The sequence below is a fragment of the Arthrobacter sp. W4I7 genome (assembly GCF_030816215.1).
In the GTDB taxonomy this organism is placed as follows: domain Bacteria; phylum Actinomycetota; class Actinomycetes; order Actinomycetales; family Micrococcaceae; genus Arthrobacter; species Arthrobacter siccitolerans_A.
Genome location: NZ_JAUSXU010000001.1, coordinates 1,661,914 through 1,892,599, shown reverse-complemented (window position 1 = coordinate 1,892,599; position 230,686 = coordinate 1,661,914). Strand labels below are relative to the sequence as shown.

Sequence of the window (230,686 nt, the reverse complement as noted above, 5' to 3'; positions counted from 1 at the left end):
CTGCTGCGTACCGGAATCGAGCACCGCGCCGCCGCCCAGGGAGATGACGGTGATGGTGCCTTCTGCGGCTTCGACCACGTCGGCGACTGTCCGCGCCTCAATCTCGCGGAAAGCATGCTCGCCACGGCCGGCGAAGATATCTGCGATGGATCCGTGGGCAGCGACGATGACGGCGTCGGTGTCCACGAACGGGGCACCGAGCTGCTGGGCGAGCTGGTGACCGATGGCGGATTTGCCGACGGCCATGGGCCCGATGAGAACCACCGGACGGCCCGCGGAAAGGGTGTTGTTGCGGTGCGGCACTTACTGGCCGATCGAGTCCAGGGACGCCGGGATGTTGTCCAGGTAACCCTTGATGTTCCGTGCGGTTTCCGCCACGGAGTCGCCGCCGAACTTTTCGCTGACAGCCTCCGCCAGGACCAGCGCCACCATGGCTTCAGCCACAACGCCGGCGGCCGGTACGGCACAGACGTCGGAGCGCTGGTGGTGGGCCTTGGCAGCCTCGCCGGTGCTGACGTCGATGGTCTTCAGGGCGCGGGGCACAGTGGCGATGGGCTTCATGGCTGCGCGGACACGGAGCACGTCACCGATGCTCATGCCGCCCTCAATGCCGCCGGCCCGGTTGCTGGTGCGGATGATGCGGCCGTCGGCGTCCTTGACGATTTCGTCATGGGCCGCGGAGCCGCGGCGTGCGGCGGTGAGGAATCCGTCGCCGACTTCCACGCCCTTGATCGCCTGGATGCCCATCAGGGCGGCGGCCAGCCTGCCGTCAAGCCGGCGGTCCCAGTGGACATAGCTTCCCAGTCCCGGCGGGAGTCCGTAGGCGAGGACCTCAACAACGCCGCCCAGGGTTTCGCCCTCCTTATGGGCTGCATCTACCTCGGCCACCATAGCGTCGGAGGTTTCGCGGTCGAAGCAGCGCAGCGGGTCAGCGTCCAGGGCCAGCACATTGGCCGGTACTGGCAGCGGGCGTCCCTCGGGGACAGTGACACTGGCGATGGACACGGTGTGGCTGACGAGTTCGATGCCGAGGTGCTTCAGGAACTGTGCGGCAACCGTGCCGAGGGCCACGCGGGTGGCGGTTTCGCGGGCGCTGGCGCGTTCCAGGACGGGGCGGGCTTCGTCGAACCCGTATTTCTGCATCCCGGTGAAGTCGGCATGGCCGGGGCGGGGCCGCGTCAGGGGCGCGTTGCGGGCCTGGTCGGCGAGTATTTCAGCGTCAACGGGATCGGAAGACATGATCTGCTCCCATTTGGGCCATTCGGTGTTGCCTACCTGGATGGCCACGGGACCGCCCTGCGTGATTCCGTGCCGCACGCCGCCCAGGATGGTCACCACGTCCTGTTCGAACTTCATGCGTGCGCCGCGTCCGTAGCCCAGGCGCCGGCGGGCCAGTGAATCGGCAATGTGCCCGCTGGTGATTTCCACACCGGCGGGGACGCCTTCAATAATTCCCATCAGAGCCGGACCATGGGATTCACCGGCAGTCAACCAACGCAACATATTTTCCATCCTGCCACGTATGGCGGTTACAACGCCCGTCGGGGAAGGCCGACTGCGTCACACATCACATCTATGACGGATGCGTTAACTTCCTCTTCGAGCCGGCTGAACAGGCGGACCTGTTCCACGGCCTGGTACAGCAACATTTCAAGACCGGGCACTACGGCGCCGCCGCCGGCCTGCCAGACGGACGCGATCAGGCTGGGCCAGGGATCGTAGGCCACATCCAGTAAAACACCGGGCGTGGGGGTCTTCAGGGCGGCGATTTCGGCGGCCAGCCCGTCCGCAGCGCGCGGCGGCAGGGTGGAGATGACGACGTCGGCAGCAGCCGTAGGTGCCGCGGCTTCCGTCATGGGCTGCACGTCCACGTCGATGCCAAGGCTGTCCGCAGCGTTACGGACATCCGCGGCGCGTGCGGGATCGCGCACGAAGATGCGGGCCGAACCCGCGCCGAGTTCCTTCAGGGCCGCCACGGCGGCTGCCGCCGTTCCGCCCGCACCGAGGACCACGGGTGCTTCCGGTGTGCGGGCGCCCGCGTGCCGGACCGCGTTTACGATTCCGGCAACGTCCGTATTGGACCCGACGGTCCGGAAGCCGCTCCCGTGCTGTTCGAAGGACACCGTGTTCACAACACCCAGGGTCCGGGCCACGCCGCGGACCTCATCCACCTGAGCCACCATGGCCGCCTTCAAGGGCATGGTGACGGACAGTCCGCGCCAGCCCGGCTGGTCCCGGACCTGGCGCATCAGCGACGGCAACAGTTCCTCGGTGACGTCAATGGCCGTGTAGCTGATGCCGACGCCCAGCCTGCTGTACGCCGCGTGGTGCAGCGCCGGCGATTTGGAGTGGCTGATCGGGTGGCCCAGGACGGCTGCCCGAAGACTCATGTGCAGCGGCCGACGTTTGCCGTGCACCAGGCGTTGTACTGCTCAACGTAGCCGTTGTGCTCCGCCAGGGTGCGGGAGAACTTCGTCTCCTTGGTGTCGAGGTTGACGGTCACCCAGTACAGGTAATCGTTGGCCTTTGGCCTGGCGGCAGCATCGATGGCCGTTTTGCCCGGCGAACCGATGGGGCCAGGGGGCAGGCCGGGGTTGGCATAGGTGTTGTAAGGGTTCGACTTGTCCTGGCGCTGCTCGTCCGTGAAGTTGAAGCTCCTGGTGCCAAGGCCATAGGTCACGGCCGAGTCCACCTGCAGGAACCCGCCGGTCTGGTCATTGGGCTTCAGCCGGTTGTAGATGGCACCGGCCACGTCGCCGTAGTCCGCCTGGCCGCCCTCTGCCTGGACGATGCTGGCGACAACCACGGCTTCATACTGTTTGGCCGGATCGGTAATGCCCTGCGAGACAAGCTCGTCAACGGTGGTTTTCACCAGAGACTGAAGGATGTCCTTCGCGGAGGTGCCGAGCGGGTAGCGGTGCTCCCCCGGCGCCAGGAACCCTTCCAGGTTCTTTGCGCCGGCGGGCAGTCCGAACTCGGCCGGCTGGTCGCTGAGGGCCTTCAGATCCTGGATGGAGACTCCGGATCCTTCCGAGATGGCCTGGAGTGACTCGCCAATACGGAGCCCGGCACTGAGGGCAAAGTAGATGACCTTGGTCTTGTCTTTGCCGAGCAGCACGTTCACGGCGTCGCTGTTCTTCATCTCGGTTTTGAAGGTGTAGTCGCCCGGGGCGAGCGTCCCCCCGGAGGCGGTGAACGCCTGCAGGAAGGTATCGGCGTTCGCGACCACGTGTTGGCTTTCCAGGGCGCTGGCCACCGCTCGCGTGCCTTCGCCATTTTGGACGGTCACCACAACTTCCCCCGTTCCGGGGCCCGGGAAATCGCTGGGCTTGTCATTGCCCAGCAGGGGCTTGAGGAACTGTGCGCCGACGGCGACTGCAGTGACAAAAACTGCAAGGGTCAGAAACAGCGCCAGCAGCCTGCGGCGCCGACGGACCTTTTTGGACGGCTTGGCCACTACCGTTGCGGCCGCAGGGCCGGGCAGGAACTCGTGGTGCCCGTCGTCGTGCCCGTCGTCATAGTCCGCATCCTCGTAGTGCCCCTGGCCGTAATGCCCGTCGTGATGAAGGGTCTCGTCATGAGGCAGGCCCTCGTGGTGGCCGTGACCCTCTGCATAGTGGACGCCGCCGTCGTAGTGCATGTCCGCTGCGTGCTGGTGCCCGGCCAGGGCCGGCTCGTAGGAAGCGTGGACGTCCTCGTGAGGAATCGCCTCATGAAGCTGGGTAGCAGGCGCATCCGACGCGTGGGTGTGGTGATGTACGTCGGCTTCCACCGGCTGCTCAAAGGAATGCGGAGCGGACTGCGGCTCATCCTGATGGACATCCTGGATGGACGGCGGTGCTGCCGGAGCGGCCGGAACGGGCTGCTCTTCGGGGACCGGAGGAGCCGAGGCGGGCTCTTCGCGAGCCGGAGGGGCCACCGCGGCTGGCGGCTCGGCGGGTACGGGCGGCACGTCGTGTCCTGTTTCGTACGCCTGTTCGTACGCCTGCTCAGGGACGGTGCCCTGAAGCCCGGTGTTCGAGGTCTTCTCCCGCGCCCGGATTTCCTTGCGGGTCAGCGGCCTCGCTGCCCCGGCGTCCAAGGGGCCGGAAGCGTCGTCAATGTTGGCAGGGCTCACTGTTGCCTTCCATTATCTGGAGATCGGTGCGTGGCCTCCGGGGCGACGCGGACAGAGTTATCCACCTCGTTGGCCCCCGGATCCACGGAAGGGGAGGGCGCGGTTACGCGTCGGCCGACATCCGTTCCCCTGGCTTTCTGCATGTCGAGGGCGTGCTGAAGGATGCCTGCCGCCGCGACCTGATCAACTACTTTACGGTGGTTCCTGCTGCTCATGCCAGCTTCATGGAGGTTCCGGTGCGCCGTGACGCTGCTCAGGCGCTCATCCACCAGGTTCACCGGGACGGCCAGAGCCCGCGCTGCCAGCTCTGCCGCCAACAGCCCGGCGTAGTCCGTGGCCATCCTCGCAGAGGCGTGCTCTTCACCCTTCATGGTGCGGGGCAGGCCAACGATGACCTGCACTGCACCAAGTTCCTGCACCAGGTTGGCGATGACCCGGATATCGGAGTTCTTTTTCGGGTTCCGGTCCAGCGTTTTGTAGGGAGTAGCCAGGATTGAGTCACGGTCGCAGATGGCCACACCCACCCGGACGGTGCCGACGTCGATCCCCAGTTTGACGCCCTGGGGGCTGCCGCCGGCCGCTGTTGGATTGGTCATCGGTGCCTTATCGCCGCGCGATGGCGTCCGCGACGGCTGCCAGTGCGGGGGCTACCTTGGTGGCGTCGGTTCCGCCGCCCTGGGCGACGTCGTCCTTGCCGCCCCCGCCGCCGCCGAGGATGCCTGCGGCGAGCCGGACCAGGGCGCCTGCCTTGACCCCGGCGTCCCGTGCAGCCTCGTTCGTGGCTACCAGGATCATCGGGCGGTCGTTGGCAACGCCGGCCACGGCCACGGTTGCCGCAGCCGAGCCCAGGCGGTTCCGGAGGTCCAGCGCGAGGCCGCGGAGGTCGTCCGCGCCGCTGATCTGGCCGGCATCATGCGCGATGACGCTGACGCCCGAGGCATCCTTGGCGCTGTTGACCAGCTGGGCCGCCGAAGCCGCCAGCTGTTCCTTGCGGAGGCGGTCCAGCTCCTTCTCCGTGGCCTTGAGCTTGGCCAGGGTGGCAGCGATCCTGTCGGCCAGCTGGCCGGACGGAACCTTGAGCATGTCCGTCAGTTCATTCACGAGGGCGCGCTCGGCGGCAAGGTGGCGGAAGGCGTCCATGCCGACGAAAGCCTCCACGCGGCGGTTTCCGGAGCCAACGGACTGTTCGCCCAGCAGGGAGAGGCTGCCGATCAGTGAGGTGTTGGCCACATGCGTACCGCCGCAGAGCTCACGGGACCACGCGCCGTCGATTTCCACAACACGCACTTCGCTGCCGTAGTTCTCGCCGAAGAGGGCCATGGCGCCCAGGGCCTTGGCCTCGGCAAGTCCCATCACCTTGGTTTCCACGGAGAAGTTGTTGCGGATGGCGAGGTTGGAGACCTCTTCGATTTCGGAGCGGGTTGCCGTGCTCAGGCCCTCGCCCCAGGCGAAGTCGAAGCGCAGGTAGCCGGCCTTGTTGAAGGACCCGCGCTGGGTGGCTTCCGGCCCGAGGATCTGGTGCAGCGCCGCGTGCACGATGTGCGTGCCGGTGTGCGCCTGCTCGGCGGCATGGCGGCGTTCGCGGTCGACGGCGGCCCGGACCAGTGAGTCGGCGCCGATCTCGCCTTCCCGGACAATCGCCTTGTGCACGCTCAGGCCCTTCAGCGGGCGCTGCACGTCGAGGACCTCGACGACGAAACCGTCACCGGTGATTAGCCCGGTATCAGCCGCCTGGCCGCCGGCTTCTGCATAGAACGGGGTCTCGGCGAGCACCAGTTCGATCTCGTCCCCCGTGGAGGCCTGCTGTACCGGCCGTCCTCCGGTGAGGATGCCGCGGACGCGCGATTCGCCGTCGAGCTCCGTGTACCCGGTGAAGACCGTCTCGCCCTGGCCGAGCAGTTCCTGGAACGCGCTGAGGTCCGCATGGCCGCCCTTCTTGCCCTTGGCGTCGGCCTGGGCGCGCTGGCGCTGCTCCTGCATCAGGTTGCGGAAGGCAGCCTCATCCACCTTGAGCCCGGCTTCCTCAGCCATTTCCAGCGTGAGGTCGATCGGGAACCCGTAGGTGTCGTGGAGGGCGAAAGCGTCGGCGCCGGACAACGGCTTGTTGGCGGCCTTGGATTCCTTGACGGCGTCCTCGAGGCGGGCAGTGCCGGAGGCGATGGTGCGCAGGAAGGCCTTCTCTTCGGCATAGGCAATCCGGCTGATCCGGGCGAAGTCGGTTTCGACCACGGGGTAGACGCCCTTCATGGCGTCCCGGGAGGCGGGCAGCAGCTCCGGCAGGCAGGCCTGCTCGACGCCCAGGAGCCGCATGGAACGCACGGCACGGCGGATGAGCCGGCGCAGGACGTAGCCGCGGCCCTCGTTGGAGGGGGTCACGCCGTCGGAAATCAGCATCAGGGCCGAGCGGATGTGGTCGGCCACCACGCGCATGCGCACATCGTCAGTGTGGTGGGGATCGTCCGGAGTCTCGGCGGATGTGTATTCCCTGCCGGAGAGCGCGGCCGCCCTGTCGATGACGGGACGGACCTGGTCCGTTTCGTACATGTTCTCGACACCCTGCAGGATCATGGCGAGGCGCTCCATGCCCAGGCCGGTGTCGATGTTGCGCTTGGGCAGCTCGCCCACAACATCGAAGTCTTCCTTCGAACGGACGTTCTCGATCTGGTACTGCATAAACACGAGGTTCCAGATTTCGATGTACCGGGTCTCGTCCGCCAGCGGGCCGCCCTCAACCCCGTAAGCGGGGCCGCGGTCGTAGTAGATCTCGGAGCAGGGACCGGCCGGCCCCGGCTGGCCAGTGTGCCAGTAGTTGTCCGACTTGCCCATCTTCTGGATGCGTTCGGCGGGAACGCCGGTGTTCTTCAGCCAGAGGTCCTTGGCTTCGTCGTCCTCTTCGTAGACGGTCACCCACAGCAGTTCCGGCGCGAGGCCGTAGCCCCCGTCGTCAACGCTCTTGGTGAGCAGTTCCCAGGCGAACCTGATGGCGTCTTCCTTGAAGTAGTCGCCGAAGGAGAAGTTGCCGCACATCTGGAAGAAGGTGCCGTGCCGTGCGGTTTTGCCCACTTCCTCGATGTCGCCGGTGCGGATGCATTTCTGCACGCTGGTGGCGCGGGAGTAGGGGGGTTCCTCGCGGGCTGTGAGGTAGGGAATGAACGGAACCATGCCGGCAACCGTGAACAGCAGCGAGGGGTCGCTGGAGACCAGCGATGCGGAGGGAACCGCCGTGTGGCCCTTGCTGACAAAAAAGTCCACCCAGCGCTTTGTGATCTCCTGCGACTTCATGAGCTGTTTACTTACCCTTCTTGGTCCACGCCGATGCGCGGAAGTTCGTTCACTTGGCAGTTCCGTGGGGACCGTTGCTGCCGGTTGGTTCTAAAGTGCTGCGGCCGGACCGCTGCCTGGTTGGTTGCCGGGTCAGCGCCGGGCGGGCTCCCCGGAGTCCACCCCGAGGGCGGCACGGAGATCGGTTTCCCGCTCGAGCATGCCCTCACGGAGGGCGTCGGCAAAGTCGTAGATGCCGTCGGTGAGCCGGCCCACTGCCCGGTTGAGGCCCTGGGGGCCGAGCGTGGACTGCATGCTGGCCTGCGCTTCAGTCACTTTACGGAAGGCGATGACACCGATGGCCACGCCGATTCCCATCCAGACAAGTCGTTTCATTTCAGGTTCTCCGGGGTTCAGCGGCTGCGGCGGCCGGCAGCGGGTTTCTTGCGGTTGGCCAGTGCGGTGCGGACGCCGTAGCTGAACGCTGCCACCTTAATGAGCGGCGAGCCCACGGTCGCGGCAATCAAAGAGGACAAAGCGGACAGGTTCGCCGAGGCATCCGAGACGTTGGACGAGATGCCGTCCACCTTTTTCAGCTGCTGGTTGGTGGTGGACACGGTAGCGGTGACCTCGTCCATCAAGGGCGTGGCGCCGTCGCTCAGTGACCTGATGGACGTACGCACCTCGTCCAGGACTTTGCCCAGCTTCAGGATGGGCACTGCCAGCAGCAGCACCAGGAGCGCAAACACTCCGGCAGCGATCAGGCCGGCAATATCGCCACCAGACATAGACGTTTCATCTCCTCGAAATTCTGTGGTTCATGCCATCGGCGGATGCTTCGTGAAGCCCATTGCCGCAGATGTCCCCCAAGTACCTTACATACAAAGAAGCCCGCGGCGCTTGCCACGGGCTTCTTTGTATACGCTGCTGGGATTTAGCGTGCGTAGAATTCGACGACGAGCTGCTCTTCGCAGGTCACCGGGATCTCGGTGCGCTTGGGGCGGCGGACCAGGCGTGCCTGGAGGGCCTCCAGCTTGACGTCCAGGTAAGCGGGAACGGTGGGCAGGACGTCGCGGTGGGCGCCTGCTGCTGCAACCTGGAGCGGAACCATGGTTTCGCTGCGGCTGTGGACGTGGACCAGCTGGCCCTCGCCGACGCGGAACGACGGGCGGTCAACGCGGATGCCGTCAACCAGGATGTGGCGGTGCACAACGAGCTGGCGGGCCTGGGCGATGGTGCGGGCGAAGCCGGCACGCAGGACCAGGGCGTCAAGACGCATTTCGAGCAGTTCGATGAGGTTTTCACCGGTCAGGCCCTTGGTGCGGCGGGCCTCTTCGAACGCACGGGTCATCTGTGCTTCGCGGATGCCGTACTGGGCGCGCAGGCGCTGCTTTTCGCGCAGACGTACGGCGTAGTCGGAGTCCTGCTTCTTGCGGGCACGGCCATGCTCACCGGGGCCGTACGGGCGGCGCTCCATGTACTTGGCGGCCTTGGGGGTCAGAGCGATGCCGAGGGACCGCGAGAGGCGGGCCTGACGGCGAGCACGAGTGTTGTTAGCCACTTGTGTCCTTCCAATATCTGCGGTGTGTCAGTGTTACTGGCCTCCACGATGGAGAGCATCGGCCAACCGCTGCCTTTTGCTACTGGGCGCAGGGCACAACCTTCTCAACCTAAAATTGGGGAGATTGTGGGTCCGCGCCTTGCCAGACAAACATCCATCCTACCATGGTGGTCACTTGCCCCGGACAATCTTCCGCAGCCGCTCCAGCCGGACGGCGATGTCCCGTTCGGCGCCGTTGGCTGTGGGCTGGTAGTAGTCCCTCCCCACGAGGTCGTCCGGCGGGTACTGCTGGGCGGCCACTCCGTGCGGGGCGTCATGGGCGTACTTGTAGCCCACGCCGTGGCCCAGCTGTTTGGAACCCGGGTAATGGGCGTCCCTCAGGTGCGCGGGAATGCCGTTGCCCAGCCCCGCCCGGACGTCCGCGGTGGCCTTGTTGATGCCCATGTATGCGGCGTTGGACTTCGGCGCCGTGGCCAGGTGCACCACGGCCTCGGCCAGGATGATCCGCCCCTCCGGCATCCCGATCAGCTGCACAGCCTGCGCCGCGGCCACTGCCGTTTGCAGGGCGGTGGGATCAGCCATCCCCACATCCTCGGCGGCCGAGATCATGATCCTTCGGGCCACGAAGCGCGGGTCCTCCCCCGCTTCAAGCATCCGGGCCAGGTAGTGGAGGGCGGCGTCCACATCAGACCCTCGGATGGACTTGATAAAGGCGCTGATGACGTCGTAGTGCTGGTCGCCTGCGCGGTCATAGCGCACGGCTGCGACGTCCAGCGCGCGTTCGGTGTGCTGAAGGTCGACGGCGACCGGCCCGTCTCCGGCATCGTCCGCGTCTCCGAACGCCACGCCGGCGGCCGCCTCCAAAGCGGTCAAGGCACGGCGCGCGTCCCCGCCGGACAGCCTGACCAGGTGGTCGAGCGCTTCCTCGCTGAGGTTTACCTTCCCGTTCAGGCCGCGGGGGTCACTGACAGCGCGCTGCAGGAGTCCTTCAATATCCTCGTCCGTCAGCGGACGAAGGGTCAGAAGGAGTGAGCGGGACAGCAGCGGTGAGACCACGGAGAAGGAAGGGTTCTCCGTGGTTGCCGCGACCAGTACCACCCAACGGTTTTCCACGCCCGGCAACAGGGCATCCTGCTGCGCCTTGTTGAAACGGTGGATCTCGTCCAGGAACAGGACCGTAGTTGTTTTGTAGAGGTCGCGGGCGGTGAGCGCCTCGTCCATGACGCGCCGCACGTCCTTGACGCCGGCGGTAATGGCCGAGAGTTCCACGAACTTCCTCCCCGGCCCGCGGGCAATCACGTGCGCGAGGGTCGTTTTGCCGGTTCCCGGCGGGCCCCAGAGGATGAGCGAGGTGGGCCCCGCGGGGCCGGATGTGTCCGCTCCGGCCCCGGCGGCCAGCTGGCGGAGGGGCGATCCCTGCCCGAGGAGATGCTGCTGGCCCACTACCTCGTCCAGGGTACGGGGACGCATCCTGACGGCGAGGGGGCCGCGGGGGGAGGCTTTGCTTCCTCCCCCGGCAGTCCGGCCGGCGGTCGGTGCAACATCGTCGCCGTCGTCGTCATTACCGGGCCCTTGCCCGAAGAGATCATCCACATAGATAGGCTACTTCCAGTCGTTCGGCTTTCCCGCCGAAGCCGCCGCCCAGCGAAGGATGCCGCATGCCCGCACATACCGCCGCCGGAGGAGAGCGCAAGCCCTCCGTCCGTACGGCTTATGTTCCGGGCGGCCGCCTTCCTGGGTGGGCGGAGAGGTTCGGCGCTTCACACAACGGCTACCAGCTGAAAGATGACGACGACGGGCTGCACCTTCTGGCGGCCGACGGCGCCGAAGCGCTCCTTCAGGCTCCCTGGCCGGTGGACGGCCGCCCGGGCCGCGGCCGTGACGAACTTGAAAGGCTCTCATCCCTCGCGTCCCAGCCGCGCAGGCTGGGCCTTCTCCTGGTGCGGCGTGGCGGGTACGGCGTGGCGGTCGTGAATGAGGGCGTGGCCCTGGCGTCCAAGGTGGGCTCGACGTATGTGCAGTCCAGGACCGCCGCGGGCGGCCAGTCGCAGCAGCGGTTCGCGCGGCGCCGGTCCAACCAGGCGGACGCGCTGGTCGAAACTGTTGCTGAGCAGGCGCTCCGGGTGTTCACCGGCGGGTCATTCGAATATGTGGTTCCCGGCGGCGACAGGGCACTGGCGGGTCTTGTGCTGGACCACCCGGCCCTTGCCCGCTACGCCGGGCTCCCCCGGCTGGCCTACCTTGACGTCCCGGATCCTAAGGCCGCTGTGCTGCGCAAGGCCGCCGCCGATGCATGCGCTGTCCGGATCCAGGTGACCGACCCGCGCCCATAGTCATCCACAACCATGCATCCACATCTGGGACTCCGCCCTGGCAGGGCAGCCAGGTCAGCAACGGATCAGCAGCCGGTCAGCGCCCGGCGGGGTCTTTGCTGGCGGTAAAGGTAGCGGCCGGACTCCTCAAATCCGGCGCTGCCGTACAGCTGCCGGGCTGCCTGATTGGCCGCCGTAACCAGCAACCAAAAGTCGTCGAGGCCGCGGGCGGAGCCTTCGGACAGCAGCGCCTGGAGCACCGCTGACGCGTAACCGCGCCTGCGCTGCGATGCAGACGTGGCCATGCAGTAGATCCCACCGGTCCCCTGCACCATGGCGAGGCGCCCGACGGCGGCGGGGACGCCGTCGTCGTCCCTTACCAACGCGTACACCGAGGGGCACCCGGTCAGGATGGCACGCACGGTGTCCAGTTCCTCCGCGCCGCCGCGGCCGTCCACGCTCCACCACAGGGCCAGCCATTCGTCGTCGGGCTGGTCCAGGAGTTCAACGTTTGCAGATGCTGGGGGCAGGGGTTCAGTGCCTGCCGGCCGGGACAAAATAAGGGTCTCTGACTGCCGCGTGAAGCCCTGATCGTCCAGGAAGTCGTTGAGGCCGGAGTTGGCATCCGTATCCGTTACCTGGAAGATCAGGGGCAGCCGCCGCTGCCGGTACCACTGAACCGCCTCGCGGAGTGCGTCCGTGGGGTGTTCGGCAGTCTTCCGCGGCCATACGGAATTGGCGCGTTGGGTGACACCGGCCGCAGCGCGGAGGACCCACTCCCCCGTGTCGTGGCGCTCCAGGGAAGGCCAGGCAGAATCCAGCAGCGGCTCGTAGGCGCAGGCTTGCCGACCCGCATGGATGGGGGACACGGGTTTCCTCCTCTGTAGTTAAGCCTGAAGGCCCTCCCTTGCAGGAGAGCCTTCAGGCTTAACGGGTTGAGGCTTTACTTGCCTTCTGCCGGCCTGGCTTCCGGCTTGAAGTCGACGCCGGCTTCCTTGCGCTGCTGCGGCGTGATGGGTGCCGGGGCAGCAGTGAGGGGGTCGTAGCCGTTGCCGGTCTTCGGGAAGGCGATAACGTCGCGGATGGACTCAACACCTGCCAGCAGTGCCACCACGCGGTCCCAGCCGAAGGCGATGCCGCCGTGCGGAGGGGCGCCGTACTTGAAGCCTTCCAGCAGGAAGCCAAACTTCGTCTGGGCATCTTCCCGGTCGAGGCCCATCAGTTCGAAGACCCGTTCCTGGACATCGCGCTCGTGGATACGGATGGAACCCCCGCCGATTTCGTTGCCGTTGCAGACGATGTCGTAAGCGTAGGACAGGGCAGACTCCGGGTCCTGGTCGAACGTGTCCAGGAACTCGGGCTTGGGCGAGGTGAAGGCGTGGTGCACGGCGGTCCACTTGCCACCACCGACGGCCACGTCACCTGACGCAACGGCTGCAGCTGCTGGTTCGAACATGGGCGCGTCCACGACCCAGCAGAAGGCCCAGGCGTTGGGGTCGATCAGGCCGGTGCGGTGGCCGATTTCGACGCGGGCAGCACCCAGGAGGGCGCGGGCTGCGGTTTTCTCGCCTGCTGCGAAGAAGATGCAGTCGCCGGGCTTGGCGCCCACGGCGTCTGCCAGGCCTGCACGTTCGGTTTCCGTGAGGTTCTTGGCGACGGGACCTGCCAGCTCGCCGTCTTCCTTGAACAGGACGTACGCCAGGCCCTTGTGGCCGCGCTGCTTGGCGAACTCCTGCCAACCGTCCAGGGTGCGGCGTGGCTGGGAGGCGCCGCCGGGCATCACCACGGCGCCGACGTAGGGTGCCTTGAAGACACCGAAGTTGGTGTCCTTGAAGAATTCGGTCAGCTCGGTGAGCTCCACGCCGAAGCGGAGGTCGGGCTTGTCCGAGCCGTACCGTGCCATGGCGTCCGCGTAGGTGATGCGCTGGATGGGGGTGGGGATCTCGACGTCGATCAGCTTCCACAGTGCCTTGACGATGTTTTCACCGAGGGCAATGATGTCGTCCTGGTCCACGAAGCTGGCTTCGATGTCCAGCTGGGTGAATTCCGGCTGACGGTCCGCGCGGAAGTCCTCATCGCGGTAGCAGCGTGCGATCTGGTAGTACTTCTCGAAGCCGCCCACCTGCAGGAGTTGCTTGAAAAGCTGCGGGGACTGCGGCAGGGCGTACCAGGAACCCGGGGCCAGGCGGGCGGGGACCACGAAGTCCCGGGCACCTTCCGGCGTCGAGCGTGTCAGCGTAGGGGTCTCAACCTCCACGAAGCCGTCCTGGTGCAGCAGCTCGCGGGCCACACGGTTGGCCTCTGAACGCAACCGCAGGTTGCGGGCGGGGCCGGGCCGGCGGAGGTCCAGGTAGCGGTGCTTCAGGCGTGCTTCCTCGCCCACTTCAACGTGCTCGTCGATCTGGAACGGAAGCGGCTCGGAGGTGTTGAGGATGACCACCTTGTCCGCCATAACTTCGATCTCGCCGGTGGCCAGCGCAGGGTTCTCGTTGCCCTCCGGCCGCTTGGAGACGGTGCCGGTGATCTGCAGAACGTACTCGTTGCGCAGGCCGTGGAAGACTTCTTCTTCGCGGACCACCACCTGGGCCACGCCGGAAGCATCGCGCAGGTCAACGAAGGCCACACCACCGTGATCACGACGCCGGCCCACCCAGCCAGCCAGGGTTACGGTTTGTCCAATGTGCTCGGAACGAAGCGATCCGAGGTCATGTGTGCGCAGCACAGCACGCCTTTCTGCGGGGTAACAGCGGGAAGATATACAGGAAGTTAAATAGGATCGATCCGGGAACGATCCCGTTCGAGTTTACCCGCTACCCAGGGACTGTCACCGCATGAGCGAACACCAGCAGCTGCAACGCCGGCTTGGCGCCTTCGACGCCACCACCATCGGCCTCGGGTCCATGCTGGGCGCAGGGGTCTTCGTGGTGTTCGCGCCGGCCGCCGCGCTGGCTGGAAACCTGCTGGTGGTGTCAGTGGTCCTCGCGGGGGCGGTGGCGTACTGCAACGCGGTGGCGTCCGCCGCACTCGCCGCAAAGTATCCCACCAGCGGAGGGACTTACGTTTACGGCCGCAAGCAGCTTGGCGAGTGGCCGGGCTTCCTGGCGGGGTGGGGCTTTGTTACCGGAAAGACCGCCTCCTGCGCGGCGATGGCGCTGACGTTCGGGAGCTATGTGGCCGGGAGTTACGCGGTACCGGTGGGCGTGGCGGCCGTCGTGGCTTTGACCGTGGTGAACCTGCTGGGAATCACCCGTACTGCCCTGTTGACGCGGATCCTGCTGTGCGTGGTGCTGGCCACGCTGGTGTTCGTTGGGGTGGCCGCGCTCGTTGGGCCTCATCCTTCCGCGGCGGGCAACGGCGCCCCGAGCGGGCTGGGGGGCATTCTTCCTGCCGCTGGCCTGCTGTTTTTTCGCCTTCGCCGGGTACGCGCGGATCGCCACCCTGGGTGAGGAAGTCAAAGACCCTTCCCGCTCCATCCCGCGGGCCATCCTGGGCGCGCTGGCTTCGGCGTTCGCCATATACCTGGCGCTGGCGCTGCTGCTGCTTAACCACCTTCCTGGTGGCCGGCTTGCGGCAACGCCAACCCCGCTGCTGGAGGCCGTGCTGCAGTCGCAGTTTGCGGCGGGTGCGCCAGCGGTGCAGGCGGGCGCCGCGGCGGCGTGCCTGGGCGCACTCCTCGCCCTCATCACCGGCGTGGGCCGCACCACCCTGGCGATGGCGCGGGAGCGCGACCTTCCCCGCCCGCTTGCCAGGATCGGCGGCAAGCACACGGTGCCCTGGGTTGCAGAAGTGACAGTGGCCGCCGTCGTCATCCTGCTTCTCCTGACCACCGACGTCATGACGGTGGTGGGCTTTTCCAGCTTCGGCGTGCTGCTGTACTACGCCGTGGCGAACGCCTCCGCCTACACCTTGAAGGCGCATCCAGGGTACGCGCCCAAGTGGCTGAACGCCGTGGGCTTCCTGGGGTGCCTTTTGCTGGCCTTCACACTTCCGGCTGCTTCTGTACTGGCCATGACGGCGGTCCTGGCGGCCGGTGTGGCGGGGCGCTGGCTGGTGCTGCGCTTCAGGAACTAGCGCCGACGGGCTCTGTGCGTACGACGGCGGCCTTGGCGGATGTCGCGGAAGTGCGCCTTTCGTCAGGGTTGGGGCGGTTATCTTCGGGTTATCCACATAGGGCGTGAGGGTTCGTGCCTATGGCTGGGCCTGCTGGAAGACTTTGTTTATGGAAGCGGATCAGTTATCGGCAGGGGCGGTCCCGGTGGGGAAGCGTGCTGTGCCTTCTGTTGCTGATGTCCTTGCATTGCTGGCTGCTGTTCCTGTCGCTGAGGACGGCGCCGGGAAGATTGATCAGATGCGGGAATTCGAGGACGTGAAGTCCGCGGTCGCCGCGAAACAGGCCCGGATTGCCGTTGCCTATGACCTTGAGGTGCGGCGGGAACAGGCCGCCGCGGTGTGCCCGCCGATGAGCTTGGTGCCGGGGTAGGCGCGCAAATCCCCCTGGCCCGGCGAGAGTCCCCGGCACGCGGCGGCAGGCTGCTGGGCCTGGGGAAAGCCCTGGTCACCGAGATGCCCCACGCGTTCGCGGCACTTCAGAGCGGGCAGCTGAGCGAGTGGCGGGCCATCCTGATCGTGAAGGAAACCGCCTGCCTGTCCGCCGAAGACCGGGCCGCGGTGGACGAGGAAATCGCCGCGGACACCGGCACCCTGACCGGCTGCGGGGACCGGGCCATCACCGCCGCCGTCCGCACCGCCGCCTACCGGCGCGACCCCCAATCCTTCGCGAAACGGGCTTCCCATGCCGTGGCGGAACGGACCGTCAGCCTGCGCCCGGCACCGGACACCATGGCCTACCTGACCGCGCTGGTCCCGGTCGCGCAGGGCGTCGCCGCCTACGCTGCCCTTACCCGCCAGGCAGACGCCCTCAAATCTTCCGGCGATGAAAGGTCCAAGGGCGCCATCATGGCCGACGAACTGATCGAACGCATCACCGGCACCCCGGGCGGCTACACCGGCATCGACCTCCAGCTCGTGATGACCGACCGGACCCTCTTCCAAGGCGACAGCGAACCCGCCCGCCTCACCGGCTACGGCACCGTTCCAGGCGAATGGGCCAGGAAGGCCATCCTGGGTGGGCTCATGGCTGGCCCAGGATCCACCGGCTTAGTGGCGGCTGGTCCAGCACCAGCAGGGCCGGGATCAGGTGATTCAGTAAACAGCGGCACGGGGGCCGTTGGTTTAGGCGGCCCGGGGACCGCACCCTCGGCAGGAACCGTGGAAAGCAAAGAATTCATAGTCTGGCTGCGCCGGTTATACACCGCACCAACCAGCGGTGAACTCGTCGCGATGGACTCCAAGGCCCGGCTCTTCCCGCCAGGGCTCCGGCGGTTTATTCAGGCCCGGGATGACACCTGCCGCACCCCGTACTGCGACGCGCCCATCCGCCACCTGGACCACGTCATCCCCTGGCACAACAACGGCCCAACCACCAGCACCAACGGCCAGGGCCTCTGCGAAGCCTGCAACCACACCAAAGAAATACCAGGCTGGGGCGCCACAACTGTTTCCAGGCCAGGGCAACGGCATGCCGTCGAAACACGAACGCCCACCGGCCACACCTATCGCTCCACCGCGCCGCCTTTGCCGGGGACATCAGTGACCTCAAGTCCTCCAGTCCAAACGCCGGTGGCCAGCCTGCCAGCACCTCCAGAGGCTCGGCCCCACCGCCGTCGCCGTGAGCACGGGCAACGCGCCAGGGAGCTCAAGCGCGCACGCTTCGAGCCGTCGGAGCTGGCATAACTAGCATCGCGGAATCTGGATCATCACGGTAGCTGCTTCCCCGTTGCTAAAGGCGGACACCACTGATGCCACTCCGAACCGCATTAAACCGCGGATGGCACCGGAGCTGTCGCAGACACCTGCGCGGTCAGATCTTCTGCCGGCGGCGTCCAAGTCTCCGGGAAGGCCACCACCTGGTCGCCGGTGCGGAGGTCCTTGACCTGGTGGGTGCCGTCGTCGTCCGTGAACCAGACGAAGGGGATGCCCCGGCGGTCGGCGAATTTGATTTGCTTGCCGAACTTCTCCGCCTTGGCTGCCACTTCCGTGGGGATTCCGCGGTTGCGAAGCTGGGCGGCCACGTCCTGGGCAGCGCTCCAACTCTCGTCGTGGGTCAGGGCAACAAGCACGGCGGTGGGAACCGAACGCGAAGCCTTGGCCAGATCCTGACTGAGGATGCGGGATACGAGCCGGGTGACGCCGATCGAAAGGCCCACACCCGGGAACTTCCGGTTGCCCTTCGAGGCCAGCGCGTCATAGCGCCCGCCGGAGCAGATGGAGCCGAGCTGCTCGTGACCCACCAGCACTGTCTCCACCACAGTACCGGTGTAGTAGTCCAGGCCGCGGGCGATGCTGAGGTCGGCCAGTACCTTGCCGGGGGCACGCTGGACAGCGGCCTCGATGACCTGTTCCAACTCGCTCAGGCCTTCCTCGAGCAGCTCATTGCTGACTCCCAAGGCGCGCACCTGTTCCACGAAGGAGGTGTCCTCGGTTCGGATTGCGGCCAGCTCCAGGGCCTTCTGTGCCTGCTGGTCCGTTGCACCCAGTTCAGCCTTCAGCAACTCGGCGACCTTCACGGGACCGATTTTTTCGAGTTTGTCGATGCTGCGCAGCACGCCAGCGGTATCCTCAAGCCCGATACCGCGGTAGAAGCCCTCAGCGAGTTTGCGGTTGTTGACCCGGAGGCGGAAGTCGGGGATGGGAAGGGCGCTTAGGGCCTCAGCAATGACCAGCGCGATTTCGACGTCGTAGCGGAAGGGCAGTTCGCCGTCCCCCACCACATCGATGTCCGCCTGCGTGAATTCACGGGCGCGGCCCTCCTGCGGACGCTCGCCGCGCCAGACCTTCTGGATCTGGTAGCGGCGGAACGGGAAGGCGAGGTAGCCGGCGTTCTCCACCACGTAACGGGCGAACGGAACCGTCAGGTCAAAGTGGAGTGCAAGCGCGTGCGGATCGGCTTTGCCGCCCTTGACAGGATTCTCGCTCTCGTCCTCCTGGAGCCGGCTGAGACCGTACACTTCCTTGTCGATTTCACCCTTGCGCAGCAGCTGCCCCACCGTTTCAACCGCCCGCGTCTCAATAGAAGCGAATCCGTGCAGCTCGAATACCCGGCGCAGCGTATCCAATACATGCAGCTCCACCAGCCGCTCCTCGGGAAGCCACTCGGGGAATCCGGACAGGGAGGCGGTGCGTGCCATGGTGGATTTTCTCCTCTTGATAAGAGTGCCTGAGACTTGCCCGCGGCCCCGAAACGGGCTTGAAACCGCGGCAGTCCAGCCAGTCATGCATAAACTATGTGCGGCAGTCAGTTTATGCGTCATCCGCCGGCATCTCTAATGCAGCGGAGCGCCAGGGCTCGGCCGTCAGACACCTGCGCCCGGGGCCCCGCGCCACGCACTGCAGCAGCCCGACAATGAGGAGGACCCTTGGCGACCAGTTCACGCAGCGCCCGCGAGGCAAAGCGGCGCATCCAGCAGATGGAAGCCAAGCGCGAGCTGCGCCGGGACCAGGAGAAGCGGCGCAAGCGCGACAACCTGGTCGCCGCCGGCGCCGGGACGGCCGCCGTGGTGCTCGCCGTCGTTCTCCAGTTAACGGCCTTCGCGGGCAATCCCACTGAGGAGGAGTTCGCGGCCCTTGAGGCCGGCTTGTCCAGTCCCTCCGCGTCCGCAAGCCCGTCCGCGGAGGGGACCAACAGCCCCAACATCCCTGCCGCGGAAACGGCCGCCGGCAAGACCTTCAGCGGTGAACTGGTGCTGAACGGCAGCCCCCTGGCCGTGGAACTGGACGGCACAAATGCGCCACAGGCCGCCGCTGTTTTTAAGTCGCTCAGCGACGAAGGCTATTTCAACGCGAAGACCTGCCACCGTCTCACCACAGGTGAATCGTTCGGGCTGCTCCAATGCGGCGCCTCCGGTCCGGACGGTCAGGGCGACCCGACCTACACATGGGGACCACTGGAGAACACCCCTGCCGACGATACGTATCCCGCCGGAACCATCGCCGTGGCCCGTACCGGCAACAACGCCTTTGGGAACGGGAAGCAGTTCTTCGTCGTCTACAAGGACACGGTCATTCCTCCCGACAGCGCCGGCGGATACACCGTGGTGGGAAGGGTGACTTCCGGCCTTGACGTGGTGTCGAATATCGCTGCCGCCGGAATTACCCCGGGCAGCAGCGACACAGACGGCGCACCTGTGGAACCAGTCACGATAGACTCGTTTTCTCTGAAGTAGGAAGCCCGGCCCTGGAGGCTGCGGTGCAGGACCTGAGTATTTTCCTCCAAGCGAAAGACTTTTAGCGGTGACAGACAGTCAGAAATCCGACGAAACAGCAACAGACCTGACCGAGACGGCGGCGCCCGCCCCCGAGGAAGCATCTGAAGCGGCCAGCATTCCGGCAGCGGAAGCCCCCGAAACAGCCAGCACCCCGGCAGCGGAAGCCCCCGGGGAAGCTGCCCCGGAAAGTAAGACCCCGGCCCCGGCACCCCGTCCGGCCCCCTCCCCGGCCGCCTTTGCTTCGCGCCCTAAACCAGCCGCCGCACCCGCCGCAGCACCTGTCCCCGCAGCGCCCGCAACGTCGCTGGCCGAAGCGTCGAAATGGGGCCGCGTTGAGGGCGACGGACACGTGTTCCTGAACATCGACGGCGCTGAGCATCCCGTGGGCCAATACCCGGGAGTCAGCAACGACGAAGCCCTGGCCTACTTCGCGCGGAAGTATGACGACGTGGTGGCCCAGATTGTGCTGCTCGAACAGCGCGTCACCTCCAAGGCCCCCAGCACTGACATGCAAAAGACCGTCACCCACCTGCGCGAGCAGCTCGCCGAGCGCAACATGGTAGGGGACCTACGGTCTGCAGAGGCCCGCCTCGATAAGTTGTCCACGCAGATCGCTGAACTCGAACAGGCGGAGAAGGCCGAGCACGACGCCGTCCGCGCCTCCGAGCTGGCTGCCCGCGAGGCGATCGTGGCCGAAGCCGAGCAGATCTCGGGCCAGGATCCCGCCCAGACGCAGTGGAAGACTTCCAGCGCCCGGATGAACGAACTGTTCGAGAGCTGGAAGGCGGCCCAGAAGAGCGGAGTCCGCCTGGGCCGGAGCAACGAGGACGCCCTGTGGAAGCGGTTCCGCGCGGCCCGCACCGTATTCGACCGTCACCGCCGGGCCTACTTCTCCCAGTTGGACAGCAACAACTCTGCTGCCAAGTCCGCCAAGGAGAAGCTGATCGCCGACGCCGAAGCGCTGTCCACCTCCACTGACTGGGGCTTCGCAGCTGGAGAGTACCGGCGCCTGATGGACCAGTGGAAGGCCTCGCCACGGGCAAGCCGCAAGGACGACGACGCCCTCTGGGCCCGGTTCCGTGCTGCACAGGACGCCTTCTTTACGGCACGCCAGGCGGCAAATGACGAGATTGACCACGAATACGCCGAGAACCTCACGGTGAAGGAAGCCCTCCTGACCGAAGCCAACGCGATTGTCCCGGTGAAGGACCTCGCTGCTGCCAAGAAGGCGCTGCAGTCCATCCGGGACCGCTGGGAAGAGGCAGGCAAGGTCCCGCGCGCGGACATGGGACGCGTCGAGGCCGGACTGCGGAAGGTGGAAGATGCAGTCCGCCACGCCGAGGAAGAGCAGTGGCAGCGGTCCAACCCTGAGCGGAAGGCCCGCACCAACAGCGCCCTTTCGCAGCTTGAGTCCGCCATCGCCGGGCTGCAGGAAGACCTTGCCAAGGCTGAGAAAACCGGCGACCAGCGCAAGATCAAGGCTGCCCAGGAAGCCCTCGAAGCACGGCAGGCCTGGTTGGACCAGATCCAGCGGTCGGCCAGCGAACTGGCCTAGGCCTTTTACCGCCAGGGTGTTGCGGCACAGGCCCGGTTCCGGTTATCCACATAACCGGAACCGGGCCTGTGCCCGTTAACGGCGGCGCGGCAGGATGGGTGGATGGCGACACCAACGGCTCCTCCCGGCGCCACCCACGGCGCGGATTCCTCCTCCGGCGCAGAACCAGTGCTGCGTTTCCCAGAGCTTTATGCCCCGGGCATGCCCTTTGCCTTCCCGGAACTTCAGTCGTTGGCCGCTGACGGCCTGCTGACACGGTTCCATCAGCACGGCTATGCGCTGCCCGGGACCCATGCCACTCCGCAACTCCGGGCACGGGCGGCAGCTGGGGCAGTTCCTGCAGCGGTCCGTCAAAGGGTAGTGGCCGGGCGCATGACGGCGGCGTGGATCTATGGCTGTGCCAGCGAGCCGGACCGTCTGGCGCTGCTGGTGGACGCCAAGCGCCGCGTTTCCAGCCTCCGCAACACCAGGGGCTGCACATTGCACGAGGTTAAGCTCGGGCCCTTCGACGTTGTCAGCCTGGGCGGCCTGATGGTCTCCAGTCCCCTGCGCACCGCGCTCGACGTCGCGCTGCATGTAGAAGCAGAACGGGCCATCCCAACCCTGGCCAGCCTCCTGGCACGCCCGCAGAAGGATGTGCGCCTGCGGTTGCTGGTCCTGGCCATTGAAGCGAGTCCGCGGGTACCGCACAAGAGGGCGGCACTGGAGAAGCTTGCGCAGTTAGCTCCGGCGCTTGTTCCCGGTGGTGCGGTAAACGTCGAAAACGCCGTCGATCCGGCGGACAGCACTCAGGACGTGGTGCAAGTACTTGGGGTCGCCCATCTCGAAGGCGAACTTTGAAATGGCAACCCGGTCACTGGACGTATGGACGCTGGCCGCCAGGATGTTGACGTGGTTCTCGGACAGCACACGCGTAACGTCAGACAGCAGTGACTTCCGGTCCAGCGCTTCAACCTGGATTTCCACGAGGAACACGCTGGACTGCGTCGGCGCCCAGTCCACATCCACGATCCGGTCCGGCTGGTCCTTCAGGTCCGAGATGTTGGTGCAGTCCGTCCGGTGCACGGACACTCCCGAGCCCCTGGTCACAAACCCGAGAATGGGATCCGGCGGAACAGGGGTACAGCAGCGGGCCAGCTTCACCCAGACGTCACCGACGCCGCGGACCACAACGCCGGAATCGGAGAACCGCGCTTTCGTGACCTGGGTGGGAATGCTGACTTCGGTGATGTCGTCGTCGGCGCTCTCGTTGCCGCCGAGGCTTTCGACGAGCTTCTCCATGACCGCCTGGGCGGAGGTGTGCCCATCCCCCACCCCGGCGTAAAGGCCAGAGATGTCGACGTACTTGAATTCCTCAGCCACTGCGGCCAACGCCTCATGCGTCATCAGTCGCTGTAGGGGAAGGTTCTGCTTCCGCATGGCACGGGTCAGGAGTTCCTTGCCGCGGTCGATCGCCTCTTCACGGCGTTCCTTGCTGAACCACTGGCGGATCTTGTTGCGGGCCCGGGCGCTCTTGACGAAATGCTGCCAGTCCTGGCTGGGCCCTGCTCCCTCGGCCTTCGAGGTGAAAATCTCCACCCAGTCGCCGTGATTCAACTCACTGTTGAGCGGAACCAACTTCCCGTTAACCCGGGCACCGATGGTCCGGTGTCCCACTTCGGTGTGCACAGCGTAGGCGAAGTCCACCGGAGTGGACCCGGCCGGCAGGGCCATGACCTCACCCTTGGGGGTGAAGACAAACACTTCGCGGGCATTGATCTCGAACCGCAGGGAATCGAGGAACTCGCCCGGATCTGACGTTTCCTGCTGCCAGTCCACCAGGGAGCGCAACCAGCCCATGTCGCCGTCGCGGGGGCTGCCGGGGCCCACTGCGGTGCGGTTGGGCTGGTCCTTGTACTTCCAGTGCGCGGCCACGCCGTACTCGGCGCGGCGGTGCATTTCGTGGGTACGGATCTGGATTTCCACCGGCTTGCCGCCCGGACCGATGACGGTGGTGTGCAGCGACTGGTACATGTTGAACTTGGGCATCGCGATGTAGTCCTTGAACCTGCCGGGCAGCGGATTCCAGCGCGAGTGCATGGTGCCGAGGGCGGCGTAACAGTCCCGCACGGAGTCCACCAGCACACGGACACCCATCAGGTCGTTGATGTCGTCGAAGTCTTTGTCGCGGACAACCATCTTCTGGTAGATGGAGTAGTAGTGCTTGGGGCGGCCAGTGATGGTTGCCTTGATCCTGGCCGTGCGGAGATCTTCGGTGATCTGGTCGCGGATGACGCTCAGGCTCTTCTCCCGCTCCGGGGTCCGGTCCCCCACCATGCGGACGATCTCTTCGTACACCTTGGGGTACAGTGCCGCGAAGGACAGATCTTCCAGTTCCCATTTGATGGTGTTCATGCCCAGCCGGTGCGCCAGCGGGGCAAAGATTTCCAAGGTTTCGCGTGCCTTGCGGGCAGAGGACTCGGCGGAGACGAAACGCCAGGTGCGGGCGTTATGGAGCCGGTCAGCGAGTTTGATCATCAGCACGCGGATGTCCTTGGCCATGGCCACGACCATCTTGCGGACTGTCTCCGACTGGGCCGCTTCACCGAAGCTGACCTTGTCCAGCTTGGTGACCCCGTCCACGAGCATGGCCACTTCGGGCCCGAAGTCCCGCTTCAGGTCGGCGAGTGTGTAGGGGGTGTCCTCCACCGTGTCGTGCAGCAGGGCCGCCGCCAGGGTGGTGCCGCTGAGTCCCAGTTCGGCGAGGATGGTGGCCACCGCTACCGGGTGGGTGATGTACGGGTCACCGCTCTTGCGCTTCTGGCCGCGGTGGCTTTGCTCTGCCACGTCGAACGCACGCTGGATAAGGTCGAAATCCTCTTTGGGATTGTTGGCCCGGACCGTCCTCAGCAGAGGCTCAAGGATGGGTGAGTAATTTGCGGTACCCCGGCCTGTCAGACGGGCAAGCCGGGACCTGGTGCGTTCCCGTCGGCCGGGAAAAGTGGGGCGGGAACCGGAGTTGTCCACGGGAACCAACGAACCTGCGCGCGCGGAAGCGGCCGCGCCGGTCTGGACACCGGCCGGACCCTGATCTCCTTGTGCCGTCGGCACCGACGCAGAACGTTCTTCCAATGAAGCACCCCTCATGACCGTTTAATTACCCCAGTCTATTCCTCAGCCCAGTGACTTTTATAACCGGGCCTTAAAACAGCAGGGCCGGGCGGTGTCAGGGTTCTGACGCTGCCCGGCTCCTGCAAAACGACCTATGCCTGTGCCGGCTCCGCCGAAGCAGTGGACCGCTCCGCAGTGGCCCGCCGCTGTTCCACGCGCTTGGCTTGCCTGACGAGGTCCGGCTCCTTCTGGCGCAGCCAGGCATACATCGGAGCGGCAACGAAAATCGTGGCTGCAGTCCCGATGAGGATGCCAACGAACAGAGCGAGCGAGAGGTCGCGCAGTGTTCCCGCACCAAGGAGGCCGGCGCCGATGAACAGGATGGCGCCCACGGGGAGGATGGCTACCATCATGGTGTTGATCGAGCGCACCAGGGTCTGGTTCACGGCGAGGTTGACTTCCTCGGCAAAGGTGCGCCGTGTGGACGCGTCGAGGTCGGCCGTGTTCTCGCGGATCTTGTCGAATACCACCACTGTGTCATAGAGGGAGTAGCTCAGGACTGTCAGGAACCCGATGATGGCCGACGGCGTGACTTCGAAGTCGCTGAGGGCGTACACCCCGGCTGTCACGAACATGGTGACCAGCATGCCTGCGAGAGCCGAGAGCGACATCTTCCATGTGCGGAAGTACAGGGCCATCAGCACGGCGGCGAGGAGTACAAAAATCACCAGGCCGATCAGTGCCTGCTTGGTGACGTCAGCACCCCACGTGGGTCCCACGAACGTCGAGGTCACTTCGTTGTCTGTGACTCCGTAGGCTGTGGTCAGGCCCTCCTTGATGCGGAGAGTCTCATCGTCGGTGAGTTTGTCGGTCTGGATCCGCATGGTGGTCCCGGCCACGTTGGCGACGCGGGGGATGCTGCCGGCCACCACGTCGGTGACGGCGTTCTCGCCCACAGTGGCGTCCGTGGTCTTGACGTTCGAGACCGTGAATTCGGACCCGCCGCGGAATTCGATGCCGAGGTTGAAGCCGCCCTTTGCCACCGGGATGAGGATGGACAGGGCAACGGCCACCGCTGCGATGATGAACCAGATCTTCTTGGCCCCTACAAAGTTGTAGGAACGCTTGCCGGTGTAGAGCTCGTTACCGAAAGTCGCGAAGCTTGGCATTACTTGTTCTCCTTCGCTGCAGACTTCGAGGAACCCGCGAGCTGCTCCTGCTTCTGCGCCAGCCGGCGTTCGGCAATGGTCATCCGGCGTTCAGCCTCGGCTGCGGCGCCTGCATTCTTGGCGCGGACGGCGACAGCGGGCCTGTCCTCAGGCGTCCGGAGGCGGCCTGCGCCGCGGTACAGCGGAACAGCTCCAAGCCGCTTGGGGTCGAGGCCGGAGAACCGGTGTCCTTCACCGAAGAAGCGGGTGCGGGCCAACAGCTGCAGGGTGGGGTGGGTGAACATAAACACCACCATGAGGTCGGCGATGGCGGTCAGGCCCAGGGTGAACGCGAAGCCACGCACGTTCCCGACGGCTACGAAGTACAGGACCAGAGCCGCCAGCAGGTTGACTGCCTTGGAGGCCAGGACGGTCCGCTTGGCACGTTTCCAGCCGTTTTCGACGGCGGACACCAGCCCGCGCCCCTCGCGGAGCTCATCACGGATGCGCTCGAAGTAGACAATGAATGAGTCTGCCGTCTGGCCGATGGCCACGATGATGCCCGCCACGCCCGCCAGGGACAGTCGGTAGTTTTCCGTCCAGCCCAGGATGGCGATAGCCAGATACGTCAGGATGCCGGCTACCACCAACGAGGCGATGGTCACGAAACCAAGGGCCCGGTACTGGAACAGCGAGTAGACCACCACCAGCAGCAGGCCGATGAGGCCTGCGAGGAGGCCCATCCGCAACTGCTCCCCACCGAGGGTGGCGGAAATCTGCTGTTCGCTCTGGATTTCGAAGCTGATGGGCAGTGCGCCGAACCGGAGCTGGTCAGACAGTGCCTTCGCGGTCTGTTCCGTGAAGCCACCGGTGATCTGCGGGCGGCCATCAGTGATAACGGCCAGCGAACGCGGAGCGGAGATGACCTGGTCATCCAGCACGATGGCGAACTGCGCCTTTGGGTCGCTGCCCGATTGTCCGCCGGCAGCCACGTAGAACTGGTTCAGGCGTTCGGTGACCTCTTTGAACTTGGCTGTGCCTTCGCCGTCGAACTGGATGTTGACTGCCCACTCGTTCGTAACGGCGCCCTGTGCGCCCTGCTGGAGCTGGAAGGAGGAGGTGACGATGTTGCTGCCCTTCACCTCCACGGGACCCAGGATGTATTTGATCGCGGGGTTGCCTCCTGCAGCAGGTTCACAGGTGACCAGCGGCTTGGCGGGGTCCGAGCGTTCCTGCTTGTCCTGGGACGGGTTATCGCAGTCCAGGGCTTCGAACTGGCGGTAAATTTCCGGGGTGATCCAGTTGGTGTCGCTGCTGTTGGCGGGTTCTGCCGTCGGCTTGGGAAGCTGGTCCTCTGGTGCCCGAGCTTCCTCCGGGACGGGGGCGCCGGCTCCGTTGAGCAGGACGGGCCGGAAGTTCATGTCAGCGGAGGCCTGGATCAGGTCACGGGTCTGGCTGGAGGGGGTGCCGGGAAGGCTGACCACCACATTGCGCCCGGACTGGGTGCTGATCTCGGCTTCGGCGACACCGGAACCGTCCACCCGCTGGCGGATGATCGCCACAGCCTGGTTGAGTTGGTCTTCATTGATGTCCGAACCGCCCTCAACCTTGGGCGCCAGAATCATCTGGGTGCCGCCTTCGAGGTCCAGGGCCAGCTTGGGCGCCCAGCTGGCCTTCCCGGCCATGGTGCCGCCTGCCAGGACAGCGGTCAGCCCGACGATGAGGACGCCGAGCCAGACCAGGACCCTGAGGCCCGGTTTCTTAAGGCCAGTTCGTGCCATTATTGATCTTTCTCTTATTCACGGAGGAACCGCCGATGCCCGGTTTTACCGGCACGGGCGGTGTCCCGCAGCCGTAGAGGTCTTGAAAAGCGCTAACGGGGACTAGCTGTCCTTCTTGCCCTCATCATTGAGGCGCTTGAGGGTCTCGTCCGGTGTCTCGGCCTGCTGGGCCGGAGTTCCGGTTTCCGGTGCGGTATGTTCCTGCACGGTGAGGGACGAAGCGTCGTCAGGCACTGCGGGAGAAGCAACTTCCGGTGCCACGGCCGGCTCGATGACCTTGGTGACGGACTGCCGGTGCACGGTGGCGAGGTTGCCGGGGGAAAGCTCAAGGGTGACCTTGTTCTCGGCCTCATCGATGTCCACGATGCGCCCGAAGAGGCCGAAGCTGGTCATCACATCGACGCCCGGGCCGAACTTCGACTGGAGTTCCGCCTGCTGCTGCTGCGTCTTCTTGTTGCGGCGGAACATCATAAAGATGAACACGCCGAGCATGACGAACAGGAGAATTGACATTGGATCCAAGGGGAATTCCGTCCTTTTATGTGCCTAGCTGGTTTTCCAGCAACATCGGCTTTGCTCCGGCCAGGGCGAACTGTCAGTCAGGCAGAAGCCTGGCGGGTGCCTTCCCCAGCAACGCTGGTGGCCCGAGCCACCGCGAAACAAAGACCCGAACGTGCCGAGCGTCATACCAGTCTAAAGGGAAAAACTGAAGGGAGCCTGTTATTGGCTTTGCGGGACCCAGTCTTCGGTGCCGTCGACGTCGTCTCCGGCCGTGTCGAAAAGATCCAGCGGTTCCTGCCCGAAGACGCCGGACGGGACGGCGTAGCCGAGGTGGGTCCAGGCCGGGGCCATCGCGATCCTGCCCCGCGGGGTGCGGCCCAGCAGCCCCTCGCGCACCAGGAAGGGTTCGGCTACCGTCTCCACGGTCTCCGTTTCTTCACCGACGGCGATGGCCAGGGTGGACAGGCCTACGGGCCCGCCGCCGAATTTGGTGATCAGTGCTTCGAGGACTGACCGGTCCAGGCGGTCCAGGCCCTTCTTGTCCACTTCATACATGTCCAGTGCTGCAGACGCCGCCCGCGCATCAATCTGTTCGATGCCATGCACCAAAGCCCAGTCCCGGACCCGCCGCAGCAGCCGGTTGGCGATACGGGGCGTGCCCCGGGAGCGTCCGGCGATCTCGCTGAATCCGGCGGAGTTGACCTTCAGGTCCAGCAGCCCGGCCGAGCGCCGCAGGACAAGCTCAAGCTCGGCAACAGAATAGAACTCCAGGTGCCCGGTGAAGCCGAACCGGTCGCGCAGCGGTCCCGGCAGCAAGCCGGCGCGGGTGGTTGCCCCGACGAGGGTGAACGGCGGGAGCTCAAGCGGGATGGCCGTGGCTCCGGCACCTTTGCCCACCACGATGTCCACGCGGAAGTCCTCCATGGCCATGTAGAGCATTTCTTCGGCCGGCCGGGACATGCGGTGGATTTCATCCAGAAACAGCACTTCACCCTCGGACAGGGAGGAGAGGATGGCCGCCAGGTCTCCGGCGTGCTGGATGGCGGGGCCGCTGCTGATCCTCAGCGGCGCGTTCATCTCGGATGCCACAATCATGGCCAGTGTTGTCTTGCCGAGCCCGGGAGGACCCGAGAACAGTACGTGGTCCGCGCTGCGGCCGCGCATCCGGGACGCCTGCAGCACCAGCGACAGCTGCTGCCGCACCCGGTGCTGGCCAACGAAGTCGTCGAGGTTCTTGGGGCGGAGGGCGGCTTCAATGGCGCGCTCTTCCGGCTCCTCCCCCGCGGCCACCAGGGATGGTTCAGCCACGGGTGCCTACACGGTTGCCGGCGCGTGCCCCGTCCTGGCCCAGCCACCGGAGCGTGGTCCGCAGGATCTCCGGCACATTCCCGCGGAAGGAGACCTCGGGATCGTCGGCCAGTGCCTTGTCGATGCTCGAGGAGGCGTCTTTCTCGGACCAGCCGAGGCTTGTCAGGGCGGCCACCACCTGGGGCTTCCAGGCGGACTCTGCGGCAGTGGGTGCACTCGCTGAACCGACGGTGCCGTGCGGCACGAGTTTTCCCGCCAACTCCAGGACAATCCGGCCGGCCACCTTGGGTCCAATGCCGGGCACTTTTGTGAAGGTTTTGTTGTCGCCGGTGTGTGCCGCCACCCGGATGGCCTCCGGATCGTGCACAGCAAGAACCGCCAGGGCCAGCCGGGGGCCAACTCCGCTGACACTGAGCAGGATGTCGAAAACTTCCCGCTCGTCGTCGGAGGCGAAGCCAAAGAGCGTCAGGGAATCCTCCCGCACAATCAGGGAGGTGAAAAGCTGCCCCTCCTCCCCCGTACGGAGCCTGCTGAGGGTCTGGGGTGTGGCGTTAACACTCATCCCCGCACCGTTGAGGTCGATCACGGCCGTGGACAGGCCTACGTGCGCTACGGTTCCGCGGAGGAAACTGATCAAGGCCGGGCTCCTGGTGTACCGCCGGGCTGCCACCTGGAAAAGGGCAGGACCGGCTATCCGAACATATCTACGAATACCCTAGCAAGCAGCCAGGACAATCAGCGGGCACGCCGCACCTTCGCCTCAGCTTCGGCCCACGCTCTCTGGGCCGGCGTCAGCGAAGAACTGCCGGGCCCCGTGGTGGCAACGGCAGCGCCGCTGCCTGCCCGCCATGCGTGGGTGATCGCCAACGCCAGGGCGTCTGCTGCATCGGCCGGGCGCGGCGGCGCCTCCAGCCTGAGGATCTTGGTGACGAGCTTGGTCACCGCATCCTTGTTGGAGGTGCCGCTGCCGGTCACCGCCGCTTTGACTTCCGACGGCGTGTGGAGCGCCACGGGGATTCCGCGGCGCGCTGCGGCGGCGATCACCACGCCGGACGCCTGGGCAACCCCCATGACCGTGCTGACGTTGAGCTGGGAAAAGACGCGTTCGACGGCGAGGACGTGGGGTTCGTAGCGGTCCAGCCATTCGTCGATGGCGAGGGCGATCACCAGGAGGCGCTGGTCCAGCGTTTCCTCGGGCGAGGTGCCCACCACACCAACGGCCACCATGGTGGCCCGCCTGTTGCGCTCGACGTCCACCACGCCAATGCCGCAACGGGTCAGTCCCGGGTCAACCCCGAGTACGCGCAGCGTCACGGCCGGCCGGTTCCAGCAGCAAGGCAGGGAACAACAGCAAGGCAGGGAACAGCAGGAGGCGAGGGTTCAGCAGGCACCGCCGGACGTCACTCGGATTCCAGGGCAGCCTGGACTTCGTCGCTGAGGTCGGCGTTGCTATAGACGTTCTGGACGTCGTCGAGGTCTTCCAGCGCGTCAACGAGCTTCATGAACTTCTTGGCTGCTTCGAGGTCCAGGGGAACTTCCATGGACGGGACGAATTCGGCCTCGTCCGTGTCGTACTCGATCCCTGCTTCCTTGAGCGCATCGCGGACAGCCTGGAGGTCCTTCGGATCCGAGTGGATCTCGAACGAATCGCCGTTGTCCTTGACTTCCTCGGCACCGGCGTCAAGGACAGCCATCAGGACGTCGTCCTCCGTGAGATCCTTCTTCGGCAGGGACACTACGCCCTTGCGGCTGAAAAGGTAGCTGACTGAACCGGGATCGGCGATGGTGCCGCCGTTGCGGGAGATGGCCAGGCGGACTTCCGAGGCTGCGCGGTTCTTATTGTCCGTCAGGCACTCGATGAGCAGCGCCGAACCCTGCGGGCCGCGGCATTCATACATGATCTCGGTGTAGTCCACCACTTCACCGGTCAGGCCCGCGCCGCGCTTGATCGCACGGTCGATGTTGTCAGCCGGAACGGAAGTTTTCTTGGCCTTGGTGACAGCGAGCTCGAGGCCCGGGTTGCCAGAGAGGTCGGGGCCACCCATGCGGGCAGCGACTTCGATGTTCTTGATCAGTTTGGCGAACGATTTTGCACGGCGGCTATCGAGGATGGCCTTCTTGTGCTTGGTCGTCGCCCATTTGGAGTGGCCTGACATGCTTTACGCTTCTCCTCTGATCATGCGGATAAAAAGTTCGTGTACGCGTTTCTCCCCAGTCACTTCCGGGTGGAAGGAGGTGGCCAGCAGGTGGCCGGAACGCACTGCAACAATTCTAGCTGCCCCCGGCAGCGGAACCGCGTGGGACGCGTGCTCCGGATCCGCCGGTTCCACCTGGGCCAGGATCTCAACATCCGGTCCCACCCGCTCCACCCAGGGTCCGCGGATAAAGACGGCGTGAACAGGGGGAACGCCGGATTCCGTGGCGCTGAAGTCCAGGCCCTTGAAGTCCAGGTCCGTCTCGAATGACTCGCGCTGCCGGCCGAAGGCGTTGCGGCGCACGGTGATGTCCAGTCCGCCGAACGTCTGCTGGGGAGCCCCGGAAAGGTCGGTGGCAGGATCAGCGACGTCAGAGGCCAACAGGATCATTCCGGCGCAGGAACCGTAAACCGGCAGCCCCCCGGCGATGCGCTCCTTGAGCGGCCCGGCCAGGTCGAAGGCGCGTGCGAGCTTATCGATGGCGGTGGATTCGCCGCCGGGAATGACAAGGCCGTCCAGGCCGTCCAGTTCCTGCGGGCGGCGGATGCCCAGACCCACGGCGCCGGTTTCTTCGACCGCCCGGAGGTGCTCGCGGAAGTCACCCTGGAGCGCCAGCACGCCGATCCGGAGTCCGGAACCTACGCGCGCCGAAGCAGCTGAAAGGGAATTTGTCATCCATCCAGCATACGGCGCCATCGCTTTCCGCCCGGCCGCAGGGCCGTCCCGGGCGGCAGCTGTATACCGCTGCTGGGATATATTCGAAGTATGTTCTCCTTCAGCGTTCCGCTCGGCAAGCTGGTCCGTCGCGCCTCCCGGCTGCGGGGCGGCGGGTCTGCCTTCCCGGGGCTGGTGGTCGAAAAAATCGATCCCGGCTTCATGCGGCGGACACTCACCACCCTCCCCCACGGCGTGGCCGTCGTCAGCGGCACCAACGGCAAAACAACCACCACAAAAATGGTGGTGGAGCTGCTGGAGAGCCAGGGGCTGAAGGTTTTCACCAATCGCACCGGCAGCAATTTCACCCGCGGCGTGGCCGCTGCCCTGCTCGGCGAGGTGGACTGGCGGGGCCGGCTCGACGCCGACGTCGCGGTTTTGGAACTGGACGAGGCCCACGCCGTTCACTTCGTCAACAGCGTGCCTCCGCGCTACTGCCTCCTCCTGAACGTCCTCCGCGACCAGCTGGACCGGTTCGGCGAGATCGACAAAACAGCCCAGCTGCTTCAGCACATCGCAGCGAAAACCACGGGGACAGTGGTACTGAACCGCGAGGATCCACGCGTTGCCCGGATCGCCGAAACGCTGACCGGGCAGGAGGTCAAGTACTTCGGCCTGGACGATTCGCTGCTGGGAACTTTCCCCAACGACGACGACATGCGCGCCGCCCCCGGGAGCCCCGCCCCGGCGGGACTTCCGGAGAAGCCCGCTGCCGACGTCGTACTCCGCAAGGTGGGCGCGGACAGCGCTGTATTCGAGTACGACGGCGGCACGGTCACCACCGGGATGAAGCTGCGCGGTGTGTACAACATCTTTAATGCGGCGGCGGCGCTGACGCTTGCGCGCAGCATTTGCGGCGGGGGTGCTGCCGCCGCGGACCACGCCACCCTGCTGGAGGCACTCTCCCGGGTTCAACCTGCGTTTGGCCGTGGCGAGAGCCTCACCGTGGGCGGGCAGCCGCTGGACCTCGTCCTGGTGAAGAACCCCAGCGGCTTCCGGCTGGGATTGAAGTCCTTCCCCGCCGGTGGCTACGCTACGATGATCGCCATCAACGACAACTACGCGGACGGCCGCGACATGTCCTGGCTGTGGGACGTGGAATTCGACTCGCTGCGCGAGGGCGGAGTGGACCAGCTCACCGGATCACGTGCCTACGACATGGCGTTGCGCCTGCAGTACGACGACGTCCGCATCGGCGGGGTGGAGACCGAGATCGCGCCGGCCCTTGCCGCCTTCATCAGGGAGGCCCAGGGCAAGCCCAAGCGCATTTTTTGCACCTACACCGCCATGCTGGCGATCCGCCGCGAGCTGTCCAAAATCACCACCGTGGAGGTCGTCTCTTGAGCCAGGCAGGCGCGGATTCCCCGCGGGAAAGCAAAGGCACCCTGCGGGTGGTGCAGCTGTATCCGCGGGACATGAATATTTACGGCGACTGGGGCAACGCCCTGGTCATGCAGCAGCGGCTCCACTGGCACGGCTACACCCCGGAACTGCTCGAATACAACGTGGGCGATCCGTTCCCCGCTGATGTGGACATCATTGTGGGTGGCGGCGGCCAGGACAGCGGACAGCTGGTCATCCAGGACGACTTGCAGTCGCGTGCGGCAACCCTGAAGGACCTCGCCGAGGACGGCGCCCCGATGCTGGTGATCTGCGGGCTCTACCAGCTTTTCGGACACTTCTTCAAGACGCGCACCGGAGCGGTCATCCCCGGGATCGGCGTCCTGGACGTGGAAACCCACGGAACCGACGAACGCCTCATCGGCAACGTCAAGGTGGCCACGCCCGAGTTCGGCGAAGTCCTTGGCTACGAGAACCACAGCGGCCAGACCACGCTCGGCAGCGGCGTGCGGCCCCTTGGCACCGTCCCGAAGGGCACCGGAAACAACAGCAGCGACGGCCATGAAGGCGCCCGCTACCGCAATATCGTGGCGAGCTACCTGCACGGATCGCTGCTGCCGAAGAACCCGGCAATTGCGGATTTCCTGATCAGCAAGGCTGCTGAGCGGAAGTTCGGGACCTTCGAGCCCGGCCACCCGGACGATCGTTTCGCCGAGCTGGCCAGGGAGCATGCGGCGCGCCGTCCGCGCTGAGGCCGCTGCGTGTGCTGACACCACTGACTCCGCCGGAGTCCGACGGCGGCACTTGCCTTGCCGCAGAAGGCTTACGGTTCGCGGGTGATCAGGAGTTCATGGGCGCCGGCCGCTGCCGCTCCGCGGGATTCCACCACCTCACTCGTGCGCTGCCTCGTGGCGGCATCCGCTTCCGCGCCGGCGCACGGCCCAAGCGGCGCGTCGGCAGCTACCGAACACCAGCGGTAGGGATCGCGGACAATGACCGATGGTGCCCAGGCGAGGTCGGTGGCTGACCATTTACCGGTCTGGTCCTGGCCAAACTGCACCCTGACCAGCAGGCCCTCATTGTTGACCACGTACCAGGGTGACAGTTCGGTGACGCCATTGCCGAGGCCGTACACAATCCAGGTTCCTTTGTAGTTTTCGATGGGCAGCACGGAGTGGGTGTGGTGCCCATAGATCAGGTTGAACTGCCCGCTGTCCACCAAGGCGTGCGCAACCTCCTGCTGCTGTGTGTTCGGTTCGCTGGTGTACTCCTCTCCGGCATGCATCGCGCCCAGGACGATGTCCGCCCCGAGCTCCCGGGCCTTCACGGCCTTGGCGATCATGGCCGGGGCGTCCAGCATGTCCACCTGCCAGGGGTAGTCCGGGACCAGTCCGTTGAGCCCGTAAGCGGCCTCGATGATTGCCACTTTCGCGGCGGGCGTCTGCATGATGAGGATCCGCTGGGACTCACTTTCCGTCCGGTAGGAACCTGTGTGTTTCAGGCCGGCAGCATCCAGGGCATCAAGGGTGCGCAACAGTCCATCCGTGCCACGGTCGATGGTGTGATTGCTGCCGGTGGTGCATGCCTGGTAACCCACATTCCTGGAGGCGGCGATGATCTGCGGTGGAACGTTGAATGACGGATACCCTGAGAACGGACCCTCGGGACCGGCCACCGGTGTTTCCTGGTGGCAGACGGCAAGGTCGCTGTTGTTGATGTACCGGCGCTGTCCTTCGAGCAGTGGCACAAAATCGTAGCCCGGCTTGCCCCCAGCGGCCGCATCCTGCTGCGCCTGCTGCCAGAGCTGGTTGTGGACCAGCATGTCACCGGTGACCAGAACCGAAGTGCACCGCAGCACTGGGCAGCCCGGCCCCTTGCCGGCTGTGGGCGTCGGCGTGGGGCTGGGAGCCGGAGCTGACGTGTCTGCACCCGGGACTGGCGAACCGGAGACTTGGGAACTGGAAACAGCAGGCCGGGGGGTCTGCCCGTTCTGCTCAGCCACCAGGCCGCAGCCGGCAAGTGCAGCAACCGCGAACAATGCGCAGACGGTGGCGCCGGCGCGCGCGGCGGCACCGCCCCAACTAATCCCCATAGCCGTCATTGTAGGTACTGTCGCCGGCCGCCACGGGCATTTGCGGGTCGTTGAGAAGGCGTGGCCCATGTGGAAGATTTGCGTCATGACAAACCCCCTCCTTCGTCCCAGCCCGCTTCCGTTCGGCCTGCCTCCCTTCCCGGAAATCCAGGCTTCCCACTACGCGGAGGCCGCGGAGGCTGGATTCGGGGAGCACCTGACCGAAATCCAGGTCATTGCGGAGAACCCTGTTCCCGCCACCTTTGAGAACACGGCCGTGGCCATGGAACGTTCCGGGCAGTTGCTGCAGAGGACCGCCGCGGCGTTCTTCACACTCGTGTCCGCGGACGCATCGGATGCAATCCGGGATCTTGAAACGGAACTGTCCCCGCGCTTTTCGGCCCACCAGGACGAGGTTTTCCTGAACCGGGCGCTTTACGAGCGCTTTGCAGCCATCGATATCTCGGGCCTTGATGACGAGTCCGAACGCCTGGTGGAGGAGTATCTGAAGGAGTTCCGGCAGTCCGGTATCCAGCTGGACGGGCCGGGGCAGGAGCGGCTCAGGGAACTCAATGCGGAGCTCTCCCGGTTGGGCACCGAGTTCGGCCAGCGGGTCAAGGAAGGGATGAAGTCGGCAGCCCTCCTGCTTGATGATGCCGAGGACCTGACAGGTATGCCTGCGGAGGACGTGGACCGGGCTGCGGAGGCTGCCCGGGCCGCGGGGCACGACGGGAAGTTCCTCCTGACGCTGATCCAGCCCACCAACCAGCCCGCCCTCGCCGTCCTCGAGAACCGGGACATCCGCCGTCGGCTCTTTGAGGCCTCGGCGGCCCGCGGCAGCAGCGGCGGAAACCTGGACGTCCTGAAGGCCGCCAGGTCCATGGCGGGCCTGCGCGCGGAGAAGGCCGCCCTGCTGGGCTTCGCCAACTACGCCGAACTGGTGGTTGACCGCCAAACCGCACCCGATTTCGAGTCGGTCCAGTCGATGCTGAACCGCATGGCGCCGGCCGCCATGCGCAACGCCGACCGCGAGGCTGCAGCACTTGCGGAGGCAGCCGGCCACCCCCTGGAGGCCTGGGACTGGGCCTATTACTCCGCGAAGGTACGGCGGGAAAAATACGAAGTGGACGAGCAGGCCCTCCGCCCGTATTTCGAGCTGGACCGGGTCCTCACTGATGGGGTCTTCTTCGCCGCAACATCCCTTTACGGCATCACCTTCCACGAGCGGACGGACCTGGCCGGCTACCACCCGGATGTCCGCGTCTGGGAGGTGCGGAACGAGGACGGCAGTGCCCTAGGCCTGTTCCTGGGTGACTACTACTCGCGTGAGTCCAAGCGCGGAGGTGCCTGGATGAATTCGCTGATGGAACAGTCGGAACTGCTGGGGACCGCACCCGTGGTCATCAACAACCTGAACATCTCCAAGCCCCCGGCCGGCGAACCCACGCTGCTGACCCTCGACGAACTGCGGACCACCTTCCACGAGTTCGGCCATGCCCTGCACGGGCTGTTCTCCAGCGTCACCTATCCGAGGTTCTCCGGCACAGCTGTTCCCCGCGACTTCGTGGAGTACCCGTCCCAGGTCAACGAAATGTGGATCCTGTGGCCGGAGGTGCTTGCCAACTACGCGAAGCACCACAAAACCGGGCAGCCTCTCCCCCAGGACATCGTGAACAAACTCAACGAATCGCGGCTGTGGGGTGAGGGCTTCGCCACCACCGAGTACCTGGGAGCGGCCCTGCTGGACCTGGCCTGGCATGTCCTGGGAGCCGGCGAGGTACCTGAGGACGCCGTGGCCTTCGAGGACAAAGCCCTCGCCGCGGCCGGCATCGCCCACGCCCTGATACCGCCGCGTTACCGTACGGGATACTTCCAGCACATCTTCGCCGGGGCAGGCTACGCGGCGGGCTACTACTCCTACATCTGGAGCGAGGTGCTGGACGCGGAAACGGTGGACTGGTTCACCGAGAACGGCGGCATGACCCGGGCCAACGGAGAACGTTTCCGGCAGGAGCTCCTGTCCCGCGGAAACAGCCGGGATCCCCTGGAGTCCTTCCGAACCCTCCGCGGCCGCGAAGCCAAACTAGAGCCCCTGTTAAAGCGTCGAGGCCTGGAGTAGGGTGCGGCTTCCCGTACTACCCAGTTGGGTTTAAACGAACGACGGCGGCGAGTCACCAGCAATAGGTGGCGAATTCAGGGGGTCGTTGCAACACCGTTGGTGTTAGTGAGTCACCAGTAGATCACGCAGACGCTCGGCTGGGGTATCCCAGCCGAGCGTTTTGCGTGGTCGGGCGTTAAGCTCTTGGGCGACGTGTTCAAGGTCCTCGGGCCCGTAGACGGACAGGTCGGTGCCCTTGGGAAAGTATTGGCGCAGCAACCCGTTGGTGTTCTCGTTGGTACCGCGTTGCCAAGGGCTGGCGGGGTCGCAGAAGTAGACGGCCATGTCCGTGGACATGCTGAAGGACTTGTGGGCGGCCATTTCCGCGCCTTGGTCCCAGGTCAGGGAGCCGCGGAGGTGGGCTGGCAAGGAACTCATGGTCTTCACGAGGCCGTTTCCAACCGTTTCGGCGGTGTGGTTCCCGGGCAGGTGGACGAGCATGACGTAGCGGGTGGTGCGCTCCACCAGGGTCGCGATTGCGGATTGGTTGTATGCGCCGGTGATGAGGTCGCCCTCCCAGTGCCCGGGCACGGCGCGGTCCTCGATTTCGGGTGGGCGTTCGGAGATGTTGACCATAGGGTCCGCGAACCGGGAGATGCGTTGCTCGCCGGTGTTGTGGGCCTTGCGGCGGGTCCGGCCGGTGCGCAGGGCGGCCTGGATCTCACGTCGTAACCCGCCGCGGGCCTGGACGTAGAGTCCCTGGTAAATCGTCTCCGAACTCACGCGCATATGCGGATCATTGGGGAATTCCTTGATGAGTGCATGGCTGATTTGTTCCGGAGACCAGCGTATGCGCAGCTTCTCTTCCACGTAAGCGCGCAGGCGCCCTTCGGCTGCCAGTTTGCTCTCCTTGGGCCGAGGACGGCGGGACGCAGCGGACCTCTGGGCGGCGTAAGGCTGATAACCGGCGCCCGGGCTGCTGTTGCGACCGATCTCACGGCTGATGCTCGAGGCGGAGCGGCCCAGCTTGATCCCTATCACGCGGAGAGAATCGCCGGCGGCCAGCAGATCCCGGATGCTTTCGCGTTCTTGCAGCGAGAGATACCGCGGGTCGATGGCCTTCTCCAGGGTAGCCAAACCCGGGCGCACTGGTCCCATACGTCCCGACGGCGTCTCGAAGGTAGTCACTCCTTGTTTGTAATCCACGACCCGCCCGTCCGGGTAAATGCGTCCGCTGCCGGTCTTGCGCACGCCCGCGTCCCACTCGCCTGCGGTCGTGGGGTGGATGCCCAGGACGCGAGCTGCTTCGCGGCGGGAATGCCCTGCCTCGCGCAGTTGGCGGAAGTCCTCTCGACTGGGCTGGTCTGCCCGTTTACGGGCCAGCCCTGCGTTCCTGATCCACTTGTAGCAGGTGTTCCTGTTCAGCCCGAGCTGCGCGGCGGCATCGGAGGCGTTTCCAAGCCGGCCAAACAGAGCAAAGAAAGCGTCCTTCTCCTCCTGGGAGGCCTCCTGCTTCCGGAACCGTACACCAGCCGCCCGGGTCCACTGATAGCAGGCCATCCTGCCCAGCCCGAGTTCAGCGGCCACTGACGTGACGGTCCCACCCCGGGCAAGCACCTCGAAGAAGCGGTCCTTCTCACCCTGCGTGTATTTCCTACGCGGTTTCCCTGTTAAAGCTGGCACGGTCGTTGCAACTCCCAAAAAATATCGGGGTGTTGCAACGACCGCTAGAACTCAAGGGTGACCCGCCGCCGTCGTACATCACGAGCGCAAGGCGAGGGGCGGAGTTATCCGGCAGCGCGCGTAAAGGGGGCCCCGCGCCGCAAGCAGCTACTCAGCTGCACACAACGCGCGGGGAATAGCGCGCCGAGGATAACGCCGCCCCTCACCCCCAGAGAGCGAGTTACCAGCCGCGCTCGGCCAGGCGGTGCGGCTGGGGGATCTCGTCGACGTTGATGCCCACCATGGCTTCGCCCAGCCCGCGGGAGGCCTTGGCGATGACGTCGGGGTCATCGAAGAAGGTGGTGGCCTTCACGACGGCGGCGGCGCGCTGGGCGGGGTTGCCGGACTTGAAGATGCCGGAGCCGACGAAGACGCCGTCAGCGCCGAGCTGCATCATCATGGCGGCGTCTGCCGGGGTGGCAATGCCGCCCGCGGTGAACAGCACCACGGGAAGCTTGCCGGCAGCGGCGACTTCCTTGACCAGTTCGTACGGGGCCTGCAGTTCCTTGGCGGCGACGTACAGCTCGTCCTGGGGCAGGGCAGCGAGCTTGGCGATCTCGGAGCGGATCTGGCGCATGTGGCCGGTGGCGTTCGAGACGTCGCCGGTGCCGGCCTCGCCCTTGGAACGGATCATCGCAGCGCCCTCGTTGATGCGGCGCAGCGCCTCACCGAGGTTGGTGGCACCGCAGACGAACGGAACCTTGAAGTTCCACTTGTCGATGTGGTTGACGTAGTCGGCCGGGGTGAGGACCTCGGACTCGTCAATGTAGTCCACGCCCAGTGACTGCAGGATCTGGGCCTCGACGAAGTGGCCGATGCGGGCCTTGGCCATCACGGGAATGGACACGGCGTCGATGATCTGGTCGATCATGTCCGGATCGGACATCCGGGACACGCCGCCCTGGGCGCGGATATCGGCCGGAACTCGTTCCAGCGCCATCACAGCGACAGCACCGGCGTCTTCGGCGATGCGGGCCTGTTCGACGTTGACGACGTCCATGATGACGCCGCCCTTGAGCATCTCAGCCATGCCCCGCTTCACGCGGCTGCTGCCCGTGACGCTGTTCGCGGACGAACCGGCCTCGTTGCTTACATCAGGTGTAGACACAAAAACCCCTATGGGTAGATAGATGACCTTCGCCGGGCGTGCAGGGCGGCACGGAGATGCCACGTTTACACACACCGGGTTGCCGGATCCATTGACCGGGCAGTCCTAATACTAGTCTCACCGCGGCCGGGCGGCTTAATTCGTCTTAATCAGCCGGCGAGGGTTCCGCAAGCGCCTGGCGGCGTACGGAAATTACGCGCTGAACCACTGTGATGAAGCTGGCGAGGGCGAGCAGCGCGAGCGTCACCAGCAACACCACGCCGGGAAGCCCCAGGCCGGTAAATCCGGTGACCACCAGGACCGAGACCAGGCGTTCGGCCCGTTCGGCGATGCCCACGTTGGCGGTGAAGCCCAGTGATTCAGCTTTGGCCCTGGCGTAGGAAACCACCATGCCCAGGACGAGGCAGACGGTGGCTGCCATCGCGATGGGGACGTTGGCCCCGCCGGTGAAGAACCACACGGCGAGCCCGGCGAACAGGGCGCCGTCGGCGATCCGGTCCAGGGTGGAGTCGAGGAAGTTGCCCCACCGGCCGCCCACCGCCTGCATCCTGGCCATGATGCCATCGAGGACATCGGAGAAGATGAAGGCGGTGATGAACAGTGTTCCCCACCAGAGCTGACCGAGGGGGTAGAAGACGAGGGCTCCCACCACCACCCCGGCCGTGCCGATGATGGTGACAGCGTCGGGTGAAACGCCCATTCGGAGAAGCCAACGGGCAACCGGGGTGAACAGTGCGGTGAAGAACCCGCGCGCGTGCTTATTCAGCATCCGTCTCCCCGGGCCAGGCGTCGGCGACCTGCTGGCGGACCTCGTCAAGGGTCTGCGTGATCGCCTTGGTCTGGGCGATGATCGGGAAGAAGTTCCCGTCGCCGCCCCACCGGGGAACGATGTGCTGGTGAAGGTGTGCGGCGATGCCGGCCCCGCCCACCACACCCTGGTTCATGCCCAGGTTGAAACCACCTGGATTGGAGACTTTCCGCAGGACCCGCATGGCGGTCTGGGTGAGCTCGGCGAACTCCGCCGTCTCCTCCACCGTCAGGTCGGTGTAGTCCGGGATGTGGCGGTAGGGGCACACCAAAAGATGCCCGGGGTTGTACGGAAAGAGGTTCAGCACCACGTAGCAGGTCCTGCCCCGGTGAACGATGAGTGCGTCCTCGTCAGTACGTGCGGGGCCAACGCAGAAGGGGCAATCGTTTTCGTTCTTGAACTGGTGCTGGCCGCCCTTGATGTAGGCCATCCTGTGCGGAGTCCACAGGCGCTGGAAAGCGTCCGGGACACCGGCGAGGTCAAAGTCGTCGGTGACGCCGGCATCCCCTGGATATCCTGCGCCTGTGTTCTCCTGCACCATAATGTTCCGTATCCGCTAGCTGGTCCGGTTACGGACGGCTTCCGTGATCCGCTTGACTGCCTCTTCAACGGGCACGCCGTTGTCCTGGCTTCCGTCGCGGAAGCGGAATGAGACAGCACCCGCTTCGGCATCGTCACCGCCGGCAATCAGCACAAACGGGATCTTGTCCTTGCTGGCGGTGCGGATCTTCTTGGGGAACCGGTCCGAGGACGTATCCACCTCGGCACGGATGCCTGCGGCCTTAAGCTGGTCGACGACGTCGAACATGTACTCGTTGAATGTCTCCGCCACGGGGATGCCCACCACCTGGACAGGTGCGAGCCACGCCGGGAAGGCTCCCGCGTAGTGCTCGGTGAGCACACCCATGAACCGCTCCACCGATCCGAACAGTGCACGGTGGATCATGACCGGACGCTGGCGGGTGCCGTCGGCGGCCTGGAATTCCAGTTCGAAGCGCTCGGGCAGGTTGAAGTCCAGCTGGATCGTGGACATCTGCCACGTGCGGCCCAGCGCGTCCTTCGCCTGGACGGAGATCTTGGGACCGTAGAAGGCTGCTCCACCCGGATCCGGCACGAGTTCCAGCCCGGATTCCTGCGCCACCTCCGCGAGGGTCCTGGTGGCTTCATCCCAGGCGGCGTCGTCACCGACGTATTTTTCCGGGTCCTTAGTGGACAGTTCCAGGTAGAAATCGTTGAGCCCGTAGTCCTTGAGCAGGTCCAGGACGAAGTTCAGGGTCTTGGTGAGTTCGTCCTTCATCTGCTCACGGGTGCAGTAGATGTGGGCGTCGTCCTGTGTCATGCCGCGCACACGGGTGAGGCCGTGCACCACACCGGACTTCTCGTACCGGTAAACCGACCCGAATTCGAACAGGCGCAGCGGCAGCTCGCGGTATGAGCGCCCGCGGGACCGGAAGATGAGGTTGTGCATGGGGCAGTTCATCGGCTTCAGGTAGTAATCCTGGCCGGGCTTGCGCACGGTGCCGTCCTCGTTGAGCTCGGCATCGACGTGCATGGCCGGGAACATGCCGTCCTTGTACCAGTCAAGGTGGCCGGACACTTCGTAGAGGTGGCCCTTGGTGATGTGCGGCGTGTAGACGAACTCGTAGCCCGCCTCAACGTGGCGCTGCCTGGAGTAGTCCTCCATCTCCTTGCGGATAATGCCGCCCTTGGGATGGAATACAGGAAGGCCTGAGCCCAGTTCGTCCGGGAAGGAGAACAGGTCCAGTTCGGAGCCGAGCTTGCGGTGGTCGCGGCGTTCAGCCTCGGCGATACGTTCCTGGTACGCCTTGAGGGCGTCCTTGGTGGGCCAGGCCGTGCCGTAGATCCGCTGCAGCTGCTGGTTCTTCTGGTTTCCCAGCCAGTAGGCCGAGGACGAGCGGGTGAGCGCGAAGGCGTTGGAGATCATCTTGGTGTTGGGCAGGTGCGGGCCGCGGCAGAGATCGCACCAGACAGTGGTCCCTTCCTTGCGCTCAACGTTGTCGTAGATGGTGATATCGCCGGCGCCGACCTCAACGCTGACGCCCTCGCCTGCTTCGGCGGCATCGTTTTTCTTGCCCAGGAGTTCAAGCTTGTAGGGCTCGTTCTTCATCGCTTCGCGGGCCTCGTCCTCGGAGACGACGCGGCGGACGAACTTCTGGTTCTGGTTGACGATCTTGAGCATCATCTTTTCGAGGGTTTTGAGGTCCTCGGGAGTGAAGGGCTCGGCCACGTCAAAGTCGAAGTAGAAGCCGTCAGTGATATACGGGCCGATGCCCAGCTTGGCGTCAGGGCGCAGCTGCTGGACAGCCTGGGCCATCACGTGGGCCGTGGAGTGGCGGAGCACGTTCAGCCCGTCCGGTGAATCGATGGTGACACCCTCAACCTCGGCGCCTTCCGGCAGCTGCTGGTCCAGGTCCTTCAGCTCGCCATTGACGCGGGCTACAACAACATCACGGCGCTCAAAGAAGAGTTCCGCACCGGTTGTCCCGGTAGTCACCTTGGTCTCTTCGCCATCGACGAGAAGGGTGATCTGCTGGGCATCTGACACGGGTGTCTCCTATTCAAAGTTAAGGCTTCATAGCTTGTGGCATACGGGGACCACAGCCAGCCACCGTCAATGCTATCGGTTCCGTGAAGGGCCGGCCAAAGCGGCACACGGCAGAGTCAACCGCTAAAACCGGTAATCGCCAGGGTCCTGCTGATCCCGTCCAGGGGATGCGGGACGTCAGCGGGTTGGTCCGCTGGAGTCGGGAAAGGCAAGGTTTCGGTGCGGCTGAGGTCCCAGGCCATGCTGGCGCTGATGCTGATGCCGCGCGGACCCGTCCTCCTGGTGGTCCCCCGGATGAGCAGCAGCCTGGTTCCGAACAGGAGCAGCCCGGCATTTTCCTGGGCTTCGTGAAAGAACACCGAGTCGACGCAGCCGGTGCCATCATCAATGCTGATGAACACCACCCTCCTGCCGCCCCGCATGGGCGGTGTTTGGGTGGCTACCCGCACCCCGGCCACCAGGACCTCGGTCCCGTTGCGCAGGCCCAGGAGCTTGTCCGCCGTAGTCACACCAAGCCTGTCCAGCGTGGGACGGTGGCTCTCCATCAGGTGGCTGCTGACGTCAACGGCCATCAGGTCCAGCTCAGCCCGGACATTCTCGACGAGGGTAGGCGCGGGCAGCCCAGGTTTGACGTTGCGCAGCTCTACATCGCCCAGGGGAAGGGACAGCTGCCCCTCAAGCACCTCGACGCCCTTCCGTCCGCTGCCTGCATTCTGCAGCCGCTGCAGGTGCTGGACCAGGTCTGCCCGGTTGGCCATTCCGCCCGCCTCGCGGTGGAGGGAATCAAAAGCACCCAGCTGGGCCAGGCGTTTAATGCTTGGCTTGCTCAACCGCGAGCGCGCCCGGAGGTCTGCCAGGGAATCGTACGGCTGGCCGGCAACAATCCTTTTCAGCTCGGTGGCGGACAACCCGTAAATCCCGTTCAGGCTCAGCCGGATTCCGAGCTTCCCGGCATCCGGGCCCTGCCGGATCCGTTCCACCCGGTACTCCCCTTTGCTGAGGTTGATGTCCAGGGGAAGGATGGGGACCCCCAGCCGCCTGGCCTCCGCCACCAGCAGCCGCTTGGGATACATGCCCGGATCGTGCTCCCAGAGGCCCGCCAGGAAGGCTTCAGGGTGGTGGGTTTTCAGCCAGGCTGATTGATAGGTGGGCACCGCGAAGGCCGCCCCGTGGGCTTTGCAAAACCCAAAGCTGGCAAAGGACTTCAGGGTTTGCCATACCTTGTCAATGACGTCGGGGGAAAAGCCCTTGGCCTTTGCATGCTTGCGGAAGTACTCTTCCACCTGGAATTCCCCAACCTCGTTGCTGAGTGCCCGCCGGAATTCATCGGCCTTCGCAAGCCCGCACCCGGTCATCACGTCGAATGTCCTCAGGATTTGCTCGTGGAAAACCGTCACCCCGTGGGTTTCCTGAAGCACCGGCTTCAGGAGCGGGTGGGGGTAGACCTCCGGGGCAAACCCATGGCGGTGCTCCAGGAAAGGCCGCACCATATCCGATTTCATGGGTCCCGGACGGAACAGCGAAATATCGATGATGAGGTCATTGAACTCCCGGGGCGCCATCTTGCCGATCAGTTCGCGCTGCCCGGGAGACTCAATCTGGAAGCAGCCCAGGGTGTGGGTGCTCCGGATGAGTTCAAAGGTGGGCTCATCATCCAGGGGAATGGCGTTGAGGTCGATGTGCCCGTTGTCAGCAATGAAGTCCGGCCCGGTCCCGTCGGGCCTGACGGCATGGCCGCCCGCTGCCACCACGTCCTTCTTGGAGGGATGGATGCGGATGATCTCCCTGACGGCAAACGCCATGGCGCTTTGCATCCTCACGCCCAGGACATCGAGCTTGAGCATGCCCATGGGATCCATGTCGTGCTTATCGAACTGGCTCATGGGCAGTCCCAGCCCGCTGGGCTGTACCGGGGTGCGATCCAGCAGGGTGGCGTCACCCAGGATCACGCCGCACGGATGCATGGAAATGTGCCGCGGCAACCGGTCCAGGCGTTCGGTCAGATCCACCAGCAGGTCCAGTTGCTGGTTGCCGTGGGAATCCCGCTGTTCCACCCTGCCGGCAAATTCCCTCAGCTCGGGCTTCTCCTGCAGTGCTTCACGGAACTTGGAGGCCGAGAACCGCCACAACTGCTTGGCAATGTCCCCCACGTCGCCGTCATCCATCCCCAACGCAAGGCCGGCGTCACGCACTGCACCCCGCGCCCGGTAGCCGTTCTGCATGCTCATGAGCGTGACGCGTTCCTTACCAAAGCGTTCAAAAATCCGGTGGTACACGTTATGCCGCTCGGCGCTTTCGACGTCGATATCGATATCGGGCAACGTGGCCCGGTCCTGGGAAAGGAAACGTTCGAAGATGAGGTCGTGCTGCAGCGGATTTACCTGGCTGACGTCAATGAGGTAGTTGACCAGGCTGGAGGCTCCGGAGCCCCGGGCGGCTGCCCGCACCCCCATCTCCTGGATCATGCGCGAAACCTCCGCCACAGTGAGGAAGTAGGAGGAAAACCCCAGGTTCCGGATGATGCCCAGCTCATGGTCAAGCCGGTGGAGCATTTCCTTTTCGCTGTTCCCGGCGATTCCGGGGAACCTCCTGCCGATCCCCGCCCTGCAGCGCTGCACCAGTTCCACGTGCGGATCCTGGCTGATCCCAATGACCGCAGCTTCCGGCACCACCGGCTGCTTCCACCCCATGTCAGAAACAGGATCAATCCTGCAGACATCGGCGAGCGCCTCTGTTTGTGCCATGAGCCTGTTAAGGTCTTCGGCACCATAGCCTGCTGCGGAGATGATTTCCTTACCCAGCTGCAGCATCTGATGCGAGGATTTCAGCCAGCCCTGGCCGTTGGGTTGCAGCAGTGGTTCCTGGGCCAGTTCCGGAAGGGATTTCAGGGTCCGTGCTGAATCCAGTACGTCTGCGGTTGCGGCGCCGTCCTCCGCGCAGTACCGGACCGCATTGCTGAGGATTGCCGGGACGTTGTGTTCTTCCGCGAGTTTGAGCATCCGGACGGCATGCGCCGTGCTCAGCGGTTTTCCCGGGGCGCTGAGTTGGGAAACGGTCTCGGCCACAACAGTTCCTGCGGGCATGGCGTCCAGCCACTGCTTGAAAAGGGTGCGCGGCCGCAGGTAACGCCGCCCGCCCATGGCACGTCCGACGTCGGAATCCGGCCCGATCAGGACCATCAGCACGGGTTTCAGGGTGTGGGGATCAAGGGTGCGGGAGGCAAGCTCAGCCCTGGTCACGGCTACCGGCACAACTCCACCGGCTTTACCCGAGGTGCGGGCGTGGGCATCGGACACCAGCCGGCACAGCGCGCGGTAGCCGGCCCCGTTGTTGTGGCCGCGGGCCAGCACCACCACACGGCCGGCCAGCTGGGTGCGGTGATCGCCGTCGTCGTCATAGACCGCAAGGTCCACCCCTACGATGGGGTCAATGCCGGCACCCATGCACGCTTTGAGGTGCTTGATGGTGCCATACAAGCCGTCCCGGTCCGTGCAGGCAAGCGCGGTTGCGCCGTCAGCGGCAGCGGCCTGCGCCAGTTCCTCAGGCCAGGAAACCCCGTAGTGGGCACTGAAGGCGGGTGGAGACGTGGAGGTGCGTGAAGCTCATGCTGTTCTGGGGCGCAGGGCGTCATGGATCCGCAGGAGCCGCCAGCGGCCGCTGCGGATATGGCGGGTGAGGTCAAGGGTGAGCGGCTCTTCCTGTTCCTTGGAACCGCCGGAACCCGGGGCTGAGGGCTGCACCTGGACCCGCCAGATTTCGTGGTCCACCAGCCCTGGGCCGCTTCCCAGCGGTGCGCGGGTTTCTTCGGCCCACCACTGGCGGCGTTCGTACCAGCGGACAGGTTCGGCACACACAGAATAGGAACGACCCGCCCAAACAACAGCCACGGGGTGGCCGTCAGGGGCGCAGGAGACGTCAACGGATTCGCTGAACATACCCAAGGGGCGCCTCCCGGATGCGAAAGTGAAACAGAAACAGTTCGAATATATGTTCGAGCAGTACCAGTCTACGCCTCCCGGGAGGTGCCGCATAGGCAAGGGGCAAGTGAACGGGCTTTCGGGAAACGGCATTGCTGCGGAAGCACCTTAGGCTCCAGTTCTGTGACCGCTCAGGGGTGGACGGACCGAACGGCAGGGAGCAGGATTGTGCCATGAGCACCCATGACGCACTCCTCAAGCAGGTCAGCATCAAAGCCCAGGACTCCACGCTCGTGGCAACCTTCGATTTAGACGGCAATATCCCCGGTTCCGGTGCCTATGTGGTGGGACTTGTGGCTGCCAGTCCGGACTACTCGTCGCAGCGGCGCCTGGGCATTGAATTCATGAACGGGAAGCCTATTTCCTTCTTCTCGTTCAACCATGACCAGAGCTGTGAAGAAAACTATGATCTTTCAGGGGTCAGCCACTCAGGCAGCACCATCACCGGAAACTTCCCCATGGCGGCCATTAACGGGCTCGGCGAAGGGCATGTGATGACCGGCTTCAGCGAGGCGGACGGCCGGGAATTCCAGTCCGGAGTTCCCGTGGAGGAGAACCTGTAACAGCTGGGCCGGGACGGCTCAGCTGTTTTCTTTGTGGACCCGGAGTTCGAGTTCGATGAAACCGGAGATCATGGCCCGGTAAGTGGACTCGACGATGTCCGGGTCAATGTCTTTCTTCTCGGCCGCCGAGCGGACGTGTTCGATGATCCGCTCCACCCGGCCCGGGGCACGGACTTCGGCATCGTCGCCCTTGAGGGTCCCGGCGATCCGGATCAGGCGCTCGCGGCGGGCGATCAGGGTGACAATCTGGTCATCCACCTCGTCCACGGCGATCCGGACGGCAGCGAGCTGTTCCTTGTCGGCCAAAGCGTCTCTATCGTTCCCTTGAATTGTCGCCATCGTCTGACAGTATCGAACCATGCAGCCCAGAGTCGACTTCATTTCACTAGGCGTCCGCAGTGTTCAGGCGTCCCGCGCGTTCTACGTTGACGGCCTTGGCTGGCCGGTCCACCGGGAAGTTCCGGGGGATGTGGTGTTTATCCAGGTGAACCACGGCCTGGTGCTGTCCCTTTGGGATGTCCGCCAGATGCAGGCCGACGCCGGCGTCAGTGCTCCCGGCCCTGTCCCCTGCATCACGCTCAGCCACAACCTTTCCGGCACCGAGGACGTGGACAGGGTCATGGCGGAGGCCGCCGCGGCCGGCGCCGAAATCATCGCCGAGCCCATCACCCAGCCGTGGGGCGGCTACAGCGGCTACTTCGCGGACCCGGACGGCTTCCGCTGGGAGGTGGCGTACAACCCCACCTGGACAGTGGACGACGCCGGCACGGTCACCGTTTAGATCCCTTCCCACCGGCGCCTGGACTTCTAGAAGAGGGCCTCCACCGGGCGGATCAGCTCCGGCCCGTTGTTGCGCACATTTCCCACGTCCTTGCCCACTGAGTCGACGTGCCAGTCCGACGCCACGTCCTTTACCCCGGACCGGACCAGGTCCACCAGGGCGGCCGCGTCGTCGGCCTGCGGGTCCAGCCACGCTTCCATGGTGGATTTGTCCATCGGCAGCGGAACCCGGTCGTGCAGCGCCGTCAGCTTGCCGAACACCGTGTCTTCGCTCCCGGGCGGGGGCGTGTCAGTGGTCAGGATGGACGTGGAAAGCATCCAGCCGCCTGGCTCCCCTGCAGGCCGGGCCGGGTCCTTCCACCATTCGTAGAGCCCCGCAAAAACAAGGCCATGGCCTTCACCCGGGTGCACATAGTAGGGCTGCTTGGACTTCCCTGGCCCCTGCTTCCATTCGTAGTAGCCGTCCGCGGGCACGGCGCACCGGCGTGACTGCACGGCTTTGCGGAAAGCCGGTTTTTCCAGCACGGATTCGCTCCGTGCGTTGATCATCCGCGAACCGATCCCGGGGTCCTTGGCCCAGGACGGAACCAGTCCCCAGCGCGCCACGTGCAGCTGGCGCACCTGCTTGGGAGCCTGCCCGTCATCGATCAGCCGCTCCAGGACGATAGGCACGTCATCCGTTGGCGCAACATTCCAGGACGGCGGGATGTCCACCTCCTCCTCAAGCCCGGCGTCGAACTCGGCCAGGAGGTCCCCCCACAGCACGTGCCATTACATAACGTCCACACATGGCTCCAGCATGCCACCGGCCGCAGGAGCTGTCATGTGAAGTGCGCCGGGCCGGGGAATATGGGCCTGCACGCTACCGTTGAAAGGAAGGAACCCCTGAACGACGCATAGGAGAAACTTATGGACTTCACTCCCGAATCCGGCACCATCACCATGTTTTCCACCACGTGGTGCGGCTACTGCAACCGGCTGAAGAAGCAGCTGGATGCCCATGGCATCGGCTACAACGAGATCAACATTGAGGAAGTGGAAGGCACGGCCGAACTCGTGGAGCAGCTGAACGGTGGCAACCGCACCGTGCCCACCGTCCTCTTCCCGGACGGCACTGCTGCCACCAACCCGTCCGCTGCCGAGGTCAAGACGCGGCTCGCAGCTTAGGCGGCAAACCAGCCAAGCGTCCGCCGGCCCTAGGTAGCCGGCCGGGCAGCAAAAACGGGACCAACCCCAGTGTTGGTCCCGTTTTTTATTGCTTATGCCCCCAGGCTGCTGAAGGGTGCAGTCCCGAGGGTGGCGTGGCGGGCGTACGTTTCCAGCAGCGCTTCCTCCACCGCTCCCACGTCCACGCCGGGGACAAGATCGTTCACTGCCCCCGCCGTGGCAGGATCCCAGTCCAGGCCGAGGGCGGCGTAGGTGTCCGTGAGGACCTTGCGGATTGGCGCGGAGTCCTCCACCACGATGACGGAACTGAACAGCCAGCCGCCGGCCACCACACGCTGGGCGGTGCCCACCAGCTTCACCTGGCGGGAGCTGCCCTGTTCGCTGCCGTGCACACTGAATTCCCCGGGGCAGTACTCGCCGGGGATCTCCCCGACCGCCGCGTGCACTCCAACACCGCGCAGGGCTTCGGCGAACAACTCCCCAAAGTACCCGAACCGGCTTTTTGATCCGGCGATGGCGTCCGCGTCCGGTTCAATATGGTCCACCACCAGGGTTCCCTGGTGGTACGCCGCTGCCCGGCCGCCGGCGCGGCGGACCAGCGGCTCAAAGCCGTTGTCGCGGCAGGCTTGCTCTGCTGCTTCAAAACCCGGCAGCCTGGTGTCCCGCTGGCCGAACGCCACCGTGGGGGCCGGCCGGTACAGTCGAAGCGTGGGGCCCATCCCTCCGCTCCTTGCCTTGGCCAGGAGCTCCAGGCCAAATTCGAGATCCCGCCCGGCGCCAAGCGAAACCTCCTGGCGCACCACCGTCAGTGTGCGGGTTCCCGGATCGGCGTGATGCATGTTGCTAAGCTCCCCTATGGTCATCCTGCAGTTCCTTGTTGTCGCGGCCGCATTCGCTTTAATTGATGCCCTTGGCTCAAGCTGACGAATCCGTGTACCGGAGCCATACCGGCGAGTTGCCGGCGGACAGGCCAAACCTAGGTTACGCCGTGGCCTTCCACCTGGGGCGCCGGACTGCCCGGGCTTTCCACGCTCGCGGTGGCTCGTCTTCCAGGGACGGGCTGATTCCAGGGGCAGGGCAGACTTAGAAACCGCGCCGCCCCACCCACAGGCCGTGCAGCAGCGGGACTACGGACGCCAGCATCAGCGAACTGCCCAAGGCTGTATCGTCAGCCCGCACCACGGCCCCGGCAATCAATAAGGCGCCGAATACCAGGGCGGACGCCGTACGCCGCGTTGAGCGGTGGAGCCTGGCGACCTGCCGCTCAAGTCGCGGGTTGGCAACCGTGAGGCCACCTTCCTCGATCCGGGCAAGGAGTCCGTCCAGCCGCTTGGGCAGGCGAAGCGCGATTCCTGCGGCATCGAGCGCCTGCTGGGCCACGTCCTGCACGAAGTTGCCGCGCTCGTCCCGGAGCAGCCGGGCTGCGTAGGGTTCCACCGAGTCCCACAGGTTGAACCGGGGGTCCAGCGAACTGCACACTCCCGATGTCAGGGACATTGCGCGGATGATGAGCAGGAAATTTTCGGGCAGCTGGAACGGCAGGGAGCGCACCACGTCACCGAATTCAACCGCGAAGTCACGGAATTCGCGCGGATCCACTTCGCGAAGCTCGGCGAACCCCATTCCCCCGAAGCGGCCAAACAGCTGCGTCATGGCCCGCTCAAGACCTCCAACGTCCGCCGACGGCATCAGGACGCCTACATCGCCGATGGCCGCCACCAGCCCTTTGCCGTCGCGCGCGGCGGCAGCGATCAGGAGCTTGCGCAGCCCGCTGCGCGTCGAAGCGGGAACTTCGCCCATCATGCCAAAGTCGATGAACGTCAGTTTCCAAGGGTATTCCCCGACGCCGACAGGAACCGGAGTGACGAAGATATTGCCAGGGTGCGGGTCGGCATGGAAAAAGCCGTTGGTGAAGAGTTGGTCGAACATCACGGAGGCGAACACCGGCGCCACCAGGGCCGGATCAATACCTGCCGCCCGGAGCGCTGCGGCGTCCGTAATCTTGATGGCCGTGACGTCTTCGAGGGTCAGCACGCGGCGGGTGCACCGCTCCCAGGCGACCCGTGGAACTGCCACCCGGCCGTCGCCGGAAAAATCCACGGCGAAACGCTCGGAGTTGGCGGCTTCGTGGAGGTAGTCGATTTCTTCGAAGCTGGTCTGCGCGAATTCCTCCAACAGGGCAGGCATATCGGCGCGGTTGGAAATGAGCCGGAAGTGGCTCAGCCAGCCGCCCACCTTGCGCAATGCTGCCAGGTCGACGTCGACAATTGCGCCGATGCCCGGACGCTGCACCTTGACCACAACTTCCTTCAGCCCGGTCTCGGCAGCATCAGCGGGAAGGAGCCGTGCACGGTGCGCCTGCCCCAGCGAGGCCGCGGCGATCGTCGTCTCTTCCACCCAGGCGAACGCCTGCTCGAGCGGGACCCCTAATTCCTTCTCGGCAAGGGCCCGGATGGCCGGGAACGGGACCGGCGGCACTTCGTCCTGGAGGCCCGCAAGTTCGTTGGTGATTTCCGGGGGCAGCACGTCAAGCCTGGACGAGAGGAACTGCCCCACCTTAATCATCAGGCCGCCCAGGTCCACCGCGAGTACGTGGAAGCGCCGGGCGAAGCGCTGCATCCGGGCCGGCCGCGTCCGCTCGGTCACCAACGCCAAGCCGATCCGCGGGAGGAGCAGCTCATACCACCAGGTCGCCGCCAGGTTCCAGGCTGCGAAACGGAGAATCCGGCGGTACCGGGCGCGGGTACTTCCCGCGACGGCATCTCCGGCCCCGGGCACCGGTGCCCGGTTGCGGCGGACTAATGCCACCCGGGTCAGCCCTGGGCGAGGATGGAGTAGATCCGCCGGCGGGCTTCTTCGAGCACTGCCACGGCCTGCTGTACCTGCTCCGGTGAGCCTGTGCGGCCTACCTGCGCTGCAGCCTGCGCCAGCTCAATACCGGCTCTGGGCAGGGACCCAACACCTGCGCCGGTTGTTGGCCCTGCGGCACTCCATGACGATCCAGGGCGGCCGCCTGCCGCCTCCTCACGGCCTGCTTCTGTCAGCGAATAGATCTTGCGGCCATTGGACTCCTCGGCGCTGATGACTCCCTCATCGGCGAGCAGCTGGAGGGTGGGGTAGACGGAGCCGGCGCTCGGTTTCCAGCTGCCGCCGCTGCGCTCCTCGATCTCACGGATGATCTGGTAGCCATGCATGGGACGCTCCGCGAGCAGGGCCAGCACGGCTGCCCGCACCTCGCCCTTGCCGGCGCGCGTGCCCCCGCGCTTTTCGAACCGTGAACGGAGTTCCTCGACGGCCTGCCAGATGCCATCGATGCTGTTTCCGCCAAAGCCGCCTGCCGGGTACGAATCACGCACACTGGTCTCCTCTGTAAATCGCCAACGATATACAACGACACTTAACGATACATCCGGTGGCGGCTGCGTAGGTCAGCTTTTGCGGAGCGTCAGAATCTGTTCCGCGCGCCCGAAAGGGCCCTGTAGATCATGCAGGACTGTTGAGGTGAGGCCGATCCCGTCCCCGCCAAAGGAGACGGCGTTGTCCAGCCCCAGCCACTCCCCTTCCGGGCGGCGGTACATGTGGATCTGGAGGTCAACGTTGGGAAAGGCGTAGCTGTCCTTGCCTGGCGGCACCCGCGCGGCGATGCCGTTGGCGGTATCCACGAGCCCCATCAGGCGGGCGAGGTCGCCGCTGTCTGCCCTGTCCGTCAGGGGGTGGTCCGTGCGCAGCCATACTTTGCCGGCCCCGGGCCGGTGCCCTTCCGCCACGCGCATCTCAAGGGAGCGGATGTAACCGCCGGGCCACACGGAGGCGCCGTCGTAGGGCTTGCATTCGTCCGGGCCGGGAATGGCGGTATCCTCAATGGCCGCGACAGCGGACGTATCGCTGGTTATCATCCGCCATGCCGTGGCCCGGATGGCCGTCCGGCCGCCGGCAACCAGCTCTGCCTGCAGCAGCTCGATGGTTTTTCCCGGCCGGAGTGTGGTGGTCTCGATGTGGAAATCACCGCCGGGAATGAGGCCCAGGATCTCGTAGCTCAACCTGGCCATCCGCAGCCCCGTCCGCGGCTGGTGCCGCTCCAGGCAGTCCGCCATCAGGCCTGACGCGGGCGCCATGTGCTGCTCGTGGACGTTCCAGGCACCCTGGGCATGGATCGTGGAACAGAAACGTCCTTCACCCAGGGACTGGTAGTAGTAATTTCCCTCGGCCAGTTCAGGCAGATCAGCGGTCAACGGTGGCCCTCCCGGAGATTTCAGTGAATTCGCACTAACTCTATCGTTGTGCGGGCAGGCAACCGTCATGGGTTGTTTGAGGACGCGGCGAAATGTTGGCGCCTGGCGGCTGTCATCGGACTAGACTCTTGAACGGTCCTGTCAGCAACCCTCGGAAGAGGTGTTTCATGCGCGTCATCAGCTACAACCTCCGCAAGCACAAAGCGAGCGGCGAGCTCCTTGCCCTGGCACGGAACCACGATATTGATGCGCTCTGCCTCCAGGAGGTGGACGCCACCGACCTCCCCGAGACCCTCGGCCCGCTCCACCTTGCCGATGCGACCAAGGGAAACAGGCTGGGGCTGGCCATCTATTACCGCACCAGCCGTTTCACTGCGCTGGACACCCAGTCCTTCGCACTCAAGAAGTCGATGCACGACAGGGTCCTGGCTCCGGCGCACGAGCGGCTCATCGGGACGCGGGTGGTGGACAACGAGACCCAGCATGAACTGGTGATCGGCTCCTTCCACGCGGCGCCCCTCACGGCCTCAAACTCCCTGCGCCGCAAGCAGATCCACGCCGCCCACGCCGAGCTGCTCAGCATGGGGCGGGGCCTGATGACGCTGATGGTGGGCGACTTCAATTACCCGTTCTTCACCAAGAACCTGCACCTCCATATGAAGAACTCGGGCTATGCGCTCTCCCTCAGCAACCGGCGGACGTATACCCGTTACAAGGTCTTTAAGGGCCACTTCGACTTCGCCACGTCGCTGGGACTGGACATCGAGAGTGTTGAGACGTTGCCCCGCGGCAACTCTGACCACCTGCCCATCCTTGTTCACGCGGAGTACGGCAAGGACTACTAAGCAGGACTGGACCCGGACCTGCTCAGGCGGGGCTACGCCGGGGTACCGATCCGTTCCCGCAACCCGGGCCAGGCAGCCGCGAAGCCCGGGTGCAGTTCCTTGCTTTCCACGCCGGCCACCGGTATCCACAGCAGTTCGATGCTCTCGGGGTCGCTGATGACGGGATCGAACGGTTCCGTCACCAGCACCACCACCGTGGTGTAGGACCAGTAGCCCAGGTCCAGCACGGACGTGAAAAGTACCTCGACGTTCCCGGACGGCACGGCGGCCTCCTCCCAGGCTTCGCGCAATGCGCCCTCCACCGCATCCTCGCCCTCATGCAGCGCCCCGCCGGGCAGGCCCCAGGTCCCGCCGTTATGGCTCCAGACGGCCCGGTGCTGCAGGAGCACACCCTTGACGGGGTCATAAGCCAGGACGCCGGCCGCACCAAACCTGCCCCAGAACCGGCCGCGGTCCCCCTCCACCCAGGCGTCGCCGGGATCGCGTGGACCCGTGCGGACAGGCGGAGTGGAGGACGCGGCGGAGGCCAGTGAGTGATTCATCGCTCCAGTCTGACAGGTGGAGGATGCGGGCCGCACGCGCCTTAGTGCCCGTTGTGGTGTTCGACGGCGAAATCACCGCCGGGGTACATGACGGTTTCGTGCCCGTCGTCAAAGCGGACCAGGTAGGGCGGCGTTCCGCCCTGGCCGCGGACTTCGAGTATTACCCCGTGCCGGTCCGTGGACCCCACGTTCCTGCCGTGAACAATGATCCGGTCGCCCTGTGCTGCCTCCATGGCAATCACCTCCAGCCCTAGGTTACGACTCCCGGCGCGGAGCGGAAAGGGCAGGAACAAAGCCGGCATGGCAGGATTTCACCATGCCGCTGAACATCCTGCTGCTCGCCGATACCCACGTTCCCAAACGCGCCAAAACACTTCCTGCACAGGTGTGGGCCGCCGTCGAAAACGCCGATGTGGTCTTCCACGCCGGCGACTGGGTGACGGCCGGTCTGCTGGATGAGTTCGAGCAGCGCAGCCGCTCCGTGGTGGGCGTCTACGGAAACAATGACGGGCCGGAGTTGCGGGCCCGGCTGCCGGAAACGGCAGCAGTCATTCTGGAAGATGTCCGCTTTGCCATGGTGCACGAAACCGGGCAGGCAAAGGGACGGGAGGCGCGGTGCGAGCAACTGTACCCGGACGCTGACGTGCTGGTTTTTGGGCACAGCCACATCCCCTGGGACTCGGTCTCCCCGAGGGGGCTGCGGCTGCTCAACCCCGGTTCCCCTACCGACAGGCGCCGCCAGCCTGCCTGCACCTACATGACGGCCGTGGTGGACGCCGGTGCCCTGGTAGAGGTCCGGCTCGTAGAAGTCCACCGGGACGACTGACTCCCCGAAGATGGCGGGGCTCGCGAGTGCGAATCAAAATCCGGACTGATCGACACGAATCCGGGTTGGCAGCGGCCTGCCTGATTGCCTAGGCTGGAACGGTAAGCATACTTAGCTTTCTGTGTTCCACCCCTACCCATCAGGAGGACCACCATGACTGACCAGTACACCTTCCGAAATCCCGTCACCGCCTACGAGAAGATCTCGCCGCCGGAGCAGCACCAGCCCGAGCCCGGCCTGGACGCGGAATTGTCGCCGAAGGCGGATCTCGGCGAGGACACCTACCGCGGTACAGGGCGGCTGGACGGGCGGAAGGCGATCGTTACCGGGGCCGATTCCGGGATTGGTGCGGCCACGGCCATTGCTTTCGCCCGCGAGGGGGCGGACGTTGTCCTTTCCTACCTGCCGGAGGAAGAAGAGGACGCAGCCCGCATCGCCGGCATCATCGAAGCGGCCGGCCGAAAGGCAGTCAAGGTCCCCGGCGATCTGAAGGACCCCGCCGCCTGCCAGGAGTTGGTGGACACTGCAGTGGCCGTGCTGGGCGGGGTGGACATCCTGGTCAACAACGCCGGAAAGCAGGTGGCGCAGGAGGACATCGCCCAGATCACGGACGAACAGTTCGACCACACCCAGAAGACGAATGTCTACGCAATGTTCCGGGTCACTAAGGCGGCGGTTCCGCACATGCCGGCCGGGTCCACCATCATCAACACCACCTCGATCCAGGCGTACAACCCGTCCCCCACGCTGCTGGACTACGCCACCACCAAGGCGAGCATCAACAACTTCACCAAGGGCCTGGCGCAGCAGCTTGCGCCCAAGGGCATCCGCGTGAACGCGGTGGCGCCCGGGCCCATCTGGACGCCGCTGCAGGTCAGCAGCGGCCAGCCAAAGGAGCAGCTGCCGGAGTTCGGCCAGTCCACGCCCCTTGGCCGGGCGGGGCAGCCGGCCGAACTCGCCCCGGCCTACGTTTTCCTGGCCTCGGCGGAGTCCAGCTATGTCCTGGGCGAAACCCTGAACGTTAACGGCGGCAGCCCCACGCCGTAGCGCCAGGGAACGTTACATCCGACGGCGGTGCCTGGCGCAGGACGCGCGAGGCACCGCCGTCTGCATTAGCCTTCGTCCCGGCCGGCGAGCAGATCGTCGGTGGCGGGGTCGGGCTGGCCGTCGAAGAACCGGGCCAGGACGGTCTTGAAGACGGTTTCCCCGGGAGCTGCGCGCAGGAACAGCGTCATGGAGGAGTGCAGCTTCCGGGCGTCCACGCCACCAAAAATGTCCGTGGCGGCGCGGTCCGGATGGGTGGTGAGGACCTGGGCGCACTCGAGCAGCCGCGGACCCAGGACCGGGTGGTCCAGGTAGTCCCTGGCTTCTGCGAGGGAGCTGATGGCGTACCGGCGGGATGTCTCGCTGTGGCCGAGGCCCGCCAGCTGCGGAAAAACAAACCACATCCAGTGACCGGATTTGCTGCCCAATTGCAGTTCGGCCAGCGCCTGGTCATAAATTCCGCCGTTGTTCTGTGCGGCAACGAAGCGTTCCAGGTCATAGCGATCGTTCACGGATGTCTCCTTGGGGTGGGGCTTGGGCTGTGGGTTGCGGCTCGAGGAAGGCTGCTGCGTTGCGTAACTGCAGATCCGGGTCTGTCCGCCACCGGGCAAGGACAACGCTGGCCCGCTGGCGGTCACGGCCCGTGAGCCGGGCCAGGAACGGGGCCACCACGTCCGCAAGCAGCGGGTCAACCAGTTCCCGGGTTCCGGCGGACCGGAGGAACCCTTCGATCCGGGTCAGGTCCGAATGGCGCAGCAGTGCCACCTTGGTTTGCAGCAGCACGATGGCGGCGAGCCGCCGCTCGTAGACCGCGCGGGAGCCGGGCCGCGGTTGTCGCCAGAGCGCGGACGCCAGCTGCACCACGTCGTCGTGATCGAAGTCCTTGTACTTCCGCAGCGCGTCGCGGATGGTTCCACGGACGGCGCCAACGGAGGATCCGTAGGAGGTGAGCCCGCCGCCCAGCCTGCCTTCGACGTCGTCCGCCCGGTACCAGGCACCCTCATTCTGCAGGGTGCGGTCAACAAACCCGGCTGCTGCTGCCACAACATCGGCGCTGCTCATCGCGTGCGCCCTGCGGACGCATGCCGAATGCAAAACGGCGTCCATGGGCGTGCCTCCAGCCGGCCTTCAGCGATAGCTTCGCCGCAGACGGCGCAGGTCCCGTAGGTGCCGTCGGCGATTCTGGCGAGGGCCGCGTCCACCTGGTCCAGTCCGGCGCTGCTTTGCTGCAGGAGTGCCGAGGCCTGGGAGAGTTCGAAGGCGATGGTGGAGCCTTCCGGATCGTGTTCGTCGTCCACATTGGAATCCTGGCGGGCGGAGTTTGCCGAGGCGATGTCCGCGCGGAGGGCCGGAAGCAGCACCACTTTCCGCGCCCGCTCCTCTTCGAGCAGGATCCGGAACCGTTCGAAGTCAGGCATGGGAAAAGCCTAGCGCGGGGTCAGTACCAGTTGTTGGCCAGCGAGTGGTTCCAGGCCCCGCAGGGAGAGCCGTAGCGGCCGCGGATGTAGCCCAGGCCCCATTCGATCTGCGTCCGGTAACTGGTGAGCCAGTCGCTGCCGGCGCTGGAGTATTTGCCAGGCGGAAGTGCCTGCGCGATGCCGTTAGGCGCCTGAGTAGGGATTCGTGGCGGTGGTCAGCCAGTTTGATTCCCTGGTCCAGAGCTGGGCGAGGCAGAGGAACTGGTCCTGGCCCCAGCCGTACGCGCCCAGCCTCCCCGAGGCATAGCTTTTGGCGCCTGCCGGATCATTAACGGCACCACCCGGAACGGAGGGCACGACGACGGGCGGCGGGCTGGGTGCCGCGGGCAACCCAGGTGCGGGGGCAGGGTTAGCCGGGGCCGGGTTAACGGGCGCCGGGTTGCCGGGTACCGGATCGGCCGGTGCGGGATTTGCCGGCGCGGGGCCGGCGGGCGCTGGGCCAGCCGGCGGGCGGACGGCAGCTGCTGCGGCCGCCCTCGCTGCCGCTTCTGCCTGCTGCCGGGCCTGCTCCTCAGCAGCGGCGCGCTTGGCGGCCTGTGCGGCCTCATAAGCGGCCTGTGCTGCCTGGCCCTGCCGGTAGGCGCCCTCAACTGCCGCGGTCGTGCCCTTGAGGGAGGCCAGCTGGGCTGTCAACTCCTCGCTGTGCTGCCGGCTTTCCGCCACCTGGCGTGCCATGGCCTCCTGGGCGGAACGGGCGGCGTCGAGTTTGGCCTTGGCTTCAAGGGACAGCCGCTCGCGTTCGGCTTTGGCGGCGCTTTCCCGGGCAGCCAGGCTGGTGGCGATCCGGCCCGCGGATTCGGCCTTTGTTACCAGTCCTGCCGTTTTGTCCCCGACGATCTGCACCACATTGAGCCCTTGAATGCTGTTGGTCTGGATCGCATCCAGGGCAACGAAGAATCCCATGGTGGTGCCGCCCGTTTTGTAGGACTGGGCTGCGAGCGCCCCGAGCTCCTTCCGGTGCCGGGACAGGGCGGTGTTTGCCTGTGAGACCTGGGCGGTGAGGGCCTCCACCTTTGCGCTGGCAGCCTGCAGCGCAGAGTCTGTTACGGCATAGTCGGCCGCCGACTGGACGGCTGCGTTACCCAGGGACTCGGATTTGGCCTGCAGGTCATCGAGGTAACTGCTGATCCTGCTGATTTCAGCCGCCTTGCCGGCCTCGGTCTGCTTTGCTTCCTGCACGTCTTCCCAGGAGGGGTAATCGCCGGGCGGGTCGCTGTCCGCCGCGCCCGCCGGTGCCAGCCCGAGTGCCGCGGCGAGGGCCACGACCAGAAGGGCCGCCGGCAGGGGCGACCGGGCTTTTCTAACGAACCGGGGCATAGTCCGGAAGCTTACCGGCTTCAACCTCTGGTTGAAGGCCAGCCTCCTGACATCGTTATGCAGCGGAGACCTGCGGTTCCTCTTGGCGGGCAGGACGGCGCACTTCAGACGTGCCGGCTGAACCAGGCGAGTGTGTCTTTCCAGGCGGCTGTGGCCTGGACCTCGTTGTACTGGTCACCGGTGTCATTGTGGAACGCGTGGCCCACACCAGGGTAGACAGTGAGCTGATGGACAACGCCGGTGGCAGCAAGAGCATCCTTGAGCGCCGGCATGGCACCCGTGATGCGCTGATCCAGCTCTGCATACACACCGAAGACCGCAGGCTTGATCCCCGGGACTTTGCCCAGGTCAGGGGCCGGCCCATAAAAAGCCGCGGTGGCTTTCAGGCCGTCCAGCTCGGTGGCTGCCTGCCAGGTGATGCCGCCACCGAAACAGTAACCGGTCATGGCAATTCGTTCACCGTCCACGAAGTCCTGGCCCCGGAGGTACTCCAGTGCCGCGCCAAAGTCGGCAATGTGCCGCTGGGCACCGGCCGAGGTGAGGGCACCGGGAACAGCATCGCGGTCCATGCCGGCAGTTCCGCCTTCCCGGCTCAGCAGGTCAAGGGCGAGGGCCACGTAGCCCTCCTTCGCGAAGCGCCGCGCCACGTCCTGGATGTGGGGTGTCAGTCCACGGTTCTCGTGGCAGATCAGCACTGCAGCACGGGGCCCGTTTGACTTGGGGCGGGCCAAGTAGGCGCTGACAGAGGTTCCACCGGACGGAAACCGGACAGTCGCCGTCGTCATTCCAGCAGCACCTTCGGGTACGGAAAGCGGGCTTTTCGCCCCCGGCACGGCACCGGAACCGGCCGTCCCGGAGGCAGTCGACACCGGGGGCTCGGGCGCAGGGATCGGGTCAGTGCTGCGCGGCACCTCACTGGGCGTGCAGCCAACCAGCAGCATCGCGGCCGCGGCAGCACCCATACTGCCCGTAATGAAGGCCACCCGCCGGGTGAACGTCCGGTGGCTCAAGGCCCCGGCGCGGTAGTCGTCAAAAAATTCTTCAATCAGATACTGCTCATACTTGCCGAGCTGAGTCACAGGGCCTCCTCCAGGTGGGGTCATCCTCCTACCCGGTGCCCCTGTGGGCAAGATTCAGACGCCGGTTTCGGCATGGCTTTATTACTTTGTGACAAAGAACACCTGGCGGCGCACGGCGTTTGTATCTTCTGAGGTCAACGGGGAGTGTAGGGAGAATCAAGTCGTTTGCTAAATACGAGAGAAGCACCTCGTATGTTATCCAAATGTGACAATCGATCGCCTGGCGGGCTATGGTCTTCAGGTGTCCCTCCCAGACGGGACATTCCCGTCAGTATGCCGAGCCCTGCCACTGAACCGGGATTCAATCAGTTTCCAGCTGGCAGGGACGGGGGAACCACATTTCCGCGGCCTCCTGAGAGGCCTTGGGGTCAAGTCGATAGCGCCCTCCGTTCCGTTCGGAGCCGCTCCCGGCCGGGTATCTCCAACCCGAACCCGACAGCTCACCCCGCAGGCATGGGAGAGGCGATCAACCGTGTCAAAAAATTCCATCACCGCCCGTCACCGCGCGACTCCGGCCCGCTCAATCGCGCTCCAGGGCTTGGCTGTCTCAGCCAAGTCACTTGGCCGTCCGGCGCTCGCCGTAGCAGCAGCTTCCGGCATTGCCTTCGGTGTAGGCGCCCCGGCCCACGCAGGCGTAACCGGACCGGACACCACCGAGACCACTAACACCCAGGCTTACACGGCGCCCGCCGCTGCCGTGGCTGCCCCCGCGGCAGCTGCCGCCAACGTACACACCGTGGTTTCGGGCGACACCTTGGGCGGCATCTCGGCTGCCTACGGCGTCAGCCTCAATGACGTTCTGTCCGCCAACGGCCTGGCGATCTCCGCGATCATCTACCCCGGCGACCAGATCCAGATCCCGGGCGCCGGGTACGTTGCAGCTGCTCCGGCCGCCGCTCCGGCTCCCGCCGCTGCTCCTGCTCCCGTCAAGGCAGCCGTGGCCGCGGCTCCGGCCAACACCGGAGTGAATGTGTCCTACGCTTCAGCTCCGGCTGCAACAGGTTCGGGCGCCGGCGCTGCCATTCTGGCCTCGGCCTACGGCCAGGTCGGCATCCAGCAGGACTGCACCGCAATGGTGGAGAAGGCCCTGCGTTCCGTGGGTAAGAGTGTTGGCGACCTGGCTCCAGGCCAGTTCTTCCAGTACGGCTCCGTTGTGGGTGCCCCCGCTGCCGGTGACCTGGTGATCACCGCCGGCCACGTCGGCGTGTACGCCGGCAACGGCCAGGTTGTGAGCGGTGGCGTGGACGGTTTCAAGACTGAGGTCCACTCCATCAGCTGGCTCCCGGGCGCTTCCTTCGTCCGCGTAGCGTAGCCACACCACCCGGACAGGGGCGGCAGGCGGGTTTCTCCCCGCCTGCCGCCCCTGTTTCGTTTTCAACTCAGCTCAGGTGCCGCAGAAGGTCTGGTAGCTGCCGAAGTCCTCGGGTGCTCCCCCGGCATAGCGCTCAAGCCCCGGGCGCTCCTGGTACGGCATGCGGACAACGTCCACGAGCCGGTTAAAAGGGTCGAGGTCGCCCTCTGTTGCTGCGGCGAGTGCCTCCTCCACGAGGTGGTTGCGCGGAATGTAGGCGGGGTTTACCCGGTCCATCACGCCGGCGTCGGGTTGCAGGGCCAGCCACCGTTCGGCCCAGGCATCGAAAGCGGCGAGGTCCAGGACCATGCCTCGGGCCGGCCGCTGGTTTCCCCGCGCTGCCTGGCCGAGGTTCCGGAAGAACGAGGTGTAGTCCACCGGCCCGTCCTTGAGAATGGCGATCACGCCGTCCACCACCTGCGAGGCTTCTTCTGCCTCCGGACTGCCGGCGGCGCTCTCCTTCAAACCCAGTTTGGTTTTCATGCCCGCGAACCAGGCATCACTGTATTGGCGGCGGAACGCGCCCAGTGCCTCCACAGCGGGGGCTACCGCCTGTTCCTGGTCTTCGTTGATGAGCGGCAGCATTGCCTCGGCAAGGCGGGCGAGGTTCCATTCGGCCACCACCGGCTGGTTGGCGTAGGCGTAGCGCCCCCCGACGTCGATGGAGCTGTAGACCGCCGCGGGGTTGAAGGCGTCCATAAACGCGCAGGGCCCGTAATCGATGGTTTCCCCGGAGATGGTCACGTTGTCCGTGTTCATGACGCCATGGACGAAGCCCACCAGCATCCACTGCGCCACCAGTGACGCCTGGGCTGCTACCACCGCTTCGAAGAGGGCGAGGTAGGGGTTGCCGGCCCGGGCAGCGGCGGGGTGGTGCCGGGTAATGGCGTGGTCTGCGAGGCGCCGCAGGAGGTCCATGTTCTCCGTGGCGCGGGCGTACTGAAAGCTTCCAACCCGCAGATGGCTGCTGGCCACCCTTGCCAGGACTGCTCCAGGAAGCATGGTGTCGCGGCGGACCAGGCGGCCGGTGGCCGTAACAGCCAGGGACCTGGTGGTGGGGATGCCCAGGGCGTGCATCGCCTCGCTGACCACGTACTCCCGGAGCATGGGCCCGACGACGGCGCGTCCGTCCCCTGCCCGGGCGAAGGGCGTGCGGCCGGAACCTTTCAGGTGCACGTCCCGCACACGCCCGCGCACGTCCGTCACCTCTCCGAGGAGAAGCGCGCGGCCGTCCCCGAGGAGGGGCGAGTAGCCGCCAAACTGATGGCCGGCATAGGCCTGGGCCACGGGCGTCGCCCCCGCCGGAATATGGTTGCCCAAGAGGAGCCGGACCCCCTCCGGCGACTGGAGGTATTCCGGATCCAGCCCGAGTTCACCCGCCAGTTCCTCGTTCAGGACAAGGAGCTTGGGATCCGGTGCTTCCTCCGCCTGCCAGGGAACAGCCAGCTCAGACAATTCCCGGGCAAACTGCCCGTCAAAGGTGACTGTTGTTTCAGCAGCAGCTGTCATTGTTCAAGCCCTCCCTCGTGGTTTGTTTTCCGCTCGGTCAGCCATTTGATGAACCACCCTCTCATTCACTCTCTACCCCGCGGTGGGGTTTTGCAACGAGTCCCCGGCCGTTCACCCCGCCCTGCATTGCTGGCTCCTGCCAGCGGCGGCGTTCCGGAAGAGGCACCCGTTGCAGGTCGTGAGCCGCTACCACCGTTACCCGTGCTGCGCGGGCGCCGGCTTGGGCAGCCAGCGGCGTGACGTCGTCGTACCTTGACGAAAAGTGCGTCAGTACAAGGGTGTTGGCGCCGGCGCCGCCGGCCAGTTCCCCGGCCTGCCCCGCGGTGAGGTGGCGGTACTGGCCGGCGAGCGCCACGTCATCGTCGCTGAAGGTTGACTCCGCGACGAGGAGGTCGACGCCGTCGGCCAGGTTCTCTGCCCCCTCGCAGGGCGCGGTGTCCATCACAAAGGCGAAGCGCTGACCCCGCCGGGGCATGCTGACGTCATCGAGGCGGACGCCGGCAACGATGCCATCACGCTGCAGCCGCCCGACGTCGGGGCCTTGGATACCCACTGCCGCCAGCCGCTCCGGCAGCAAGGTGCGGCCATCCGGTTCGGCGAGCCGGTAGCCGTAGGTTTCAATGCGGTGCTTCAGCGGCCGGACCTCCAGGCCTTCGGCCACTGTTCCGCTTCCGCCGTGAGGGCGGAGCCGCAGGTCGATGCCGGGCGAGCTGATGGACACAAGGGCGCGGACCACGTCCTCGCCTGAAGCGGGGTAGTGGAGATGCACCGGGTGCGCCACGCCGTCCAGTGCCATGCGGGACAGCACGCCCGGCAGCCCGTAGCAGTGGTCACCGTGGACGTGGGTAAGACAGATGCGGGTGATGGAAGTGGCTGAGACGCCGGCGTGGATCATCTGGCGCTGTGTTCCCTCGCCGGGATCGAAGAGCAGCCCTTCGCCGTCCCAGCGCAGCAGATACCCATTGTGGTTGCGGGTCCGGGTGGGGACCTGGGATGCAGTGCCCAGGACAACGAGTTCACGCATGGTGGTGGGGGACCAAGGAAGCAGGTTCCGGGAAGCCCCGGGACCTGCTTCCTTGGTTCGCGCTGATGGCTCAGTGCCGCCTGAGCATTCCCATGATTCGATGGGCCATGCCGCCGGGCCTTGCGCCCGTGGCGCCGGTGGTGTTCGGCGTCCGGCCAGTAGTGTTCATTCCGCGGCCCCGGACTGTACCGCCGGTTCCGTTCCTGCCTGAAACCCGTCCAGCGGCATTCCTGATCATGCTTCCCAAGTTCATGTGAAACTCCTTCAACCTTGATCCTGCCAACCGACATTCATCAGTCTGCTTATTATTTTAGCCCCGGTCCTAACGGTCCAGGTCGTCGGGCTCAAACTCGCTGAGCGGGGATCCGCCGAAGTTTTCCTGGTCATCGCTGGCGTCGGCTTCAAGGCCGGTCGGCTCTTCGCCGAAGTCCACGTCCGCCACCGCCTCGCCAAGGGTCGGCGTAGTGGCCGGCACCTGCTCATTGCCGGCGCCGTCGCGGGTGGCCTTCATGTCATCACGCAGGGTTTGGTCGCTGAGGAAGTCCTCCTCCTCGCCGGAGACCTCATCCTGGAGGAGCGGATCCTCCTGCCAGCGGTCCGGATTGTTCTCCGCCGCTCCCGGATAGCTGTCGGGTTGACCGGTGGTGACCGGGTCGAGCTCCAGGGAGGAAGCCGCGCCGGGGGTTTCGTCCAGAAGCACGTCGTTTTCCTCGACAACCTCAAGCTCGTCGTCAGGCAAGTTCTGTTCCGTCATGATGCTGCCTTTCTCGTGACCGGCTTTGCCAACAATAGTAAGCATACTGACGAATGGGGTGCCGTGTGAACCGCTCTCCTGGTTCAGTGCAGGAGCCACGAACTGTCTTGCGGACGTTCGGGCTTCCGGCGCAGTTTACGGATCAGGACAATAAACGGCCAGGCCAGCAGTTGCAGCAGGCCCGCAGCCAGCAACAGCCCCACCATCAGAAGAAGAACCGGCGAGTACAGGAGGAAAACTCCGATGGAAGCTGCGACGTATCCGCCGGCGAGCGCCAGAACTGTTCCCGGATCCACGAAACTCAACACCTCATGTGCAACAGTGGCCGCATAGTCCTAGCGGTGGTTTAAGCGTACTCTCCGGCGCACGGGCGGGGAAGAATCGAGGCAGGGCAGGGTCCCGCCGGAACCGTGACCTTTGGCCCTACAACTCCTTCCGGCATGGTCCCAGTCTTAGTGTGACCGTGCCCCCGACAACAGCAGGACTACTGGCCATGACAACTCGTAAGCCGATCGCGGTCGGCACCAATGGTTCGGCACAGAGCCAGGCAGCGGAGCTCTGGGCTGCACGCCGTGCCCAACGCGCCGGCCTCCCGCTGCTGATCGTGCACGTGGTGGATGACCGGTGGGTGGCCGAACCGTACCCGTTTATTGGGGTGCTCGAGGAGGCGGGTGGCAAGCTCCTGGAGTCTGCTGCCGTGCGGGTGCGTGACGCCTTGCCGATAAGTGTGACCACCCAACTCCTGACAGGAAGCATTGGAGGCGCGCTGGCGAAATTTTCCAGCGAGGCGGCAATGCTGGTGGTCGGCTCGGGAGGGTTCCATCTCGGCGGAACCCTGGCCGACCGCGCGCTTCAGGTGGCCGCCTCGTCCAAGGTACCCGTGGCTGTGGTGGGAACACAGAATCGTGAGGGCCGGTCCGGAGTGGTAGTCGGCGTCGACGGCTCCGCGGAAGCAACGCAGGCGGTCACCTTCGCCGCGGCCGAAGCTGACCGGGACGGGCAGGAGCTGACTGTCCTTTATGCCATCAACGCTCCGGATCCTGTAGTTGACGCCGGAGTCACGCCCGTCAGCCTGGCTGGGTTCATGGTGGAAGAGGAACGCGTGGTTCTTTCCGAAACAGTGGCCGGGCTGAGGGAGAACTATCCGGACCTGGTGGTCCACCAGGTCCTTACACCTGACCGGGGAGCGGTGGAATCGCTGGTTGAGGCCGCCGCAGCAGCGACGCTGCTCGTTGTGGGAAGCCGCGGCAGGGGCGGCATCGAGCGGCTCCTGCTCGGGTCCACCGCGCATGGAGTACTCAAGCACCTCCCCTGCCCCACCGTCATTACCCGTATCCAGCCACACAACAACTAAAACCAGGGCAGGTTCCGCGGCCTTTCGCTTCTCCGTTGAGGTCTGCCCCTATTCCTCCATCACAGGTTGGCATCATGAAAAAGACCGGTTCAGTAGTAATGCTCATTCTTGGGATCCTCCTATCACTCCTCGGCCTTGCGGCTGTTGCTGGAGGCGCCGTGGCCTCAGTCGTGGGATCGGCGCAGGGAGACGGATACCTCAACTCAGGCACCGCGCGCCTTTCCGTAGGGTCCCTCGCCCTGACCTCGCCCCGGCTTGACGCGATGGGCGAGGGCGCTCCCGCCCGCCTGCCCTTCGACGTCGGAACGCTTCGGCTGCGCGCCACCGCAATGGATCCCGGCAAGGCCGTCTTCATCGGCATCGCCTCCCAGGCCGACGCCGACCGCTACCTGTCGGGAGTGCACCACTCGGAGCTGCTCGACGTGCAGCGGTCGCCGTTCCGTGCCGAGTACCGCGACATTCCCGGCACCGACGTGCCCACTCCCCCGGCAGAGCAAAAATTCTGGAAGGCGTCCGCATCAGGCCCCGGACAGCAGCAAATTACGTGGAACCTGGCGGCCGGCAGCTGGACCATCGTCCTGATGAACGCGGACGCCAGCCCCGGAGTAGATGCACAATTGCAGGCCGGCTTCCGTTCCGACCTGATTCGACCGGCAGCCGGCGGCCTGCTGGTGGGCGGGATTGCAGCCCTGGTGATCGGGGTGCCACTGCTGGTGCTGGGAGCCATGGGACTTGGACGGCAAGCCGGCCCGCCTCCCGGCGGTCCCGGGCCGGAAGCGTACGGCAGCCGCAGACCCGGAAATATGCAGAGTTCCGGGGCGGCGATGCCACCGTCGATGCCGCAGAGCCCCGGGGCCATGATGCCACCGGCGATGCCGCCGGGAGTACAGTCGCCCGCGCATCCGCTCGCCGTGCCACCTGCGGACCGGGCCCCTTACCCGGCCCGGCTCGTCGGCGAACTCGATCCGGCCCTGTCACGCTGGATGTGGCTGGTGAAATGGTTCCTGGCCATACCCCACTTCATTGTGCTGTTCTTCCTCTGGTTTGCGTTTGCGGTGACCACCATCGTGGCAGGGTTCGCCATTCTGTTCACCGGCCACTACCCGCGGCCCCTCTTCGACTTCAACGTCGGTGTCCTGCGGTGGAACTGGCGGGTGGCCTTCTATGCCTATGCTGCCGTAGGAACAGACCTCTACCCGCCTTTCACCCTGGCACGGACCAGCTATCCTGCCGACTTCGAGGTCGACTACCCGCAGCGGCTATCCCGCGGACTGGTTCTCATCAAATGGTGGCTCCTGGCGATCCCGCATCTGCTGATTGTTGCGGTGCTGGCGGGAGCGACATGGACCTGGCGGGCGGACGCCGGAGACTTCGGGGCTACATATGAGCGCGGACGCGGACTGTCCCTCCTGGGTTTGCTGGTCCTCATAGCCGCCGTGGCCCTGCTCTTCACCGGCCGGTACCTGCGGCCGCTGTTCGATCTGATACTTGGCGTCAACCGCTGGATCTACCGCGTCGCGGCTTACACGGCGCTGATGCGGGACGAATACCCGCCGTTCCGGCTTGACCAAGGCCCACGCGAGCTTGCCCGGCCTGAGGACGGCGGCCCGCTCGGTGGAACGCCGCTCCCCTTCGCCGACCCGATAAATGAGGAGCTGAGATGAACACAGTTGGTGCCCTGTGCAGGTAGTCCATACGCCCGAAGAGAATTCCTGAACGTCCATGACTTGAAATCCTCATCCTAAGCATGCTTAGTATGGAGGTGTGGCCGATGAATGGCCGCCAACCAGAGGAGGAAACACCATGGGACTTGGCGACAAAATCGAGAACGCAGCTGAAAAGGCCGGCGGTAAAGGCAAGGAGGCCGCCGGCAGCGCCACGGGTGACGAGAGCCTGCGGACCGAAGGCCAGACAGACCAGGCCAAAGGCGATCTGAAGCAGGCCGGAGAAAAGGTCAAGGACGCCTTCAAGAAAGACTGACCTCGCTATAGACGGAGGGCGCATCCCGTACGCGGGGTGCGCCCTCCGTCGTGCCGGGCGGCGCGCATCCCCACTAATGCGGGCGTTCATACACCTTGAAAAACGTCCCGCCGGTCTGCATATAGTCTCAGTAACACGGGAGGTGGGCGGTGGCTGGAGTAATCCTGGGTTGGAGCCCGGGCCGAGGGGACCGCTGGGACTACCGCGCCGCCGTCGAGCAGGTGGCAGAGTCCGGCCGGTCCCTGGACCGATGGACCATTGACCACCACCTCGACATCCTGCCCGAAACAGACGTTTGGCTCCTGCTGCAGGGCAGCAGTGACGCAGGCACCGGCCTGATTGGCCACGGAATAGTGATGTCCGAGTCCTATCAGGCCGTCCGGCCCGGGAAACCCGAAGCCGCCGGCTGGCATGTCAGCATCGCTTTCGACGCGCTGCTCCCCCTGGGCGAACAGATTCGTCCGGACACCCTGTGCGGAGCCGTTCCCGGCATACCCTGGGGCACCGCGATGAGTCTCCCAAGCCTCTCCGTTCCGCTGTCCGCGGAGCCCGGCCTTCGTCAGCTGTGGCGGGAGCAAGGGCCGGCGGCCACCGGGCGCGCCCAGCTGGTTCCGGGAACCTGCCCGCCGGAGGCTGTCACCAGGATTGAGGTGAACCGCTACGAGCGGGATGCCGATGCACGCCGGGTATGCCTGGCCTTCCATGGAACGTCCTGCGCAGCCTGCGGGTTCTCCTTCGAAGCTTCCTATGGGGAAGCCGGTACGGATGCCGTTGAAGTGCACCACGCCGTACCGCCGGCGATGCTTGGGAGCGGCTACCAGCTGGATCCGGTCGCTGACCTCGTGCCGCTCTGTCCCAACTGCCACGCCATGGCCCACCACGGGGTGAGCTCGCCGCGCACTGTTTCGGAGCTCCGGAACATCATCTCCGCCGCCGGGCACATGAGGGGCGAGGTAGTCGGCAACCTGTCCCTCGAAGCCCAGGAGGATGCCCGGCGGATCCTCGAGGGCCCCGAAGCATAAGAGATCAGACTAAGGCAGAAAGCATGACCAGGGAAACGAGGTACGGCGGTCCGCACTGGCGCCGCGTGCTGGCCGCCCTGGCCAACAACGACGCCCGGACCGCGTACGCACAAATAGTCCTCGGGGCAAAGCCACCGGAAGTGCTCGCCGGGCTGAAGGATCACCGGCGAAACCGGGCCATTGCCGCCCTGCTTGAGTCGGGGCTCGTGGAACAGAACGCTTCCGGCGAACTGGCGGCACGTGAAGCCATCTTCCGGCAACTTCTTGCCCAGCACCCCCGACGGCAGGCGCAGACCGGGACGGACCGTTTCATGCGGCTGGGGAAGATTGAAAGATATCCGGCCAACATGGCCGAGCGGCGCGAGCTCCTCGCTTGGATTGCGAGCGAGGCAATCGGCCCCGGTGAAAATCTGACGGAAAGGCAGGTCAACGAACGGCTCCTCAGCTATACCGAGGATGTTGTCCTGCTTCGCCGCTACCTGGTGGATTTTGGCCTGCTGGAACGCACAGCCTCAGGTTCCTCCTATTCCCGGCCGGAAGAATCACGGGACTGAAGCACCCGCTGCTCCTTGATCGACCGAACTGCCCCTTGACGGCTGCAAAACGTTTTGCATATAGTGATGCAAGTAACATACAAAACGTTTTGCAAAGGAACGAAGTCAATGGCGACCAAGGTGAACATCCGGGACGTAGCGAAAGCGGCAGGCGTCTCAGTGACCACGGTGTCGCATGCCCTGAGCGAAACGCACAGCTCCCGGGTGAACGCCGGGACCGTTGAGCACATCAAAGCCGTAGCCGGGAACCTTGGCTACGCTCCGAACCGGCTGGCCAGTGGGCTGCGCAACCAGCGCTCCCGGATCCTGGGCCTGGTCAGCGACGAGATCACCACCACCCCCTTCGCGGGCGCCATGATCCAGGGCGCCCAGGACGCCGCCTCCGAACACGGGCACCTGCTGATGGTGGTCAACTCCGGCCTCGACAACGAACTGGAGCGGCAGGAAATCCGGGCGCTGCAGCAGCACCAGGTGGACGGCGTCATCTACGCCCGCATGTACAACCAGCGGGTATCCGTCCCAGGCGAGCTTCAAGGGATGCCGACCATCGTGCTGGACGCCACCTCGGACAACACCGCGCTGTCCTCTGTAGTGCCGGATGAGTTCGGCGCCGGTGAGTCCGCCGCCGAACTCCTGGTCGCGGCGGGCCACCGCCGGATCGCCATGATCAACAATGAGGACGACATCCCCGCCGCCCATGGACGCCTCGAAGGCTTCCGCGCCGGGCTGGCCCGCCACGGCCTGCAACTGCCCGTGAACGGCCTGATAACCAGTAATCCCAGCACCGCCGGCGGGCGGGAAGCGGCACTGAAGCTGCTATCCGCGGCAGAAAGACCCACCGCCCTGTTCTGCTTCAGCGACCAAATGGCCATGGGCGCCTACCAAGCGGCCGGCCACCTTGGCCTGAAGGTTCCGTCCGATGTCTCAATTGTCGGCGTCGACAACCTCGAACTCATCGCAGACGGCCTCTGGCCGGGCCTGTCCACGATGGCCCTCCCCCACTACGAGATGGGCCGGTGGGCTGTCCTGAAACTCCTCGACGAACTCGAGAACCCTGAGGCACCACGGGTGCACCAGAAGGTGGCCTGCCCGCTTGTGAAGCGGGATTCCGTCGCTCCACCGAATAACTGAGCCAGGGCCGTACCTCACCAGGAACAGCCCCGAAAGCTTTCCCAGAAAAAAGGGAACGCAGCCGTTGCAGCGGCCGCGTTCCCAGCAGGACCCCATCAATCACCCTGTCCAAACAGAAAGACTGACCATGAACAAGAAGTTCACGAAGATCCTGGCGACCAGCATAGCCGCAGCCGCCCTCACTGCCAGCCTCGCCGGCTGCGGCAAAGGCAGTTCCTCGGCCACAACCGAAAGCCCGAAAGAGATCACCATGTGGACCCACGCCGCCGGAAACCCGGCGGAACTGGCGGCGACCCAGGCGATCGTGGACTCCTATAACAAAAGCAGCGGTGCGAAGGCGCAGATCAAGGTGCAGGCTTTCCCGCAGGAGTCCTACAACGATTCCGTCGTTGGGGCCGCGTCGGCCGGAAACCTCCCTTGTATCGCGGACATTGACGGGCCCAACGTTCCCAACTGGGCGTGGGCGCAATACCTCACGCCCCTGAAACTGTCCGCGGACCTTTCCAAGAACCTCCCCAGCACCGTTGCCAAGTGGCAGGGCGAGACCTATGCCGTTGGGTACGGCGACGTCGCTTTGTCCATGTTTGCCCGCAAATCTGATCTCGCTGCGGCGGGCGTCCGCGCCGCCACGATTGAGAAGCCATGGACGAAGGACGAGTTCCAGGACGCGCTGACCAAACTCAAGGCGCTGGGTAAATGGGATTACCCGCTGGACATGGGTACTGCCGGAACGGGCGAATGGCTGCCCTATGCGTACTCGCCGTTCCTGCAGTCCTTCGGCGGAGACCTGATCAACCGCAAGGATTACCAGTCGGCTGACGGAGCCCTTAATGGTGACAAGGCCGTCGAATGGGCCAAGTGGTTCCGCGGACTGGCGGATCAGGGCTTTATGGCTACGAAGAGCGGGAAGGATTCCACCCAGGACTTCCTGAACAACAAGAGCGGCATCCTCTACACCGGTTCCTGGGCAGGGGACAAAGCCCGGGAGGCCCTGGGAGATGAGCTCGCGGTCATGCCCACGGTGGACCTGGGCAGCGGGCCCAAGATCGGCGGAGCTTCCTGGCAGTGGGGCGTCACCAGCGGCTGCAACAATGCGGATGCCGCAATGGACTACCTGTCCTATTCCCTCAAGCCCGAAAACGTGGCTTCGGTCATCAAGGCAACGGGAGGCATCCCCGCCACTGATGAAGCCGCGGCCCTGATCCCCGCGTTCGCCGAGGGCGGCGCCAACCGCATCTTCATGGAATTCTCCCGCAACTACGCAGTGATGCGGCCGGAGACCCCCGCTTACCCCTTCATTGCCACCGAATTCGGCAAGGCAACCCAGGACATCCTTGCCGGAGCGGACCCGCAGGGCGCGCTGGACAAGGCAGCCAAGGCGATTGACGCCAACATCAAGTCCAACGGCGGCTACCAGAAATAGCCAGAGATCCGGGGGTACCGACGCCGGCCGGCAGGTGCCGCCGTCGTCATACCCCCGGTCCTGTCAAGGAGACTCCCATGACCCTCAGCCCACTTCCCACCCGTCCACCGCAGGCCGTTGCGGCTCACGTCAAGGAAAGCAGCGGTCCCACCCGGCGCCGCCGCCCCCGCCCTGGTTTCCTCCGCGAACAGCTCAGCGGTTGGGGCATGATCGCCCCTGCCGCCGTTCTGCTGCTGTTGTTTGTGTTCCTGCCGGCGATCCTGGGCTTCGGCCTGGCCTTCACCAACGCGCGCCTGGTCTCCCCGCGGCCTGTGGAGTATGTGGGGGCGGACAACTTTGCCCGGCTCTTCACCGATCCCACATTCTGGCGGGCCCTGCTGAACGTGACGTACTTTGCGGTGGTCGTAGTGCCGGTGCAGTCCGCCCTTGCACTGGCCATGGCCCTGCTGATCAACAAAAAGTTCCGCGGCGTGAACTTCTTCCGCACCCTCTACTTCCTGCCCGTGGTCACTTCCATGGTGGTGGTGTCACTGCTCTGGATGTTCATGTACCGCCGCGAAGGGCTGATCAACGAACTCCTCTCTACGTTCAGCTTCGGGCTCATCCAGGGCGCCGACTGGCTCAATGATCCCGCCACCGCCATGCCGGCCATCATCGCCCTGTCCATCTGGCAGGCAGCGGGGTTCCACATGATCATCTGGCTGGCCGGACTGCAGAGCATCTCCGGTGAACTGTACGAGGCGTCCCAGCTGGACGGCGCCAGCCGCTGGCACCAGTTCCGCTATGTGACATGGCCGGGCCTGAAACACACCCGCAGCCTGGTGCTGGTCACCATCACCATCCAGGCACTGGGACTCTTCGACCAGGTCAGCGTTATGACCCAGGGCGGCCCCCTGGATTCCACCACCACCATCATCTACGAGGCAGTCCGGTCCGGATTCAAGCAGCAGGAAACCTCCTACGCCTCGGCTATCTCGCTCGTATTCTTCGTCCTGGTACTGCTGATTTCCGCAGTGCAGCGTTACCTGACCCGAGAGAAGGACTGACATGATGCCGACCCTCACATCCGCGAAGCTGGGGAGCTTCGGAACCATGGCCGTGCGCGTCCTGTTCGCTGCCGTCGCAGTTTTCCCCATTGTGTTCATGCTGGTGTCCTCCCTCAAGCCGGACCAGCAGATTTTCGGTGACATGTCCTCCGTGGCGGCGTTCCTGCCCATCGGGAACATCTCACTCGATAACTACGCCGCGGTGTTCGACCGTGTGCCCGCAGCCCGGTTCATGATCAACTCCATCGGGGTCTCTGCCGTGACGGTGGTGCTGGGCATCTTCATCAACAGCCTGTGCGCCTTCGCGCTCTCCCGCATGCAGGTCCGCGGCAAGCGGATCGTCTTCGGCGCCATCCTGGCCACGCTGATTGTCCCGTTCCAGACCCTCGCCCTGCCGCTGGTGTGGTGGGTCAACCAGCTGCCCTACTTTGAGCTCGACGGCTTCAGCCTGGAGTTCTCCAAGGGCTGGCTGGACACCTACCAGGTTCAGATCATTCCGTTCATCGCCAATGCCTTCTCCATCTACCTGTTCCACCAGTACTTCGAGTCCATCCCCAAGGAACTGGACGAGGCAGCGCGCATCGACGGCGCCGGCTGGTTCAAGATCTACCGCAAGGTGGTCATGCCGCTCTCCGGCCCCGCCACCGCCACCGTGGCGATCCTGACGTTCCTGCCGGCCTGGAACTCCTACCTTTGGCCGCTCATGGTGGTCCAGTCCGAGGAGCTGCGGCCTGTGATGATCGGCATCCAGTACTTCTTCCAACTGAACGTCTCCTGGGGCGAGGTCATGGCCTATGCGTCACTGATCACGGTCCCGGTGGTGGTGCTCTTCATCGCCTTCCAGCGTTCTTTCGTCAACAGCATCGCCTCCAGCGGCGTGAAGGGCTAACTGCAACATGAACTCAATCTCGACGGCGGCTGCCGCGTCCGCCGCGGTTGCGGCACCTGCCGCCCTGGCCGTTCCCACAACGGACCGTTTCCGCCCTGAATGGCACTACACCTCCGAACGCAATTGGCTCAACGATCCCAACGGCCTGGTGTACCTCAACGGCACCTACCACCTCTTTTACCAGCACAACCCCTTCGGGACGGACTGGGGCAACATGTCCTGGGGCCACGCCACCTCCCGGGATCTGGCCCATTGGGAAGAGCAGCCGGTGGCCATCGCCTGCGACGAACACGAAGCGATCTTCTCCGGCTCGGCCGTGTTCGACGCGCGCAACACCACCGGCTTCGGCACTGCGGGCACTCCCCCGCTGGTTGCCATCTACACCAGCGCTTACAGCGACGCCTCCCCGCGGGCCGGACGTCAGGCACAATCCCTCGCCTACAGCCTCGATGAAGGCCTGACCTGGACGAAGTACCAGGGCAACCCCGTCCTGGACCGTGCGTCCGCGGACTTCCGTGACCCCAAGGTCTTCTGGTACGACGGCGCCGCCGGCAGTTACTGGGTGATGGTCGCCGTCGAAGCAGTGCGGCGCCAGGCAGTGCTGTACAAGTCCGCCGACCTGAAAACCTGGGAGCACCTGAGCACCTTCGGGCCCGCCAATGCCACCGGCGGAGTATGGGAGTGCCCGGACCTCTTCGAGCTGCCCGTGGACGGGAATCCGGAGGACCGGAAGTGGGTCCTCATCGTGAACATCAATCCCGGTGGCATCGCCGGCGGCTCAGCCGGGCAGTACTTCCTGGGAGCGTTCGACGGCGTGACGTTCCGGTCCGAGCAGACCGTCACCGAGGGCCTCCAACGGGACGACAGCCGGATGCGGGACTACTCCTGGCTGGACTGGGGACGCGACTACTACGCCGCCGTTTCGTTCAGCAACGTGCCGGACGGCCGCCGGATCATGATCGGCTGGATGAACAACTGGGACTATGCCGGCTCCACTCCCACCGGCGGCTGGCGCAGTGCGATGTCGTTGCCCCGGGAAGTCTCACTGGCCCGGGTCAACGGGAAGGTGGTGCTCCGGCAGGTGGCTATCGACCCCATCGGAAAATCAGACCCTGGGAGCTTCCGCGTCGGACCGCAGCGCCTGGCACCGGGCGTTCTGGAACTCCCTGTGACTGCAGCAGTGGCGCGGATTGATGCGGAGTTCGAACCGGGTACGGCGGGCAGTGTCGGGCTGGCGGTCAGGGCGGGCGGCGCCGAACGCACGCTCCTCAACTATGACGTGGCCGACGGAATGCTGCGGCTGGACCGCCGGGAGTCGGGGGACGCGGGCTTCCACGAGGCCTTCCCCTCTGTTGAAACCGTGGCCGTGCCGCTGCAGGAAGGACGCCTTCGGCTCCGCATCTACCTTGACCGATGCTCAGTGGAGGTCTTCGCCCAGGACGGGCTCGCCACCATCACGGACCTGGTGTTTCCCGCTGAGGCGAGCACGGGGCTGGCCGTCTTCGCCGAAGGTGAGGGCGCGCACCTCGTGGCGCTCGCCGTCGTCGGCTGCTAATCCTCCGCCGGCTTTGGGGACACCGGCGCATACCTCACGCCCGCGACACGGACAGCCTCGTGACAAAGGACCCTTGTGCGCCCATCAGGGTTCCCCAAGGATGAGTGGTAAGAGGATTTGCACCGGTCATCCCGACGGGCAGGCCCTGGACCGGGAAGGGTTGGCATGGAATCGGAAGCATCAGGCGGCAATGTTCCGGCGCCGGGCACGGGTATCCGGGTGTTCATCCTCGATGACCACGAACTTGTCCGGCGCGGGCTCCAGGACCTGCTGGAGAGCGAGGGGTTCGTCGTCGTCGGCATGTCCGGCTCGGCCGCCGAGGCGGTGCGCCGTATTCCGGCCCTTCGCCCGGACGTTGCCGTGCTGGATGCCCGGCTGCCCGACGGAACCGGGATCGAAGTGTGCCGTGACGTCCGCTCCGTCGACCCGATGCTGAACTGCGTGATCCTGACGAGCTACGACGATGAAGAGGCACTCAGGGGCGCAGTCCTCGCCGGGGCCTCCGGCTACGTGCTCAAAGAGATTGGCGGCATGGACCTGACGGGGGCGCTGCGTCGGGCAGCACGCGGGGAATCCTTATTCAGTGCCGACCTCAAGGCACGGGTTATCCAGGGACTGGCGAAGCCTGCCAGAGCAGACCCGAAACTGGCTTCGCTGACACCGCAGGAGCTGCGCGTGTTGGAACTCGTGGGCGAAGGCCTGACGAACCGCCAGATCGGGGAACGCATGCAGTTGGCGGAGAAGACCGTCAAGAACTACGTGTCGTCCCTGCTGGCAAAGCTGGGGTTTGAGCGGCGGACCCAGGCGGCGGTTCATGTCGCCTACAACGCGGGACACGGCCAGTAGGGCGCCCACCGGATTGGTCAGCCTAGAAGACCGGGACGGTCCACTCCACGTCGGTGCCCTGGCCCGGCGAGCTGTGTATCTCAAAGCTGCCCCCGAGGGCGCGCGCCCTGTGCTCCATATTCGAAAGGCCGTTCCCGGCCCCGGGTATGGAGAAGCCGCCGCCGTCGTCTTTGATGCGAACGGTTAGCCTTCCCTCGCCAACAGCAATCGACATGCTGATGGACCGTGCCCCCGCATGCCGGACCGCGTTGCTCAGACCTTCCGTGAGAACTGCCAGCACATTGGACGCCGTCGACTCGTCGCGGATGTCGTCGACCGGCCCGGTCATCGTGAGGTGGGGTACGAAGGGCAGCGATTGTGTGGCAGAGCGCACCGTTTGCAGGATGCGGCTGCTGAGCAGCTCCACCTCGCCCGATGATCTGCTCAGGGAATAGATCGTGTTTCGGAGTTCACGGATGGTCTCGTCGAGTTCAGCCGTGACTTTCGCAATCGTCCTGGCCAGGGACTCACTGGAGTTGAAACGCTGGAGGCTCTGGATACTGAGTCCTGCGGCGAACAGCCGCTGGATTACGAGGTCATGGAGATCGCGGGCGATCCGGTCCCGGTCCGTAAACACGGCAAGCTGTTCGCGCATCTGGCGTGCCCGTGCAAGTTCCAGCCCCATTGCGACATGGGAACAGAAGACTGTTCCCATCTCAACATCTGCGGGCCTGAAGGTGCCTTCCGCTCGCTTCCGGAGCAGGACAAGGAGCCCGTGATGGGTGCCGTGGGTACTGAGATCCAGGGCCAGGAGCCGCGCTGACTTCGCAGCGGCGTCCTGCCCAAGAATTGTCGCAGCGTCTTCAATCACCGCTGCTCTCCCTGTGTCAATAACCCCCCGGATCTCCGGATATGTCAGGGCCAGAAAGCGCCCGGCCCATTCTGATGACCTTTCCCCCGCAGCTCCTGTCACGTGGAATAACTCGGACGCGTGTTCCTGGACAAGAAGAAGGGCCAACTCCGAGGCGGATTCCCGGAGCGCCCGTCCGGCAATCATGTCCGGTGCCCCTTCCTCGCCCTCCTGCGTGTCCCCGGCCATCATCCTTCTCGTTACTTCCATCGAAGCTTCCAGCCACCGGGTCCTCCGGCGTGAATCGTCGTACAGCCTGGCGTTTTCGATAGCGACGCCGGCGGCCGCGGCAAGTGCCTGGGCCAGGTCCTCATCCTCGTCGGTGAAGTCTCCGCCGCCTTCCTTCTGCGTCAGATAGAGATTGCCGAACACGGAGTCACGCACCCGGATGGGCACGCCCAGGAATGACTTCATGGGCGGATGGTTCTTCGGAAACCCGTAAGCTTCGGGGTGCCGGCTAAGGTCATGGAGCCTGAGCGGCTTGGGATCGCGGATCAACAAACCCAAAACGCCATGCCCGGTGGGCAGGGGGCCAATCTTCCGCCCCGTTTCATCATCGATGCCAACGGTGATGAAGTGGCTCAAAGCATGCTCTTCGTTAATGACTCCCAGCGCTCCAAACCGTGCTCGCAGGAGAGTGCATGCGGAGTTGACCACCCTTTGAAGGACGGCCTCCAGGCTTAGGTCCTCCGCCAGGGCGACGACCGCTTCAAGGAGACCCCGCATCCGTTGCTGGGCATTCAGCAGTTCGCCGGCCTGGTCGACAAAGCCGGTGAGCAGCTCGTCCATCCTGGCTCCGGCGAAGATGGGCCGGTCGCTGGAGGCATGGATTGGCTCGCCCATCGCGCAGCCTCTCAAGGGAAGATTCCAGCCGGACCGTCATGCCAGTTGGTGCCGTGGGATACAGAGTACCTTTGTCACGAAGGTTGAACTAGGGCGCGGCGGCTTCTGGAGGCTGCAGGCGCCGGATATTGACTCCGCAGGGCGGCGTCAGTGAGGAACCGGGTAAAGAATCGGTTCATAGCACGCTCCCTGGCCTTCACTTCTTCGCAGCCAGGGCGGGAAAAGGTGACGGCTGAAGGTCCAGGCGTGCCAGATGCAGGGCGCCGAGGACGGCGAAAAACAAGGAGAGAGCCAGTGACGTCCAAAAAGCGGCGGTGTTGAAGTCGAAATCCCACAGGGGCTTTACCAATTCGCCGAGTGCCAGGGAAAAGATGAGTGTGAATCCCAGGACGTACATGGCCGGCAACAGGAGCAGGCCCAAGGCATGGGCCTGATAAGTCAAAACCGCCAGCAGCAGGAACGCCGGCATGATGAAGCAGAGATCAAGAATGTAGATGGAATACAAGGAGTCAATCTGGTTGCCGGTGCTCATCAAAGGCAGGAGCATGGCAATCCATAGCGGGTAGAAGATCATCGGTTGCAGGAGCGCCCCGCTGGCCGAAGCAATACGAAGCGCCCCGGGAAGGCCCGGCACATGGGTGTTCCTTCTCAGGCAGATTCCCGCGCTGACCAGCGCCCAGAACGTAAGCGCAAAAATGGCCATGTACAGGAGATACAGCCCGTTGTACGCCCGTTCGATGACATAGATTCCGTAGGCGTAAAAAAGGTAACCGAGCAGCCCCAGCTGCAGGATCTGCCCCTTTGGCCGGCCGTCCCGGCTCGTCCAGGCAAGGAGAATCAACGCAACCGAAACAACCGCTGAAATGAGGTCCTGGGCGTAGGCGCCGGGTAACAGCTCAGGGGAAACGATGCGGGAGTAAATGCCGGGAACAGCTACGCCTGTGACTGCTGCCGAAAGCGCCAAGATGCCGATAAGCACCCAGAGAAGCCTGTGGCGGCCAAGGTTCGTGATCACACTGCATCCGTCCTCCTGAATGAGGGCCACTCAACCACGCCAGCACCCTTGCCAATAGGGCCTTTGGTCACTGCTGCTCTCAGCCGGCACAGGTACCTGCTACGCGGGAAGCGTCACCCTTACACCCTGCCGATGCCCTTGGCCAGCGACTGAAGTTCACGGAGGATCAGAAGCTGTTGTTCATTGATCTTCGTGAGTTCTTCGATTTCACTCTTCGCCTCCATATCCGTGTCGTAGTCGTGCTGGGCCATGGCAGAAGCGATGGCATCCTGGCGTTTGGCTGCGATCAGCAGAATGGCGCCCTGAAGACCAGCCAGCATCGATAGAAACAGGTTCAGCAGGATGTAGGGGTAGGGGTCCCATGCCCGACTGGCCATCGCGAAGGTGTTGACGGTGGCCCACAGGACCATAAAGAGGATGAATCCCCCGACGAAGGGCCAGCTGCCCATGCCGTTTCGCAGGTAGTCGGCCGCCCGCTCTCCCCTGGTCAGTGAAGACTTGTGCCGGGTATGCCACGTGACGTTCTGCTCATTCATGATTCAGGGTAAACCCGTTGAGCCTCCTGCCTTCCTTGCTCCGGTCTGGTGGAACCTGTGCCGGTTGGACCCTGCAAAAGTCCCGGGCAGGCGTTCTGTCAACAACGCCTCAGGATGCAGGTACTCCGCGCTCCCACGCCGGGTATCTGAGTAGTCAGCACCCCACGAAACGAGTAGGACGTCCTTCCGGACTCGCACCTACACTTGAGCATGGATACGATCCCGGCAATGATGCTGATTTTCGGTGCGGCTTTCGCCTGGCTGGGGTTGACCGTATTCGTACTCCTCCGGTTGCGGCGCCGCAGGCATGGTTCCTCATTGGTAGCTTCGGCTCCCGATTCCCCGGAGGGCCGCAGCCATGCCCACAGGCCCTGGCGCCGCATCCGCAGGGCCACGGACCGGACGTCCGCAAATGGGCACAAACTGAGCGTCAGGAGGATCCGCGGGTGAAGGCTCCTGCGGATTGAGCACGGGAACCTGGCCAGGACCCGAACCCTGAAAATTCAATCAAGTATCTGAATCACAACACTCACATGACGCCCGTCGGGGTTATCCTCAAAATGCGTATCCAGTTGTGGGGGCATCCGGGCGGGGGGCTAGGCGCACCCGCGGTGTAACTGCCGCGGGCCAGTTTCATAATTTGCGTTCACACCGGGAAACCGGGCGGATTTCAAAGGAAACGAACATGGGCCGCCGACACGCTTCACCTGACTTGAGCTATCCGCGCTGGATCTGGGTGGCCGCGGCGGCCACCGTGGCACTTCTTATTGTTGGCGGCGCATTCCTGCTGCGGGCGGTGATCTTCCCCGGCGGTTCAGGCGAGGGCGGCACTTCAGCCGGGAATGGCGGCACACCTTCAGAAGGCGAACCTCTGGCGCAGGACTCTCCTGCCGCCGTCGCCGGCGCCTCTCCCTGTATACCCTTGAACATCCTCACCTCGCTGGAAAACGCCGAGATGGTCCGGGCCCTGGCATCCGAATATACGGCGAGACCCCGCAGCGTGGACGGCAAATGTGTGACGCCAACGGTGATGCAGGAAAAATCGGGACTCGCTGCCCGCAAGGTTGCTGCGCAGTTCCCCGGTGTTCCGGCAGGCGACAGGCCCTCCATCTGGCTGCCGGACTCCTCCGCGTGGTTACGAATCGCAAGGGAAGGCGCCAGCGGAAGCCCTGTCCCGCAGGAGGGAATGAGCCTCGCCCGCAGTGCGATCGTCGTGGCGATGCCGGCGACGATGACCCAAGCCCTGGGCTGGGACAACAATCCGCCGTCGTGGTCCGACGTCTTCAAAATGGCCAGGGAGCAGGACGTCTGGGAGCGCCTCGGCCATGGCGACTGGGGGAAATTCAAGTTCGGCAAGGCCAGTCCGCTCATCTCGACGTCGGGCTTAATGGCGCTTGCTGCTTCCTACGGTGCCGCCGGCGGCAGCGTAGGCGGGCTGGACGACATGGATCTGGACGCACCGTCCCTGCTGGAGAAGGTGCGCGCCGTGGAACTGGGCACCAGCCACTACATGGCCACGCCCGAGCATTTTCTGTGGCATGCCAGGGAGGCTGACAACGCCGGGAAGGTCTCCGAATTTCTCTCCGCCGTCATCGTGGACGAAAAATCTGTTTGGGACTACAACCGGGGGGTGGTCAGCGAAGACGGGAAAACGAAGAAATCCGGTCCCGCGCCCAAGGAGCCCCTCGACGCCATTTACCCCAACGACGGCGTGCACGTGGCGGACAACCCGGCAGTGACCCTTGACGGGGACTGGGTGGGCAGCCAACAGCGCCAGGCGGCCCAGGATTTTCTCGCGTTCGCAGTGACGGAACAGGGCCAACACGTGGTTCAGGCATCCGGGTACCGGTCCATCCAGGGCAAGCTGGATGCTGGGGTGGCGAAAACCGGACGGTACGCTGAGACGCTCCAGCCGCTGCCAATGCCCAAGGCGGAGGCACTTGTTGCCATGCAGGACAGCTTCCCCGAGGTCCGCAAGCGGGCCCGGGCTTTGTTCCTGCTTGATGTCTCGGAGTCCATGGTGCAGGAACCCGGGGTGACCAAGCTGCAACGTGCCAAGGACGCAGTTATCAAGGCTCTGGACCATTTCACAGGCGAGGATGAAGTTGGGCTCGCCGCTTTCTCCCATGTGGGCGACGGCCCCCTGGAGCCGGGCATCGTGAGCCCGGTAGCCCCCTTCAAGACCAATAAACAGGACCTCATCGCCAAGCTCAATGAGCTCAAGTCCGTGGAGGCTACGCCTCTGTTCGAGGCGGTGAGCCGCTTCGCCGGCGATCAAGCCAAGGACTACAAAGACGCCTACATCAACACCATCGTGCTTCTGAGCGACGGCAAGAACGATACCCGCCACCCCGGAGACCTCGGCGGGCTCTCCGAACAGTTGAGCCATCAGAACCACTCGACGCCGGTGCTTGTTTTTACGCTCGCATACGGACCCGACGCCGACGTCCCCACTCTGCTGGAAATCGCCAGGGCCAGCGGTGCGCACTACTACGACGCCACGGACCCGACCAGGCTCGAAGAGGTGCTCGGCGAACTGGTGACCAGCTTCTAGGAAAGAACCAGGCTTCCCAAGTCCGCCGCGTCTACTTCATCGTCGTCGACTGATTCTTCGAGACCCAGCTCCGCCAGCAGAGGTGGATAGTCAAAAGTATCCGCGACGCAGCGGATCAGCACCGGGGGCACCCGGAAATGGGTGTCAATGGTCAGCAGCCCAAGCTCCGCAAGTTCCTCGAGCCGGCCCATGGCCACCTTGGTCAGCACCTCGGCTGCCGCCTTCTCCTCTTCCGGGGCCTGGTCAGGGGCAGCCAAAACACGTTCCACCAACGGCGCTTCCGGCCTGGCCGCCGCCAGCAGCACCGATACCTGCAGGGCGGCGATGGTCTGCTCCCAAGGCTCTTCGGGATCGAGCCGGAGCACGGTCTGGTTCAGAAAACACGAGGTGAACAAGATGAACTCATCCAGCTGCTCCCCAACGCCGCCGCTCAGGAATTGTCCGGAATCCTCGAAGGGCACTACCTTCGTCGGCTTAATCTCAATCAGCTCCGCGGCCTCGAGAGCGGCCCATATCTCGGCCAGCAGGGGCACCTCGTACATGCTTCGCACGGTGAGGACATCGCCGGCCGGATCCGCCTTCTTTGTACTGCCCTTGGCCTGCACGCCGACGCAGGCAGCCGCCTCCTCGATGTCCCGCAGACGAAGGGCGCCAGTTCCGGTAACGGGCTTCCCGTCACCGATCCACCGGAGCAATGCTGTTGCTTTCCGGATCAGAGGCAGTTCGGCGAAAGCTTCCAGTGCTTGCTCCTCGGGAATGTCCGGAATCTCTATGGACTCCTGTCCAGTGTCGCCGTCGGCGAGGCTGTCGAAGAAGTCCAGCGCTTCGGCCAACTGCTCCGCCGTCCCCGTCCACCGGCCGGTTTCAGACAGAAACTCGAGGTAGCTGTGGACAGAGTCAACGATAAGAGCAGCCTGTTCTGCCTCCACGGTTCCGGGGGCCTGGGCACTCACGGTGGCGGTAACTTCCTCCGCGACAGCGTTGGCCAGGCCGGCAGGATCGAGGTTTGTCACGTCCGCGGCAGCTGTAGCCTCTAAATAACGGCTGACTGTGGGTTCAATCAGCTTCAGATACTGTAGGGCGGCAGCGCCCGCTCCGGGCGCGCCGTCGTCGAACCACTGGACATAGGCTGGCGCCAAGGCATCCAACGCCCGGGCGGCACGGTAAGAACTGAGGGAGACCGGTCCTGGGCGGCGTTTTCCCGCCGAACCCTTGTCCTGGCGCCGGTTCTTGCTGTTCTTGCCCAAGGAGTACCTAACTGCTGGAGAATACTTGCCGGAACGACGCTACTGATTTCGACGGCGCCATGCCACTTTCGAGAGCTCCCTGGCTCCGGAAGTCCTTCCGGCCCCGACCGCAGGAGCCCGCCCGTCCAGGGGCCAAGTCACCGTCCGCCGAGGATGGCCGTCAGCACCTGGCCGCCGTTGGCAAGGGCGGTGAAGGTGCCGTTGGTCTGCCCCATGAAGGGTTTGAATTTCAAGGGATAAACCTTGCCGATGACAGGAACAGGATCGGTTTCCGGAGGCACGGAGGCTATGTCAACATGCCAGTTCGGTTCGTTGCGAAGGTCCGCGACTTATTGAAACCTCGGCAACTCCCCGGTCTATGACCACGCTCTCTGCAGACTTGACCAAAGTGAACTCCTGAAATCCCGAGCTGGCTTAGGCCGGTCTTTACCGTCATCATTGTCGGTCATGTTGGACGGGCCAAGACTATTCCCCTCGCCGGTGTCTGTCGATGGGCACCGGATCATTCGGCTAGTCCAGCATGGTTGGTGTGTTCCTAGCGAACAGGCGCCCCTACCAGGACTTCACGGTAGTGCGGGGGCAAACGCACGATCTCGAGTTCGGAGCTGTCCAGAAGGCGACGGCTCCCCGTCAAAGTGTCCAGGATCCAGAACAGTCCATGTTGCGGCGCGATCTCCGTGACCGGTCCGCGGTGGACAAGAGTGTTCCCATAGAACGCTTCGATGGCGTCTCCTGGTGCGAGTTCAACACAAGAACCGATAACAGCCTGCTCCTTGCTGATCATGACATCGTCCTTTCCTTTGTCGCACTGCTCCTAAGCCCAATGGTGCTCGCGCAAGGTTGCGTCCACATGTCTTCAAGATGATGTTCCGCCGACGTTCTGTGCATAGGCCGCCCGCCGTCGCCGCCACAGCCAGGGAGTACGCGGCCACTCGGGTGGGCCAGGTATTAGCTGAGGTCACCCAAGCCGTCCGACGGCGGTGTGCTGGCTTGGGAGTGGAGCGCCCCTCCTCGATGGCGTCGGCGTTCCATTTTGGGGTTGGCAGCACGAGATCGAGTGAGACTGGGGCGTCCTCGCGGTTGACGCCCTTGCCCGCGCCTATGCTGGTCGAGTGACTCCTGCTCCCTCCCCCAGCGCGCTCGATGTGGTAGTCCACTCGGGGCCGGCCGAGTGGTGGGCGATCCTCGCCGGGCTGGGACCCTTGGCCGTTCTCATCGCTGCGCTGCTGGCTTTCTACATCAACTGGCGCACGCTTAAGCAGCGCACCGCGGCCGACAAAACTGCCTTGAACCAGAAACGTGAAGCCGATGCCCAGGCCTTGACGCAGAAAACTGCAGCCGACAGCCGGGCGGAATGGTGGCGGCGAACCCAGTGGGCGCTGGACCGGGCATTGGACGGCGATGAAGGAACGAAGGCCTTGGGACTGGCAACACTTGAAGTTCTCGCCCGCAGCGAGCTCGCGCGCGACGAGGAGCTCGAGTTGTTTGATATCGCCTGGAAAAGCGTCTCGGGTGATGAGAACGGGGACGACATTGCGGACGAAGGTGACTTTGACCCGGAAGGGCCGTTCGTGGACGCCGCTGACAACTTAGGCGAGAATGGAACGACGGATAAAGACAAAGCCAAGGAGGTTGGACCATGAGTGCAGCGTCGTCTGAACATCGGTTTGTCCATACTCCCCGGAACACCCCTGCGAAGCCGGTCAAGAAGAACGCCACCCCCGCCGAGCATCGTGTCCAGGTGGCAGCCGCCAGACTGCGAGTGACGCTCGACGAGCGCCTCGGCCGCGAAACACCGGCCAAGACGAAGGCGCTGGCCAAAGAACCTATCTAGGATGCCGCACGGGAGGACCCGTTCATCGGGCAGATACAGTCTTCGGCCCTTCCGCTTCATCGTCGTCGCGTGCTTCCGCCAGGCCCAGTTCTGCCAGCGCTTGTTGCTGCGAGGGGTATAGATCTAAAACTGGGAAACACGCGAAACGCCCGGGCATTGACCTTTCAGCATCGAGTTCCGGGACTCTTTTCCGTCGGCCGACTGGCCAGCTGACAGAAATTGTCAGACCCCCTTGCAATGATTGTTTTATGGGGAAAGCAGCGGTGGCGAAGGCGTTTGAGGACATCAAGTCCTCCCTTGCTGTGCTCAATGCCGAGGTGGACGGCTGTGGTTCAGAGTCATTCTCGGTTGCTGATCCGCTGGCCGGACTGGCTGATGGGTGCCTGGACATTCTTGCCGGGGCGCGGGTGGTGGAAGCCGGGCTCGCGGGTTTGAAGGCCCGGGCTGCCGTGAAGTATGCGGATACCGCCGAGGCCATAGCGCCGGACGCGCCGGTTCAGGCGCAGGAAATGGCCGTCGCCGCGGAAATCGGCTGCCTCCTGGCCCTCGGTTCCCGGGCAGCGGGTGCGTTCCTGGCCGCGTCCCACGCCCTGTGCAAGGAGTTGCCGCCCACCCTTTCGGCATTGCAGTCCGGGACGATTACCTGGCAGCATGCCCTGGCCATGGTGGATGAAACGGTCAGCCTTGACCCCGCCGGTGCGGCGGCCCTGGAAGCCCACTTCCTTGACCAGGAGGTACCGAAGCCGGCCAACGCGGCAACCATCGGGGAGATGCCGGCGTACCGGTTCAAAGCTAAGGCCAGGACTTGGCGGGAACGCCATCACGCCGAATCCATCGAGAAGCGCCACGCCAGGGGTGTGGCAGACCGGCGGGTGGAATACCGGCCGGATCGGGACGGCATGGCCTGGCTCTCGGCCTACCTGCCTGCCCAGCATGCCTTGGCGGGCTGGAACCGGCTCACGGCCATCGCACGGGGGATGCAGGGACCGGACGAGCCCCGTACCCTGGCCCAATTGAAGGCCGATAATTTCTCCACAGCGATTCTCAGCAGCGGCAACACTTCGGTAGGTGCCGATGAAAGCGTCGGTGGTGGCGACAGCGCCGGGGTCGTCGCAGGAACGGGTGGCCCGTCGTCGTCGATCCGGGCGCAGGTGCTGGTCACCGTTCCGGTTTTCTCCCTCCTGGGATTAACGGACGAGCCGGCAATGCTGGACGGCTATGGCCCGGTCCCGCCGTCGATGGCACGTCAACTCGTCGCCGACGGGGCCGCTTCGTTTTACCGGGTCCTGGTGGACCCGAGGGACGGGGCGCCGCTGGAGATCGGCCGGACAAAGTACCGGATCAGTCAGGCCATGCGGAACTGGCTTAGGTTGCGGGATGGCAAATGCCCCTTTCCGGGATGCAGCAACAATTCGCTCGACAACGAAGCCGACCACATCCTCACCTGGCACCAGGGCGGCACTACCGGGATATCGAATCTGGGACAGCCCTGCCCCAAACACCACAAGCTACGGCACACCAGCGGCTGGAAACCCACCCCGGCCACCAAAACCGCACCACCTGGCTGGACCTCACCTACCGGCAGGCACTACAAAAGCGAACACCAGGACTGGGAACCACCCCACTGGCCAGGGCAACTGCCACCGAAATGGAAAACAGGCGCGCAGAAGCCACAACCAGTGCCCGGTGATCCTCCAGACTTTGTCTACATCGGGCTCTCCCCGGGAGAAGACGGTATAGCGCGGTTCCTCCACAGCCGCTCCTAGCGAACCCGGAATCTCTGAGCTCTGGACCGCCATGAGCTCCTCGATGACTGCTTGCCCGGGCACGCGCTGCCCGAGGCGGATAGGTGTGTGTTCGGCGGTCATGACCGGTTGCTCGCATGTCGCATGAACCAGAGATTAGGGCCCTCTGTCCTCGGCTAATGGCGATTGGCAGGGCAGCACCGAATCTTGCCGGAATCCGTGCTCAACGCTGCGCCATGCCTGCAGTGATCGCACGGGCAACCCACAGGCTGAGGTGAGCCATCGGGAGGCCCTTTACGTAATTCAGGTCCGGGTTACCGGCGAACGGGATAGTGCGAGTGCCCATCCGCCGGCCACGCCGATGGCAAGTAGTACGGTTACGAAGCCGATCGCCGGTGCGCTCTGCCATGTCAGGGCGTCCCCATAGCGCAGCAGGGCAAGTGCCTGCAGAACGACGAAGGCAACGGAGGTCAGGGCCACGGGGCGGACGGTGCGGAGGTCGCGGCTCCACTGACCTTGTGCGGCCGCCCACCCCAGACCGACCAGCCATGCTCCAATCGCCCTCGCTGTGAGCTCGGACAGTGTCCACGGCCACCATGCCGCAGCGAGAGTGGGTACTGCCAGGAGCGCCACGCCGAACAACAGCAAAACACCCGCGATTCCCGCCAGGAGCAGCCGGAGCGCAGGGGGTAGCACTGGCCGTCCCGCGCTGACGGATTCTCGCACAGAACGTAGAGACCGGACCTGCATCCTGCTGATGACGAGCATCGCCACGGGCACCATGGCATAGATTGCCAGCCACGCCCAGGTGGCTATTTGGGCAGTGGGGGCAGTGTTCGGTGACAGATGGAAGCGATCGAGGTGAAGCAGGGTGACTCCGAGGGTCAACGCCGTGAAGATGAACACGGGCCAGACGGCAAGCTTCGCTGAATCCCAGCCCGCCGAGCGGGCGCCTGTCACCTCCAGGCCGGCGGCCGACCAGTATGCCGCCCCGAGGAAGACCGCGGTCATGGGCGGATTGACTGTCCACGCGAAGAACTCAGCAGTCCGGAGCGGAAACACGAACAGCACCAGCCCGGCAAGAAACACTAGGAATGCAGCGACGTAGAGCAGCCACCGCATCGGCGGAAGCAACGGTGCGACCTCAGCCGAAGGGGACATCACCGGGCCGCTCCTCAAGCACGGCTGCCCCACCAGGTGCAGGGGGCGAGGCAGGCAGTGGGTTCTCGGCCAGGTAAGTGTGAAGCATCGAGACCACGGTGGCGCCGTCCCCCACTGCGGTAGCCACTCTTTTGATTGAACCGAACCGCACGTCGCCGATCGCGAAAATGCCGGGCATGCTGGTTTCCAGCGCCAACGGCGGCCTGTCCGGCCTGGCGGACCCGGCGTCACTGACTTCCCGGCTGGTGCCCGTGCGCAGAAAACCGGCTGGATCACACTTGACGGTGTCGGGCAGCCAGGAGGTCCGCGGCACCGATCCGATCAGGACGAACAAGCCGCCGGCTTCGATCTCCTCACTCGGGGTCGATCCGACGGCTCCGGATGCGGCGACCTTGACGGCAGCAAGGAATCCGTCCCGATCGCTGACCCCCACGATCTCGGCGCTAAAGCGGATCGCTACGTTCCGGGTGGCCTCAAGTTGGGAAATGAGGTATTCGGACATACTGACCGAAAGGGTAGGTCCGCGCACCAGCAGCGTCACCTTCTTCGCGTACTTCGCAAGGTGCAGGACCGCCTGTCCGGCCGAGTTGCCGCCACCCACGACACAGACGTGCTTTCCGGCCATCGACGGCGCCTCAGAGACAGTTGCCCCGTAGAAAACGCCTCTGCCGACCAGATCCTCCAACTGAGGTATGCCGAGGCGACGGTAGTCCACGCCGGTTGCAACCACCACTGTGCGGCATCGCACCACACTGCCATCGGAAATCGACACTGCATACAATGCTCCATCGACGCCGACACCCTCCACCTTCCGCAGGAACAGGAAGTCCGTGCCCAAAGTCCAGGCCTGGTGAAACGAGCGAAAGGCCAGGTGGGCGCCACTCACACCGCGGGAGAAGCCAGGGTAGTTGCGGATCAAGGAGCTGGTGCCGGCCTGGCCTCCCACAGCCTCTCCCTCCACCACCATGGTGGAAAGACCCTCGGAGGAGGCATAAACGGCGGTCGCAAGACCGGAGGGACCGGCTCCCACGACCACCACATCGAAGACCTTGTCCGCCGGTGGCGGTCGCGTCACCCCCATCGCTTCGGCAATCTCCAGGTCGCTGGGGTTCTCGAGGACAATGGGTGGGACGGTGAACTCCAGCACCATAACCGGCAGCACGGGGTCGCGCAGGTTCAGGCTCTCCAGCGTCCGTTCCGCTGTCTCGGACCCAACAGGGTGGAAGCCCACCGGGATGTGGTTTCGGCTCAAGGAGTCGCGCAACGTATGGGTCCTTTCGTCGCCGACCTCCCCGATTAGCCGGACCGCCTCGAACCCGACCCCCTGGGCAAGATGCCAGTCGTCGAGGGCGTCGGTAATCGCCCCATGGAATTCTTCGTCGCGCAGTCGTTCGGGACGTATGATCACCAATTCGGCGTACCCCTGCGCGATCGCCCGGAATACAGTGGGGGCGCTGGCGAAGTCACCCCATGTCACCACAACACCACGCTTGGCGGCCGGGTGGTAACCGTAGGCACGTCGCAGGAAATCGAGTCCACCGCGGTCATCCGGTCCGTAGCACCCAAGTATGAGGGCTACCGGGCGATTCCAGCGCCGAAGCCCCTCAAGCACAGCCCGCCCGTGGGCGTGGTCGGCGCAGGTCACCACCTCGTAGTCGGCACCGTAGCGCCGACGTAACTCATCTCCAAGAATGCGCCGCGAGGTCGGGTCGGTGGTGGCAATCAGCATGATCGGAACCGGGTGATCCATGGCCGCCGTCTTTCCGGTTCAATGGTTCGGTGGCGCTCACGATACTCGCGCCCGGCCATTAGGGACAAGGAGTCCCCGTTCCCTCCGGAAAGGTCCTTCGGCCGGAGTTGTATCAGCCCCCGGTTGTCGCCTCGATGTTGCCATTCCAAGGGCCCGGAGATTCTGCCAAAATAGCTCCCGACGGCGGGCAGGCGCGATGACTCGAGCAGAACCGGAGCGGTAAAAATGGAAAACCCCATGGAGGACCGCCCCATCCCAGGAATCAGCCTCACCGCCGCACCCAGTGGAACAGGGTGCCTGGAGTGCCTTAGCGGTGAAGGCCCAGGATGGTGGCTGCATCTTCGCCGCTGCGCAGAGTGCGGCCACATCGGATGCTGTGATTCGTCGCCCTCACAGCACGCCAGTGCCCACGCGAGAACCGTCGGGCACCCTGTCATGCGGTCCTTTGAACCTGGGGAAGACTGGTTCTACGATCACACCACGAAGAAGTCCTTCCGCGGCCCGCGGCTTCCGGATCCTCAATCCAGGCCACCGGAGCAACCGGCACCCGCACCGGCAGACAAGGTACCGGAAGACTGGCCGGAACACCTGCACCGGTAACCGCGGAGCCGGAATCAACCGCGCCGGCGGGATTCGGCGAAGGATGCTGGTTAGGCTGGATGGATGGCGACAGTTATCCTCGTGCGGCACGGCCGCACCACAGCGAATGCCGCTGGACTGCTGGCGGGCCGGGCGGCCGGCGTCAGATTGGACCAGATCGGGCGCGAGCAGGCAGCTTTGGCCGGAGACCGGCTCGCGGTGGTGCCCTTGGCTGGGGTGGTATCGAGCCCCCTCGAGCGCTGTCAGCAAACCGCCCAGCTGATCCTCGAGCGCCAGGCTGGCAATCCTTGCTCGCCGGCCGATCCCGATCTCACCGAGTGCGATTACGGCCTGTGGCAGGGCCGGACGCTCAATGATCTCGCCACCGAGGATCTGTGGGCTGCTGTGCAGTCCCAGCCGTCCGCCGTCGTATTTCCCGGCGGTGAGTCCATGGCGGCGATGCAGTCGCGGTCGGTAGCCGCAATCCGACGCCACGATGCAGCCTTCGAAGCCGAGTACGGGCCAGGAGCCGTCTGGGTGGCAGTAAGCCACGGTGACATCATCAAATCCATCCTGGCCGACGCGCTCGGTATGCACCTGGATCTGTTCCAACGCATTAACGTGGGCCCTGCCTCCGTATCGATCGTCCACTATGGTGCTGTTCGGCCGAGTGTCTATGCGACGAACACTGATGCTGGGGACCTGTCGTGGCTGTCGAAAGGCATCAACTCTGGCGATGCGCCGGTGGGCGGCGGGGCAGGGCAAACAGCGCCGTAAAGGTCATGGCCTAAAATACTGACATGCCCACACTTGTTCACGAGTTTGCCTGGCCTGACCGGGTTGTCATCGGTACTATCGGCGCTCCTGGGGAGCGCGCGTTCTACCTGCAGGTACGCACAGGCAAGCAAACTGTGAGCATCGCCCTGGAGAAGCAGCAGTCTGCCCAGCTCGCGGAGAAGATCGACGAAATCCTCGATCAGCTCATCACCCTCGATGGCAACCCCTTCAGCGTTCCCACGGGTACTCCCATAGAACTCGTCGACAATGACCAGCTCGAGCCGGTTACGGAGCAGTTTCGGACCGGAGCCATGACCCTGGGTTGGGACCCTGCCACGGCGCAGGTGGTCATCGAGGCATATCCGATCATCGAAGTCGATGCTGATGACAACGACGAAGCGCTTGATGGGAACGGCGCTGACGTGCCCGAAATGTTGTTGTTGCGGATGCCGGTTGGCACCGCCCGCGCCTTTGCCAAGCGGACCCGGGAGGTGGTGGGCGCCGGGCGGCCCGCATGCACGCTTTGCGGCTATCCCATGGACGCCGAAGGGCACGTCTGCACCCTGCCCGAGGCCTGATGCCGGCATCCGACCTGCTGACTGCCGAGCTGACGCTCACCGGGCGCATCACGACGGCGTCGAACGCCACCTTCCTGGGCAGTATCGGTGACACCGGGGTCGTTTATAAGCCGATAGCTGGGGAGAAGCCCCTGTGGGATTTTCCTGACGGCTTCCTTGCCCACCGGGAGGTCGCCGCCTACCTGGTTTCCGAGGTCCTCGGCTGGAACGTGGTGCCGCGCACCTGGCTCCGCGATGGTCCCTTAGGCAAAGGAATGGTGCAGCTGTGGCAGGAAAAGGACCCCGGCCAGAACGCGGTGGACCTCGTCGCGGCGGACGACGTACCGGAGACCGGGTGGAAACACGTCCTCGAGGGTCAGGATGAGAAGGGGCAGATGGTCGCCCTCATACACGAGGACACGCCGGAGCTCAGGCGCATGGCGGTGTTCGACGTCGTCGTCAACAACGCCGACCGTAAAGGCGATCACATCCTTGCCATGTCAGACGGACACCGGCACGGCGTGGACCATGGGCTCACCTTCCACCGTGACCACAAGCTGCGCACGGTGCTGTGGGGGTGGCTGGGAGACGCACTGACCGCAGAGGAGCGTGGCGGCATTGATCGTGTCAGCGAAGGACTGCACGGTGAGCTGGGCCGGAACCTGACGGACCTGCTCAGCGTCGAAGAAGTGTCCGCGCTTGCCGCACGCTGCGCCCGGTTGCGGTTGGCAGCAAGGTTTCCGGCCCCAAGCGGTGAAATGTCGGCCGTGCCCTGGCCGCTGTTCTGAGAAATTACGGCTGAGCGCTTGGCAGACTGTTGCCGTTGTTGTAGGCCTGAACGATTCCCGTGTATGACCCGCGGGGGCTGCAGAAAAGGCAGCGCTTCAGACCCCACCCCTGTCGGGAGTCGAGTACTACAGTGGATGCATGGCTGCCAGCCGCAATCCGCTCGACGACCTGCGCCAAACCATCGGCCACCTGGCCGATCAGCTCAAGCTGCCCAGTTCGGAGCGCGTCGACGACCTGGTCGGCGATCTCATCGGCCCGAGGCCCGGACCGGCCCGGCCGCTGTCCGAGGTGCAGGCCGAGCTCGACGCGCTGGTCGGACTGGAGACTGTGAAGGAACAGGTGCGGGGCCTCGTCGCACTGCTCCAGGTCCAGGCCCGCCGTAAGGCGCACGGCCTGCCGGAGGTGGCCACATCACAGCATCTGGTGTTCCTCGGAAACCCGGGCACGGGCAAGACCACCGTGGCCCGGCTCCTGGCCGAGATGTACCGCGCGGTCGGTCTCCTGCAGAAAGGCCACCTGGTCGAGGTCGACCGTTCGGGCCTGGTGGGGCAGTATGTCGGCGCGACCGCCATCAAGACCGACCGGGTGATCCGGCGTGCGCTGGACGGCGTCCTGTTCATCGACGAGGCCTACGCGCTGGCCCCGGAGGACGGCCGGATGGACTTCGGCCCCGAGGCGATCGAGGTCCTGCTGAAGCGGATGGAGGACCACCGCCACCGCCTGGTCGTGATCGTGGCCGGGTACCCGCGGCTGATGGAGTCCTTCTTGCTCTCGAACCCCGGACTGCGCTCCCGGTTCGCCCGCGAGATCACGTTCCCCGACTACTCTGTCGACGCACTCCAGACGATCTTCCACCAGATGCTGGCCCAGCACGAGTACACGCTGGAGCCGGGTGCGGAACAGATGCTGCGCCGCATCCTCACCGGGCTCCACGCGGGCGAGGACTCCGGTAACGCACGGTTCGCCCGCACCCTGTTCGAGCAGGCGCTCAACCGCCAGGCGCTGCGGCTGTCGCTAGACGGGGAACAGAGTTTCGACGCGCTCGATCGTGAGGCCGTCATGACGCTCACCGCGGACGACATCGTCGAGGCCGCGCTGGCCCTGGGCGAGGAGCCGGAACCGGAACCGACGCCGGAACCGGAGCAGCCACGCTGGTGGCGCTGGCTGGTCTGAGCGGACCTGCTGCGGCTGTGAGGCGAATACCCGTCCGCCCCCGAGCGGGAAAAAGCACAGCTCGTCAGCGTCGGGTCGAGCTACCCGTCGTGGTGCCTACCTGAGACCACGCGCCGGTATGTGCTCGGCGGCAAACCCAGGTACCTCCGGAAGTCGTTAGTGAGGTGTGCGTGGTCGGCGTACCCAAGCTCGGCAGCTACCGCTGCCAGATCCGCTGAAGCATCCAGGCGGATCCGGTCAGCAGCATCCTGAAGTCGACGACGGCGGATCATGGCGGCAGGGCTGAGGCCGATGTACTTCTTGGCCACGCGCTGCAAGGTCCGTTGCGAGACCGCCAGTGCAGACGCCGCATCCTCGACGCGGACTACAGAGCCGTCCGAACCAATGACGTCCATCAGCCGGTTGGCCAGCAATGACTCCTCAGATACCGCAGGCCCTGCGAAGCAAGCCAGCCACCGGGCAAAGGCATTCACTGCTCGTCCGCGGCGCGCATCGCCGTCGTACGTTGTCATGGCCTCCGAGACGGAACGGCGCAGGTCTTCTGCGACCACAGCCACCTCCATGTCGCACAGGCTGAAGGGGTCGTCAGTGAACAGCGACACGGCTGCCGGACGCAACAGTGCACCGACCGCCCAGCCGTGTCCGGTCAAGTCCCGGTGGGACGCCCGGGTGGTTGGCCCGGAGAAGACGACGCCATCCAGCTCTACCACGAGGTTGGAACCGGGATGTGCAATCAGATGTTGGCGGGACGTGCGGCCGGGCTCGATGTTCCACTCGGGCATCCAGAACCACTGGATGAGCTCGGCCACCGGGTCCGGCGCTGGAAGGCGGTGGAAAGTGGGAAGCCGGGCCGGGTAAAGGATCCCCTTGAATGACCTCTCCATAAGTCCCCCTGGGCTGTCGCGAATTTTCAAGCGCCGCCGCTGACGCGCATGTAGCGTCAACGACATGACAGATACTACAAGCAGGAAATCGACCATTGCCGCCCACGGAGAGCACACCACGCACGGGGTTCCGAATGGCCTGACGAGCCTCACGCCGTTCCTCGCTGTGACCAGCGCCAGGGAAGCGATCGCCTTTTACAGGGACGTTTTCGGCGCCCGCGTAGTCGCCGCTACCGAGATGGGCGGGGTAGTGGTCCATGCAGATCTCGACTTTGGGAACGGCCGCCTCCAGCTAGGGGAACCCAACCCCGACTACCACCTGGTCCCCGCGCCGGAGGGTGAAAACGACTGCTACTCCCTGGGCTTCTATTGCCAGGACGCAGACAGCGTGGTGAAGCGGGCAAATGAGGCCGGAGCCATCATCCTCGAGCCACTGGCCACCTTTGTCTCGGGCGACCGTTACGCCAGTATCCGCGACCCCTTCGGCGTCCGCTGGTCCATCATGACCCGCGTCGAAGACCTTTCTGAAGAGGAAAGCAACCGCAGGGTCGAGGAGTGGGCGGCGCAGCAGGGTTAATCGCGAGGTCACAGGATTATTTGATGTGACTGGCGACGTTGATGACGCGGCCCCTGGGGTCTCGTATACCCGGCGCGGGACCCTTCTGCTTCGCCAGAAGGTCTCCGTGAGCGAGGCAGTTATGGACTATAGGGGGCATCAAGGGTTGCGCTATTCGGTGATGACTGTGATTCTGCTTCCAGCATCCATGTGGGCAGGGAAAGGACCGGTCATGACGAGGGAGATCGTTACATCAGCCACGGTGCCGAGTTCGCCATTCTTCAGCCAGGGCGTTAAGGCGGGGCCGTTCGTGTTTGTCTCGGGGATCGTAGGTATCGATCTGACCGCTGGCGACCTCGAGGGCGACAGCATTCAGGATCAGACGCGCCAAGCTCTTGCGAACTGCGAGGCCGTCCTTCAGGCAGCGGGTGCAGGCTTGGGAAACGTCGTTGAGGTCGGCGTGCTGCTTAGTCGTCCTGCAGACTTCGCGGGATTGAATGAGGAGTACGCGCGATGGTTTCCGGTTGACCCTCCGGCACGGTATGTGGCCAAGCTGGGCGTCGAACTCCCGGGAATCCTCGTTTCAGTACGCATGACGGCCTATGTCGGCTGAGGAGTCCCAGTGTTCGCCGGAAAGCGGTGGTTCATGGAGAGGCTATGGCTCCAGGCCTCCATGGCGTGTGCGCGTGTGTCAGCCAAACCATTTCAGGGTGCAAAGAGCGCACCAGCAGCTGCCCCTCCGTGCGAGGGTTATCAAGTTCACCGAACCAAACTGCTGTATCGCCAGCGATGATGGTGGGACCGTCGTCACCGCCAATGACGACGATCTCTGACCCCCGGGTGTGACCTGGTGCCGAAAGAAGGCGCACCCCCGGAAGCAGTTCAAGCTCCCTGTCTACGGGAACATAGTGCATCCCAGGCGGGTCCACCCATTCCGGGATCGTGTAGTCGTTTTCGTTGCGGGCGTCTTCGAGTTCCTGACGCTGAACGTAGACGGGCTTGCCCGCGAAGAGATGGTTACCTCCGCAATGGTCGAAATGCAGGTGGGTATTGACTACGATGTCCACACTGTCGAGGTCGAAGTCCTGCTCGTCCAACGGGTAAAGGCGCGGATCCATGTCCGCGACCGCCGGATGGAGCTGAGTCATGCCGGTGTCCACCAGCACGCGCGCCTCGGGGTGATCGATGATGTGCACGTAGACCGGCATCAGCTCACCTTCGGCAAGCAACTCGGCCACACGAACGGCAGTAACACGGATTGCAGCGGAGGAATTCACTTCCTCACCATAGTCCCTCATCAAGGCCGTGACGCGTTGCGGAAGCCACAGATCGCACGGCCACGCGGAAACCGTGGTGATCCCGTCAACTTTTCCTTGGCCAGCACCAGAGAGAAGGATGCCAGACCGCTGGGGACGGCAGCCTTGGAGGCCCCAGTGCTGGCACGGCCGACGGCGGTGACTCATTATCCGTGGAGCCGAGCGCACAGACATCAACCGCCGAGCTACCGCGTGGCGATGTTTGCCTGCAGGTCGGCGGACGTCACTTCTGGTAAATGTCCCGACGATGCCCTAGGTTGACGACCACTACCAAGAGCACGTCGTCCTGAATGGTGTAGATGATCCGATAATCACCCACACGGACCCGACAACCTGGGCGGCCGCTCAAGGCAATTGCTTTGGGCGGCCGTGGGTCTTGGCCGAGGAGCGCGATAGCACCCTGAACGCGTTCTTTGTCCTCAGGATGAATTTTCTTAAGTGCGCGGACGGCCGCAGGTCTTAGCTCAATCCGGTAGGGACTCATGCCCAGCCCAGATCCGCCTTCACCTGTACCCAGGGAATGTTCTCCCCTTCTTCCGCCATTGCTGCATCGAATGCCGCAACGTCCTCGACTTCTTCCAAAGCATCAAGCATCTGCTCATATCGCTCTGGCGATACTAGAACTGCTGCCCGACGTCCGCGACGCTCAATGAATACCGGCTCCGACTCGGCCTTTTCGATGAGCTCCGGTAAGTGTGATCGGGCGTCAGTGATGTTGATGGTCGACATGGAAACAAATGTACATCCGCTGGCACCAGATGTACATCTGCTCCATGCGAATCGAGCGAGTGTGAGACCCAAGCTTACTTGGCGGAAAGCGCCAAATGCGGACCGTCGTGGTTCCGCGGTTTTAGTGGGCTACTGCCGATGTTGGCTGACTACCCTAGTTGGCGAAATCAAGAGGTGATGTGGGGTCACAACCTGGCAGCTTGGAGGTACAGGACTTCGTTCCGGCGCTGTCATGGAGCCTCCTGCGACTGCGAGACCCGAACCGAGTCAATCGGCTCGGACGGCCTCGTCAAGGACCCGCAAAGTGGATGTCAACATCGTAGCCAGCCTCTCGTAGGTCCTCGCGGAGCACGTTCACCATTGCCCTGTCGTGATGGCGAATTGCCGTCTTGTCCCATGTGGTTCCGCTCTTGACCAAGTCCGACATGAGTTGAAGTTTGGTGCTCTGCCTGGCGATCTCTGTCTTGTTCGCCTTGTACAGGGGCAAGTTGTTGCTGAATTTGGAGTTCGTGCTGACACTCACTAGCGCGAGGTTTCCCAACATGTGGAGCTCCTTATCATCAGGCGTCACCAGGTCCCAGCCGTCATCGTCTCGGTTGGCGTACTGAGGGAAGAAGTGCTCCACGGAGTTCCGGTACACGAAAGTGAAGTTGGGGTCGAGAGGGGAGCCGGGACCGGCACCCCCCGTTGCCAACAGGTAGTCAAGGTAGGTGAACACGATTCGCTCAATATTGAATCCGGCTGGCTGGGACCCGACAAAGAATGCTTGCTGCACCTTCTGGCGCGCGTGTGTCCTTAAGACGGCGAGGATCGATTGAGCCGCGTCCTGCTGCGTCAGGCCGATGATCGGTTCGCGTAGGATTCTCGTGATCCAGTGCATTGTCCGCGGGGAGGTGTAGGTGACTCGGAACATTGATTGGAGCAGCAGCACGTCGCGTGTTGCATCGTCAACGGGGGTGTCTTCCCACTCCGCCCTGTCGGGCGAGAAGGCGTTGGGAAAGCGCGCATTGACCGTAGTGCGTTTGCCTCGTTGAGAGGCTGACTCTCCCCGGGTCAGGCGTTTTAGAGACCAGGCGCCGTCGTCAGCGTTGGTTGCCGTGAACTCGCGCTTGAGAACGTAATTGTCCAGCACGAACTTGCATCGCAGGAGAACCTCGATAAACCGCTTGACCCGGTCCGACCGCTGAGTCTCGGAGAGAGGTTTGAAATGGCTTTCGAAAAGCTTGATCAACTTGCCGTCATCGAGGTGGCCATCGACGTCGTCCTCGCCGTCCGTCTCCCTCAGAACTTTTAGCGCGTGAAGGAGCAAAGTTGGGAACTTGATGGGCGACTCGAACCGGCGACTTTCGGAGTCTTCCTCGGTTGGCTCCGCAGGGGTTCTGGCGTAGAGCCGGAGCGCTTCGCCCATGCTCACGCCCGCACTCCGGCTCACGCCACTCCGGGCGTGAACCTGCGGCCTTTTGAGGATCAGGTCATCGAATGTCGAAACCGTAAGGCGGTCCCATCTCGGACTAAATATTTCGTCTCGCAAGTCGGTGTTGTTTGGAGTCAGCGCCATTTGGATGTACGAGTTCATCTCAGCGCAGGCGTCCCAGACCCACCCGAGGCAAGCCCTATCGTCCTCGACCTCTCCCGCCTCGTTGCGCAGGTAACTCATTAGTCGCGCCTTGATAATGTCGACCTGCTCCAGCTGCTGGCCACGGGTGTTCATGATCTCGAAGTACTTATTCAAGTCGGTCTGTACAGGGAGAATCGCTCGCACGAGCTGCACGTTATCCTCTAGGAATCTCTGAAAAGTGTCTCGTTCTTCGGGGGTGCTGAACTTCGCCATGCGCGACTTGATCACCTGAAAGCCCAAGTGGATGCCGGCACCTTCGTCATCGTCCGAAGTCGTGAGGCGCGTCAGCGCTTGGGTCGCGTTCCTCCGAGATTGATACGTGAGTTGCGCCTTCGGAGCGACTCCGAGGTGCGTCAATAGCATCAAAAGGGTTGTCAATCGTTGCTGACCATCAACGACCTCGAAGGCCACGCCATCCCTCCTGAGGCCGGGAGGCTTCCGGGCCACTATCAAATTACCTAAGAAGTAATCGTCAGCTTCCGCCTGTGCTGCCGCCCACACGTCATCAATGAGTTGCTCGATCTGCTCAACGCCCCAGGCGTAGTTGCGCTGATAAATTGGAATTTCGTAGTGCGTTTTCACCTCATCAAAGAGCTCGCCGACCGTAAACAAATTCGCTGCTAAGTTTTTGATCATCAACCGGCCAACCTATCCAAGAGGCGCATCAAATCCTGCTCATGCTTTGGGATGTCGTCTCGTCCTTTGACCTCGACGCGTAACCGCCGAAGTTCGGTCGAGGTCTCAGCACTCCGAAGAAGAACGAAAGCCGATGCACTGTGGTCTAAAGAACTGGCGTGGTTGTTCACGGTGACTAGCTGAAGCCGCTGGTAGCTCGTCCGGAGGGTGTAGGCCCACGTGAACAACCGGCTCTTTGCCTCGCGAATCTCGACGTCGCCGAATTTGTTTGTGTAGTAGAGCAGTGCTGCCAGATAAAGCTCGGAAACGTATCGATACCTTGCTCGCGATGGGAGCTCGCGAAAGTCGTCGTCCGTGGAGGCGAAGTGGCCCCAAGACTTTTCCTTGCCCTCGTCCCCGTCCTGTTCATCGAAGCCCTCTTCGCGGAGTCTTCGTAATTCTGCCAACATGAACGTAACCATCTCGAAGAAGGACCGTCCTGCGACCACGGGTGCGTCGATTTGGAAGCGCGTTCGGTTGGTCATCCGGTTCGCTTCATCGGAGTGCTCAACCCAGGCCGCGAGCATAGGCACGGCGGTTTGAGCAGCGAGGTGGTAGCGCGCGGCAGGCGTGCTTGCCGATTTGGGTGTCAAGCCCTTGAAGGAGTCGATGTATCGCGTTGAGAAAGTTGGTGCGGAAAGTCCACGCGTCCACCGCTTGATACGCCAAAGGTACGTTGAGAAGAGCCGGTCCAGCTCTGCATCGGGGACATTCTGCCAACCCTCGACGAGGGCTTCTCGCATAGCGTCAGACTCGTCGCTCATCTCGCGCAGATGGTATGCCTTCAGCAAATCGTGTGGCAGCAGGGACTTGCCCCGATAGTTCTGTGAGTCGAAAACCCGAAAAGCCTCGTCCGCGTCATCCGTCTCCACTCGAATGATTTCGCAGTTGCTACGGATGAAGTCAGCAAAAGCTTTAGTTGGCTCCTCCATGCGTCTGACACGACGGGCCAACTCCGTACGGACTAGAACTACACGAGCGGCTGGGTCCTCCTGCTCGATCGGCAGGACCTCGATATGGCCTTCGCTCGCCTCATCAAGTAGATCCAGCAAAATTGTCAGGGTCAAGAGACGCTGCTGGCCGTCGACAACGTGGATCTGAACATTCTCATTGTCCCTATGGAGGATAACGGCGCCGAGCACATATGAAGGCCATTGGGCCTGGTCCGCATTTGGCAAAGCTTTTTCTGCCCTAAATGCCTCACGGATGTCGTCGAAAAGTTGGAGCGCAGTGGCAGGCTCCCAGCTGTAGGGCCTTTGATAGGACGGGATCGTCAGTCCTTCATCTAACAGCTCACCAACGGTGACAACTCTGACGCCCTTCTCGCGATCAATAGCCACACGCACCCCTCTCGCAAATTGGGCAACCAACCAGCAGCCCGTCATTGAGACTCTAAGGGACTAGCTGCCCTACACAGTGCTTCGCGCGTCGAACTACAGCGAGTGTCTTATGAAAGCTCGGGACTCAGTGTGAGATGCAGCCCTTATTGGAAGAACTTCCATCAACGTCTCGGCGAGTCCCGCAGAAAACTGGTCCGACCAGCAGCCGGATAGTGGCACGACGATATGGAAGTTTGTGTGCAATTCCGCAGTTTTGCTGCATCCACTGCGGCGCAGTTCCGGCGCCTCAGACTGGCTCCCCCCCACGCACGGCGAGCTTGTACTCTTTGGGTGCGCCAGCGTTTGGGGATTCCTTCCAGATGCGATGGAGTCAGATTGCCTGCCCGGCAACCTCCGGAAACGCAACTCGGTTGCCGGAGGTTGCCTCGTTGGTTGCAGCCTGCGGGACGCTACCGGCTGATCGGGGTCTTCTATTTGAAGCTTCGATTCCCACGGTCCGGACCTCCGCTGACCGAAAGCCGAGAAGCCTCGCTTTCGGCCACTGGCCTTCGGCACCCGACCATGATGAAGGACCTCCCGGTCCGCTCCTTCAGTCCCCGGAAGAGCCCATGTCGGGAGGGAACACTGCTAGATGCCAGCGCAGCAGTCTAGCGTCCCGGCATTCCCGGCCAATTCGCAGCCCGTCCAGGAGCTTCTTGGCAGCGGACTCCCTTGGCACGTCAGTGATGTGCCAGTTTGGGTTTTCGCCAGTTGGGGCTACCCAGCCGGCGGAAACGAGAAAGTTCGAATTGAGCGGCCAGACGTCGGCAGAAAGAAATTCCTCAGAAACGAGTTCCAAGGACAATCCGGATTTACGCGGGGTGGCCTGCGCATAGGGTGCACAGTCCTCCCCCGTTCCGTACCCGTATTCAATGCTGAGGAAGTCGTCGTCTTTGAGCCACAGCAGCTCGTCTGTCAGCCACTCCACAGCATCGGCCCACAGAAGCACTTGCCCGGGTCCTTCCGAGGCCAGGCTCCGCCATTCGCCTTGGCCGTTGGAGGGCGGACTCGTCCTAGCCTCCCCGGTCGGTAGTTTCGCAGACCACCTCAGTTGCGCAGGATTCGTGACGCCCCGGCATTCCCGCAACCCGGCGAGGAGAGTCGACGCGACGTCCTTAACCGGGACGGACTCCTTGACCCACACGTCATGGGCATCTCGGACCGGTGCCCAGCCAAGTTCGAGCATCCGTCGGACATCTTGGGGCCAGTCCTTCGTCTCGACAACCAGGTTTGAAGGGAACGAGCATTCGGCTCCGTCAGCTCTGATCGTCGCAGTTGCGAACAGTGGAATGTCCAGGTCGTCGCCTTGTTCCACGACCCGGAGTTCAAGTGAGGCGCCCTCTGGGGTTCGGGACACAGTTTCGGCGAGCAAGTGTTGGACTCGGTGCCATTCGTCCTCGGATTCTACGGCGGCGTCCTCCCGCGTGAGGTCTGTGCTCTCCGCTACCAGCCTCAGTCCGTTACTCAAGACACCGAATTCTGTATGCATGCTGAGAAGTGATGGTCGTTCCATTCCCCGCACTAGCTGCTGTTTCACCCAGTCGTCGTATGCGAATTCAGTCTTGGGAGAATGGTCTAGCTCCGATGCCGTTTCTGAAAAGTCGAGCGCAGCACGGATGAAGTCCTGTCCCTGCCAGTTCCGTGCCTGCAAGATCGGGGGAAGGCCTACCGCAGTTAGGGCCCCATTCCACGACCCTCCGCCGAGCAGAGCGGACACAGTTTCAGCTGGGACCGGCCAGTCCAGGTAGTCGGATTCATCAAGAAGTTCTCGGAACCGGGCCCGGCCCAGATCGTACTCCCGCGCGTAGAGCTGCCTACCCGGTGCACGATTCAGCTGCCTCCGCGCTCCCATAACGAAACACACTGCACTTCGCCGCGCTGAGGCAGGCGCACCGGACAAGAAGCGTTCAAGGTCCTCCACGACGCTTGCTTCCGCCGGTGAAAGCGGTTCAGCCAGGTCTGCGCTGAGCCCCTCAAGCATGCCGTAAACCGCGAAGACGCCATAGTCGAGATAGGGGGAATTGCAGCTCATCGGGTAGTCGACGTTAAGGTTTACTTCGGGGCAGATTTCGTTGTAGACGTCGGCAGCCAGGCTGTGCAGCCAGTGGAACCTGTGCTTCAAGATCATTGACCTGCGCACCGATTCTGCAGGTAGCCAGCCCTCGATGCGACCGGCGTCGACGTCGTCCTGAATCATTCGACGCAGCGCTCGAACTTCACTCGCGATGGCGTCCGCACGGCTTTGTTCGTGCTGAACGTTAACGATTTCTCGGAGACGGTCGAAGAACTTTTTCGGAGAGTCACCGTCGGCGTACAGATGAGCTATCCGTTCCCCTTTCCCGTAAGCGTCCAGAATCATTCCCCAGGCTTCGTTCTCTCCGGTTGGGGTTACTTTAGCCACATTGTTCGTCTCTGGGTTCTGATCCGTCTGGAGCGCGCGAAGCGCTGATTCGACTTCGGGTCCGCCGTCTACGACTCCCCGCAAAACGCCCCTGGCCCAGTTAGCCAAGGACGCTTCTGCTTTCTCACCGCTCGGAGTCGGAAGCCGGCCAAACCGTTGCAGGAAGTCGTTGTAGTCAGCCAGACGTCGCTCGTGTCGGACTTGGCGCGCAGACTTCAATGAGTCCGCATACTCAAGCACAAGCGAAATCTCATTGGAGAGTGGCACTCCTGCAGCCCGGAGCTTCCGGTGCTTGACCAACCACGCATAGACCGGCGACCCGGATCCCTGGATATGGCCTGCTTCAGTCAACGCCGCCATAACCTTTGCGCACTCCGCATTCTCCAGGGCAGCTTTTCCTTTCCGCTTCTTGACAGGTTCAACGTCTTTGGCGGTCTCCGCTACTCGGGTGCACTCTGCAATGAGCTCAGTGATGCTCTCATGGATTTCAGCACCCCCAGCTGTCCGAGATCCGTCGAGCCGGCGCTTAACCCAGAAGGCGAGGTTCTTTTCTTCCTTGGGCGCCAATTTCGCAAAGCCGGGCATGCGTCCGTTCGCCTTTACAAATTCCTTCAACTTCTCAAGTCGAGCATCACGTTTGTGCTCGGTATGGGCTTTGAGTTCATCCGCGAGTGCCAGGACCTCCAGGGTTTCCGGGACATTTCCGTGCCGGCGGCACGAAGCCGGCGCGCGTTCGCGATCCAGCCGTGGGTCTGGCTGTCTTCGGTGCTCGAAGGGACGTGGTCGGCGCACTCAAGCACCTTTCGTGCTCTCTCCCTTGCGACGATCTCGTTGAATTCTGTTCGCGATGGGTACTCCTCGTAGAGGTCGAGGATGCTCTGTCGGCGCTCGGCGTACTCGCTCGGCTCGTAAGCACGGGTGCTTTCGCGAGCGTGATTACGCATCCAAGCTGCAATCGTCCGCTCTTTCTCCTCATCCAGACTGAGCGCACCGGTGTCGGCGAAGCTGGCTCTAGGAATGTGCCCGTGTCGGGCGCACCATTCCTGGGCCTCCAGCAGCATTGCGTCAGGATCAGCGTTCTTCCTGGTCGCCAGCGCGCCGGGAACTGCACCGAGCAGTTTGATCTCTTCCTGAGGCATGCTCCCATCTTTGAACGACATTCGCTTGTTGATGAGCCACTGGGCGAGCCCGCGCTCTTCTTCCCGCGTACTCAATGGCATTCGCCCGTGCTCGGCATGGAATGCCTCTAGGTCCGCAACCCATTCCGCGAGTGCCCGGATTCTTCGCGTTGAACTTGCCGGCACCAAGGGCTCAAGCAACTCCGAGCGTTCGGCAGAGAGTTCTCCCTTATTACGTGCGATAACTTGAAAATTTAGCCATGCAGCGAGACTGCGTTCGGATGTATTTACGGCACCGTAAAGCGGGCGCCTTTCGTTTGAGCGAATGAATTCTGCGAGCTCCGTAATCCGATCTGCATACGTTTGCCTCGGAGTAAGCGCGTCCCCAAGATCCTCGATCAGCTTCAGACGATTCTCGGCCAGGTTACCGGCGTTCCTCAGCGTCTGCTGCGAAATAACCCACCGTCCCAAGGCTGCTTCAACAGCTTCCTTAGACTCTGCCCTTGGGCGACGCCCGTTTTGCTCAATGAACGCCTTCAGTTCACCGAAGCGGGTAATAAAGCGGTGATCCTGGTCTTCGCGTGGCATAGCGGCTCTTCACGGTTTGTGGTGAATGTTCTGCCGTCATGGACGTTCATGCCGCTGTTCTGGCGGCACTGCGCAACAGGATACGCGTTTTGTAGTTCCGGGCGTTGGTGAATCCCCGGCCTGTCCTTTTTATGTGCTTGATCGCGGTGTTGTTAGCTTCCACTTTCGCTGTTGTCGCGCCGGTGACAATGAGGACCTCAATCTCTTTCCACCAGCGGCAGATCGTGCGCCAGAGCCGGTTCGTTTCCGGCTGCGCAGCACGTTCGACCAGGGCCTGCAGTCGGTCTTTCGCAGCGGCCGCGTCGGCGAGGGATCCCGTGGAGAGCAGGGTCCGCAGCTGCTCTTTGACCAGCCAGGCGGCCTGCAGCTTCCCGGTGGCATCGTCGGTGGCGAACACGGTACTGAGCCTGTCCCGGGCCCGGTCCGAGAGTGTCTCCCCGGCCCGCAGAAGCAGTCGCCGGTTGGCCCAGACCGGATCGATGGAGCGTCCCCGCCGGCCATGGACCTGCTGGGTGAGCCGTTGCCGGACCTCGGTAAGCATGTCGTTGCCCAGCTTGACGAGGTGAAACGCGTCGACCGACACGGCGGTGCGCGGAAGCCACATCCGCAGGGCCTTGCGGAACGCCGCGGACGGATCGATTGCGACGACCTGCACGCCCAGGCGCCACTGAAGAGGCCGGGCGAATAGCCAGTCTCCGACGCCTTCGCTGTCGCGGCCGTCCACGATCCCGAGAACTTGACCGCTGTCGAGGTCGACGATGGTGGTCATCCAGGGTTCGTAGCGTTTCCAGGCCTTGGTGGCTGGATCGCGGAAGAACCGGACGGACCGGTAACGGTGTTCGTCGATGCCGAGCATCCGCGGGGCGAGGGCATCAACATTGGGCAGGGTTAGCGCCGCGGAATCCAAGGCCCGCTGGACTAGCCACCACGAGACACCGAAAGAGGCCGCCGCCTCGGCGGCGGCCCGTCCGGAACCGATGACAGCGCCCACGAGGGCATCGCGGAGCCGGCGGGTGGACCGTGCCCGTCGCGGAACCTGGGCGGTCTCCTCCGCGAACGTCTGCCGCAGGCACAGATACTCATCGCAGAAGAATCTCCGCTTGGACCAGATCACTTCGACCGGGCCGGCGACAGGGATGTCGCGCAGACGTTGGGGCCTGCGTGAATGCACCCGCGTGCTGATCACTCCGCAAGACGGGCAGCCGGCCTCGGCAGTGGCTTCGACGCACACCCGTCGCTGCCCAAAGGCGAGGACCTCGGTGTCGGTGACGCGATAGTCGGGCAGGTTGAAAATGGCGGTGGCAGCATCGGGGCGCGGGGAAGTAGGCTCGATCAAGGCTCGTAGCTCCTGACTCTTGATGAATGCGTAGAGAACATCCATCACAGCAGGGCTACGAGCCCTTCAGCTTTCAAGACACGGAATCCGTTTCACCACGAACCACGGAGAGCCCTCAAAGCTGTCCACATGGCGTACAAACCCGTCCCGCCGTGGTTGTAATGTCACTGTGGAGACGGGCTCCTCGTCTGGGACCCATTCCGGAAGACGGCTTGGACTGGGCGCCTGAGAGTGTCGAGTCAGGTCCTAGCGGAGGTTACGACCGCTAGCAGGAGGAGTTTCGTTCTCGCAAATCACCGCCCATTTTAATGAAGCTCCGACGGCTGGTTCGGCCGTCGAAGGCTTCTTGAATCCACGTGCGGAGGATGGATTGCGATGGGGCCGGTACATAGTAGCTGGCGTAGGCAGAATTGTCGTTTTTATTTATGTTGAGTGAGAGACGTGAGGGTATGTCCGGCTTCGTTCCGGCAACGGAGGGCAGCTGAACGGCAAGTAGTCCATTGGGGTTCGGGTCTGATCGTAGGCTGGTATAGATTTCCCAGTCGACGAATTTTCGTGCCCACGTGCACTCTCCAATGGCAACCAGGGTCACGGTCGAATCCTTCAAGAACTTTGCCCGGATGGTCTGCCGTATGTAGGCGACGTTGGTTGAGTTGATGATGTCCGATCCGTCTTCTTCCATTCCAATCGCGCGAGGGATGAACACCTCCGTGTTGGCAGAGATGAATTCAAGTACCTCTACAGCGTCGACTGCATGGTAGCTCACGAAAACCTTGTGACGAGGGGGCGTGGATGCCGATTTCCGCATCCCCTCCGTCACGTTCTCGTAGCTCCGAGTTATCTGCTGCAGCTCGCGGATTGCGGACTGGGTTTGTGACCCGTACAAAGTCATGGATTGAACTCCTATCCTGCCTGATCGAGAATTCTCGTAAGGCGGTTGATGGCGTCGGCCGGAGCTCCGTGCGACGCGAGAAACTGTAACTGAAACCTCGTACTAGAAATCTGATCTGGACGTCCATACCGCGCCGATTCGGCGAACTGCTGCGCGGCGGTGTCAATCTCCCCCAGGTTTTCAAGGGCCTCGTGGAGAGACAATTCTGCTTGGGTTACCAAGGTCCAGTAGTTTGTGCGGTCGTTTACTAGCGCGAGGCGAGTAAGAAATCGGGTGACCGTTATCGCCTCATTTAGTTCTTCTCGGAAGGAGTCATCGCGGTCCCGATTACCTAGGCGGAGCGCCATCACTAGATTGACTCCAGTGTAAAACTGCGGATCGAGTTCGAATCCCGCCCTGTATTTTTCGGCCATTTCCTGGAAGAGGCTGTTTGCAACGGCCGGATCGTCCGAAATTTCCTCGTCCTGAAGTTGGCGCTTTATGAGACCGCCCCAGATTCCATAGGTTTCCGAATCTGCGTATCCTGCTTGTTCAGCTTCAACCAGCAAGTTTTGGGCAGTGCGCCACAGGGTCCGACGTACGTGCGGGTCGGTTTCCCGCTCTCCAAGCCGTCTATACGCCATGACAGTTTTCTGAAGCCAGAGACGGTGTAGCGGATCGTCCATCGTGGGCCGTGCGAGGTCTAGCAGTGTGCGCGCTTCTGGGTACGAAGCTTCGTCGAGCAGCGCGATTGCCAGCTCCACTCGCAGGGCGCGTCGAACTGCTTCAGATATTCCAGGCGCAGTTTCGAGCCAGGTTGCCTCCGCGCGCATAGAGGCAGCGTCTGAACTCCTTATAACGTCGCTGGTTCGGCGCCGTGCTTCGCCAGCCAGAACGACAGCTCCTGGGATGGCCGATCTCTGAGCGAACGGCCGGTCGATGTGGTCGATTTCGAACCAGTCGTGAGCCGGGCTGTCGATCGTACGGTGAGTGATGGCCTGTGCAATGACAGGTTTCAGCTTCCTTATGGCGTCTTCGGCTTGCTGATCCGAGAGGTCTTCGTCTCGTGCAAAGGAATGAACTCGAATCAAGTTGATATCGAACGGAGGCGCTTTCCGGGGCCGCCCTTGGACGTAAGGGTTTAAAAGGATGGTCGAATGTGCGGCGAACACGTGCCGCACTCCGAGTTCGTAGCCGACGTTGAAGTTAGTTGTGGCGAGATCCACCAAGGCGAGGTCGGAGTTCGCGAGCGAGGCAAGCATGCCCGAATGGATGATCCCGCTGTCAGTTTCCAGATCGGCTCTGGTCCATTCGACGTCGACGTCCTCAAGCAGAGGTCTATACACTTTGTGGAAGGGCGGGTCGCAGTCGGTGATTCGACCCGTTCCGGCGTCTCGCTTGCGACCGTAAGGCATGACAACGAATGCGCTGATCTGTTGGCGGGCCGGACTCAAGTCTATGGTCAGATAACCGCGGTCTTCGGCCCTGTTAACGAGGTCATCCGTGACTGATGGTGAGTCGGAAGTGGGCGTAGGTCGGACCGTGATGACCCATACACGCTCGCCCGTCGCCTCCGCGGTGATACTCGCGTTATCCAGAATTGTCAGATTGTGAGCAATGAACGCCTCTGCGGAATCCTCCACTATTTGGTTACCCTGAACAACCTCGACCTTCGAATTGCCCAAGATTCTGTCATAGTGACCAGTCCACGGCTCGCCTCGCGACTCGACACTCGTTCGCCGAAAGTCATCGCAGCCGAAAGGCAATACTGCCCGGACTGGCGTATCCTCGGCTAACGCGGCGCGAGCGAACAATATGTCTGCGCCGGCGGCGAGAGCTCCAACGACCAAGCTAGGCTTCAGCGATTGGATTAGCCCCCGGAGCCGGACCATCAGTTCAGCCTCAGCACTGGCTGGCAGCCGAGGAACTTCACGGTCAGGTTCGTCGACCTGTGATCCGGCATAGACAATGATCACGTAGCTCTCGCTATCTGTTGTAGAAAATTTTGCTGACTCGGCAATGTGGAAAAATTCAGCAGCCGCACGTGGTTGGAGTGTTCATCGGCATGGCGCCGCCACGCGAGGTAGCGGCAAAATTGCACGTTCGATTGCGTCATCGAACTGGCTGACGTCGTCTCGTGCAACCTGCGGCGGCCGAGGCGCCCTGCCCTTGGCCAACGGAGTGAATCAGTTGGCCACCCACCGTGGAACCTGGCCACGTGGCGTGAAACCTCACAAAAAGTCCCAAAGGAGGCCCTGGCTTAGTTGGGAGTGCCCACAACTAAGCCCGAGCGTCCGTATCGCCACCTAAATCGGTCTTCGCCAAACGTCTAGTCCCATTTTCGCCAACAAATGTCTAAACCGCCAAGTAGCACGCGATCTCACACCAGCAACTAGAAGTCCCAGTCCTCATCCTCAGTGTTGACGGCCTTGCCGATCACGTACGAAGAACCGGACCCGGAGAAGAAGTCGTGGTTCTCGTCAGCGTTCGGTGACAGCGCCGAGAGGATCGCCGGGTTCACGTCCGTGACCGAAGACGGGAACATCGCCTCGTAGCCCAAGTTCATGAGGGCCTTGTTGGCGTTGTAGTGCAGGAACTTCTTGACGTCCTCGGCCAGTCCGACGGAGTCGTAGAGGTCGTGCGTGTACTGCACTTCGTTTTCGTAGAGCTCGAAGAGCAGCTCGAAGGTGTAGTCCTTGATCTCCTGCTTGCGCTCCTCGGACAGACCCTCGAGGCCCTTCTGGAACTTGTAGCCGATGTAGTAGCCGTGCACGGCTTCATCGCGGATGATCAGGCGGATCAGGTCAGCCGTGTTCGTCAGCTTGGCGCGTGAGGACCAGTACATGGGCAGGTAGAAGCCCGAGTAGAACAGGAAGCTCTCCAGCAGGGTGGACGCCACCTTACGCTTCAGGGGGTCGTCGCCCTGGTAGTAGTCCATGACGATCTGGGCCTTCTTCTGAAGGTTTGCGTTCTCGGTGGACCAGCGGAATGCCTCGTCGATCTCCTTGGTGGAGGCCAGCGTGGAGAAGATGGAGGAGTAGCTCTTGGCGTGCACGGATTCCATGAAGGCGATGTTCGTGTACACCGCTTCTTCGTGCGGGGTGAGCGCGTCCGGAATGAGTGAGACGGCACCGACGGTGCCCTGGATGGTGTCCAGCAGGGTGAGACCGGTGAACACGCGCATGGTGAGCTGCTGTTCGGCCGGCGTCAAAGTGTTCCACGACTGGACGTCGTTGGACAGCGGCACCTTCTCCGGCAGCCAGAAGTTGTTGACTAGGCGGTTCCAGACGTCCACGTCCTTGTCGTCCTGGATACGGTTCCAGTTGATGGCCTCGACGTGGCTAAGCAGCTTGACCTTCTCGGTCATGACATCCCCTAAAAGTTGGGTGGTTTTCTCTAAGTTAAAGCGTACGACGGCGGGCGGGCACCCGCCGTCGTACAATCAGGATTTAGTTGAAGATTAAAGCATGCAGCTGACGCAGCCCTCAACCTCCGTCCCTTCCAGCGCGAGCTGGCGGAGACGGATGTAGTAGATGGTCTTGATGCCCTTCTTCCAGGCGTAGATCTGGGCCTTGTTGATATCGCGCGTGGTGGCGGTGTCCTTGAAGAACAGGGTCAGGGACAGGCCCTGGTCCACGTGCTGGGTAGCGGCCGCGTAGGTGTCGATGACCCTCTCGTAGCCGATCTCGTAAGCGTCCTGGTAGTACTCCAGGTTGTCGTTCGTCAGGTACGGCGCCGGGTAGTACACGCGGCCCAGCTTGCCTTCCTTGCGGATCTCAATCTTGGACGCCACCGGGTGGATCGAGGAGGTGGAGTTGTTGATGTAGGAGATCGAGCCCGTGGGCGGCACGGCCTGCAGGTTCTGGTTGTAGATGCCGTGCTCCATAACGGAAGCCTTCAGCGCCAGCCAGTCAGCCTGTGTGGGGATGTGCACGTTCTTGAACAGCGCCGCAACCTTCTCAGTCTGCGGAACCCATTCCTGCTCCGTGTACTTGTCGAAGAACTCGCCGGAGGCGTACTTGGACTTCACGAAGCCGCCGAAGGTCTGGCCGGTCTCGATCGCCAGCAGGTTGGAGGCCCGAACTGCGTGGTACACCACCGAGTAGAAGTAGATGTTGGTGAAGTCCAGGCCCTCTTCGGAACCGTAGTGGACCCGCTCGCGGGCCAGGTAGCCGTGCAGGTTCATCTGGCCCAGGCCGATGGCGTGGCTCTGGTCGTTGCCCTTGGCGATGGACGGCACCGAGGTGATGTTGGACATGTCGGACACCGCCGAGAGCGACCGGATGGCCGTCTCGATGGTCAGGCCGAAATCCGGGCTGTCCATGGTCTTGGCGATGTTCAGCGAGCCCAGGTTGCAGGAGATGTCCTTGCCGGTGTCGGCGTAGGAGAGGTCATCGTTGTACGTGGTGGGCTGGGAAACCTGGAGGATCTCCGAGCACAGGTTGGACATGATGATCTTGCCGTCGATCGGGTTGGCCCGGTTCACGGTGTCTTCGAACATGATGTACGGGTAGCCGGATTCGAACTGGATCTCGGCGAGGGTCTGGAAGAACTCGCGGGCCTTGATCTTGGTCTTCTTGATCCGGGAGTCGTCCACCATCTCGTAGTACTTCTCGGTGACCGAGACGTCGGAGAACGGCATGCCGTAGACGCGTTCGACGTCGTACGGCGAGAACAGGTACATGTCCTCGTCCTTCTTGGCCAGCTCGAACGTGATGTCCGGGATGACGACGCCGAGGGAGAGGGTCTTGATGCGGATCTTCTCGTCTGCGTTCTCGCGCTTGGTGTCCAGGAAGCGGTAGATGTCCGGGTGGTGAGCGTGCAGGTACACGGCACCGGCACCCTGGCGGGCACCAAGCTGGTTGGCGTAGGAGAAGCTGTCTTCGAGGAGCTTCATCACGGGGATCACGCCGGAGGACTGGTTCTCGATCTGCTTGATCGGGGCCCCGACTTCGCGGATGTTGGTCAGCGCGAACGCCACGCCGCCGCCGCGCTTGGACAGCTGCAGGGCGGAGTTGATGGAGCGGCCGATGGACTCCATGTTGTCTTCGATGCGCAGCAGGAAGCAGGAGACGAGCTCGCCGCGCTGCTTCTTGCCGGCGTTCAGGAACGTGGGGGTGGCCGGCTGGAAGCGGCCTTCAATGATCTCGTCCACCATCTGCAGGGCGAGCTGCTCGTTGCCGCGGGCCAGGTGCAGGGCAACCATGCAGACGCGGTCCTCGTAGCGCTCCAGGAAGCGCTTGCCGTCAAACGTCTTCAGAGTGTAGGAGGTGTAGAACTTGAATGCGCCCAGGAAGGTCTCGAAGCGGAACTTCTTTTTGTACGCGCGGTTGAACAGGTCACGGATGAAGTTCATCGTGTACTGGTCGAGGGTTTCGCGCTCGTAGTAGTCGTTCTTGACCAGGTATTCGAGCTTCTCTTCCAGGTCATGGAAGAAGACCGTGTTGTTGTTCACGTGCTGCAGGAAGTACTGATGGGCGGCCTCACGGTCCGCCTCGAACTGGATCTCGCCGCTGGGACCATACAGGTTCAGCATCGCGTTCAGCTCGTGATACCCCAGGCCCTTGTAGGCGGCGGGCATCTCAGGCTTTTGGGCCCTGGTTACTTCTGTGTCTGCGACAGTCGTGTCCAAAACATGTCCAATCCATTGTTGACACGGGTCACGTCGTCCGGCGTGCCCATTAATTCGAAGCGGTAGAGGTGCGGTACTCCGCACTTGGCGGCGATGATGTCCCCCGCCATGCAGTAGTTGTCCCCGAAGTTTGTGTTGCCGGCCCCGATGACTCCGCGGATCAGCTGCCTGTTCTGCGGGTTGTTCAGGAACCGGATGACCTGCTTCGGAACGGACCCTTCTCCGCCGGTGCCGCCATAGGTTGGCACCACCAGCACAAACGGCCGGGTGGCAAGGAGGGGTGCGTCCTTCGGGAGCAGCGGAATCCGGGCCACCTCACGGCCAAGCTTCGAGACGAAGCGGCTGGTGTTCTCGGATGCCGAGGAAAAATAGATAAGCTGGCTGCCGGTGACAACCGCGGGAACCGGCGTCCCTGGACCCACGCGCTGAGCCGCGTGAACGTCCTGGGAAGTGCGGGATTCCTGTGCTGCTGGTGCTGCCACGGGAGTCACCTCAGCTGGTTGACGGTTGCCGGCAGGAAAAAGTGTGACCCCTTAGGCCACGGAGGAAACAGCGGAGAGCGCCAGTTCCTCGATCTTGTCCGGGCGGAAGCCTGACCAGTGGTCCTGGTCCGTGACCACAACGGGAGCCTGCATGTAACCCAGCGCCTTCAGGCGCTCGAGGGCTTCGGCGTCCTGGGAGATGTCAACGCTCTGGTACGCGATGCCCTTTTTATCGAGAGCCCGGTAGGTGGCGTTGCACTGAACACAAGCAGGCTTTGTGTAAACCGTTACGGTCATGGTTCCTGTCCCCTTTTCTGGAAAACTTGCTCGTCCGGTGTTCCCGCCCAAGCTGTATGTAGATACTACATCTAGTGCAGACGCCTCTTTGGAACCCCAAGATGATGTATTACAAGTATGTCATTTAATGCACTTTTAATCCACAGGGAGGGCCCTTCAAAATGTCCGGAATCCCGCTGTTTTTGCGGACGAAATCCACATGCTGTGGAGTACTTAGCCACAATTAACGCCCAGCGTGTCGCGGAAAAGACGGCGTGTCGCCCGCACGGCGGGCAGGACGGGTGGCACTAAAAAGGGCTCCGAAGTGACCTTCGGAACCCCTTTAGGTGATCAACCGCACGACGCCGGAAGCCGGCAATGTGCCGGCGCCCGCCGCAGGCAACGGCTGCTAGAGCTGCACCTCCCGGCGGTCCAGCGCGATCTGCTGCACATCCAGGTAGCCGGACTGGAAGCCGGCCCGGGAGTAGCACAGGTAGAACAGCCACATCCGCTGGAACACCGCATCAAAACCCAGCTCCGCCACCTCAAGTGACCGCTCCAGGAACCGTTCCTCCCACAGCCGCAGGGTGGCCGCGTAATGGTCCCCCATGCCCATCCGCTCGCGCACGCGCAACGTGGTGTGCTGCTGGGTGACGCTCTCGATGGCCCGGACTGAGGGCAGGAAGCCGCCGGGGAAGATGTACTTGTGGACCCAGGTGTAGGCGTTCCGGGTGGCCAGCATCCGGCCGTGCGGCATGGTGATCGCCTGGATGGCCACCTTTCCGCCGGGCGCCAGGACACGGTCGATGGTCTGGAAATAGATCGGCCAGTATTCGTAGCCCACGGCCTCGACCATCTCCACGGACACCACAGCGTCGTACTCGCCTTCCACCGCACGGTAGTCCTGGAGCGCCACCGTCACCCGGTCCGCATAACCGGCTTCAGCGATGCGCTCCTGCGCGAGCGCCTGCTGCTCGCTGGAGAGGGTGACACTGTAGACAGTGGCGCCGCGGGCTGCTGCCCGGAGTGCCAGCTCACCCCAGCCGGTGCCGATTTCCAGCAGCCGGGTGCCCTCGGTTACGCCGGCCTTGTCCAGCAGCCGGTCGATTTTTGCCCGTTGTGCCGCCGCCAAGGCCTCCCACCCCACGGTGCTCAGCGGCCCCGCTTCCGCCGGAAACAGGGCTGAGGAGTAGCTCATGGTGGAGTCGAGAAAGTTCGAGAACAGATCGTTGGAGAGGTCGTAGTGGCGGGAGATGTTGTTGCGCGTGTTCTGCTCGGCATTACGCTCCTGCCGCGGGGTGCGCGGCAGGTACAGGGTGCGGAGTTTCTGCAGCGGCGTGGGGATCAGCGTGTCCACCGAGGCGGCAAACACTTCGAGGACACCGGCCAGGTCGTTCGCATCCCAGTCCCCCGCCATGAAGGATTCGCCCAGCCCGATCAGGCCGTTGTCCCCGATCCGGGTTTCGAATGCTCCCGGCCGGATCATGACCATCACGGGCGCATCCGGGCCGCCCAGGCCCAGGACGGTGCCGTCCGGATATTCCACCCGCAGCGGCAGCCGCTTGACTGCGCCCTTGAAGAGGAGGCCGGCGGCCTTTCCGGCGACGGCTGCCTTGGCTCCCGACGGCGGTTGGGCCACTCCCGGCCACAGGTCCGCATCGATGGTGGCGGGCGACGCCGGCACTCCCGTTGGGCTCCAGGCCGCGGCCAGGTGCGTGGCGCGCTGGTCCGACACCGCGTTTGCGGCTTTGCCTTCAGCCTGCTCCCTCATCTTTTCCCGGAGAGGAGCCGCAGCCGTTTCGTTGTCGTCCGTCATTGTCATTGAACTGCCTCCTGTGAGGGGTGATGTGGTCGAGCGACGAGGGGCAGGCGTCTTGCCCAGAGTGTAATGCCCTGTACCCGGATGAGGGCGGAAACCAACAGCGGCGCCGCTGGAACCGTGAACGCCGCTGCCAGGATGTTCCGCAGGGTGGCGGACTGGCGCTTGCCGTCCATGGTCGCGACGAACGGCCTCTGCCCTTCGCGCTCCAGGACGATGGACACGGCCAGCCGCTCCCCCGGCGCAGGCAGCCTCATCCGGTATTGCCCGTCCACGTCGTTGAAGGGTGAGACGTAAAACGCTTTGGGAACTGAGGCACGCCCGGACGGGTCCGTCCTGAGGAGGTAGCAGTGCCGGTCGCCGTAAGTGTTGTGGACTTCGGCAACCACGCATTCGAGATCACCGTTCGACCGGTAGCACCAGAACAAGGTCACCGGATTGAAGACGTAACCAAAGACTCTGGCGCTGGTCAGCATATGGATAGGGCCGCCGTCGGGCTCTATTCCCTGCGAGCGCAGGTACCGCTCCACGTTGCTGCGGATGGTTACGTCCGGATCGCCCAGATGGTCGCCGGACCGGAATACGGCCAATGGCCGCAGCAGGAACGGAAGGCGTGGGAGTCTGTCAACGTCAACAAACCAGCTATAGCTGCGGTACGTGAACGAGTTCTTCAAGGGCGTATGCCGCACGTGGGAAATTGACGTCCGGTAAATGGCTGCGCTCATGCGGGCTCCGCCGCGGCAGCAAGCTCCCGCTCGCCGTCATCATATGAGCCGGACTCATCAGCGGGCAGGACGGGAGCCCATTGCCGGCCAAGCTTTTCAGCTGCACGGACGCCGGACAGTGCACCATCCTCATGGAAGCCCCAGCCCAGGTATGCGCCGGCATACGCAATCCGGTTGTCGCTGAGTGCCGCGATGGCCTGCTGCGCCCGCACCGATTCAGGAGTGTACTGGGGGTGCTCGTAAACCAGGCGCTCCAGAACTGCGTCATCGGCAATGAGTCCCGACTCCCCCAGGCTCACCAAATAACGCTTGCCGTCCATGGGGTTCAGCCGCTGCAGGCGGGTCAGGTCGTAGCTGACCAGGACCTTCTCCGGCCGGGCTTCACAGGACGGGAGCCGGTAGTTCCAGGATGCCTTGGCATTGTCAGCGGACGGCAGGACCGCAGGATCGCGGTGGAACACGGTGTGGTTCACCGAATACGGCATCCCGCCCAGTGCCTCCTTTTCCCCCGGCGTGGCATCGGCCAGGAAGCCGAGGGCCTGGGCCGGGTGGGCGGCAATGACGACGGCGTCGAAATCCTCCACACCCGCTTCCGTCACCAGTTCGATCCCCAATGCATGCCGTCGGATGTCCGTGACTGGGGTGTTGAGCCGGACATCCGGCAGGGTGGCCGCCAGCTTCTCCACGTACCGTGCGGAGCCGCCGGTAACTGTCCGCCATTGCGGGGAACCTTTAACGCCGAGCAATCCGTGATGGCCAAGGAAGGTGAAGAGGTAGCGGGCGGGGTAGGCCAGGGCGGTGGTGGGGTCGCAGGACCAGACGGCGCTCACCACGGGGGTCATGAAGTGGGAAACGAAGTAGGGGCTGAACTTCTCGCGCTCAAGGAACTCACCCAGGGTCGGCTCGGGAACTGCCCCGTCCGGGCTGACCGCGGAGATCGGCGCCGTGTTCAGCAGCGCCCGGGCTTTCCGGTAGAAGCGGGTGACCTCCAGCAGCATCAGCAGGTAGCGGCCCCGCAGCAGGCTGGACGGGCGGGCGATGATTCCGCGGGCGCCGTCGCGGGCGCCGGCATATTCCAGCCCGCAGCCGTCGCAGCGGATGGACATGCTCATTTCGGAGTCCTGGGTTTCCACCCCCAGCTCGGCAAAAAGCCGCAGCAGCGTGGGATAGGTCCGCTCATTGTGGACGATGAAGCCGGTGTCCACCCCCAGCACGGAGCCGTCCGGTTGCGGCAAGTCATGGGTGTGGGCGTGGCCGCCCAGCCGGGCATCGGCTTCGAAAAGGGTCACGTCGTCCTCGCGGTTGAGGACATAGGCGGCCGTGAGGCCGGCGACGCCGCTGCCGATGACGGCCACCCGCCGTCGTCCGCCTCCGCTTACTGCTGGATCAGGTGACAATTTATGCTCCTCTGCTGAACATTTGCCAGTGGTGGGTATACAGGGGGCAATTCGCAGCGCCCGGGGCGGCGGATGGGTGTGCGTTGAAGCTTCTTCGCCCGGAGACGGCAGAGTACTGTGGGCTGGTGGTAAATCCGGTACACCTGAAGACCCTTCTGGAGGTCACGCGGCTGGGCTCGTTCGCGGCCGCCGCGTCAACGCTTGGCTACACCGCCTCGGCGGTCTCGCAACAGATGTCCGCGCTGGAACGTGACACCGGCGTAGTCCTCTTCCAGCGCTCGGCGCGCAGCGTGCTGCCCACGGAAGCCGCCGTCGTGATGACCCGGCACGCCGCCAAGGTGCTCACGGACATCGAGGCGCTCATGGCTGCCGCCTCCAGAACCCAGGATTCCGCCCACCAGGAACTGCGCCTGGGGATCTTCCCCAGCCTCGCCACCTTTGTCCTGCCGCGGATCCTGAAGAATCCCACGTGGAAGAACCTGGGAATCGACCTGAAGGTCTCCGTCGCTGAACCCGGCCAGACCATCCAGGGGCTGCGCACCGGCGGCGACCTGGACCTGGCAGTGGTTTTCCAGGTGGGCCAGACCGGCTTCGCCTGGCCCAACACCATCAACAGGCAATGGATCGGCGACGACGACTTCCGGGTGGTGCTGCCGGCCGGCTGGGGCTTCCGTGCCGACGCCAAAGTTGCAGCTGACCACCTGTCCGAAATGCCCTGGATCATGCACCACCCCGGCACCAGCGACGCCATGGTCATCGAACGGCTTTTTGCTGGCTGCAACCTGCACCCCCGAGTAGTGGCCCACAGTGATGACTTTCATGCCAGCCTGGAGATGGCGGCCGCCGGGCTGGGCGCAGCGCTGGTCCCCGAGCTCGCGCTGCGGAACAAACCCGCCGGTGTGGTGGTGCTGGACGTCCCGGAAATCCGCCTGGCCCGCAACGTTTTCGCGCTGCTCATCAACGACAGGAAAACCGCCCGGGTGCAGCTGTTCGTCGACCTGCTGGCCGAGACGTTCGCCGGGATGCGCAGGGCAGTGAATTAGGCCTGAACGCTGGAATGCACCGCTGTTCGGGTCTATGTTGAGACTATGAACAAGGTAGCGAGCCAGCACTTTGGCGAGATTGAGCTCAACCACGGCAGCGAGCACAACATCGCCGCCAAGCTTGAGCTGCGGGGCCATCCGCTGGAACTCGACCTGAACGTTACCGCGCACGACCACTTCGACGAGGCAGCACTGCGCAAGGTGGATTACCGCCTGCGGTTCCTGCCGGAACTGGTGGACGAGGTGCGGGACATGATCGCGGAGGAGCTGGACCAGGAAGGCACCAGCCCGCAGGAATACCTTCACTTCCACTGCAATGCGCTCAAGGATGAGCACCTGCACAAGGTTTTTGGTGTGGAGGACCGGAGCCAACTCACCAACGAAGTGTTCCTCAAGGCACTCAAGCTCGGCCACGTGGGCATCTATCCCGGCACACCCGAACGCTACTTCGTGATGGACTTCACCCTGGGCGAGCACTTCACCGATGAGGTCCTGGTGGCTTCGGCCGACGAGGACGGCGTTGTGGACGACGAGATCGTCTGGGAGTCCTGACCCGGTTCTGAAACGCAGGGCCCTTTGGCCCTACTACCGGCAACATACCCGGTCCGAGTATGGACCTCATGCATGAGATCAGATCTGGAACGTGGCGGCTCGCTGCGTCCCTGCTCCTCGCAGGTGTGGTGGTGGCAATCCTGGCCGGTCTGCTGCATGCCGAGTCCCACGACGCCAACGACCACGAAGCCTCCTTCACCGCCTACGCCAACAGTGATGTCTGGACTGCCGTCCATTTGGCCCAGTTTGTTGGCATCGCACTGGTGTGCGTTGGGCTGGTGGTTCTGTCCTTCGCCCTTGACGTGCCGCGGGGTACCCAGGCTTGGACCGCGCGCATTGGGGCCCTTGCCGCCACCACGGCTTTAGGGCTCTACGCCGCGTTGCAGGCCGTTGACGGCGTCGCACTCAAACAGGCTGTGGATGCTTGGGCTGCCTCTGGCGAGCCGGAAAAGGCGGCGCGTTTCGCCACCGCTGAGGGCATCCGGTGGCTCGAGTGGGGAATGCGCAGCTACCAGAGCTTCCTGCTTGGCACCGCGTTGATTCTTCTGGGCATCGTTATAGCGGCCCGGCGGCCGGTTTCCCGGATCATCGGCTTGCTGATGGCATTGTCCGGGCTGGCTTACCTGGCACAGGGCTGGATCATCGGAGAAGTGGGGTTCTCCGCCATCAATTCGCTGCCCACCCTGATCGGGATCCTCGCCACCGTCATCTGGACCATCTGGCTGGCCGTCAGTGCCTGGCGCATGAAGGGGGCCGTGGCTGTTAAAGCAGGGTGAGCCCCGCCGAAACCGAGGTTTCGACGGGCTCACCGACGTACTTTTGTTTTACTTCGCGGCTTCCAGCAGGCCGGCGCGGACCGCCTTGGTGGCCTCGACCAGGTTCCGCAAGGATTCCTCGGTCTCGGTGTAGCCGCGGGTCTTGAGGCCGCAGTCCGGGTTCACCCAGAGCTGGCGGGACGGGACGTGCTTCACAGCCGTGCTGAGCAGTTCAGTGACTTCCTCGGTGCCGGGAACGCGCGGCGAGTGGATGTCGTAGACACCCGGACCAACACCGCGGCCGAAGCCATGGGACTCGAGGTCGTGCACAACCTCCATGCGGGACCGGGCCGCCTCGATGGACGTCACATCGGCGTCCAGGCCGTCGATCGCGTCGATGATCACGCCGAACTCGGAGTAGCAGAGATGGGTGTGGATCTGGGTTGCGTCGGCAGCACCGGCGGTGGCCAGGCGGAAGGAGTCCACGGACCACTTCAGGTAGTCGGCGTGGTCGGCCTTGCGCAGCGGGAGGAGCTCGCGCAGGGCGGGCTCATCCACCTGGATGACCTTGATGCCGGCGGCTTCAAGGTCGGCGATCTCGTCGCGCAGGGCCAAGCCAACCTGGTTGGCGGTCTCGCCCAGCGGCTGGTCGTCGCGGACGAAGGACCAGGCCAGGATGGTGACCGGACCGGTGAGCATGCCCTTCATCGGCTTGCTGGTCAGGGACTGTGCGTACTTGGCCCACTCAACCGTGATGGGGGCGCTGCGGGTTACATCGCCCCACAGGATGGACGGACGCGTGCAGCGTGAGCCGTAGGACTGGACCCAGCCGTGGACGGTGACGTCGAAGCCTTCGAGGTTTTCGGCGAAGTACTGCACCATGTCGTTGCGCTCGGGCTCGCCGTGCACCAGGACGTCGTAGCCCAGCTCTTCCTGCAGGTCCACGACGCGCTTGATCTCGTCCTTCATGAGCTTCTCGTACTGCTCGTTGGTGAGATCGCCCTTGTTGTTGCGGGCGCGGGCCGAACGGATTTCCGAGGTCTGCGGGAAGGAACCGATGGTGGTGGTGGGCAGCGGCGGGAGGTGCAGTGCCTCTGCCTGGGCAGCTTCGCGGACCGGGTACTCGGAACGTGAGAAGTCGGCGGCGGTCAGCGCTTCGGTGCGGGCGCGGACGTCTGAGCGGCGGACGCCTTCGGCGGTGGCGCGGGAGGCGATTACTGCTGTCGCTTCGTCGATGGCCGCCTTGGCGGACGCGGGGTCGGCCAGGTAGGACGCGAGGGTGGTGACCTCAACAGCCTTCTGGTCCGAGAAGGCGAGCCAGCTGCGGAGCTGGTCGGCGAGCTGGGTCTCCTCGGCGACGTCATGCGGGACGTGCTGGGTGGAGGTGGAGGTGGAGACGGCGAGCTTGCCGGCGGCAGCCTTCAGTTCGTCCAGTTTCGCAGCCGAAGCGGCGAGGTCGTTGCGCCAGATGTTGTGGCCGTCCACGACGCCGGCAACCAGGGTCTTGTTGCCCAGGCCCGCCAGGGCGGCGGCGGAGGGAACGGCGCCCTTGAAGACGTCCACGTGCAGGGCGTCGATGTTGGTGGCGGCGAGGGTGCCGAGCTGTCCGTCGAGCGAGCCGTACGGGGTGGAAACGAGGATCTGCGGGCCGTTGGCCGCCGCGGTGAGGACCTCGTAGGCACGGGCGACGGCGGCTTCGATTTCGGCGGCCGGGGTGTCCTGGTCAACCACAAGTGCGGGCTCGTCAAGCTGGACCCAGCTGGCGCCGGCGGCTGCGAGCTTCTCGAGCAGCTGGATGTAGACGGGCAGGATGTCCTCAAGGCGGGACAGCGGCGCGAAGCCGGCGGGGGCGTCGTCGGAAGCCTTGGAGAGCAGCAGGTAGGTGACCGGGCCAACGAGGTACGGGCGGGTTTCGATGCCGTTGGCCAGGGCGAAGGCGAACTCGTCAACCTTGGCAGTGGAGGCGAGCGTGAACTCGGTCTCGGGGCCGATTTCCGGCACCAGGTAGTGGTAGTTGGTGTCGAACCACTTGGTCATTTCCAGCGGCTGCTGTTCCTTGTTGCCGCGGGCCAGCGTGAAGTAGCCGTCGATGTCCAGCTGTCCTTCGGCGTTGAGGAGCTTGCCGAAGCGGGCCGGCACTGCGCCAAGGTGCGCCGTGGTGTCCAGGACCTGGTCATAGTAGGAGAAGGTACCGGGCACTGCAGCGGCTCCGGTCAGGCCGAGCTCCTGCAGGCGTTTGGCGATGGTCAGCTGGATGTCCTTCGCGGCTGCGTCCAGTGCGGCGGCGTCGATCTTGCCGGCCCAGTAGGCCTCGACGGCCTTCTTGAGCTCGCGGCGGCGGCCGATGCGGGGGTAGCCCAGAAGTGAGGCGGACGGGAAGGGCGTGTTGTTTTTAGGCATGGCAAATTCCTCTGATAGGAGCTGGGTCTGGAAGTGTGGGCTCGAAAGCCGGGGTCTATGGCTGTGCGCTTGGTTCGCGGAGGGCGTTCAGCTGGCGAGCTGGCGCCGGGCTGCGGCGTCGCGCCGGATGCCCGAACGGGAGTGCCGCGGAAGTGCCAGCTTGTCCAGCACCTCCAGTGCGCTCTGGTGCTCGTTGAAGGTGTAGAGGTGGATACCGGGCGCACCGGCATCAAGGGCTGCGTTGGCCAGGTCCACGGTGGCATCGACGCCAATATGGAGGCGTTCGATGTCGTTGTCCGCGGCGGCCAGGCGTTCCATCAGGTCAGCGGCCGGCTCCACTCCGGCCAGCTCGCCCAGCCGCTTGAGCCGGCGGAGGCTGGTCAGCGGCATCACGCCGGGAATGATGGGGATGGTCACTCCGGCACGGCGTGCCCGGGTGAGGAGGTCCGCGTACTCTTCGGCGTGGAAGAAGACCTGCGTGATGGCGAAGTCCGCGCCGGACCGCTGCTTGGCGAGCAGCACCTCGACGTCGTGTTCCTCACTCGGCGACTCGGGGTGCCTGGTGGGGTATGCGGCCACGCCAACCGCGATCTTGCCCGCGCACAGCAGTGCCGAACGGCGCTGCTCCACGCGGCGGATGAGTTCGATCAGGTCCTGGGCGTACCGGAGGGCACCGGGAATGGTCTCGCCGCCGTCCTTGGGAAGATCGCCCCGGAGCGCCAGGATGCCGCGCACACCGGTGTCCAGCAGCTCACCGATGATCCCCGCCAGTTCCTGGGGCGTGTTGCCAACGCAGGTCAGGTGGGCCAGCGGCCGGAGGGTGGTTTCGAGCAGGAGCCGGTTGATGAGTTCGACGGCCGTGTCCCGGTTGGAGCCACTGGCACCATACGTGACGGAGACGTAGTCGGGCTCTGTGGTTTCCAGTTCCCGGATGGTGGTCCAGAGCGTTTCCGCGGCTGCCGGCGAACGGGGCGGGAACAGCTCGTACGAAAGCGCCACCGGAGCGGTGTCGGAGAGGTTCGGGTGTGTGTCAATAAGGCTTGGTGGCGACATTTGCATCCTTGGCTTTGGGCCATTGGAGGCTCCCCTGTCAGGAAATGGACGGGAAGCCGGCAATGAATTGAGTTTGGGGAACACGAAAGAACTCCACAAGGACGCAGCCGCGACTGTTACGCCTGGAATGAAGTTGTCCGTGAGCAAATGTCAGGCCCACATGGGGGCACCCACACCCTCCGCAACGGAGGATCGCTGACACGTTACCGCGGTAACTTGTATAGAACTCTAGGAGCGTCCGGAGGAGCATTCAAGTTGCGCTCCGAATTAAGACGTGGTCTTACGCATTGTTTCCTCGCCCGGCAGAATAATCTTCGCTTTCAGGCGCCTTAGCGTTATCCGACACCCACGGATCACCAGGGACGATCCGGGCCGGAACCGGCTCCGGTGTCCTCAAGGTAGTCCGCCCGTTCCCGTCCACTGTTACGTTCGCGCTGGGATTCCCGGGCACTTTCCTCCAGCTGTTCCAGCTGGTTCAGGTCCGGGGAATCTGCCTCAGGCTCCGCCGGTACGCTCTCCTCCGCCGCGTCTGCCTGTTCCCCGGCGGAACCTGTGGCCGCCCGGAGTTTCCCGTTCAGGCGCCCTTCCGCCTCGCTCAGCTTCCCGCCGGCTTCAGCAGCGGGGCCACCGGAGAAGCAACCATCCGGAGCCGCGCCGGCAACCTCCAGCGCCTCGGTAAACAGTGCTGCGGCGGACACAGCGTCTTCCAGGCGCAGTTTGTCGTCCCCGAGCCTTTCGATGGCCAGGACCAGGTTAAGCCGGATGATGCAGGCGTCCGGCGGCCCTGACGTGGCGTCCGGGACAAGTTCCAGGGCTTCCTCGAAGCGCAGCCGGGCAGCGGCAAAGTTGCCGGCGAGCGCCTGCGCGTCCCCGGCTGCGAACGGCGCCTTGTGCGGCTCCACGATGTTTCCCGCCTGGAGGGCCTCTGCTACCACTCCGACGGCGGCAGCATCCTTCGCGTCGAAGGCCCTGGCGGCGTGCCCCGCAAGCGCGTCCAGGCTGAGCAGCTTGGCCGCAAGGCACAGCACCAGCAAGGCGGGCGGGGCCGACCACACCAGCAGACGCCGCCTCCTGAGCCTTCTGGTGTGATCAGCCCTGCCAACAGCGTCGCGACTCCCGTCGTCGGGGCTGCCGGCGCCGGAACCGGCGCGGACCGACTTGGCGTCCCCGCGCTGGACGTCGGTCATCGCACCGTCTCCTTCGCCGGGCTGTCGCGTGCCTCCCGATGCGGCCGGGCCGCCGGCCGCAGCTGGCGCAACTGCCGCATAACCGTCAGGATCTCGGCCAGGCCGAGAACGAAGGCAGCGGCGGCGAGGAGCCAGTAGAACTCGGTCCTGCCCCCGAGGGTGCCGTCTTCTGCCGTGCGTTCCAGGGCGCCGGGGCGCGCCTGCTGCAGCATCGCAGGGGCGGCATCCCCCGCGGACCGGTGCACATACGGCACGCCGAGTTGGGCCGCAATCTCCCGAAGCCTGCCCTCATCGATGACCGACACTGCGTCCTTGGCGGCACCCGCTGTGGTGTCCTGAATGTAGGGGGCATCGCCGTCGGACTCCAGCCCCGTGTTCTCCTTCATGCGTCCACCGCCGGGGGTTCCGTAACCCAGCACCGCTCCCCCGGCCACCAATCCGCCGTCGAGCTTCAGGGGCGCTGGTTCCTTCCCGCTGGTTTGCTCGCCGTCACCCAGGTAGAACACAAGCCGGGGCCGGCCGGGGTGGCTGTCCCTGGCAGCGGCCAGGCGTTCAGCCAGCACCTCTCTGGCGGCAGTGATGCTGCTGCCCCTGGCATAGGCCGTGACTTGCGGCTGCAGGATGGAGCTGATGGTTTCCAAGGCGGAGGTGTCGGTGGTCAGGGGCATCCGGACGTGGGCTTCGGTGTCGAAGGTGATGACGGAGAAACGGGCACCGGGCAGTTCCCGGGCGATGGCCATGATGTCCTGGCGGACGCCGTCGAGGCGTGGTGTGGCGTTCCCGTAGTCCTCGGCCACCATGCTGCCGGTGGTGTCCACCACAAAGAAGACGTTGAGGTCCGCGGTGGCTGCCTGGGCCGAGCCGCCCGGCAGGCCGGGCCGGAGTGCCGCAGCCAGCAGGAGCAGGACCAGCACGCCACGGCGGACCCCGGTCCGGGCACCTGGCCGCCGCCCGTGAAGAACGGCCCGCCAGCCCAGGAACACCAGTGCGGCGGCGATGACGGGCAGGAGGAGCCACCCCGGCAGGATCGGTTGCAGCGTCATGGCCTGGAGCCGCCAGGTGGCCACCGCAAGGACCAGTCCGGACAACAATGCGGCGGCCAGCGGCAGGTCAGGCACCTCGGTAACCACAGCCCGCGGCGCGCCCTGGAAGGTGGATGCTTCTGTTTCCTGCACCGCACGCACAATCCCGGGCACCGCCTCCGGGCTGTCCAGGGCGTAGTAGGCCCCGCCGCCCAGCTCTGCGGCCGCCCTCAACTGCGCCCCGGGCTGCCCAGCATCGGTACCGTAATCCAGGTCTCCCGGGTTCAGCGCATAAACACGCACCTCCCGCTCCTTCGCCATTCCGGCAGCCTCCGCGAGCGTCATGATCGGGTCCCCGGAAACAAAATTGTCCGTGGCAAGGACCACCGACCTCGAGCGCCGTGGTTGACGGGCTGTGTGGTCCGCACTTCCCTGGCTGCTGTCTTCCGGATCCCCGCCGGGCGGGAAACTGGTGACGCAGGAGGCCAGGCCGTCCCCGATCAACGATGAGCCGCGGCCGCTCCAGGTTCCGTCGAGGAAGCCGGACATGCCAGGTTTTCCGTTGAAGGCGTCGCGCGCCAGCTTCAACTGTTCCCGGGCGTACTCATAGTCGTCCGTGAGGGGGAAGACCTGGATGGCTGTGCTGTCAAAGATGGTGAGGCCGATCCGTTCGCCCTTGAAGTCTTCGGCCAGCCGGGCGAACACCTCCGCCACCTTCGCGTCTGCACTGCTCATGGATCCGGAGGCGTCCAGGCACAGGACAATATCGCGGTTGTGCTGCTCCGGCCGGATGGTGTCAACGTCCACCGGCCGCGCTGCTGCCAGGAGGGTTGACGCCAGCAAGGCGCCGCAGGCGGCTGCTGCCACGGCCAGCCAGCGGCGGTGGCGCCGCAATGCAGCCTGGTACTCGGGCAGCAAGGTGAGCCTTTCCACGTGGGCTGCCGGGCGGCGTCGCACGTTGGCGTTCCTGTCGGGGCGCAGCGCCGCCCAGGCAGCGAGGCCCGCCCCCACGGCACCCAAGGGAACCAGCCACCAGAACATCAGCTCCATGAGCGCACCGCCTCGCGCGCCGTCGCGGCAGAGGCTGCGACGGCGGGCAGTGGTTCGGACCCGAACTCGCCGGGGTACAGCGCACCAACGGCCTTTGCAGCCCTGGGCAGGGGGTGCCTCACGAGGTCGGCATGCGTCATCCTCGGCGCGTCCACCCCGGTGGCGTCGCGGACGAAGCGGCGGAACAGGAAGCTGATCTCCTGATGGGCCGCACGGGCGCTGATGTTCCCGGCGGCTGCCTGGTGCTCCACGTCATCAATCCGCTGGAGGTAGGCCGACTGGAGTGCGGGCAGGTTGGTGAGCGGCGCCGGAAGGGAAGCAGAGCCGGGCCGGGGGCGCTTGGTGCTGGCAAAGACAAATGCGTACCAGCCAACCACCAGCAGCAACAGAATTGCGCCTGCCCACGTCCACATCGGGCTGTATTGCAGCGGTCCGAGGAATTCGGGGTCAGCCTGCACGCCGGTGCCTTTCCAGGAGTGCGAACAGTTCCGTGATCACGTCCTCGCTGCCGGCAACCGAGCCCTCGGTGATTCCTGCCTGGCGCAGCATGTCCTTGCGGCCCGCGTCCCTGTCCTTCACGGCCCGGGCATACGCTGTGGCTACTCCCGGAGACCCTGCCCAATGCCCTATCAGTGGCTGGGAAATCTGCACGCTGTACCAATCGCCCGCTGAGGTCAGTTCAGCGTCGCGGACAGTGAGCCAGAGGATCTCGTGCTGCGCCCGAAGCCGGCGGAGCAAACGGGCCAGCGAAGGGGTAGCCTCTATCTCGTCCGCCACTACGAACAGCAGGAACCTGCCCTTAACGGTGCAGGCCACATGCTCAAGCTGGTCCTCGAGCCGGCTGGCAGCGGAATCCACAGTGGCGTTGGCGTCGACATGGCGCAGAAGCCGTTCCAAGTGGGCCTCGCCGCCTTTCGCCGGAAATGATCTGGTCCCGCCGGCGTCACCGCACATAAGGCCCACCACGTCGCCGTGGCGGTGGGCCAGGTACCCCACCACCCCCAGCGCCATGATGGCAATGTCCTTTTTGGTCTCGCCGCCCGCTGCTTCCGCCGCCATATTGCGCCCGGTGTCCGTGAGGAGCAGGACTGTCTGCCGCCGGACGGCCACATACCTCTTGATCAGCGGCGAACCATGGCGGGCCGTCGCCTTCCAGTCGATGTCGCGGACCTCGTCGCCCGGCACATAGGCGCGGAGATCGTCAAAGTCCAGGCTGCGTCCGCGGAAAACTGAACCGTATTCGCCGTCGAGCGTGCCCCGGGCCTTGCGGTGCGCGAAGATGGCCATCTTCGACTTCACGCGGTGGAGGAGACTGGTCATCCCGGCCTCAGGGTGTCTGGACGGCGGCGACCACGGCGTCGATCACGGCTTCCACCGGCACCTGCTCAGCCACTGCCTCAAAATTCAGGATGAGGCGGTGCCGCAGTACCCGGTGGGCGAGCGACTTCACGTCCTCCGGGATCACATGGTCCCGGCCCTGCAGCAGCGCCACTGCGCGGGCTGCCTGGCTGAAGGCGATGCTGGCCCGCGGACTGGCGCCGAATTCAATAAAGCCGGCCAGCCGCGGGTCGATGTACTGCTGCGCGTTCCGGGTGACGTAGGCGAGCCCCACGATGTAGTTGATCACGGAGGGATCGATGTAGATCCGCTTCACCACTTCCTGGACCCGGGCCACCGCGTCCAGGGACGCCGCAGACGCCGGTTTCTGCTCGTCCGTGAAAACCCCGGCGTCGAGCCGGCGGATGATCTCGGCCTCCTCTGCCGGCGAGGGATAGTCCAGGACGTCCTTGAGCATAAAGCGGTCCATCTGGGCTTCCGGGAGCTGGTAGGTGCCCTCCTGCTCAATCGGGTTCTGGGTGGCCAGCACCAGGAACGGGGACGGCAGCCGGTACTCCCGGCCGCCGATGGACGTCTGCCGTTCCTGCATGGCCTCCAGCATGGCGCTCTGGGTCTTCGCGCTGGAGCGGTTGATCTCATCCAGGAGCACGATGTTGGCGTGGACCGGGCCGAGCTGCGTGACGAAGGTTCCCTTGGCGGCATCGTAGATCTGCGTCCCCACGATGTCGCTGGGCAGCAGGTCAGGTGTGCACTGGATCCGGCGGAACTCCGCGCTGATTGCTTCGGCCACGGTATGGGCAGCTGTGGTTTTTGCCAGGCCCGGAACGCTTTCCAGGAGGATATGGCCTCCGGTGAACAGGCCCACCAGCAACGATTCCCGCAGCCGGGATTGTCCCACCATCTTCGCGTCGAAGCTCCTGGAAATGTTGGCCGCAACCTGCTGCGCCCGGGCCAGCTCTGCCGGTTCGATCCTTGCCGAAGAGCTGGTTTGAAGCACTGCGATTCCCCCTGGTAGCTGTGTTGGGCAGGCGTTCCGGCCGGACCGCACCCCGCCGCCATCCTATCCAAGCGCGGCCCGCCGGTTTCCGGCAATGGGGACCCCTCCCCACCGCGGCTCCCCAGGTCTATTCTTTTGACATGAGCGAGCTTCCAGCCAGTTACAAGGAGTTTCTCGCCGATAAAAGCGAGATGTTCATCAACACCGTCAAGCCTGTCCTGCAGCAGTCAGCCGCGGACAAGCTCCATGGAGTCCGGGTTGTTTACAACCCCGGCTCAACCGGCCACCAGGCACACCTTGACGACAGCATTCCCTTCGGCGTGGTGATCGAGGACATCGACTAGCAGGATTAACGCGGGTTGACGGTTAATCGCGGCACGCCGGGGAGTATGGCCGGCTCCCCAAGAGATCCCTCCACTCCCGCTCCGTCAACGCCCGTCCTGCGACCCGGCACGCATGGTCCTGCCAGGCTGCCGGTTCGGCGATTATCACTTGAGTGTTGCCGTCTGGTTGTTCGAGCACGAGCCTGCGCTCGTCCTCCTCCTCGAGGAAGATACCCTTGCTGGTAAAAGTGTGGGTGCGAAAGTTCGCCGACCAGTCGCCGAGATCCCACGTCACTATAGCGCCGTCCGCTCCGGCCGTCACCAGCTCACCGGTCGACCGGAACTCGGCTGCGGTGACCCCGCCATCGTGAGCGCGAAGATTTTCCGTGGTGTCGCCGGTCGCGGCGTTAACCACCACCACTCGGGTGCCAGTGGGGATGGCGATCTTATCTCCGTCAGGACTGAAGTCCGCCCCCGTCGGGGTCGCCGGCAATGAGACCGTGACAGGTGGCGTCGCCCCGGAAACATCGAGAATGCGGACCCCGAGCAAGCCGTCCCGGACCGCCACCCGACGTCCATCCGGGCTGACGGCCAGAAGCCCGTTGCCAGGTATCCGGTCGATCTCCTTGCCTGAGGACGTGTCAAACACCACGGTGGGTCCTAGCCGGCTGGCGTAAAGGCGCGAGCCGTCCGGCGCAAATTTGAGCGCGCCGAACTGTCCCGCCCACCCGGAAGGGCCGGGATCAGAGCTTTTCACCTCCAGGTTCAGGAGCATCGGATCGCCGGTGCCGCCCCGCCACAGGGCCACGCCCGCGGATGGTTCCGCCCAGAATGTCGCGGCCAACGCCGCGAAGAGGGATCCGTCGGTCGAGTATTCAACGTCTGCCGCCGCCCCAGCCAAGCCCTGGTAGGTCTTCAAGCCCGATCGGCCCCCGTTCGCGAGGTCGAGCGTTCCGGTTCGTCCCCGGTCGCAAGGGAGGTCGTAGCAGAGGCCCAATGTCGCGCTGAATGCAACGGCGCCCGAGACAGGATCGATGGCGGTTGCCGCCACCGTGCTTGGTGAATATTCGCCAAGCTGGGATCCGTTGGCGAGATCGAGTAGCCGTAGATCTTCGTCGCTGTCGATCACCGACGCGCGGGTTCCGTTGTTCGCGAGCGACATGCTTGCAGGCGTCACTCCATCTTTCTGGATGCGGGTGATGCTCCTGGCACGGGGTGCCCGCGAGAAAACTCTCACGAGATTGGCACGCGTTTCGGAGTTGTCCCAGAGCTGGACGGCCTCCACGGCGAGCAGCAGCGCACGATCAAACTCCGGATCCTCCAAGGCAGCCGCCGCAACGCGCCGTGCCTCTGCGACCGACGCCCGCTCCTCGGCAAGGTTTGCCTGGAACCCCGCCATGAGGCCCGCCGCTACAGCAACGATTGCGAGACCTGCTGCGCCGGCTGACAGCCAGGACAGTCGGCGCACATTGCTGCGCTCCTTGTCCAACTGCCTCTGGGTAGCATCCAGTCCCGCGGTTTCAGCAGCCGCGCAGGCTTCGAGGAACTCCCGCTCAATTGCCGTAAGCGCGGGATTGACTGCATCCCGCCACTGCTGGGCCGCCGTTTGCCGGCTGCCGCGGTAGAGCTCGCTGTTGGGGCGTCCCATCGCCTCCCAGGCGGTGGCTGCGGAACCAAGATGCCGCATGATCCGCTGACCCTCGACGTCATCGGCGAGCCACTCCTTCAACCGTGGCCACTCCCGTGCAACCGCTTCGTGGGACAGCTGAACCGTTTCCTTGTCGGTCGTGAGCAGGCGGGCATCGACCAGTCGATCGACGATCCTGGCATGGGCGTCGTCGATTGCAATCCGCGTGCGCTGGATCCGACGGGAACTCACCACACCGTCTGCAGATGCTTCGGCGAGACGGAGAAGGATGTCGCGCAGGAGCTGCTGGCCCTCCCCTGAGAGCTCGGCGAAGACCTCTTCCGCGGTCTTCGCAACGGCACCGTCGATCTCACCGGATGCCCGGTACCCGTCCACCGTCAACACGCGGCCCTCACGGCGCGACCATACCTGCCGCAGGGAGTGGGACAGCAGCGGCAGGTTCCGCCCATCGGCGTCCCGGACCAGGATCTCGACAAGGCCCGGCTCCAGGATGAGTCCGGCCTGCTCTGCCGGCTTCTCGATCACGGCACGCAGTCCGTCGAGGCCGAACGCGGTGAGCATGAGCATGTGCGATTGGATAATCTCGGCGAAGCCTTTGTGTTCAGCCAGGTCTCCCAGACGGTCCGCGCGGATAGTGACGGCGAGCATCCCGCGGAAAAGCTCCCGTGACAGCGCTTCAAAGAACTTCACGATCTCGGCGGGGTCGTCCGCGGCGAACGCCTGTTCGCATTGATCGACGATGAGCAGCGAATCCCCGGGGCGTCGAACTACGTCCCGAAGGGCCTCGAGAGGACGCTCGCCGGGCGTTACTATGACGACCTGCGTGCCGCGTGCGGTGAACTGGGCGCCTATCCCGGCTCTAACGAATGAGGACTTGCCGACGCCCGATGCGCCGGCGATGAGGAGCACGCCGTGTTCATCAAGCGCCCGCAGTGCTCCGGCCAGCTCCTGCTCGCGACCGAAGTACCGCTCGGCATCCAGCACGCCCGCGGGAGGCAGGCCGAAGTACGGACACTCGGAGCTCCCGGCCCGGAATACCTGTTCGGACAACAGCGAGGGCTCCTGCCGGAGAATGTCCTGTTCCAGCTGATCGAGCTCCGCGCAGGGATCCAGGCCAAGCTCGGCAGCGAGGAGCCCCCGCGCCCTGCGGACGGTGGCGATCGCATCCGCCTGCCGGCCCTGGCGGTATTGTGCCATGCCCAGAATTACCCAGCGCCGCTCGCGTAGCGGAGCTTCGGCGACGCGGGCGCGCGCCAATGCTGCCACCTCCTGAACCTCGCCGGCTTGCAGCCGTGCATCGAGGAGCAAGTCCTCGGCCCCGAGGCGGATCTCTTGGAGGCGACCGGACGCGATCTGGGCAGGCGCCCAGTTGGTCAGTTCGGCGAAGGCCTCGCCCCGCCATAGAGCAAGCGCCTCCGCGATTGAGTGCGCGGCACGTTCCGGCTCACCCAGCTTCAGCTGTTGCGTGCCCCTGCTGACGAGGCGCTCGAACTGCTCGGAATCGACCTCGAGATGCTCCGCCGCCAGCCGGTACCCGAACGGCGTTGTTTCGATCCGTGCCGGCACGATGAGCCGCCGCAACCGCATGATGCACCCCGGAATGACCTTCGACCACGAGGCCGGCAGGTCATCGCCCCACAGCGCCTCCGCGAGGGATTCGACCGACGATGACGCACCGGGACGGACCGCGAGCGCAGCCATCACAGCTCGATCGCGCGGCGCCAGCGGAACCCGGCCGCCGTCGAGCGTCAGCGTTCCAAGAACGCGTACCTCCATGAGGCCACCTTCCGCCCTGACCCCACATCCGTCAAGACCGCTGATATCGGGCCGATACCGCGCTTTTGGGCGCCGGTATCCTGCTGATATCGGCGCGCCCTTTACTGATAATGCAAGCAGCCCACGCTGCATGGATCAGAAATAAAAGGAATGGACATGTGGACTTCAAACCGGCGCTCCCGCCCCACTCACGGCGGGTGCTCGCACCCCATGGGTGTCGCCGTCGCAATGCTGGCATGTTTCGGCCTCTCGGGGTGCACCGCCGCCGAGGCGCCGTCCCCCGCATCGACTACGGAGGCTCGCACGGTCGCCCCTCTGCCGGAGAGCGGCGACATCGACGCCGGCACATACCTCGTTACCGACTTCACGGTGCCTTTCGAGGTCACCGTCCCAGACGGCTGGTCGACCCCCGACGGTGATGGCCTGGCCAAGGACGACCCGGATCACCCGGATGAATGGGGGGTCTTCCTGACTTTTTGGCCCGCTGACTATGTGCCGAGGGACGCATGCGCGTGGCAGGGCGCGCTCGTCGAGGTCGATCCGTCGGCTGAGGCCTTCGTCGACGCGATGACGGCGCAGACGTCAACGGCGAGCACCACGCCCGTCGAGGTCATGGTGGGCGATTACTCCGGCTTCGAGTTCGACCACTCCGTCGAAGGCGTCGTGGACATCACGGCCTGCGACGACGACAAGATCTGCGTCCGCTCAGAAATGCCGTACATATGCACCCGCTGGTACTCAAGCGTCGCTGAGCGCGAAACCTACCGGGTGGTCGACTTGAACGGCGAACGCGCTGTGATCGGGGTGACCTATTTCCATGAATCGATCAATCCGAACCTGACGAGAGAGGCACGCGCCGTCTTCGACTCGATAGCATTCGGAACCGACCAACCCGCCGAAAAACAGGGCTAGCCAACCCCAGGCCGGGGCACCTGCCAGGTGAGTAGCCGGATCAGTGTCAAATGATGAGGCTCCGCTGTGGGCGTTACCCGTTCAGCCCCTGACGGCCCCGGACAATGCGAACGAGTTGCCGGCGCCCCTGGCCACGATGACGTACAGGGCCAGGACCGGCAGCGAGTACAGGATGGAGAATGCGGCCAGCTGGCCATAGGCAACTGCCCCGTGCTGCCCAAAGAAGCTGAAGATGGACACTGCCGCGGGCTGCTTCGCCTCGGACAGGAGCAGCACGAACGGGACGAAAAAATTTCCCCAGGCCTGGATGAACACAAAGATGAACACAACGCCGAGCCCTTGGCGCATCAGCGGCAGGACGATGGTGCGCAGCGCCGTCATCCTGGACGCCCCGTCCACCCACGCCGCCTCCTCCAGGGACACCGGCACGGTGTCCATAAAGTTTTTGGTCATCCAGATGGCCATGGGCAGGGCGGTGGCGGCCATAAACAGGATGGTGGCCGGCATCGAATCCAGCAGTTCCAGCTGCACGAAGAGGCCGTAGACCGGCACCATGATGGCCGTGATGGGAAGGCAGGTGCCCAGAAGCACCGCGTACATGAACGGCGTGTTGAACCTGGACCGGTAGCGGGACAGCGGGTAGGCGGCGAGGACGGCCGCCGCAAGCGTCACGGCCGCCGTCCCGGCCGAGAGGAGCAGGCTGTTCCACAGCGGCCGGAGCAGCAGCCCCGGTGTCATCACGGCAGCAAAATTGTCCAGGGTAACGGCGCCGGGAACCCTTGTCTCGTGGCCTGCCTCGGCGTCAAAGGAAGCCAGGACAAGCCAGAGCAGCGGCAGTACAAAACACGCGCCCAGGACCAGCAACGCCATGTCGGCAGGACCGCTGCGGCGGTTCCCCGACCTGCCCGGACGGGCGGCGTCCTGGGAGGGCGCCGCCCCGGGCGCCCTTGCCGGTGCTGCGGTCAATGCTTCTCCTCCCTCAGGAGCCGGATATAGCCAACACCGAACACCGTGCCGATCAGGAGCAGCACCGAGGCCACCGCGGTCCCGTATCCGATGTCACCGAATTTGAAGGCCTCCTGGTAGGCCAGGACCGGGAGGGTTGTGCTGGCGTTGGCCGGACCCCCTGCGGTCATCACCCAGATCAGGGTGAATACTGCGAGCGTCTGCAGCGTGATGAGCATCAGGTTGGTGGCGATGCTCCCGCGGATCATGGGCAGCGTAATGAAGGCCAGCCGCTGCCAGCCGCCTGCACCGTCCATCTGGGCGGCTTCGGCCACTTCCGTTGGAATGTCGTTCAGGGCCGCCCGGTACACCAGCATGGAAAAGGCGGTGCCCCGCCAGACGTTGGCCAGCACCACCGCCGCCATGGGCCACGAATAGAGCCAGTCCGACCGGGCCGTCCCCAGTCCGCCCAGCAGCTGGTTCAGCGTCCCGTCGCGGCTGAAGTAGGCGTAGGCGGCAAAGGCCGCCACTATTTCCGGAAGCACCCAGGCCGCCACCACTGCCGTCCCCACCAGTGCGGACACGGCCCGGCGCGCACGCCGCATCAGCACGGCGAGGGCCAGCCCCAGCAGGTTCTGGCCCAGGACAGCAGACCCTGCCACGAACAACACGGTCAGCCCCAGCGAGAGGGGAAACACCGGGTCCAGCAGTAACCGCTGGTAGTTCTCGAGCCCCACCCATTCCGGGTTGCGGGCGTTCCTGCCTGTTAGCCCGATATTGGTGAAGGACGCCTGGAAAGCCCAGAACACGGGCCCCGCAAGGAAAACGAGCAGAAGCAGGAGGGCAGGCAGGACGGGCAGGTAGCGCAACAGCCTGCGTCCCTCGAGGCGGGCCGGCACCGCTTACTTCCGGACGGTCTTGTCGCCGCCCACGATCTCCGCAACGGCTGCGTCATAGTCCGCCGCCGCCTGTTCCGGTGGTCTGGCACCGGTGATCACGGCCTCCGTCGCCTCCTGGACCGCCGCGGAGATGCGGGGGGTAGTCGGACGTGGCCGGGCGGTAGCGGGTGACGGAGACCAGTCCGGAGACATCCCTCACGAACGGGTTGGCCGCCTGGTAGCCGGAGTCCTCCGCGACGTCGCTCCGGACCGCGATCTGGGAACTCTCAAGCGTGAACTTCAGGGAATTGTCCCGGTTCAACGCCGTGCTGAGGAATTTGAAGGCGAGGTCCGGCTCCTTTGTCCCGGCTCCGACGGCGAGCGTCCAGCCTCCGGACATGCTCACGGCACCGGGGCTGCCGCCGTCCTGCGTGGGGAACGGCGCAACGGCCATGTCCTGCGCGTAGCCGGGCCATTCGTAGCTGCCGCCGTCCTGCCAGAACGACGGCGCGTACGAACCCTCCACGGTGGCGCCCAGTTTTCCGGTGGGGAACCACTCGCCGAACACCTTTTTCCAGACGTTCGCGTCCAGGGCTTCGGCAGGCGTCATCGCCAGTTTCTCGTCATAAAGGGTTTTGAGGAAGCCCAGCGAATCCTTGAAACCTGCAGACCCCACCACCCACTTTTTTGACTCCTCGTCGTAGAGGGTGGATCCGGTGCCGTAGAGGAGTTCGTAGAAACCCTGCATCACGGTTCCTTCGCCGGTGCCCTTTCCGGCGTACATGTTGAAGGGGATCACCGAGGGATCGTCGGCCTTGATTTTCCGGGCCGTATCCAGGATGTCCTGCCAGTTGCGCGGCTGCCAGGGGAGGCTGATCCCGGCGGCTTCGAAGACCTTTTTGTTGTACCAGATGGCCCGGGTGTCGGTGCCCAGCGGCACTGCGTAAATGCCGCCGTCGTCCGCGCGCCCTGCCGCCTTGGCGCCGTCGTCGAACTTGGCCCAGTCCGCCCACCCGTCCAAGCGGCTGTCCAGCTTCAGGAGGTAGCCGGCGTCGACGTCGGAGCGGACCTTGAAGGTGTCCTCGTAGAAGATGTCCGGTGCGGTGGACGGCGATCGCAGGGCCAGGGCAAGCTTGGTGCCGTAGTCGTCGTCGTTGCCCTGGATGGGCTGAAGCTCAACCCTGACCCCTTGGTTGGCCGCCTCAAACTCCTGCTTGGCTGCCTGGAACATCGTCTCCAGCGCGGTGAAGGAATCGGTCTTCTGGTAGACCACCTTCAGGGTTTTCGAGCCGTCCTCCGGAGAGGCCGGCGTGCACGCCGTGAGGATGAAGAGTGCGGAAGCGATCAGGGACATGCTCTTCAGGCCCGGGCGACGCATGGTGCTCCATTCGATCGAAAGCTGCGGACCCGGTTGTCAGCGGGCCCCAGCCGCGGCAATACGCAAATGCTAGATGGATGTGCTGCCCCGGACAAGGGCAGGCTGCCCTCTCAGCTGTCCAGGAGCAGCCTTTGGGCACGCGGTGCCAGGGTATGTTCCAGGACCAGGGAGGCCGCGCCGATGGCGCCGACGTCCTCGCCGACGCCGGTGCCCACCACCTCGACGGGATGGATCAGCCGTGCGGCGCTGTTGGCGTCCAGCAGCGGCGGCACTTTCTCAAGGTAACGTTCGGCCAGGCCATGCCAGAACGGCCCGCCAAAAACCACCCGGTCAACGTCAAGGGTGTTGGTGACCACGGACACCGCGCGGGCCACCAGCACCGCGGACTTGTCGATGATGGCCAGCGCCTGTTCGTTACCGGCGTCCGCGAGCTCGCACAGCCGGGAGAAACTCTGCTGTACCTCGGCGCCGCTGTTGCCGGACCGGGAGCCGTCCAGGATGCCGGCGGCCTCGGCCTCGGCCACCAGGACCTGCGGGATGCAGGAGGATTTGACGCAGCCGCGCAGGCCGCAGTCGCACGGCGGGCCGTCCGGATCCACCACGATGTGGCCGATCTCGCCCGCGTTGCCTGACGTGCCCCGCACCACCTCGTCGTTGAGCACGATCCCGCAGCCGATGCCGGTGCCCATGTACATAAAAATGAAGCTGCCCGCTCCGCTCGGACCGCCGGCCCAGGTTTCCGCAACGGCTGCGCTGGTGACGTCCTTGTCCATCAGGACGGAGTAGCCGGTGGCCTCGGACAGTGCGTTGCGCAGTTCCACCCGGTCCCAGCCGGGAAGGAGCGGCGGGTCAACCACCGTGCCGTTGTCCAGGTCGATGGGGCCGGGGGCCGCCACGCCGAGGCCTGCGATCCTGTCCCGGTCCACCCCTGAGTCTTCCACCAGCTGGGCGATCTCGGCGGCGATGGTGGAAATAACGGCTGACGGGTCATTGCCGCCGGGCGTCTTGATGCGGGAGTGCTGCACCACCGCACCTACCAGGTCCAGGACCACGAACGTGGTCACGGCCGGGTCCAGGTGGACGCCGACGGCGAACATCCCGTGGGGATTAAGGCGGAGGATGGTGCGGGGCTTGCCGGGGCCGCTGCCTTCCTTGCCGGCCTCGACAATGAGGTTCTGGTCCAGGAGGCGGCGGGAGATGTTCGAAATGGTCTGCGGCGAGAGGCCCACGATCTGCGCGAGTTCCACCCTGCTCAGGCCGAAGGAGGACCGGCGGATGGCCTCGAGGATCACGGTCAGGTTGAAGTCGCCCATCCGGGGCAGGTTCGTGCCGCGTCTGGGCGAGGATTGGCGGATCTCAGTCACGGCGTCCCCTTCGTCTTCGGCACAAACTTACTGATGTCTGAATCGTACGTTACGCACCGGCACAGACACATAGGAACGGCCGACGGCGCGGCGCCGCCTTGCGGGGCAGGGCCTGCTGGGAGTTGACGTGGGAAGGTTCGCTGCCGCGGCAAGAGTCAGAGCGGAGGGCGGCGGGTGCTCCGAGTCACCGTGAATTTGGGATTCTGGCCTTTCACGGCAGTAGGGCCGACGTGACGTTCGAGGGCCGGGAGGTAGGCGAGGTGGCGGTTGAAGACGGTCCAGAGCTCACCGCCGGGAGCCAGAACGCGGCCCGCTGCTTCGATGAGCTTCAGGCCCGCTCCGGCATGGACGCCCGCACCCACATGGAACGGCGGATTCAAGAGGATCAGGTCAGCGCTGCCGTCCGCCAGCGTGGCCATGGCATCGTCCTGGAGGACGCCGACCTGCCCGGCCAGGCCGTTCGCGGCGGCCGTCGCCTGAGCTGACGCCACCGCTGCGGCTGACTGGTCCGTGGCAGTGACGGTTGCGCCGGGATGCTGCCGGGCATACATGGCGGCAAGGATGCCGGTGCCGCAGCCAAGGTCCACGGCGTGCTGTGCGCTGCGCATGGCGGGCAGGAACGTCAGCAGGAACCGGGTGCCGATGTCCAGCCGCGGGCCCGCGAACACGGCACCGTGGGCGGCTACGTCGAGGTCAATTTCGGCGAGGTGTTCGACGACGGGAAAACGCTTCGGCCCGCCGGTTCCGTGCGGACCGGCAGCCACGATCACGCGCGATTTCTGCCGGGCCAGCTGGGGCGCAACGGAGCTGAAATGGCGTTCCAGGACCGCGTTCATTCCCAGGGACATGTGCTTCACCCGGCCGCCGGCCAGGAGCACCACGTCCGGCCGCGCGTGCCGCGCCACAGCCTCGGCGACCTGGTCCAACTCCGCAAGGGTCTTGGGTAGTTGAAGCAGGACAGTGTCCGCGCCGTCGAGCAGTTCCGGGCCGAGGGAAAACTGGGAGAAGCCTGCTTCCGCGGCATCGCCGCCAAGCACCTCGGCAGCGTTCAGGCGCAGCGCCTGTTCCCCGGTGATGAGGTCCTGGTGCACCCGCACCGTCCCGGGGCTCAACATCGCAAGGGCACCAAGGGTCAGGGCGCCGTAGCGGTCACCGATGACCGTCAAGCTGCTTCCGGGCTGGATCCGTTCGGCCGCAGTCTCGAGCAGCAGGCGGTCCGTTGCGTCCCAGGCCTGCAGGTTGGGTGCTTCCACGTCCGGCCTGCGCCGAAGCTCCCGGAGGACGTCGTCAAGACTCTTTACTGCCACCTGGTTCCTGCCGCCTTCTCCTGTTTGCAATCCACCGTCCGGGCTCCGGACGGTCAGCCCCAATTTACCGTCTTAGCAGGGCGGATACCGGGCAGTTTCAGGATCGCCGATACAGCCGCGCGTCCGGCTCGGTTGGCGCCGATGGTGGACGACGACGGGCCGTAGCCCACCAGGTGCACGCGCGGCTCGCCTGCCACCTGCGTTCCGTCCATCACGATTCCCCCGCCCGGGCCACGAAGGTGCAGCGGGGCGAGGTGTTCAAGTTCGGCCCGAAAGCCGGTGGCCCACAAAATCACCTGTGCTGCGAGGTGGCCGCCGTCCGCCAGCCTGACGCCGTCGGGTTCGATGGACGTGAACATGGGCTGCCGGTTGAGGGCTCCCCGCGCCGCGGCCGCCCGAAGTGAAGGTGTCCAGATCAGGCCCGTCACGGACACCACACTCTGCGGCGGCAGGCCCTGGCGCACCCGCTCCTCCACCAGTGCCACGGCGTCGTGCCCGGCCTTCGCATCGAACTCGGCGTCCCGCCACACCGGCTCCCGCCGGGTGAACCAGCTGGTGGTAGTGACGAGGGAAATTTCGTCCAGGAGGCCGACGGCGGAAATCCCGCCGCCCACCACAATCACATGCTTGCCTACAAATTCTTCGGCGGAAACATAATCCGCCACATGCAGTTGCCTGCCCCGGAACGTGTTCTGCCCTGGATAGATCGGCCAGAACGGCCGGGTCCAGGTGCCGGTGGCATTGATCACCGCCGCAGTGCTCCATTCCCCGCTGGACGTGCTGACCAGCAGCCTCCCTGCAGGATCCTCGTCTTCGGGGCTGACGGACCGGACCTTGACCGGGCGCCGGACCAGCAGGCCCATCTCTTCCTCATAATCGCGGAAATAGCGGGTGAGGAACTCCGAGCTGGGTTCCCTGGGGTCCACGGAGGGCTTGGCAATGCCGGGAAGATCGCTGATGCCGTTGACCGTTGCCATCCGGAGGCTCTTCCACCGGTGGCGCCACGCACCGCCCGGACCTTCCTCGGCGTCGAGCACTATGAAGTCCAGTCCGCGGCGCTGGAGGTGATACGCGGCCGAAAGCCCAGCCTGGCCCGCGCCAATAACAACAACGTCGACGCGGGGAGAATTCACCCACCCATGATAGTCGTGCGGGGTGTCCCTCCCTTAGGGTTGGCCAAAGGACACAGGGAGGACGGCCATGACCACGAAAAACGGGAATGCAGATCGGCTCGCAAAAGCACTGGCCATTGTGCTGGGCACCAAGGAAATCCCCCTCCGGCTCCGGGCGTGGGACGGTTCCGAAGCGGGACCCGAAGGGGCGCCTGTGCTGGAATTCCGTTCGCGGCGGGCTTTGCGGCGGATCCTGTGGTCTCCCGGCCAGCTTGGCCTCAGCCGCGCCTACGTCTCCGGTGACATCGATTCCCCCGGGGACATCTTTGCTGCCTTTACGGCCCTGAGTTCCGTCGGCAAGTTTGCCGAACCCGGGCCGTTCAAGCCCCTCACCGCGGGTGGGCTCTGGACTCTGCTGCGCACGGCGGTGCGGCTGGGAGCGCTGGGCCTAAACCCTGCTCCCCCGCCTGAGGAAGCGCGGGTTGCAAGGAAGGGCCGCGTCCACTCGCGGCGCCGTGATTCGGCTGCCATCTCTCACCACTACGATGTGGGCAACGACTTCTATTCGCTGGTGCTGGGGCCGTCCATGGTGTATTCCTGCGCTGTATGGCCCGAAGCAGCGTCTGTGGAGGCGGCGTCCCTGGAGGCAGCGGAAGGGCAGGAGCCGTCGGGTACCCGCCTGGCCGGGGGTTTGGACGCCGCACAGGAAGCCAAACTGGACCTGGTGTGCCGCAAGCTGGGGCTCAAACCGGGCATGCGGGTGCTGGACGTCGGCTGCGGCTGGGGCAGCTTCGCCCTGCATGCCGCGGGCAACTACGGCGTCACGGTGGTGGGTGTGACGCTGTCCAGTGAGCAGGCCATCCTGGCACGCAAGCGAGCAGCGGATGCTGGCCTCACCGAGAGCGTGGACATCCGGGTGCAGGATTACCGGGATGTCCCAGACGGGCCTTTCGACGCCATCAGCTCCATCGGGATGTCAGAGCATGTGGGCCGGGCGGAGATGCCCCGGTATACGGCCGCCTTGTTCAACCTCCTGCGTCCCGGTGGCCGCCTGTTGAACCATGCCATTTCGTGGAACGCCGGCCCTACCGACCCCGACCCCGATTCCTTTATCCCCCGCTACGTTTTTCCTGACGGCGAAATGATCAGCCTTGGCGAAATGGCCGTCGCCCTGGAGTCCGCGGGATTCGAGATCCTGGATGTGGAGGCATTGCGCCGGCACTACGCGCTTACCCTCCGGGCATGGGTCAGCAGGCTGGAGGAACACTGGGACGAGGCCGTGAAGCTGACCAGCCTGGGCCGCGCGCGGGTATGGCGACTGTACATGGCGTCCAGTGCCTTGGGCTTCGAAAACGGGCTGACAGGGGTGAACCAGGTTTTGGTCCAGCGGCCCGGTGGAGACCAGCCGCCGCTGCGCCGGACACAGTGGTTCTGATTCAGGCGCCCGGCTTCCGGCCGGGCGCCCGTCCATAAGGCTTGGCCGCCGGCTACGGTACAGGGGACGGTCCGCCGGGCTCCACGAATTTTTGCGTCCGCTCGATCTCCACAACTTTCGGATCGGTCTCGTCCGCGGCGTAGTCGGAGGGGCGGGTGGTGTCAGCACCCGTCGGGATCTTAAGGGCCCGCATCACTACGGTTAGGACGGCGGCGACGATCAGGTTGAGTGCGAACGCCGACACTGCAATGTAGACGCTGAAGTTGGTTCCCGGGATGGGGGCAACCGAGCCGCCGAAATGGGCGTGTGTGACGGGATTGATGACGTTGTACGCGGAAATGGTGCCAAAGATGATGCCCGCAGCCCAGCCGGTCAGCAGGGCCCAGCGATCGAACCACCGCGTGTACAGGCCCGCCACGACGGCCGGGAACGTCTGCAGGATCCAGATACCGCCCAACAGCTGCATGTTGATTGCGGTTGACTGGTCCATGGCGATCACGAAGATCAGCGCGCCGACCTTCACCACGAGCGAGACGATCTTGGAAACTTTCGCCTCAGTTTTGGGATCGGCGTCCGGCCGGATGAAATCGCGGTAGATGTTGCGGGTAAACATGTTGGCGGCCGCGATGGACATGATGGCCGCGGGTACCAGCGCCCCGATGGCGATGGCGGCCAGCGCGATTCCGGCGAACCAGGCCGGAAAGTGGTCCAAAAACAGCTGAGGAACCACGAGCTGGGGGTTGACGGAACCGTCAAGGTCGATCGGTTTGGTGCCGGCCTGGATGGCGACGAATCCCAGCAGGGCGAGAAACCCGAGCATCAGCGAGTAGAGCGGGAGGATCGCCGCATTACGGCGGATGGTGTTGCGCGCCTTCGATGCAAGCACCGCCGTCACCGAGTGCGGATACATAAAAAGGGCCATGGCTGAGCCCAGTGCCAGGGACCAATAGGCGGAGTAGTTGGCCTCTGCGGGGATAAAGACCCCAGCCGGTTTTCCCGTGGCCTGGTTGACCGTCCCCAGCTTGGCCTCTGCCGCGCCGAAGATGCTGTCCCAGCCGCCGAACTTGATGGGCAGGTAGATGACCGCCACGATGACGGACAGGTAGATGAGCAGGTCCTTGACCACTGCAATCATCGCAGGGGCGCGGAGACCCGACGTATAGGTGTAGGCGGCCAGAACGACGAAGGCGAGGATCAGTGGCAGGTCCGTCAGGAGGACATTCTCCGAACTGCCCAAGCCAAGTACTGTGAGCACGGCCTTGATACCCACCAACTGGAGCGCAATATACGGCATGGTGGCCACGATGCCGGTGACCGCAACCGATAGGGACAACCACCGGCTGCCGTAGCGTCCGCCCACAAAGTCTGCGGACGTCACATACCCGTGCCGGTGGGAGACCGACCACAGCCGGCTCATGATGATGAAGATGATGGGGTAAAGGACAATCGTGTAGGGCACGGCGAAGAAACCAGTGACAGCCCCGGTGGCCCACATCGCCGCCGGCACGGCTACGAACGTGTACGCCGTGTAGAGGTCACCGCCCAGCAGGAACCAAGTGATCCACGTCCCGAAGCCCCGCCCGCCCAGGCCCCATTCATCCAGGCTGTGCAGGCCTTCTTTGGCGTTCCGGCGCCACCTTGCGGCGAGGAAACCCATGATGGCTACGGCGACGAAAAGCAGCACCACAATAATCAGCGCTGTCCAGTTCACTTCACGGCCGTTCATTGCCGGTCACCTCCGTCAAGTGTGCTCGAGGGCGTGCCGTCCGGGGCAGAGCCTGTCCCCGGCGGCCCGCCCGTACGAGTGGCGGCACGCCGTCGTCGGTCCTCTTGGCTGATCAGCCAATAAGCTCCACCGGTCATACCCGCCGAAATCGGCACCCAGAGCAGCTGGTACCAGTAAAAGAACGGCAGCCCGGCCATGCGCGGGGCATCGAAGGAATACGTCTGCGGCATGAGCGGAAAGAGGATTGCCGCCGCCAGCAGGATGCCGGCGGCCACGTAGGGAGCCGGGCGTGCCGGCCCCCGGACGGCTGAGTCGCGGCTCAGCCGTGCACCGGGCGAAGAAGATGGATGGTTGGGGCCGTGGCCGGGACCATCTGATCGGGACATCAGGGACCTCCTCGTCAACCCGTCCCGTGCCTTCCGGTTTCGGATAGAGCGGCAGGTCAGCGGGACAATGAGTCCTCCACCAACAGTTTTACGCCAGTTTGACCTGCCCGGAAAGAGGGATAGTGTCCTCGGGAAACCAAAGTGGCGCGGACAGCAAAAAGGGAACCATCACAGGTGATGGTTCCCTTTACGGTGGAGCTGAGGGGACTCGAACCCCTGACCCCCTGCATGCCATGCAGGTGCGCTACCAGCTGCGCCACAGCCCCGGACTTTATTGCTTTGCGGTGTCCCGCCGAAGCAACCTGATCAGCTTAATGCACTTTCGCCCGGTGCGCCAATCGGCAGCCTTGGGCGCGTCTCCAGCCGCCGTCCTTTGCCTACGGCTTGGGACGGGACGGCGACAACCATAACTGAAAAAGCAGAAAATCCGCCGGAATCGAATGATTCCGGCGGATTATCGGTGGAGCTGAGGGGACTCGAACCCCTGACCCCCTGCATGCCATGCAGGTGCGCTACCAGCTGCGCCACAGCCCCGAATTATTGCTGCTCTGCGAGCTTTTTCTCCCGGGTTTCCCCGAAGCAACTCAAATATCTTAGAACAGCAATTCCGAAAATTCCAAATCGGGCATATTCCGTGCGGTTCCCGCGTGGTTACTCCGCGTCGGAGGCAGCGGGTGCCTTGGCCGAGGTGTCGTCGCCCAGCTGCAGGTCCACCACCGGGCAGTCCTTCCAGAGGCGCTCGAGGGCGTAGAAGACGCGGTCTTCTTCGTGCTGGACGTGGATGACGATGTCCGAGTAGTCCAGCAGGACCCAGCGGCCGCCGGAACGGCCTTCACGGCGTACCGGCCGCAGATCCTGCTTGGCGAGTTCTTCCTCGATGCCGTCGACGATGGCGTTGACCTGCCGCTCGCTGGGGGCTGAGGCAATGAGGAAAACGTCGGCCAGGGCAAGGCGTTCGCTCACGTCCAGGGCCACGATGTCCTGGGCAATCTTGTCCGCGGCCGCTTTGGCGGCGGCGCGGGCTGTGATGATGGATGATTCTGATGCAGTCACGGGACTCCTTGTTGGTTTAAAAGTGTGGGTGCCGGCCGGGCCGGTCAGTGGGACATGCCGCTGAAGATCAGGACGATGCCCGAGATGAGGGCCAGGATCCCGAAAGCCAGAACGCAGAACTGGAGGATCCGGTTGCGGTTGGCGCGGGCCAGGCCTGCTGTGGCCGCGTCGAGGGGATCGAGTCCATGAGCGGACCGAGCCGGGATGCGTGGCAGGCCCTCGAAGGCGTCCTCCGCGTTACTGCTGGCCACCGCTGCCGGTGGGAGCACAGGCTTTGGGCGGGCGGCCGCCCTGGCCGCGGCTTCGGCACGGGCAATGACCTGCGAACGCCCGGTTCCGCCATCGGGCTCCGCTGGCCGCGGACCGCCGGCGGGGCGCCGCTTCTTGGTGCCGGCCGCAGGAGGAATCTTGGTGCCGGGGCGCGTGGTTACCGGAACATGGGATGTTGCCGGCGGCTTCATCACCGGCCGGTCCACTCCGGGCACCTGGACGAATTCCAGCGGGGTGACCATGGCCAGGTTGCTGGCAGTCGAGGGGGCTGCCCGCTGATCCGCGGAAGCCCGCGCCTTCGGTTCCTGCTGGGAAGACTTCTGCCGGCCCGGTGCAGGCCGGCGGGGTACAGAGCTCTTGCCCGCGGGGGGATGTTTGCCCGGCGCTGGCTCCGGGGCAGGTACCGGTTCGTGGCCGGGTAGAGGTTCCTGCCCGGCTACGGGGACGCCGGTCTGCTCGGCCAGCTTCTGCTTGGCCATGGCGCGGCGGTTCAGCACTGCGGCACGTTCTGCCAGCGCAATCTGTTCCGCCAGGATCTCCGGGTCCACCGCTTCGGGATCGAGGGAAGCGATGTGCTGCATCTTGGCGATCTGGTTCTTGGCCTGCTCAGCGATCAGCGACCTCGCCGCCAGCGCCTGCTCAACGGTCATCCCTTCGGGAAGCGTGGAAGTCCGGGACGCCGCAGCCGGGGCCTGGGCACCCTTGGGCTCCTGCCCCGCGGGGGATTTTTCCTTGCCAGGACGGTTACCGGCCTCGTTCACCGGTGGAGCGGCGGGGGCGACGATGGGGGTAGCGGCGGTGAGCGCCTGCTCCTTGAGTTGCTGCAGGCGGAGCTGGCGCCGCGTGGGCGCACCTCCGCCGGCCAGCTGGCCCTCTTTTTCTTCCAACTCCTTGATGGTCCGCAAGGCCGCGCGGTCCCGGGCACGAATCTGTGAGGAACGCTGGGTGTGTGTCTGTTCAGGTGCCTGGGAAGTTGCCCCGGAGGCACCTGGGCCAGGCCGTTTTGTGGCAGGGGAAAGCTGCTCCGTGCCCGTGGACACGGATGGCTGTTGTGCATCCCTGGCCTTCCGGAGTTCCCGGCGGCTGCGGATAGGGGGCTGTTCCTGACTCATTGAGAACTCATTCAGTGCTGGCTGGTTCGCTTGCTTCGGAGGTTGGAGCCTTCGCGCCTGCCGGATCCTCCAGGTAAAGGCCGTACTTGGCGATGTACTGCACCACCCCGTCAGGAACGAGGTACCAGACGGGATTGTTCGCGGCCACGCGGGAACGGCAGTCCGTGGAGGAGATGGCCATCGCCGGCACCTCCAGCAGGCTGACATCCGTCCGGCCCATGCCATCCAGCACGTGCCCCGGCCTGGTGACGCCAACGAAATGGGCCAGTGACCACAGTTCGTCAATGTCCTTCCATGACAGGATCTGCGCCATGGCGTCTGCTCCGGTGATGAAGAACAGGTCCGCCTCCGGGCGCTGGGCGCGGAGGTCACGCAAAGTGTCAATGGTGTAGGTGGTCCCCGGACGGTCCACGTCAACCCTGCTCACTGTGAACCGGGGATTGGAGGCGGTGGCGATGACGGTCATCAGGTACCGGTGCTCCGCCTCAGTGACATGCTTGTGGGCCTTCTGCCACGGCTGCCCGGTGGGGACAAAGACCACCTCGTCCAGGTCGAACTCGGCAGCCACTTCACTGGCTGCCACGAGGTGGCCGTGATGGATGGGATCAAACGTCCCGCCCATCACGCCCAGACGCAGCCTGCCATTGGCACCGTTACGGTGCAGAGCGCGGGAAATGTTAGTGGCCCTGCCCGTGATCGTGCTTGTTCGGGTGCTGGCGGTGCGGATCCGCGTGCTCCTCCGTGGCAGAGTGGCGGTTGCCCAGGTTGTTGTAGGACAAGGTGATGAACATCAGCACCAGGAAAATGCCGAAAATGCTGACGCCAAAGACCCACGGCTCAGCCCACAGCGGCGCGAGCTGTTCATGTTCTCCGCCCTCGGCGACGGTTGTGGCAATCTGCTGGAACAGCATGTTCTCCCCTAGTGCTCAAAGGATTGTGGCAGCGGAAAGCTCCGCCGTTTCTGACTTCTGGTCTATGTTACCGCGTTGCTACCCGCGGACCTGGCCCTCGCCCTGCACGATCCACTTGGTAGTGGTGAGCTCGGTCAGGCCCATCGGGCCGCGGGCGTGCAGCTTCTGCGTGGAGATGCCCACCTCCGCACCAAGGCCCAGTTCCCCGCCGTCGGTGAACCGGGTGGAAGCGTTGACGATCACCGCAGCGGAGTCCACTTCGGCGATGAACCGCTCGGCATTGGACAGGTTGTTGGTCAGGATCGCTTCGGTGTGACCCGTGGTCCAGGTGCGGATATGCTGCACGGCTTCGTCGAGGCTGTCCACCATGGCAATGGCGAGGTCGAGGTCCATGTACTCGGTGGCCCAGTCCTCGTCCGTGGCCGGTTCCGACTCGATCGACGCGGGAAGGGCGGCACGGATGCGCTCGTCGGCGTGCAGCCGGACGCCCGCTTTGCTGAGGGCCGTGGCGACGGCGGGCAGCACCGTGGAGCCGGAGTGGACCAGCAGGGTTTCCACCGTGTTGCACACGCTGGGACGCTGGGTCTTGGCGTTCAGGAGGATCTCCACTGCCATGTCTTCGCTGGCGGACTCGTCAATGAAGATGTGCACGTTCCCCTCCCCCGTCTCGATGACGGGGACGGCGGAGTTGGTGACCACTGCCTGGATGAGGTCGCGGCCGCCGCGGGGAATGAGCACGTCCACCCTGCCGCGGGCGCGCATGAGGACGTTGGCACCGGCGCGCCCGTACTGGTCCACGGTCTGCACGGCGTCGGCAGGCAGGCCGACCGATTCCAGTGCCTCGCGCAGTACGCGCACCAGGACTTTATTGGTGGCCTCGGCGGCGCTGCCACCGCGCAGGATCACCGCGTTGCCACTCTTGAGGGCAAGTCCTGCGATATCCACCGTGACGTTGGGCCGTGCCTCATAGATGGCGGCAACCACACCCATGGGGACGTTGACCTGGCGCAGGCGCAGCCCGTTGGGAAGAGTCTGCCCGCGGACCACGTTGCCCACGGGATCAGGGAGGTTTGCCAGGTTCTCCAGGGCAGCGACAAGCCCGGCAAATCCGGGCCTCGGTCAGCGTGAGCCGGTCCAGCATTGCTGCGGAGGTGCCGTTGGCTTTGCCTGCCACGACATCATCGGCATTGGCAGCAAGAATGGCGGCCGTGTTGGCCTGGAGTGCAGCCCCCACCGCACGAAGGGCGCGGTCCTTCCAGGCACGGTTTGCCATGGCCATCCGCCTCGCCGCATGGCGGGAACGGTCGGCGATGGCGTGGACCGCTGCTTCGACATCACCGCTGCCGGAAACCGGAGCCTCGGCCGGGACCTCTGCTGCGGATGAACCGGCCGGCTGCACTGTGGAAGCAGCAGCGGTATCTCCGGAATTTTCGGCAGTCTTGTGGATCAGGGCCTCAGTCATGTTCCAAGTTTAGGCGAGCCCGGGGCTCAAACCAGCACCAGGTCATCTACGTGAACAACTTCACGGTCGTAGCCGCTGCCGAGGGCCTCGCCCAGGTCCCGGGTAGAGCGCCCCAGCATCTGCGGCAGTTCGGCAGACGAATAGTTCACGAGTCCCCGCGCGATGACGGTGCCGTCGGCACTTGCTATCTCCACGGCGTCGCCCGCTTCGAAATCACCGTGCACAGCGGAGATACCTGCCGGGAGCAGGGAGGTGCGGTGGTGCCGCACAGCCTTGACCGCGCCGTCGTCCAGGACCAGGCGGCCCTGCACGGATGCTACATGGGCCAGCCAGAGCAGCCGGACGGGCTTGCGCGCTCCGTTGACGGTGAACCAGGTGCCCACGTCCTCGCCGTTCAGGGCTGCGGCAGCGTTGGGCGTTGAGGTGACCAGCGCGTGGATTCCGGAGCCGGCGGCCATAGTGGCGGCCTCAACTTTGGTCTGCATGCCGCCGGTGCCCACGCCGGCTTTGCCGGTTTTGCCGATGGACACGCCTTCGAGGTCGTGGGGGCCTTCAACGAGCGGGATCCTCTTGGCGCCGAGGGACGGCGGTCCGTCGTACAGGGAGTCGACGTCGGACAGCAGCACCAGGGCATCGGCCCGCACCAGGTGGGCCACCAGGGCGGCGAGGCGGTCATTGTCCCCGAACCGGATTTCGTGCGTGGCCACGGTGTCGTTTTCGTTGACCACGGGAACCACGCCGAGGTTGAGCAGCCGGTCCAGGGCACGGAAGGCGTTGGTGTGCTGGCTGCGCCGCATCAGGTCCTCCGCTGTGAGCAGCACTTGGCTGACTGTCACTCCGTGCGCTCCGAAGGCCTGCGTGTAGCGGGCCATCAGCAGGCCCTGCCCCACGCTGGCCGCGGCCTGCTGGGTTGCGAGGTCGCGCGGGCGCTTGGCCAGGCCCAGGGGGGCCAGGCCGGCGGCGATGGCACCAGAGGACACGAGGATAATCTCCGTGCCGGTATTGCGCTTGGCTGCCAGTGCATCGGCGAGGGCAGTCAGCGACTCCTCGGAGATGCCGCCCTTGATGCTGGTCAGCGACGACGAACCGACCTTGACCACAATCCTGCCCGCGTTGGCGAGCAGGCTCCTGTCCACGGACCGGGGGAAGCGACTCCGCGGCTGCAGCCCTAGAACTCATTGTCTGCGTCCAGTCCACTCTCCTTGAGTGGCTTGGCAACCCGCCGCCTGCTCACGGACTCGGTCCAGATGCCGGCTTTGCGTTCTGCCTCAAGTTCGGCCCGCGCGGCGGCCTTGGCGTCCTTGCGTTCCTGCTGCTCTTCGCGCTTCTGGCCGCGGGTGGGGCGGTCGCCGATATCGGCGAAGCGGATGTCGGTACCGCGGGGCGACGCCAGGAGCTCGGCACCGGCCATCATGGTGGGCTCCCAGTCGAAGACCACGCCGTCGTCCCCGCCGATCACGACGGTGTCGCCGGGCTTTGCGCCCTGCTTGAACAGTTCGGTCTCGACGCCGAGCTTGGCGAGGCGGTCTGCCAGGTAGCCGATGGCCTCTTCGTTGGTGAAGTCCGTTTGCTTGACCCAGCGTTCCGGCTTTTCGCCGAGGACGCGGAACAGCGGCTCCAAGCCCTTCTCCTCGCGGCGGATCTTGAAGCCGGATTCGTTGACAGCACGCGGCCGCAGGACAGCCGGCTGGACCTTGGGCGGGGCTGTTGCCACGGCATCGCGCGCGGCCTTGACGATTCCGGCCATGGCGAAGCCGAGCTGGCGCAGGCCCTCGTGGCTGGTAGCTGAGACTTCGAACACCTGGTAGCCGCGGGATTCAAGCTCCGGACGCACGAAATCAGCCATGTCCTTACCGTCAGGCAGGTCCACCTTGTTCAAAGCCACGAGGCGCGGGCGGTGGTTCAGCGGAACCACATCGCCGTCCTGGCCGGCGTAACTCATGTCCACCGCATACTTTTCGAGCTCGGCCTCGATGACGGCCAGGTCCGAAAGGGGGTCGCGGTCCGATTCGAGGGTGCCGCAGTCCAGGACGTGGACCAGCGCGGCGCAGCGCTCCACGTGGCGCAGGAAGTGGTGGCCCAGACCCTTGCCCTCGCTGGCGCCTTCGATGAGGCCGGGGACGTCGGCGATGGTGAAGCGCACATCGCCCGCCTGGACGACGCCCAGGTTGGGAACGAGCGTGGTGAACGGGTAGTCGGCGATTTTAGGCCGGGCGGCAGACATGGCAGCGATAAGGCTGGACTTGCCGGCGGACGGGAAGCCCACCAGGGCGATGTCCGCGATGGACTTGAGCTCGAGGACGATGTCGCTGGATTCGCCTTCGATCCCGAGCAGGGCGAAACCGGGGGCGCGCCGTTTCTGCGACGAAAGGGCAGCATTGCCCAGGCCGCCGATGCCGCCGGCCGCGGCCACGTACTGGGCGCCTTCGCCTACGAGGTCCGCGAGGACTGTGCCGTCCTTGGACTTGACGACTGTGCCGTCCGGGACGGGGAGGATGAGCGTCTCGCCGTTCTTGCCGCCGCGCCAGTCACCCATGCCGGGCCCACCGTTGGTGGCGTGGCGGTGGGGTGCGTGGTGGTAGTCGAGGAGGGTGGTGGTCTGGTGGTCCACGCGCAGGATCACGTCGCCGCCGTTGCCGCCGTCGCCGCCGTCGGGACCGCCCAGTGGCTTGAACTTCTCACGGTGGACGGAGACGCACCCGTTGCCGCCGTTACCGCCGGATACGTGCAGTACTACCCGGTCTACAAAGCTGGCCACGTGGATCTCCTCAATGCTGTTTCCTGGACGCCGCCAGGCGCCAAGAAGATTGTAATGCGGTTAAAAGAACAGTGGAGCGGACCAACTGGCCCGCTCCACCGCTTCAGAACTATTGGTTACTCTGCAGCTGCAGCAGCAACGATGTTGACGACGCGACGACCGCGGCGGGTACCGAATTCAACGGCTCCCGGGGTCAGTGCGAACAGGGTGTCGTCGCCGCCACGGCCAACGCCGGCGCCCGGGTGGAAGTGGGTGCCGCGCTGGCGGACGATGATCTCGCCTGCGGAAACTACCTGGCCGCCGAAGCGCTTGACGCCGAGGTACTGAGCGTTGGAATCACGACCGTTGCGAGTGGAGCTCGCGCCCTTTTTATGTGCCATCTGAAATGCCTGCCTCTAAATTCTGGGGAATCTGCTGAAAAACCTGAACAGTAACGAAGGTTACTGGATACCGGTGATCTTGACCTTGGTCAGTTCCTGACGGTGACCCTGGCGCTTCTTGTAACCGGTCTTGTTCTTGAACTTCTGGATGACAATCTTCGGACCACGGAGGTCGTTCAGGATCTCAGCCGTAACGGTTACCTTGGCCAGGTCAGCAGCGGCTGTGGTGACCTTGTCACCGTCAACCAGGAGCAGTGCGGGCAGCTGAATGGTGCTGCCAGCTCCACCGGCGACGCGGTTCAGGGTAACGAAGTCTCCGACGGAAACCTTCTCTTGCCGGCCGCCTGCGCGGACAATCGCGTACACCACTTGGGAACTCACTTCTCTCGACGTTTATAACTAAATTTGCGTGCGGAACCGACTATCAAAAGCCTGGTTTCTCGCTGTGCCTCAACGCCGTGGGGTCATAACCCAAGTGTTGGCGTAAGCACCGAAGATCCAGAATACGCTAATTTTGTCTTCGGCCGCAAATGAGGCTGGTTCCCGGCGGTTTGCTGTGATAGGTACCACAGCCCAGGTCCGGCGTCCGCACCCTGCCCCACCATAGTACCGGTCCGCCCGCCGGCAACTGCTCAGGAGTGCAGGCGCGGCGCGTCGAAGAAGTCCACTTCAAGGCGGCAGGACTGCTTGAACGCGGTGATCATGGCCTCCCGGTCCGCGGCCGAGGCCTTGCGCCCCGCCTCATCCACGATGGCAATTGCCTGCCGGGTGGCAGCGGCAAAGTCCTCGTCGGCGTACGTGCGCAGCCAGGCGGCGTACGGGTGCCCGGCAGGTTCGCCGGCGGCCAGGAACTGGGCGTGCAGCGTGGCGCCCACCTCTGCGTAAAGCCAGAAGCAGGGCAGGACGGCGGCCGCCAGGACCGCGTAGCTGCCCGACGCCGATGCTGCAGTGAGGTGGTCGACGTAGGACTTTGTTACCGGGCCGAGCTGGGGCTGGATGGAACGGGTGCTCAGCCAGGAGCGGTGCAGTTCGGACTCGACTTCCAGGCACTGACTGGCTGAGCCTGCCCAGAAGAGCTGTTCAGCCTCCGTTGGCGCCAAGGCACTGGCCCGCGCCAGCACGCGGGAATATCCGTTCAGGTAGATGGCGTCCTGCGCGAGGTAATACGCGAACTCCTTCTCCTCCAGGCTGCCGGAAGCCAGGCCGCGGATGAAGTCCAGGGCGTAGATGTCATCCAGGTCCTTGCGGGCGTCGGTCCAGAGCCGTGCGGCGAAGCTCCCTTCGGACAGAAGTGGCTGCAGGTGGTGGAAGTGGTGGACCGGGCCGTTGCCGCTGCCCACCTCCAACGTTCCGGACGCTTCCAGGGCGCCGGCCAACCACGGTTTGACTTCGCGGAGCGAGCCCTCCCAGTCCCCCAGCCGCGCCTGGGCAGCTGCCATCGCGGAGGACAGCGAACAGCCGGTGCCGTGGCTGTTGCGGGTAGCCACCCGCTCCCCCTGCAGCACTACCACTTCCCCGGACAGCAGGCCCGCGGTGTTGACCAGGGCGTCCGGGCATTCGTTGCCGTCCAGGTGTCCGCCTTTGACCAGCACGGTAGCCCCAGTGGCCGCGGAGAGGGCGCGGCCCTGCTCCAGGGCGCCGGCCCAGCTCCGCTGGACTTCGCCGCCAACCAGCATTGCGAGCTCAGCCAGGTTGGGGGTGATGAGGTGCGCCAGCGGCAGGAGTGCCTGCAGCGCGGCTTCGGCGGACTCCTGCAGCAGCCGGTCGCCGCTGGTGGCAACCATTACGGGGTCCAGGACCACGACGGCGGGACGAACCTTGCGGAGCCAGTCCCCCACCACCTCGATCACCTCCGCGCTGCCGAGCATTCCGATCTTGACGGCATCGATGCCGATGTCGTCGCTGACGGCGTCAAGCTGCGCGGCCAGGAACCCGGCAGGTGGTACGTGCACGGACCGGACGCCCTGGGTGTTCTGGGCAGTGAGGGCCGTGATGACGGCCATCCCGTAGCCGCCGAAGGCCGCGATGCTTTTGAGGTCGGCTTGGATGCCGGCGCCGCCGGAGGGATCGGAACCGGCAATGGAAAGCACCCGGGGTATCGGGCGGCCCGGCGCGGCGGGCAGAAAAAAGGTTGCCGGAGCCGGTGACGGTGTGGCAGTGGGCATTGCAAGAGTCGCAGACAAGAGACATCCCTTCGCCGGTGCTAGCCGGACAGGTTCAACGGGTGTGGATCTCAGCCGGCTCTCTGCGCGGCACCCCGTGTCGGTTCCCCAGCCTAGCTTTTTTTGACGACGGCAGGCAGAAGGTGACACAGTGCGACCGGCCGGGCTTTGAATTCTGCTGGCAGCCGGGACACCTTGAGCGCAGATACAGGAATGCCCGGCCGGCCACGGTTGGTGGCCCGCCGGGCATTCCTGGTGATAGTCAGCGTTACTTGACCCTTTAGAGCTCCGAGGCCGGAACTCCTACGCCCAGGATGATGGGCGCGTCGGCTGGCTTCGCAGCCGGCGTGCCGGCGCCTGTGTTTGCAGTGCCCGTGTTTCCGGTACTGGCAGGCTCGGGTGCCTTGGCCTGGTGGGAATGGCCCGTGCCGGCGGCAGCAACGTTCTCGTGCTGCTCGACGGCGGTTTCGTTGGCGGCACCCTGGGCACGGCTGGCACTGCGGTGGCGCCGGGGCCGCCGTTGCCGCGACTGCTCCAGCGTGTGGTCGCTGTAGTCCTTCTCGGGTGCTTCTACGCGCTGCTGGGCCGGCTGCGACTGCTGCACCGGCTGCGACTGCTGCACCGGCGTCGCCTGCTCCACCTGGGGCTTCAGCTCAGGTTCGGCCTGCGTTTCCGTTTCCGGCTGCGCTTCGGGTTCCGTTGCCGCCGGCTGGCCAAGGTGGGCGAAAGCCTCTGCAAGCCGGTCCAGGGTCAGGGCCGGCCGCGGCTGCTGCTCGTCCGCGTGCTCAACGAACGGCAACGCGACCTTCTCGCCGCCGAAGGTGAGCACGGCAGCCGGCCGGGTATCGGCGTCGGGCTTCTCCACGGCCTGTTGCCTGGCTGCGGCCACTTCATCGTCGTGCACGTGCGCTGCGTGCGCCGCTGCGGCGATGTTGGCCAGGGCAAGCCTGGTGGCTTCCGCTTTGGCGTGCCGCTCGGCGTCCGACGGGTCGGGGTGAACGGTGTGTACCTGGACGGCAGCAGCGGGCGCTGCTTCAGGCTGCTGGCCGTTGCGGCCGCGCCGCCGTTTGCGGTCGGGGCGGGCAGCGGACTGGTTGTTGTCCGGACGCAGGCTGTCGGGGCGGCTGCCTTCGCTGCGGACTTCCGGCCTGCTGTCGGAGCGCTGGACGTGGTGCTCGGCGGCCACGATGTTGGCCCGGCGGTGCTCCACGGGGTCGTCGTGGGTGACGATGCCGCGGCCCGCGCACGTTTCGCACTGCTCGCCAAACACTTCGAGCAGCCCGGTACCCATCCGCTTGCGCGTCATCTGCACCAGACCCAGCGAGGTCACTTCTGCCACCTGGTGCTTGGTGCGGTCACGGCCCAGGCATTCCACCATCCGGCGGAGTACCAGGTCGCGGTTGGATTCGAGCACCATGTCGATGAAGTCGATGACGATGATGCCGCCGATGTCGCGCAGCCGGAGCTGGCGGACCACTTCCTCGGCAGCCTCGAGGTTGTTCTTGGTCACCGTCTCTTCGAGGTTGCCGCCGCTGCCGGTGAACTTGCCCGTGTTGACGTCCACCACGGTCATGGCTTCGGTACGGTCGATCACCAGCGAACCGCCGGAAGGAAGGAAGACCTTGCGTTCCAGCGCCTTGTGGATCTGCTCGTCGATGCGCCAGGCCGTGAAGATGTCCTGGTCCTTGGTCCACTTCTCGAGGCGGCCCACCAGGTCCGGAGCCACGTACGTGACATAGGCCTCGATGGTGTCCCAGGCTTCCTCGCCGGAGACGATCAGCTTGGAAAAGTCCTCGTTGAAGACGTCGCGGACCACCTTGATGGTGAGGTCCGGCTCGCCGTAAAGCAGCTCCGGGGCAAGGATCTTGGTGGACTTCGACTGGCTCTCGATGCCCTCCCACTGCGCGCGCAGCCGGTTGATGTCGTGCGTCAGCTCTTCCTCGGAGGCGCCCTCTGCCGCAGTACGCACAATAACGCCGGCCTGCTCCGGAAGGCGGTCCTTCAGGATGCGCTTGAGGCGGTTGCGTTCGACGTCGGGCAGCTTGCGGGAGATGCCGGTCATGGAACCGCCGGGTACGTACACCAGGTAGCGGCCCGGCAGCGATATCTGGCTGGTCAGGCGGGCGCCCTTGTGGCCCACCGGGTCCTTGGTCACCTGGACCAGGACGGTATCGCCTGACTTCAGCGCGTTTTCAATCCGGCGCTGCTTGCCCTCGAGGTTAACGGCTTCCCAGTTCACTTCACCGGCGTACAGGACGGCGTTACGGCCGCGCCCGATGTCCACGAAGGCAGCTTCCATGGACGGCAGCACATTCTGGACCTTGCCCAGGTACACGTTGCCGATCAGGGAGTCCTGCTGCGTCTTCGATACAAAATGCTCGGCCAGGACACCGTCCTCGAGGACGGCGATCTGGATTCTGTCGTCGCGCTGGCGGACGATCATCTGCCGGTCCACTGATTCGCGGCGGGCCAGGAACTCCGCTTCGGTGATGACGGTGCGGCGGCGGCCGGTGTCGCGTGATTCGCGCCGGCGCTGCTTCTTCGCCTCCAGGCGGGTGGAACCCTTGACGCTGGTGACCCGGTTGCTGACGGCGGGTTCACTCACCGTGCGGGGTGCACGGACGCGGGTGACCGTGTTGGGCGGGTCGTCTTCTCCCCCGCCCGTCAGCTCAAGGTCCTGGTCGCCACGGCGGCGGCGACGACGACGACGGGACGTGACGCCGTCCTCCAGCTGCCCTGCGGTCTCCTCGTCGGCGTCGTCGGAGGCATCGGCGTCGGCCTCCTCGCTGCCTTCAAGATCGGCGTCCTCACCCTCGCCGGGGCGGTTCCGGTTACGGCGGCTGCGGCCCCGGCGCCTGCGGCGGCCGTTGGCGTCATCGGTGTCGCTGTCTTCGGTTTCATCCTCGCCTGCTTCCACGGCGGCGGCAGGTGCCGGGCGCACCACGGTGCTCAGGTCCGGGGCCTGGAACAGCACGGAGGTGGGGGAAGCGGGTTCCAGGAAGAGGGAGCCAAAGGGGCTGGAGGTTGCGGCAGGAGCCTGCTGCTTCGATGCTGCTTCCACGGGAGCGCCGGCAGCCGGCTGCGCCTGGGGAGCCTGCTCTGCGGGCGCTTCCGCGGCTGGTGCTTCTACGGCTGAAGCTTGTTCTGCTGCGGCGTCTTCTACTACGGCATCTTCTGCAGGTGCCTCTACTGCAGGTGCCTCGCCGGCCTCGCCGTCAGACGGGACAGGGGCCGCAGCAAGCGGTTCTGCAACTGCGGGTTCTGATGCCGTGGCGGGGACCGCTTCGGCTGCCACCGGCGCGGAGGCTTTGCGGGTGGCCACCCGGCGGCGGCGGACCGGCTTCGCCTCGGGCTCGACCTCCGGGGCGGCTTCCTCGGCCGGAAGCGCGGGAGTTTCCGGTGCACCATCCGCCGCCTGAACATCGGCGGAGGCCTGCGCTGCTTCCGGTGCTGCTTCCCCTGCAAATGCCGGCAGCGGCTGAGCGACGTCCTCCTTCTTGCGGGAGCGCGTGCGTCGGGCGGGAGCCTTGGCCTCCGGTGCGCCTGCTTCCTCGGCATCGGGGACGGGGATCAGGGCGTCATCGGCCTTGGGTACGGCTTTACGCCGGGTCCTGGTGGCTTTCTTCGGCGCGGCTTCAGCCTCCGTGGCCGGTACTTCATTAACGGTTGAAACTTGGTCATTATCCATATGTGGCAACACTCCTGCCCCTGACGTACCGCCACATCCGGCACCCATTGGGGCACATATTGTCAAAACCCGCAGGCGTTGACAGAAGTCAAATGGATACCCCCAGGTTCGCACCGGCAGTGGGGTGCGGCAGCCCGTGGGGGCCGGCAGGATGTTCTAAAAACCCGTTGTTCTACGTGCCACAACCAGGTGCCGCCCAATGGAGTCGCGGGAGACTGCCTCGGTGGAACCGATGCCTGCCCTGCTCATCATTGGCGGTCTTGGGAACAAACCACCGGACCGGAGTCCGAATGTGGTTCGGCTTCCAGCCACGTTCATTCTCTCATACCCGGGGTAAATCGCTGCGGAAGCCGGCCGGTGCCGTTGGCCCGGCCCCTCAATCGCTGGACGGTCCTTCCAGCGTCCGGCGTTACAATCAGGGCAAGGAGCACCGGATGAAAAGGACGCCATACCAATGCCCAGCATCTCCCCCCTCAGCGGCACCCCTGCCCCGGAACGGAGCCTGAACCAGGACAGCGGTCCGGCCGCCAGGACAGCACGAGCCGTTCCACCCATGACGCGGAACCGGCCCTTCGGCTGGCTGCTGGTGATTACGGGAGTCATCGGCTGGCTCGCCTCCGGAACCCTGGTCCTTGAAAAACTCGAGGTCCTCAAGGATCCGAACCACACCACCGTGTGCGATGTGAACCCGTGGATCTCCTGCGGGCAGGTGATGCAGACGTGGCAGAGCTCGCTGTTCGGCTTCCCCAACATGTTTATCGGCATCGTCGCTTTTGCCGTCATCATCACTGTGGGCATGGCTCTGCTCGCCGGGGCAACGTTTGCCCGCTGGTACTGGCTGGGCCTGCAGGCCGGCGTCACGCTTGGATTCGCGTTCGTGGTGTGGCTCTGGTCCCAGGCCCTCTACGACATCCACATCCTTTGCCCGTTCTGCATGATCGTGTGGGCGGCCATGATTCCACTCTTCGTCTGGGTGACCATCCGGAACGTCACTGCCGGGGTGATCCCGGTGCCGGCGAACGCAGCGCGCGTCCTGGGCGACTCCGGCTGGATCATCACCGCGCTGCTCTATGTGGCCGTGATCGCCACCATCTTCTTCGCCTTCATCCAGGTCTTCGCGGGAACCTCGGGGTTCTAAACCACAGAAAAGCCCCCGTTTCCGAAGAAGCGGGGGCTTTTTTGTGTGCGCGCCGGGATGTCAGCCCTGGAACCAGATCTTGATTTCACGCTCGGCGGAGTCGGTGGAATCGGAGCCGTGCACCAGGTTCTGCTGGACCTTCAAACCCCAGTCGCGGCCAAAGTCGCCGCGGATGGTGCCGGGGGCGGCAGTGGTGGGGTCGGTGGTGCCGGCGAGGGAGCGGAAGCCTTCAATGGCGCGGTGGCCTTCGAAGATGGCTGCCACGACCGGGCCGCTGAGCATAAATTCCACCAGGGGCTCGTAGAAGGGCTTGCCCACGTGCTCCTCGTAGTGCTGTTCGAGCAGTTCGCGGGTGGCGTCCACCTTCTTCAGTTCAGCCAGGGTGTAGCCCTTGGCTTCGATCCGGGCCAGGATGGCGCCGGTGAGGTTACGGGCGACGCCGTCGGGCTTGATGAGGACGAGGGTGCGCTCAGTAGTCACAACTGCTCCAATGCGTTGGGATGGGTTTCGGGGACAAGTCTACGGGGACTGGGACTGCTGCCCCGGCCCGGCGGCCTGGTCCGGATGGGCCGCTTCCCATTCAGACTGCTCGCGGGCCCGCTGGCCGGCTTCCCGGTCCAGCCGGATGCCCGTCCGGATCCCGTACCACCAGGCAAGGGCGAACAGGGCTCCCACCAGGAACATGGCCGGCTCGAGAATTCCGGTGAGGATCAGGACGAGCTGCAGGATCCAGCCCAGTCCAATCCCCCAGGGCTTGCTGAGGAAGGCACACGCCGCGATCATCACCACGCTCAGTGCGATGCCGGTGCCCAGGATCAGCGCCGGCGGGAATTCCCCCCGGCGCAGCCCGAACACCGCCAGGGTGGCGAAAAACATCACGAAAGCTTCCAGCAGCAGCACGGTGGAGGCAAACATCACCTTGGTGGAGCGGCGCTTCTTGGGCATGCCCGGCCGCCATTCGCGCTGGGCCTTCGTCAGCCTGGCCACGGCCTACGCCTCTGTCTTTCCGAGCAGGATCCGGGCTTCGGCCACCAGGGTGATGGAGCCGGTCACCAGTACGCCGCCGGAAAGGTCATCGTTGGCTTCGGCGCGTTCCACAGCCCACTCCAGGGCGTCGTCGAGCTTTTCCTCCACGTGCACGTTGTCCTCACCGAAGCCAAGGTCAATGGCCAGTTCGGCAAGTTCGGCCGCCGGGACCGCCCGCGGGGAGTTCGACTGCGTGAAGCAGTACTCCTCGGCCATGCCGCCCAGGGATTCCTTGAGCTGGCGAAGGATTTCCTCGGCGTCCTTTTCCTTGAGGATTCCCACCACCGGCACCAGCCTGGTGAAGGTGAACGCTTCCTGAAGGGCGGCTGCCGACACTTTGACGCCGTCGGGGTTGTGGGCGGCGTCCACCACGATGGTGGGTGCCGTGCGGACCACTTCGAGCCGGCCGGGGGAGGTGACGGCGGCAAATCCTTCCTGCAGCACGTCGAAGCCGAGTTCCTTTTCACCACCGAAGAAGGCTTCCAGGGCTGCCACCGCTACGGCGGCGTTTTGTGCCTGGTGGGCTCCGTGCAGCGGCACCAGCAAGTCAGGGTAGCGCCCGGCGATGCCCTGGATGGTGACCATCTGGCCACCCACTGCCACGGTGCGTGACTCGACGCCGAACTCCACGCCTTCGAATTTGAAGGGAACACCAACGTCCTTGGCCTTCTCCAGCAGGACCTGCGCCGCGTCAAGGGGCTGGGCGGCGCTGATGAGGTAGCCGCCGGGTTTGATGATCCCGGCCTTTTCGTGGGCGATGTCCTCGGTGGTGTCCCCCAGCAGGTCCGTGTGGTCCAGCGAGATGGGCGTGACCACCGAAACCTGTCCATCGCCCACGTTGGTGGCATCCGTGATGCCGCCGAGTCCCACTTCGATGACCGCCACGTTGACGGGCTGGTCCGCGAAGATGGCAAAGCCGAGGATGGTGAGGCATTCGAAGTAGGTCAGGCGCGGCTGCCCGTCCGCTTCCAGTTCCGCGTCCACAATCTGCAGGTACGGCCGGATTTCGTCCCAGATCCGGACGAACGTTTCATCGGAGACAGGCTGCCCGTCGATGCTGATGCGCTCGGTCACCTTGGACAGATGCGGGCTGGTGTACCGCCCGGTGCTGAGGCCGTGGGCCCGCAACACCGATTCGATCATGCGGGCCGTGGAAGTCTTGCCGTTGGTCCCGGTCACGTGGATGATCGGGTACGCCTTGTTGGGCTCCCCCAGCACGTCCATGGCCCGGAACAACGGGGCCAGCCGCGGCTCCATCTTGTTCTCCGGCGCCCGGCCCAGCAGTTCGGCGTAGACGCTCTCTACGGAAAATTCGTCAGTCATGGATTCAGGCCTCTACTTTTTTGACGGTGACAGCCGGTTCGGCAACGTCCGCGGGTTCTGCCGCGAGGTCCACGGTAAGGGTCTCGCCCTTCACCAGGTCCGCGTTGGCCAGCAGGGCGTCGACGACGTTTTGCCGGGCAGTCACGGAGGTCCGGATCCGGTCGCTGACATTCAGTCCGGCGTCCTTGCGTGCCTGCTGGATGGAGCGGACCATGTCCCGGGCCAGGCCTTCAGCCTCCAACTCGGGGGTGACCTCGGTGTTGAGGACCACAAACCCGCCGCCGGGGAGGACCGCGACGGAAGCAGAACCGCCGTCGGACTCTGCCACCACCGTCTCCAGCGTGTACTCCTGCGGTTCCAGCTGCAGCCCCCCGGCCACCACCAGGCCTGCATCGTCCACCGACCAGTCACCGGACTTGGCGCCCTTGATGGCGGCCTGGACATTCTTGCCCAGCCGCGGGCCGGCAGCGCGTGCGTTGACCACCAGCTTCTGCTGGATCCCAAACTCCTCCGGGGAGGCCGTGGCGGCGTCCAGCAGGCGGACCGAGCGGAGGTTGAGTTCGTCCGCGACGACGGCGGCAAAGCCGGCCAGCGCATCGGCACCGGGTGCCACCACGGTCAGTTCCTGCAGCGGCAGGCGGACGCGCAGGTTAGCTGCCTTGCGGAGCGAGGATCCGGTGGAGCAGATCTGCTGCACCTTGTCCATGGCCTGCACCAGGTCCGGGTTCGCAGGGAACAGGCCGGCATCGGGCCAATCGGCCAGGTGTACCGAGCGGCCGCCGGTGAGGCCGCGCCAGATTTCCTCGGAGACCAGCGGCAGGAGGGAAGCCGCCACCCGGGTGACGGTTTCCAGCGCGGTGAACAGTGCGTCGAAGGCGTCCTGGTCCTCGTCAAAGAACCGCTGCCGGCTCCGGCGGACGTACCAGTTGGTCAGCATGTCCAGGTAGCTGCGCAGTTCGTCGCAGGCGCCCGAGATGTCGTAGGTGTCCAGCTGTGCCGTCATGTTCCGGACCAGCTCGCCGGTGTTGGCCAGCAAGTACCGGTCCAGCGTGTCGGTGTAGCCGTCATAGCGGAGCCTGGCGTCATAGCCGCTGCCACCGGCGGCGGCGTTCGTGTAGAGCGTGAAGAAGCTGTACACGTTCCACAGCGGCAGGATGACCTGGCGGACGCCGTCGCGGATTCCCTGCTCGGTGACCACCAGGTTGCCGCCCCGGAGGATCGGGCTGGACATCAGGAACCAGCGCATGGCGTCGGAGCCGTCACGGTCCAGCACCTCGGAGACGTCCGGGTAGTTGCGCAGGCTCTTGGACATCTTCTGCCCGTCCGAGCCGAGCACGATGCCGTGGCTGATGACGTTCCGGAACGCCGGCCGGTCAAACAAAGCGGTGGACAGGATGTGCAGCATGTAGAACCAGCCGCGGGTCTGGCCGATGTACTCCACGATGAAGTCGGCCGGGTTGTGGGTATCGAACCAGGCCTCGTTCTGGAACGGGTAGTGCACCTGGCCGTAGGGCATGGAGCCGGAGTCGAACCAGACGTCCAGCACGTCCTCCACGCGCCGCATCACCGACTGGCCCTCTTCAGGCGTGCGGGGATCGTCCGGGTTGGGCCTGGTCAGTTCGTCGATGAAGGGTCGATGCAGGTCAACCTGGCCGTCCTTGTTCAGCGGCAGGCGGCCGAAGTCGGCCTCGATCTCTGCCAGGGAGCCGTACACGTCCGTGCGCGGGTACTCCGGATCGGTGGACTGCCACACGGGGATGGGGCTGCCCCAGTACCGGTTGCGGCTGATGGACCAGTCCCGGGCGTTTTCCAGCCACTTGCCGAACTGGCCGTCCTTGACGTTACCGGGGATCCAGTTGATCTCCTGGTTCAGTTCGGACATCCGGTCCTTGAACTTCGTGACCTCCACGTACCAGGAGGACACGGCGCGGTAGATCAGCGGGTTGCGGCAGCGCCAGCAGTGCGGGTAGCTGTGCTCGTAGCTGGCCTGGCGGACCAGCCGGCCCTGGGCGCGCAGCACCTGGGTGATGGGTTTGTTGGCCTCGAAAACCTGCAGGCCCACGATGTCGTGGAGGTCGCCGTGCTTGAACAGCGGGAGGAACCTGGCGCCCTCGTCAACGGACAGGACCACCGGGATGCCTGCTTCTTCACAGACCTTCTGGTCGTCCTCGCCGTAGGCCGGAGCCTGGTGGACGACGCCGGTGCCGTCGGTGGTGGTGACGTAGTCGGCCACCAGGATCCGCCAGGCATTTTCCATGCCGTACTTTTCGTTGTCGCTGAAGTCCTGCCACAGCGGCTGGTAGGCAAGACCCTCCAGCTCGGCGCCGGTGTGGGTGGAGACTACGGCGGCCTGGGCTGCCTCGAAATCGTCGTATCCGAGGTCCTTGGCATAGCTCCCCAGCAGGTCAGCGGCGAGCAGGAAGCTGCCGCTGACCGGCACGTCCGCGGAGGCGGCCTTGATCCCGTTGGGGCCGGCCGGCAGGACGGCGTAGGTGATGGAAGGCCCGACGGCGAGCGCCGCGTTCGTGGGCAGAGTCCAGGGGGTGGTGGTCCAGGCGAGGGCCTGCACCCCTGCCAGCTGCCGGGAAAGTTCGGACTCACCGGCGAGGAGGGGGAACGTCACGGTGACGGTCTGGTCCTGGCGGTTCTTGTAGACGTCGTCGTCCATGCGCAGCTCATGGTTGGACAGCGGCGTCTCGTCCTTCCAGCAGTAGGGCAGCACGCGGTAACCGTTGTAGGTCAGCCCCTTTTCGTGCAGCTGCTTGAAGGCCCAGAGGACGGATTCCATGTACTCGACGTTGAGCGTCTTGTAGTCGTTGTCGAAGTCCACCCAGCGGGCCTGGCGGGTGACGTAGTTCCGCCACTCGTCGGCGTACTTCATGACGGAGGCGCGGCAGGCGTCGTTGAACTTGTCGATGCCCATGGCTTCGATCTGGGTCTTGTCCGTCATGCCGAGCTGCTTCATGGCTTCCAGCTCGGCAGGCAGCCCGTGGGTGTCCCAGCCGAAGCGGCGCTCCACGCGCTTGCCGCGCTGCGTCTGGTAGCGGCCCACCAGGTCCTTGGCGTACCCGGTGAGCAGGTGGCCGTAGTGCGGCAGGCCGTTGGCGAACGGCGGGCCGTCGTAGAAGACGAATTCATTGCTGCCGGGTTCACCGCCGGGGGCGTCCGCGCTGCGCTGGTCGATGCTGGCCTGGAAGGTGCCGTCCTGGTCCCAGTACTTGAGTATGCGTTCTTCGATTTCCGGGAACTTCACGGAGGCGGAAACGCCGCGCGTGCCACTGGCGGAGGCTGAGGCCTTGGGGTAATACGTCATTCTCTCGACATCCTGGGTTGAGCTTGGCGAACTGCCGGCTTGCGCCGTTCGTTCCGTTCAGGATGCGAGGACGGCTGCCGTGTTGTCCTTCCGGACTCCACGCCCACCGCGGTACCACCTCACTTACCGGCGCTGCCGGCTCCCTGGGGAACCGTCCTGCTCCGGCCGCTCATTGACTGCTGTGACGGGCTTACCCGTCCGGTTCTACTGGCGCTGCCCGCAGTGATGGCGGTTGGCGCGTTCTTCCGGAAGCTCACCGGTGATAGCCGGGTCATAGCCGCTTTAGAGTCTACTATTCACCGGGCAAAGTTTTCCATTCAATGCTGCCATGAGGGGCCACCGGTGCCTAGAATCGGAGCCATGACTGCTGCCGGCAGCCGGCGCGGGCTTGGCCGTCGGAAACCCCGCAAACGCGCAACCCGTATGGTCCTGGCCTTTCGCTGGCTGGCTGCCGGGGCGGCGGCACCCGCCGCGGCAGCGTCGTTACTTCGTGCCACATCTGCTGACTGGCCGGTCCTGGGCATACAGCTGCTGTCCTTTGTGCCCTGGTTCACGGTGCCGGCCACTGCGGCTTTCCTGCTGGCCCTGCCGGCGCGCAGCAGGCCCCTCCAACTGCTGACGGCGGCACTGCTCGGGGTGCAGATTGTGTGGCTCCTCCCGGTGAGCGCGAGCCCCGCGGCGGCAAACCCGGGCGGGCCGAAGGTTCAGATCAGGGCCATGACCCTTAATGCGGAGCTGGGCGGGGCAGAAGCCGAAGACATCGTCAAGCTGGTCCGGGAGCAGGGGGTTGACCTGCTGGCTCTCGAAGAATTCACCGGAGGCCTGGAGGACAGGCTCGCCGCCGCGGGACTCCTGTCCCTGCTCCCCCACCAGGTATCACATCCGCGGGACGGCGCCGGGGGCGCAGCTGTCTATTCCTCCTTCCCGTTGCGCGACGCCGGCGTTATACGGGGCACTGGCTTCACCATGCCGGTTGTCGACCTGGATTTGGGCACCGTAAACGGCGCGGCACTGCAGGTGGTGGCTGTGCATTGCCTGGCTCCGGTGGGTGACGGCCTGGCCCGGTGGCGCAGTGACCTTGCGGCCCTGGCCCGGACCGGCACCGGATCGGGATCCAGGCCGCTGCTCCTGGCGGGCGACTTCAACGCCACGTTCGACCACCATGAATTCCGGGCGCTGCTGGCGGGGACAGGAGGCGGGCGCGAACTGGCGGACGTAGCGGCCTCCCTAGGCGACAGGCTCATCCCCACCTGGCCGATGCGCGGCTACAGCCTTCCCGGCATAACGCTGGACCATCTGGTCACGAGCCAGGACATCGGGGGCACCGCTTACTCGGTCCACCGGATACCGGGCACGGACCACGCAGCGGTGCTGGCCACCTTGGCCATCCCGGTTGGCTAGCCCTTGCGGATCAGTTTGTGGTTGGCGGCCTGCGCCACCGGCCGGATGACAATTTGGTCCAGGTTGACGTGGTGCGGGGCACTGACGGCGTACCTGACCACGTCTGCCACGTCTCCGGCGGTGAGCGGCTTTTCCACGCCCTGGTACACCTTTTGGGCGGCCTGCTGGTCACCAAGCCGGTTCAGCGCGAATTCCTCCGTGTAGACCAGCCCGGGGGCCACTTCGATGACCCGGAGGTTGTTTTCCGCTTCCTCCAGCCGCAGCGCCCCGGTCATCGCATGCTGGGCGAATTTGGCGGCGTTGTAGCCGCCTCCGCCTTCGTAGGCTGCCAGGCCGGCGGTGGAGGTCAGGTTCAGCACGGTTCCCTCGCCGTGGGCGCGGAGCATGGGCAGGAAGGCGCGGGTCAGCTTCATGGTGCCCAGCACGTTCACCCGGTACATCCATTCCCAGTCCTCGGTGCTGGCCTCGCCCACGGTATCGGCGCCCCGTGCACCGCCGGCGATGTTGATGAGCGTGTCGATGCCCCCTGCTTCCGTGACCCGGGCAAGCAGCCGGGACACGTCGTCGTCCGCGGAAATATCTGCAGTAATTGCGACGGCGCCGGTCTCGGCTTCCAGCGTGGCGAGCCGGTCCTCGCGGCGGGCCACGGCGAAGACGGTCCAGCCGTCCGCTGCCAGGGCGCGGACGGTTGCCTCGCCGATTCCGCTGCTCGCGCCGGTCACCAAAGCTGCCTTTTTCTGGAAGTCCGAAGTCATGGCACCACCCTAACCTCCCCTGCCCGGAGATCAGTCCGGCGTGTTTCCCCGGATGAACCGGCGCCTGCGGGCCTGCTGGTGGGCGGGGGGATGTTCGCGGCCATGAAACAATTGGCAGATGGCTGAAGACAAACAGGGTACAGACACGCCCAACACCGCCCCCATCAATGTTCCGGACAAGCCGGCCCTCGAAGGCCTCGAGGCCGCCCTCACGCAGCGCTGGCTTGCGGAGGGGACCTACAAGTTCAACCCGGACACCACCCGGGAGCAGGTCTACTCGATCGACACTCCCCCGCCCACTGCCTCCGGATCGCTGCACGTGGGACACATGTTCTCCTACACGCAGACCGATGTGCTGGCCCGCTACCAGCGCATGATCGGCAAAAACGTCTTCTACCCGATGGGCTGGGACGACAACGGCCTGCCCACCGAACGCCGGGTGCAGAACTACTACGGTGTCCGCTGCGACCCTGCCATTCCATACAACGCGGACTACCGTCCCCCGGCGCAGCCTGCCAAGAACCAGCGGGACTTCGACGTGGTGTCCCGCCGGAACTTCATCGAGCTGTGCGAAGAGCTGGCCGTCGAGGACGAGAAGGTCTTCGAAAACCTGTTCCAGACACTTGGCCTGTCCGTGGACTGGGAACTGACGTACCGCACCATCGACGACAACTCGCGGGCCGTCTCGCAGCGCGCGTTCCTGGCCAACCTGGCCGCAGGCGACGCCTACATGGCCGAGGCACCCACCCTGTGGGATGTCACGTTCCGCACGGCGGTGGCCCAGGCCGAGCTCGAGGACCGCGAGGTGCCCGGCGCGTACTACCGCTACCCGTTCTTCACCGAGGACGGGGAGAAGATCTACATCGAGACCACCCGTCCCGAACTGCTGGCGGCCTGCGCCGCGCTGGTGGCGAATCCCGACGACGAACGGTACCAGCCGCTGTTCGGCAAGAAGGTCACGTCACCCGTTTTCGGCGTCGAGGTTGAGGTCAAGGCCCATCCGCTCGCCAAAGCCGACAAGGGCTCCGGCATTGCCATGGTGTGTACCTTCGGCGACCTGACGGACGTCACCTGGTGGCGCGAACTGCAGCTGCCCACCCGCGCCATCGTGGGCAGGGACGGGCGGATCGTCAGCGACTCCCCGGAGTGGATCACTACGGACATAGGACGTGAAGCCTTCGCTGCCATTGCCGGCAAAACCGTCTTCAGCGCCAAGGAGGAGGTGGTGAAGCTCCTCACCGCCGCCGACCTGCTGGAAGGCGAGCCGAAGAAGATCATGCACCCGGTGAACTTCTACGAAAAGGGCGACAAGCCCCTTGAGGTTGTCACGTCCCGCCAGTGGTACATCCGCAACGGCGGCCGCGACGAGGACCGCCGCGGGCGGCTCATCGCGCGCGGGCAGGAGATCGACTTCCACCCTGCCTTTATGCGCTCGCGCTACGAAAACTGGATCTCCGGCCTGAACGGTGACTGGCTGGTATCGCGCCAGCGCTTCTTCGGTGTGCCGATCCCCGTCTGGTATCCGCTGGATGCTGACGGCAACCCGGACTACGGCTCCCCGATTGTGCCCTCGGACGAGCAGCTTCCTGTGGATCCGGCAGCCGATGCTGCTCCGGGCTTCGACGAGGCGCAGCGCGACGTTCCGAACGGTTTCACCGGCGACGCTGACATCCTTGACACTTGGGCCACGTCCTCGCTGACACCGAACATTGTGGGCGGCTGGAAGCGCGACGAGGACCTCTTCGCCAAGGTGTTCCCGTTTGACGTCCGCCCGCAGGGCCATGACATTATCCGGACCTGGCTCTTCTCCTCTGTGGTCCGTGCCGATGCCCTGGAAAACAGCGCGCCGTGGAAGCACGCGGCCATCTCCGGGTGGATCCTGGACCCGGACCGCAAGAAAATGTCCAAGTCCAAGGGCAACGTGGTGGTACCCACCGACGTGCTGGAGGAATACGGCTCCGACGCCGTCCGCTACTGGGCCGCCTCCGCGAAGCTCGGGGCTGACACTGCCTACGAGATCGCCCAGATGAAAATCGGCCGGCGCCTGGCCATCAAGCTGCTGAACGCCTCGAAGTTCGTGCTGAACCTCGGCGCAACCGAAGCATCGGTGCTCTCCGCTGGCCTCGCTGTGCTGTCCAACCCGCTGGACCGGGCGGTCCTCGCCCAGCTCGCCGACGTGGTGGCCCAGGCCACCAAGGCGTTCGACAACTACGATTACGCCCGCGCGCTGCAGATCACGGAAAGCTTCTTCTGGCAGTTCACGGACGACTATGTGGAGCTCATCAAGGACCGGGCCTACGGCGCAGCGGGCGAAGCCGAACAGGCCTCCGTGCTCGCAGCACTGGCCACCAGCTTGGACACTTTGCTGCGGCTGTTCGCGCCGTTCCTGCCCTTCGCCACCGAAGAGGTCTGGGGATGGTGGCGGAACGGTTCCGTACACCGCGCCCAGTGGCCCGCACCGCTGGACGTCCCGGGCGGCGACACCACCATGCTTGCCACCGTGGGTGTTGCCCTCAGCGGCGTCCGCAAGGCGAAGTCCGAGGCCAAGGTCAAGCAGCGCACCGAGGTCCTGTCCGCGACCATCACCGCTTCGGAGGCCCTGACCACGCAGCTGAAGGCGGGGCTCGGCGATCTGAAAGCTGCGTCGAACGCGCGCGAAATCACCCTCGTGGTGGGTGACGGGGAACTGACCGTGAGCGATGTTGCCCTGGCCGCCACTGAGGAGCCTGCACAGGCCTGATGGCAGCGCCCTGTTTCAGGGCAAACTGCTTCAGGGCGGACTGTTTCAGGGCAAAGGGGAAGCCCCATCAGCGTTTTGCCGTTGGTGGGGCTTCGACTTTCGGCCATCCGGTGACGTCTTTGATGGTCTGGCAAGATCCTGGGAAATTTCAGGTCTTCCTACCTCGTCACTGGTAGCTTGTATCCGGCTTTGCCGATGGCTGCGTCAAATACATATCACTGAATCTTCGGTTCTTGCGTCCCTCTTCTTTCGAAGGGGGTAAGAACCATCATTGTCCTGCAGGCCGGGAAGCGCAAGAGCCCCGGTGGAACTACAAGTGAGTAGTTCCACCAGGGCTCTATGCGTGCGGCCGGGACTGCCGCCGGCCTGGCCTCAGCTGAATTCGGGGCGTTCGCTGCGGCTGCGCTTCAGCTCGAAGAAGTGCGGGTAGGAGGCGAGTGCTGTGGTGGCGTCCCACAGCTTGCCAGCCTCTTCGCCGCGCGGAATCCGGGTGAGGACAGGGCCGAAGAAGGCCGTGCCGTTGAAGGCCACTACCGGCGTTCCAACGTCCTGTCCCACGAGGGAGATGCCTTCCTCGTGGCTGGCGCGCAGCTGCTTGTCGAAAGCGTCGGTGGTGGCCGCTTCAGCCAGCGCGGCGGGGAGGCCGCATTCCGCGAGGGCCTTGGTGATGACCACGGCCCGGTCCTTCTCGCCGCGCTCATGGATCAGCGTGCCCATGGCGTCATACAGTGCCTTGACCGTTTCCTGCCCATATTCCTGCTGGGCGGCGATGATCACCCGGACCGGACCCCAGGCGTTGTCCATGGACTCGCGGTAGGCGGGTTCCAGATCGCGGCCCTCATTGAGGACGGCAAGGCTCATCACGTGCCACACCGTTTCGATGTCGCGGACGTCCTCCACTTCGCCGATCCAGCGCGAGGTGATCCAGGCGAACGGGCACAGCGGATCAAACCAGAAATCGGCCTTGTTCCGTGCAGTGTCAGTCATAGGGTTTCTCCTTCAGGTGCGGGCGGCTGCGCAGGCGGCAGCCGCATCTGACGGGTATGGTGCGGAAGGTTTTCAGGCGGACTTACGCCGCTTGGCGACGTGGGGGATCATGGTGGGTTCGGCGCCCCGGAGGACCACGTCCTCGGTGATCACCACGCTGGCGACGTCTTCGCGGCTGGGGAGATCGAACATCACCGGGAGAAGTACTTCCTCCATGATGGCCCGCAGGCCTCGCGCGCCCGTGCCGCGTTCCAATGCCTGCTCCGCGATGGCGTCCAGGGCGGTGTCATCGAAGACCAGTTCCACGCCGTCGATCTGGAACATCTTCTGGTACTGCTTGACCAGGGCGTTTTTGGGCGTGGAGAGGATCTGGATCAACGCGTCCCGGTCCAGGTTGGACACGGTGGTGATCACGGGGAGCCGGCCGATGAACTCAGGGATCAGCCCGAATTTCAGCAGGTCCTCCGGCATGACTTCGCCGTAGGAATCGATCTTCTTGCTGGCCTCGTTGAGGGGTGCGCCGAAGCCGATCCCCTTGCGGCCGGACCTGGAGCCGATGATCTCCTCGAGGCCGGCGAACGCACCGGCCACGATGAACAGGACGTTGGTGGTGTCGATCTGGATGAATTCCTGGTGGGGGTGCTTCCGCCCGCCCTGCGGCGGAACGGAGGCAACGGTGCCTTCCAGGATCTTCAGGAGCGCCTGCTGGACGCCTTCGCCCGAGACGTCGCGGGTGATGGAGGGGTTTTCGCTCTTGCGGGAAATCTTATCGATCTCATCGATGTAGATGATGCCCTGTTCGGCCTTTTTGACGTCGTAGTCGGCGGCCTGGATGAGCTTGAGCAGGATGTTCTCAACGTCCTCGCCCACGTAGCCGGCCTCGGTGAGTGCCGTTGCATCGGCCACGGCGAACGGGACGTTCAGGCGGCGGGCGAGCGTCTGGGCCAGGTAGGTCTTCCCACAGCCGGTGGGACCGATCAGGAGGATGTTGGACTTGGCGATTTCGACGTCGTCGTGGTGGCCGCCCTCGGCCAGGCTTCCCGACTTGGGTGCGTGGCCTGCCTGGATCCGCTTGTAATGGTTGTAGACGGCGACGGCGAGGGACCGTTTGGCAGGCTCCTGGCCAATGACGTATTCCTGCAGGAAGTCGAAGATTTCCCGCGGCTTGGGCAGTTCGAAGCTGCCGAGGTCCGCAACTTCGGCGAGTTCCTCTTCGATGATTTCGTTGCAAAGCTCAATGCACTCATCACAGATGTAGACACCGGGCCCGGCAATGAGCTTGCGCACCTGCTTCTGGCTCTTTCCGCAGAAAGAACACTTCAGCAGATCCGTGCTCTCGCCAATCCGAGCCATATGTGAACCCCTTAGTATCTTGCTGCCAGGCAGCCTTGCACCGTTGCTGGAATCTCCACCAGCCTGCGTGGGCCGGTTGTGACAACATCCACTCTAGGTCACATTCGCTTCCGAGGGTGGAAGGAAAAGGCCGGTGGAGCCAAATGATTGGCGCCACCGGCGCTTTACTTTACCGCTACCTGGTGATTGCCTGCGGTTTGATCTTGCGGGAATCCAGGACCTGGTCGATCAGGCCGTACGCCTGGGCTTCGTCCGCAGTCAGGATCTTGTCGCGCTCGATGTCGTTGTTGACCTGCTCGGATGTCCGTCCCGAGTGGTGTGCCAGTGTGTCCTCGAGCCAGGACCTCATGCGCATGACCTCCGCGGCCTGGATCTCCAGGTCGGAAGCCTGGCCGCCCTGGCCGCCGGAGAGCGCCGGCTGGTGGATCAGGACACGCGCGTTCGGCAGTGCGAGGCGCTTGCCGGGCGTTCCCGCTGCCAGCAGGACAGCGGCGGCGCTGGCCGCCTGCCCGAGGCAGACCGTCTGGATCTCGGGGCGGATGTACTGCATGGTGTCGTAGATCGCCGTCATGGCGGTGAAGGATCCACCCGGGGAGTTGATGTACAGGGTGATGTCGCGGTCCGGGTCCGTGGATTCCAGGACCAGCAGCTGAGCCATGATGTCGTCCGCGGAGGCGTCGTCCACCTGGACACCGAGGAAGATGATGCGGTCCTCGAAGAGCTTGGTGTAAGGGTCCTGGCGCTTGAAGCCGTAAGGCGTGCGCTCCTCGAACTGGGGCAGGACGTAGCGGCTGGACGGAAGATTACCGGCGGACCACCCGAAGTTGTAGTTCATTTTTATTGCTCCTGATCTGAGTGTTCTTGTGCCGGTCTAGTTCGCGGAGGGGGTCTCGCCGGAGGCGCCGTTGGACGTTGCGCCGTTGCTGTTCGAGGTTCCGCCGCCGCCCGCAACCGAGCCGGCGTGGGCGGCGATCTTGTCGAAGAACCCGTATTCAAGGGCTTCGGTGGCCGTGAACCACTTGTCACGGTCGTTGTCCTTCAGGATGGTCTCCACGGTCTGGCCGGTCTGGTCGGCCGTCAGCTCCGCCATAACCTTCTTCATGTGCAGGATGAGTTCGGCCTGGATCTTGATGTCTGAGGCGGTGCCGCCGATACCACCTGAGGGCTGGTGCATCAGGACGCGGGCGTTCGGGGTGGCGTAGCGCTTGCCCTTGGTGCCGGAGGAGAGCAGGAACTGCCCCATCGACGCGGCGAGGCCGGTGGCGACGGTGACGACGTCGTTCGGGATGAACTGCATAGTGTCGTAGATGGCCATGCCAGCGGTGACCGAGCCGCCCGGTGAGTTGATGTAAAGGTAGATGTCCTTTTCCGGGTTCTCGGCAGACAGGAGGAGCAGCTGCGAGCAGATGGCGTTGGCGTTCTCGTCACGCACCTCTGAGCCCAGCCAGATGATCCGCTCCTTGAGGAGGCGGTTGTAGATGTAGTTGTCCTGGGCTGCAGGATCGACAGTCGCCATCCGGGGGGCCTCTGCGTGCTGTGACATGTGTACTTACCTCTCACTGGTGACGGTGACATCACTGAAAATCTCTACTTGGACACTAACCGGTTTCACCGACGTTTTGTTCGCGCGCCGTGGGCTGTTCGCTGACGGCGCACGATCGGCGGCCCCCAAGGGACATGGGCTGGACAAGCGGTTGGACATGCTTCTGGACCGGCCGAGGCAAAGCAAACGGCCCCCGGATCCTTGGATCCGGGGGCCGTTCAAATTTGCCTTGAAGCGTGGCTAGGCCTTGGCCTCTGCCTTGTCTTCCTCGGCAGCAGCCTCCGGTGCTTCAGTCACTGCTTCCTCTGCCTCTGCAGCGGGAGCTTCCTCTTCGCCGCCGGGACGGACGAAATCGCTGAGGTCAACGGTGTTGCCCTCGGTGTCAGTCACCGTGGCCTGGCCCAGGACAACAGCCAGGGCCTTGCGGCGGCGAACCTCGGACACCATCATGGGGACCTGGCCGCTCTGATCGATGATCTGTGCGAACTGGTTGGGGTCCATGCCGTACTGGCCGGCGGTGGAGACGATGTAGTCGATCAGCTCGTTCTGGCTGACGTTGACTTCTTCCTTTTCCGCGATGGCGTCGAGGATGATCTCGTTCTGGAAGGCGCGGGCAGTGTTGGCCCGGACCTCTTCGCGGTGCTCCTCGGTGTCGTGCTCGCCTTCACCGTGGCCGTTGCCCTCTTTGAAGTGGGCTTCGAGCTGCTCTTCAACAACCGAGTCCGGAACCGGAACCTCAACCAGCTCAACGAGCTTGTCCAGGACCTTGTCGCGGGCCTCGACGCCCTGCTCAACAACCTTCGAGTCGGCGGCCTGCTTGGCGAGATCCTCGCGGAGCTCGGCCAGGGTGTCGAACTCGGAAGCGAGCTGGGCGAAGTCGTCGTCGGCCTCGGGGAGTTCGCGCTCCTTGACCGCCTTGACTACAACCTTGACCTGGGCTTCTTCCCCGGCGTGGTCGCCACCCACCAGGGTGGTGTTGAAGATGGCGTCTTCGTCAGCGCTCAGGCCGGTGACAGCTTCATCGAGCCCTTCGAGCATGGTGCCGGCGCCAACCTGGTAGGACAGGCCGGCAGCGGAGTCAACGTCTTCGCCGTCGATGGTGGCGGTGATGTCGATGGTGAGGAAGTCATCCTGGGCTGCGGGACGGTCCACCGGCTTCAGCGTGCCGAAGCGGCCACGGAGTTCATCCAGGGCCTTGTCGACGTCCTCGTCGGAGGACTGGGCTGCGGCGACCTCAACCTGGATGCCGGCGTAGTCGGGGAGTTCGATCTCGGGGCGGACGTCAACCTCGGCGGCGAACTTCAGGCCGCCATCGGTGGCGGAGGGGTCCGGAACCTCGGTGATCTCAACCTCGGGGCGGCTCAGGGGACGGATGCCCGATTCCTGGACGGCAGCCTGGTACCAGCCGTTGAGGCCATCGTTGATGGCCGTCTCCAGGACGTAGCCGCGGCCGACGCGCTGGTCGATGAGCTTTGCGGGGACCTTGCCCTTACGGAAACCAGGGACCTGGATCTGCGAAGCAACGGTCTTGTAGGCCGAGTCGATGCTGGGCTTCAATTCCTCAAAGGGGACCTCAACATTGAGCTTGACCCGCGTGGGGGTGAGGTTCTCGACAGCGCTCTTCACGGTCTAAGTACTCCTGGGATTGTGGGATGGGTTTCTGCAAACGCAATGTTTTGTCCAGGCCGAGAGGTCCGGGCCGCAGAGTCGGGGTGACAGGATTTGAACCTGCGACTTCCTGCTCCCAAAGCAGGCGCTCTAGCCAAGCTGAGCTACACCCCGTAAGTGCACAGGCAAGTCTACGGGGATACGCGCCCTCTTTGCACATTTGACACGTAGCCCATGAATTAGGTTTAGTTATATCCGGCTTGAACAGCCAGCCCGCAGTTCCCATCCGGTAGGCGCCTGCGGCACCTACTGATGGATCTTCCTTCGGGGACGTAGCTTAATGGTAAAGCCTCAGTCTTCCAAACTGATTACGCGGGTTCGATTCCCGTCGTCCCCTCCACCGCCAAAAGGCCCCTCGCCAGAGGGGCCTTTTGCTTTATCAGCGGGAAACCGTGGGTTGCAGGATAAAAGGAAACCCGCCATCACTTTCTGCAACGCATGGCGCGACGCGCCATCACCTTTTGCATCAAATCCGGAAACGCTCCATCACTTATGGCTCCTCCCCGAGAAACCCTTCCGCATTTGCCTTGGCGACACTGTTCGCGGCAGCACCGCCGTCGAACCCCATGAACTGATGGAGCGATGCCCGAAAAACTGCAGGAGGTGATGGGGCGTACCGGGAAAACTGCAGGAGGTGATGGGGCGTTGGACGTGGGGGGGGAAGGCTGGCAAAGGACGAATCCATCGCGCGGCACTTTTACGACGCGGGTGCCTGCTGGCAGGACGGGCACCAGTAGAGCTTGCGGCCCACCAGTTCCGCGATCAGCACCGTGGTCCGGCAGATGCGGCAGGGCACTCCGTTACGTTTGTAGACAAAATGGGCATCCTCCCGGGCAGGGTAGGAATCGGTCCTGACGACGGCGGCACTTGCCGCAGCTGTTTTGGCCAGGGCAGTGCCCGTCCAGTACCGCGGCGTGGTGGTGATGATCCGGCCGTCCGCCACGCCGTCGTTCATAACAGAGACGACGTCGCGCCACAGCTTGCGCGCCTCCGCCTCCGGAACGCCGGTGCCCGGCAGCCAGGGATCCAGCCGCCGCCGGAACAGGACCTCGGCCCGGTACACATTCCCCACGCCGGCGATGACTTTCTGGTCCATCAGCAGTGCGGCCAACGGGGCGGTGCGGCTTTGCAGGCTAGCGGTGAAACGGCCGGCGTCTCCCCTGCGGTTCCGCAGCGGGTCCGGCCCCAGCCGGCCAAGCACGGCTTCGGCCTCGGAGGCAGTGATGGTTTCGCAGGTGGTTGCTCCGCGCAGGTCCGCCCAGCCGTTCGTGCCCACGAGCCGGACGCGGACTGCCCCGACGGGCGCAGGCGGACCATCGTAGGGACGCCCCCCGTCGCCGTCGTCGAAACTCTCCTGCTCTCCCACCCGCCGCGGCGCGCCGATGCTGGAAGACCCCGCGAAGGTGCTGTCCCCGCCGAAGCTCCACGCCCCGTAGAGGCCCAGGTGGACGTGCAGCACCAGCGAGTGGTCAAAGTGCAGGAACAGGTGCTTCCCGTGGGCGTCGGCGGCAACAAGGACGTGCCCGTCCAGGAGCGCGGCGCCGCCGGTGAACCGGCCCTGGGGGCTGGAAACCGCCAGCCGCTGGCCGCCGAAGACGTCACCGAACTGCCGCGCCAGGCGCCGGAGTGTATGCCCTTCCGGCACTATTCGATGACCTCGCCGGTTGTTTCGTAGGCGGCGATCTTGCCGATGCGGCGCACGTGCCGCTCGTCGTTGCTGAACGGCTCGGACAGGAAGGCCTCGATCAGCTCCGTTGCTTCGTCCACACTGTGCTGCCGCCCGCCCACGGCCACTACGTTGGCGTCGTTGTGCTCCCGCGCCAGCGTGGCGGTGGAGTGGTTCCAGGCCAGCGCCGCCCGGACGCCCTTTACTTTGTTGGCGGCAATCTGTTCACCGTTGCCGGACCCGCCCAGCACGATGCCCAGGGCGTGCACGCCGGCAGTCTGGTCCGCGACCACGGCCAGGGCGGCGTTGATGCAGAACGACGGGTAGTCATCCTGGGCGTCGTACGCCTTGGGACCGTGGTCCACCACCTCATACCCCTTGGCGGTCAGGTGGGTGACAAGGTGGGCACTGAGCTCCATGCCTGCGTGGTCGGTGGCGATGTGGACGCGCGGGAAGGCAGGGGAAGAAGTCACGAGCAGAATCCGTTCGGTGGGCGCTGGCGGCCGGCACGGACGGTGCAGGCCGGGGGCAGGACAACACGGACAAGGATACTAGGACTCGGGCTGGCCTGCCGCGGGTTCGCCGCCGCCCCGCGCCCTTGCCGCCACCCTGGTCAGGACCTCCGCCAGCCGCGCGGCCGAGTCCTGGCTCCCGCCGCTTACCGCCAGCCGTTGCCCGTCAGTCTTTTTGACGACGACGGCGGGGCCGCTGCTGACGAGCATGGCCGCCGTCCCGCTGTGGTGCCGGTAGCCCCACCCGCCGAAGTCGGCGGCGCGGACGTCTGCCGCGCTGGCTGCCGAAATGGCCCCGGCGGGTACATCCATAACCGGAAGAACACCGGCGAGGAGCACCTTGAGACCGCGCCGGTCTGCCTTGATGCGCGCACACAGGAACAGCGCGCCAATAACGGCCAGGACTACGAGCAGCACACCGAGCCAGGGCAAGGCAATGGCGATCAGCGCGGCCGGAAACAGCGAGGCGATGCCGATCATCACAAAGACTGAGCTGCGGGCGTGCACCCAGAGCCGGATGCTGTCCCGGGACAGATCCGGATCCAGCTCCCTGGCAATCGCAAGCTGCAAAGCGCGGTCGTCATCGGGTGACCACTGCTGGTCCGCCTTGTAGACCATCGCGATAGTCACGCCCAAAGACACCGCAGCCCCGCTGCCGACCGCGAGGACGGTCATGTCCACCCGGGATTCGCGGGCATCAGCCAGTCCGGCCTGGCCGATCAGCCCGGCGGCAAGGACGCTGGTGACGAAGAGCGTCAGGAACAGTCCCGCTCCCATCATGATCCGGCGCATCAGCACCGGCCGCCTGACCGGCAGCGCCTGGGAAAGGACCAGCCAGCCCGCGGCCACGATGATCAGCGCGCCACCCGTGACGTAGGCGGCGAAGGGCGCGAAGGACGCTCCGCCGTCGGCCGTCCACCGGATGGCGAGCGGCTCGGGAAGGTCCGGCCGGAGCAGGAAGGCACACACCACAAAGGCGACCGCGACCAGCACCGGGAACCCCGCGACGAAACGCAGGGCCCTCGTGTCCACCGACTCCATGAACTTGCCCATGACTAAACGCTACTCCCGCCGCCGTCCGCTGACTTCCTACTTGCCTCCGTACCCCCTGTGAGCCGCGCTACTTGTTATGCCGCGAAGGAATGCAAGAATGATCAAATGCCCGCTGGGCACCGCCAGCGGGCAGTTGCCAATCTTCCGAAAGGCCCCACTTTGCCAGGATTGAATCTGACGCGCGCTGAAGCCAACGGGCGTGCCGAACTGATCACTGTCGAGTCCTACGATGTCAGCCTGGACCTGACCCGGGGCGGGAAGGTCTTCGGCAGCACCACCACGGTAAAGTTCAACGCCAGCCCCGGATCCTCCTCATTCATTGACGCCGTCACCTCCGCGGTTCACAGCGTGACGCTGAACGGCCGCAGCCTTGACCCGGCCATGGTGTCCGACGGCGTGCGGATCCAGCTGCCGGACCTCGCGGAACACAACGAGCTCACCGTTGTGGCGGACGCCCCGTACATGAACACCGGTGAGGGCCTGCACCGCTTCGTGGACCCGGTGGACAACGAGGTCTACCTGTACACGCAGTTTGAAGTTCCTGATTCGCGGCGGATGTTCGCCGTGTTCGAGCAGCCGGACCTGAAGGCCACCTTCGCCTTCACAGTCACTGCCCCCTCGCACTGGGACCTCATCTCCAATTCCCCCACCCCCGCGCCGGTGGAAACCACGCCCGGGGAGGATGGCGGGGCCCGCTCCGTCTGGTCCTTCTCCCCCACGCCGCGGTTGTCCTCCTACGTCACCGCCCTGATCGCCGGCCCCTACCAGTCCGTGCGCAGCGAAGTGACAAGCTCCGACGGAAGGGTCATTCCGCTGGGGGTCTTCGCGCGGAAGTCCCTCATGCAGTACCTGGACGCCGACAACATTTTTGAGCTGACCCGGCAGGGCTTCGCATTCTTCGAGGAGCAGTTCGGCTGCCCCTACCCCTTTGAGAAGTACGACCAGCTCTTCGTGCCGGAGTTCAACGCCGGCGCCATGGAAAATGCCGGCGCCGTCACCATCCTCGAGGGCTACGTTTTCCGCAGCAAGGTCACCGGCGCCCAGATCGAACGCCGCGCCATCACCGTGCTCCACGAGCTCGCCCACATGTGGTTCGGCGACCTCGTGACCATGCGCTGGTGGAACGACCTCTGGCTCAATGAGTCCTTCGCGGAGTACATGTCGCACCTCGCGGCCGTTGAGGCCACCTCGTTTACCAGCGCCTGGACCACCTTCGCCTCGGTGGAGAAATCCTGGGCCTACCGCCAGGACCAGCTGCCCACGACCCACCCCATTTTCGCCGCGATCAACGACCTCCAGGATGTGGAGGTGAACTTCGACGGCATCACCTACGCGAAGGGCGCTTCCGTCCTCCGCCAGCTGGTGGCGTGGGTGGGGCCGGAGCAATTTATGGCCGGCGTGCGGGAGTACTTTGCCAAGCATTCCTGGCAGAACACTGAGCTGCGGGACCTCCTGGTGGAGCTGGAGAAGGCCAGCGGCCGCGACCTGGACGAATGGGGACGGCAATGGCTGGAGACGGCCGGCGTGAACACGCTCAAGCCGGAGCTGCAGGTGGACGGCGAGGGCAGGCTCACGTCCTTCGCCATAGTGCAGTCGGCGGTCGAAGAGTGGCCCACCATCCGTCCGCACCGGCTGGCTGTGGGGTTCTACAACCTCAACGGCAGCGGCAAGCTGGAGCGGGTGCACCGCGAGGAACTGGATGTCGACGGCGAACGTACCGAAGTGCCCGCGCTGGCGGGGCTCGCCCAGCCGGACCTCATCCTGGTCAACGATGACGACCTTGCCTATGCCAAGGTGCGGCTGGACGAAAAGTCACTGGCCACTGCCACCGCACACCTGAAGGACTTCAGCCAGAGCCTGCCGCGGACGCTGGTGTGGAACTCCGCCTGGGACGCTGCCCGCGACGGCGAGACCCCGGCCCGGCGGTACGTGGAACTGATCCTTGCCAACGTGGCGGCGGAGACGGATTCCTCGGTGATCCTGGTCCAGCTCCGGCAGCTGGCCACCACCCTGAACTTCTATGTGGCCGAGGAGCACCGGAAGGCGACGGCGGTGGCTGCCGCGGACAAGCTGTGGGAGCTGGCGTCCGAGGTGCCGGGCGGCTCGGACGCCCAGCTGCAGTTCGTGAAGTCGTTTGCGCTGCTGGCCGGCAGCGGAACCCAGCTGGACCGGGTTGCGGGCCTCCTCGACGGCTCGCTCGTCCTGGAGGGCCTGGCTGTTGACCAGGACCTGCGGTGGGAGCTGGTCACCTCGCTCGTGGCAGGCGGCCGGCTGGGCCAGGGCGGCATCGACGCCGAACTCGGGCGGGACAACACCTCGAGCGGACAAAATGCCGCCGCCCAGGCGAAGGCCGCCATCCCCACACCGGAGGCCAAGGCTGCGGCCTGGGAATCGATCGTGGTGAAAGGCGAACTGTCCAACGCACTTCAGGGTTCGGCGGTCAACGGCTTCATGCGGGTCCTGGACCGGTCCCTGCTGGAGCCGTACGCCGAGAAGTATTTCCAGGCGGTGCCGGGGATCATGGAAACGCGGACGCACGCACTTGCCCAGCAGATCGTCGTCGGGCTCTACCCCTCCCTCCTGACCACCCAGGCCATCGTGGACAGGACGGACGGCTTCCTGGCCTCGCTTCCGCCCGAAAGTGCGGCGCTCCGGCGGCTCATGCTGGAGAACCGCGACGGCGTTGCCCGGGCTTTGCGCGCCCGCGCGGCCGATGTCCTTCCCGGCGAAGCAGTTCCGGCAGTATGAGCCTCAGTGAGCACCGGTACGCACTGACCGTCCAGTGGACGGGCAACCTGGGCGAGGGCACGTCGTCCTACCGCGGCTACTCGCGGGACCATGACCTGCTCATCCCCGGCCTGCCGGTGCTCAGGGGGTCTTCAGACCCGACCTTCCACGGCGACCGGGAGCGTTACAACCCGGAACAGCTGCTCCTGGCCGCCCTGGCCCAGTGCCACATGCTCTCCTACCTGCATGTGGCGGTGAAGCACGGCGTGGTGGTGACTGACTACCGCGACGACGCCTCCGGGCTGATGCGCCTGAACCGGGACGGCAGCGGCCAGTTCGAGTCCGTCACGCTGCACCCGCGCGTTACCGTGGCGGACGAAGGCCAGGTGGAGCTGGCCGGCCGCCTGCATCACGAGGCGAACCAGGTCTGCTTCATTGCCCGCAGCGTGAACTTCCCGGTGGAACACGCGCCCGAGACGGTGGCCGGCCAGCCGAACTAACGCCCGCGGCGGGCTCCGTTGGGCCCGCCGCCGGCCAGCTCAGGCAGCGTCCTGCAGGATCCGCACCAGCCGCGCCTCCGTCTCCGGCGTCAGGCCAGCCTTCCGTTGCCGGTCCAGCCCGCGTTCGCGTTCGTCGGTTAACGTGTCTGCGAGCGTTTGCCGCCAGGGCCGGAGCCGCAAGCCAGCCGCCACGGCCGCCTTGTTGCTCCGCGCCATAAATCCCTCATGCCCGGGCGGGAGCCAGAACGGCAGGGAATCCGGGCCAGCCCAGTAGTTGACGCCCTGCTCCGCCAGCCAGTCCACCGATGCGGGCAACACGTCGTTGGCGTGACCTGCAGCCTGCCGCGCGGCGTCGAGGTAGTGGCCGAACTGAACCTGGTCCCCCAAAGCGTTCAGTGCACCGGTAATGCCCTGCTCTGCCGCCAGCAGGATCCAGGCGGCGAGGTCCCGGACGTCGATCACCTGGGTTGGGGCGTCGTCGATTGCGGGCACGAGGGCCGGCTTCCCGTCCCTGGCAAGACGGGCCGGCCAGTAGCCGTAGCGGTCCGATCCGTCCCCGGGACCACCGATCAGGCCAGCACGGCAGAGGTGGGCTTTGCCGCCCGCGGCCCGGAGCGTCGCCTCCTCGATGGCGGCTTTCGACTCACCGTAGTTTTCGGTGGTCGAGGGAGTACCCGGGGCCAGCGCGGGAAGGAGGACTGCATCCTCTTCCGCACCGGGAACGGATGCATCGGCGTAGACAGAGCAACTGGAGACGAACGTCCAGTGCGCCGCCCTGTGTGCCAGGGCGTGCAGCGCTTCCGCCGCGGGCACCGGATCGCGGGCGACCTCGATGACCTCGTCCCACTCTCCGGCAGCTGCCGCGTAGGCCTCCACGCCCAGCGAGCGGTCGGCTTTCAGCCAGGCGGCTCCCTTCGGAGGATCGGAGGCTGAACCCCGGGCAAGGCAGGTGACCTGATGGCCGCCGGCGACTGCCTGGCGGGCGATTTCTGCGGACAGGAAGGCGGTTCCCCCCAAGACAAGAATGCGCACGCGGCCACGCTACGGCGCTAGGGTTGAAGGAGAACAGAGCCTTCCGCGCCGGGCGTAACCGGCGCTCCGGCACCCGTAGCCCGGCGCCGCCGGGGAACCCCAGGAGTATCTCCCCCTTATGGTCAGCATGTTGTCGATCCTTCCTAACGCCACCACCGAGCCGGACGGCATCAGCATCACGGGCATCGTGATCAGCCTCGGCGTGGGCGTTGCCATCTGGCTGGTTGCCACCTTTGTTATTTCCCGCATCACCACCCGTGTGGCGGCAGGCAGTAACTTTTTCAAGCGCCCCACCTTCAAATGGGCTGCACCGGCCCTGCGGGCCCTGGATCACGAACGGAGAGTCCAGCGCGCGGAAACGATCGGGTCGCTGCTGAACAGCATCGTTGGCGTGCTGGTGGTTGTCATCACCAGCATGTACGTCCTGCAGAACCTGGACATTAACATCGCACCACTCCTCACCAGCGTGGGCATCCTGGGTGTTGCCATCGGTTTCGGTGCCCAGCAGCTGATCCGCGACTTCCTGGCCGGAATTTTTATTACCATTGAAGACCAGTACGGAATAGGCGACGTGATCGAAACCAGCGAGGTAGTAGGTGTGGTGGAGTCCATGGGCCTGCGCATCACCCGGGTGCGCTCCGACGACGGCGCCATCTGGTACCTCCGCAACGGCGAGATCCTCCGCGTGGGCAACCGTTCGCAGGGAACCTACGTGCCCCTGCATGAGTCAACCGACGGGACAACGGACCAGGGAAGCGACCACGGCGCCGCCGAGACCAAAAAGACTGACCAGAAAGCCGGAGAGTAGCGATGACCATCCCCATCGAACCCCAGCGCCCACGCCAGCTGATGCAGAACGATCCGTTCAGCCAGCCCGGCTACACGGACAACTTCTATGACGCCGTGGGCGGCCACGAAACGTTCGTCAAGCTGATTGATGTGTTTTACGACGGCGTGGCCACAGATCCGCTGCTCCGGCCCATGTACCCGGAAGAGGACCTGGCACCAGCCAAGCGCCGGTTCCTGATGTTCCTCGAACAGTACTGGGGCGGTCCCACCACGTATGGGGAAGAGCGCGGCCATCCCCGGCTGCGCATGCGCCACATGCCGTTCCAGGTGACATCCGAAGCGAAGGACCGCTGGCTGTTCCACATGCGCGCGGCCGTGGACGCTCTGGAACTGCCGCCGCTGTATGAAGGAACCCTCTGGGACTACATGGAGCGTGCCGCCCTGTCGATGGTGAACAGCCAGTCCGGCCAGTGACTCCGGGGACTGCCCGCTGCAGCGTTTGCCGTTAGAGCAGTCCGCTTCCGGTCCGTGCGAGGACGTGCCCGCGGGGACCGGTCAGCCGGAACCAGCGTCCTGCGCGGTAGACCTTCTGGTCGCCGTCGCCCAGGAACCCAAGGGTCAGGGCCGCGAAGGCAGCCCCTGCCGGCAGTCCGGTGTCATCCAGTTCCCTGCCCCAAACGGCGGCCCGGGCGTTATTAACGATGAGCGCGCCGGGTTTGTCCGGCACAATCCCGGCCACTTCCGCGATGCCTGCCTCAGCGGCCGCCCGCAACTCTGCGTCGCTGCGCGAACCCATCAGCTCCCATCCGCTCCTGGGGGCGCCTACCCCGGTCCAGGATTCGGTGACGGTGGACGGCGGAACCGGCAGCTCGACGTCGTCCTCCCCCGCCCGGGCAAGGCGGTCCAGCACTGCGGCCAGGGGCACGGTGACGTCCGTTCCGGACGGCTCGGCCAACGCCATGGTGCGCAACCCCAGGATGGTGGGCGTCGACTCGCCAAGCGCCCGCGGCCGCAGCACGCAGACGTACGCGGCGAGGACGGAACCTGCCGCCTGAAGCCGGATGGCGCCGTCGTCAATTGCTTTTGCCCGCGTGGCGAAGGTCTTCAGATCAGCGAGGTCGCGGGGATCGGTAAAACGGAAGGACGAGGTGAGGAGATCAGACACACCAAGAACACTACCGGCTGGACCTGTGTTGAGCAGTGCCGGGGCGCCGTCTAGAGTCAAACCATGACTGAAGCCGACGCCGGACTCCTGGCGCTCCCCAGCGGAGACCCCACCTTATCGCTCATCAATCTTCTCGACCTTGGTGAGCTTGAGGGGGCCCGGACGGATGAGGACATCTTCCTGGGCCCGTCCCAGCAGCAGCCGCATCATCGGGTTTTCGGCGGGCAGGTACTCGCACAGTCACTCACCGCGTCCATCAGGACCGTGGCCCCCGACCGTTTCGTGCATTCGATGCACGGCTACTTCCTCCGCCCGGGGGACGCGAACAAGCCCATTACCTTTGGTGTGCAGCGGCTCCGGGACGGCAGGTCCTTCTCGGCGCGGCGGGTACACGCCTACCAGGAAGGCGTGCCCATCCTGTCGATGATTGCCTCCTTCCAGGGCGAGGACGAAGGCATTGAGCACGAATCCGTGATGCCCACCGGCATTCCTGACCCGGAATCGCTGCCCAGCACCGCTGACCTGCTGGGAAAGTTCGATCATCCGGTGGCACGGCACTGGGCCTATGAACGGCCCTTCGATATCCGCCACGTTGATCCGCCGTTGTATGTTTCGGCGAAGGGCGCGAGGGAAGCACGCAACGCCGTGTGGATGAAGACTTTTGGCCCCATGCCGGACGACCCCAACCTGCACCGCGCGGCGCTGGCGTACGCGAGCGACTACACCCTGCTTGAGTCCATCCTGCGGCGGCATGGGCTGAGCTGGATCACCCCGGGGATGAACGTCGCCAGCCTCGACCACGCCATGTGGTGGCACCGGCCGGCCCGGGTGGACGAATGGCTGCTGTACGTGCAGGAATCACCCAGTGCCCAGGGCGCCCGTGGGCTGGCCACCGGCAAGATTTTCAACCAGGCAGGGCAGCATGTGGCGTCAGTTGCCCAGGAAGGGATGGTCCGTGTGCCCACCGACCTGAAGAACAAAGTGGTGGGCGCCTTCCAGTCCAAAGTGATGGAGCACCAGATCCGCAAGGCCTCCAAGGAGTAGCCCGGGCCCTTTTCCCGCTCATGACCCTGGCGTGCAACGCCAACAGGCCGGCACCCGTTGGGTGCCGGCCTGTTGGTCTTTGGGGCCCTGCCCTGACGTCAGTCGCGGGTGAGGCGGCGGTGCGTGACACGGTGCGGCTTGGCCGCATCCGGTCCCAACCGCTCCACCTTGTTCTCCTCGTAAGATTCGAAGTTGCCCTCGAACCAGTACCACTTGGAGGGGTTCTCCTCGTCACCTTCGTAGGCGAGGATGTGAGTGGCCACGCGGTCCAGGAACCAGCGGTCGTGCGAGACCACCACGGCGCAGCCCGGGAACTCCAGCAGCGCATTTTCGAGGCTGCTGAGGGTTTCGACGTCGAGGTCGTTGGTGGGCTCGTCGAGGAGGAGCAGGTTTCCGCCCTGCTTGAGGGTCAAGGCGAGGTTCAGGCGGTTGCGCTCCCCGCCGGAGAGCACGCCGGCCTTCTTCTGCTGGTCCGGGCCCTTGAAGCCGAACGCGGCGACGTAGGCGCGGGAGGGCATTTCGACGTGGCCCACTTGGATGAAGTCCAGGCCGTCCGAGACAACTTCCCACAGGGTTTTGTTGGGGTCGATCCCGCCGCGGCTCTGGTCAGCGTAGGAGATCTTGACCGAGTCGCCGATCTTCAGGTCTCCGCCGTCGAGCGGTTCCAGTCCCACGATGGTCTTGAACAGCGTGGTCTTGCCGACGCCGTTGGGGCCGATGACACCCACGATGCCGTTGCGGGGCAGGCTGAAGGACAGTCCGTCGATCAGGGTCCTATCCTCGAAGCCCTTCTGCAGGTTCTTGGCCTCGAGCACCAGGCCGCCCAGGCGGGGTCCCGGCGGGATCTGGATCTCTTCGAAGTCCAGCTTGCGGGTGCGGTCCGCCTCGGCGGCCATTTCCTCATAGCGGGCCAGGCGGGCCTTGGACTTGGTCTGGCGTCCCTTGGCGTTGGACCGTACCCACTCGAGTTCCTCGGAGAGCCGCTTGGCCTGCTTGGCGTCTTTCTTGCCCTGGATCTCCAGGCGGGCGCGCTTCTTCTCGAGGTAGGTGGAGTAGTTGCCCTCGTAGGGGTACAGGTGGCCGCGGTCCACTTCGGCGATCCATTCCGCCACGTGGTCCAGGAAGTACCGGTCGTGGGTGACAGCCAGGACGGCGCCGGCGTAGCCGGAGAGGTGCTGTTCAAGCCACAGCACGCTTTCTGCGTCCAGGTGGTTGGTGGGCTCGTCCAGGAGCAGCAGGTCCGGCTTCTGCAGGAGCAGCTTGCACAGGGCTACGCGGCGGCGCTCACCACCGGAGAGGTTGGTGACGTCGGCGTCCGCCGGCGGGCAGCGGAGCGCGTCCATGGCCTGCTCCAGCTGGGAGTCCAGGTCCCACGCGTCAGCGGCATCAATGGCTTCCTGCAGATGCCCCATTTCCTCAAGGAGGGTGTCGTAGTCAGCATCGGGGCTGGCCATTTCCTCGGAAATTTCGTTGAAGCGCTGGATCTTGCCGTAGATCTCCCCCACGCCTTCCTGGACGTTGCCCAGGACGGTTTTTTCTTCGTTCAGGGGTGGTTCCTGGAGGAGGATTCCGACGGTGTAGCCGGGGCTGAGCCGGGCCTCACCGTTGGAGGGGGTGTCCAGTCCGGCCATGATCTTCAGGATGGTGGACTTACCGGCACCGTTCGGGCCCACAACACCGATCTTGGCGCCGGGAAAGAAGGACATGCTTACGTCATCAAGAATGAGTTTTTCGCCAACGGCTTTGCGGGCCTTGGTCATTGTGTAGATAAATTCCGCCATGGTTCCAAATCTAGTGGGTCGGCAGGCATATCTCACATTCGGTGCAGCGTGGTCAGGAGCCTACAAAGCACTTGCCGCTGGCCAGTAGAGGCAGCACCGTTACGGTTACTGCACCGTCGCGGACCTGGCCGATGATGCAGTCCTTTCCCTGGAGCACTGCCGCTTCGATGGCGTCCGCCTCAAGGCCGGTGGGGGTACGACTTTGCGAAACCTGCAACGCTGCCGGGGCGATTCCCGCCCCGGTGAGGGCGTCCGCTACCTGGGCGGTGGCCGGTTTTGGTGAGCCCGCGGCCAGGCGTCCCAGCGCATCCGTCACAGTCTTTTTGGCAGTTTCGGTGGCAGCGGCCTCCGCTCCCGTGCTGGCCGGCGCCCTGGAGGTATCCGCCAGCGGTCCGGCGGCCGCTGTTTCCGTTGCTGTCGGGGCCGAACCGGCTGATGCTGCCCCGGTGGAGGTGGCTGCCGGTGCCGCCTCGCCCGAACCGGGCTGCACTCCGGGCGTTGTTCCGCTGACGCAGCCGGACAACCCCACCAGCAGGGCAGCGGCAGCGGTTGCCGCCAGCAAGCGGCGGGCTGCGGAGGGCCAGACGAAGGTGGGAGACAAGGCTGCGAGCGCAACCGTTGCAGGGGCGGCCGATCCGGTGCCGGCTGTAGTCTTCTGCCGGTGGTCAGGGGTAAGCCGCATGGTGTCATTCTGCCACGGGCCAAGTGTCCGCTTCACAACCTGGACGGGCAGGGCGCAGCCGGGGGGTGCCACGGCCCTGCCCGCCAAGGAACCAAGGGGGCATTGACAGCGGGCTTCCTTAGACTGGGGATTCGCCGAGCTCCCCCGTTTCCAGATCCAGCGGCACAAGGTCGCCATTGCTGTCCTCGATGTAGGCTGCAGCCGGATCGCCGCCCTCAGCCCCATCTTCTTCCGTGTCCTCCGGCTCGTCGAACGTTCCGTCCGTGCCGGCATGGTGGCTGGCGTCGAAGGGCGGCTCCTGTTCCACGAGCGAGAGGAGCGGTTTCTTGGAGGACCGGGTGAAGTTGGCCGTCCCCCACGTCAGGTCATGCCCCACGGCCTCAGCATCTATGGTGTGCGAGTAATAAACCCTGCCGTCCCTCTCCCAGCTGCGGATTCTCAGCGTGCCCACCACGATGACGGGCTGGCCTTTCCGGATGCTGCAGCCCATGTTGCCGGCCAGATGGCGGTAGCCCTGGACCAGGAACCAGTTGGTGTGGCCATCCACCCACTGGCCGTCCTTGTCACGCCGACGCGAGTTGGAGGCGATCCGGAAAGAGGCGGTGGCCACTCCCCCCGGTGTCGTGCCGCTTGTGATGTCGGTGGCAACAAAGCCCTTGATGGTTATGATGTCGTTCATCGCTACGTCCTGTCCTCAATGGTTCTGCCCTAGCAGGCAAGACCAGCATGGCCTTGGCGCGATCTGCCTGGGAGGCAGGAGTTCGCCTATGTGCAAAACCCGGGCCTGCGGCTGCCTGTGGAGGGTCAGTGGGGTCCCGGCAGGTCAGTGACAGCGCCTTCACTCCCGGCAATGTAAACTTTTTGAGGCACCGGAATTCAGCTCCGGAAGCCGGATGCCTCAGTAGCTCAGGGGATAGAGCAGCGGCCTTCTAATCCGCCGGTCGGGGGTTCGATTCCCTCCTGGGGCACCAAAGGAGAAGCGCCCCGGTTCACGAACCGGGGCGCTTCTCCTTTCTTCAATGCCCTGTCACTTAGAGTCGTCAAAGTGCGGTGAAGCAGCGATAAGGGATAGCACAACGGGGGTGGGCAGGGGCCGTTCAGGACTGTAGCCGGTGCGGCGCTTCCACCAGGGAACGGATCACGCTGCCGGCGGCACCCAGCAGTGCCCCGCCCTCGCCCACGGCTGCGGTGGTGATGTGTTCCGGCAGTATCTTCCCGGGAGCATATGTGGCCAGGCTTTCCACCAGTGACGGTCGCAGCCACTGGTCCAGGACGGAGAAGTGCCCGCCAAGCACTACGGCCGCGATATTTACCACCCGGGCCGTGGACGCCACTGCAACTCCGAGCGATCTCCCTGCACGCTGGACGGCCCGCAACGCCTCCGGCTGCTCCCCGGTGAGCGCGGCCAGCAGCGCGGACATGCTCTCCGACCTCACCTTGCCTGCGATGCCTGCGGCAGCGAAGATGGCGTCCTGCCCGGCAATGGTCTCCAAGCAGCCCGTTCCGCCGCATGAACAGGGGCTGCCCTCCGGATCCACCACAATATGCCCCACTTCTCCGGCATGGCCTTCCGGGCCGGTAAAGAGCTCCGATCCAATGACCAGCCCGCCACCTACACCCACCTCGCCTGACACATACAGAAAGTCGTGCCTCCCAGCAGGCCCATGGGCCAGTTCGGCAAGGGCAGCAGCCTTGGCCTCATTGAAGAGGGTGACACCCAACGGCAGGCCGGGAAGCAGCCGGTCCAGGTCGAGTTTGATGTCCAGCCAGCCGAGGTTGGGGGCCGCAATGACGGTGGAGTTGCCGGCATCCACAAGTCCGGGTACAGCAAGCCCTCCCCCTAGGACCTCCACCCCCTTTTCCGTGGCTGCCGTCCGCACCTCAGCGGCAAGGGCAGCGAGGGCAGCCAGCACCGGCGCATTGTCACTGTCGCGGTTGTCCCGCTCACGGATCTCCTGCACGACCACAGCCCCGGAAAGGTCCGTCACGCCTGCCGCGATGTAGTCCACGTTGATTTCCATGCCGATAACACCGCGGGCGGGATTCAGTTCCAGCCCCACTCCCGGCCGGCCGCGTTCCCCCTGTGGGTTGAGCCCTCTTTCCCGCAGGATGCCGGCGTCGAGAAGGTCCAGGACAATGCTCGATACGGAAGCTTTGGTCAGCCGCGTGGACGCGGCAATCTGCGCCCGCGTCAGGTGGGACCCGGGCGGGGACTGCACAACCCTGCCGAGCACCAGGGCGAGATTGCTCCTGCGCACGTCGCCCATGTTTCCGGGCGCGGCCGCCTCGGACAGCACAGGTCCTGCTGCGGTGTATGCCATGGCCGGCCTCTCGGATAAACCGGGCGTCCTGGACATGCCCGTTGCTATTGACCCTAGCGTAACCACGCTTATATAGTTCAAGCGATAAACTAACTGGTCCCAACGGGCCCCACTGACTGCAAGGACGCATCATGACTCTTTCCCCCACCCCCGCCGACAAGTTCACCTTCGGTCTTTGGACTGTTGGCTGGACCGGCGCTGACCCGTTCGGCGTCGCCACCCGGGCCGCCCTGGACCCGGTGGAAGCCGTGCACCGCCTGGCCGAACTGGGCGCTTACGGCATCACCTTCCACGACAACGACCTGATCCCCTTCGATGCCACCGCGTCCGAACGGGACCTGATCCTGAAGAACTTCAAGGCAGCCCTGGCCGAGACCGGCCTGAAGGTCCCCATGGTGACCACCAACCTGTTCAGCCACCCGGTCTTCAAGGACGGCGGGTTCACCTCCAACGACCGCTCCATCCGCCGCTTCGCCCTGTCCAAGGTGCTGCGCAACATCGACTCCGCCGCAGAGTTCGGCGCCGAGACGTTCGTGATGTGGGGCGGCCGCGAAGGCAGCGAATACGACGGCTCCAAGGACCTCGCCGCCGCCCTGGACCGGATGAAGGAAGGCGTGGACACCGCAGCGGCCTACATCAAGGACAAGGGCTACAACCTGCGCATCGCCCTTGAGCCCAAGCCCAACGAACCCCGCGGCGACATCTTCCTGCCCACCGTCGGCCACGGCCTGGCGTTCATCGCCCAGCTTGAGCACGGCGACATCGTGGGCCTGAACCCCGAAACCGGGCACGAGCAGATGGCCGGGCTGAACTTCACCCACGGCATCGCCCAGGCCCTCTGGTCCGGCAAGCTCTTCCACATCGACCTCAACGGCCAGCGCGGCATCAAGTACGACCAGGACCTCGTCTTCGGCCACGGCGACCTGACCAGCGCGTTCTTCACCGTGGACCTGCTCGAAAACGGCTTCCCCAACGGCGGCCCCCGCTACGAAGGCCCCCGCCACTTCGACTACAAACCCTCCCGCACCGACGGCTACGACGGCGTCTGGGAATCCGCCAAAGCCAACATGGCCACCTACCTGCTCCTGAAGGAACGCGCCCTGGCCTTCCGCGCCGACCCCGAAGTCCAGGCCGCCCTCGCAGCCTCCGGCGTCGGCGAACTCGGCGAACCCACCCTCGCCGCCGGTGAAACCACCGCGGACCTGCTCGCAGACACCACCGCCTTCGAGAACTTCGACGCCGACAAGGCCGCCGAACGCTCCTTCGCGTTCGTCCGCCTCAACCAGCTCGCCATCGAACACCTCCTCAACGCCCGCTGACCATGGCTCTGGTAGCAGGCATCGACAGCTCCACGCAGTCATGCAAAGTGGTGATCCGCGACGCGGACACCGGAATGTTGGTCCGGCAGGGCAGGGCCAGCCATCCCGACGGTTCGGAAGTCCATCCCGACCACTGGTGGGACGCGTTGCAGGAAGCGATACAGCAGGCGGGCGGGCTGTCCGACGTCGCAGCGGTCTCCGTGGGCGGACAGCAGCACGGCATGGTCTGCCTGGACAACGATGGGCGGGTCATCCGGCCTGCGCTGCTGTGGAATGACACCCGCAGTGCCGGCGCCGCCGAGGACCTCATCAGGACCGCTGGCGACGGCGACATTGCGGCCGGCGCCCGCTACTGGGCCGGTGCCATGGGCACCGTCCCGGTGGCGTCGCTGACGCTGACCAAGCTGCACTGGCTGGCCGCCAGCGAGCCGGAGAACGCGGCGAAGGTTGCGGCAGTCTGCCTGCCGCACGACTGGCTGACGTGGCGGCTGATGGGCCACGGCCCAGGCAGCGGCCCGGGCAACCTCGAGGCGCTGGCCACCGACCGTTCCGATGCCTCCGGCACTGGCTATTATTCGGCGGCGGCGGGCGCGTACCTGCCCGGGGTCCTGGAGTCCTCGCTGGGGCACGTTCCGCTGCTGCCCGATGTATTGGGCCCGCTGGACGTCGCAGGCAAGACGCCGGACGGCGCCCTCCTGGCGGCCGGCGCCGGGGACAACGCGGCGGCGGGGCTGGGCGTGGGTGCCCAAGTAGGGGATGTGGTGATGTCCCTGGGTACCTCCGGAACGGTCTTTGCCGTCTCCACCACACCGGCAGCCGACCAGTCAGGGCTCGTGGCAGGGTTCGCCGATGCTTCCGGGCATTACCTGCCGCTTGTGTGCACCCTCAACGCCACCCGCGTTTTTGATGCCACCGCAGCCCTGCTGGACGTCAGCCTTGCCGGGTTCAGCGAGCTGGCGCTGTCCGCCGAACCGGGCGCGGGGGGCCTCACCCTGGTGCCCTATTTCGACGGCGAGCGAACGCCGAACCTGCCGGATGCCACCGGTTCCCTGCACGGCATCACCCGCGCCAACTACACGCCGGCGAACCTGGCGCGTGCCGCCGTCGAGGGTGTGGTCTGCTCGCTGGCAGACGGACTGGCCGCCCTGCAGGAACAGGGCGTGGAGGCCCGGCGGATCATCCTGGTGGGCGGGGGCGCGCAGTCCGCGGCCGTCCAATTGGCGGCAGCACAGCTGATCGGAATTAACGTCACAGTGCCCCGGCCTGGTGAATACGTGGCCGACGGTGCAGCCCGCCAGGCCGCGGCGGCACTCACCGGAGAATTTCCGCAGTGGGCGCTGGACGCCGTCGACCTTCCTGCCGGGAAGGACGACGGCGGGGTGCTGGCACGTTACCGCCGGTATGCCGCCATGTATACCTAGGAAGTTGACCCGGAAAAAGACCCGGACCGCTGCGGCGGTCCGGGTCTTTTTCGGGTGGGGCGCAGGCTCCTGCCGTGACGTTAGCAGGAGCCCGCGGTCTATTTCAGGTCAGGCGAACGGGAGGACAAGCTCCGCGTAGCGTTCCTTGACTGTGGCCAGGACGGTGTTGCCGTCCGTGTCCCAGATGTCCTGATTGAAGATTTCGACTTCGATGTCACCGGTGTAGCCGGCGTCGCGCACCCAGGTGCCGATGGTGGCAAAGTCCACTACGCCGTCGCCCATGTACCCGCGGGACAGCAGCGGATCTGCGGCGATGGGCATGTTGAAGTCGCACACCTGGTAGGAGGCGATGCGGTTTTCGCGTCCCGCGCGCTCGATCTGCGCCTTTAGCTCGGGGTCCCACCAGACATGGAAGGTATCGACGGCGACACCCACCGTTGACGCATCGAAGGGCGCTGCGAGGTCCAGGGCCTGCCCCAGGGTGGAGATCAGGGCACGGTCCGCTGCGTACATCGGGTGTAGCGGTTCCAGGACCAGGCGGACGCCCTGTTCGGCGGCGAAAGGAACCAGGTCGGCGAGCCGGTCTGCGACTCGCCGACGGGCCGCCACTACGTCCTTCTCCCCCGGCGCCAGTCCGCCCACCACCAGGAACAGTTCCTTGGTGTCCAGGGCAACGGCTTCGAGGATGGCGGCGCGGTTGTCCGCAAGGGCAGCAGCCTGACCTTCCGGGTCGGCAGCGGTGAGGAACCCGCCGCGGCACAGAGAGGAAACCCGAAGTCCGGCGTCCTTGATCAGGCGCGCGGCCTTGTCCAGACCGGCTTCCTCCACGCGGTCCCGCCAGGGCCCGATGGAAGGGATGCCGGCGTTTACGCAGCCGTCAACCACCTGCGCGAGGGTCCATTTCTTGGTGGTGGCACTGTTAATGGCCAGGCGCGAGAAGTCGGACGTCCCTGAATTGATTGTCATACTCCCACCCCGTTGATGCGCAGGTAGTCGGACATCCGGAAGGCAGCCAGTGCCGGGTCCCGCAGCAGTCCGGCCTGGTCCGCCAGTTCGAAGGTCTTGGCGAGGTGGCATACCGAGCGGCCGGAGTGCAGCCCGCCCACCATCTGGAAGCCCTGCTGCTTGCCGTTGAGCCAGGACATAAACGCGATCCCGGTCTTGTAGTAAAACGTGGGTGCGCTGAAGATGTGCTTGCCCAGTTCGCGGGTGGAGTCCAGGATTTCGCGGGCCTTGGCGGCGTTGCCGGCGTCGTAGTTCTGCAGGGCCACCGAAGCGGCGGGGTAGATGGCCGCGAAGATGCCCAGCAGGGCGTCCGAGTGGTGACTGCCGTCGCCGTCGATCAGTTCGGGGTAGTTGAAGTCGTCCCCGGTGTAGAGGCGGACGCTTTCCGGCAGGGCAGCGCGCAGGGCCACTTCGTGGCTGGCGTCGAGCAGCGAGACTTTGACGCCGTCCACCTTGGCAGCGTTGTCCTTGATGAGCCCAAGGAACGTTTCGGTGGCCGTGGCGACGTCGTCCGAACCCCAGTAGCCGGCGAGCGCGGGATCGAACATGGTGCCCAGCCAGTGGAGGATCACGGGCTGGTCCACTTCCTGCAGCAGCGCGGAGTACACCTTCAGGTAGTCCTCCGGCCCGCTGGCAACTTTGGCCAGGGCGCGCGAGGCCATGATGATGACCTTCGGCCCGGCCTCGGTGATCACGGCAACCTGCTCGCGGTAGGCCTCCAGGACGGCTTTGAGTCCGGCTTCGCCGAACGGCAGGGAGTCAATGTCCAGCTGGTCGGTGCCCGCGCCGCAGGACACCAGGTCCCGGACGGACTTGCCCGCCGTGGCTGCACTGCCGGACGAAACCACCGAAGCGGCCTCCACCCCGGTGCGCTTGATGAGCTGCTGGGTGGCTGCCCAGTCCAGGCCCATGCCGCGCTGGGCTGTGTCCATGGCGTCGGCAACGCCCAGGCCGTAGGACCACAGCTCGTGGCGGTAGGCCATAGTGGCTTCCCAATCGAGCCGGGCGGGCGCACCCGGGGTGTTGTCTGCCAGGACCTCGGGGATCACATGGGCCGCAGCGTAGGCGCGGCGCGCTGTGAGCGGGGCGGAGGGGCGGGCCCAGGACGTGGCGCCCTGGAGCCGGTATTCCCGGGTGCCGCCGTCGGAGGAGGGAAGGATGAGTGAGGTCATTAGAGCGTGATCTCCGGGATGTCGATGGTGCGGCGTTCGTCGTTGGACTGCAGGCCGAGCTCGGCGAGCTGGACGCCGCGGGCTGCGGAGAGCAGGCCGAAGCGGTGCTCGCGGCCGGCGACGACGTCGCGGAGGAACTCTTCCCACTGCAGCTTGAAGCCATTGTCCAGCTCAGCGTTGGCCGGGACTTCCTGCCACTGGTCGCGGAAGGACTCCGTGACGGGCAGGTCCGGGTTCCACACGGGCTTCGGGGTGTGGGCGCGCTGCTGGGCAACGCACTTGTTCAGCCCTGCGACGGCGGAGCCGTGCGTGCCGTCGATCTGGAATTCCACCAGCTCGTCGCGGTAGACGCGGACGGCCCAGGAGGAGTTGATTTGGCCGACGACAGCCTCGCCGGCGGGGGTTTCGAGTTCGAAGATGCCGTAGGAGGCGTCATCGGCCGTGGCCTTGTATTCCTTGCCGGCTTCGTCCCACCGGGCGGGGATGTGGGTGGCTGTCTTGGCGTTGACGCTCTTGACCTTGCCGATAATGCCCTCAAGGACGTAGTTCCAGTGGCAGAACATGTCCGTGGTCATTCCGCCGCCGTCCTCCTTGCGGTAGTTCCAGGACGGGCGCTGTGCTGCCTGCACATCGCCTTCGAAGACCCAGTAGCCGAATTCGCCGCGGATCGAGAGGATGCGGCCAAAGAAGCCTTCATCCACCAGGCGGCGGAGCTTGACCAGGCCGGGCAGATACAGCTTGTCGTGGACAACGCCGGCGGTGACACCGGATTCCTTGCCGATGCGGGCGAGCTCGATGGCTTCCTCGAGGCTTTCGGCCGTGGGCTTCTCGGTGAAGATGTGCTTGCCGGCGAGCATGGCCTTTTTCAGGGTGGCTGCGCGGAGGCTGGTCATGGAGGCATCGAAGACGATGTCAACGGTGGGGTCGTTGATCACGGCGTCCAGATCGGTGCTCCACTCGGAGACCTTGTGTTTTTCGGCCAGTTCGCGGATCTTGGCTTCGTTGCGGCCCACCAGGATGGGCTCCACCTGGACACGGGTGCCGTCCTCCAGCGCGAAGCCGCCGGCATCGCGGATCGGAAGGATGGAGCGCAGCAGATGCTGGCGGTAACCCATCCGGCCGGTGATGCCGTTCATGGCGATGCGGATTGTTTTTGTCTCGAAGCCCATAAGTCCTCCACGGTGAGTGAGCAGTTCTACTCAAGCTGATTCGGGAAAGCGCATTCCCACTGCGTCAATCATGCACCGCCCCAGACTTATTGGCAAGCGCTTTCCAGAACCATCTGAAAACTGCCATAATGTGGTTACGCTTAATGACCCTACAAAGCCGATCAGGAGACGCTGTGGCTGCAAGTACCCTTACCGAGGTGGCGCGGCTGGCTGGGGTATCCCCGGCCACTGCCAGCCGGGTCCTCAACGGCTCCGCACGCAAGCCCGGGCCGGACATTGCAGACCGGGTCCGCCAGGCCGCGGACTCGCTCGGATACATCCCCAACGCGCAGGCCCAGGGGCTGGCGAAGTCCAGCTCGGGACTGATCGGCCTGATCGTCCACGACATCGCCGACCCCTATTTCGCCGCCATCGCCCGCGGCGTGCAGGAAGCAGCCCGCGAGCAGCGCAGGATGGTCCTGCTCGCCACCACCGGCGGCGCCCCGGCGGAGGAAAAGGAAGCAGTAGCCGCTTTCGCCGCACGCCGCGCTGATTCGATCGTCATCGCCGGCTCCCGCTCCTCCCAGCCGGAGAACAAGGAAGGCAACGCCGAACTGGCCGCAGAACTGGACAGGTACTGCCGCAACGGCGGCCGGGTAGCTGTGGTGGGCCACCCGGTGGTGGGTGCAACAGCGGAGGTGGGCTACCACGTGGTGGCCGTCCCCAACCAGGAACTCGCCGCGGCACTGGCAGGCCAGCTCGCCGCCGGTCCGGACGCTGACTTCGTCATCATCGGCGGGCCGGAGGGACTGTTCACCTCCGACGACCGGATCCGCGGCTTCCAGGAAGGCCTGGCAGCCGCCGGGCGCAAACCTGCCGAGGTCCTGCGCACTGCCTTCAACCGGGCCGGCGGGTACGAAGCCGGGCTTAAGCTTGCTGACAGGATCAAGGCCGGCCAGGCAGAGGGCCCAGATGGTCCGGCCGGACGGAAACTGTGCATCTTTGCCGTCAATGACGTGATGGCCATCGGGGCCGCGGCCGCGCTCCGTTCCCAGGGGCTCCGGATCCCGCGGGATGCCACCATCGCCGGTTTTGACGACATCGAAACGCTCCGGGATTTCCGCCCCGCACTCTCCACTGTGCGCCTGCCGCTGGAAGAAATCGGGCGCCTGGCCACCCGCGCCACGGCTCCTGGCGCAACGGGCGGTGGTGAGGACATTTCCGGTGATGCGAGTGCCGGTTCCGGTGAGGCAGGGCACGACGGCGGGCGGCACCAGCCCATCACCGGCGAAGTCACGCTTCGGCGCAGCACAGAAACGGTCGCCTGACGGTGGCGCTGCAGCTGACGGCGGTGCCGTCCCGCGCAGGATCCGGAGACCGGCCCGCCGTCCTGGTCCTCCCCGGTGGCGGCTATGGCCGCCAGGCAGACCATGAGGCCGAGCCGGTTGCCGAATGGCTGGCCGGGCTGGGGATTCACGGTTTCGTGCTGCGGTACCGGGTTGCCCCGGACCGGCACCCGGCTCCGCTTGAAGATGCAAAGGAGGCAATGCTGCAGATCCGCAGTGGTGCCCAGGGGTTGGCGGTCGATCCCCGGCGTGTAGGCGTACTCGGGTTTTCCGCCGGCGGACACCTCGCAGCGACGTTGTCCACTGCAGTGGCCACCGGCAGCACCCGGCTCGACGTTCCGGAGGCAATCCCGGACCTCACAGTGCTGTGCTATCCGGTGGTGTCGTATACCCATGCGGTGCACCAGGGCTCCGTGGACAACCTTCTGGGCCAGTCGCCGTCGGAGGCCCTCCTTGCCGAACTGTCCGCCGAGCTGCAGGTCACCCCTGAAACGCCGCCCGCGTTCGTCTGGCACACGGCGGACGACGCCGCCGTGCCGGTCAGCCACAGCCTGGGCTACACCTCGGCCCTGTATAACGCCGGCGTGCCCGCCGAACTGCACGTTTTTCCCGAGGGCCGCCACGGGCTGGGCCTGGCGGAGGAGCAACCCGGCGCGGACCTGTGGCCCGCGCTCTGTGCCGGCTGGCTGGAGCGCGCCGGCTGGACGGCGCCTTAGCCGGGTCTCTCCGCTCATCAACGCGGCAGCCGCCCGGAAGCGGCAGGCCGGCCCGAACCAGGACTAGCTAGCCAAACGCCTGGATGGTCCATTCGGCGGTGTGCGTCCTGCCAAGCTGCAGATGGACCAGGTCGGTGCCGGAGTTGAATGCGTCCGGCGGGCAGTCATGGGCTCAACTGCCAGACCGAGCCGGTCCGGCCCTACCGGCTTGTCCGCCGTATGGATCTGGACCCAGGGCCATTCGGCTCCCCACTCCAGCTCCACTCCTGTTCCTGAAGGGTCCTGGACGCGAACACGGGCACGCCCGTCAGATCCGCGCGCAAGGCCGGTGAAAGCGTGGTCGATCCTGACGGGCCCGAGCCGACGGGGGCTGCGGAAGCCGAACTCGTACCGGTCCACGCTTCGCAGACCCACGGGAAGCAAACGGTCAGTGGTCACCTCAAGGAACTCCGCAGCCGGCAGCTCCAGCGTCCAGTCATCCAAGATGGAGGTGCCCGCCACCAGGTATGGATACGGACGAACGCCGTACGGGGCGGTCACAGTGCCGACGTTCGCGGCCCGCACGGTGCTGAGAAGCCCGTTCGCCGTCACCCTGTAGGTGATGGAAAGGTCCAGCTCCCCCGCATATCCTGCGCCCGGGCAATCCGGCAGCCCAATTTGTTAGCGCTCATGATCCTATCGCAGGGAGCCGCTTTTTCCGCCCCGGGGTGGCCGCCAAGAGTCCTCCCCGGTCACAGCAGAACAGTGGCTAGAGTTGCGGCATGGTGAACCGCGAACTCCTCGAGCTCATCCGCAGCCAGCTCCGCGGCCGGGCAGATCCGGTACGGGCTTCGGGCGTGCAGGCATACATGAAATCCATCATGCCCTCGCTCGGCGTCAGGGTGCCGGAGGTGCGCCGGCTGACGGCAGCGGCGGTTGCCCGCTATCCGTTCGGCTCCGGCGGCCAGCTTCGGGCCACGGCCCTGGAACTGTGGCGCACCGCCGGGTTCCGGGAGGAACGGTATGCGGCCATCGACCTGACCGCGGGCAGGCTGGTGGCCACGGACCTGCTGATGCTTCCGGTCTACGAGGAGATCATCCGCCACGGGGCGTGGTGGGACTTTGCTGACGGCGTGGCCGGCCGCATCTGTGCGCTGCTGCAGGCCAACCGGCCGGAAATGACCGCCGTTGTTCTGGGCTGGAGCACTGATGCGGACTTCTGGATCAGGCGCGCTTCCCTCACCGCGCAGCTCAAGGCCAAGGCGCGCACCGATCCTGAACTCCTCCGCAGCGTCATCGAGGTGAACCTGGCTGACCCCGAATTCTTCATCCGCAAGGCGATTGGCTGGGCTCTGCGGGAATACGCGAAGACAGCACCGGAGTGGGTGGCACACTTTGTGGCCGGGCACGAGGGCAACATCAGCCCGCTGTCCCGCCGTGAGGCACTGAAGAACCTGCCTAGATGACCGGCCGTTCGACCACCGGGTCCGCACTCTTCCGAAAGAGGCTCCGCGTGCGGGGATCCCAGAAAATCAGGTAGAGGCCGAACAGCAGGCCGGTGAGGGCAGCGGCGACACGTGCCAGGGCCAGCGCCAGCCCAAGGTCGGCGGTCTGAAGATAGGGGAAGACTTCCAGCTGGTCGGAAATGGCATAGATCATAAAGAACGAGACCACAAAGTAGAGGGCCTTGACCTGCCAGTCGTTCCTGATTCCCGTCACGGCGAACAACGGAATGAGCCACACCACGTACCAGGACTGGATCATGGGCGCCAGGACAACAATCGCCGCGAACGCAAGGGTGAGCCGGCGGATGAGGCGGTCATGCCCGCCGCGGAAGATCTGCCAGGCGGCGATGCCCACCGCCAGCAACTTCCCGGCGTCGAACACCCACCCGGCAAGGACCAGCCCGTTCAGCCCAAACGCATTGGCCAGCGAGGCGACCACCATGCCGATCAGCCCCACCGGCGCGTACCAGATGTAGATACTTCCCGGGGCGGAAAGCCCGTTGATCCAGCCGAACCCAAAACCGTTGACGAGGCTCATCAGCACCAGGATGCCCAGGCTCAGTCCTGCTGTCAGGCCCCAGAAGGCAAACTTCCGAAGCCAGCCGGCTTCTTTCCCTGCCCACAGGAGCCCAATGAACGGCAGGAAAACGATGGTGATGGGCTTGACGGCTATGGACAGCGTCACCAGGACGATGCCACGGACCACACGCCGCGTGGCCGAGTAATAGATGCCGGCAAGGGCCAGCCCGATCATGAGCGCATCGTTGTGGACGCTGGCGATGAAGTTGGTCAGGAACAGTGGATTGGCGGCCGTCAGCCAGAGCGCCCGGTTGGGGTTGACGCCGTGCAGCTCAGCGAGTTTGGGCACGTAGATCACGCACAGGACCACGCCGGCCACGGCCACCAGCCGGAACAGCATCACGCTGGCCTCAGGCTGGACATTGGTGGACCACACCACAAACTGCTCGATCCACAGGAACAGCTGGCCGTAGGGAACCGGGGCTTCGGTCCACATCTTGTCGGCACCCAGCTGGAAGTAGTTGGACAGGGCCGAGATGCCGTTCTCGTACGGGTTAAACCCCTCCACCATCAGGCGGCCCTGCCCGATGTACGCGTAGACGTCACGGCTGAACAACGGGACGCTGAACATCATGGGCAGCCCCCAGGCCACCACTGCCATCAGCGTCGCCCGGCGGGCCTGGTCTCCCCACACGCGGATGCGCTGGCCCAGCCGCAGCCAGGCGCGCACCAGGAGCATTCCGCCTACTGCGAGCAGGATGATGGAGAGGGCAACGCCGCCAGCTTCGGCCCGCATCCAGATGAACAGCGGCATCCTGCGGAGTTCGGAAACGGGGGCCAGCCAGCCCACCCCCAGGGACCCGATCAGCATAAACATCGAGCCCACGAATCCGGCCAGGAGCGGCGAGCGGGGATTATCGACCTCGGCCCCGTCTGCTGCAGCAGTGTCCGCGGCAGCCAGTTCCCCCGCTGCAGGCACAGGCGCCGTCATCTCAGGATGGTCCAATCTGTTGCGTTTGCGCGATTCTGCCCGGCGGGCCGCATAGCCGGCACAAGCGGGTTACAACGACAGCAAGTGGTCCCGCCGCGTACCCGAAATCCTAGCACCGGCGGGCACCAGGGAGGTGTAACGGTAGGCTGGTCCGGTGCCTATATCTAACGAACGAATCGTCTGGATCGACTGCGAAATGACCGGTCTGGACATCAAGAATGATGCCTTGATCGAGGTTGCCGCGCTGGTCACCGACTCGGAACTGAACATCCTCGGCGACGGCGTGGACGTCGTGATCAAACCGGACGACGCCGCCCTGGCCCAGATGAACGACTTCGTCCGGGACATGCACACCAAATCGGGCCTGCTCAAGGAACTCCCCCACGGCATCACCATGGCGGAGGCCGAATTGGCGGTGATGGAATACATCTCAAAGTGGGTGCCGGATCCCCGCAAGGCACCTTTGGGCGGCAACTCGGTGGGAACGGACCGCGTCTTCCTCTCCCGCGACATGCCGGCCGTGGTGGAGCACCTCCACTACCGCGTGATTGATGTCAGCACCATCAAGGAACTCTCCCGCCGCTGGTTTGCCAGAGCCTACTTCCAATCGCCGGCGAAAAAGGGCGGCCACCGGGCCCTGGGCGACATCCAGGACTCCATTGATGAGCTGCGCTACTACCGGGACGCGGTCTTCGTGCCGCCGCCCGGACCGGACAGCGCCACGGCCCAGCAGATCGCCAGGCGCATCACCAGTCCCGCGGACGGACAGCAGGCAGGAGCGTAATCTGCGCCACGTTTGCCGGAAATTTCGTTGAAATCGGCAAAAGTGGACGAAGCACCCCTGAAGAGCAGGTAAGCTATTTGAGTTGCCTTTCCAGAGAGCCGTTAGCCGGTAAATCTGCAGGGCGCATGGTGGGCTTAGCTCAGTTGGCAGAGCGCCTGGTTGTGGTCCAGGAGGTCGCGGGTTCAACCCCCGTAGCTCACCCTCAGCGGATGGTATTGACCATCCAGCAAGGAGGCCGCACCGGATATCCGGTGCGGCCTCCTTTGTTTTGCATCAACTGCTTCTGCACTGCATACCGCCGGAGGACCGCGAGATGACTGTTCTGCCCATCACCATCTGGGGCGAGCCCGTACTTCACCGGCGGGCGGCCGAAGTTGAAGTCTTCGACGACGAGCTGCGGACCCTGATTGCGGACATGTTCGAAACAAACGATGCCGCCAACGGCGTCGGCCTCGCCGCACCGCAGGTGGGAGTCGGCAAGAGGATCTTCATCTACAAATACGCCAATGACGACGGCGCTCCCCCCACCGGCGTGCTGGTGAACCCGGTCCTCACGTTGTCGAAGATCTCCGGCGCCGTCCCGGATCCCGACGAGGAGGAAGAGGGCTGCCTGTCCTTCCCCGGCGGAGTGTACCCCCTCAAGCGGGCAGAGTGGGCGCGCGTGGAAGGTTTTGACGGCTTCGGCCAGCCGGTGAGGTTTGAGGCCACGGGCTGGTTCGCCCGGGTCATCCAGCACGAGTACGACCACCTTGACGGGAAGCTCTACGTCAACCGCCTCATGGACCGCTATGCGCGCAAAGCGCTGAAGCAGGCCAAGAAGAGCGGCTGGGGAGTTCCCGGGCTGACGTGGATGCCGGGCGTTGACCCGGACCCCTTCGGACATTAGGCACGACGGCGACACGCGGCCTGGCTGCCTTTGCCCGCCCGGGCCTCTGGCTGGCGAGGCAGGAGACCTGGCCGCCTGCGCTTAGCGGGCTGACACCGTCTGCTGGTCCGGGCAGGACCCCAGGACGCGCTTCATGGCATCCTTTTCCGCTTCCGTGACCCAGAGGCCGTAGGCTACCTTGACGGAAATTTGGCGGGCGACGTAATGGCAACGGAGTGACGTGTTTTTCGGCAGCCAGGTGGCGGCGTCGCCGGCGCTTTTCTGCTGGTTCGCCGGTCCGTCGGCGGCGATGAGGTTCAGCGGATCGTTGGCGAGGCTCTGCCGCTGCGCGGCAGTGAGCCCCTGGGCGCCCTTTTGCCAGGCGTCTCCCAAAGCGACCACATGATCAATCTGGACCGCCCGGCTGCTGTCGGAGCCGCGCCGGAAGTCCACGAACTGGCCTGTATAGGGCTCCCGGAAGGAGCCGGCTGCCACCCGGCATTTGGAGCCTTCAACGAATACCACGCCGGCCAGGTCCCGCCGCAGAATGTCGTTGCGTGTATCGCAGCCGTTCCGGTCAACGTCCTGCCAGGCCTGGCCAAAGGCTTCCCGGTCGTACGAGTCCTTGGCGGCGCGTCCTTTTACGGCAAGGCTGTTCAGTGCCGAGAGTGCAGTGCCTTCGGGCACTGGGTGCACCGGCACCACAGGTTTCATCCAGGCCGGATCAAAAACGGGAGCCTCTGTAGGCCCGGAAGGGGCCGGCCCGGCAACGGCAAACTGGCCGGCGGCGAAGAACCAGAACAGTGCGGCGAGTGCCGAAAGGGCGGCCAGCACCAGGACTGCCCACGCCTGCCGGGAACGCCGGCGGGGCACGCCGGTAGGCGGACCAGGTCACGGTCATGGGGCTTCGGCCCGTCCTGTGTCGTCATGCACCAGAAGAGCCTAGGACACCGGCCCGCCATCCTTGCAGATATCCACACTGTGGAGGGCGAGTGAAAGGTCACATCGGACGGTGGCTACTGCTCCCGCATCACCCGCCGGAGGTCCTCCTCGGCAATGGCCAGGAGTCCCTCAAGCTGCCGCACCCGATCCTCGCCGACGTCCCCGCTGGCGTGCCCGGCGCGGGCGCCTTCCAGCAGCCGGACGGCTTCTTTGTGGTTGGCCTTGGCCACGTCCAGGGCGTGTTCCAGGGTGGTTTCGTGCTCAAGCGTCGAATCTTTTTCCATTGCACCAGTGTGGTCCCGTTTCCCGGCTGATTCCAGCGAATCAGCCGGGAAATCCGGACAACCGGCCCGTGGGGCGGATCAGACGGCGATGGCCGCCAGGGCTGAGGCCGTTTCCTTGGCAGGGAAGGACGGCGGGTTGACACCGGCCATTTCCTCCATGACGCGGACCACCTGGCAGCTGTAACCGAACTCGTTGTCGTACCAGACGTAGAGCACCAGGTTCTTCTCGTTGGAGATGGTGGCAAGGCCGTCCACGATGCCCGCACGCCGGGAACCAACGAAGTCCGTGGAAACAACCTCCGGCGAATCGATGTAGTCGATCTGCTTGCGCAGGTCCGAGTGCAGCGACATCTCCCGCAGGTATTCGTTGACCTCGTCCTTGGTGGTCCCGTTTTCCAGGCTCAGGTTCAGGATGGCCAGGGAAACGTCCGGGGTGGGGACGCGGATGGAGCTGCCGGTGAGCTTGCCCAGCAGCTCGGGCAGGGCCTTGGCCACGGCCTTGGCGGCGCCCGTTTCGGTGATCACCATGTTCAGCGCGGCGGAGCGGCCGCGGCGGTCGCCTTTGTGGAAGTTGTCAATCAGGTTCTGGTCGTTCGTGAAGGAGTGGACCGTCTCGACGTGGCCGTGGACCACGCCGAACTTGTCGTTGATGGCCTTCAGGACCGGAGTGATGGCGTTCGTGGTGCAGGAAGCCGCGGATACGATCTGGTCCGCGGCCTTGATGGTGCGGTGGTTGATGCCGTGGACGATGTTCTTCAGTTCGCCCTTGCCCGGGGCAGTGAGGAGAACCCGTGCCACGCCCTTGCTCTGCAGGTGCTGGGACAGGCCTTCGGCGTCGCGCCAGCGGCCTGTGTTGTCCACCACGAGCGCATTGCTGATCCCGTAGGCGGTGTAGTCGATGGTGGCGGGGTTGTCCGAGTAGATGACCTGCACCTGGACACCGTTGGCGGTGATGGTGTTGGCTGCCTCGTCAACGCGGATGGTGCCCTCGAAGGAGCCGTGGACCGAGTCGCGGCGCAGCAGGCTGGCGCGCTTGGACAGATCGTTGTCGGAACCCCTGCGGACCACGATGGCGCGCAGCCGCAGGCCGTGGCCGCCGCCGGCCTTTTCGATCAGGAGGCGGGCCAGGAGCCGGCCGATACGGCCAAAGCCGTAGAGCACAACATCGGTGCTGGTGCGGTCGTCGCCGCCGCGCTTGCCCACGATCTCAGCGAGCTCTTGGCGGAGGAACTCCTCCAGGGTGGCGTCGCCGCCCTCTTCCTTGAACTTCTGGTTCAGCCGGGCGATGTCGATCGCTGCAGCACCAAGCTCCAGCCCCGCCAGGGTGTTCAGGAGCGGAGCGGTTTCCTCCAGCAGCAATTCATCCTTGCTCATTCTGCGCGCGAAGCGGTGCGCCTTCAGGATGTTCATGGTGGACTTGTTGATCAGGCTCCGGCCGTGGATGCTGGTGACCACGTTGTTGTCGCGGTACAGCCGGCCGATCACCGGAATCATGGCCTCGGCGAGGGCCTCGCGGCCCATCCACGTATCAAGACAAGAATCTGACGTCTGGCTCACAGAAATACCTTCCTCGGTTCAGCCGCGTACGTCCTCGTACACGGATGTCGGCCACCTGATGATGTCCAGGGGCACCGGCACCTGCGGGGGTTGTTCCCTAGGCGCCTGGATTGTGTGCAAAAGAAAACCGCCGGCTGCGAACGCAACTCCGGCGGAAGAACTCCTGCGTCCGTTATCCATTCTAAATTGGCAGAGTGCCCCGGGACGGCCCGAGCCGCGTGAAATCACTCACACAGGGTTCGGTGGCATGGGCCGCTTTAGTTGTGGAGTGCGGAATACAGGTTAAGGCTTGCGGAGAACACCACCCACGAAAAGTAGGGCAGCAGCAGCAGGCCGGCCCAGGTATGGACCGGGCCGGCTTCCACAATCAGCAGGGCCAGGACGACGGCCAGCGCGCAGATGACGGCGAAGGCCAGCCACAGGGCAGCGGAACCGAGCGTGGGGTACATGGCAAAGAACATGAATGGCCACGCCAGGTTAAGCAACAGCTGCAGGCAGAAGGACCAAAGGAGATTGCCTGTCAGTGCCCGCCTGCGCCACACCAGCCAGGCGGACAGTCCGATGCAGGCGTAGAGTCCGCTCCATACTGTCCGGAACATCCACCCGGCAGGCATCCACGGCGCCTTGGCGGAGGCGGCGAACCAGCCGCTCGAGTGGAGGATGATCGGGATGGAGGCGAGCATGCACACTGCATAGGAAAGGGCCAGGAATCCGGCCAGGGCCGCCACTTGCCTGCCGGTTGAGGGGACGGGCCGTCCTGCGGTTACAGGGACGGCTTGTCCATCAGGATTAACGGGCACGGTCCAGCATCCCCAACACAGCTTCCAAGGTCAAACGGGATTGGATGGACGGGTTGACCGATACGCCGGGTTCTGTGCTCCCTTTCCGTTGCCGGCACGGGAGTAGCGGCCATCCATCTACGAACGCCGTTGCCGGCGCCCTCCAGCGGCCTACCCGGACACTCGGGCGGGCAGCCCTCGAACGTGTCCTGTCTGGCCTTGCTCCGGGTGGGGTTTACCTAGCCTTCCCGGTCACCCGGGAAGCTGGTGGTCTCTTACACCACCGTTTCACCCTTACCTGTTTCGTGCCGCTTTCAAACCGGCGCGACCCAGGCGGTCTGTTTTCTGTGGCACTGGCCTGCGGGTTACCCCGAGTGGGCGTTACCCACCACCCTGCCCTGTGGAGCCCGGACGTTCCTCGAGCCACTTTCGTGACGCGCGGCCGCCTGGTCAACCCATCCGGTTCCAGTCTACCGGCGATGGGTGCTTACCCTGCGCCGGTAGGATCGGACGGTGCTGATTTTGCTTCCCCCTTCCGAAGGCAAGACCCCCGCGGTCCGCGGATCCGCGGTCGACTGGCCTTCCCTCAGCTTTCCGCAGCTGAACACCTACCGGGCAAAAGTGCTGGATGCGCTCGGTACGGTGAGCGCGCACGAGGATGCCCTCGCCCTGCTGGGCGTTGGAGCTTCCCTGAAGGACGACGTCGAGCGCAACACCCGGCTTCACGCGGAGCCGGCGGCTCCGGCCCACCAGATCTATTCCGGCGTGCTGTACGACGCCCTGGGCTACAAGACACTCACCGCGGCGCAGCGGCGGAAAGCCGACGAGTCCGTCCTGGTGATTTCGGCGTTGTGGGGCGCCATCCGCTTCGGCGACAGCGTTCCCGCCTACCGCCTGTCCATGGGGACTGCCCTGCCCGACGTCGGCCGCCTCGCCTCATTCTGGAAGCCGCAGCTCTCCGATGCGCTGGCTGAGTCCGCCGCCGGGCACCTGCTGGTGGATTGCCGGTCCAGTACCTATGCGGCAGCGTGGGCTCCCCCGGCGGCACAGACCGCCACGGTCAACGTCTTTACCGAGGTGAACGGCACCCGGAAGGTGGTCAGCCACTTTGCCAAGCACACACGGGGCGAGCTGGCCCGGCACCTGCTGGCGCGGCGGGGCAAGGCACCGGAGACGCCGGCGCAACTCCTCAAGGCCAGCCGCGAGAAGTGGGCGGCCGAACTCGTACCGGGTTCGGCACGGAAACCGCACGCGCTGAACATCATCCTGCCGGGCTGATCGCCCGCCTTCGACCCGCTAAGTCAGGCCCCACTCCTCCGAGCGGACCAGGATGGCGCCGGAATCAGGGCAAAACACGATGTCCTCCGCTGCAGCGGCCTTGATCTCGGCGAGATCGCCGGGGCTCAACTTCATTCCGGAGGCTTCAGAGGTGCCGTGGAACAGCCGGGCTGCCCCCACGCCACGCTTGGCCAGGGTCTTTTCGTAAACTGCCACCAGGCCGGCATCGAGCCCGGCCGCGAATTCGGCTCGGCTGGTGCGCAGCCCGGCGGCTTCCGCCTCCACCTCGGCCAACGCAGCGTCCAGCTCGGCGCGGATGCCGCCGAAGGATCCCTGGATGTCGTCCACAATCGCCTGCTGTGCCGCCTGTTTGGCGCGGAGCGTGTCAAGCCTCTCGAGGACTTCGAGTTCCACGTCCTCAAGGTCCGAGCGGCGCTTGTTCAGGGAGACAATGTCCTTCTGCAGGGCGACGAGGTCCTTGGACAGGCCAGTGCCGCTGTTTAGCCGCGCCTCGTCCCGTTCAATCCGCGAAGCAACCTGCTCCACATCCGCCTCGGCGCGCTTCAGTTCGGCCTCGGCGTCGTGCACGGCCACTTTGGCGGCCCCGAGCTCACCGTTGGCGACGGAAAGAGCGGCTTCGAGGTCCTTGATCCTGGGATCGTTCTCCAGCGTGCGGCGGCGGTTTGCAAGTGACTTCAGCCTGGCGTCCAGCCCCTGCAGCTCAAGCAACTTCAACTGTTCCGCCGGTGCTGCCTTCGCCACTGTTACCTCCGCTTGCTCCCTGCCGGCCGGAGCCGGGCACCGTACCGGCGCTTCCTAGACTCTAGCGCCTGGCCTGCTCGGCTGCCTCGCTGAGCCCCTTTCCGGATTACCGCGGGTGTGGCCCGGCGGCGGACTTCGGACGCCAGGCTCAGCCCGGAGTCAGGATGAAGTCCCAGGGATCACTGTTGGTGGTGCTGACCTGGATTTCCACGTCGTGGCCCTGGTCAGCGAGGACATTGCCCAGGGCCGCGGCTGCGGCGGGCAACCACAGCCATTCGCTGGCGAAATGCGAGACGTCCACCAGGTAGGGCCTGCCGTTCAACGCAGCTTCCCGGGCCTCGGAGGCGGGGTGGTGGCGCAGGTCCGCAGTGACGTAAACATCTGCGTTGCTGGCGCGTACCTCGTTGAAGAGCGAGTCTCCCGCGCCGCCGCATACGGCAATCCGCCGCACCAGGCCGTCCTTGTCCCCCGAAACGCGCACTCCCCCGGCGACCGAGGGCAGGATGCCGAAGACCCGGGCGGCGAAATCACCCAGCGTCATGGCCTCGGCCAGGTCCCCCACGCGTCCGATCCCTTCTTCGGGGAGGCCGTTTGCGGCAACAGTGAGCGGGGCCACGTCCTGCAGGCCCAGAGCGTCCGCGAGGACATCGGAGACACCTCCGACGGCGGAATCACCATTCGTGTGAACGGTCAGCAGGGCAGTGCCGGACTCGATAAGCCGGTGGACCGCCCGTCCTTTGGGAGTAGTGGCGGCCACTGTGGTGACCCCCCTGAGGAGCAGCGGATGGTGGGTGATCAGGAGCTCGGCACCCCATGCCACGGCCTCATCGATGACCTCGAGTGTGGGATCCACGGCAAACATGACCCGCGTGACGGGTGTGGACGGGTGCCCTGCCACCAGGCCCACTTCGTCCCAGTTCTCCGCCAGGGACTCCGGCCACAGTTCCTCAACGGCCAGGAGCAGCTCGCCCAGCGTGGGAGCCTGGGGCCGCTCAACCGCCGCTTCCTCACCGGAAGGTGCGCCGCCGTCGTGATTCTCGCCGTCGTGTTTCTCCTGGCCGGTAACGTCGGTGTCCACAGGTTCCATAGTCTTAGTTTTACCCCATCACAGCGTCCGGGCAGCGCCTTTAGGCGCGGCTGGTGGATGGCCCGGGAATCATCCGGTCCCGCCAACCATTGAAGAGGTCATGAAAACTTTTGTTTTAGGCGGAGGCTGCTTCTGGTGCCTTGACGCCGTCTACCAGAAGACCAAGGGCGTCAGCTCGGTGGTGTCCGGCTACACCGGGGGCCACGATCCCAACCCGGACTACTACTCGGTCTGCAATGGCACCACCGGGCATGCCGAGGTGGTGGCGGTGACGTTCGACGAGGACATCATCCCGGCGGAGGTCATCCTGGACATGTTCTTCGCCCTGCATGACCCCACCACCCTCAACCGCCAGGGGTACGACGTGGGCACGCAATACCGCTCGTCGATGTTTTACGAAACCACCGAAGAGAAGATCCTGTTCGAGGAAGCCATCGAACGGAACCAGGCCCTGTGGGCGCATCCCATCGTCACTGAAGTCAGCCGCCTCCCCCGGTTTTACGTCGCCGAGGAATTCCACCAGGACTACTACGCCAAGCACCCGGAGCAGGGGTACTGCCAGGTGATCATCAACCCCAAGCTCGCGAAGGCCAGGAAATATTACTCTGCATGGCTTAACGCTTAGCGGGTGTTACGCGGCCTCGTTAGGCTGACCTCAGTATTCACCCTTGACGAGATAGGCGTATCTACATGGCACGGATTTATGACGATGTGACCCAGCTGGTGGGCGGCACCCCGCTCGTTAAGCTCAACCGGCTCAGCGAGGGGCTGGATGCAACGGTTGCGGTCAAGCTCGAGTTCTACAACCCGGCCAACAGCGTGAAGGACCGCATCGGCGTCGCAATCGTGGACGCGGCGGAGAAATCAGGTGCCCTGAAGCCCGGCGGAACCATCGTGGAAGGTACCTCCGGCAACACGGGCATCGCCCTGGCCATGGTGGGTGCTGCCCGTGGCTACAAGGTCATCCTGACCATGCCGGAGACCATGTCCACCGAGCGCCGCGTTATGCTGCGCGCCTTTGGTGCCGAGATTGTGCTGACCCCGGGTTCCGAGGGCATGCGCGGCGCCGTGGAGAAGGCCCAGGAGATTGTGGCCGGCACGGAGAACTCGATCTGGGCACAGCAGTTCGCCAACGAGGCCAACCCCGAGATCCACCGCAGCACCACCGCTGAGGAAATCTGGGCCGACACGGACGGCGCCGTGGACATCTTCGTTGCCGGCATCGGCACCGGCGGAACCGTCACCGGCGTTGGCCAGGTCCTGAAGGAACGCAAGCCCGGCGTGCAGATCGTCGCCATCGAACCGAAGGACTCCGCCATCCTCAACGGCGGCGCACCCGGCCCGCACAAGATCCAGGGCATCGGCGCCAACTTCGTTCCCGAAATCCTGGACACCAATGTTTACGACGAAGTCCTGGATGCCACCCTTGAGGACTCCGTCCGCGTGGCCCGGGAACTCGGCGTCAAGGAAGGCATCCTGGGTGGCATCTCCTCCGGCGCCATCGTGTGGGGCGCCCTTGAACTGGCGAAGCGCCCGGAGAACGCGGGCAAGCTGATCGTGGCCGTGGTCTGCGACTTTGGCGAGCGTTACATCTCCACGGTGCTGTATGACGACATCCGCGGCTGATTAGAACCACCCTCCGCCCGTTTCCTGTAGAAAGAACTTTGTGGGCTTTTTCGCAAGACTGAAGGAAGACCTCGACGCCGCCCGGTCCCACGACCCGGCGGCTCGAGGTTCTTTTGAGAACTTTTTCGCCTATTCCGGCCTGCACGCCATCTGGATCCACCGCCTGACCCACCGGCTGTGGCAGACACCCAGCCTGCGGTTTCCGGCGCGGCTGCTTTCCCAGCTGGGCCGGTCCTGGACCGGCATCGAAATCCATCCGGGTGCCACGATCGGCCGGAGGTTCTTCATCGACCACGGCATGGGAGTGGTCATCGGTGAGACCGCGGAGATCGGCGAAGACGTAATGATCTACCACGGCGTCACCCTCGGTGGACGCTCGCTCGCACGGATCAAGCGCCATCCCACCATTGGGGACCGGGTGACCATCGGCGCCGGTGCCAAAATCCTCGGCCCGATCACCATCGGCCGGGACAGTGCCGTGGGCGCGAACGCGGTGGTGGTCAAGGACGCGCCGCCGGAATCCATCGTCACCGGCGTGCCCGCCAAATGGCGCCACCGGGACGCCCAGCGGGAAACCAAACCCGCAGTGGACCCGGCTGAATACGACATCGAGTACCGGATCTGACAGTTCGTGGCGGCCTTACCGCTGCCTAAGCCGGCACACAGATAAGCCAAACGGCCGGCGGTTCCAGGAGAAATCCCGGAACCGCCGGCCGTTCGCTTTGCCGCGGAGTGGCGTTAGTGCGTGTCCACTGCTTCGATCTCGGACTTGTCCTCGCCCCAAAGGGTGTGGAAGGTGCCTTCGGCGTCAACACGGCCGTAGGTGTGGGCGCCGAAGAGATCGCGCTGGCCCTGGATCAGGGCGGCAGCAACGCGCTTGCGGCGCAGTCCGTCGTAGTAGGCCAGCGACGAGGAGAAGACCGGCACCGGGATTCCCAGCTGCACGGCGGTGGCCACAACACGGCGCCAGGCCGGGACAGCCTCGGCGATGGCCTTGGTGAAGGCCGGGGCGAACAGCAGGTTGGCCGGCTTCTCGTCCGCAGCGTAGGCCTTGGTGATGTCCTTGAGGAGTTCGGCGCGGATGATGCAGCCGGCCCGCCACAGGGAAGCGATCTCGTCCAGCTTCAGGTCCCAGCCGTATTCCTTGGCGGCGGACGTGAGCATGTCCAGGCCCTGGGCGTAGGAGACGAGCTTGGAGGCGTACAGTGCCTGGCGGACGTCCTCGACGAACGTCTCCGGGATCTCGACGGAGGCTTCATTGCCGGCGAGCAGTTCCTGGCCGAGCTTGCGCTGGCCTGCCTGGGACGACAGCGCCCGGGCGAACACGGATTCGGCGATGCCTGAGACCGGGGAGCCCAGTTCCAGTGCGGAGATGACCGTCCAGCGGCCGGTGCCCTTCTGGCCGGCGGCGTCCACCACGACGTCGACGAACGGCTTGCCCGTCTTGGCGTCAACGTGGCCCAGGACCTCTGCCGAGATTTCGATCAGGAAGGAGGAGAGATCGCCCTTGTTCCACTCGGTGAAGATCTTGGACTGCTCCGCCGGCTCGATGCCTGCACCGGAGCGCAGCAGGTCGAAGGCTTCGCCGATGACCTGCATGTCGGCGTATTCGATGCCGTTGTGGACCATCTTCACGAAGTGGCCGGCGCCGTCGGTTCCCACCCAGGCGCAGCACGGTTCGCCGTCCACCTTGGCGGAGATCTTTTCCAGCAGCGGGCCGAGGGCCTTGTAGGACTCCTTGGAACCGCCCGGCATGATGGAGGGGCCGTTCAGGGCGCCTTCTTCGCCGCCGGAGACGCCGACGCCCACGAAGTGCAGGTCCTTCTTGGCCAGCGCGGCTTCGCGGCGGCGGGTGTCCTCGTAGTGGGAGTTGCCGGCGTCGATGATGATGTCGCCGGCTTCCAGCAGCGGCTCCAGCTGTTCAATGACGGAGTCAACGGGCTTGCCGGCCTTGACCATGATCAGCACGCGGCGGGGCTTCTCCAGGGAGTCGACCAGTTCCTGCAGGGTTTCGGTGCGGACAAAGTCGCCGTCCGAGCCGTGCTTTTCGAGCAGTGCGTCGGTTTTCTCCACGGACCGGTTGTGCAGTGCGACCGTGAAGCCGTTCCGGGCGAGATTGCGGGCCAGGTTGGCGCCCATCACCGCAAGGCCGGTGACACCGATGTGTGCAGACATCAAAACTCCAATTCATACTGTGCGATGGATGTGCAGCGGCTCCCTTGCGTGGAAGCACGGTTGCAGACCGAGGGTCTGAATAAAGCATATATATTCGGGCGGTCACAGAAAAGTAACGCCCACCTATTGGAACCTTTTGTGTCACTGACCGTCCAGCACAAAAGGCAGTCCGGGCATGTGGCCGCACTAGGCTTAGGACCATGACCACCAGCCTGCACCACCGTGCCATCGAGAATCTTGGCGCGCGCATCGTCTCGGGCAACCTGCCCGTTGGCCACGTGATGCTGGCGGAGCAGCTGGAGGACGAGCTGAAGGTTTCGCGGTCGGTTGTCCGCGAAGCCGTCCGCGTCCTGCAGTCCCTGGGCCTGGTGGAAACCACCAAGCGGGTGGGCATCCGGGTGCTGCCACCCAGCCGCTGGAACCCTTTCGACCCGCAGGTCATCCGGTGGCGTCTGGCCAGCGACGCCCGCGGGGCGCAGCTGCGCTCACTGGCCGAGCTGCGTGCCGCCGTCGAACCCGCGGCAGCTGAACTCGCCGCCCAGAACGCGCCCGCGCCGCTGCGCCTGGAGCTGGTGGATGTCGCCTATGCAATGCGCGACGCCGGCCACAACGGTGAGGTGCCACGCTTCCTGGAGTTGGATATCCAGTTTCATTCCCTGTTGCTCTCCGGTTCGGGCAATGAAATGTTCGCCAACCTGATGGGACAGGTTGCCGAGACGCTGACCGGACGCACCGTCCACGGACTGATGCCGGACCATCCCCACGAGGCCGCCCTTCAATGGCACGTGGATGTCGCAGAGGCTATTTCCAGGGGTGACGCTCCCGCCGCCCGTGAGGCCTCGGACCGGATCATGCGCCGCACCATGACCCAGATGTCCGACACTTGGACAGAGCAGCCGCGCGTCTTCATCCCGGTGCGCCGCTGACCCCAACCGCCAGTCAGGACGTGAAGCGCAGGAGGACTTTTCCGGATTCTGCGGAGTTGCGGGCCACGCTGAAGGCTTCGAGTGCCTGTTCCACGGGGTATTCGTGGGTGATGACGGGCTCGATGTGAAGCGAGCGGTCGGCGAGGGCGGCGATGACGTCGTCGATCTCGTCGTTGAACCGGAACGAGCCCTTCAGCTCAAGTTCCCGGGTGATGGCCAGGGAGATCAGGACCGGCTGCGGGCCGGTGGGCAGCAGCCCGACCATGACCACGGTGCCGCCGCGGGTTGCGCCCTGGATGGCCGAGGCGAGCCCGTGGTGGTTGCCGGAGGATTCAATCACGACGTCGGCCTCCACCGCGGCGATCGCCCCCGCGTCACCGGCGGTGATCACGTGGTCCGCGCCCACGGCCTTGGCGATTTCCAGCGGCTGGTTATGCATGTCGACGGCGGTAATCCGGCTCGCGCCGGTCCCTTTCAGGACCGCGACGGCCAGCGCGCCGATGGGGCCGCTGCCGATCACCAGCGCCGTCTTGCCGGCCACGTCCCCCGCCCGCGCGACTGCGTGCCAGGCCACGGAAGCGGGCTCAATCAGCGCCGCGGTGCGCAGGTCAATACTGTCCGGCAGGGGCCGGAGCATCCGCGTGGGCAGGTTCACGTATCGGCTGAACGCACCGTCCTGGTGCGGGAACCGCGCCGCGCTGCCCAGGTAGGTGCAGCCCGGGGAAAGGTTGGGCCGGTCCGCCGGGAACCGGGCAGCACCAGGGCCGGGCGTGGCGGGGTGGACCGCCACGGGGGTGCCCGCGGCGGGCCCGGTCCCGTCGGCCGCGGCACGGACCACCGTCCCGGAAATCTCATGCCCCAGCACCAGCGGCGCCTTCAGAATGGACTCACCGGCCGCGCCGTGCAGCCAGTAATGCAGGTCCGAGCCGCAGATGCCCCCGTAGTGCACCTCGATCACGGCCTCGTCGGCGGCCGGTGCGGTAAGGGCCAGTTCGTCGATCCGCAGATCGTTGGCGGCGTGGGCCACCACCGCCGGACCGGAAACGGGGAAAGCTGTATCCAGTGTCATCAGACCACCACCGTCATTCCACCATCGATAAAAATCGTCTGCCCGTTCACGAAGTCAGACCCGCTGGAGGCCAGCCACACCACCGGGCCGGCGAGGTCCTGCACCGTGCCCCACCGGTTGGCCGGGGTCCGGCCCAGGATCCAGGAATTGAACTGCTCATCGTCCACCAGGTTCTGCGTCATCTCGGTATGGATGTACCCCGGCGCGATCCCATTGATCTGCAACCCGGACCCCGCCCACTCCGCGGTCATGGCACGGGTGAGGTTCCGCAGCCCGCCCTTCGCCGCAACATACGGGGCGATGGTGGGCCGGGCCAGGTCCGTCTGCACCGAACAGATGTTGATGATCTTCCCGTGCCCGCGGGGAATCATGAACCGGGCCGCCTCCCGGCCCACCAGGAACGCACTGGTCAGGTTCGTGGAGATCACCCGCTCCCAGTCCTTCACATCCAACTCCAGCATCGGCACCCGGTGCTGGATCCCGGCATTGTTCACCAGGATCTCCAGCGGCCCCACCTGCTCCTCCACCCACGCAACACCCCGGGCCGCCGCGGCGTCGTCCGTCACATCGAAGGCGACACTGTGGATGCGGCCGGGGGCGAAGTCGACAGCCATCGCCGCCGCCGCATCCTTAAGCCGCTCCCCATTGATGCCGTTCAGCACCACCGTTGCACCGGCGTCGGCCAACGCCCGGGCCAGCGCATTGCCGATCCCCCGGCTCGAACCCGTCACCAGCGCAACCCGGCCCGTCAGGTCAAAAAGAGAACTCATGAATGTACTGTTCCTTCCGCCGCTTCCGCGGTTGTATGGCTGAGTTGGGAGATGGCCAGGCGCACCACGGCGAGGTCCTGGTCGCCGAGGCCCTGGCGCTTCAGCTCTGCATAAAGTTCGACGCCGGCGTCCGTCATGGGAACTGCGGTCCCGGAAACGCGGGCCGCTTCCAGGACGAAGGACAGGTCCTTGTGCATGAATTTTGCCGGCCCGGTGGGAGTGTAATCCTTGCTGACCAGCCGGGGGCCGACGATGTCCAGCACCCGGCTGCCGGCAAGTCCTCCCCGCATGACCTCGAAGAGCTCAGCCGGGTCCAGCCCGGAGCGCTCGGCGAGTTCGGCGGCTTCGGCGAGCGCCGCCGTCGTCGTTCCTACAACAAGCTGGTTACAAGCTTTGGCGAGGGACCCTGCCCCGAGCGGGCCCAGATGCCGCACCGTGGTACCCATGGAGCGCAGCAGGGGTTCGGCACGCAGGAAGGCGCCTCCGTCCCCGCCGGCCATGATGGCGAGGGTGCCGTCCAAGGCACCCTGTGTTCCTCCACTGACCGGAGCGTCCACTACCTGCGCATTGCCAAGGCTCAGCGCCGCGATGCGCCGGCCGAATTCCTTCACTCCTGTGGGCGAAACGCTGCTCGTCACCAGGACGATGGTGCCGGGTGCCGGCGGCTTGCTTTCCCAGCTGGAAAGCAGCCCGGCGGCCGCCTTCCTCGATATGGGCGAGGTCCGGAAGCATAAAGATGATGGCCGGGAGGTCGCGCATGTCTGCAATCTGTTCCGCGCGGGCGCCGCCGAGCTTTTGCAGCTCGAGCATGGGGCCCGGCGACCTGTTCCAGCCAGTGACCTGCCATCCCTTGCTGATGGCATTGGCTGCCATCGGCAGGCCCATCAGTCCCAGGCCTACAAAACCCGCCCTTCTATCCTGCATTTGCCCAGCCTCACATCGTCGTGTTCATCAAGAGAAGTGTTCAATATCCTAGCCGCTATTCAGTATGATGAACACTATGACCTCGCAGACAACTGTGGCCATTGCCGTCCCGCTCGAAGCTGAGCTCGTGGAACGCATCCGCGCCGTTGACCCATCCATCACTGTTCTCTACGAGCCGGAGCTCCTGCCCCCGGAGCGGTTCCCGGCGGACCATGCCGGGGACCCCGGCTTCCAGCGCTCCCCTGACCAGGAGGAACGCTACTGGGCGATGATCAACAGCGCCCAGGTCCTTTACGGATTTCCGAACGAGAGCCCGGCGGGACTCGCCAGGGTTGCGGCCGGGAATCCGCATCTCCAATGGGTCCATGCCATGGCAGCGGGAGCCGGCGGTGCGGTAAAAGCCTCCGGGCTGGACCAGGAGACGCTGCAGAAGTTCAAAGTGACAACCTCCGCGGGGGTCCATGCGCTCCCCCTCGCCGAGTTTGCCACCATGGGAATCCTGAACGGCTTCAAGCGCACGGCCGAACTGGTGCGGGACCAGGAAGCCAAGGTTTGGCCTGAGCTTCGGACCCCCACACGGCTGGTGAGCGGTTCCAGGCTGGTTGTGGCCGGCCTTGGCGAAATCGGCCTTGAGACTGCCCGCCTGGCGCGCGCCCTGGGCATGAAGGTCAGCGGCACCAAGCGGAGCGTGGAGCCGCTGGACGGAATCGAGGAGGTCTCGGACAATCACGGCCTTCCAGCCCTCCTTGCCGGCGCCGACGCCGTGGTGAATACCCTGCCGGGCACGCCGTACACGGAAAAGCTCTTCAACCGGGACATCTTCGCTGCCATGAAGCCCGGCACTGTTTTCGTCAACGTCGGCAGGGGAACAGTGGTGGACGAGGAAGCACTGCTTGAAGCCCTGGACAACGGGCAGGTATCCTACGCCTGCCTGGACGTCTTCGCGGTGGAGCCGCTCCCCCGGAACAGCCCGCTGTGGCATCACCCCAAGGTGCTGGTTTCACCGCACACATCCGCCCTCAGCGCTGCCGAGAACCGACTGATCGCCGAGCGGTTCTGCGGTAACCTCCGGATCTTCCTGGCCGGCGGGGAGTTGCCCCACCTCGTGGACACTGTGCACTTCTACTAGGCCTGCACTTCCACACGCTCCACTTCCACTAAGGCCCCGGCCGGTTCCCCCAACGAGGAACCGGCCGGGGCCTTCCTCGTCCCACCCCGGCCACGCCACATTGGGTGATCGCGGGGATGCGGACATTCTGCGGACATGCGTAAGGGCGGCTTCCCCGTCAGGGGAAGCCGCCCGTTAGTGCAGTGAAAGCCTAGCCGGCGTCTTCCACCAGCACCAGGTCCCTCCCCCTGGTTTCAGGAGTGAAGAAGGTGGTGGCGAAGGAGATCGATGCCAGCACCAGTGAGTAGATGGCGGGGACCAGCCAGGAATGGTTGGTGGCAGCCAGTAGTGCGACGCCGATCATCGGGGCGAAGCCGCCGGCCAGGACGGCTGAAAGTTCGCGGCTCAGCGCCACGCCGGTGAACCGGTGCTGGGATCCGAACAGTTCCGGCAGCAGCGCGCACTGCGGGCCCAGCATGGACTGCACGCCCAGGGCGATGCCCACCACCATGACCGCCCAGACAAGCGTGACGTTGCCCAGGGTTACCAGGTAGAACGCCGGAAGTGCGATCACTGCCTGGAACAGGGCACCGTACCTGTACACGGGGACGCGGCCGAACCGGTCGGAGAGGGCGCCAAAGGTGACCACCATGACTGCTGCGAAGGCGGCAGCGATCAGCAGGCCCGTGGGGCCGATGAACTTATCGCCGGCGAAGACGCCGGCAGGCATGCTGATGAAGGAAACCAGGAGCGCGGAGTAGATGGAGGAGTTGCCGTTTTCACCCATGCGCAGGCCGATGCCCACCAGGACATTCTTTTTGGAGTGCTTCCAGATCTGGCCCACCGGGTTCTTCACCACGGCCTTGTGCTTCTCCAGTTCCTGGAAGACGGGAGTCTCCTTCAGCCGGAGGCGGATGAAGACGGCAATCACGATCAGGATGAAACTCGCCAGGAACGGTACCCGCCAGAGCCAGCCCTGCAGCACGGTCTTGTCCGCCAGGGCCATCAGTGCAAAGGTGCCCGCGCCCAGGAGGGTGCCCAACTGGATGCCGACGAACGGCAGGGAGGCGAAGAAACCGCGACGCCGGCGCGGCGCAACTTCAGAAATCAACGTGGTGGCGCCGGCCTGCTCAGCCCCGGCCCCCAGGCCCTGGATGATGCGCAGAGCTACCAGGAGGACTGCACCCAGCATTCCCGCCTGTTCGAATGTCGGCAGCAGGCCGATGGCGAAACTTGCCATGCCCATCAGGCCGATGGTGAGGATCAGGACCATTTTGCGGCCGAACCGGTCCCCGATGTAGCCGAAGACGATGCCACCGAAGGGACGGGCGGCAAAGCCGACGCCGTAGGTTGCAAAGGAGGCGATGACAGCCCCGCTTTCCCCCAGCGGAGCAAAGAACAGCGGCCCGAAGATCAGCGCCGAGGCGAGGCCGTAAATGTAGAAGTCGTAATACTCCAATGCGGAGCCTACGGAGCTGGCAAGAGTTGCCCTTCGCAGCTGGTCCGAGTCGACGACGGCGCCGTCCTCAGCCTGCGGTGCTTTAGTACGAGTTGTCACAAGAACTCCCTCATCACTCTCCAGGCCCCCGTTGGCCTGGTGGGTCAGCGACAGCACATGTCGTGCCGATCACTATATTGAACAGAGTACAGCAAGTTGAACGGTCGGCAAGCGGGCGAAGGTATTATTTTGTCTTTGGTCAGCGGCCCGGCCTGTTAGCCCATGGGGCTGCCGAGCGAACGGGCCAGCTCACGGAGTTCCTTGACCATCTGGGAGCCCTGTTCCTGCGTATAGGTGGCCTTCAATGCCGTTACTGATAGTCCCAGGCTTGGACCATGCGCACCCCGGGTGGGAACCGAGACCGCAAGGCACACTACGCCCGTGGTGGACTCCTCGTCCTCGAAGGCGTAACCCTGTTCTCGGATGGTGTGCAGCTGTGCCTTAAGCTCCGCGCCGGTCCGGATTGATTTCGGTGTCAGTACGGGCAACTCAGCATCGTCACTGAACATGTCATCGATGTCGTGGTCATGCAGCCGGGCAATGAGGGCCTTTCCCACCGCGCAGAGGGAAACCGGCATTTTGTCTCCAATATTGGACGTCAACCGGACAGCAGGATGCCCTTCGTAGCGGGCCAGATAGATGACGTTGGTTCCATCAAGCATGGCGATACGCACTGTTTCACCCGAAAGGGTGGGTGCCTGCTCGCAGTACCGGTAGAACTCCTGCACCTCGTCCAGCCGGCTCAGGTAGGCCGCCCCGAGTTCCACGAGCTTGCGGCCCAGGGTGAACTCCGCCCCCTGCCGGCTGATGAGGCGGGCTTCTTCCAGCGCCAGGAGCAGGTTGGAGGTGGAGGACTTGGGGATTCCCAACTCGCGGGCAAGGTCACTAAGCGTCAGTCTTCCGGTTGCCGATGCAGCGAGGGCGTCCAGTACTGCGGCGGCACGGGTGACGGCGGGGGCCGGCGAGGCGCTTCCCAGCCCGTCAGAGGATCGGGAGTTGCGGGAATCGGCCATGATTCTCCTTATATAGGTGCCTGCGCTGGTCGTGCTGTTCATTCAGCTGAACACTAACCATCATAATGGCTCTGCCGTGTGGGCCGGCCAGTAATCCCCGGCTTCACGGCACGGCCTCCGACACACTTTCGGCAGAGCTTCATGTTTCCGGCAGTTCACGGTATATTCATCTCAGGCCCTCCACCGCGGCATCCCCCAATAGTCGCGGTGGAGGGTTTTCCAATGCCCGGACCACGCCACGGCGGGTCCGCCAACCCGCCCGGAAGCCCTCACGCGGCGTCTGACACCGCTTCCCGGAGCCGCCATCCACCGCCGAGTCCGTCCCGTTCCAGCAGCATGGTGGTCAAAGCAGAGCTCCTGTTGCCACCCAACCTCACCTGAACCTGCAGGACCTCCACATCCACGCGGCCAAGGCCTTTGGGCATCCTCCGGTTAACCTCCCACCAGTTGAGCCGCTCAAACCAGCGCACCGGTTCGGCACCCACGGCCCATTCCCGCCCCTTGCTGATCACCGTCGTCGGCGTTCCGTTGATTCCCGTCCGCACCATCACATGTTCCATGCCTGAAAGCTAAGGCCGGGCACCGACATTTCCGCCGGTGGGCAGAGAATGAAAAAACCCTGTTGTTTCCGCCGTGGGGCGCAAACAACAGGGTTTCCTGGTGGGTCCTACCGGGATCGAACCGATGACATCCACGGTGTAAACGTGGCGCTCTACCAGCTGAGCTAAAGACCCAAAGCGGCTGAATCCGGCGCTTCAGCGCCGCAACCAACGAACATAGACTCTACCCGACCCATGGCTCCAAACGCGAATCGGCGTGCCCGTACGCTTCCGGGCCGCTCCTAGAGGGGCGGAAGTTCAGCGGCAAGCCAAGCCAGGGATTCACTGACGCCGGCCTCCAGCTTGATGCTGGCCTTGTCATCCCCGCGCGTGGGCCCGCGGTTGATGATGATGACCGGCTTGCCGTCCTTGGCGGCATGCCGGACGAAGCGCAGCCCGCTCATCACCGTCAGCGACGATCCGGCGGCTACCAGGGCATGCGCCTCGTCAACCATCCGGTACGACCGTTCAACCCGGTCCTTGGGCACGTTCTCGCCAAAGTACACAAAATCCGGCTTGAGGATTCCGCCGCAGGCAGGGCAGACGGCAACAACAAAACTGCTGATCAGCGACTGGTCCTCAACGGTGGCATCTGCGTCGGGTGCCATTTCCACGAGGCCTGACTCCTCCGCGCGGGACAGGAACTCCGGGTTCAACTCCTCGAGCACGCCTGCCAGGAGGCGCCTGGAATAGGTCCGGTGGCACCCCAGGCACACCACCTGGTCATACCTGCCATGGAGGTCCACCACGTTGACACTGCCTGCGTCTTCGTGCAGCCGGTCAACGTTCTGGGTGATCAGCCCGGTGAGGTAGCCGCGCCGCTCCAGCTCGGCAGCGGCATAATGGCCCTGGTTCGGGTCTGCGTGCCGCAGGTGGGACCAGCCAATATGGTTCCGGGCCCAATAGCGTTGACGGTTCGCGGCGTCCTTGACGAACTCCTGGTAGGTCATAGGCGAACGCGGCGGCGAACCTGGCCCGCGGTAATCCGGTATTCCGGAGTCGGTACTCAGTCCCGCACCGGTGAGCAGGGCAAACCGGCTGCCGGCCAGGACATCGCGGATCTGGAGCAGGGTCCGGCGCTCCTCATCGGAGGGATTGGCTGCAGCCACCGGCGGCATGCTCGCGAAGCCTGTCAGGCCGACCCCCGCGCGCCGCTGTTCCATGCCGGGTCAGGCCTGTCCCAGGCCGGCCAATGCGTCGCGGTATTCCTGAAGGTCACGGGCCTGGCCACGGGGATTCACCACGGAGTAGCGGACATGACCGGCGGCGTCGATGATGAACGTACCGCGCTTGGCCATGCCGCTGCCCGGGTCAAAGACGCCATAGGCAGTGGCGACGTCACCGTGGGGCCAGAAATCTGCCAGCAAATCGAAGGTGTACCCCTCCTGCGCGGCATAAGCGCGCAGACTGAACTTGCTGTCCACGGACACGGCCAGAACCGTGGCATTTGCGTCCTCGAACAGCGCCAGGTTGTCCCGAATCTCGCACAGTTCCCCCGTGCAAATGCCTGAGAAGGCGAACGGGTAGAACACCAGGACTACGTTCTGGCCGCGGAAGGATGACAGCCGCACAGGTTCGCCGAACTGGTTGGCCAGCTCGAAGTCAGGTGCCGGCCCGCCCAGCGCAGGCACAGCTGCAGGGGCAGCGCCAAGCGCTGCCGTCACTTGTTTTTCCTCATCACCAGGCGGGCTGCACTCCAGTCCTTGGAGACGCCGGCCGAGGTTGTCACGTGCAGGCCGGCTGTTGGGGCGGCCTCCTGGATGTCAGCCGGTGAAACGTAGCCGTCCCTGCCGGACTTCGGAGTCAGGACCCAGACAACGCCGTTTTCGCTGAGTGTGGTCAACGAATCCATCAGACTGTCCACGAGGTCCCCGTCGCCGTCGCGCCACCAGAAGATGACGGCATCCGCTACGTCGTGGTCGTCCTCATCCAGCAGCTCGGAACCGGTGAGATCCTCAATATCGTCACGCAAGTCGAAATCGACGTCGTCGTCGTAACCGAACTCCTGAATCAGATCCCCGTTCTTGAAACCCAATTTTTCCGCCACATTTACCGAAGTGGCGGCGTCGGCCTCGCTCACGTGTTCCTCCAATGCCTCATATATGCAGTGCGCATAGTGATTTCCATTACTCCCAAGCCAACACCCTTTGTGCCTGCGCTTCAAGCTGCCGCCCCCGGGTACAGGCATATTCTGCGTCACACCCGGACGGTCAAGCCCGCCTCGCAGCGGCTTTTCGTCACACAACCAGTATGACGGCGAAATACAACAGGGCCGCCCAAGCCGCGGCTACGCATCGCGCTGAGGTGAGAGTTAGAGTGGCAGGTGACAACTATGCCTGCGGGGCAACAACCCTGTAACTCCAATGCAGACGTAGGAAGCTAGGACCCTGCCCGGCACACATGACCGGGCTGTTGTAACCGATACGTCGCACACGGCGTATATACGCCGGGCGGTCACCCTGCCCGGCCTGAGTGCGCCATCAAATGCGCGCAAAGAGAGGTTGGACGTGGCTGCAGGAGAAGATACCTCCCATATCCTCAGCGGGTTGACTAACCAGCTGCCTGATCGTGATCCGGAAGAGACCGCCGAGTGGGTTGAGTCCCTGGATTCGTTGATCAGGGAACAGGGTACCGAGCGTGCCCAATACATCATGCGGAGCCTGTTGCAGCGTGCCGGTGCGCAGAGCGTTGGGGTGCCGATGGTGACCACCACCGATTACGTGAACACCATCCCGGTGGACCAGGAAGCAGAGTTCCCGGGCAACGAGGAGTACGAGCGCCGGTACCGGGCGTACATGCGGTGGAACGCCGCGGTGATGGTGCACCGGTCCCAGCGGCCCAACATCGGCGTGGGCGGGCACATCTCCACCTACGCCGGGGCTGCGACCCTGTACGAGGTGGGCTTCAACCACTTCTTCCGCGGCAAGGACCACCCCGGCGGCGGGGACCAGGTCTTCTTCCAGGGCCACGCCTCCCCCGGCATGTACGCCCGGGCGTTCATGGAAGGCCGCCTCAGTGAGGAGGACCTGGACGGGTTCCGGCAGGAAAAATCCCGCGAAGGCCACGCCCTGTCCTCCTACCCGCACCCGCGCCTGATGCCGCACTTCTGGGAATTCCCCACCGTGTCCATGGGTATCGGGCCGATGAACGCGATCTACCAGGCCCAGTCCAACCGGTACCTGCACAACCGGGGCCTGAAAGACACCTCCGACCAGCAGGTCTGGGCGTTCCTGGGCGACGGGGAAATGGACGAGCCCGAATCCCGCGGCCTGCTCCAGCTCGCCGCGAACGAGAACCTGGACAACCTGAACTTCGTGATCAACTGCAACCTCCAGCGCCTGGACGGGCCGGTGCGCGGCAACGGCAAGATCATGCAGGAACTCGAAGCGTTCTTCCGCGGTGCCGGCTGGAACGTGATCAAGGTCGTCTGGGGCCGGGAATGGGATGACCTGCTCACCCGCGACACCGACGGGTCGCTGGTGAAAATCATGAACGAAACCCCCGACGGGGACTACCAGACCTACAAGGCCGAATCCGGCGGGTTCGTCCGCGAACACTTCTTCGGCAAGGATCCCGCCACCAAAGACCTCGTCGCGGACCTCACCGATGACCAGATCTGGAACCTCAAACGCGGCGGCCACGACTACCGCAAGGTCTACGCCGCGTACAAGGCCGCCACCGAGTTCAAGGGCAAACCCACCGTCATCCTCGCCAAAACCGTCAAGGGCTACGGACTGGGACCACACTTCGAGGGCCGCAACGCGACCCACCAAATGAAAAAACTCACCCTCGACGACCTCAAGAAGTTCCGCGACCACCTGCGGATCCCGGTCACGGATGAGCAGCTCGAAAAAGACCCGTACCAGCCGCCGTACTACCACCCCGGTACGGACGCCCCGGAAATCCAGTACATGATGGAGCGCCGTGCGGCCCTGGGCGGGTCGGTACCGGAACGCCGGTCCAAGCACGCGGAGATCACCCTGCCGGACGCGAAGTCCTACGAGGTGGCCAAGCGCGGTTCGGGCAAGCAGCAGGCCGCCACCACCATGGCCTTCGTCAGGCTCCTGAAGGACCTGATGCGGGACAAGGAGTTCGGCAAGCACATCGCCCCGATCATCCCTGATGAGGCCCGGACCTTCGGCATGGATGCGTTCTTCCCCACCGCGAAGATCTACAACCCCAAGGGACAGAACTACCTGTCCGTGGACCGGGACCTTGTCCTGGCCTACAAGGAATCCGCGCAGGGCCAACTCATCCACCCCGGCATCAACGAAGCCGGCGCCGTGGCAGCCTTCACCGCCGCCGGCACCGCGTACGCCACCCACGGCGTGCCCCTGGTCCCCGTCTACGTGTTCTACTCCATGTTCGGCTTCCAGCGCACCGGCGACGCCTTCTGGGCAGCAGCAGACCAAATGACCCGCGGCTTCATCATCGGCGCCACCGCAGGACGGACCACCCTCACCGGCGAAGGCCTCCAGCACGCCGACGGCCACTCCCCGCTGCTGGCCTCCACCAACCCGGCAGTAGTCACCTACGACCCCGCCTTCGGCTACGAAATGGGCCACATCGTCCGGAGCGGCCTGGAACGCATGTACGGGCCGGAATCGGAAGACCGGAACCTCATGTACTACCTCACCGTGTACAACGAGCCGATCACCCAGCCCGCCGAACCCGAGGGGCTGGACGTCGAAGGCGTCATCAAGGGCATCTACCTGCTCGCCCCGGCAAAGATCGACGGTCCCCGGACCCAGATCCTGGCCTCCGGCGTCTCGGTGCCCTGGGCACTGGAAGCGCAGCAGCTCCTGGCTGATGACTGGGGTGTTTCCGCCGACGTCTGGTCCGTGACGTCCTGGAACGAGCTGCGCCGCGACGGCATGGCCGCCGAAGAGGAAGCCTTCCTCAACCCCGGCCAGCCGGCCCGCGTCCCGTTCGTGACCAAGCAGCTCGAAGGCGCCACCGGCCCCGTCGTCGCCGTCTCGGACTACATGAAGGCAGTCCCCGACCAGATCCGCCAGTTCGTCCCCAACGAATTCGCCACCCTCGGCGCCGACGGCTTCGGCTTCTCCGACACCCGCGCCGCAGCCCGCCGCTTCTTCAAAAACGACATCCACTCCATCGTGGTGCGTTCGCTGGAGATGTTGGCCCGCCGCGGCGAGGTTGACGCCCAGGCCCCGGTCAAGGCGATCGACAAGTACCGGCTGCACAACGTCAATGCCGGCTCCACCGGCAACGCGGGCGGCGAGGCCTAGCCTCTGCCGGAAACCCGGTAACCGCGACGGCGGCCCCCACCGAAAGGCGGGGGCCGCCGTCGTCCGTTCTGCAGTGGACGGGCTGTGACGCACAACTACCCGGATTGTAGCCTTCGCACAAATGGAGCTTGCCGGGCAGTGGCCGTATGCTCAAAGCATGCCAGCACCAGCCACCCCGTCCGCGAAGCGCAAACAGACCCCGCCCAAGGTCACTCCGGAGAAGTCCGAAACCCTGAAGAAATTGCGTGCCAACGTGGGCCAGCTTTCCACCACCACCATGCGGGAGCTGGAAAAATCCCTGCCCTGGTACAGCCGGCTCAGTTCGGACGAGCGCTCCGCACTGGGAATGGTGGCTCAAAACGGTATTGCTGCTTTTGTTACCTGGTACGAGCGCCCCAGTTCGCCCTCATGGATCCTCACCGACGTCTTTGGGACGGCCCCCACGGAATTGACCCGGTCCATCAGCCTGCAGAAGGCGCTGCAGCTGATCCGGATCGTAGTGGAGGTGGTGGAAGACCAGGTTCCGGTGATAGCGCCGGAAGCTGACCAGCCGTCCCTCCGCGAGGCCGTGCTCCGCTACTCCCGCGAGGTGGCCTTCGCGGCCGCGGACGTTTACGCGCGCGCGGCTGAATCCCGGGGCTCCTGGGACACGCGGCTGGAAGCCCTCATCGTGGATGCGATCCTGCGCGGTGAAAATACTGATGCCCTGCGCTCCAGGATCGCCGCGCTGGGCTGGAAGGCGCAGGAGCGGTTTACGGTAATGGTGGGAAATTCCCCGTCAGAGCCGAGCGCCAGCTACGTCAGCGAGCTCCGGCGGATGGCAGGCCGCTACGCGGAGGATGCGCTGGTGGGCATCCAGGGTGACCGGCTGATCCTGATCCTGGGCGGCGTCCACGACCGGGAAACCGCCTACCTGAAGCTCAGCGACATGTTTGCCCCCGGACCGGTGGTGTACGGCCCGGAAGCCGGATCCCTGCTGGAGGCCAGCGGTTCGGCCCAGTCCGCTTTCGCCGGGCTGACTGCCGCGCGCGCCTGGCCGTCCGCCCCGCGCCCTGTTGCCGCCGATGACCTCCTTCCGGAACGCGTGATCTCCGGTGACGACGCCGCCCGCCGCTCCCTGGTCAAAAACATCTACCGGCCGCTCCTGGCAGCTTCCAACGGGCTGGTGGAAACCCTCGGGACCTACCTGGAACTGGGCCATTCCCTGGAGGCAACGGCCCGGGAACTCTTCGTTCATGCCAACACGGTGCGGTACCGCCTGAAGCGGGTTTGTGACGTCACCGGCTGGGATCCGCTCCTGCCGCGGGAGGCGTTTGTCCTCCAGGCGGCCCTCGTGGTCGGCCGTCTTTCAGCCCCGCCCAAAGCTGCCGCAGAGCGCCATCCGTCGCGGAACCAGCCCTGAGGCGTTGTAGACTTCCTACAACCTGACCCCCTGAGCTTGGTGCGGACAAACACCGCTCGATCACACAGTAATTTGGAAAGCTGGTTACGTGCTTGCAATAGTCTGCCCTGGACAGGGCTCGCAAACCCCGGGTTTTCTGGCCCCGTGGCTGGAACTGCCCCCGGTGGCAGGCCAGTTGGCCGCCCTGAGCGACATCGCAGGCATTGACCTGATCGCGCACGGGACCACCTCGGATGAAGAAACCATCAAGGACACTGCCGTGGCGCAGCCCCTGATCGTTGCGGCCGGCCTCGTCGCCGCCGCCTCCCTTTTCGACGTCGAGCTGGACTCCCTGCCGGTAATCCTGGCCGGACACTCCGTCGGTGAGATCACGGCATCGGCACTGGCCGGAGTCCTCACCGAGCAGGAAGCCATGACCTTCGTCCGCGAACGTGCCAACAGCATGGCCGCCGCCGCTTCCGTCACGCCCACCGGCATGAGCGCCGTGGTGGGCGGGGACCCCGCAGAGGTCCTCGCCGCCATCGAGGCAGCAGGCGCCACCCCCGCAAATGTCAACGGTGCAGGCCAGACGGTTGCTGCCGGAACGTTCGAACAGCTCAAGGCCCTGGCGGAGAACCCGCCGGCCAAGGCCCGCGTCATTCCGCTGAAGGTGGCGGGCGCCTTCCACACCAGCCACATGTCTCCTGCCGTCAGCACGCTCAAGGCGCTGGAGCCGCAGCTGAAGCCGCAGGCCCCGAAGGTACCCCTGCTGTCGAATTACGACGGCGGGGAGGTCACCGATGGCGGTGCCGCCGTCGAAAGCCTGATCGCCCAGGTGTCCCGCCCGGTCCGTTGGGACCTCTGCAT

199 protein-coding genes, 7 tRNA genes, 1 other RNA gene, 8 pseudogenes and 2 riboswitches (2 of these 217 running past the window's edge) are annotated in these 230,686 nt (G+C 64.8%); of the genes and pseudogenes, 71 read left to right on the top strand and 144 right to left on the bottom strand.

Annotated features, from left to right (window positions below; genetic code table 11):
• From QF047_RS08725 to QF047_RS08680, 10 genes are all read right to left on the bottom strand, one after another.
• Positions 1-303 carry the 5' portion of a shikimate kinase gene (locus tag QF047_RS08725; protein WP_307275712.1) on the bottom strand. The gene continues 264 nt to the left of window position 1, outside the view, so only the first 303 of its 567 coding nucleotides appear in the window; its start codon is at positions 301-303; the stop codon falls past the left edge of the window.
• Positions 304-1,503 carry a chorismate synthase gene (gene aroC, locus QF047_RS08720; RefSeq protein ID WP_307275710.1) on the bottom strand — a complete coding sequence of 400 codons (1,200 nt, stop codon included), beginning with the start codon at positions 1,501-1,503 and terminating at the stop codon, positions 304-306.
• 26 nt (positions 1,504-1,529) lie between these two features.
• Positions 1,530-2,390 (bottom strand): shikimate dehydrogenase, encoded by an 861-nt coding sequence (locus tag QF047_RS08715; protein WP_307275707.1) that lies wholly within the window; start codon positions 2,388-2,390, stop codon positions 1,530-1,532.
• Positions 2,387-4,117, bottom strand: coding sequence for an endolytic transglycosylase MltG (gene mltG / locus QF047_RS08710; protein WP_307275705.1), 1,731 nt, complete (start codon positions 4,115-4,117; stop codon positions 2,387-2,389). The genes QF047_RS08715 and mltG overlap by 4 nt, the downstream gene beginning before the upstream one ends.
• Positions 4,114-4,713 carry a Holliday junction resolvase RuvX gene (gene ruvX, locus QF047_RS08705; RefSeq protein ID WP_306633784.1) on the bottom strand — a complete coding sequence of 200 codons (600 nt, stop codon included), beginning with the start codon at positions 4,711-4,713 and terminating at the stop codon, positions 4,114-4,116. The genes mltG and ruvX overlap by 4 nt, the downstream gene beginning before the upstream one ends.
• Before the next feature lie 7 nt (positions 4,714-4,720).
• Positions 4,721-7,399 (bottom strand): alanine--tRNA ligase, encoded by a 2,679-nt coding sequence (gene alaS, locus QF047_RS08700; RefSeq protein WP_307275698.1) that lies wholly within the window; start codon positions 7,397-7,399, stop codon positions 4,721-4,723.
• Between the two features lie 132 nt (positions 7,400-7,531).
• The gene (locus QF047_RS08695) at positions 7,532-7,774 is read right to left on the bottom strand and encodes a hypothetical protein (protein ID WP_307275695.1); all 243 of its coding nucleotides are present in this window, start codon (positions 7,772-7,774) and stop codon (positions 7,532-7,534) included.
• Between the two features lie 17 nt (positions 7,775-7,791).
• Positions 7,792-8,166 (bottom strand): DUF948 domain-containing protein, encoded by a 375-nt coding sequence (locus QF047_RS08690; protein ID WP_306633788.1) that lies wholly within the window; start codon positions 8,164-8,166, stop codon positions 7,792-7,794.
• A 146-nt stretch (positions 8,167-8,312) separates the two neighbouring features.
• Entirely contained in the window at positions 8,313-8,939 is a 627-nt protein-coding gene (gene rpsD, locus QF047_RS08685; RefSeq protein WP_306633790.1) for a 30S ribosomal protein S4, read from the bottom strand.
• A gap of 171 nt (positions 8,940-9,110) precedes the next feature.
• Positions 9,111-10,532, bottom strand: coding sequence for a replication-associated recombination protein A (locus tag QF047_RS08680; protein ID WP_307275689.1), 1,422 nt, complete (start codon positions 10,530-10,532; stop codon positions 9,111-9,113).
• Positions 10,533-10,597: 65 nt separating this feature from the next.
• Here QF047_RS08680 and QF047_RS08675 point away from each other — a divergent pair, with 65 nt between their 5' ends.
• Positions 10,598-11,272 (top strand): acVLRF1 family peptidyl-tRNA hydrolase, encoded by a 675-nt coding sequence (locus tag QF047_RS08675; RefSeq protein ID WP_306633795.1) that lies wholly within the window; start codon positions 10,598-10,600, stop codon positions 11,270-11,272.
• A 65-nt stretch (positions 11,273-11,337) separates the two neighbouring features.
• Here QF047_RS08675 and QF047_RS08670 read toward each other — a convergent pair whose 3' ends face one another.
• Both QF047_RS08670 and aspS read right to left on the bottom strand, forming a co-directional pair.
• On the bottom strand, positions 11,338-12,120 hold the full coding sequence (locus QF047_RS08670) for a GNAT family N-acetyltransferase (protein WP_307275682.1): 783 nt from the start codon (positions 12,118-12,120) through the stop codon (positions 11,338-11,340).
• A 74-nt stretch (positions 12,121-12,194) separates the two neighbouring features.
• The gene (aspS, locus tag QF047_RS08665; RefSeq protein WP_307275679.1) at positions 12,195-13,973 is read right to left on the bottom strand and encodes an aspartate--tRNA ligase; all 1,779 of its coding nucleotides are present in this window, start codon (positions 13,971-13,973) and stop codon (positions 12,195-12,197) included.
• Positions 13,974-14,082: 109 nt separating this feature from the next.
• Here aspS and QF047_RS08660 point away from each other — a divergent pair.
• Together QF047_RS08660 and QF047_RS08650 are read left to right on the top strand one after the other, a co-directional pair.
• Positions 14,083-15,322 (top strand): annotated as a pseudogene (locus tag QF047_RS08660) (APC family permease).
• A gap of 148 nt (positions 15,323-15,470) precedes the next feature.
• Positions 15,471-17,044: pseudogene (locus QF047_RS08650) on the top strand (HNH endonuclease).
• An 83-nt stretch (positions 17,045-17,127) separates the two neighbouring features.
• On the opposite strand, the gene hisS reads toward QF047_RS08650, so the two are convergent.
• The gene (gene hisS / locus QF047_RS08645; RefSeq protein WP_307275671.1) at positions 17,128-18,498 is read right to left on the bottom strand and encodes a histidine--tRNA ligase; all 1,371 of its coding nucleotides are present in this window, start codon (positions 18,496-18,498) and stop codon (positions 17,128-17,130) included.
• A gap of 228 nt (positions 18,499-18,726) precedes the next feature.
• Between hisS and QF047_RS08640 the strand changes: the two genes are divergently transcribed.
• From QF047_RS08640 to QF047_RS08630, 3 genes are all read left to right on the top strand, one after another.
• On the top strand, positions 18,727-19,533 hold the full coding sequence (locus QF047_RS08640; protein WP_307275668.1) for a peptidylprolyl isomerase: 807 nt from the start codon (positions 18,727-18,729) through the stop codon (positions 19,531-19,533).
• 67 nt (positions 19,534-19,600) lie between these two features.
• On the top strand, positions 19,601-21,130 hold the full coding sequence (locus tag QF047_RS08635; protein WP_307275666.1) for a DUF349 domain-containing protein: 1,530 nt from the start codon (positions 19,601-19,603) through the stop codon (positions 21,128-21,130).
• A gap of 102 nt (positions 21,131-21,232) precedes the next feature.
• Positions 21,233-21,970, top strand: a complete 738-nt coding sequence (locus tag QF047_RS08630) for a type IV toxin-antitoxin system AbiEi family antitoxin (RefSeq protein ID WP_307275663.1) — start codon at positions 21,233-21,235, stop codon at positions 21,968-21,970.
• Here the strand turns inward: QF047_RS08630 and QF047_RS08625 are convergent.
• The 9 genes from QF047_RS08625 to pdxT all read right to left on the bottom strand — a co-directional run bounded on the left by QF047_RS08625 (position 21,851) and on the right by pdxT (position 31,828).
• Positions 21,851-24,241 carry a bifunctional (p)ppGpp synthetase/guanosine-3',5'-bis(diphosphate) 3'-pyrophosphohydrolase gene (locus QF047_RS08625; protein ID WP_307275661.1) on the bottom strand — a complete coding sequence of 797 codons (2,391 nt, stop codon included), beginning with the start codon at positions 24,239-24,241 and terminating at the stop codon, positions 21,851-21,853. The genes QF047_RS08630 and QF047_RS08625 overlap by 120 nt on opposite strands.
• Before the next feature lie 131 nt (positions 24,242-24,372).
• On the bottom strand, positions 24,373-25,389 hold the full coding sequence (gene secF / locus QF047_RS08620; protein ID WP_307275658.1) for a protein translocase subunit SecF: 1,017 nt from the start codon (positions 25,387-25,389) through the stop codon (positions 24,373-24,375).
• Complete coding sequence (gene secD, locus QF047_RS08615) at positions 25,389-27,149, bottom strand: protein translocase subunit SecD (protein WP_307275655.1); 1,761 nt, start codon at positions 27,147-27,149, stop codon at positions 25,389-25,391. Before secD ends, secF begins: the two co-directional genes overlap by 1 nt.
• Before the next feature lie 102 nt (positions 27,150-27,251).
• Positions 27,252-27,662, bottom strand: a complete 411-nt coding sequence (yajC, locus tag QF047_RS08610; RefSeq protein WP_307275652.1) for a preprotein translocase subunit YajC — start codon at positions 27,660-27,662, stop codon at positions 27,252-27,254.
• 207 nt (positions 27,663-27,869) lie between these two features.
• Positions 27,870-28,958 carry a Holliday junction branch migration DNA helicase RuvB gene (gene ruvB / locus QF047_RS08605; RefSeq protein ID WP_307275651.1) on the bottom strand — a complete coding sequence of 363 codons (1,089 nt, stop codon included), beginning with the start codon at positions 28,956-28,958 and terminating at the stop codon, positions 27,870-27,872.
• A complete protein-coding gene (gene ruvA / locus QF047_RS08600) occupies positions 28,951-29,595 on the bottom strand; it encodes a Holliday junction branch migration protein RuvA (RefSeq protein ID WP_307275648.1) in 645 nt (214 codons plus the stop codon). The genes ruvB and ruvA overlap by 8 nt, the downstream gene beginning before the upstream one ends.
• A 98-nt stretch (positions 29,596-29,693) precedes the next feature.
• Positions 29,694-30,272 carry a crossover junction endodeoxyribonuclease RuvC gene (gene ruvC, locus QF047_RS08595; protein WP_306633821.1) on the bottom strand — a complete coding sequence of 193 codons (579 nt, stop codon included), beginning with the start codon at positions 30,270-30,272 and terminating at the stop codon, positions 29,694-29,696.
• A gap of 86 nt (positions 30,273-30,358) precedes the next feature.
• A complete protein-coding gene (locus QF047_RS08590; protein ID WP_306633822.1) occupies positions 30,359-31,114 on the bottom strand; it encodes a YebC/PmpR family DNA-binding transcriptional regulator in 756 nt (251 codons plus the stop codon).
• Positions 31,115-31,117: 3 nt separating this feature from the next.
• Entirely contained in the window at positions 31,118-31,828 is a 711-nt protein-coding gene (gene pdxT, locus QF047_RS08585) for a pyridoxal 5'-phosphate synthase glutaminase subunit PdxT (RefSeq protein WP_306633824.1), read from the bottom strand.
• A gap of 90 nt (positions 31,829-31,918) precedes the next feature.
• On the opposite strand from pdxT, the gene QF047_RS08580 reads away from it, so the two are divergent.
• Together QF047_RS08580 and QF047_RS08575 are read left to right on the top strand one after the other, a co-directional pair.
• Positions 31,919-33,211, top strand: coding sequence for a Mur ligase family protein (locus QF047_RS08580; protein ID WP_307275640.1), 1,293 nt, complete (start codon positions 31,919-31,921; stop codon positions 33,209-33,211).
• Positions 33,208-33,960 carry a type 1 glutamine amidotransferase gene (locus QF047_RS08575; protein ID WP_307275639.1) on the top strand — a complete coding sequence of 251 codons (753 nt, stop codon included), beginning with the start codon at positions 33,208-33,210 and terminating at the stop codon, positions 33,958-33,960. Before QF047_RS08580 ends, QF047_RS08575 begins: the two co-directional genes overlap by 4 nt.
• A gap of 71 nt (positions 33,961-34,031) precedes the next feature.
• Here QF047_RS08575 and QF047_RS08570 read toward each other — a convergent pair whose 3' ends face one another.
• The gene (locus tag QF047_RS08570; protein ID WP_307275638.1) at positions 34,032-35,300 is read right to left on the bottom strand and encodes a CapA family protein; all 1,269 of its coding nucleotides are present in this window, start codon (positions 35,298-35,300) and stop codon (positions 34,032-34,034) included.
• Between the two features lie 85 nt (positions 35,301-35,385).
• On the opposite strand from QF047_RS08570, the gene QF047_RS08565 reads away from it, so the two are divergent.
• Positions 35,386-37,398, top strand: a complete 2,013-nt coding sequence (locus QF047_RS08565; protein ID WP_307275636.1) for a M3 family metallopeptidase — start codon at positions 35,386-35,388, stop codon at positions 37,396-37,398.
• 102 nt (positions 37,399-37,500) lie between these two features.
• Here the strand turns inward: QF047_RS08565 and QF047_RS08560 are convergent, their stop codons facing one another.
• The 7 genes and pseudogenes from QF047_RS08560 to QF047_RS08530 all read right to left on the bottom strand — a co-directional run bounded on the left by QF047_RS08560 (position 37,501) and on the right by QF047_RS08530 (position 47,522).
• A complete protein-coding gene (locus QF047_RS08560) occupies positions 37,501-38,565 on the bottom strand; it encodes an IS30 family transposase (protein WP_373427790.1) in 1,065 nt (354 codons plus the stop codon).
• A 715-nt stretch (positions 38,566-39,280) separates the two neighbouring features.
• Positions 39,281-40,207 carry a pyridoxal 5'-phosphate synthase lyase subunit PdxS gene (pdxS, locus tag QF047_RS08555; protein WP_306633834.1) on the bottom strand — a complete coding sequence of 309 codons (927 nt, stop codon included), beginning with the start codon at positions 40,205-40,207 and terminating at the stop codon, positions 39,281-39,283.
• A gap of 145 nt (positions 40,208-40,352) precedes the next feature.
• Positions 40,353-40,976: a phosphatidylinositol phosphate synthase gene (pgsA, locus tag QF047_RS08550; protein ID WP_306633836.1), complete on the bottom strand. Its 624-nt coding sequence runs from the start codon at positions 40,974-40,976 to the stop codon at positions 40,353-40,355.
• The gene (locus QF047_RS08545; protein WP_306633838.1) at positions 40,966-41,553 is read right to left on the bottom strand and encodes an HIT domain-containing protein; all 588 of its coding nucleotides are present in this window, start codon (positions 41,551-41,553) and stop codon (positions 40,966-40,968) included. Before QF047_RS08545 ends, pgsA begins: the two co-directional genes overlap by 11 nt.
• An 18-nt stretch (positions 41,554-41,571) precedes the next feature.
• Positions 41,572-43,581: a threonine--tRNA ligase gene (gene thrS / locus QF047_RS08540; RefSeq protein WP_307275631.1), complete on the bottom strand. Its 2,010-nt coding sequence runs from the start codon at positions 43,579-43,581 to the stop codon at positions 41,572-41,574.
• 116 nt (positions 43,582-43,697) lie between these two features.
• Positions 43,698-47,187 (bottom strand): annotated as a pseudogene (locus QF047_RS08535) (DNA polymerase III subunit alpha).
• Positions 47,184-47,522, bottom strand: a complete 339-nt coding sequence (locus QF047_RS08530; protein ID WP_307275630.1) for a DUF6504 family protein — start codon at positions 47,520-47,522, stop codon at positions 47,184-47,186. Before QF047_RS08530 ends, QF047_RS08535 begins: the two are co-directional and overlap by 4 nt.
• A 209-nt stretch (positions 47,523-47,731) precedes the next feature.
• On the opposite strand from QF047_RS08530, the gene QF047_RS08525 reads away from it, so the two are divergent.
• Positions 47,732-48,121: a hypothetical protein gene (locus QF047_RS08525; protein ID WP_307275628.1), complete on the top strand. Its 390-nt coding sequence runs from the start codon at positions 47,732-47,734 to the stop codon at positions 48,119-48,121.
• Between the two features lie 18 nt (positions 48,122-48,139).
• Here the strand turns inward: QF047_RS08525 and QF047_RS08520 are convergent, their stop codons facing one another.
• Positions 48,140-48,460 carry a chorismate mutase gene (locus QF047_RS08520; protein WP_142037219.1) on the bottom strand — a complete coding sequence of 107 codons (321 nt, stop codon included), beginning with the start codon at positions 48,458-48,460 and terminating at the stop codon, positions 48,140-48,142.
• 19 nt (positions 48,461-48,479) lie between these two features.
• Here QF047_RS08520 and QF047_RS08515 point away from each other — a divergent pair, with 19 nt between their 5' ends.
• Positions 48,480-48,902: a VOC family protein gene (locus tag QF047_RS08515; RefSeq protein ID WP_306633847.1), complete on the top strand. Its 423-nt coding sequence runs from the start codon at positions 48,480-48,482 to the stop codon at positions 48,900-48,902.
• Between the two features lie 26 nt (positions 48,903-48,928).
• On the opposite strand, the pseudogene QF047_RS08510 reads toward QF047_RS08515, so the two are convergent.
• Positions 48,929-49,673, bottom strand: a pseudogene (locus QF047_RS08510) (SOS response-associated peptidase).
• Positions 49,674-49,810: 137 nt separating this feature from the next.
• Between QF047_RS08510 and QF047_RS08505 the strand changes: the two are divergent.
• Positions 49,811-50,068, top strand: a complete 258-nt coding sequence (locus QF047_RS08505) for a mycoredoxin (protein ID WP_307275625.1) — start codon at positions 49,811-49,813, stop codon at positions 50,066-50,068.
• Between the two features lie 92 nt (positions 50,069-50,160).
• On the opposite strand, the gene QF047_RS08500 is transcribed toward QF047_RS08505, so the two are convergent.
• From QF047_RS08500 to QF047_RS08485, 4 genes are all read right to left on the bottom strand, one after another.
• Positions 50,161-50,907 carry a lipoate--protein ligase family protein gene (locus QF047_RS08500; RefSeq protein ID WP_307281852.1) on the bottom strand — a complete coding sequence of 249 codons (747 nt, stop codon included), beginning with the start codon at positions 50,905-50,907 and terminating at the stop codon, positions 50,161-50,163.
• 244 nt (positions 50,908-51,151) lie between these two features.
• Positions 51,152-52,876 carry an ABC1 kinase family protein gene (locus tag QF047_RS08495; protein WP_373427755.1) on the bottom strand — a complete coding sequence of 575 codons (1,725 nt, stop codon included), beginning with the start codon at positions 52,874-52,876 and terminating at the stop codon, positions 51,152-51,154.
• A 5-nt stretch (positions 52,877-52,881) separates the two neighbouring features.
• Positions 52,882-53,424, bottom strand: a complete 543-nt coding sequence (locus tag QF047_RS08490) for a PadR family transcriptional regulator (RefSeq protein WP_307275623.1) — start codon at positions 53,422-53,424, stop codon at positions 52,882-52,884.
• Positions 53,425-53,496: 72 nt separating this feature from the next.
• Entirely contained in the window at positions 53,497-54,300 is an 804-nt protein-coding gene (locus tag QF047_RS08485; protein WP_306633852.1) for a thioesterase family protein, read from the bottom strand.
• Between the two features lie 167 nt (positions 54,301-54,467).
• Between QF047_RS08485 and QF047_RS08480 the strand changes: the two genes are divergently transcribed.
• On the top strand, positions 54,468-55,145 hold the full coding sequence (locus QF047_RS08480; protein ID WP_306633853.1) for an endonuclease/exonuclease/phosphatase family protein: 678 nt from the start codon (positions 54,468-54,470) through the stop codon (positions 55,143-55,145).
• A 32-nt stretch (positions 55,146-55,177) separates the two neighbouring features.
• On the opposite strand, the gene QF047_RS08475 is transcribed toward QF047_RS08480, so the two are convergent.
• On the bottom strand, positions 55,178-55,687 hold the full coding sequence (locus tag QF047_RS08475) for an NUDIX domain-containing protein (RefSeq protein WP_307275617.1): 510 nt from the start codon (positions 55,685-55,687) through the stop codon (positions 55,178-55,180).
• 41 nt (positions 55,688-55,728) lie between these two features.
• Positions 55,729-55,920, bottom strand: a complete 192-nt coding sequence (locus QF047_RS08470; RefSeq protein ID WP_306633858.1) for a DUF1918 domain-containing protein — start codon at positions 55,918-55,920, stop codon at positions 55,729-55,731.
• A gap of 83 nt (positions 55,921-56,003) precedes the next feature.
• Here QF047_RS08470 and QF047_RS08465 point away from each other — a divergent pair, with 83 nt between their 5' ends.
• Both QF047_RS08465 and QF047_RS08460 read left to right on the top strand, forming a co-directional pair.
• Positions 56,004-56,513, top strand: coding sequence for a metallophosphoesterase (locus tag QF047_RS08465; protein WP_307275614.1), 510 nt, complete (start codon positions 56,004-56,006; stop codon positions 56,511-56,513).
• A gap of 153 nt (positions 56,514-56,666) precedes the next feature.
• Positions 56,667-57,560 carry a glucose 1-dehydrogenase gene (locus QF047_RS08460; protein WP_306633864.1) on the top strand — a complete coding sequence of 298 codons (894 nt, stop codon included), beginning with the start codon at positions 56,667-56,669 and terminating at the stop codon, positions 57,558-57,560.
• 65 nt (positions 57,561-57,625) lie between these two features.
• Here QF047_RS08460 and QF047_RS08455 read toward each other — a convergent pair whose 3' ends face one another.
• The 5 genes from QF047_RS08455 to QF047_RS08435 form a co-directional block, all read right to left on the bottom strand.
• Complete coding sequence (locus QF047_RS08455) at positions 57,626-58,069, bottom strand: DUF1810 domain-containing protein (protein ID WP_306633865.1); 444 nt, start codon at positions 58,067-58,069, stop codon at positions 57,626-57,628.
• The gene (locus tag QF047_RS08450) at positions 58,053-58,619 is read right to left on the bottom strand and encodes a DNA alkylation repair protein (protein ID WP_307275609.1); all 567 of its coding nucleotides are present in this window, start codon (positions 58,617-58,619) and stop codon (positions 58,053-58,055) included. The genes QF047_RS08455 and QF047_RS08450 overlap by 17 nt, the downstream gene beginning before the upstream one ends.
• Complete coding sequence (locus QF047_RS08445) at positions 58,616-58,975, bottom strand: TraR/DksA C4-type zinc finger protein (RefSeq protein ID WP_306633868.1); 360 nt, start codon at positions 58,973-58,975, stop codon at positions 58,616-58,618. The genes QF047_RS08450 and QF047_RS08445 overlap by 4 nt, the downstream gene beginning before the upstream one ends.
• A gap of 183 nt (positions 58,976-59,158) precedes the next feature.
• Complete coding sequence (locus QF047_RS08440; protein ID WP_307275605.1) at positions 59,159-60,352, bottom strand: lytic transglycosylase domain-containing protein; 1,194 nt, start codon at positions 60,350-60,352, stop codon at positions 59,159-59,161.
• A gap of 104 nt (positions 60,353-60,456) precedes the next feature.
• Entirely contained in the window at positions 60,457-61,431 is a 975-nt protein-coding gene (locus QF047_RS08435) for a dienelactone hydrolase family protein (RefSeq protein ID WP_307275603.1), read from the bottom strand.
• Between the two features lie 264 nt (positions 61,432-61,695).
• Positions 61,696-61,900: riboswitch (cyclic di-AMP (ydaO/yuaA leader) on the top strand.
• Between the two features lie 3 nt (positions 61,901-61,903).
• On the opposite strand from QF047_RS08435, the gene QF047_RS08430 reads away from it, so the two are divergent.
• Positions 61,904-62,743 (top strand): LysM peptidoglycan-binding domain-containing protein, encoded by an 840-nt coding sequence (locus QF047_RS08430; RefSeq protein WP_307275601.1) that lies wholly within the window; start codon positions 61,904-61,906, stop codon positions 62,741-62,743.
• A gap of 72 nt (positions 62,744-62,815) precedes the next feature.
• Here QF047_RS08430 and QF047_RS08425 read toward each other — a convergent pair whose 3' ends face one another.
• The 4 genes from QF047_RS08425 to QF047_RS08410 form a co-directional block, all read right to left on the bottom strand.
• Positions 62,816-64,291 (bottom strand): YdiU family protein, encoded by a 1,476-nt coding sequence (locus QF047_RS08425; RefSeq protein WP_307275598.1) that lies wholly within the window; start codon positions 64,289-64,291, stop codon positions 62,816-62,818.
• 61 nt (positions 64,292-64,352) lie between these two features.
• The gene (locus QF047_RS08420; RefSeq protein WP_307275596.1) at positions 64,353-65,315 is read right to left on the bottom strand and encodes a ribonuclease Z; all 963 of its coding nucleotides are present in this window, start codon (positions 65,313-65,315) and stop codon (positions 64,353-64,355) included.
• Positions 65,316-65,637: 322 nt separating this feature from the next.
• Complete coding sequence (locus QF047_RS08415; RefSeq protein WP_306633878.1) at positions 65,638-66,069, bottom strand: hypothetical protein; 432 nt, start codon at positions 66,067-66,069, stop codon at positions 65,638-65,640.
• 83 nt (positions 66,070-66,152) lie between these two features.
• A complete protein-coding gene (locus tag QF047_RS08410) occupies positions 66,153-66,365 on the bottom strand; it encodes a hypothetical protein (protein WP_306633880.1) in 213 nt (70 codons plus the stop codon).
• Positions 66,366-66,562: 197 nt separating this feature from the next.
• Between QF047_RS08410 and QF047_RS08405 the strand changes: the two genes are divergently transcribed.
• The 11 genes from QF047_RS08405 to QF047_RS08355 all read left to right on the top strand — a co-directional run bounded on the left by QF047_RS08405 (position 66,563) and on the right by QF047_RS08355 (position 77,869).
• Positions 66,563-67,423 (top strand): universal stress protein, encoded by an 861-nt coding sequence (locus QF047_RS08405; protein ID WP_307275590.1) that lies wholly within the window; start codon positions 66,563-66,565, stop codon positions 67,421-67,423.
• Positions 67,424-67,497: 74 nt separating this feature from the next.
• Positions 67,498-69,087, top strand: a complete 1,590-nt coding sequence (locus QF047_RS08400) for a DUF4389 domain-containing protein (RefSeq protein ID WP_307275588.1) — start codon at positions 67,498-67,500, stop codon at positions 69,085-69,087.
• A gap of 139 nt (positions 69,088-69,226) precedes the next feature.
• Positions 69,227-69,403: a CsbD family protein gene (locus tag QF047_RS08395; protein ID WP_306633886.1), complete on the top strand. Its 177-nt coding sequence runs from the start codon at positions 69,227-69,229 to the stop codon at positions 69,401-69,403.
• A 149-nt stretch (positions 69,404-69,552) separates the two neighbouring features.
• Positions 69,553-70,425 (top strand): HNH endonuclease, encoded by an 873-nt coding sequence (locus QF047_RS08390; protein WP_307275584.1) that lies wholly within the window; start codon positions 69,553-69,555, stop codon positions 70,423-70,425.
• Positions 70,426-70,448: 23 nt separating this feature from the next.
• The gene (locus tag QF047_RS08385) at positions 70,449-70,979 is read left to right on the top strand and encodes a DUF2087 domain-containing protein (RefSeq protein ID WP_307275581.1); all 531 of its coding nucleotides are present in this window, start codon (positions 70,449-70,451) and stop codon (positions 70,977-70,979) included.
• 108 nt (positions 70,980-71,087) lie between these two features.
• The gene (locus QF047_RS08380) at positions 71,088-72,110 is read left to right on the top strand and encodes a LacI family DNA-binding transcriptional regulator (protein WP_306633892.1); all 1,023 of its coding nucleotides are present in this window, start codon (positions 71,088-71,090) and stop codon (positions 72,108-72,110) included.
• A gap of 127 nt (positions 72,111-72,237) precedes the next feature.
• The gene (locus tag QF047_RS08375) at positions 72,238-73,533 is read left to right on the top strand and encodes an extracellular solute-binding protein (RefSeq protein ID WP_307275576.1); all 1,296 of its coding nucleotides are present in this window, start codon (positions 72,238-72,240) and stop codon (positions 73,531-73,533) included.
• Positions 73,534-73,610: 77 nt separating this feature from the next.
• Complete coding sequence (locus QF047_RS08370; protein WP_307275573.1) at positions 73,611-74,579, top strand: carbohydrate ABC transporter permease; 969 nt, start codon at positions 73,611-73,613, stop codon at positions 74,577-74,579.
• A 1-nt stretch (position 74,580) separates the two neighbouring features.
• Entirely contained in the window at positions 74,581-75,468 is an 888-nt protein-coding gene (locus QF047_RS08365; protein ID WP_307275571.1) for a carbohydrate ABC transporter permease, read from the top strand.
• Between the two features lie 7 nt (positions 75,469-75,475).
• Positions 75,476-77,023, top strand: coding sequence for a glycoside hydrolase family 32 protein (locus QF047_RS08360; protein WP_307275569.1), 1,548 nt, complete (start codon positions 75,476-75,478; stop codon positions 77,021-77,023).
• Positions 77,024-77,188: 165 nt separating this feature from the next.
• Entirely contained in the window at positions 77,189-77,869 is a 681-nt protein-coding gene (locus QF047_RS08355) for a response regulator transcription factor (RefSeq protein ID WP_307275566.1), read from the top strand.
• Between the two features lie 22 nt (positions 77,870-77,891).
• On the opposite strand, the gene QF047_RS08350 is transcribed toward QF047_RS08355, so the two are convergent.
• From QF047_RS08350 to QF047_RS08340, 3 genes are all read right to left on the bottom strand, one after another.
• Positions 77,892-79,601, bottom strand: coding sequence for a GAF domain-containing sensor histidine kinase (locus QF047_RS08350; protein ID WP_307275563.1), 1,710 nt, complete (start codon positions 79,599-79,601; stop codon positions 77,892-77,894).
• 196 nt (positions 79,602-79,797) lie between these two features.
• Complete coding sequence (locus QF047_RS08345) at positions 79,798-80,616, bottom strand: hypothetical protein (protein WP_307275561.1); 819 nt, start codon at positions 80,614-80,616, stop codon at positions 79,798-79,800.
• 119 nt (positions 80,617-80,735) lie between these two features.
• Positions 80,736-81,152, bottom strand: a complete 417-nt coding sequence (locus QF047_RS08340) for a DUF1003 domain-containing protein (RefSeq protein ID WP_307275558.1) — start codon at positions 81,150-81,152, stop codon at positions 80,736-80,738.
• 685 nt (positions 81,153-81,837) lie between these two features.
• Between QF047_RS08340 and QF047_RS08335 the strand changes: the two genes are divergently transcribed.
• Entirely contained in the window at positions 81,838-83,706 is a 1,869-nt protein-coding gene (locus tag QF047_RS08335; protein WP_307275555.1) for a substrate-binding domain-containing protein, read from the top strand.
• Here QF047_RS08335 and QF047_RS08330 read toward each other — a convergent pair.
• Together QF047_RS08330 and QF047_RS08325 are read right to left on the bottom strand one after the other, a co-directional pair.
• The gene (locus tag QF047_RS08330) at positions 83,703-84,953 is read right to left on the bottom strand and encodes a hypothetical protein (protein ID WP_307275553.1); all 1,251 of its coding nucleotides are present in this window, start codon (positions 84,951-84,953) and stop codon (positions 83,703-83,705) included. The two genes, QF047_RS08335 and QF047_RS08330, sit on opposite strands and share 4 nt — an antisense overlap.
• Before the next feature lie 535 nt (positions 84,954-85,488).
• Entirely contained in the window at positions 85,489-85,737 is a 249-nt protein-coding gene (locus QF047_RS08325) for a hypothetical protein (RefSeq protein ID WP_307275550.1), read from the bottom strand.
• A gap of 328 nt (positions 85,738-86,065) precedes the next feature.
• On the opposite strand from QF047_RS08325, the gene QF047_RS08320 reads away from it, so the two are divergent.
• The 3 genes from QF047_RS08320 to QF047_RS08310 all read left to right on the top strand — a co-directional run bounded on the left by QF047_RS08320 (position 86,066) and on the right by QF047_RS08310 (position 88,553).
• Positions 86,066-86,596: a hypothetical protein gene (locus QF047_RS08320; protein ID WP_307275547.1), complete on the top strand. Its 531-nt coding sequence runs from the start codon at positions 86,066-86,068 to the stop codon at positions 86,594-86,596.
• Positions 86,593-86,787, top strand: a complete 195-nt coding sequence (locus QF047_RS08315; protein WP_142037321.1) for a hypothetical protein — start codon at positions 86,593-86,595, stop codon at positions 86,785-86,787. The genes QF047_RS08320 and QF047_RS08315 overlap by 4 nt, the downstream gene beginning before the upstream one ends.
• 248 nt (positions 86,788-87,035) lie before the next feature.
• The gene (locus QF047_RS08310) at positions 87,036-88,553 is read left to right on the top strand and encodes an HNH endonuclease signature motif containing protein (RefSeq protein WP_307275543.1); all 1,518 of its coding nucleotides are present in this window, start codon (positions 87,036-87,038) and stop codon (positions 88,551-88,553) included.
• A gap of 282 nt (positions 88,554-88,835) precedes the next feature.
• Here the strand turns inward: QF047_RS08310 and QF047_RS08305 are convergent, their stop codons facing one another.
• Both QF047_RS08305 and QF047_RS08300 read right to left on the bottom strand, forming a co-directional pair.
• The gene (locus tag QF047_RS08305) at positions 88,836-89,693 is read right to left on the bottom strand and encodes a hypothetical protein (protein ID WP_306633919.1); all 858 of its coding nucleotides are present in this window, start codon (positions 89,691-89,693) and stop codon (positions 88,836-88,838) included.
• Positions 89,677-91,443: an FAD-dependent oxidoreductase gene (locus QF047_RS08300; RefSeq protein ID WP_307275539.1), complete on the bottom strand. Its 1,767-nt coding sequence runs from the start codon at positions 91,441-91,443 to the stop codon at positions 89,677-89,679. The genes QF047_RS08305 and QF047_RS08300 overlap by 17 nt, the downstream gene beginning before the upstream one ends.
• Positions 91,444-91,680: 237 nt before the next feature.
• On the opposite strand from QF047_RS08300, the gene QF047_RS08295 reads away from it, so the two are divergent.
• From QF047_RS08295 to QF047_RS08275, 5 genes are all read left to right on the top strand, one after another.
• The gene (locus QF047_RS08295; protein WP_306639069.1) at positions 91,681-92,043 is read left to right on the top strand and encodes a UBP-type zinc finger domain-containing protein; all 363 of its coding nucleotides are present in this window, start codon (positions 91,681-91,683) and stop codon (positions 92,041-92,043) included.
• 63 nt (positions 92,044-92,106) lie between these two features.
• On the top strand, positions 92,107-92,799 hold the full coding sequence (locus tag QF047_RS08290) for an MSMEG_4193 family putative phosphomutase (protein ID WP_307275537.1): 693 nt from the start codon (positions 92,107-92,109) through the stop codon (positions 92,797-92,799).
• A gap of 23 nt (positions 92,800-92,822) precedes the next feature.
• Positions 92,823-93,377 carry a DUF3090 domain-containing protein gene (locus QF047_RS08285; RefSeq protein ID WP_307275535.1) on the top strand — a complete coding sequence of 185 codons (555 nt, stop codon included), beginning with the start codon at positions 92,823-92,825 and terminating at the stop codon, positions 93,375-93,377.
• Positions 93,377-94,144, top strand: a complete 768-nt coding sequence (locus QF047_RS08280) for an SCO1664 family protein (protein ID WP_307275533.1) — start codon at positions 93,377-93,379, stop codon at positions 94,142-94,144. The genes QF047_RS08285 and QF047_RS08280 overlap by 1 nt, the downstream gene beginning before the upstream one ends.
• A gap of 139 nt (positions 94,145-94,283) precedes the next feature.
• A complete protein-coding gene (locus QF047_RS08275; protein WP_307275530.1) occupies positions 94,284-95,318 on the top strand; it encodes an AAA family ATPase in 1,035 nt (344 codons plus the stop codon).
• Positions 95,319-95,398: 80 nt separating this feature from the next.
• Here the strand turns inward: QF047_RS08275 and QF047_RS08270 are convergent, their stop codons facing one another.
• Entirely contained in the window at positions 95,399-96,202 is an 804-nt protein-coding gene (locus tag QF047_RS08270; RefSeq protein ID WP_307275528.1) for a helix-turn-helix domain-containing protein, read from the bottom strand.
• 64 nt (positions 96,203-96,266) lie between these two features.
• On the opposite strand from QF047_RS08270, the gene QF047_RS08265 reads away from it, so the two are divergent.
• Together QF047_RS08265 and QF047_RS08260 are read left to right on the top strand one after the other, a co-directional pair.
• The gene (locus QF047_RS08265) at positions 96,267-96,779 is read left to right on the top strand and encodes a glyoxalase/bleomycin resistance/extradiol dioxygenase family protein (RefSeq protein WP_307275527.1); all 513 of its coding nucleotides are present in this window, start codon (positions 96,267-96,269) and stop codon (positions 96,777-96,779) included.
• 211 nt (positions 96,780-96,990) lie between these two features.
• On the top strand, positions 96,991-97,371 hold the full coding sequence (locus tag QF047_RS08260) for a RidA family protein (protein WP_307275525.1): 381 nt from the start codon (positions 96,991-96,993) through the stop codon (positions 97,369-97,371).
• 31 nt (positions 97,372-97,402) lie between these two features.
• Here QF047_RS08260 and QF047_RS08255 read toward each other — a convergent pair whose 3' ends face one another.
• The 17 genes from QF047_RS08255 to QF047_RS08175 form a co-directional block, all read right to left on the bottom strand.
• A complete protein-coding gene (locus tag QF047_RS08255) occupies positions 97,403-98,035 on the bottom strand; it encodes an MBL fold metallo-hydrolase (RefSeq protein ID WP_307275522.1) in 633 nt (210 codons plus the stop codon).
• A gap of 262 nt (positions 98,036-98,297) precedes the next feature.
• Complete coding sequence (locus tag QF047_RS08250; RefSeq protein WP_307275519.1) at positions 98,298-98,558, bottom strand: type II toxin-antitoxin system RelE/ParE family toxin; 261 nt, start codon at positions 98,556-98,558, stop codon at positions 98,298-98,300.
• Positions 98,555-98,803, bottom strand: a complete 249-nt coding sequence (locus QF047_RS08245) for a type II toxin-antitoxin system Phd/YefM family antitoxin (protein ID WP_306633937.1) — start codon at positions 98,801-98,803, stop codon at positions 98,555-98,557. Before QF047_RS08245 ends, QF047_RS08250 begins: the two co-directional genes overlap by 4 nt.
• A 289-nt stretch (positions 98,804-99,092) precedes the next feature.
• Positions 99,093-101,057 carry a DUF262 domain-containing HNH endonuclease family protein gene (locus QF047_RS08240; RefSeq protein WP_307281846.1) on the bottom strand — a complete coding sequence of 655 codons (1,965 nt, stop codon included), beginning with the start codon at positions 101,055-101,057 and terminating at the stop codon, positions 99,093-99,095.
• Positions 101,057-102,436, bottom strand: a complete 1,380-nt coding sequence (locus tag QF047_RS08235; RefSeq protein WP_306633939.1) for a DUF262 domain-containing protein — start codon at positions 102,434-102,436, stop codon at positions 101,057-101,059. The genes QF047_RS08240 and QF047_RS08235 overlap by 1 nt, the downstream gene beginning before the upstream one ends.
• A gap of 589 nt (positions 102,437-103,025) precedes the next feature.
• Complete coding sequence (locus QF047_RS08230; protein ID WP_307275515.1) at positions 103,026-105,491, bottom strand: hypothetical protein; 2,466 nt, start codon at positions 105,489-105,491, stop codon at positions 103,026-103,028.
• The gene (locus QF047_RS08225) at positions 105,488-106,582 is read right to left on the bottom strand and encodes a helicase associated domain-containing protein (RefSeq protein WP_307275512.1); all 1,095 of its coding nucleotides are present in this window, start codon (positions 106,580-106,582) and stop codon (positions 105,488-105,490) included. Before QF047_RS08225 ends, QF047_RS08230 begins: the two co-directional genes overlap by 4 nt.
• A gap of 46 nt (positions 106,583-106,628) precedes the next feature.
• The gene (locus tag QF047_RS08220) at positions 106,629-107,918 is read right to left on the bottom strand and encodes an ISL3 family transposase (RefSeq protein WP_307275509.1); all 1,290 of its coding nucleotides are present in this window, start codon (positions 107,916-107,918) and stop codon (positions 106,629-106,631) included.
• Positions 107,919-108,183: 265 nt separating this feature from the next.
• Positions 108,184-108,684 (bottom strand): TIR domain-containing protein, encoded by a 501-nt coding sequence (locus QF047_RS08215; RefSeq protein WP_306633958.1) that lies wholly within the window; start codon positions 108,682-108,684, stop codon positions 108,184-108,186.
• 137 nt (positions 108,685-108,821) lie between these two features.
• The gene (locus QF047_RS08210; RefSeq protein WP_307275505.1) at positions 108,822-110,765 is read right to left on the bottom strand and encodes a tetratricopeptide repeat-containing protein; all 1,944 of its coding nucleotides are present in this window, start codon (positions 110,763-110,765) and stop codon (positions 108,822-108,824) included.
• Positions 110,766-111,181: 416 nt separating this feature from the next.
• Positions 111,182-112,156, bottom strand: coding sequence for a class 1b ribonucleoside-diphosphate reductase subunit beta (nrdF, locus tag QF047_RS08205; protein WP_307275503.1), 975 nt, complete (start codon positions 112,154-112,156; stop codon positions 111,182-111,184).
• 93 nt (positions 112,157-112,249) lie between these two features.
• Complete coding sequence (nrdE, locus tag QF047_RS08200; RefSeq protein WP_307275498.1) at positions 112,250-114,370, bottom strand: class 1b ribonucleoside-diphosphate reductase subunit alpha; 2,121 nt, start codon at positions 114,368-114,370, stop codon at positions 112,250-112,252.
• A 20-nt stretch (positions 114,371-114,390) separates the two neighbouring features.
• On the bottom strand, positions 114,391-114,843 hold the full coding sequence (gene nrdI / locus QF047_RS08195) for a class Ib ribonucleoside-diphosphate reductase assembly flavoprotein NrdI (protein WP_306639074.1): 453 nt from the start codon (positions 114,841-114,843) through the stop codon (positions 114,391-114,393).
• 111 nt (positions 114,844-114,954) lie between these two features.
• On the bottom strand, positions 114,955-115,200 hold the full coding sequence (gene nrdH, locus QF047_RS08190) for a glutaredoxin-like protein NrdH (protein ID WP_050054847.1): 246 nt from the start codon (positions 115,198-115,200) through the stop codon (positions 114,955-114,957).
• Positions 115,201-115,588: 388 nt separating this feature from the next.
• Positions 115,589-117,001: a class I SAM-dependent methyltransferase gene (locus QF047_RS08185; RefSeq protein WP_307275495.1), complete on the bottom strand. Its 1,413-nt coding sequence runs from the start codon at positions 116,999-117,001 to the stop codon at positions 115,589-115,591.
• A complete protein-coding gene (locus QF047_RS08180) occupies positions 116,998-117,723 on the bottom strand; it encodes a DUF1365 domain-containing protein (protein ID WP_307275490.1) in 726 nt (241 codons plus the stop codon). Before QF047_RS08180 ends, QF047_RS08185 begins: the two co-directional genes overlap by 4 nt.
• Positions 117,720-119,120, bottom strand: coding sequence for an NAD(P)/FAD-dependent oxidoreductase (locus QF047_RS08175; RefSeq protein WP_307275488.1), 1,401 nt, complete (start codon positions 119,118-119,120; stop codon positions 117,720-117,722). Before QF047_RS08175 ends, QF047_RS08180 begins: the two co-directional genes overlap by 4 nt.
• Positions 119,121-119,245: 125 nt before the next feature.
• Between QF047_RS08175 and QF047_RS08170 the strand changes: the two genes are divergently transcribed.
• The 3 genes from QF047_RS08170 to QF047_RS08160 all read left to right on the top strand — a co-directional run bounded on the left by QF047_RS08170 (position 119,246) and on the right by QF047_RS08160 (position 121,491).
• Positions 119,246-120,163: a LysR family transcriptional regulator gene (locus QF047_RS08170; RefSeq protein WP_306633974.1), complete on the top strand. Its 918-nt coding sequence runs from the start codon at positions 119,246-119,248 to the stop codon at positions 120,161-120,163.
• A gap of 45 nt (positions 120,164-120,208) precedes the next feature.
• Positions 120,209-120,715, top strand: coding sequence for a DUF2004 domain-containing protein (locus QF047_RS08165; RefSeq protein ID WP_306633976.1), 507 nt, complete (start codon positions 120,209-120,211; stop codon positions 120,713-120,715).
• A 68-nt stretch (positions 120,716-120,783) separates the two neighbouring features.
• Positions 120,784-121,491 carry a hypothetical protein gene (locus tag QF047_RS08160; RefSeq protein WP_307275483.1) on the top strand — a complete coding sequence of 236 codons (708 nt, stop codon included), beginning with the start codon at positions 120,784-120,786 and terminating at the stop codon, positions 121,489-121,491.
• A gap of 48 nt (positions 121,492-121,539) precedes the next feature.
• On the opposite strand, the gene metE is transcribed toward QF047_RS08160, so the two are convergent.
• The 7 genes from metE to QF047_RS08125 form a co-directional block, all read right to left on the bottom strand.
• Positions 121,540-123,870, bottom strand: a complete 2,331-nt coding sequence (metE, locus tag QF047_RS08155) for a 5-methyltetrahydropteroyltriglutamate--homocysteine S-methyltransferase (RefSeq protein WP_307275480.1) — start codon at positions 123,868-123,870, stop codon at positions 121,540-121,542.
• Between the two features lie 87 nt (positions 123,871-123,957).
• Entirely contained in the window at positions 123,958-124,923 is a 966-nt protein-coding gene (locus QF047_RS08150; RefSeq protein ID WP_306633981.1) for a methylenetetrahydrofolate reductase, read from the bottom strand.
• Between the two features lie 353 nt (positions 124,924-125,276).
• Positions 125,277-126,110, bottom strand: a complete 834-nt coding sequence (locus tag QF047_RS08145; protein WP_307275476.1) for a hypothetical protein — start codon at positions 126,108-126,110, stop codon at positions 125,277-125,279.
• Positions 126,107-128,182, bottom strand: a complete 2,076-nt coding sequence (locus QF047_RS08140; RefSeq protein WP_307275475.1) for a VWA domain-containing protein — start codon at positions 128,180-128,182, stop codon at positions 126,107-126,109. The genes QF047_RS08145 and QF047_RS08140 overlap by 4 nt, the downstream gene beginning before the upstream one ends.
• Positions 128,173-128,640: a hypothetical protein gene (locus tag QF047_RS08135; protein WP_307275473.1), complete on the bottom strand. Its 468-nt coding sequence runs from the start codon at positions 128,638-128,640 to the stop codon at positions 128,173-128,175. Before QF047_RS08135 ends, QF047_RS08140 begins: the two co-directional genes overlap by 10 nt.
• Positions 128,630-129,502 carry a DUF58 domain-containing protein gene (locus QF047_RS08130; RefSeq protein ID WP_307275470.1) on the bottom strand — a complete coding sequence of 291 codons (873 nt, stop codon included), beginning with the start codon at positions 129,500-129,502 and terminating at the stop codon, positions 128,630-128,632. Before QF047_RS08130 ends, QF047_RS08135 begins: the two co-directional genes overlap by 11 nt.
• Before the next feature lie 7 nt (positions 129,503-129,509).
• On the bottom strand, positions 129,510-130,517 hold the full coding sequence (locus QF047_RS08125; RefSeq protein ID WP_306633987.1) for a MoxR family ATPase: 1,008 nt from the start codon (positions 130,515-130,517) through the stop codon (positions 129,510-129,512).
• Positions 130,518-130,657: 140 nt separating this feature from the next.
• Here QF047_RS08125 and QF047_RS08120 point away from each other — a divergent pair, with 140 nt between their 5' ends.
• Complete coding sequence (locus QF047_RS08120; protein ID WP_306633989.1) at positions 130,658-130,861, top strand: hypothetical protein; 204 nt, start codon at positions 130,658-130,660, stop codon at positions 130,859-130,861.
• Positions 130,862-130,883: 22 nt separating this feature from the next.
• Here the strand turns inward: QF047_RS08120 and QF047_RS08115 are convergent, their stop codons facing one another.
• Entirely contained in the window at positions 130,884-134,264 is a 3,381-nt protein-coding gene (locus tag QF047_RS08115; RefSeq protein ID WP_307275465.1) for a BTAD domain-containing putative transcriptional regulator, read from the bottom strand.
• A 210-nt stretch (positions 134,265-134,474) separates the two neighbouring features.
• On the opposite strand from QF047_RS08115, the gene QF047_RS08110 reads away from it, so the two are divergent.
• Complete coding sequence (locus tag QF047_RS08110) at positions 134,475-135,176, top strand: hypothetical protein (RefSeq protein WP_307275462.1); 702 nt, start codon at positions 134,475-134,477, stop codon at positions 135,174-135,176.
• Positions 135,177-135,257: 81 nt separating this feature from the next.
• On the opposite strand, the gene QF047_RS08105 is transcribed toward QF047_RS08110, so the two are convergent.
• The 6 genes and pseudogenes from QF047_RS08105 to QF047_RS08080 all read right to left on the bottom strand — a co-directional run bounded on the left by QF047_RS08105 (position 135,258) and on the right by QF047_RS08080 (position 142,181).
• Entirely contained in the window at positions 135,258-136,142 is an 885-nt protein-coding gene (locus tag QF047_RS08105; protein WP_373427754.1) for a carbohydrate ABC transporter permease, read from the bottom strand.
• Positions 136,139-137,020, bottom strand: coding sequence for a carbohydrate ABC transporter permease (locus QF047_RS08100; protein WP_307275459.1), 882 nt, complete (start codon positions 137,018-137,020; stop codon positions 136,139-136,141). The genes QF047_RS08105 and QF047_RS08100 overlap by 4 nt, the downstream gene beginning before the upstream one ends.
• 3 nt (positions 137,021-137,023) lie before the next feature.
• Positions 137,024-138,377 (bottom strand): annotated as a pseudogene (locus tag QF047_RS08095) (extracellular solute-binding protein).
• A gap of 110 nt (positions 138,378-138,487) precedes the next feature.
• Entirely contained in the window at positions 138,488-139,690 is a 1,203-nt protein-coding gene (locus QF047_RS08090) for an ROK family transcriptional regulator (RefSeq protein ID WP_306639077.1), read from the bottom strand.
• A 206-nt stretch (positions 139,691-139,896) separates the two neighbouring features.
• Positions 139,897-141,048: a class I SAM-dependent methyltransferase gene (locus QF047_RS08085; RefSeq protein WP_307275456.1), complete on the bottom strand. Its 1,152-nt coding sequence runs from the start codon at positions 141,046-141,048 to the stop codon at positions 139,897-139,899.
• 53 nt (positions 141,049-141,101) lie between these two features.
• Entirely contained in the window at positions 141,102-142,181 is a 1,080-nt protein-coding gene (locus tag QF047_RS08080; RefSeq protein ID WP_307275454.1) for an FAD-dependent oxidoreductase, read from the bottom strand.
• Between the two features lie 67 nt (positions 142,182-142,248).
• Here QF047_RS08080 and QF047_RS08075 point away from each other — a divergent pair, with 67 nt between their 5' ends.
• Positions 142,249-143,595, top strand: a complete 1,347-nt coding sequence (locus tag QF047_RS08075; RefSeq protein ID WP_307275451.1) for a class I SAM-dependent methyltransferase — start codon at positions 142,249-142,251, stop codon at positions 143,593-143,595.
• A gap of 52 nt (positions 143,596-143,647) precedes the next feature.
• Here the strand turns inward: QF047_RS08075 and mctP are convergent, their stop codons facing one another.
• The 15 genes and pseudogenes from mctP to QF047_RS08000 form a co-directional block, all read right to left on the bottom strand.
• Positions 143,648-145,321, bottom strand: coding sequence for a monocarboxylate uptake permease MctP (gene mctP, locus QF047_RS08070; protein WP_307275450.1), 1,674 nt, complete (start codon positions 145,319-145,321; stop codon positions 143,648-143,650).
• The gene (locus QF047_RS08065; RefSeq protein ID WP_307275447.1) at positions 145,318-145,707 is read right to left on the bottom strand and encodes a DUF3311 domain-containing protein; all 390 of its coding nucleotides are present in this window, start codon (positions 145,705-145,707) and stop codon (positions 145,318-145,320) included. The genes mctP and QF047_RS08065 overlap by 4 nt, the downstream gene beginning before the upstream one ends.
• Positions 145,708-145,900: 193 nt before the next feature.
• Positions 145,901-145,973 (bottom strand) — tRNA-Ala (locus QF047_RS08060).
• 195 nt (positions 145,974-146,168) lie between these two features.
• A tRNA-Ala gene (locus tag QF047_RS08055) sits at positions 146,169-146,241 on the bottom strand.
• A gap of 117 nt (positions 146,242-146,358) precedes the next feature.
• Positions 146,359-146,760 (bottom strand): ribosome silencing factor, encoded by a 402-nt coding sequence (gene rsfS / locus QF047_RS08050; protein ID WP_307275445.1) that lies wholly within the window; start codon positions 146,758-146,760, stop codon positions 146,359-146,361.
• Between the two features lie 44 nt (positions 146,761-146,804).
• Positions 146,805-148,142, bottom strand: a complete 1,338-nt coding sequence (locus QF047_RS08045) for a hypothetical protein (RefSeq protein WP_307275442.1) — start codon at positions 148,140-148,142, stop codon at positions 146,805-146,807.
• 7 nt (positions 148,143-148,149) lie between these two features.
• Positions 148,150-148,764 carry a nicotinate-nucleotide adenylyltransferase gene (nadD, locus tag QF047_RS08040; protein ID WP_373427013.1) on the bottom strand — a complete coding sequence of 205 codons (615 nt, stop codon included), beginning with the start codon at positions 148,762-148,764 and terminating at the stop codon, positions 148,150-148,152.
• 55 nt (positions 148,765-148,819) lie between these two features.
• Positions 148,820-149,053 (bottom strand): hypothetical protein, encoded by a 234-nt coding sequence (locus QF047_RS08035; RefSeq protein WP_306634008.1) that lies wholly within the window; start codon positions 149,051-149,053, stop codon positions 148,820-148,822.
• Between the two features lie 78 nt (positions 149,054-149,131).
• Positions 149,132-150,515 (bottom strand): annotated as a pseudogene (locus QF047_RS08030) (glutamate-5-semialdehyde dehydrogenase).
• A gap of 26 nt (positions 150,516-150,541) precedes the next feature.
• Entirely contained in the window at positions 150,542-151,651 is a 1,110-nt protein-coding gene (gene proB / locus QF047_RS08025) for a glutamate 5-kinase (RefSeq protein ID WP_307275439.1), read from the bottom strand.
• Positions 151,652-151,683: 32 nt separating this feature from the next.
• Positions 151,684-153,273 carry a GTPase ObgE gene (obgE, locus tag QF047_RS08020; RefSeq protein WP_307275435.1) on the bottom strand — a complete coding sequence of 530 codons (1,590 nt, stop codon included), beginning with the start codon at positions 153,271-153,273 and terminating at the stop codon, positions 151,684-151,686.
• A gap of 116 nt (positions 153,274-153,389) precedes the next feature.
• Positions 153,390-153,653 carry a 50S ribosomal protein L27 gene (gene rpmA, locus QF047_RS08015; protein WP_009372867.1) on the bottom strand — a complete coding sequence of 88 codons (264 nt, stop codon included), beginning with the start codon at positions 153,651-153,653 and terminating at the stop codon, positions 153,390-153,392.
• Between the two features lie 60 nt (positions 153,654-153,713).
• Complete coding sequence (gene rplU / locus QF047_RS08010; protein ID WP_306639081.1) at positions 153,714-154,022, bottom strand: 50S ribosomal protein L21; 309 nt, start codon at positions 154,020-154,022, stop codon at positions 153,714-153,716.
• A gap of 263 nt (positions 154,023-154,285) precedes the next feature.
• Complete coding sequence (gene thiD, locus QF047_RS08005) at positions 154,286-155,818, bottom strand: bifunctional hydroxymethylpyrimidine kinase/phosphomethylpyrimidine kinase (RefSeq protein WP_307275432.1); 1,533 nt, start codon at positions 155,816-155,818, stop codon at positions 154,286-154,288.
• A 7-nt stretch (positions 155,819-155,825) separates the two neighbouring features.
• A riboswitch (TPP riboswitch) is annotated at positions 155,826-155,923 on the bottom strand.
• Positions 155,924-156,095: 172 nt separating this feature from the next.
• Positions 156,096-159,503, bottom strand: coding sequence for a ribonuclease E/G (locus QF047_RS08000; protein WP_307275429.1), 3,408 nt, complete (start codon positions 159,501-159,503; stop codon positions 156,096-156,098).
• A gap of 454 nt (positions 159,504-159,957) precedes the next feature.
• Here QF047_RS08000 and QF047_RS07995 point away from each other — a divergent pair, with 454 nt between their 5' ends.
• Entirely contained in the window at positions 159,958-160,641 is a 684-nt protein-coding gene (locus QF047_RS07995; RefSeq protein ID WP_306634016.1) for a vitamin K epoxide reductase family protein, read from the top strand.
• Positions 160,642-160,701: 60 nt separating this feature from the next.
• On the opposite strand, the gene ndk is transcribed toward QF047_RS07995, so the two are convergent.
• Genes ndk through ileS form a run of 4 tightly spaced genes read right to left on the bottom strand, consistent with a single transcriptional unit; the run spans position 160,702 to position 166,303 of the window.
• Positions 160,702-161,121: a nucleoside-diphosphate kinase gene (gene ndk, locus QF047_RS07990; RefSeq protein WP_306634018.1), complete on the bottom strand. Its 420-nt coding sequence runs from the start codon at positions 161,119-161,121 to the stop codon at positions 160,702-160,704.
• Between the two features lie 39 nt (positions 161,122-161,160).
• Positions 161,161-161,628, bottom strand: a complete 468-nt coding sequence (locus QF047_RS07985) for a DUF4233 domain-containing protein (protein ID WP_307275422.1) — start codon at positions 161,626-161,628, stop codon at positions 161,161-161,163.
• A 3-nt stretch (positions 161,629-161,631) separates the two neighbouring features.
• Entirely contained in the window at positions 161,632-162,990 is a 1,359-nt protein-coding gene (locus tag QF047_RS07980) for a folylpolyglutamate synthase/dihydrofolate synthase family protein (protein ID WP_307275419.1), read from the bottom strand.
• Positions 162,991-162,994: 4 nt separating this feature from the next.
• The gene (ileS, locus tag QF047_RS07975; protein WP_307275416.1) at positions 162,995-166,303 is read right to left on the bottom strand and encodes an isoleucine--tRNA ligase; all 3,309 of its coding nucleotides are present in this window, start codon (positions 166,301-166,303) and stop codon (positions 162,995-162,997) included.
• Positions 166,304-166,663: 360 nt separating this feature from the next.
• Here ileS and QF047_RS07970 point away from each other — a divergent pair, with 360 nt between their 5' ends.
• Entirely contained in the window at positions 166,664-167,704 is a 1,041-nt protein-coding gene (locus QF047_RS07970; RefSeq protein ID WP_307275413.1) for an endonuclease/exonuclease/phosphatase family protein, read from the top strand.
• Here the strand turns inward: QF047_RS07970 and QF047_RS07965 are convergent.
• Positions 167,701-168,459 carry an SDR family oxidoreductase gene (locus QF047_RS07965; RefSeq protein ID WP_307275411.1) on the bottom strand — a complete coding sequence of 253 codons (759 nt, stop codon included), beginning with the start codon at positions 168,457-168,459 and terminating at the stop codon, positions 167,701-167,703. The two genes, QF047_RS07970 and QF047_RS07965, sit on opposite strands and share 4 nt — an antisense overlap.
• Positions 168,460-168,577: 118 nt before the next feature.
• On the opposite strand from QF047_RS07965, the gene valS reads away from it, so the two are divergent.
• The gene (gene valS, locus QF047_RS07960; protein ID WP_307275410.1) at positions 168,578-171,199 is read left to right on the top strand and encodes a valine--tRNA ligase; all 2,622 of its coding nucleotides are present in this window, start codon (positions 168,578-168,580) and stop codon (positions 171,197-171,199) included.
• 372 nt (positions 171,200-171,571) lie between these two features.
• Here valS and QF047_RS07955 read toward each other — a convergent pair whose 3' ends face one another.
• From QF047_RS07955 to QF047_RS07930, 6 genes are all read right to left on the bottom strand, one after another.
• A complete protein-coding gene (locus tag QF047_RS07955; RefSeq protein ID WP_307275407.1) occupies positions 171,572-172,186 on the bottom strand; it encodes a DsbA family protein in 615 nt (204 codons plus the stop codon).
• Positions 172,187-172,258: 72 nt separating this feature from the next.
• Positions 172,259-173,539 carry an ATP-dependent Clp protease ATP-binding subunit ClpX gene (gene clpX / locus QF047_RS07950; protein WP_306634040.1) on the bottom strand — a complete coding sequence of 427 codons (1,281 nt, stop codon included), beginning with the start codon at positions 173,537-173,539 and terminating at the stop codon, positions 172,259-172,261.
• Between the two features lie 175 nt (positions 173,540-173,714).
• The gene (locus QF047_RS07945; protein WP_079596337.1) at positions 173,715-174,374 is read right to left on the bottom strand and encodes an ATP-dependent Clp protease proteolytic subunit; all 660 of its coding nucleotides are present in this window, start codon (positions 174,372-174,374) and stop codon (positions 173,715-173,717) included.
• Between the two features lie 36 nt (positions 174,375-174,410).
• The gene (locus QF047_RS07940; RefSeq protein WP_306639084.1) at positions 174,411-175,055 is read right to left on the bottom strand and encodes an ATP-dependent Clp protease proteolytic subunit; all 645 of its coding nucleotides are present in this window, start codon (positions 175,053-175,055) and stop codon (positions 174,411-174,413) included.
• A 267-nt stretch (positions 175,056-175,322) separates the two neighbouring features.
• Positions 175,323-176,708: a trigger factor gene (tig, locus tag QF047_RS07935; protein WP_307275401.1), complete on the bottom strand. Its 1,386-nt coding sequence runs from the start codon at positions 176,706-176,708 to the stop codon at positions 175,323-175,325.
• Between the two features lie 81 nt (positions 176,709-176,789).
• Positions 176,790-176,864 (bottom strand) — tRNA-Pro (locus QF047_RS07930).
• A gap of 152 nt (positions 176,865-177,016) precedes the next feature.
• On the opposite strand from QF047_RS07930, the gene QF047_RS07925 reads away from it, so the two are divergent.
• Positions 177,017-177,090 (top strand) — tRNA-Gly (locus QF047_RS07925).
• A gap of 357 nt (positions 177,091-177,447) precedes the next feature.
• On the opposite strand, the gene QF047_RS07920 is transcribed toward QF047_RS07925, so the two are convergent.
• The 3 genes from QF047_RS07920 to QF047_RS07910 form a co-directional block, all read right to left on the bottom strand.
• Positions 177,448-178,395 carry an Fpg/Nei family DNA glycosylase gene (locus QF047_RS07920; RefSeq protein ID WP_307275399.1) on the bottom strand — a complete coding sequence of 316 codons (948 nt, stop codon included), beginning with the start codon at positions 178,393-178,395 and terminating at the stop codon, positions 177,448-177,450.
• Positions 178,395-178,889, bottom strand: a complete 495-nt coding sequence (locus tag QF047_RS07915) for a ribose-5-phosphate isomerase (RefSeq protein ID WP_306634047.1) — start codon at positions 178,887-178,889, stop codon at positions 178,395-178,397. Before QF047_RS07915 ends, QF047_RS07920 begins: the two co-directional genes overlap by 1 nt.
• A gap of 78 nt (positions 178,890-178,967) precedes the next feature.
• Complete coding sequence (locus QF047_RS07910; protein ID WP_307275394.1) at positions 178,968-179,981, bottom strand: hypothetical protein; 1,014 nt, start codon at positions 179,979-179,981, stop codon at positions 178,968-178,970.
• 159 nt (positions 179,982-180,140) lie between these two features.
• Here QF047_RS07910 and pepN point away from each other — a divergent pair, with 159 nt between their 5' ends.
• Complete coding sequence (gene pepN, locus QF047_RS07905; RefSeq protein ID WP_307275392.1) at positions 180,141-182,729, top strand: aminopeptidase N; 2,589 nt, start codon at positions 180,141-180,143, stop codon at positions 182,727-182,729.
• Positions 182,726-183,208 carry an OsmC family protein gene (locus QF047_RS07900; RefSeq protein WP_307275389.1) on the top strand — a complete coding sequence of 161 codons (483 nt, stop codon included), beginning with the start codon at positions 182,726-182,728 and terminating at the stop codon, positions 183,206-183,208. The genes pepN and QF047_RS07900 overlap by 4 nt, the downstream gene beginning before the upstream one ends.
• Positions 183,209-183,247: 39 nt before the next feature.
• On the opposite strand, the gene QF047_RS07895 is transcribed toward QF047_RS07900, so the two are convergent.
• Positions 183,248-184,240 (bottom strand): NAD-dependent epimerase/dehydratase family protein, encoded by a 993-nt coding sequence (locus QF047_RS07895; protein ID WP_307275386.1) that lies wholly within the window; start codon positions 184,238-184,240, stop codon positions 183,248-183,250.
• A gap of 118 nt (positions 184,241-184,358) precedes the next feature.
• Between QF047_RS07895 and QF047_RS07890 the strand changes: the two genes are divergently transcribed.
• Together QF047_RS07890 and QF047_RS07885 are read left to right on the top strand one after the other, a co-directional pair.
• Positions 184,359-185,048, top strand: a complete 690-nt coding sequence (locus QF047_RS07890) for a mechanosensitive ion channel family protein (RefSeq protein WP_306634052.1) — start codon at positions 184,359-184,361, stop codon at positions 185,046-185,048.
• 2 nt (positions 185,049-185,050) lie between these two features.
• Positions 185,051-185,503: a globin gene (locus QF047_RS07885; RefSeq protein WP_306634054.1), complete on the top strand. Its 453-nt coding sequence runs from the start codon at positions 185,051-185,053 to the stop codon at positions 185,501-185,503.
• Positions 185,504-185,534: 31 nt separating this feature from the next.
• On the opposite strand, the gene QF047_RS07880 is transcribed toward QF047_RS07885, so the two are convergent.
• Positions 185,535-186,194, bottom strand: coding sequence for a hypothetical protein (locus QF047_RS07880; RefSeq protein ID WP_306634055.1), 660 nt, complete (start codon positions 186,192-186,194; stop codon positions 185,535-185,537).
• A gap of 63 nt (positions 186,195-186,257) precedes the next feature.
• Here QF047_RS07880 and QF047_RS07875 point away from each other — a divergent pair, with 63 nt between their 5' ends.
• The gene (locus QF047_RS07875) at positions 186,258-187,238 is read left to right on the top strand and encodes an acyl-CoA thioesterase II (RefSeq protein ID WP_307275379.1); all 981 of its coding nucleotides are present in this window, start codon (positions 186,258-186,260) and stop codon (positions 187,236-187,238) included.
• A gap of 98 nt (positions 187,239-187,336) precedes the next feature.
• Here QF047_RS07875 and ettA read toward each other — a convergent pair whose 3' ends face one another.
• The 3 genes from ettA to QF047_RS07860 all read right to left on the bottom strand — a co-directional run bounded on the left by ettA (position 187,337) and on the right by QF047_RS07860 (position 190,380).
• Entirely contained in the window at positions 187,337-189,019 is a 1,683-nt protein-coding gene (ettA, locus tag QF047_RS07870) for an energy-dependent translational throttle protein EttA (RefSeq protein WP_306634059.1), read from the bottom strand.
• A gap of 52 nt (positions 189,020-189,071) precedes the next feature.
• Positions 189,072-189,701: a hypothetical protein gene (locus tag QF047_RS07865; RefSeq protein WP_307275376.1), complete on the bottom strand. Its 630-nt coding sequence runs from the start codon at positions 189,699-189,701 to the stop codon at positions 189,072-189,074.
• A 118-nt stretch (positions 189,702-189,819) separates the two neighbouring features.
• Positions 189,820-190,380: a single-stranded DNA-binding protein gene (locus QF047_RS07860; protein WP_307275374.1), complete on the bottom strand. Its 561-nt coding sequence runs from the start codon at positions 190,378-190,380 to the stop codon at positions 189,820-189,822.
• Positions 190,381-190,596: 216 nt separating this feature from the next.
• On the opposite strand from QF047_RS07860, the gene QF047_RS07855 reads away from it, so the two are divergent.
• A tRNA-Arg gene (locus tag QF047_RS07855) sits at positions 190,597-190,672 on the top strand.
• Between the two features lie 126 nt (positions 190,673-190,798).
• Here QF047_RS07855 and QF047_RS07850 read toward each other — a convergent pair.
• On the bottom strand, positions 190,799-192,022 hold the full coding sequence (locus QF047_RS07850; protein ID WP_307275372.1) for an ROK family protein: 1,224 nt from the start codon (positions 192,020-192,022) through the stop codon (positions 190,799-190,801).
• Positions 192,023-192,153: 131 nt separating this feature from the next.
• On the opposite strand from QF047_RS07850, the gene xylA reads away from it, so the two are divergent.
• Together xylA and xylB are read left to right on the top strand one after the other, a co-directional pair.
• Positions 192,154-193,341 carry a xylose isomerase gene (xylA, locus tag QF047_RS07845; RefSeq protein ID WP_307275370.1) on the top strand — a complete coding sequence of 396 codons (1,188 nt, stop codon included), beginning with the start codon at positions 192,154-192,156 and terminating at the stop codon, positions 193,339-193,341.
• Positions 193,342-193,343: 2 nt separating this feature from the next.
• Positions 193,344-194,762 (top strand): xylulokinase, encoded by a 1,419-nt coding sequence (gene xylB / locus QF047_RS07840; RefSeq protein ID WP_307275368.1) that lies wholly within the window; start codon positions 193,344-193,346, stop codon positions 194,760-194,762.
• Between the two features lie 108 nt (positions 194,763-194,870).
• Here xylB and QF047_RS07835 read toward each other — a convergent pair whose 3' ends face one another.
• From QF047_RS07835 to QF047_RS07825, 3 genes are read right to left on the bottom strand one after another with little or no spacing between them, the layout of a single operon-like run.
• Positions 194,871-195,728: a sugar phosphate isomerase/epimerase gene (locus QF047_RS07835; protein ID WP_307275366.1), complete on the bottom strand. Its 858-nt coding sequence runs from the start codon at positions 195,726-195,728 to the stop codon at positions 194,871-194,873.
• A complete protein-coding gene (locus tag QF047_RS07830; protein ID WP_306634070.1) occupies positions 195,725-196,939 on the bottom strand; it encodes a dihydrodipicolinate synthase family protein in 1,215 nt (404 codons plus the stop codon). Before QF047_RS07830 ends, QF047_RS07835 begins: the two co-directional genes overlap by 4 nt.
• Positions 196,939-198,108 (bottom strand): Gfo/Idh/MocA family protein, encoded by a 1,170-nt coding sequence (locus QF047_RS07825; protein ID WP_307275362.1) that lies wholly within the window; start codon positions 198,106-198,108, stop codon positions 196,939-196,941. The genes QF047_RS07830 and QF047_RS07825 overlap by 1 nt, the downstream gene beginning before the upstream one ends.
• 173 nt (positions 198,109-198,281) lie before the next feature.
• On the opposite strand from QF047_RS07825, the gene QF047_RS07820 reads away from it, so the two are divergent.
• Complete coding sequence (locus tag QF047_RS07820) at positions 198,282-199,415, top strand: LacI family DNA-binding transcriptional regulator (RefSeq protein WP_307275360.1); 1,134 nt, start codon at positions 198,282-198,284, stop codon at positions 199,413-199,415.
• A gap of 2 nt (positions 199,416-199,417) precedes the next feature.
• Entirely contained in the window at positions 199,418-200,149 is a 732-nt protein-coding gene (locus QF047_RS07815) for an alpha/beta hydrolase (RefSeq protein ID WP_373427753.1), read from the top strand.
• Positions 200,150-200,212: 63 nt separating this feature from the next.
• Here the strand turns inward: QF047_RS07815 and QF047_RS07810 are convergent, their stop codons facing one another.
• Positions 200,213-200,740 (bottom strand): hypothetical protein, encoded by a 528-nt coding sequence (locus QF047_RS07810; RefSeq protein ID WP_307275358.1) that lies wholly within the window; start codon positions 200,738-200,740, stop codon positions 200,213-200,215.
• A 170-nt stretch (positions 200,741-200,910) separates the two neighbouring features.
• Here QF047_RS07810 and QF047_RS07805 point away from each other — a divergent pair, with 170 nt between their 5' ends.
• Entirely contained in the window at positions 200,911-201,594 is a 684-nt protein-coding gene (locus tag QF047_RS07805; protein WP_307275355.1) for a DNA alkylation repair protein, read from the top strand.
• Here the strand turns inward: QF047_RS07805 and mptB are convergent.
• Complete coding sequence (mptB, locus tag QF047_RS07800; RefSeq protein WP_306634074.1) at positions 201,587-203,143, bottom strand: polyprenol phosphomannose-dependent alpha 1,6 mannosyltransferase MptB; 1,557 nt, start codon at positions 203,141-203,143, stop codon at positions 201,587-201,589. The genes QF047_RS07805 and mptB overlap by 8 nt on opposite strands.
• 154 nt (positions 203,144-203,297) lie before the next feature.
• Here mptB and orn point away from each other — a divergent pair, with 154 nt between their 5' ends.
• The 3 genes from orn to def all read left to right on the top strand — a co-directional run bounded on the left by orn (position 203,298) and on the right by def (position 204,813).
• Complete coding sequence (orn, locus tag QF047_RS07795; protein WP_307275350.1) at positions 203,298-203,927, top strand: oligoribonuclease; 630 nt, start codon at positions 203,298-203,300, stop codon at positions 203,925-203,927.
• A 128-nt stretch (positions 203,928-204,055) separates the two neighbouring features.
• Positions 204,056-204,128, top strand: a tRNA-His gene (locus QF047_RS07790).
• Between the two features lie 112 nt (positions 204,129-204,240).
• Positions 204,241-204,813 carry a peptide deformylase gene (gene def, locus QF047_RS07785; protein ID WP_306634078.1) on the top strand — a complete coding sequence of 191 codons (573 nt, stop codon included), beginning with the start codon at positions 204,241-204,243 and terminating at the stop codon, positions 204,811-204,813.
• Positions 204,814-204,894: 81 nt separating this feature from the next.
• Here def and QF047_RS07780 read toward each other — a convergent pair.
• The 5 genes and pseudogenes from QF047_RS07780 to rnpB form a co-directional block, all read right to left on the bottom strand.
• Positions 204,895-205,693: pseudogene (locus QF047_RS07780) on the bottom strand (HNH endonuclease family protein).
• Positions 205,694-205,808: 115 nt separating this feature from the next.
• Positions 205,809-206,018: a hypothetical protein gene (locus tag QF047_RS07775; protein ID WP_307275345.1), complete on the bottom strand. Its 210-nt coding sequence runs from the start codon at positions 206,016-206,018 to the stop codon at positions 205,809-205,811.
• Positions 206,019-206,096: 78 nt separating this feature from the next.
• Positions 206,097-207,575 (bottom strand): glyceraldehyde-3-phosphate dehydrogenase, encoded by a 1,479-nt coding sequence (locus tag QF047_RS07770; RefSeq protein ID WP_307275342.1) that lies wholly within the window; start codon positions 207,573-207,575, stop codon positions 206,097-206,099.
• 257 nt (positions 207,576-207,832) lie between these two features.
• Positions 207,833-208,303 carry a TspO/MBR family protein gene (locus tag QF047_RS07765; protein ID WP_307281833.1) on the bottom strand — a complete coding sequence of 157 codons (471 nt, stop codon included), beginning with the start codon at positions 208,301-208,303 and terminating at the stop codon, positions 207,833-207,835.
• Positions 208,304-208,420: 117 nt separating this feature from the next.
• An RNA gene (gene rnpB, locus QF047_RS07760) (RNase P RNA component class A) lies at positions 208,421-208,812 on the bottom strand.
• A 55-nt stretch (positions 208,813-208,867) separates the two neighbouring features.
• On the opposite strand from rnpB, the gene QF047_RS07755 reads away from it, so the two are divergent.
• Positions 208,868-209,632, top strand: a complete 765-nt coding sequence (locus QF047_RS07755) for a YaaA family protein (RefSeq protein WP_307275340.1) — start codon at positions 208,868-208,870, stop codon at positions 209,630-209,632.
• Positions 209,633-209,650: 18 nt separating this feature from the next.
• Here QF047_RS07755 and QF047_RS07750 read toward each other — a convergent pair whose 3' ends face one another.
• Together QF047_RS07750 and QF047_RS07745 are read right to left on the bottom strand one after the other, a co-directional pair.
• Positions 209,651-210,394: a zinc ribbon domain-containing protein gene (locus QF047_RS07750; RefSeq protein WP_307275339.1), complete on the bottom strand. Its 744-nt coding sequence runs from the start codon at positions 210,392-210,394 to the stop codon at positions 209,651-209,653.
• 148 nt (positions 210,395-210,542) lie between these two features.
• Positions 210,543-211,481 carry a Nif3-like dinuclear metal center hexameric protein gene (locus QF047_RS07745; protein ID WP_307275337.1) on the bottom strand — a complete coding sequence of 313 codons (939 nt, stop codon included), beginning with the start codon at positions 211,479-211,481 and terminating at the stop codon, positions 210,543-210,545.
• A gap of 100 nt (positions 211,482-211,581) precedes the next feature.
• Between QF047_RS07745 and msrA the strand changes: the two genes are divergently transcribed.
• The 3 genes from msrA (at position 211,582) to epsC (ending at position 213,732) form a co-directional block, all read left to right on the top strand.
• Positions 211,582-212,106 (top strand): peptide-methionine (S)-S-oxide reductase MsrA, encoded by a 525-nt coding sequence (gene msrA, locus QF047_RS07740; RefSeq protein WP_306634090.1) that lies wholly within the window; start codon positions 211,582-211,584, stop codon positions 212,104-212,106.
• Between the two features lie 65 nt (positions 212,107-212,171).
• Positions 212,172-213,107, top strand: a complete 936-nt coding sequence (gene cysK / locus QF047_RS07735; protein WP_307275333.1) for a cysteine synthase A — start codon at positions 212,172-212,174, stop codon at positions 213,105-213,107.
• Between the two features lie 40 nt (positions 213,108-213,147).
• Positions 213,148-213,732, top strand: a complete 585-nt coding sequence (gene epsC / locus QF047_RS07730; protein WP_306634093.1) for a serine O-acetyltransferase EpsC — start codon at positions 213,148-213,150, stop codon at positions 213,730-213,732.
• Between the two features lie 113 nt (positions 213,733-213,845).
• Here the strand turns inward: epsC and gndA are convergent, their stop codons facing one another.
• The gene (gndA, locus tag QF047_RS07725; protein ID WP_306634095.1) at positions 213,846-215,282 is read right to left on the bottom strand and encodes an NADP-dependent phosphogluconate dehydrogenase; all 1,437 of its coding nucleotides are present in this window, start codon (positions 215,280-215,282) and stop codon (positions 213,846-213,848) included.
• A gap of 200 nt (positions 215,283-215,482) precedes the next feature.
• Between gndA and QF047_RS07720 the strand changes: the two genes are divergently transcribed.
• Complete coding sequence (locus tag QF047_RS07720; RefSeq protein WP_306634096.1) at positions 215,483-216,208, top strand: FadR/GntR family transcriptional regulator; 726 nt, start codon at positions 215,483-215,485, stop codon at positions 216,206-216,208.
• A 13-nt stretch (positions 216,209-216,221) separates the two neighbouring features.
• Here QF047_RS07720 and QF047_RS07715 read toward each other — a convergent pair whose 3' ends face one another.
• From QF047_RS07715 to QF047_RS07705, 3 genes and pseudogenes are all read right to left on the bottom strand, one after another.
• Positions 216,222-217,277 carry an L-idonate 5-dehydrogenase gene (locus QF047_RS07715; RefSeq protein WP_307275327.1) on the bottom strand — a complete coding sequence of 352 codons (1,056 nt, stop codon included), beginning with the start codon at positions 217,275-217,277 and terminating at the stop codon, positions 216,222-216,224.
• Positions 217,277-218,047 (bottom strand): SDR family oxidoreductase, encoded by a 771-nt coding sequence (locus tag QF047_RS07710; RefSeq protein WP_307275324.1) that lies wholly within the window; start codon positions 218,045-218,047, stop codon positions 217,277-217,279. Before QF047_RS07710 ends, QF047_RS07715 begins: the two co-directional genes overlap by 1 nt.
• Positions 218,044-218,971: pseudogene (locus QF047_RS07705) on the bottom strand (NAD(P)-dependent oxidoreductase). Before QF047_RS07705 ends, QF047_RS07710 begins: the two are co-directional and overlap by 4 nt.
• Before the next feature lie 64 nt (positions 218,972-219,035).
• On the opposite strand from QF047_RS07705, the gene QF047_RS07700 reads away from it, so the two are divergent.
• The gene (locus tag QF047_RS07700; protein ID WP_307275322.1) at positions 219,036-220,100 is read left to right on the top strand and encodes a D-2-hydroxyacid dehydrogenase; all 1,065 of its coding nucleotides are present in this window, start codon (positions 219,036-219,038) and stop codon (positions 220,098-220,100) included.
• A gap of 190 nt (positions 220,101-220,290) precedes the next feature.
• Here the strand turns inward: QF047_RS07700 and QF047_RS07695 are convergent, their stop codons facing one another.
• From QF047_RS07695 to QF047_RS07665, 7 genes are all read right to left on the bottom strand, one after another.
• Positions 220,291-221,637: an MFS transporter gene (locus QF047_RS07695; RefSeq protein ID WP_307275319.1), complete on the bottom strand. Its 1,347-nt coding sequence runs from the start codon at positions 221,635-221,637 to the stop codon at positions 220,291-220,293.
• A gap of 155 nt (positions 221,638-221,792) precedes the next feature.
• On the bottom strand, positions 221,793-222,590 hold the full coding sequence (locus QF047_RS07690; RefSeq protein WP_307275317.1) for an IclR family transcriptional regulator: 798 nt from the start codon (positions 222,588-222,590) through the stop codon (positions 221,793-221,795).
• 269 nt (positions 222,591-222,859) lie between these two features.
• Complete coding sequence (locus QF047_RS07685) at positions 222,860-223,150, bottom strand: hypothetical protein (RefSeq protein ID WP_307275315.1); 291 nt, start codon at positions 223,148-223,150, stop codon at positions 222,860-222,862.
• Positions 223,151-223,248: 98 nt separating this feature from the next.
• Positions 223,249-223,324 (bottom strand) — tRNA-Val (locus QF047_RS07680).
• A gap of 107 nt (positions 223,325-223,431) precedes the next feature.
• Positions 223,432-224,352, bottom strand: coding sequence for an NAD-dependent protein deacetylase (locus QF047_RS07675; RefSeq protein WP_307275313.1), 921 nt, complete (start codon positions 224,350-224,352; stop codon positions 223,432-223,434).
• A gap of 6 nt (positions 224,353-224,358) precedes the next feature.
• Positions 224,359-224,853: a peroxiredoxin gene (locus tag QF047_RS07670; protein ID WP_307275310.1), complete on the bottom strand. Its 495-nt coding sequence runs from the start codon at positions 224,851-224,853 to the stop codon at positions 224,359-224,361.
• Complete coding sequence (locus tag QF047_RS07665; protein ID WP_306634115.1) at positions 224,850-225,269, bottom strand: DUF3052 domain-containing protein; 420 nt, start codon at positions 225,267-225,269, stop codon at positions 224,850-224,852. The genes QF047_RS07670 and QF047_RS07665 overlap by 4 nt, the downstream gene beginning before the upstream one ends.
• A 427-nt stretch (positions 225,270-225,696) precedes the next feature.
• Here QF047_RS07665 and aceE point away from each other — a divergent pair, with 427 nt between their 5' ends.
• The 3 genes from aceE to QF047_RS07650 form a co-directional block, all read left to right on the top strand.
• Complete coding sequence (gene aceE, locus QF047_RS07660; RefSeq protein ID WP_307275305.1) at positions 225,697-228,438, top strand: pyruvate dehydrogenase (acetyl-transferring), homodimeric type; 2,742 nt, start codon at positions 225,697-225,699, stop codon at positions 228,436-228,438.
• Positions 228,439-228,595: 157 nt separating this feature from the next.
• Positions 228,596-229,840 (top strand): CdaR family transcriptional regulator, encoded by a 1,245-nt coding sequence (locus QF047_RS07655; protein ID WP_306634119.1) that lies wholly within the window; start codon positions 228,596-228,598, stop codon positions 229,838-229,840.
• An 88-nt stretch (positions 229,841-229,928) separates the two neighbouring features.
• Positions 229,929-230,686: the 5' portion of an ACP S-malonyltransferase gene (locus tag QF047_RS07650; RefSeq protein WP_307275302.1), read on the top strand. Its footprint extends 172 nt past the window's final position; only the first 758 of its 930 coding nucleotides appear in the window; its start codon is at positions 229,929-229,931; the stop codon falls past the right edge of the window.

Bases quoted from the DNA above. Each gene is read 5' to 3' on its own strand.
- QF047_RS07710 (WP_307275324.1), bottom strand. From the start codon at position 218,047: ATGAGTTCTCTTTTTGACCTGACGGGCCGGGTTGCGCTGGTGACGGGT.
- QF047_RS08335 (WP_307275555.1), top strand. From the start codon at position 81,838: ATGGGCCGCCGACACGCTTCACCTGACTTGAGCTATCCGCGCTGGATC.
- QF047_RS07655 (WP_306634119.1), top strand. From the start codon at position 228,596: ATGCCAGCACCAGCCACCCCGTCCGCGAAGCGCAAACAGACCCCGCCC.
- ruvX (WP_306633784.1), bottom strand. From the start codon at position 4,713: ATGACCAATCCAACAGCGGCCGGCGGCAGCCCCCAGGGCGTCAAACTG.
- QF047_RS08505 (WP_307275625.1), top strand. From the start codon at position 49,811: ATGGACTTCACTCCCGAATCCGGCACCATCACCATGTTTTCCACCACG.
- QF047_RS08405 (WP_307275590.1), top strand. From the start codon at position 66,563: ATGACAACTCGTAAGCCGATCGCGGTCGGCACCAATGGTTCGGCACAG.
- QF047_RS08065 (WP_307275447.1), bottom strand. From the start codon at position 145,707: ATGTCCCGATCAGATGGTCCCGGCCACGGCCCCAACCATCCATCTTCT.
- QF047_RS08630 (WP_307275663.1), top strand. From the start codon at position 21,233: ATGGCGACACCAACGGCTCCTCCCGGCGCCACCCACGGCGCGGATTCC.
- QF047_RS08370 (WP_307275573.1), top strand. From the start codon at position 73,611: ATGACCCTCAGCCCACTTCCCACCCGTCCACCGCAGGCCGTTGCGGCT.
- QF047_RS08295 (WP_306639069.1), top strand. From the start codon at position 91,681: ATGGAGGACCGCCCCATCCCAGGAATCAGCCTCACCGCCGCACCCAGT.
- QF047_RS08310 (WP_307275543.1), top strand. From the start codon at position 87,036: ATGGGGAAAGCAGCGGTGGCGAAGGCGTTTGAGGACATCAAGTCCTCC.
- QF047_RS08145 (WP_307275476.1), bottom strand. From the start codon at position 126,110: ATGACCGACGTCCAGCGCGGGGACGCCAAGTCGGTCCGCGCCGGTTCC.
- QF047_RS08355 (WP_307275566.1), top strand. From the start codon at position 77,189: ATGGAATCGGAAGCATCAGGCGGCAATGTTCCGGCGCCGGGCACGGGT.
- QF047_RS07850 (WP_307275372.1), bottom strand. From the start codon at position 192,022: ATGGCATACACCGCAGCAGGACCTGTGCTGTCCGAGGCGGCCGCGCCC.
- QF047_RS07860 (WP_307275374.1), bottom strand. From the start codon at position 190,380: ATGAACGACATCATAACCATCAAGGGCTTTGTTGCCACCGACATCACA.
- QF047_RS07955 (WP_307275407.1), bottom strand. From the start codon at position 172,186: ATGACTGACACTGCACGGAACAAGGCCGATTTCTGGTTTGATCCGCTG.
- QF047_RS07965 (WP_307275411.1), bottom strand. From the start codon at position 168,459: ATGACTTCGGACTTCCAGAAAAAGGCAGCTTTGGTGACCGGCGCGAGC.
- QF047_RS07875 (WP_307275379.1), top strand. From the start codon at position 186,258: ATGACTGAAGCCGACGCCGGACTCCTGGCGCTCCCCAGCGGAGACCCC.
- QF047_RS07775 (WP_307275345.1), bottom strand. From the start codon at position 206,018: ATGGAAAAAGATTCGACGCTTGAGCACGAAACCACCCTGGAACACGCC.
- QF047_RS08425 (WP_307275598.1), bottom strand. From the start codon at position 64,291: ATGACAGCTGCTGCTGAAACAACAGTCACCTTTGACGGGCAGTTTGCC.
- QF047_RS08460 (WP_306633864.1), top strand. From the start codon at position 56,667: ATGACTGACCAGTACACCTTCCGAAATCCCGTCACCGCCTACGAGAAG.
- ileS (WP_307275416.1), bottom strand. From the start codon at position 166,303: ATGACGTATTACCCCAAGGCCTCAGCCTCCGCCAGTGGCACGCGCGGC.
- xylB (WP_307275368.1), top strand. From the start codon at position 193,344: ATGGCTCTGGTAGCAGGCATCGACAGCTCCACGCAGTCATGCAAAGTG.
- QF047_RS07690 (WP_307275317.1), bottom strand. From the start codon at position 222,590: ATGGCCGATTCCCGCAACTCCCGATCCTCTGACGGGCTGGGAAGCGCC.
- QF047_RS08715 (WP_307275707.1), bottom strand. From the start codon at position 2,390: ATGAGTCTTCGGGCAGCCGTCCTGGGCCACCCGATCAGCCACTCCAAA.
- QF047_RS07720 (WP_306634096.1), top strand. From the start codon at position 215,483: ATGACCACCAGCCTGCACCACCGTGCCATCGAGAATCTTGGCGCGCGC.
- QF047_RS08380 (WP_306633892.1), top strand. From the start codon at position 71,088: ATGGCGACCAAGGTGAACATCCGGGACGTAGCGAAAGCGGCAGGCGTC.
- QF047_RS07685 (WP_307275315.1), bottom strand. From the start codon at position 223,150: ATGGAACATGTGATGGTGCGGACGGGAATCAACGGAACGCCGACGACG.
- QF047_RS08500 (WP_307281852.1), bottom strand. From the start codon at position 50,907: ATGCATCACGCCGATCCGGGAACCCGCACACTGACGGTGGTGCGCCAG.
- clpX (WP_306634040.1), bottom strand. From the start codon at position 173,539: ATGGCTCGGATTGGCGAGAGCACGGATCTGCTGAAGTGTTCTTTCTGC.
- QF047_RS08280 (WP_307275533.1), top strand. From the start codon at position 93,377: ATGCCGGCATCCGACCTGCTGACTGCCGAGCTGACGCTCACCGGGCGC.
- QF047_RS08000 (WP_307275429.1), bottom strand. From the start codon at position 159,503: ATGGATAATGACCAAGTTTCAACCGTTAATGAAGTACCGGCCACGGAG.
- QF047_RS08260 (WP_307275525.1), top strand. From the start codon at position 96,991: ATGACGAGGGAGATCGTTACATCAGCCACGGTGCCGAGTTCGCCATTC.
- QF047_RS07945 (WP_079596337.1), bottom strand. From the start codon at position 174,374: ATGAACTACAACTTCGGGTGGTCCGCCGGTAATCTTCCGTCCAGCCGC.
- QF047_RS08075 (WP_307275451.1), top strand. From the start codon at position 142,249: ATGACCACGAAAAACGGGAATGCAGATCGGCTCGCAAAAGCACTGGCC.
- QF047_RS07940 (WP_306639084.1), bottom strand. From the start codon at position 175,055: ATGGCGACTGTCGATCCTGCAGCCCAGGACAACTACATCTACAACCGC.
- QF047_RS08400 (WP_307275588.1), top strand. From the start codon at position 67,498: ATGAAAAAGACCGGTTCAGTAGTAATGCTCATTCTTGGGATCCTCCTA.
- msrA (WP_306634090.1), top strand. From the start codon at position 211,582: ATGAAAACTTTTGTTTTAGGCGGAGGCTGCTTCTGGTGCCTTGACGCC.
- QF047_RS08570 (WP_307275638.1), bottom strand. From the start codon at position 35,300: ATGGGGATTAGTTGGGGCGGTGCCGCCGCGCGCGCCGGCGCCACCGTC.
- QF047_RS08525 (WP_307275628.1), top strand. From the start codon at position 47,732: ATGAGCACCCATGACGCACTCCTCAAGCAGGTCAGCATCAAAGCCCAG.
- QF047_RS07885 (WP_306634054.1), top strand. From the start codon at position 185,051: ATGACCATCCCCATCGAACCCCAGCGCCCACGCCAGCTGATGCAGAAC.
- QF047_RS08290 (WP_307275537.1), top strand. From the start codon at position 92,107: ATGGCGACAGTTATCCTCGTGCGGCACGGCCGCACCACAGCGAATGCC.
- alaS (WP_307275698.1), bottom strand. From the start codon at position 7,399: ATGAAGTCGCAGGAGATCACAAAGCGCTGGGTGGACTTTTTTGTCAGC.
- QF047_RS08675 (WP_306633795.1), top strand. From the start codon at position 10,598: ATGCCCGCACATACCGCCGCCGGAGGAGAGCGCAAGCCCTCCGTCCGT.
- QF047_RS08580 (WP_307275640.1), top strand. From the start codon at position 31,919: ATGTTCTCCTTCAGCGTTCCGCTCGGCAAGCTGGTCCGTCGCGCCTCC.
- QF047_RS07835 (WP_307275366.1), bottom strand. From the start codon at position 195,728: ATGACAATCAATTCAGGGACGTCCGACTTCTCGCGCCTGGCCATTAAC.
- QF047_RS08695 (WP_307275695.1), bottom strand. From the start codon at position 7,774: ATGAAACGACTTGTCTGGATGGGAATCGGCGTGGCCATCGGTGTCATC.
- QF047_RS07825 (WP_307275362.1), bottom strand. From the start codon at position 198,108: ATGGGCTTCGAGACAAAAACAATCCGCATCGCCATGAACGGCATCACC.
- QF047_RS07805 (WP_307275355.1), top strand. From the start codon at position 200,911: ATGGTGAACCGCGAACTCCTCGAGCTCATCCGCAGCCAGCTCCGCGGC.
- QF047_RS08325 (WP_307275550.1), bottom strand. From the start codon at position 85,737: ATGATCAGCAAGGAGCAGGCTGTTATCGGTTCTTGTGTTGAACTCGCA.
- secF (WP_307275658.1), bottom strand. From the start codon at position 25,389: ATGCCAAGCTTCGCGACTTTCGGTAACGAGCTCTACACCGGCAAGCGT.
- mptB (WP_306634074.1), bottom strand. From the start codon at position 203,143: ATGACGGCGCCTGTGCCTGCAGCGGGGGAACTGGCTGCCGCGGACACT.
- QF047_RS08340 (WP_307275558.1), bottom strand. From the start codon at position 81,152: ATGAATGAGCAGAACGTCACGTGGCATACCCGGCACAAGTCTTCACTG.
- QF047_RS08110 (WP_307275462.1), top strand. From the start codon at position 134,475: ATGGGTGTCGCCGTCGCAATGCTGGCATGTTTCGGCCTCTCGGGGTGC.
- QF047_RS08590 (WP_306633822.1), bottom strand. From the start codon at position 31,114: ATGTCAGGCCACTCCAAATGGGCGACGACCAAGCACAAGAAGGCCATC.
- QF047_RS08180 (WP_307275490.1), bottom strand. From the start codon at position 117,723: ATGAGCGCAGCCATTTACCGGACGTCAATTTCCCACGTGCGGCATACG.
- QF047_RS08150 (WP_306633981.1), bottom strand. From the start codon at position 124,923: ATGTCGCCACCAAGCCTTATTGACACACACCCGAACCTCTCCGACACC.
- thiD (WP_307275432.1), bottom strand. From the start codon at position 155,818: ATGCCCACTGCCACACCGTCACCGGCTCCGGCAACCTTTTTTCTGCCC.
- nrdH (WP_050054847.1), bottom strand. From the start codon at position 115,200: ATGACCGTAACGGTTTACACAAAGCCTGCTTGTGTTCAGTGCAACGCC.
- QF047_RS08365 (WP_307275571.1), top strand. From the start codon at position 74,581: ATGATGCCGACCCTCACATCCGCGAAGCTGGGGAGCTTCGGAACCATG.
- pdxT (WP_306633824.1), bottom strand. From the start codon at position 31,828: ATGACAAATTCCCTTTCAGCTGCTTCGGCGCGCGTAGGTTCCGGACTC.
- QF047_RS08185 (WP_307275495.1), bottom strand. From the start codon at position 117,001: ATGACAATGACGGACGACAACGAAACGGCTGCGGCTCCTCTCCGGGAA.
- QF047_RS08305 (WP_306633919.1), bottom strand. From the start codon at position 89,693: ATGTCCCCTTCGGCTGAGGTCGCACCGTTGCTTCCGCCGATGCGGTGG.
- QF047_RS08515 (WP_306633847.1), top strand. From the start codon at position 48,480: ATGCAGCCCAGAGTCGACTTCATTTCACTAGGCGTCCGCAGTGTTCAG.
- QF047_RS08045 (WP_307275442.1), bottom strand. From the start codon at position 148,142: ATGAGTCAGGAACAGCCCCCTATCCGCAGCCGCCGGGAACTCCGGAAG.
- QF047_RS08225 (WP_307275512.1), bottom strand. From the start codon at position 106,582: ATGCCACGCGAAGACCAGGATCACCGCTTTATTACCCGCTTCGGTGAA.
- valS (WP_307275410.1), top strand. From the start codon at position 168,578: ATGGCTGAAGACAAACAGGGTACAGACACGCCCAACACCGCCCCCATC.
- QF047_RS07980 (WP_307275419.1), bottom strand. From the start codon at position 162,990: ATGACTGACGAATTTTCCGTAGAGAGCGTCTACGCCGAACTGCTGGGC.
- nadD (WP_373427013.1), bottom strand. From the start codon at position 148,764: ATGGGCGGGACGTTTGATCCCATCCATCACGGCCACCTCGTGGCAGCC.
- gndA (WP_306634095.1), bottom strand. From the start codon at position 215,282: ATGTCTGCACACATCGGTGTCACCGGCCTTGCGGTGATGGGCGCCAAC.
- QF047_RS07900 (WP_307275389.1), top strand. From the start codon at position 182,726: ATGAGCCTCAGTGAGCACCGGTACGCACTGACCGTCCAGTGGACGGGC.
- QF047_RS08350 (WP_307275563.1), bottom strand. From the start codon at position 79,601: ATGGGCGAGCCAATCCATGCCTCCAGCGACCGGCCCATCTTCGCCGGA.
- QF047_RS07890 (WP_306634052.1), top strand. From the start codon at position 184,359: ATGGTCAGCATGTTGTCGATCCTTCCTAACGCCACCACCGAGCCGGAC.
- QF047_RS08250 (WP_307275519.1), bottom strand. From the start codon at position 98,558: ATGAGTCCCTACCGGATTGAGCTAAGACCTGCGGCCGTCCGCGCACTT.
- QF047_RS08385 (WP_307275581.1), top strand. From the start codon at position 70,449: ATGACCAGGGAAACGAGGTACGGCGGTCCGCACTGGCGCCGCGTGCTG.
- QF047_RS08240 (WP_307281846.1), bottom strand. From the start codon at position 101,057: ATGATCAAAAACTTAGCAGCGAATTTGTTTACGGTCGGCGAGCTCTTT.
- hisS (WP_307275671.1), bottom strand. From the start codon at position 18,498: ATGGCACGCACCGCCTCCCTGTCCGGATTCCCCGAGTGGCTTCCCGAG.
- QF047_RS08440 (WP_307275605.1), bottom strand. From the start codon at position 60,352: ATGCCCCGGTTCGTTAGAAAAGCCCGGTCGCCCCTGCCGGCGGCCCTT.
- QF047_RS08090 (WP_306639077.1), bottom strand. From the start codon at position 139,690: ATGGGCGACTTCAACCTGACCGTGATCCTCGAGGCCATCCGCCGGTCC.
- QF047_RS08395 (WP_306633886.1), top strand. From the start codon at position 69,227: ATGGGACTTGGCGACAAAATCGAGAACGCAGCTGAAAAGGCCGGCGGT.
- rpmA (WP_009372867.1), bottom strand. From the start codon at position 153,653: ATGGCACATAAAAAGGGCGCGAGCTCCACTCGCAACGGTCGTGATTCC.
- QF047_RS08115 (WP_307275465.1), bottom strand. From the start codon at position 134,264: ATGGAGGTACGCGTTCTTGGAACGCTGACGCTCGACGGCGGCCGGGTT.
- QF047_RS08375 (WP_307275576.1), top strand. From the start codon at position 72,238: ATGAACAAGAAGTTCACGAAGATCCTGGCGACCAGCATAGCCGCAGCC.
- QF047_RS08285 (WP_307275535.1), top strand. From the start codon at position 92,823: ATGCCCACACTTGTTCACGAGTTTGCCTGGCCTGACCGGGTTGTCATC.
- QF047_RS08360 (WP_307275569.1), top strand. From the start codon at position 75,476: ATGAACTCAATCTCGACGGCGGCTGCCGCGTCCGCCGCGGTTGCGGCA.
- QF047_RS08565 (WP_307275636.1), top strand. From the start codon at position 35,386: ATGACAAACCCCCTCCTTCGTCCCAGCCCGCTTCCGTTCGGCCTGCCT.
- QF047_RS07745 (WP_307275337.1), bottom strand. From the start codon at position 211,481: ATGGAACCTGTGGACACCGACGTTACCGGCCAGGAGAAACACGACGGC.
- QF047_RS08130 (WP_307275470.1), bottom strand. From the start codon at position 129,502: ATGACCAGTCTCCTCCACCGCGTGAAGTCGAAGATGGCCATCTTCGCG.
- ettA (WP_306634059.1), bottom strand. From the start codon at position 189,019: ATGGCGGAATTTATCTACACAATGACCAAGGCCCGCAAAGCCGTTGGC.
- xylA (WP_307275370.1), top strand. From the start codon at position 192,154: ATGACTCTTTCCCCCACCCCCGCCGACAAGTTCACCTTCGGTCTTTGG.
- QF047_RS08035 (WP_306634008.1), bottom strand. From the start codon at position 149,053: ATGCTGTTCCAGCAGATTGCCACAACCGTCGCCGAGGGCGGAGAACAT.
- QF047_RS07700 (WP_307275322.1), top strand. From the start codon at position 219,036: ATGATGAACACTATGACCTCGCAGACAACTGTGGCCATTGCCGTCCCG.
- cysK (WP_307275333.1), top strand. From the start codon at position 212,172: ATGGCACGGATTTATGACGATGTGACCCAGCTGGTGGGCGGCACCCCG.
- QF047_RS08165 (WP_306633976.1), top strand. From the start codon at position 120,209: ATGAACAAGGTAGCGAGCCAGCACTTTGGCGAGATTGAGCTCAACCAC.
- QF047_RS08520 (WP_142037219.1), bottom strand. From the start codon at position 48,460: ATGGCGACAATTCAAGGGAACGATAGAGACGCTTTGGCCGACAAGGAA.
- secD (WP_307275655.1), bottom strand. From the start codon at position 27,149: ATGGCACGAACTGGCCTTAAGAAACCGGGCCTCAGGGTCCTGGTCTGG.
- metE (WP_307275480.1), bottom strand. From the start codon at position 123,870: ATGCCTAAAAACAACACGCCCTTCCCGTCCGCCTCACTTCTGGGCTAC.
- QF047_RS08480 (WP_306633853.1), top strand. From the start codon at position 54,468: ATGCGCGTCATCAGCTACAACCTCCGCAAGCACAAAGCGAGCGGCGAG.
- mctP (WP_307275450.1), bottom strand. From the start codon at position 145,321: ATGAACGGCCGTGAAGTGAACTGGACAGCGCTGATTATTGTGGTGCTG.
- QF047_RS08465 (WP_307275614.1), top strand. From the start codon at position 56,004: ATGCCGCTGAACATCCTGCTGCTCGCCGATACCCACGTTCCCAAACGC.
- QF047_RS08140 (WP_307275475.1), bottom strand. From the start codon at position 128,182: ATGGAGCTGATGTTCTGGTGGCTGGTTCCCTTGGGTGCCGTGGGGGCG.
- QF047_RS08315 (WP_142037321.1), top strand. From the start codon at position 86,593: ATGAGTGCAGCGTCGTCTGAACATCGGTTTGTCCATACTCCCCGGAAC.
- QF047_RS07995 (WP_306634016.1), top strand. From the start codon at position 159,958: ATGCCCAGCATCTCCCCCCTCAGCGGCACCCCTGCCCCGGAACGGAGC.
- def (WP_306634078.1), top strand. From the start codon at position 204,241: ATGACTGTTCTGCCCATCACCATCTGGGGCGAGCCCGTACTTCACCGG.
- QF047_RS08245 (WP_306633937.1), bottom strand. From the start codon at position 98,803: ATGTCGACCATCAACATCACTGACGCCCGATCACACTTACCGGAGCTC.
- QF047_RS08415 (WP_306633878.1), bottom strand. From the start codon at position 66,069: ATGACGGAACAGAACTTGCCTGACGACGAGCTTGAGGTTGTCGAGGAA.
- QF047_RS08445 (WP_306633868.1), bottom strand. From the start codon at position 58,975: ATGCCTGACTTCGAACGGTTCCGGATCCTGCTCGAAGAGGAGCGGGCG.
- nrdF (WP_307275503.1), bottom strand. From the start codon at position 112,156: ATGACCGAGAAGGTCAAGCTGCTTAGCCACGTCGAGGCCATCAACTGG.
- QF047_RS07675 (WP_307275313.1), bottom strand. From the start codon at position 224,352: ATGGAACAGCGGCGCGCGGGGGTCGGCCTGACAGGCTTCGCGAGCATG.
- QF047_RS07830 (WP_306634070.1), bottom strand. From the start codon at position 196,939: ATGACCTCACTCATCCTTCCCTCCTCCGACGGCGGCACCCGGGAATAC.
- QF047_RS08475 (WP_307275617.1), bottom strand. From the start codon at position 55,687: ATGAATCACTCACTGGCCTCCGCCGCGTCCTCCACTCCGCCTGTCCGC.
- QF047_RS08450 (WP_307275609.1), bottom strand. From the start codon at position 58,619: ATGAGCAGCGCCGATGTTGTGGCAGCAGCAGCCGGGTTTGTTGACCGC.
- QF047_RS08300 (WP_307275539.1), bottom strand. From the start codon at position 91,443: ATGGATCACCCGGTTCCGATCATGCTGATTGCCACCACCGACCCGACC.
- aroC (WP_307275710.1), bottom strand. From the start codon at position 1,503: ATGTTGCGTTGGTTGACTGCCGGTGAATCCCATGGTCCGGCTCTGATG.
- QF047_RS07970 (WP_307275413.1), top strand. From the start codon at position 166,664: ATGACTGCTGCCGGCAGCCGGCGCGGGCTTGGCCGTCGGAAACCCCGC.
- QF047_RS08690 (WP_306633788.1), bottom strand. From the start codon at position 8,166: ATGTCTGGTGGCGATATTGCCGGCCTGATCGCTGCCGGAGTGTTTGCG.
- QF047_RS08275 (WP_307275530.1), top strand. From the start codon at position 94,284: ATGGCTGCCAGCCGCAATCCGCTCGACGACCTGCGCCAAACCATCGGC.
- QF047_RS07865 (WP_307275376.1), bottom strand. From the start codon at position 189,701: ATGCGGCTTACCCCTGACCACCGGCAGAAGACTACAGCCGGCACCGGA.
- QF047_RS08420 (WP_307275596.1), bottom strand. From the start codon at position 65,315: ATGCGTGAACTCGTTGTCCTGGGCACTGCATCCCAGGTCCCCACCCGG.
- QF047_RS08470 (WP_306633858.1), bottom strand. From the start codon at position 55,920: ATGGAGGCAGCACAGGGCGACCGGATCATTGTTCACGGCAGGAACGTG.
- pgsA (WP_306633836.1), bottom strand. From the start codon at position 40,976: ATGCTGAATAAGCACGCGCGCGGGTTCTTCACCGCACTGTTCACCCCG.
- nrdE (WP_307275498.1), bottom strand. From the start codon at position 114,370: ATGCCCGCCGCCTACAAGGGCCTGGGGTATCACGAGCTGAACGCGATG.
- QF047_RS08265 (WP_307275527.1), top strand. From the start codon at position 96,267: ATGACAGATACTACAAGCAGGAAATCGACCATTGCCGCCCACGGAGAG.
- QF047_RS08160 (WP_307275483.1), top strand. From the start codon at position 120,784: ATGCATGAGATCAGATCTGGAACGTGGCGGCTCGCTGCGTCCCTGCTC.
- QF047_RS07715 (WP_307275327.1), bottom strand. From the start codon at position 217,277: ATGACACTGGATACAGCTTTCCCCGTTTCCGGTCCGGCGGTGGTGGCC.
- yajC (WP_307275652.1), bottom strand. From the start codon at position 27,662: ATGTCAATTCTCCTGTTCGTCATGCTCGGCGTGTTCATCTTTATGATG.
- QF047_RS08270 (WP_307275528.1), bottom strand. From the start codon at position 96,202: ATGGAGAGGTCATTCAAGGGGATCCTTTACCCGGCCCGGCTTCCCACT.
- QF047_RS08120 (WP_306633989.1), top strand. From the start codon at position 130,658: ATGAGCGAGCTTCCAGCCAGTTACAAGGAGTTTCTCGCCGATAAAAGC.
- QF047_RS07910 (WP_307275394.1), bottom strand. From the start codon at position 179,981: ATGGGCAAGTTCATGGAGTCGGTGGACACGAGGGCCCTGCGTTTCGTC.